A 230,686-nucleotide genomic window follows, 5' to 3' on the forward strand; every position below is an offset into this window, starting at 1 on the left:
GTGGTCTGGTACTCGCCGCCGGAACGAGTCCGGGCTCCACCTTCCCCGGAGAGGATGTCTACACGTCCGCCGCCTGGGTGGGGGTGGTCGTCACCGCTGCCGCGGCCATCGTGAGTGCCTCTGTTCTTCATGGCCGGGCAATCGCCGGGCATCCGACGTGAGGCGGGTAGAGTACGCAATCGCGAACGAGTTGGCCGGACGGCTGCGGCTCGGAGGACCGGCGGATCATGTCCGTCGCGCTTCGGGCCGAGGAAAGTCCGGACTCCACAGAGCAGGGCGGTTGTTAACGGCAACCCGAGGTGACTCGCGGGACAGTGCCACAGAAAACAGACCGCCTGCGGATCGGTTCTTCGGAATCGAGCTGCAGGTCAGGGTGAAACGGTGCGGTAAGAGCGCACCAGCATCCCAGGTGACTGGGATGGCTAGGTAAACCCCGCCCGGAGCAAGGTCGAAGGCTGCACCCCGCAAGCGGTGCAGCTGCGCAGGTGCTCGAGGGCTGCTCGCCCGAGCCTGCGGGTGGACTGCTCGAGGTACCCGGCAACGGTGTGCCCAGATGGATGGTCGTCGATTCGGACCCGCGCGAGCGGGAACGTTGAACAGGATCCGGCTTACAGGCCGACTCGTTCGCACTCACTTTTCTCGCAGTTCTCCTGCCGCGTCGCTCCATGGGGCACACTGGAAGTCATGACCGACGACGACAGCTCCTGGTACTACGACATCAGCACCAAGCAGGTTGTGCAGGGCAAGGAGACCAATGCCCTCGACCGCATGGGTCCGTATCCGGACAAGGCCACCGCAGAGCAGGCGCTGAAGATCGCAGCCGCCCGCAACAAGGCCGCCGACTCCGACGACGACTGGAACAACTGACGGTGCTGCTCACCCGGCTGAGGGCTCCGAACTTCGATTTCGAGTCCATCAGATCCGAGTTCGGTCTGTCCGATGTCTTCGACGCAGACGTGATGCGCGAAGCGATCGAAGCCCGAGACCTGCACGCCGACAGCAGAATCGACCGCACCGACATTCCTTTCGTGACCATCGACCCACCCGGCTCGAAGGACCTCGACCAAGCCGTACACATCGAGAAGACGGCCAACGGCTTGGTGGTGCACTACGCGATCGCCGACGTGGGTGCGCTGGTGATGCCGGGGGGAGCGCTCGACGTGGAAACCCGCCGACGCGGCCAGACGTACTATCTCCCCGACGGATCTGTTCCGTTGCACCCACGTGAGTTGTCGGAGGGCTCGGGAAGCCTGTTGGAGGGACAGACTCGCTGCGCTGCACTGTGGACCATCGAACTCGACGACGTCGGTGAAGCCGCGGCGTGGACCGTCACCCGGGCGCTCGTGCGATCGACCGCGCGTCTCGATTACGCGGGAGTGCAAGCGGACTTCGACGCCGGCACACCGCACCCGTCGATCGCTGCCCTTGCCGAGTTCGGACACCTACGGGCGGAGGCAGCGAGGCGTCGCGGAGCCATCGACATCACGCTCCCCGAGCAGGAAGTGGTTCCGGACGGGCACGGTTGGCGAATCGTTCTGCAACCGCGAACAGCAGTCGACGGCTGGAACGCCGAGGTGTCCTTGCTGACGGGAATGTGCGCAGCCAGAATCATGCTCGACGCCGGAATCGGCATCGTACGCACGCTTCCGCCCGCACCGCCCGAGGCCGTCGAGACCCTGAAGAAGACCGCGAACGCACTCGGAATCGAGTGGCCCGCCGGCGCATCCGCCGGCGCAGTGCTCGCCGGCCTGCCCACCGACGAACCGTCGACCCTGGCGATGATGACTCAGGCCACGGGATTGCTTCGCGGAGCGGACTATTCGGCCTTCGACAGTAGAACCCCGAACTCGACCGTCGATGCACCCGGCACCGACGATTCCGTCGAACACTCGGGCATAGGAGCGCCGTACGCCCATGTGACGGCCCCGTTGCGACGGCTGTCGGATCGGTTCGCCACCGAGGTGTGTCTGGCCGTGGTCGCCGGTGCGCCCGTCCCCGAGTGGGCGGCGCAGGCGCTACCGGAGCTACCGGCGATCATGCGTGGATCGGATTCTGCAGCATCGAAAGTGGACCGAGCCTGCATAGATCTGACCGAAGCGCACGTGCTCGGAGATCGAGTGGGTCAGACGTTCGACGCGGTGGTGCTGCGCGGTGCCGACGGTAAGCGCGACGCCGAGGTGCTCGTGTCCGAACCGATCGTGATGGGCAAGTGCGACGGCGAGCCGCCTGCGGGGGAGTCGGTGCAGGTCCGATTGACTCGGGCCGACACCGACTCGCGCACAGTCCGATTCGACTACCCGGCCGTCACGGCCTGAAGCGGTCGGTCGCCTCGACGAGGTGGTGGACGATGCCCGGCTCGGCCGCAGAATGGCCGGCATCGTCGACGATCACCAGATCCGCACCCGGCCAGGCCTTGTGCAGCGCCCACGCACTCGTGGCCGGGCACACCACGTCGTAACGGCCCTGCACGATCACGCCAGGAATACCGTCGAGCAGGTGTGCGTCACGTAGCAACTGGTTCTCTTCGAGGAAGCACCCGTTGCGGAAATAGTGGTTCTCGATTCCGGCGAAGGCGCGAGCGAAACGTGCATCCGAATTATGCTGCACAGCATCGGGTTTCGGAAGAAGGTAGCTGGTCGCTGCCTCCCAGGACGACCACGCCACCGCGGCCCGGGTCGCGGCAGCGTCGTCCTCGGACATCAGCTGTCGGTGATACGCCTCGACCAGATCCCCGTCGCGCTCGCCTTCCGGAATGGGGGCCAGAAACTCCTCCCACAGGTCCGGGAAGATGTGTCCGGCACCGCCGCGGTAGTACCAGTCGATCTCCGACGGCCGGACGAGGAAGATTCCTCGGAGCACGAGTCCTCGCACCCTGTCGCGATGCGTCTGTGCGTAGGCCAACGACAACGTGGAGCCCCAGGATCCGCCGAACACCAACCAGGTGTCGATGTTCAGGTGCTCGCGGAGTTTCTCCATGTCGGAGATCAAACGATCGGTGGTGTTGACCGACAGATCTGCCCCGTCGGCAATATGCGGGGTCGACAGCCCGCAGCCTCGCTGATCGAACAACACGATGCGGTAGACCTGCGGATCGAAGTAGCGACGCTGCAGCGGATTGGTGGCACCGCCGGGACCGCCGTGCACGAACACCACCGGTTCGCCGTCGGGGTTTCCGGAGATCTCCCAGTAGATCCGCTGCCCTTCGCCGACGTCGAGGTGACCGGTCTCCACGGGCTCGAGCTCCGGGTACAAGGTGCGCATCCTAGAAACCGACCAGACCGGAGGCCAGATCCGGGATGTCGAGGGAGCGGATGGCCTCGTCCCGCACGTCCGAGCACGTTTCGTTCGTGATGTTGTCGACGAGCGCGCGATTCTGCACCACCTGGAGGTTGATGACGCCGCTCTGCGCAGCCCAGGTCTGCACCAGAATGTTCAGACCGCCGCGACCGAGAGTGGGGCCCTGCACGCGCCAATTCGACAGCTGCGCCTCGAGATCGGTGCACAGCTGCTGCTTCTGGGCATCGGTGACAGCCGCTCCCGCAGCAGTCGTCGTCGCCACCGTCGTGCTCGGAGCGGTCGTCGTGGTCGACGACGAACCCGTATTGGTCGTGTCGGTGCTGCATGCCCCCACTACGACGAGAAGCGCAGCCGCACCGACCAGTGCGACTGCGCTTCTTCCTGCAATGGACGTCGTACCCCGTCTGATTGTCATGGCCCGAGTGTGCCATCCGAACCGGGATCAGAGGGTGCCGGTCAGTAGCTGTGTTCGGGTCCGGGGAAGACTCCCGAGCGCACCTCGGACATGTACGTGGTGGCTGCGGTGCGCAGTGAATCGCCCACGTCGGCGAACTTCTTGACGAACTTGGCGGTCTTGCCGTTGGTGTATCCGGCCATGTCCTGCCACACGAGAACCTGAGCGTCGCATTCGTTGCCTGCACCGATGCCGACCGTCGGGATCGTGAGCTTGCGGGTGACCTGGCCGGCAATGTCTGCGGGGACCATCTCCATGACGACGGCGAAGGCACCTGCCTCCTGAACGGCGATGGCGTCGGCGACGAGTTGTTCGGACGCGTCACCGCGGCCCTGGACGCGGAATCCGCCGAGGGTGTTGACGCTCTGTGGGGTGAATCCCACGTGGGCCATGACGGGGATGCCGGCAGCGGTGATGGCAGCGATCTGCGGTGCGACCCGCTCGCCGCCCTCGAGCTTCACAGCGCCCGCGAGGCCTTCCTTCATGAAACGAACAGCGGTTTCGAGTGCCTGCTGCGGTGAGGCTTCGTAGGTGCCGAAGGGCAGGTCGGCGACCACGAGGGCGTGCGGAGCGCCGCGTACCACCCCGCGTACGAGAGGAAGCAGCTCGTCCACGGTGATCGGCACGGTGGTGTCGTAGCCGTACACGACGTTGGCCGCGGAGTCACCGACGAGAAGCACAGGGACGCCGGCTTCTTCGAAGATGCGGGCACTGGAGTAGTCGTACGCAGTGAGCATTCCCCAACGCTCACCCTCTGCTTTCATCTGCAGCAGATGATGGGTACGGGTCTTGCGGGTCAGCGCGGTCGCCGGAGATTCGGTGGAGGAACCGCCGTACACAGCATTTTCGGACATCTTTGTCCCTTTCTGGTCCTCGAGGCCCGCTCGGCGGGTCCCCGGGATGGGGTGTGATGACGTGACCAGTGTGCCACCGCCCTTCCGTCGCAGGAATGCTGGTAGGCAGTGCAATTTGTCACAGTCGTGGCAACAGCCGATCGTCACATCGGGGGCTCGTACGCGCCCCTCCCGACGGTGATCGGCATCCGGCGATCGCGCCCGAACGCCCGCGAGGTGACCTTGGTGCCGATCGGATACTGCCGCCGCTTGTATTCCGCTGCGTCCACTTTGCGCGCAATGTCCGCCACGACGGACGCGTCGAAACCCGCCGCGACGATGTCCGCGACGCCCTGGTCGTGGTCGACGTACCGAAACAGGATGGCGTCGAGGGTGTCGTAGTCGGGCAGTGAATCGGTATCGAGCTGACCCGGCCGAAGCTCGGCCGAGGGCGGCTTGTCGATGCTCGACTCGGGGATCGGCGGGACGTCTCCGCGGTCGATCGCGGACTCGTTGCGCCAGCGCGCCAATTCCCAGACCAGCGATTTGGGCACGTCCTTGATGGGCGCGAAGCCGCCGACCGCGTCGCCGTAGATCGTCGAATATCCCACCGCCAGTTCGGACTTGTTCCCGGTGGCAAGAACCAGATGACCGAAGGTATTGGACAGCGCCATCAACACGATTCCCCGGCATCTCGCCTGGACGTTCTCCTCGGCCACGCCGGTCAGGTGCAGCTGGTCCACGAAGCCGGCGACCAGCTGGGAAATCGGTTCGGTTCGAAAGTGAATGCCGGTGCGCGCGGCGAGATCCTCGGCATCGATGCGCGAATGCTCCGAGGAGAACTCCGAGGGCATCGACACTGCGTACACCGCGTCAGCGCCGAGGGCATCGACGGCGATGGCGGCGACGACCGCCGAATCGATTCCACCGGACAGACCGAGGGTGACCGAACGAAAGCCGTTCTTGTGCACGTAATCTCGTAGCCCGGTCACCAACGCGCCCCACACCTGTTCCTCGGAGCCGAGGGGCTGAGCCAGGGACGGCTCGGTGCGCTGCCAGCCGCTGATCGCCACGTCGGGCAGAGCGACGCGATCGATCGTCCAGCCCGCCACCGCGGGAGAGTCCGCGACCGGATCCGCGGGGGCATCGACGTCGATGATCAACAGATGCTCGACGAATTGCGGAGCCCGGCCCCACGTCGAGCCGTCGGGACCGAGCACGAGACTTCCCCCGTCGAACACCAGCTCGTCCTGACCGCCCACCGCGTTCACGTACGCGATGGGGGTCCCGATCTCGGTGGCTCGGCGCTGGACGACAGAGTGACGAATCGTGTCCTTCCCCTGCTCGAAGGGGCTCGCGTTGAGGCACAGCAGCAGATCGACTCCGGCCGAGGCGTAGGCGGCAACGGATCCTCCGGGTTGCCAGATGTCCTCGCACACAACGAGTCCGAACCGCACACCGTTGACCGTCACAATGCTCAACCTGGAGCCGGGCGCGAAATAGCGCGCCTCGTCGAACACCCGGTAGGTGGGCAGTGAGTGCTTGTCGTACCGAGTTACGACCCGGCCGTCGACGATCACCGCCGCACTGTTTCTCGAACCCTCGACATCGCGGTCGAGGTACCCCACAACGACGATGCGGTCGCCGCACCCGGCTCGGTCCAGAGACTCCGCCAGCCCCGTCAGTGCCCGCTCCGATGCGGCCGCAAACGACGGATTCAGCGCCAGATCCTCGACCGGATACCCGGTCAGGGCCATCTCCGGAAACACGACCACGTTGGCACCGTCATGGGCGGCACGGACGGTCCATTCGACAATCGCCGCCGCATTCGCTTCGAGATCGCCGACGACGGGATTGATTTGGGCGAGGGCGAGTCTGAGGGCCTGCACCGTGTAGACGCTAGTGCTCGACGGCCGTCCCTGCCGGGCAGCGAGAATGGAGTGTGGCCGGAAAGACCTGGCACGATCGACTCATGAGAACGCGCACCACGACGTCGGTCGTGGCACTGTCCGCAGTCGCCCTCGTGCTCGCCGGCTGCTCCGCGCCCGGGCCCGGTGCCGACCCCTATCCGTCCACCGCGTCCGACTCCACGTTCTCGGCTCCCGCCGGTCCTGTTCCTGCGGGGCTCGAGGCGTTCTACGCCCAGAGTCTGCAGTGGGAATCGTGCGAGTCCTACAACACGGATGGATCCGAACTCGGCGATGCAGTCCAATGCGCCCGAGTGACCGTGCCACTCGACTACGCCGATCCGGGCGGCAAGACCATCGACATCGCGATCTCTCGCACTCAGGCGACGGGGGAGAAGATCGGGTCGATCCTGATGAACCCGGGCGGTCCGGGATCGTCGGGGCTCTACCTCGCCGAGCAAGCCGACGGCACCCCGATCGCCGACCGGTTCGACCGAATCGGATTCGACCCACGGGGGATCGGGGCCTCCGAACCCGAAGTGCGCTGCCTGACGTCCGAGGGAGTCGACGAAGAGCGTCGGGAACCGGACGTCGACGTCAGCCCAGAGGGGATCGCCGCCACCGAAGCCGATCATCGTGACTACGCGGCGCAATGTGTCGAACGCACCGGTGCCGACGTGCTCGAACACGTCGGCACCCGCGAAGTCGTCCGCGACATGGATGTCATCCGCGCAGTGCTGGGCGACGAGAAGCTCACCTACGTCGGGTATTCGTACGGGACGCGCATCGGTACCGCCTATGCCGAGGCGTTCCCGTCGAACGTCCGGGCGATGGTGCTCGACGGAGCACTAGATCCCGACCAGTCGCCCGTCGACGAGGCCGTCGCCCAGGGTGCGGCGTTCCAGACCGCGTTCGACCAGTTCGCTGCGGACTGCACGCAGACCGACACGTGTCCGCTCGGCACCGATCCGTCCCAGGCCGTGGCGCAGTTCCGGACCTTGGTCGACCCGCTGGTCGACACGCCCGCCGACACCACCGACCCGCGCGGACTGAGCTACGACGACGCGATCACCGGAGCGCAACAGGCGCTGTATTCACCGCAGCTCTGGCGATTGCTGCGAGCCGGACTGAGCGAACTGCGAGAGGGCCGGGGAGACACACTGCTGCGTCTCGCCGACACCTACTCCGGACGACTCGAGGACGGTAGCTACACCAACATCGACGACGCGTTCAACGCCGTCCGATGCGTCGACGGCCCGCCGACCACCGACCGGGGAGAGGCCGACGAGGCCGACGCCAGGTTCCGAGCGGCAGCGCCGTACCTCGACGACGGCCGCTCCACCGGGAACGCGCCGCTGGATCTGTGCGCGTTCTGGCCGGTGCCGAACACCAGCGAGCCCCACATCGTGGAGGCGGAGGGGCTGCCCACGCTGGTGGTGGTCTCGACGACGAACGATCCGGCGACGCCCTACCAAGCGGGCGTGGAACTGGCCGACCAGCTGCGCGGCGACCTGGTCACCTACAACGGCACCCAACACACGGTGGCGTTCTCGGGAGTGGAATGCATCGACGATCCGCTGACGAACTACCTGGTGGACCTCGTCCCACCAGGCGAAGGATTGGTGTGCTGATAGCTACATCACCGGCCGCGCGGTGACCGGAGAGTTCCACGAAGTGAGACTGAATTCACGATGTAACACAGATTTAACTCCGTTTGCTTACTCTCGCGTTCATGGATCGTCAAAAGGAATTCGTGCTCCGGACCCTCGAAGAGCGCGACATTCGTTTCGTCCGCCTCTGGTTCACCGACGTCCTCGGGTACCTCAAATCGGTGGCCATCGCGCCCGCTGAGCTCGAAGGTGCATTCGACGAGGGAATCGGCTTCGACGGCAGCGCCATCGAAGGATTCGCCCGCGTCTCCGAGGCCGACACCGTCGCCAAGCCGGATCCGTCGACGTTCCAGATTCTGCCGTGGTCGACCAGCAAGGGTCACCAGCACTCTGCCCGCATGTTCTGCGACATCGCCATGCCCGACGGCTCGCCGTCCTGGGCCGATTCGCGCCACGTGCTGCGTCGCCAGCTGAGCAAGGCCGCAGACCTCGGATTCAGCTGCTACGTGCACCCCGAGATCGAGTTCTTTCTCCTGAAGGATGCCCCCCAGGACGGCTCACCGCCGACCCCGGCAGACAACGGTGGCTACTTCGACCAGGCCGTGCACGATTCGGCCCCGAACTTCCGCAGGCATGCCATCGACGCACTCGAGTCGATGGGCATCTCGGTGGAATTCAGCCACCACGAGGCCGCACCCGGACAGCAGGAGATCGACCTCCGGTACGCCGACGCCCTGTCGATGGCCGACAACATCATGACCTTCCGCTACGTGGTCAAGGAAGTCGCCATCGAAGAGGGTGTGCGGGCGACGTTCATGCCCAAACCGTTCAGCGATCAGGCCGGCTCGGCGATGCACACGCACATGAGTTTGTTCGAGGGCGACGCCAACGCCTTCCACAACCCGGACGACCCGATGCAGCTGTCGGAAACCGGCAAGTCCTTCATCGCCGGCATCCTCGAGCACGCCAACGAGATCAGTGCCGTGACCAACCAGTGGGTCAACTCCTACAAGCGTCTCGTGCGTGGCGGCGAAGCCCCGACCGCTGCATCCTGGGGACCGGCCAACCGGTCGGCATTGATTCGTGTGCCCATGTACACCCCGAACAAGGCGTCGTCGCGACGCGTCGAGATTCGTAGCCCCGATTCGGCCTGCAACCCGTATCTCGCGTTCGCGGTGCTGCTCGCGGCCGGCCTGCGCGGAATCGAGAAGGGGTACACCCTTCCTCCCGAGGCGGAGGAAGACGTGTGGGCACTGACCTCGGCCGAGCGTCGCGCCATGGGCTACAAAGAACTGCCGGGCAATCTCGATCAGGCGCTGAACGCGATGGAAGGGTCCGAGTTGGTCGCAGAAGCACTGGGCGAGCACGTATTCGACTTCTTCCTGCGCAACAAGCGACGTGAGTGGGAGGAATACCGCAGCCACGTCACGCCGTACGAGCTGAGGGCGTACCTGGGTCTTTAACAATCCAGCACTGCCATGGGCTACGTTCTAGTCGATCCCGAATGTAGGTTCGATGCCGGTGTGGGCACCCTCGCGCCGCATTACTGACGACGAGGTATATCTGTGGCACCCCGAGGTGGATTCTGATGGTGCGTCCTCCCACTTCCAGGTCCGTCGTACCCGGACCTGGCCGCCTCGGCCTCGTCGAGGAAACCGCGCCGTCCGATTTGCGCACACTGGGCTGGACGGGCGAAGAGAGTCTCGAGCTGCTGTGGTCGCTCTCGCGTGCCCCCAACGCCGATCTCGCGCTGCGCACTCTGGTGCGCATGTACGAGATGCTCGGCAGTGGCTGGGCCGAGTTCGACACCGCACTGCGTAACGACAAGGGATTCCGCGGCCGGCTCCTGGGACTGGTCGGCGCGTCCAGTGCGCTCGCCGACCACCTCGTTGCCGACGACACCACCTGGCGGTTGTTACTGACCGCGGAAGGTCAGAGCACCGGAGTGTCGGCGAAGATTCAGTTGCCCAGCAAGGCAACGCTGGTCGCAGAACTGCTCGAGGCCGTCGGGGCCGAGCCGGAGACCGGGCCGAATGCCGCACCCGATCTGTACCGCGCGTCCGTCACCGGCCCGCCCGCCGTGATCGCCCTGCGCAAGACGTACCGCGACCAGATCATGGTGTTGGCCGCGTACGACCTCGCCGCGACCGTCGAGAACGAACCGGTCCTGCCGTACACGGTGGTCGGAGCCCAACTGTCCGACATGGCAGATGCGGCGCTCACGGCGGCTCTGTCGGTGGCAGTGGCGACTGTGTGTCCCGACGCACCGTGTCCGACGCGGCTTGCCGTCATCGCCATGGGCAAATGCGGTGCGCGCGAACTCAATTACGTATCGGACGTCGATGTCGTGTTCGTCGCCGAGCCTGCGGACTCACAGGCGAGTCGCATCGCGGGCGAGATGATGCGCATCGGGTCCTCGGCGTTCTTCGAGGTCGACGCTGCGCTTCGCCCCGAAGGTAAGCGCGGCGAGCTGGTTCGCACGCTCGACTCGCACGTGGCCTACTACAAGCGCTGGGCCAAGACCTGGGAGTTCCAGGCCCTGCTCAAGGCTCGGCCGATGACCGGCGATATCGCGCTCGGCCACGATTACGTCGATGCCGTCAATCCGATGGTGTGGCTGGCCAGTCAACGTGAGGACTTCGTGCCCGAGGTCCGCGCGATGCGGCGACGGGTCGAGGAGATGGTGCCGACCGAGCTGCGCGAACGGGAGATCAAACTCGGACGCGGCAGTCTGCGCGACGTCGAATTCGCCGTCCAGCTCCTGCAGTTGGTGCACGGCCGAACGGATGAGTCGTTACGCGTACTGGGCACGACCGATGCACTGACGGCTCTGACCGAGGGCGGGTACGTCGGCCGCGACGACGCCGCGAATCTGACCGCGTCCTACGAATTCCTGCGACTCATCGAGCATCGCCTGCAGATGCAGAGAATGCGGAGAACACACACCCTGCCTCCACCGGACGATGAGGAATCGCTTCGGTGGCTGGCCCGTTCGGCGCACATGCGACCCGACGGCAATCGCGATGCGCTCGGTGTACTGAACGCCGAGATCAAGAGGAATGCCCAGCGCATCCGTCGGTTGCACGCGAAGCTCTTCTACCGGCCGCTGCTCGACTCGGTGGTCAAGTTCGACTCCGAGACGGTGCGTCTGACGCCGGACGCCGCGACGCGTCAGCTCGCCGCACTCGGCTACGCGACTCCGCAGAACGCGTTGGGCCACCTGCGTGCGCTCGTCGGCTCGGGTACCCGCCGCGGACAGATTCAGGCCGTGTTGCTTCCGACGCTGCTCGAATGGCTTGCCGATACCCCCGATCCCGACGCCGGACTGCTCAACTACCGCAGGCTGTCCGAATCGGCGGGTGAGCAGACGTGGTTTCTGCGCGTGCTGCGCGACGAAGGCGCTGTGGCACAACGGCTGATGATCGTGCTCGGCTCCTCGGCCTACGTACCGGACCTGCTGATCAAAGCCCCGGAAGTCATTCGGTTGTTCGCCGACGGACCGACCGGCCCGCGTCTACTCGACGTCGAGCCGGAGGAGACCTACCGCGCCATCCTGTCGTCCTCGGCTCGGTACGAGGATCCGGTGCGAGCGATCAACGCGGCGAGGGCGCTGCGGCGTCACGAGCTGGCACGGGTGGCGTCGGCAGACATCCTCGGCATGCTCGACGTACCTCAGGTGTGTCGGGCGCTGTCGTCGGTGTGGGCCGCCGTGATCAATGCCGCTCTGGCCGCTGCCATCAGAGCCAGCGAAATCGAGCGCGGCGAACCGGCACCGGCAACCTTGGCCGTCATCGGTATGGGACGCCTGGGCGGCGGCGAACTCGGCTACGGAAGCGACGCCGACGTGCTGTTCGTCTGCGAACCGGTGGACGGCGTCGACGAGACCGTTGCGGTCAAGTGGGCCAACACCATTGCCGATCGCATCCGCAAACTGCTCGGAGCGCCGAGCACGGACCCTCCGCTCGAAGTCGACACCGGCCTGCGCCCGGAAGGTCGCAACGGCCCGGTGGTGCGCACGCTGTCGTCCTACGCCGCGTACTACGCCCAGTGGGCTCAGGCATGGGAGGTGCAAGCTCTGCTGCGTGCGCATCAGGTCGCGGGCGATCAGGACCTGGGCATCCGATTCCTGCTGATGGCCGACAAGGTGCGCTACCCCGAGGGTGGAGTGTCTGCCGACGCCGTCCGTGAAATTCGGCGTATCAAGGCGCGGATCGACTCCGAGCGTCTCCCCAAGGGAGCCGACCCGGCCACTCACACCAAGCTCGGACGTGGGGGACTGGCGGACATCGAGTGGACCGTACAGCTTATCCAGCTCCGATACGCACACAAGGTCCAGTCACTGCACAACACCTCGACGCTGCAATCCCTCGACGCGATCGGCGCAGCCGAGCTGATGAGTGAGACCGACATCGAGCTGCTGCGCGAAGCGTGGATCCTGGCGACGAAAGCGCGCAATGCGCTCGTCCTGGTTCGCGGTAAGCCGACCGACCAACTGCCGAGACCGGGTGCCGTCCTGTCCGCCGTCGCACAGGTGGCGGGGTGGGAGAACGGCGACGCCGGGGCATTCCTCGACAACTACCTGCGCGTCACGCGTCGAGCCAAGGCAGTCGTGGAGAGGACGTTCGGCGGACTCTAGTCGCTGCCTGCGGTGACGAAGCCCTGCTTCACCATCCAGTCGCGCGCGACATCCGCGGGCTCACGGCCGTCGATGTCCACCTGCCGGTTGAGCTCGGTGATCTCGTCGTTCGTCAGCGCTGCGGAGATCGGGGCGGTGACCTCGGCGATCTCCGGGTATTGCTCGGCGATCGGCGTGCGCATCACGACCGTGGCGTTGTAGCGGGGAAAGAAGCTCTTGTCATCTTCGATCACTGTCAGGTTCAGACCTTTGATGCGGCCGTCGGTGGTGAACACCTCACCGAACGTGCACTGCGAACCGTTGGCCGTTGCCTGATAGATGATGCCGCCCTGCAACACCTGCCGCGGAACGACATTGGGGTCGAAGCCGTAGGCAGCGGCCATACCCGGAAACCCGTCCTGTCGTGAATTGAACTCGGTCTCCACGCAAGTCTGTGCCGCAGCCGGATCGGTCTCGGCGAGCGCGGCGTAGTCCGAAAGAGTCTTGATGCCGGTCGCGTCTGCCGTTGCCTGATTCATAGCAAGTGCGTACGTATTGTCCATCGGTGCGGGGTTGACCCAGGTGAGTCCGTTCGCCGCGTCCTGGTCACGTAACGCTTCGAACTGCCCGGTGGCATCCGGGATGGCGGTTTCGTTTCCCAGGAAGTTGATCCACGCGGTACCCGTGTACTCGTAGGTGACGTCCACCTGCCCCGAGACCATGGCCTGGCGGGTGCTGTTGGACCCCGAAATGTTGGTGAGGTCTCGGACGTCGGCTCCGGCCGCCACCAGCCCGAATTCGAGGATGTACCCCAGGATCACCTGCTCGGTGAACTCCTTCGACCCGACGATCAGTTGTGCGCCCTCGAGAGCCGGCACAGGCTCGATACTGCCGGGTTCCACGGACAGCGGCACTGCGCTGCCCGACTGCAGACCGCAACTCGTCAGCGCCGTAATCACGACGGCGCACACGGCAATCAACCCTCGTGTCGAGTGCGGCATCGGCTTCAGTCCTCGCGGTTCGATGTAGGAGACGGCTAATCCGCGCCGGCGGTGACAAAGCCCTCTTTGACCATCCAGTCACGCGCGACATCGGCCGGTTCGCGACCGTCGACGTCGACCTGTTTGTTCAGTTCGGTGATCTCGTCGTTGGTCAGCTTCGCCGAGATCGGTGCCGTCACCTCGGCGATCTGTGGATACTGCTCGGCGATCGACGAGCGGATCACCACGGTGGCGTTGTACCGAGGGAAGAAGCTCTTGTCGTCTTCGACGACAACGAGATTCAGACCCTTGATTCGGCCGTCGGTGGTGAACACCTCACCGAACTTGCACTGCGAACCCTCGGCCGTTGCCTGATAGATGATTCCGGTCTGCAGGATCTGACGGGGGACGGCATTGGGGTCGAAACCGTACGCAGCCGCCAGGCCGGGAAATCCGTCCTGTCGAGAATTGAACTCGGTCTCCACGCACAACGCCGATGCGGCCGGATCGCGCGCTACCAGAGCCGCGTAGTCCGACAGCGTCTTCACTCCGGTCTGGTCGGCAGTTGCCTGGTTCATCGCCAGGGCGTACGTGTTGTCCATCGGCGCGGGGTTGACCCACGTCAGCCCATTGTCGACATCGGCGTCCCGGATCGCGTCGAATTGCTCGGTGGCGTCCGTGATGGGACTTTCGTTGCCGAGGTAGTTGATCCAGCCGGTCCCGGTGTACTCGTAGGTGAGATCGACCTGCCCGGAGACCATGGCCTGGCGAGTACTGTTCGACCCCGAAATATTCGTCAGGTCGCGAACATCCGCACCTGCAGCCGACAACGCGAATTCGAGGATGTAGCCCAAGACGATCTGCTCGGTGAAGTCTTTGGAGCCGACGGTCAGTTCCGCGCCCTCCAGGCCCGGCATCACTTCGATGCTGCCGGGCTCCACCGACAGCGGCACCGCGCTGCCCGATTGCAAACCGCAACCTGCCAGTGCGATCGTGCTGATCGCGCACAGGGCAACGATCTGTTGTCTCGAGCGCCGCATCAGCGGAGTCCTTTCGGGCCGAGATAAGCCTCGGCGAGTGCCCCGAGCCAGTCCACGAACAACGCGAGGGCCACAGCGAGAACGCCTCCGACGACGAGGATCAGTGGCTGGTAGAGCTTGTATCCGGTATCTATCAGAACTCCGAGACCGCCCGCTCCCACGAGGAAGCTCAGTGTGGCCGTACCGACGGCGAGCACCAACGACGTGCGCAGACCGGCCAACATGTACGGCACGGCGAGTGGAAACTCGATACGCCAAAGGATGCCACTACTCGACATGCCCTGTCCGCGTGCAGCATCGATATAACTCGGGTCGACCTGCTGGAAGCCGAGCATCGTGTTTCGGAGAACGGGAAGCAGTGAGTAGAAAGCGATGGGTAGTACGCCGATCCAGAAACCGGTCTTGCCCGTCGCGAGGAACAGCAACACCAGCAGGCCGACCGCCGGCGCGGCCTGACCGATGTTGGCGATACCGATGAAGATCGGTGCCAACTTTCGGTAGCCGTTGCGCGTCAACAGGATTCCCAGAGGGACCGCTATGGCCAGCACGAGCGCCGTGACGACGATCGTGATGACAACGTGCTCGGACATTCTTTGAAGCAGGTAGCTCGCGTTCAACGTCTCCGCTTGCGTAGCAGTCAGATCGCGGGTGAACGTGTAGGCAAGAAGCGCGACAACCACTATTGCGATGAGGACCGGTTGCACCAACAGCCGAACACGTTCCGCTCGCTTGGCAGCTTGCTTCGCCGCCTGCACGCCGCTGTCGTCTCCTGCTGCATCGACGACCGAGGAATCCGCGGTGGTCGTCACGATGGACTCCCTGCAGTCACGTCTTCCGCTGAGGTGTCCTTGTCGTGGTCGTGGTCGTGGTCGTGAGCGTGCTGCGAACGGATGGTCTTGATGGTGTCGATCAATTGCTCGATCGTGATCGTGCCGGCGTATTCGCCGCGCTGACCGGTAACCGTTGCGGTCGCGTTACCCTCGGCGAGCAGAGCTTCGAGTGCGTCCTGCAGCGTCGATTGAGTCGAGACCATTTCGCCCATCGGAACACCGACGTCGCGCAGGCTGCCTACTCCGACGAGATGGCGGCGATCGGTCCACCGAATGGGCCGCTTACGCGCATCGAGAATGATTCCCCATGCCTCCGGGTCGTTTCCGAGAGCCGCGTTCATCGACTCGACCGGCTGGTCCTCGCCCATGACCGGAACATCGGACAACTCGATGTCGCGCACTCTCATCAGTGTCAGTTGCTTGAGAGCCGCACCGGCACCGACGAATCCGGCGACCGTCTCGTCGGCTGGGTTGGCCAGAACTGCTTCGGGAGTGTCGAACTGCAGAATGCGAGACTGATTGCCCAACACCGCGATTCGGTCACCGAGCTTGACCGCTTCATCGAAGTCGTGGGTCACGAACACGATGGTCTTGCCCAATTCTGCTTGCAGGCGCATCAATTCGTCTTGCAGCAGGCCGCGGGTGATGGGGTCGACGGCTCCGAACGGCTCGTCCATCAACAGGACCGGGGGATCTGCGGCCAGAGCGCGCGCCACACCGACTCGTTGCTGCTGACCTCCGGACAGTTGGCGCGGGTAGCGGTCCCGATACAGCGCGGGATCGAGACCGACGAGATCGAGCATTTCGTCCGTGCGATCCGAGATCCTCTTCTTCTTCCAGCCGATCAGTCCTGGAACCATGCCGACGTTCTCGGCAATGGTCATGTGTGGGAACAGCCCTGCTTGCTGGATGGAGTATCCGATGGTGCGGCGGAGTTCGTTCGGGTTGATCGACAATGCGTCCTTGCCGCCGATGGTGATGCGGCCCGACGTCGGCTCGATCAATCGGTTGATCATGCGCATGGTCGTCGTTTTGCCGCAGCCGGATGGACCGACCAGGACGACTACCTCGCCGGCGGGAATCGTCATCGACACGTTGTCGACGGCGGGATCCTTTTGTCCCGAGTAACTCTTGGTTACGTTCTCCAGCACGATTTCTGCACCGGATACGGTCGTTTTCTCACTCACGGATACCCCTCGAGGTGGTCAGTTTGCCGATCACGACGTAGATCCCATCGAGGATCAGCGCCAGCAGGACGATGAGGATGGTGCCGGTCAGTGCCTGCGGAACGGCCGTCGGGCTGCCGACTCGTGCGAGCCCTGAGAACAGAAGATTGCCCAGGCCAGGGCCTTTGGCGTACGCAGCGATAGCCAGGATGCCCATGGCCAGCTGTGTGCTGACTCGCATTCCGGTCAGAATCGAGGGCCACGCCAGTGGAATCTCGATGCGCCGCAGCACAAGAATGCGGCTCATGCCGATTCCGCGGGCGGCATCGGTGACCGCCGGATTGACCGCATCCAGACCGACCACAGTGTTTCGGATGATCGGGAGCAGTGAGTACAGGACCAGAGCGGTCACTGTCGGTCGAACACCCAGCCCCAGAATGGGAATCAGCAAACCCAACAGAGCGAACGACGGGATTGTCAGGACAGTGCTTGCCAGAGCTGTAGCGACGGCGGAGCCGGCCGGACTGCGATAGACGAGTATCCCGATGGAGACGCCGATAACGGTAGCGATGATGACGCATTGCACCACGGCCGAGACGTGGAGATACGAATCGATCGCCAACTGCCTTCGCCGCCCGACGATGAAATCCCACAGTGCATCCATGCAGTCGTCGTCCTCTGTTTGCCGGTAACGGTAGTTGTCTTTACCCCGCGTACCGACTATCAAACGCCGACCGGTCTGAATTTCTTTGCGGATTGCCGCAAAAGTTGCCGATCGGAAACAATCTAGAAAGCGAAAAACGCCCGGCCGAAAAGATTCGGCCGGGCGTTTCTTCGTGAAATCTACCTACTCACACGTCGTAGTAGAGCGAGAACTCGTACGGGTGCGGACGCAGGTTGACCGGAGCGATCTCCTGCTCACGCTTGAGCGAAATCCACGTCTCGATGAGGTCGGTGGTGAAGACGCCACCCTCGGTGAGGTAGTCGTGGTCGGCCTCGAGACGGTCGATGACCGCGTTCAGCGAGGTGGGTGCCTGAGGAATGTTCTTGGCTTCCTCGGGCGGCAACTCGTAGAGGTCCTTGTCGACCGGAGCCATCGGCTCGATCTTGTTCTTGATTCCGTCGAGGCCCGCCATCATCTGAGCGGCGAAGTTCAGGTACGGGTTACCCGAGGAGTCCGGCGCGCGGAACTCGAGGCGCTTGGCCTTCGGGTTGTTGCCGGTGATCGGGATACGCACCGCGGCGGAGCGGTTGCGCTGGCTGTAGACCAAGTTGATGGGAGCTTCGTAGCCCGGCACCAAACGGTGGTACGAGTTGATCGTCGGGTTGGTGAAGGCCAACAGCGACGGAGCGTGGTGCAGAATGCCGCCGATGTAGTGACGTGCCAGATCGGACAGTCCGGCGTATCCGGCCTCGTCGTGGAAGAGGGGCTTGCCGTCTTTCCACAGCGACTGGTGCACGTGCATGCCCGAGCCGTTGTCTCCGAACAGGGGCTTCGGCATGAACGTCGCGGACTTGCCGTTCTTCCATGCGGTGTTCTTGACGATGTACTTGAAGAGCTGCAGATCGTCGGCCGCGCGGAGCAGCGTGTTGAACTTGTAGTTGATCTCCTGCTGACCGCCGGTGCCGACCTCGTGGTGGGCACGCTCGAGCTCGAAGCCTGCGTTCTGCAGGTTGGTCGAGATCTCGTCACGCAGGTCGACGTAGTGGTCGTACGGTGCGACGGGGAAGTAGCCACCCTTGTAGCGGACCTTGTAGCCGAGGTTCGGTCCACCGTCGGCCTCGGTCTCGGCTCCGGTGTTCCACCAACCCGAGGACGAGTCGAGCTCGTAGAACGCGCCGTTGGCCTGCGAGTCGAAGCGCACGGAGTCGAAGATGTAGAACTCGGCCTCGGCACCGAAGAACGCGGTGTCGGCGATGCCGGTGCTGGCCAAGTACTCCTCGGCCTTGCGCGCAACGTTGCGCGGGTCGCGGCTGTACGCCTCACGCGTGAACGGGTCGTGGACGAAGAAGTCCATGTTGAGGGTCTTCGCGTTGCGGAACGGGTCGATCTGAGCGGTGGCGTAGTCCGGCAGCAGGATCATGTCGGACTCGTGGATCGACTGGAAGCCGCGGACGGACGAGCCGTCGAACGCGAGGCCGTCTTCCAGGGTGTCGGCCGTGAACGCCTTGGCAGCGATGGAGAAGTGCTGCTGTGCACCCGGCAGATCCGTGAATCGGATGTCGACGTATTCGATTCCTTCATCTGCGATGAACTTGATGACCTCTTGGGCCGTGGAAAACGCCACGCTTTTGCTCCTTAGTTGAGAATCCGTCGAACTGACGGTATGGACTCGGTGTTGCCCGCCCGTCAAGCTCGTGTTTCGCCCGTGTTACACGTCGTGGTTCACGGTTGGCACGAACAACAGTACGTCCACCCGTTTTTCCGCGCGCCCGACCGCGCCTATCCTGGGAATCATGGCACGAATGACAGGGTCCTGGTTGTCCGGACCGGCGGCCGCGAACCCACGACCGCCGCAGAACTTCCGTGGGGAACAACTCGGTCTGCCCGCACAGGGCATCGGCGCACTCGCCGGAACCGGTCGTAGAGTCCTGGCGTTGCTGCTGGACTGGACGATGGCTACCGGTGTGGCGTCGCTGATTCTCGGCGGTTACACCACCAGCGGGCTGATCTCGACGATCGTGCTGGCCGTGTGGTTCGTCGTAGGAATCGCGAGTGTCTCGCTGTTCTCGTTCACCCCGGGGCAGTTCATCGTGGGAGTACAGGTGGGACGCATCGACGCCCATGCGCGAGTCGGTTTCGTCCGGGCATTGGTGCGCCAGCTCATCCTGCTGTTCGTCGTCCCGGCCGTGATCACCGATATGGACGGCAGGGGAATGCACGACCGCGCAACGGGAACAGCCCTGCTGCGGACCCGCTGAGGGGTCGACGCACCAGGGCTGTCGGTCGAAATACGGGTCAGCGTCGCTTCATGGTTCGCTGAACGCCCTTCATCTTGGCCCCGCCGGGAATCGGTCCCTTTGGCATTGCCGGGCCACCCTTGGTGCCCAACGCGGCCAGCCGTGACTCGATGGTGTCCATCCGCTTGCCGTCGATGTTCTTCGGCAACTTCGACAGGTACTTCTGCAAACCCGACAGTGGAATCTGGTTCTCCCCGTTGCCGACGATGATGTCGTAGATCGGGGTGTCGCCCACCAGCCGGGCGGTCTTCTTCTTCTCCTGGGCCAGCAGAGTCTTCACACGCTGCGGGGCACCCTCGGCAACGAGAATCACTCCCGGCTTTCCGATCACCCGGTGCACGGCATCGAGATGAGTGGTGCCTGCGATCGCATTGGTGACACGCCACGATCCCTGAAGATTGTCCAGGGCCCACGCCGCGGCACCGGCTTGACCGTCGGCCTTCTTGTACACGGACTTCTGGACCCGCCGGCCGAAGATGATGAACGCGACCAGCACGCCCAACAGGAGACCGATGGGGAGAAGGAACCACTGGAAGCCGAAGGCCAGACCGATCAGGAAGCCGATCAGCCCGAGACCGACCACCGCTCCGATCATCAGCGGAAGGAGAGCCTTGTCGTCCTTACGCTGCATTTGGAACGCCTGCCACAACTGGCTGCGCCGTTCCTTCGATGCCTGCTTGCGGGCTGCCTTGGCAGCCGCCTTTGCTTCCTTGCTGGGCTTTGCCGCTTTGCCAGCTTTACTGCCGTTCGCCATACCTCACAGGATACGGCCTGTGCCGACGCTCACGTGCATGGCGCCGGGTCGAGGGGAGCGATCAGCGAGGAGCCAGCCGAGCCATCAACGAGCTGGCCTCCTGAGAAGCTTCACCGCCGTCGGTGAGGTGGCTCATGCTCTCGGGCAGTTCGCGACCGTGGTGCGCCATGGCCTGCGCGTAGAGGCGTCCGGCGCGGTACGAGGAGCGGACCAACGGGCCGGCCAGAACTCCGGCGAACCCGACCTCGGTGGCGTAGTCGGAGTGCTCGACGAACTCCTCCGGCTTGACCCACCGCTCGACGGGGTGGTGCCGCGGTGACGGTCGCAGGTACTGGGTGATCGTCAGAATGTCGCAGCCCGCCTCGTGCAGGTCGCGAATCGCTTCCTGGACTTCCTCGGGAGTCTCGCCCATGCCGAGAATGAGATTCGACTTGGTGACCAGACCGTCGTCACGCGCTGCGGTGATGACGTCCATCGACCGCTGATACCGGAAAGCCGGACGGATGCGCTTGAAGATGCGCGGCACGGTCTCGACGTTGTGGGCCAACACCTCCGGGCGGGAGGAGAACACCTCGGCCAGCTGGTCGGGCTTGGCGTTGAAGTCGGGGATCAGCAGCTCGACGCCGGTGTTGGGGTTGAGCTTCTTGATGTACCGGACGGTCTCTGCGTACAGCCACGCACCACCGTCTTCGAGGTCGTCGCGGGCGACTCCGGTGATCGTGGAGTAGCGCAGGCCCATGGCCTGCACACTCTCCGCCACGCGGCGAGGCTCGTCGCGATCGAGATCCTCGGGCTTGCCGGTATCGATCTGGCAGAAATCGCATCGACGGGTGCATTGTTCGCCGCCGATGAGGAAGGTCGCCTCGCGATCTTCCCAGCATTCGTAAATATTCGGGCAGCCGGCTTCCTCGCACACCGTGTGCAGACCCTCACGCTTCACAAGACCTTTGAGCTCGGTGTATTCCGGGCCCATCTTGGCTTTGGTCTTGATCCAGCTGGGTTTGCGTTCGATGGGGGTCTCCGCGTTTCGGATCTCGAGGCGGAGCAGCTTGCGTCCTTCTGGGGCCACAGTCACGCCAACAATGCTACGCGCCGAACCGAACCGTCGTGAATTGCGGGTTGACCGTCGCGGTGGTGATCTCCGGGTGCTCGAGCTCGTGCTCTCTGACCGGCATCGATCCGTCCAACGCAGCCAGAACTGCCGTCGTGACCGAATCGAGCACCTCGGCGACCGGGACGTCTCGCCCCAGCTCGAGCGACAACGACGTCACACCGGCGTCGGCGATTCCGCACGGCACGATCGCGTCGAAACCCGTCATCGCCGAATTGCAGTTGAGGGAGAAGCCGTGCAGGGTCACGCCGCGCTGAACTCGCACGCCGATGGCCGCGATCTTGCGCTCGGGTAGAAGCACGCCGTCGCGAACCTCGGACGCGAGCCACACCCCGGACCTGCCGTCCACCCGCCCGCACGCGATGCCGTGATCGGACACCACGGAAATCAGCGCTTCCTCGATCCGGCGGACGTACTTGACGACATCGATCGGCTGCGCCAGCGCGACGATGGGGTAGCCGACCAGTTGGCCCGGCCCGTGCCAGGTGATCTTGCCGCCGCGGTCCACCTCGACCACAGGAGTACCGTCGCGCGGCATGTCTTCTTCCGAGGTGCGCCGCCCCGCGGTGTACACGGAAGGGTGCTCGAGCAACAGCAACGTATCCGGGCCCCGGTTGTCTGCGCGGGCGTCGGCCAATTCCCGCTGTAGAGCCCACGCCTGGGTGTACTCGACGGTGCCCAGTTCTCGCACCACGACCGGTTCGCGGCTTGCCCGGGCCGAGTCGGTGCCGGTGGCCTGATTCGACGGGGCGTTCACGTCACTCATGAACCGAAACGCTACGCCGGGTCATGAGCCGACAGCCACCCGCAGTGCTTCGCCCACGGTGTTGTGCTCGAAGGTGTAGCCGGCGTCCTCGAGTGCCTTCGGAATGGCTCGCGGCCCGGTGAGGATCGCCTCCTCGGCAAACTCTCCGATGACCGCCTTCAGGGCGAACCCGGGCACCATCCACGGTGCCGGACGATGCACCGCTCGGGACATCGCACTGTTGAACTGGGCGTTGGTCACCGGCGTCGGCCCGACCATGTTGACCGGTCCGCGCAGCGCATCGTTCTCGATACCGTGGACGATGGCGCCGATTTCGTCTTCCAACGAGATCCACGGGAAGTACTGACGGCCACTGCCCAATCGACCACCGAGCGCGAACAGGTACAGCGGGCGCAGCTTGCCCAGCATTCCGCCGCGCTGCGACAGCACCACACCGCTGCGCAACAGGATCGTACGAACTCCAGCCTCCGACGCCGCAGCCGTGGCGTTCTCCCAGTCTCGGCACACCTCGGCGAGAAATCCGTCTCCTACCGGAGCGGTCTCGTCGACCACTCGGTCGCCGGTGTCACCGTAGAAATTGACGCCGCTGGCATTGATCAGGGTGGGGACACCCGCGTCGGCCGCCGCCGACGCGATCACCTCGGTCGGCGCTATGCGACTGTCGCGTACCAGTTGTTTGTACGCACCGGACCATCTCTTGTCGCCGATGCCGACACCACACAGATTGACGACCGCATCGGCACCGGCCAGCACAGCGGGGTCGATACTGCCGTGCGACGGGTCCCACTGCGACTCGTCCGGTCCCGCCGGTGAGCGTCGGACCAGTCTGGTGACGTCGTGGCTGCGGCCGCGTAACGCTGCAACGAGAGCTGTGCCGATCAAGCCTGATGAACCTGCAATGACTACGCGCATGTGAACGAAAGCCTCCTTGACGCACTCCGGGGCACCATTCGCGAACGAATGATGCCCCGGATGCTCTGTCCGTGCCCCTGGTGAACGAGACCCCGATGCGAATGTTTCGCGCTCCTACGAGAATACGTGGCGCGACACTCGCCGGTTGTCTACAGACCCAGATCGGCCTCGAACGATGCCACTTCGAGACGCTGCTTGATGGTCGTCAGGAAGCGTCCTGCATCGGCTCCGTCCACCAACCGGTGGTCGTAGGTGAGCGGCAGATAGCACATCGAGCGAACACCGATCGACTCGTTGCCCGAGTCGTCCTTGACGACGACGGGACGCTTGACGATCGCACCCGTACCCAGCATGGCCGCCTGCGGCGGAACCAGGATCGGGGTGTCGAACAGCGCGCCCTGGCTGCCGATGTTGGTGATCGTGAACGTGCCACCGGACAGCTCGTCGGGCTTGAGCCCACCCGAACGGGCGCGAGTGGCGATGTCGTTGATCGCGCGTGCCAGTCCGGCCAGCGACAGGTCGCCGGCATTGTGGATGACGGGGGAGAGCAGGCCCTGCTCGGTGTCCACCGCGATGCCCAGGTGGACATCGGCGTGGTACGTGATCTCCTTCGCGTCCTCGTTGATGCTGGCGTTGACGTTCGGGTGAGCCTTGAGTGCCTCCACGACCGCCTTCGCGAAGAACGGCAGGTACGTCAGGTTGACGCCCTCGTTCTCGGCGAACTTCGCCTTGGCCTTGGTACGCAGGCCGGCGATCTTCGTCACGTCGACCTCGAAAGTCTGCGTCAGCTGAGCAGAAGTCTGCAGCGACTCACGCGTCTTCTTCGCGGTGATCTGACGAATACGGTTGATCTTCTGCGTGGTGCCGCGCAGGTGTGCGAGCTCGGGACGAACTCCCGCGGTCGCCGGTGCTGCGGGCTTCGACGCTGCGGCAGGTGCCGCGGCCGCAGCGGGAGCCGCGGGAGCCTTCTTGGCCTCGGCTGCAGCGAGAACGTCCTGCTTGCGGATGCGTCCACCCACGCCGGTGCCCTTGACGGACGACAGATCGACGTCGTTGTCCGTCGCCAACTTGCGGACCAGGGGAGTGACGTACGGGCTGGAATCGCCCGACGGTGCCGATTCCTTCGCGGGAGCGGCCTTGGGGGCTTCCTGCTTCGGCTCAGGCTTCGGCTCGGCCTTGGGAGCTTCCTTCTTGGGGGCTTCCTGCTTCGGCTCGGGCTTCGGCTCTTCCTTGGGCTCTTCGGCCTTCGGAGCCTCGGGCTCCGGACTTGCCTCGGGCTCGGGGGCCTTCTCGGCGGGTGAGCCGGAACCGATGACTGCAAGCTGGCCGCCGACGGCCACGGTGTCGTCTTCCTCGGCGGAGATCTCGAGCAGGGTGCCTGCGACCGGAGACGGGATCTCGGTGTCGACCTTGTCGGTGGACACCTCGAGCAGCGGCTCGTCCACTGCAACCTCGTCGCCGACGGCCTTGAGCCAGCGCGTCACGGTGCCCTCGGTGACGGACTCACCCAACTCGGGCATCGTCACCGGGGTGCCGGATCCGGACGAGTCGGAGGAGCTGGAAGAGGCACTCGCTGCGGGAGCTTCCTGCTCGGCCTGCGGCTCGGGCTCGGCTGCGGGAGTGGGCTCCTCGGCAGGCTCTTCCGGTGCCGACTCCTCGGCGGGAGCGGCATCCTCGGCGGGTGCGTCGGACGAGGAGGACTCGTCCGCGTCACCGATCTGAGCGAGCTCGCCACCGATCTCGACGGTGTCGTCTTCCTGAGCGACGATCTTGGTGAGAACACCGGCAGCAGGCGACGGGATCTCGGTATCGACCTTGTCCGTGGAGACTTCGAGCAATGGCTCGTCGACTTCGACGGTGTCGCCTTCTTGTTTGAGCCACCTCGTGACAGTTCCCTCGGTGACACTCTCACCGAGAGCTGGCATCTGGACGGAGAAGGCCATGTCTGTTGACTCCTCGACAGTTGTATGCGGGTGATGTAGTTCTTACGACTTGTGGTCGCAGACCATTGTGCTGGCGGAACAGGGTTCATGGACGAGAGTTGGGTGATTCGGTTCGACGGAGGCACCGGTGCGATCGACACTCACCGAGCACGTTCGGCTCGATCCAGCGCCCACGTCGACACTCCCTCTCGGCAACTCACTAACTCACTTCACGAGCCTTGGTTCACAATCAAGAGAGCTGAACCCTCTAATGTCATCCTTCCATTGATGTCGCCTCGCCGTTCCCCTAGGGCGTGCAACACGCCTGTCGAACTGGTGGGTAACAAAGATCCGGCACCGAAACTCGGACTTCGCCGGCCGTACGAAAGAGGAGTTCGCGTGGGATTGTTCGATCGATTCAAGTCGAGCGGTGGGGGCGCGAAACGGGCACCCGAAGGCTCGGTTGCCCAGTACCTGGCCGATTGGACCTCGGCACGAATCGGCGTCGAGGCCTACGTGGAACCCAAAACGACGGTCACGCCGCTCACGGTGGTTCTGGTCGCGAACGACGGTGAGTGGACGCGTCGACCGCTCGATGAAAAATATGTACGAAAGATCGGATCGGACCTGAAGATTCCGGTGTACGACGTCCGCAAGACGGGCTATCCGCAGCGGATGCGTGACCACGACGCTCGGCAGAAGCTGATTCGGCAGCGCGAACAACAGCAGCGCGACAGCTGACGCCGTCCGTGCGCGAGGGCATGGGGCCTCGCGCACGGACGGGAGACGATCAGCCGTTGTCGGCGATGTCCTCGAGAACCGCGAACATGGTTCGGACCGGAACCCCGGTGCCGCCCTTGCCGGTGTAGCCGAACGGACCACCGGTGTTGTATGCCGGGCCCGCGACATCGATGTGAGCCCATTCCACGCCCTCGGCGACGAATTCTTTCAGGAACAGAGCAGCGGCGAGCATGCCACCTGCTCGACCGTTGGTGACGTTCGCGAGATCTGCGACCTTGGAGTCGAGTTCGCGGCGAATCTCCTTCGGCAACGGCATGGCCCATCCGTTCTCGCCGATCGCCTGCGAAATCGCGGCGACGCGGTCGCGGAAGTTGTCGGTACCCATCACGCCGGGAGTCCTGTTGCCGAGTGCGACGACCTGAGCGCCGGTCAGCGTCGCGGTGTCGATCAGGTAGTCCGGATCGTCCTCGCAGGCACGCACGATCGCGTCGGCGAGTACCAAGCGGCCCTCGGCGTCGGTGTTGATCACCTCGACGGTGATGCCGCCGTACTGGGTGAGCACATCGCCGGGGCGCTGAGCGGTGCCCGACGGCATGTTCTCCGCCATCGGGACGGTGGCGATGACGTCGAGCGGCAGGCCGACCTTGGCGGCGAGCACCACCGTGGCGATGACCGCTGCCGCACCGCCCATGTCCGAGGTCATGTTCTCCATGCCGGCAGCCGGCTTGATGGAGATGCCGCCGGTGTCGAACGTGATTCCCTTACCGACGAGGGCGACCTTCTTCGCGCCGCGTTTGCCTCCCGAGTGCGTCAGGCGCACGAGCCGAGGCAGTCGGGACGATCCCTTGCCCACTCCGTGAATGCCGCCGTAGCCGCCCTTCTCGAGTGCTTTGTCGTCGAGGATCTCGACCTCGAGACCGGACGCCTTGCCCAGCGCCTTGGCCTGAGCCGCGAATTCCTCCGGGTAGAGATGGCTGGGCGGAGTGTTGACGAAATCCCTTGCGACAGCCACTGATTCGGCAATCGCGATCGACCTCTCCAGTTCGCGCTTGGCATCCTTGGAGCGATTGTCGGGCACCAACAACTCGATGCGAGTCACCGGAAGAGCAGACGGCTTCGGTGCCGAGAGAGCCGACTTGAACTCGGTGAACTGGTACGCGCCGAGAAAGAAGCCCTCGGCGGCCGCGCCCAAGTCGAGCGCCGAGAGCGTCGTGGCTGCCGTCTCGACACCGGACAGCGCGCGAGCAGCTGTGCCGGCCGAGTGACGAATGCGTTCACTGTCGATGTCGGCGGCGTTGCCGAGGCCCACGGCCAACACACTCGCCACGGCCAGGCCGGCCGGAGCCGGAATACGCACTACTTCGTCGGCCTTGCCGGTGGCACCGACGGCTTCGAACGCGTCGAGCAATTCGGTGGCGATCGCATCGTCGGAAATGTCGTCGGTGATGGAGAGTTCGAGGCCGTCGTCACTCGTGCTCAATGCGACAACGAGTACGTCGACTTTCTTACCGAGCTTGCCCGCGAGAACCAGGTCGGGTCCGAGAGTGCGGGTGAGCGTCGAGGGGGAAGGCACGTGGCTGCTCCTGTAGGGGTTGACGTGTATGTCCCTCGATCCTAATGACGGTCGGCGGCGTCGACGATCGAGGGACGCACCGGGGCGACCGACCGGAGACGCTCCGCGAGGTGAGCTAGCGTGGCCGCCATGACCGACACCGAGTTGATCGAAGGACCACTCCACGCCGTGCACACCGAACTCGGCGCGACGTTCGCACCGTTCGGTGGATGGACCATGCCGGTCTCGTACGCCGGCGTCGTCGTCGAGCACACTGCAGTGCGTGAAACGGTGGGTCTGTTCGACGTCGGCCACCTCGGCAAGGCGTCGGTGACCGGCCCCGGAGCCGCCGCATTCGTGAACTCTGTCCTCACCAACGACCTGACCAGAATCGAACCGGGCAAAGCGCAATACACGCTGTGCTGCACCGAGTCCGGTGGCGTCGTCGACGACCTGATCGCCTACTTCGTCTCCGACGAGGACGTGTTTCTGGTGCCCAATGCTGCGAACACGGCAGCCGTGGTCGAGGCGATGGCTGCCGCTGCCCCAGCCGGGGTCTCGGTGGTGAACCGGCACCGCGAGTTCGGAGTGCTGGCCGTGCAGGGGCCGAAGGCGTCCGAGGTTCTGCAGGAACTGGGTCTACCGACCGATATGGACTACATGGCATTCGAGGACGCCACCTGGAACTCTCTGCCTGTCCGGGTCTGCCGCACGGGTTACACCGGCGAACAGGGCTACGAGCTGATCCCGTCTGTCGACGACGTGAAACCGTTGTTCCTGGCGCTGCTGGCTGCGGTGCGGTCTCGGGACGGTCAGGTGTGCGGACTCGGAGCGCGCGACACGCTGCGCACCGAAATGGGGTACCCGCTGCACGGACACGAACTGGCGCAGGACATCTCGCCCCTCGAAGCACGATGCGGCTGGGCGATCGGGTGGAACAAGGACTCGTTCTGGGGCAAGGACGCATTGACCGCCCAGAAGGCAGACGGTCCGGCACGGATTCTGCGCGGGCTCAAAGCTCTCGATCGCGGCGTTCTACGCCCCGGTCTCACCGTGCGCGCGTCGGGACGCGATCTCGGAACGACGACCTCCGGCACTTTCTCGCCCACTCTCAAGGTCGGTATCGCCCTTGCACTCCTCGACGCGCAGGCCGCTCCCGCGGTGGGTTCGGAGGTCGAGGTCGACGTTCGAGGCCGCGCCCTGCGCTGCGAAGTGGTCGCACCGCCGTTCGTCGTCGCCAAGACCAGGTGACCGCGTGAGACCGCCACGAACCCCACGATAGGATTCCCGGCATGACAGGTGTTTCCGAATTCACGTACGTGCAGCATCCTTCGCCCGCAACCTCCGCGGCGCGTGACGCGGTACTTGCAGCGCCCGGATTCGGAAAGCACTTCACCGACCACATGGTCAGCATCGACTACACCCGCGACGGCGGCTGGCACGATGCGAGGATCACCCCGTACGGTCCGATCGAGCTCGACCCCGCGGCGATGGTCCTGCACTACGGCCAAGCGATCTTCGAGGGCCTGAAGGTCTACCGCCAGCCCAACGGCGATCTGTCCACGTTCCGGGTGCAGTCCAATGCCGAACGATTCCGTACCTCGGCCAAGCGTCTTGCCATGCCCGAGATGCCGGACGAATTGTTCATCGGCTCTATCGAGAAGTTGCTCGAGCTCGATCACGAGTGGGTCCCGGCGGCGGGCGGCGAGGACGCGCTCTATCTACGGCCCTACATGTTCTCCACCGAAGCCGGTCTGGGTGTGCGACCCGCCGACGCGTATCGCTACATGCTGATCGCCTCACCCGCAGGCGCGTACTTCCCACGTGGCGTCAAACCGGTGAGCGTGTGGTTGTCCACCGAATACGTCCGCGCAGCACCGGGCGGCACCGGTGCCGCGAAGTTCGCAGGCAACTACGCCGCCTCCCTCCTCGCGCAGGCGCAGGCCAGCGACGAGGGCTGCGATCAGGTGGTCTGGCTCGACGCCACCGAGCGCCGCTACGTCGAAGAGATGGGCGGCATGAACCTGTTCTTCGTCTTCGGCTCGGGTTCCGACGCCCGGTTGGTGACGCCCTCGCTGTCCGGGTCCTTGCTTCCCGGAATTACGCGCGACTCGCTGTTGGCCTTGGCGACGGACTCCGGCATCCCCGTCGAAGAACGACGGATCTCCACCGACGAGTGGCGCAAGGGTGCCGAAGCGGGCGAAATCACCGAGGTGTTCGCTTGCGGCACAGCAGCTGTCATCACCCCGGTGGGCAGCGTCAAATCCACCGACGGTTCTTTCGAGATCGCAGGCGGAGAACCCGGTGAGATCACGCTCGCACTGCGAGACACCCTCACCGGCATCCAGCGCGGCACCTTCGCCGATACCCACGGCTGGATGACCAAGCTCCGCTGATCAGCTGCCGATCAACAGGCCCACCGCGGCCGACGCCGTAGTGGTCTCGATCGCGGCACCGAGAACATCGCCCGAGAGGCCACCGAAGCGTCGGACGCAGTGTCGAACGGCAAACACCGAGAGTGTCAGGACCGCGACGACGACCAGCGGCCCTTGCCAGGGTCGATCGGGTTGCGCGAAGACCGACGCTGCCGCTGCCGCAATGACCCACAGCGTCAGGACGGCGTTGGACTGCGTTCCGGCCACGAGCGCACCGAAGCCGCCCGACGTCGATGCGTCGATTCCCTTGCGGCAGGCCAGGACTGCCGCCACCCGGGCAGTCACCGCGACCACGACGACAGCCCACCACAGTCGCTCCTGCGCGAGCTGACCCAGACTTGCCGCCTGAATCGCCGACGTCAGAGCGATGGCCGCCACCCCGAACGGTCCGGCACTACCGGACTTCATGACCTCCCGTGCGCGTTCGGGCGAGCCGTAACAGCCGAGCCCATCGGCGGTGTCGGCCAACCCGTCGATGTGCATACCGCGCGTCAGCAGCGCGGCGGCGGCAACGGCGACGAGGCCGCACAGGATTGCCGACAACCCGGCAACCGTCGTCGCCCACAGCAGTGCCGAACACACGCACCCGAGGACGAGACCGACCAGGGGAGCGTGCGCTATCGCGCGACCGGCGCGGACCCTGTCGACCTGCGACGGGCCACGCACGGGCAGCACCGTCAACCACGAGAACGCGAGCACCAGACCCTCGGCCCGCAGCCTCACGGTCAGCGGACTTCGGGGTCGCCGGTGCTGACGCCGGCGTCGGCGAACGTCGCCATCGAATTCAACGTGTCGACTCCCGCACGAACGAGCGGCAACGCCGCCAACGCGCCGGAGCCTTCACCGAGCCGCATCGACAGCTCCACCAACGGCTCGAGTCGCAAGTGCCGCAAGGCAAGTGAATGGGCGGGCTCGGCCGAACGATGCCCGGCGACCCACCAGGCACTAGCACCGGCCGCACCGTCTTCCGCCACCAGTGCTGCTGCTGTGACGACGAGACCGTCCAGGATCACCGGGGTACGCCGATGCGCCGCCTGCGCGAGGAAGCCGGCGAGGGCGGCGATGTCGGCACCACCGGCCACCCGCAGCAGGTCGGTGGGATTCTTGGCGACCGGCCGAGACCGCCGCATCGCGTCCCGGATCGCCGCGGTCTTCCTGATCCACCCGGCGTCGTCGATTCCGGTGCCGCGGCCGACGGCAGCGACCGGTTCGGTATCGGTCAGGGTGGCGATCAATACGGTTGCGGGCGTGGTGTTTCCGATGCCCATGTCGCCTGCGACGAGAAGGTCCGCACCGGCGTCGACCTCCTCGTCCGCGATGGCAACGCCGGCGGCGACAGCGGCGCGCACCTCGTCCTCGCTCAGTGCGTCCTCGCGGTCGATGGAACCACTCGAGCGCCGAATCTTGAAGGCGGACACCGACGAATCGGTGTCGGCGTCGACAGCGATGTCGACCACTCGAACAGTGGCCCCGGCGATGGTCGCGAGGACGTTGACCGCAGCACCGCCCGCGCGAATGTTCTCGACCATCTGCGCCGTGACCTCGGGCGGGTAGGCGGACACTCCATGAGCGGCGACGCCGTGGTCGCCGGCGAAGACGACGACACGGACGCGCTCGAAGGACTTCGGCGGACTGACACCCTGGCAGGCGGCGATCCACTCGCCGAGCGTCTCGAGACGTCCGAGGCTACCGGCCGGCTTGGTCAACCGGCCTTGCCGCTCGGCAGCTTCGTACCGAGCCGAATCGGACGGCGAAGGCACCGGTCGAAACGGGGAGGGTGCCGGGATGTCGTCCACAGGAGTTGTCACACTGGGCCTTTCGCGGTCAGGGAATCCGCCGGTGGTTCTTTGAGGGTCAGCGCGAGGCCCGCGACGACCAGCAGAACCCTGTCACACACGTGCGCGAGACGCGCATTGAGGACACCGAGCTCGTCACGGAACAGTCGACCCGAACGCGACTCGGGAACCACGGACATGCCGACCTCGGGGCTGACGATCACGAGTCTCGACCTGCAGTCCGAGACCGCCGCGATCAAGTCGTCCACGGCCGGAGCAATCGTCCCGCGAGGCAGGTCCCAGGCCGCTGCGTCGTCGAGCATTCCCGTCAACCAGGTGCCCAGATCGTCGACCATCGTGGTGCCGCCCCAGGGCTGAGCCACCACCGTCGCCAGCCCGGTGACGGTTTCGACCGTGGTCCACTCGGGCGGACGCGAAGCACGATGGAGTTCGATGCGCTGCTGCCAGTCTTCGTCCGACGCATCGCGCTGTCCGGTCGCGACGTAACGGACCGGGCGGGTCGTGACCAACGATTCTGCGTGCGCGGACTTACCGGATCTGGCTCCGCCGAGGACGAGCGTTCGAGACGGCACGGCCACCGACGTCAGACAGCCTCGCCGGCGCTCACTCGCGGCTTGGGGGCACGCATCTTCCGAATCTGCGACGCCCGTACGAAGGCGTACCAGCCGATCTTGAAGCCGCCGTCGGGAGTGTCGGGGAACCGGACACGAATGCGGTTGTTGATCATCTTGCCGAGGTAGATGCCCTCGCCGACCATGAACAGCATCATCACGAACATGCCGAGAGTGACGTACTGCTGTACCTGCGGCTGCAGAAACAGCGCAAAGATGAGAATGAGAGCGAGCGGCATGAACAAGCCGACAAGATTGCGCCGCGCATCGACGATGTCGCGAACGTAGGCACGCACCGGGCCCTTGTCGCGAGGCAGCAGATACTTGTCGTCGCCCGCAAGCATGCGCGCCCGACGCTCTGCAGCTGCTGCACGCCGTTCGTTCGAGGCAGCCTTACGGTCTTCCTTGCTGCCCTTGTTCGCCTTACGGCGCTCTCGTGCCTCTTTGCTCGTCAGGGGAGCCGGAGCGACCGGCCCGCGGCGGCGGGCCTCGGCGTCACGGCGCTTGGGGGTCGGTCGGCCTTTGCCGAGAGACACCGGCGAGGTCGCCTCGCCGGCGGACACAGTCGATTCGGGCTCGTTCGAGTCCTGTCCGTCCGAATTGTCAGAGTTTCCACGGCGTAGCAGCTTCACGCAACCAGAGTATGGGATGAGCGGAGGTACTCGAACACCGGCCAGGTCAGCGGCGCAGCACCGGATGCTGTTCGGGTACCGCGGTCCTACACTTCCGAGAATGCGAGTGATGATTGCGCCGGACTCCTTCGGGGACACCCTGACTGCCGCAGATGCAGCCGCCGCCATTGCCAGAGGATGGGCGGGCGTCCGGAGCGGTGACGAGCTGGAACTGGCACCCCAATCCGACGGTGGACCGGGGTTCGTCGAGGTACTGGCCTCGCGCATCGGCACAGTCCACGTCGCCGACGTGGACGGACCGCTCGGGACGCCGGTGCAGGCCCGCTGGCTGCTTGACGGCACGGTGGCGTACATCGAATCTGCTCAGGCCTGCGGGCTGCACCTCGTCGACGGTCCACTGACTCCGCAGTCGGCATTGAAGGCGAACAGCTACGGCGTCGGACAGCTGCTGAGCGAGGCGTTGAACAGTGGCGCCACGTCGATCGTCGTCGGACTCGGCGGAAGCAGTTGCACCGACGGTGGACGAGCGATGATCCGCGCACTCGGCGGGCTGGGGTCGGCAATCGAACGGTTCTCGGGAATCGACCTCGTCGTCGCGTCGGACGTGGAGAACCCACTTCTCGGCGATGGCGGTGCCGCTCGGGTGTTCGGGCCGCAGAAGGGTGCCGACGCCGAGACGGTCGAGCGACTCGAAGAACTGAATTCCGACTGGGCTGCCGTTCTGTCGGCTGCGGGCCACGATGTGGCAGACCGTCCCGGTGCGGGTGCCGCGGGCGGGATGGGGGCGGCCCTGTTCGCGCTCGGTGGCAGGCAGGTGCCGGGTGCTGCCGTCGTGGCGGAACGAACCGGTCAGCGGGAACTCCTGGACTCCGTCGACCTTGTGCTGACCGGCGAGGGAAAGTTCGATTCGCAGTCGCTGCGAGGCAAGTTGGTGACCAGAATCGCCGCTGCAGGCGGTGCCACCGGAATCGAGACCATGGTGCTCGCCGGCCAGGTGACGGTGAGCAAGGACGACTTGGCGTCGGCCGGTATCTCGGCCGCTCACTCGATCAGCGAGTTCGCCGGGTCTGTGGAGGTGGCCATGACCGATGCGGCCAATCAGCTCGAGAAGCTGGCCGCGCACGTGGCGAGCAGTGCTGTTGCCGGGCCCTCGAACAGGGGCGGCGCGCGCAAGGAATAGAGCAACCCGGAGTACGGTTGAGTTTGTTCACGGGTTTGGTACGACTGATAGGGAGAGCCCATGACCGTTTCGAATGAGACCACAACGACCGAAACCACGGCGCACAAGGTCACCATGACGGAGACCGCTTCGGCCAAGGCCAAGGCGTTGCTGGATCAAGAGGGCCGCGACGACCTCGCGCTGCGCATTGCTGTACAGCCCGGTGGGTGTGCAGGACTGCGTTATCAGCTCTTCTTCGACGACCGAAGCCTCGACGGCGACCTCGCGGTCGACTTCGGCGGCGTCACCCTCGCAGTCGACCGGATGAGCGCTCCCTACGTGGAGGGTGCATCCATCGACTTCGTGGACACGATCGAGAAGCAGGGCTTCACGATCGACAACCCGAACGCGACCGGATCGTGCGCGTGCGGCGACTCGTTCAACTGAGCTGACTCGCTCTCGACTGTGACCGATACACGTATTCGTGTATCGGTCACAGTCGTGTCTGCTCGTCGGTCATCCAGAACTTCACTCCGAAAGGCCCTTCTTCGTGACTCTCGCGGTATCCGGCTCGATTGCAACCGACCATCTGATGCGATTCCCCGGTCGGTTCGCCGAGCAGATCGTCGCCGATCAACTCTCGAACATCTCGCTGAGCTTTCTGGTGGACGACCTGGTCATCCGTAAGGGGGGAGTGGGCGGAAACATTGCCTACGCCCTCGGAGTCCTCGGCGGCGCTCCGCTGCTCGTCGGAGCTGTGGGGCCGGACTTCGCCGAATACCGCACCTGGCTCGAAGAGCACGGAGTCGACTGCAGTGGCGTCAGCGTTTCCGCCACCGCGCACACAGCGCGCTTCGTCTGCACCACCGACGAGGACATGGCGCAGATCGCGTCGTTCTATCCCGGTGCGATGAGCGAAGCCCGCGACATCTCCATCGAGACGCTGGCCGCGCAGAACCAGCTCGATCTCGTGCTGATCGGGGCCAACGATCCGGAGGCGATGACCGCCCACACGGACCAGTGCCGCGCGGCAGGTGTTCCCTTCGCCGCCGACCCGTCCCAGCAACTCGCGCGACTCGACGCCGCGCAGGCCACCGATTTGATCGACGGGGCGGCCTACCTGTTCACCAACGAATACGAATGGGCACTGCTCAAGCAGAAGACCGGAATGTCCGACGCCGATATCGCGGACAAGGTCGAACTGCGGGTCACCACGCTGGGCAAGCGGGGCGTGGACATCGTCGAGAAGGGCGGGAAGCACACCCACATCGGTGTCGTGCCCGAGACGAGCAAGGTCGATCCCACCGGAGTGGGCGACGGGTTCCGTGCCGGGTTCCTCACCGCGCACCTCGCCGGAGCGAGCATCGAACGAGCCGCTCAGCTCGGTTCTCTGGTTGCCGTGCTGGTCCTCGAGACCACCGGAACACAGGAGTGGAGCCTGAACCGCGACGACGCGATCAAGCGCCTGAGCGCGGCGTACGGTGCCGAAGCCGGCGAGGAGATCGGCGCGCTGCTGCCCGCCTGAGATCGGCTCCCCTCAGCGGGATCAATGCGGCTTTGTTGCAATCTGAGCAACTGAAATCCACATTGATCCCGGGGAGACGGGTGTACCAGTCAGATGTTGACCGGGTACTCCGGTTCGGCGATCTGCGGCACGATGCGATTCTCCACGAAGATTCCGTGCCACACCATGAAGATCAGCAGCGTCCACAGGCGACGGCTGTGATCCGATTTGCCTGCCCGATGGTCGTCGAGCATGGCGACGATGGCGGCCTTGTTCAGCAGGTGATCGGTCTGTGACTCGGCGATCTGCTGGTGAGCCCAGTCGAAGAGTTCGGTACCGCGCAGCCAGTGGCGTAGTGGCACCGGAAAACCGAGCTTGGCGCGGTGCAGCACATGACCGGGAACGATGCCTTCCAGCGCCTGGCGCAGTGCGTACTTGGTAGTGCTCTTGGTGATCTTCTGCTCCAGCGGCAACTTCTCGGCAACCTTGTAGACCTCGGAATCGAGGAACGGGACGCGCAGCTCCAGGGAGTTCGCCATGGTGATCTTGTCGGCCTTGACCAGAATGTCACCACGCAGCCAGGTGAACAGGTCCAGATGCTGCATTCGAGCAACGGGATCCCACCCCTGAGACTGCGCGTAGATGGGTGCGGTGACGTCCTGATGCGTCCACTCCGACCGAAACTCGCGCAGGACGGATCGCAACTGTGCGTCGTTGAAGCTGCGCGCGTTGCCGTAGTACCGCTCCTCGAGGGTCATCGAACCCCGGTGCAGCAAACTCTTGCCGCGCGTGCCCTCGGGAATCCGCTCGCTCAACGACCCGGCTGCGCGGCGCAGGAACGCGGGCAGCGACTCGAACGGCTTCAACGACAGCGGCTCGCGGTAGATGGTGTAGCCGCCGAACAGTTCGTCCGCACCCTCTCCGGACAGCACGACCTTGACGTGTTTGCGGGCTTCTTTTGCAACGAAGTAGAGCGGTACGAGTGCAGGATCGGCAACCGGGTCGTCGAGATACCAGACGATCTCGGGAATGGACGCCGCGAACTCTTCCGGTCCGACCACTTTCACGATGTGCCGAGCACCTATCGCGGCTGCCGACTCCGCTGCGACGTCGACCTCGGAGTAACCCTCGCGCTCGAAGCCGGTCGTGAAGGTGATCAAGTTCGGATTGTGTCGAATTGCCAGTGCCGCGATGGCCGTGGAATCGATGCCGCCCGAGAGAAAGGAACCGACGGTCACGTCGGCACGCATGTGCTTGGCGACCGAATCTTCGAGCGCCTTGGCAATCTCTTGGTAGCGAGCCTTCTCGCTGCCGGGAGCGAAAGGCTTCACCGGGAACGTCGGTGTGAAGTATCGGGTGATGTTCGGCGGCGTACCGGGGGAGAGGGTGGCGTAGCAACCCGACTCGAGCCGCCTGATCCCCGCGTGCAGCGTCTCCGGTTCGGGGACGTACTGAAGCACGGTGTAGTGCTCGATGGCCCGCGGGTCGAGGTCGAGATCGACGCCCAGCAGCTCCATCAGTTCGAGAACGCTCTTCTTCTCACTGCCGAACGCGGTTCCACCCGGGCCCGTGGCGTAGAACAACGGCTTGATGCCGAAGGGATCGCGCGCGATGAACATCTCGCGCGTCTCGGTGTCCCAGATGGCGAAGGCGAACATTCCTCGCAGACGCTGCACGGCGGCAGCGCCCCAGTAGTGAAATGCCGCGACGATCGACTCGCTGTCACCTTCGGTGGCGAATTCTGCACCGTGATCGCGCGCGAGCTCAGCACGCAACTCGAGGTAGTTGTAGATCTCGCCGTTGAACACCAGCGCGTACCGGTCGGGTGAACCCGGAGGTCCCCACCGCATCGGCTGATGCGAGTGTTCGATGTCGATGAACGAGAGTCGATTGAAGCCGTACACGACGTCGTCGTCGTGCCAGGTGCCACCGGGCTCGTCCGGGCCTCGATGGCGCATGCAGTGAGTCGCCGAGCTCACCAGCTCGACGCCGGCGGCGGTCGTTCCGTGAGATGTCAGTACTCCGAGCAGTCCACACACAGCGTCTGCTACCTCTTCTCGCAGTTGGGGACAATGCCGGGGGCCGGATCTCCGCGTGTCGTCAGCGGGACGGTCGATCAGCAACCGAGTATGCCGCAGACACGCTCGAACCTAGGTAACGACCCAAGGGTGGCTCCGCGTCAGCTTTGGTCTACGCTGCGTAGTACTCGGGCATCTCCATGTGGAAGCCCTTATTCTTCAGTGGTGGGCAATCAGGAAGGCGTGAACGTGGCGCATAGTCGGATCCTTCGGCGAGCGGGGCTGACAGCATTTCTCGGTGTAGCCGCGTTGATGCTGTCGGGCTGTTCCATCAGCAGTGACAACGTACTCAATTTCGGTTTCGCCTCGGGCGTCACTCCGCAGGGACGACGCATCGGCGACCTGTGGACCTGGTCGGTCATCGCCGCCCTGGTCATGGGCATCGTCGTGTGGGTCTTGATCTTCTGGGTGGTGCTCTTCCACCGTAAGAAGAAGAGCTCCCCGGAGTTCCCGCGTCAGACCGCGTACAACGTTCCGCTCGAGCTGTTCTACACGGCGGTTCCGTTCGTGATCATCGCCGTGCTCTTCTACTTCACCGTCGTGGTGCAGAACTACGTCGACGAGAAGCAGGCAGATCCCGACGTCCAGGTCGACGTGACCGCATACCAGTGGAACTGGAAGTTCGGATACCGGACCATCGACCTCAAGGACGGTGCTGCCAAGTACGAGGGCACCGACGAAGAGGAGCAGGCCGCCGCAGAAGCCGCCGCAACTCCCGGTGAAGGTGCCGAGGGTAGCGAGGACGGCGAGTTCGTGCCCGGCGCGATCCACGGTGCCATTCCCCAGGATCTGTCCTACCTGCACTACAACAAGATCGAAACGGTCGGTTCCAGCGCCGAGATTCCGGTGCTCGTCCTTCCCACCGGAAAGCGCATCGAATTCGTGCTGGCATCCTCGGACGTCATCCACGGCTTCTGGGTTCCGGAGTTCTTGTTCAAGCGTGACGTTCTCCCCAACCCTGAGGAGAACCATTCCGACAACGTGTTCCAGATCAGCGAAATCGAGCGCGAAGGTTCGTTCGTCGGTCGATGCACGGAGATGTGCGGCACGTTCCACTCGATGATGAACTTCGAGGTTCGCGCCGTGTCCCCGGACAAGTTCGAGCAGTACATCGAGCTGCGCAAGCCGTTGTCCGAGGGTGGCGAAGCGCTGACCAACGCGCAGGCACTCGAAGCCATCGGCGAGAGCCCGCTCGCAACCAGCACCTCGCCGTTCGAGACCGATCGCACCGTCCGTACCGCCACCGTCGCCGAAGGCAACTGACCAAGGAAGCATGCTGATATGAAAATCGAAGCGAAGATCTTCGAGATCCTCACGGTCTTCTTCCTCCTGGTCGGCATCGTGTATGCGCTGTTCACAGGATTGAGCCGAACCGGCGTCGAGTGGGCAGGCGTCACGGCGATCTTCCTGTCGGTCGGCCTGACGCTGATCGTCGGAACGTACTTCCGATTCGTCGCTCGACGGCTCGACACTCGGCCCGAAGACTTCGACGACGCCGAGGTAAGTGACGGCGCAGGCGACCTGGGCTTCTTCAGCCCCGGCAGCTTCTGGCCGTTCGTGCTGGCCGTAGCGGCGTCGATCACCGCTCTGGGCTTTGCCTTCTTCCAGCCCTGGTTGATTGCTCTGGGCGTCGTGTGCGTCATCGCCTCGGCCGCTGGATTGGTCTTCGAGTACCACATCGGTGCCGAACGCCACTGACCTGTAGATACCCGGAAAGGGCCCCGATCGTTCACGAGAGCGATCGGGGCCCTTTTCTGTGCTGGGACGTGCACACCGGGGACATCGCTCGAGTGCCGGGGCATTCCGACCGGGTCAGCCGGCGGGGGTCGAGTGCTTTTCGGCCAGAACTGTGGCGAGCTGACCGATGCGTTCGCGAGCTGCGGCCGGTGTGAGTACTTCGATCAGGAGCCCTCCATGCATGCACCGAACCTGTTCTTGATCGGCGTCCGGGAGACCCAGGCCGCCACCGCCTTCTACAGCGACCTGTTCGAGATCGAACCGACCTTCACGAGTCCCCACTATGTTGCTTTCGACGTTGCCCCCGGTGTACTGCTCGCGTTGTGGACGGGCTACGCCGAGCACTCTGTACCGAGCACACCCCGCATGAGCGAGATCGGACTCATGGTGCCCGGCCCCTCGGAGGCAGTCGACCACATATTCACCGATTGGGTCGCGAAAGGAGTTGCCGTAGTGCAGAAGCCACACGACGCCGTCTTCGGCCGCACTTTCGTGATCGCGGACCCCGACGGCGACCTCATCAGGGTCTCGCCGATCGACTGAGAAGCACCACGCCTACCTACTGCGGGTCGGTGAGAGACCGGCCGCATCCCAAGGGCCGGTCTTTCATCATGGACTGGAACGCATGAACGTGCCGGCAGACGTCGGCGCGGATCCGAACCAATCAGGACGCGTCTGCCTCCCGCAGGGTCGACGACGCATCCGCCGTGGATTCGAGCAATGCATCGAGTGAGATTTCCAATGCAGTGCACAGTGCGGCGACGGTAAAGAATGCCGGGGTTGCAATTCGCCCGGTCTCGATTTTTCTGAGTGTTTCGACGGAGATGCCGGCGGCGTCGGAAACCTCGGTCATGGTCCGGCTGCCCCGGTAGAAGCGCAAAGCTGTGCCCAAACGGGCTCCACGCGCGAGTTCACTTGGACTGAGTGGGATACGGACCATACACCGATACTAATACCGGTCGAGACCGACCGGGCCGATGCTCGTCACCGATGGGTCTGCAGGCTACCGGTAGGTGAGTGCCGGCTCCGACTCGAGCATTACCGCGCTCTGCATCGGCAGTCCTCGGGCGGGGGAGGGGAGTGGAGCCTGTGAGAGTTTCGGCCTCCGTTCACAGGACTCCCGCGGACCGATGGAGATTCAGCCGGATCGTCTCCGGACATGTGTCGAGCGGGTTGCACCGCCACCACACGAAGAAGGGCGGCACCGTTGCCGGTGCCGCCCTTCAGCGGAATGCGTTGTCAGGACTCAGTGATCGCGATCGCTGTCCTGACGACCCGAAGAAATCGAGGTGTCTTCGTGTCCATTGGCATGGCCGTTGCCGTTGGCGTGGCCATTGGAATGACCGTTGCCATTGGCGTGACCGTTGCCGTTGGTATGGCCGTTGCCGTTCGAGTGGCCATTGCCCAGAATGCCCGCCTGGTAGTTGCGAAGCATTGCCAACTGCTCGTGCTCGCCCTTGTGGAGTGCATCCTCGAGAGCCTTGCTCTGCGCAACGGGGTCCGGGGTGAACAGTGAACCCGAGCCGGGCTTGCCGGCAGAACCGAGCTTGTTCATCTTCTTGGGGACCGCTGCACCCTGGTAATCGAGCGGGATCGGGTGACCGTGATCGTCGACCGGTCCGAGCGGCTGGTGGATTTCCACGTACTGGCCGTGCGGGAGTCGCTTGATGATTCCGGTTTCGATGCCGTGCTCGAGAACTGCCCGGTCGCTGCGCTGTAGGCCGATGCAGAACCGGTACGCGACGAAGTATGCGATCGGCGGAGCGATGAGCACTCCGATTCGACCGATCCACGTCATCGCGTTGAGCGAGATGTCGAACTTGTACGCGATCAGGTCGTTGACGCACGAGAGCGTCAGAACGACGTAGAAGGCGATGGACATTGCGCCGATTGCAGTACGGACCGGCACGTCGCGGGGACGCTGCAGCAGGTTGTGGTGTGCGTTGTCTCCGGTGAGACGCTTCTCGATCCACGGGTAGGCAATCATCACGGTGAAGACGAGGCCCATGATCACGGCCACCCAGAAGACTGCAGGAATCGTGTAGCGACCAGCGATGTAGATGTCCCATGCCGGCCACAGACGCGCCAGGCCGTCGGTCCACATCATGTAGAAGTCGGGCTGCGAACCTGCGGAGACCTGAGACGGGTTGTACGGTCCGAGCGCCCAGATCGGGTTGATCTGCAACAGCCCGCCCATGGCAGCGATCACGCCGAACGTCACGGCGAAGAACGCGCCGGACTTGACGGCGAAAACCGGAAGGATACGAACGCCGACGACGTTGGTCTCCGTGCGGCCGGGTCCGGGGAACTGAGTGTGCTTCTGGTACCAGACCAAAGCCAGGTGAGCTGCGATGAGCGCCAGGATGATGGCCGGTAGGAGCAGCACGTGCGCCACGTACAGGCGAGGAATGATGATCGTGCCGGGGAAGTCTCCGTCGAAGATCAGCCAGTGCATCCAGGTGCCGACGATCGGGATGCTCATCGTGATGCCGGAGAACGCGGCGCGGAGGCCGGTGCCCGAGAGCAGATCGTCGGGGAGCGAGTATCCGAAGAAGCCCTCGAACATCGCCAGGATCAGCAGCAGGCAGCCGATGACCCAGTTGGCCTCACGGGGACGACGGAACGCACCGGTAAAGAAGATGCGCATCATGTGCACGATGATCGACGCGGCGAACATCAGTGCTGCCCAGTGGTGGATCTGGCGCATGAACAGACCGCCGCGCACCTCGAACGAGATGTCGAGTGCGGTCGCGTAGGCACGCGACATGGTCACGCCGTTCAGCGGGGTGTACGCGCCCTGGTAGACGACCTCGCTGAGCGAAGGATCGAAGAACAGGGTGAGGAAGACGCCGGAGATCAGCAGGATCACGAAGCTGTACAGCGCGATCTCACCGAGCAGGAACGACCAGTGGGTGGGGAACACCTTGTTGATCTGGCGGCGCAAACCTGGTGCCAAGTGGTAACGACTGTCTACGTCGTCCGCCTGCTTGGCGGCGAGGGTTTGCAGTGAAGGACTCATGAATCACGCTCCGGTCGACGTTCCCAGAAGGCGGGACCCAGTGCTTCGTGGAAGTCGTGCTGTGCCACTAGGTAACCCTCCTCGTTGACTGTGATGGGAAGCTGAGGCAGCGCGCGCGCAGCCGGTCCGAAGATCGGCTTGCCGTACTCGAGCGCGTTGAACTGCGACTGATGGCAAGGGCAGAGAATGCGGTTGGTCTGCTGCTCGAACAACGATGTCGGGCAACCCAGGTGCGTGCAGATCTTGGAGTAGGCGTAGTAATCGCCGTAGTTGTAGCTCTCCTGGCCCTTGCGCTTGATGACCGTGCTCGCGTCGTCGGGGCGCAAGCGGATGAGCATGACTGCGTTGCGAATGCCGCGGAGTGACATGAGCAGGTCGTGCTCGCTCTCGCGGTCCGCCTCGCGGAACGGGAAGACAGTTTCCATGGCACCAGCGTCCAAGTCCTCGGGCCGAACGAGAACGACATCTTCCGGTCGCCCGGTGTCTCGTCGGAGGTAGATCGTCTCTCCATCGTAGCGAGGCGTCCAGCCGGATACCCACAACGGAGAATCTTCGCCCTTGGCCCACGGATTCTTGATCAGGCCGCCGAGGGGGAGCAGGGCCATGACGCCGAGAGCGCCGCCGCCGAACAGAAGCGAACGCTTGATGACCTTGCGTCGTCCGATGGTCGAGGTGTCGAGCGAATCGCCCAGCTCGGCGACCAGGGTCTTGCGGTCCGTTTCCGACGAGCTTCCGTCGTGGCGGTCCTGGATCGAGACCTCTTCGGGGATGAACTTCTTGGTGAACTGCACGGCACCGACGCCGACGGCAAGGATCGCAAGACCCATCGTTCCGCCGATCAGGGGCGTGTACAGCGAGTAGAGGTGGTAGTTCTCGTCACCGATGCCTGCGTACTGCCAAGGCCAGAAGAGGTAGACGCCGATGAACGCGACGGCCGACAGGCCCGCGATGGCAAACCAGATCGCCACGCTGCGCTCTGCGCGCTTCTCCGCGCGCGTACCTTCCACAGCCCAACGATTACGACGGAATGCGACATCCACACCGTCGAGATTGGTGCCGAGTTCGACCAACTCGTCCCGACTGAGCGCTGCCAACTCCTCGTCGGTGTACTTCTTGTCGGGATTCACACCCTCGGCGTTGGTGCCGTCGGTGTTGTCGGCGTCCTTACGGCCGGAATCGCCGTCGCTCATGATCTAGCTCCGATCCACAGTGTTGCGCCGACGACAGCGGCGATGCCGACAACCCACAGGGCGATCATCTCGGTACCGGGACCGAAGCCACCGAGACCCCAGCCGCCTGCGGCCTTGGTTTCCTGGGCCGACTTGACGTAGGCGATGATGTCCGACTTCTCCTCGACCGTCAGCTGACGGTCGGAGAACTTGGGCATGTTCTGCGGACCGGTGACCATCGCGGTGTAGATCTCCTGCTCGTTGGCAGGCCCGAGATCCGGCGCGAACTTGCCCGACGACAGTGCGCCGCCCTGACCGGTGAAGTTGTGGCAGGACGCGCAATTCAAACGGAACAGCTCGCTGCCTCGGGCGATGTCGTCGCCGCGAAGCGACTCCTGCGCCACCTCACCGTTCTCGTCGAGAATCACCGTCGGGCCGCCGCCGTTGGCCTGAATGTAAGCACCGAGCGCGTCGATCTGCTTGTCATCGAACTTCGGCGGCTTGCGCAGTGCCTGCGCCTCGTTGCGAACGGCCGGCATACGGCCACTCGACACCTGGAAGTAGACGGCTGCTTCACCGACACCGATGAGGCTCGGTCCGCGATCCTGAACGCCTTGCAGATTGGCACCGTGGCACGTCACGCACGACGTGTCGTAGAGCTGCTTACCTTCGCGGATCAGCGCCGCCGAATCGGTATCGGCTGTTGCAACCTGGGGTGTAGGCGTCAGGGCCGACGCGAGGAAACCCGCGCTCAGAAGGCCCATCATCAGAACGAGTGCACCGGTGACGCGTCGGCGCGTCTTACGCTTCCGTCGCGCCTTGGAGGCCGAAGAGTCGTCGGATGCTGCTGGGGGAGATGTACTCATCTTCTATCCCTTGTCGTGTCGGGACGGGCCGAACGTCGGGGGCTGAATCCGTTCGCTCGATATCTGTGGCTTGCTGACTGTCACTAGCGGATGAAGTAGATCGTCGCGAAGAGGGCAATCCAGACGATGTCGACGAAGTGCCAGTAATACGAAACGACGATGGCGGCGGTGGCCTGCGCGGGCGTGAACTTGCTGACCAGGGTTCTGGTGATCAGGAAGACGAAGGCGATGAGTCCGCCGATCACGTGCAGACCGTGGAAGCCGGTCGTGATGTAGAAGACCGAGCCGTACACGCTGCTCGAGAGCGTCGTGCCTTCGTGGACCAGGTGGTAGTACTCGTATCCCTGACCGGCGACGAAGAACGCGCCCATTGCCAGGGTGACGATGTACCACCGACGAAGCCCGAACACGTCGCCACGCTCGGCAGCGAACACGCCCAGCTGGCAGGTGAACGAAGAAGCGATCAGCACGGCCGTCACCGGAACAGCCAACCCGAGGTTCAGCTCGGTCGGCTCCGGCGGCCAGTTTCCATTCGCCTGGGCGCGTGCGACGAAGTACATCGCAAACAGCCCGGCGAAGAACATGAGTTCACTCGACAGCCACACGATCGTGCCGACGCTGACCATATTGGGACGGTTCAGCGAGTGCACGCGTTGGGTGATTGCCGATCCTTGAGTCCCTACAGCGCTCGTCACAGAAAGAAGTATGACCCGTCGTAGTACGGAAGGCATATCCGGGTCCGGTCTTGGCGCGTCGCGGAGGAACGATTCCGAGCGCGCTCTTGTTCCCGCGCTGGTGGAGGGGCCTGTACGGGCCGGTAGGGTCCAGTCGTGCAAGGCTGGCCTCATGGCAAAGAGCAGTGCAGGTGGGTGGTTTCGGCGGTTGTTCTCGCGGTCGACCGCGGAACGTCTGGACCCCACGCGCGAAGATCTGGTGGTAGTGGCGAGCTGCTTCGACGACGCGCGGGCGTGCTCCGCCGTTCTCGACGAGGCGGCGAACACCGAACCCACGTGGATCGAGTCCTCCGAGGTGCTTTTGCGGCATCACCTCGTGCTGCCCGCGCACGAAGTCGACGATGCGGCAGCCGTCGCGGCACAGGACGCGTACGAGGTCGGTCCGCAGTTCGAACTACCGGACGACACCGGGTATCGGCCGCGAGTCGATGATGGTGTCGCTCTGGTCCTGCAGCGGGTACAGGTCCTCGACGCGTTGCACTGCTCACAAGAGAGGTCCCGCATGGCGGGTCTCGCGCAACGGCGTGGGGGAGCGGTACTGGGGTGGGATGCGCTGCAGCCCGCCTCACCCGCCGACACGTCTGACTAAGCTTCCACCGCACCGAGCGCATCGACAGCAGAAGGGCACGGCACATCCACCATGACCGCAGGGACCAGTGACGAGCAGCCGCGAACGTGGCGTCGAATCCTCGGAGCGTTGACCACGCACGCCGACCTGTCGAGCGCCGATACCGGCTGGGTGATGGACGAGATCATGTCCGACAACGCCACAGCCGCGCAGATCGCTGCCTTCGGGGTGGCGCTGAAGATGAAGGGCCCGACTCCCGCGGAATTGGAGGGCCTCGCCGACTCCATGCTCTCGCACGCATTTCTGGTCGAGACCGACCGTGACGCGGTCGACGTGGTCGGAACCGGCGGCGACGGTGCGGACACGGTGAACATCTCCACGATGGCCGCGATCGTCGTCGCTGCCAGCGGAATACGCGTCGTCAAACACGGTAACCGTGCAGCGTCGTCCAAGAGCGGTACGACCGATGTGCTCGAGGCGCTGGGCGTGCGGGTCACCCTGGGGCCCGCCGGGGTGGCGTCGAGCGTCGAGCAGGTTGGGATCGGGTTCTGCTTCGCGCCGATCCACCACCCCGCGCTTCGGTTCTCCGGTCCGGCGCGTAAGGAGATCGGCATTCCGACGATCTTCAACGTGCTGGGCCCACTGACCAACCCCGGCCGCCCACGCGCCGGACTGATCGGCTGTGCATTCGAGAATCTGGTGCCTGTCGTCGCCGGCGTGTTCGCTCGACGCGGTAGTTCGGTTCTCGTCGTCCGTGGTGACGACGGGCTCGACGAAATCACCCTGTCCACCACGACCACCGTGCACGTGGTGTCCGACGGGACCGTCACCGTCGACTCGATCGACCCGGTCGATTACGGAATCGCTCGTGCGCCCATCGAGGCCCTCCGAGGCGGGGACGCGAAATTCAATGCAGCAGTGGCGCATCGCGTATTCGCCGGCGAACACGGACCCGTCCGTGACGCCGTGCTACTCAACGCCGCCGCGGCCATGGCCGCGCATCGAGGAGTCTCGGGAAACCTGCACGAGCAAATCGAAGCCGGATTGGCAACTGCGGCAACGGTTGTCGACAACGGTTCCGCGGCCCGCCTGCTTGCCGACTGGGCACGCTGCACCACCGCGCTGGCCGACTGAATCACACCGAACTACTCGCCGATCGAGAATCCTGCATCGACGTCGGCACTCGAATACGACTGAAACGCAATGTGAGTCGTCGTACTGCGAACACCACGAACACGATTGATGTGCTTGGTGATGACCTCGGCTATCGACGCATGATCACGCACCTTGACGATGGCGATCAGATCGACGTCGCCCGCACACGAATACACCTCCGACACGCCGTCCACATCCGCAACGGCCTGCGCCGCCTCGGGAATCAGATCGGCCTCGGCGTCGATCAAGACGATGGCATTGATCATCTGTGCTCCTCACGCATCTCCGGGCCCGCACACGACGCGAGCTCGACCCAACCGAGACAACACTAGTTGCTCAGCGGACTCCACCCTCGCTTCATCGGTCGTTCCGCGGGCTCCACTCCTGCCTCACCGGTCGTTCCGCGGGCTCCACTCCTGCCGCGTTGCTTCTCGGGCCGTCCGACACCACTCCTCCCACGAACCCGCAGACCGAGCAGGGCTGCAGTAGCCGCTGCTGGTGCGAACGATGCGCACTCCGTCCGCGTGGAGCCACGACGCGATCAGGCCCACCTCTTCCGGTGGCGCACCGCGAAGTGGCGTCGCGTCGGGCAACACCGTCTCGGCCGACGCCGTGATCGCATCGACGACGGGCATCGGGTGCACCCCTCGCGGCGCGACGGCCGCCCCGGCCAAGCGGCCGAAGCGCACCACCATCAGCTCCCAACCACCGTCGGCCGTCCGCCTGGCCGCCACGAGCTCGGCGATGGCCGCAACGGCAGCCGCCCGGTGCATTCTGCGGAGCACGTTCACCGTCACGGCGATTCGATCGCGGAGACGCGCGGCTGTCTCGAACAGTTCACGGTCCGCGAGTTCGGCGACGCGGCGCCGCATCGCGAACAGCAGCTCGTCGTCGTGTCCACACACGAACGCCAGAAACTTCGCCGGGGCACCGGAGTACTCCTCGGCCGTCAGGGGCCCGGAGAAGGCCGCTGGGCAGCCACCGACGTCCGTCGCGGTGCACTCGTCACCGTGTCGAACCGAGCGGCCCAACCGGCGGGTACATGTACGAAGTCGACAGAATTCTGCCGCGAGGGCGGAGGCCTCCGCCGCGTCCGCCCGAACAGCGAACGGTCCGAGGCTGTTCGGTGCGGGAGTGCGCACGATCGACAGACGGGGAAACGCTTCGTCGGTGAGGGTGACCCACCACCCTTTGCGGGGAAACTTCGACCGGCGGTTGTAAGGCGGGACGTGAGCGGAGAGCAGCCGTAGTTCGCGGACTCCGGCCTCGAGTGCGTGTGCGCATTCGACGTGGTCCACGCGAGTGGCGAGCGAGACCATCTCCTTCATTCGTCCACGTGTCTCGGAACCGGTGAAGTAGTTGCGCACTCTACGCTTGAGGTTGTTCGAGGTGCCCACGTACAGGACCTCGTCCGACGGTCCTCGAAAGAGGTAGACCCCGGGTGTATCGGGCAGGTGGGCGGCCAGGCCGCGTTTGGCCCGTTGCCCCGCCGACACCGCAGGGAGGTAGTCGACCAGTTCCGCGTAGCTGTGCACGCCCTGGTTGCCCACTCGTTCGATCAGGCCGTGCAACACGTCCACCGTGGCACGCGCGTCGTCCAGTGCCCGGTGAGTCGGCCGAGTGCTGGATCTGAACAACGTCGACAGGGCGGACAGTTTCACCGAGGGTGCCTCGTCGCGCGTGAGCACTCGCCGGGCGAGTTTGACCGTGCAGAGCACCTGGAAGCGGGGCCAGGCGATGTCGAGTCGGCTCGCTGCGGCTTTGAGGAATCCCGTGTCGAATCCGGCGTTGTGTGCCACCAGTACCGATCCGCGAGCGAACTCGAGAAATCCGGGCAGGACGCGTTCGATGCGGGGAGCCCCGATGAGCATCGCCGTCGTGATGCCGGTCAACTCGACGATGTACGGCGGGATCGATCTGCCCGGGTCGACGAGGGTAGCGAATTCGCCGATGATCTCGCCGCCTCTGACCTTGACTGCCCCGATTTCGGTGATTGCCTCGGTGTCGGCGCTGCCGCCAGTGGTTTCGAGGTCGACAACGACGAACGTGGTGGCGTGAAGTGGGGTGTCGAGTTCGTCGAACGTCAGCTGGATCGGCAGGCTCACTGCGACGACGTTAGGGCCGACCTCCGACAAGAACGCCGACCACGGCGTCGGAGGGCATCGTGTCGGTCGGTGCCGATCGTCGAGTCGCGGAACCTGTCGGTGGCTGGCGCTATCTTTCGCTCGATCGGCCGATTACACCGTCCGACCCGACAAAGAGACAAGGATCACAATGATCATCGACTGCAGTGACTGCCTGGTTCGTGACATCGCCTGTGCCGACTGCGTTGTGACGGTGCTTCTGGGGGCTCCTGGGATGCCCGAGAGATCGGATGGGCAATGGGTCGGTTCGCCGTCTCGAATCACCCTCGAGCAGGAAGAACTGGGTGCCATGGGAGTACTCGCCGAGGTCGGTATGGTGCCCGCGCTCAAGCTCGTGATGAACGACGACGGCACCGCGGATGTTCCCCTGTTATCGACTCGTGACACACCGGGCGATCAACGCGCCGGGTAGCGAGAACACGGCCGAATTCGGTCCGTTCGGCGCGTTGGGGTCGACACAGGGGTATGCCATTTCGTAACCTTCCTGAGACCTTGCGGAGTCTTGCCAGTCCAAACCGGAGTGGCGTCGCAAGTCACCGCCTAATCGTTCACTCGCGAGAGTGTTCGTACCGGGAACCCGATATTTACTGGGGTGAATCCCGCCGAGTCACCGATGGTGGCCGGTGGGTAGGGCTGCTCTTCCCAGCCCGAACCCGTCAGCTAACTCGGTCGGCGGACGAGTGGAAGAAACGGAGCACCATCTTTCGTGGCGTCACAACTTTCCAACCGAACATTGCGGCGAGCTCTCGTAGCCGGAGCGCTCACGGCAGGCGTGGTGATTCTCCCCGCTGCACCGGCAATGGCGGCCCCTGTCACCATCCCCGGCGTCGGAACCTTCGAGATTCCTGACATCCCGGGTCTCCCTCCCCTCAACATTCCCGGCATGCCCGCTCCGGGTGCACCCCTTACCCCGCAGGTCACCCCGGCTGCCAAGGCTGTCCAGGCGGCCGAGTCCAAGATCGGTGCTCCGTACGTGTACGGCGCATCGGGTCCCGACTCGTTCGACTGCTCCGGACTGGTCCAGTGGGCCTACAAGCAGGCCGGCATCAGCCTGCCGCGGACCAGCTACGACCAGGCCGCCGCTGGCACGCCGGTCTCGCGAGACAGCCTGATGCCCGGCGACGTGGTGTCGTTCTACGGCGGCTCGCACTCCGGCATCTATGTCGGTGACGGCAACGTCGTCCACGCATCGACCTCCGGAGTGCCGGTCAAGGTCGCCCCGCTGGCATCGATGCCGTTCGACGGCGCTCGACGCTACTGAGCCGAGCACTCGGACCGGAGTTGTGTACCGACCGACAGGGTCGATCCGTTTCGACGGTTCGGCCCTGGTGTCGTTTCCGGGGACGGTTTTCGGGTGACACGCCGGTACGGTGGACAGCAGAGCGCCCAGTTCGTAATCTGATCGAGACCTCTCCGACGTTTGGTTTGTGATCTGTCACCTGCAGACTGCGTCGATTTCGGACCGTGTTCAGGTCCGCGCCCAGCTGAGCATGGGTATCGTTCGGTTCCGGTCACTTTTTCCAACCGCCACTCCAGCTGGAATGGCATATGTCAGGACGGAGAGTCGCTTTCCGTGGCGATATCGAGAACCACCCGAGTTCTACGGCTAGTAGGTAGCTCGGTGACCACAGCCGTTGCGGCCGCGTGCATCATGGTGGTGCCGATCACGACGGCGACCGCCGATCCGGGCTTCGGCTCGGCTTCCGACGCGCAGGCGAAGCTGGCGGAGCTGTCCAGGGAGTCGGAACAGGCCAACGAGTCGCTGCACAACGCGCAGATCGATCTTGACGCTCGGGCTCGCGAGCAGCTCGATGCGCAGACCGCCGTCGATGCCAGTCGGGCGGCCCTCGACGCCGCCCAGTCGCAGCTGGCGCAGCTCAAACCCGCCATGGACAAGGTGGCCAATGTCAACTACCAGGGCGCTCGCACCAACCGGTTGTTCGCGGTCATGGTCAGCGACTCCCCGCAACAGTTGCTCGACCAAATGTCGGCCCTCGATGTCATCTCCGCCGAGACAGCCGGTCAGGTAGCTCGGTTCCAGCAGGCCAGCGCGGATGCATCCGCGGCAGAGCAGGCCGCCGCGACCGCCGCAGAACAGGCCAGAGTAGCCGCCGAGCAGGCCAAAGCGGTCAGCGACGATCTGCAGGCGAAGCAGAGTGAACTTCAGGGCCAGATCGCCGAAGTCATGGCCGCGTACAGCGCGCTTTCCTCGTCCGAGCAGCTGGCCCTCGCGGGATCGGCGCTTCCTGAAGGTTTCGACCCCTCCACGATTCTGAAGAACTTGACGCCGGGATCCGGTGCCAGCGCGTTGCAAGCCGGTCTCACACAGATCGGCAAGCCGTACGTCTGGGGAGCGACCGGCCCCGACGGTTTCGACTGCTCCGGGTTGGTCGTCTGGGCCTACAAGCAGGTCGGAAAGACGTTGCCGCGGTCGAGTCAGGCTCAGGCTGCCGGCGGAACTCCCGTCGATCAGAAGGATCTGCAGCCGGGAGACGTCGTTCTGTTCTACCCGGACGCATCACACGTCGGTATCTACGCCGGTAACGGCAACGTGCTGCATGCCTCCACCTTCGGGGTACCGGTGAAGGTCCAGTCGATGGCGTCGTTCCCGTTCTACGGGGCCCGTCGATACTGACTGTGCCGCGAACGACGACTGACGCCTGAATGAGCGGTAGGGAACGGCCGTCCGTTGTCCACGCGCTCACCGCGTCGGGTTGGGCGCGATGGGCGGCAGTCCTGGTCGTTCTGGCAGTGGCGTCGACGCTGCTGTTGGTTCATCGTCACGACGGTCCTGCATCGGGAGCAGAGACATCGAGCGCATCGACTTTCTCCGATCCGTCGGCCTCGCGGAATCCGCCGACCTACGACGAGCAGCGCCGCGCCGAAGTGACCGAGATGCTCGAGCGCTGGGCGGCTGCCCTCCGTTCCGGCGACGAATCGGCGCTGCGTGGGTTGCTCGACCCCCTCGCTGATCCGACGTTCGTGGATGCGCAGGTTCGCCGGGCGACTGTCGTTCCGACGGTTCCTTTCTCGGACTTCGACTACGAGATCGGTGACGAACCCGAGACCCCCGTGCCGTCGTCCATTGCCGAGCAGCTCGACGCGACCGATGTGTGGGCTCCACCGGTGTACCTGCGGTATGCCGTGCAGGGCCCGGATGCTTCGCCGACCCGCCGGCCGGTCTCGCTGGTGGTCGCCGAACGTGACGGCCAATGGCGACTGGTCGACGACGCCGACTTGCCGACCTACCGTCGCCACACCTGGCGCGGTCCGTGGGATTTCGGGCCCGTGACGGTGCGCTCGGTCGCCACTGCATCCGGCACGTCGGTGGTGTTGGGACATCCCGACCGTGAGCAGTTCGTGGCAGAAGTGGCCGCCGAGCTGCCCGCGGCGACCGCTGCGGTCACCGACTTCTGGGGAGCCGACTGGGCCCGGGACGGACTGGTGTTCGTGAGTTCGGCGGCCGAGGAGTTCGACGAATCGACGGGGTCCTCGCCGTCGACGGACGTGGCCGCAGTGACCGTGTCCGACGCGGTGGTCGGCGGGTCGCGTCCGACGGGTCAGCGGATGGTGTTCGGTCCCGATGCCGCGTCGCGGCTGACTCCGTTCACTCTTCGTTCGGTGCTTCGGCACGAGTTGACGCATGTGGCGGCGCGGGCGAAGACGGCGGAAGGCACCGCGTTGTGGGTGGCGGAGGGTTTCGCCGACTACTCCGGGTATCGCAATTCCGGAGCCGACTTTCGGCAGCTGGCACCTACTCTGGCGTCGATCGTGGCTGACGGCGGCCCGCCGACCGTGTTGCCGAGGGACGAGGACTTCGGTGCCGGGGGCACCCGCTCGAACGTGGCGTACGAGTCCGCGTGGTCGGTGTTCGCGTTCGTGGCCGACCGATTCGGCGAGTCGGTGTTGCGCAGGTTGTACGAGGCGCTGGCGTCCGAACGCGGGTCGGACCGAGTCGTCGACGCAGCGATCGCCTCGGTCCTGAGTCTGAGCCGAACCCAATTCGTCGCGGAGTGGGGCAACTGGGTGGCCGCTCGGTCGCGCTGACGCTGACGTCGCCGTCGTCGACGCGAGCTGTCCGATCGGGAGCGCTACGGTTGTCGTCATGCGTCGTACTCTTCTGGTGACGAACGACTTTCCGCCCCGCCCGGGCGGAATCCAGTCCTATTTGCACAGTTTCGCCTCGCAGTTGCCCGCCGACGAGCTCGTGGTCTACGCGCCGAGGTGGCGCGGTGATTCGCACGTGAAGTTCGATGCGAAACAACCCTTCGAGGTCATCAGGCATCCGACCACGTTGATGCTGCCTACTCCGTTGGTGGCTCGCCGCGCAGCACGCATCGTGAAAACCCGAGGGTGCGACTCGGTGTGGTTCGGTGCAGCGGCCCCGTTGGCGGTGATGTCGTCACACCTGCGCAATGCCGGGGCGGATCGCATCGTGGCGAGCACGCACGGCCACGAGGTGGGGTGGTCGATGGTGCCCGGTGGTCGCGCGACGCTGCGCACCATCGGGGAGAACACCGATGTGGTGACCTACGTGAGCAAGTACACCCGCAGCCGATTCAGCTCGGCGTTCGGGCCGTCGGCGGCACTCGAGCATCTGCCGCCGGGGGTCGACACCGATCGCTTCGTGCCCGACGATGCCGCGAGGGCGGAGTTACGTGCGCGGTACGGTCTCGGTGATCGACCGACGGTTCTGTGTCTGTCGCGGCTGGTGCCGCGCAAGGGCCAGGACTTTCTGATCCGGGCGCTACCGCAGATCCGACGTGCGGTGGACGGGGCGGTTCTGGTGATCGTGGGCGGCGGTCCGTACGAGAACACGTTGCGCGAACTGGTTCGCTCCACCGGGATGGAGCAGCACGTGGTGTTCACGGGGACTGTGCCGTCGGCAGAACTGGCTGCTCATCACACGATTGCCGACGTGTTCGCGATGCCGAGCCGCACCCGAGGCGCCGGCCTCGACGTCGAGGGGCTCGGCATCGTCTACCTCGAGGCGTCGGCCTGTGGCGTTCCGGTGGTTGCCGGTATGTCCGGAGGCGCTCCGGAAGCTGTGCAGCACAACAAGACCGGGCTCGTCGTCGACGGGACTTCGGTGTCTTCCATCGCCGACGCGATAGTGACGATCCTGTCCGACAGAACACTGGCGACGCAGATGGGCAACGCCGGTCGGGCATGGGTCGACGAGGAATGGCGCTGGGACGTGCTGACGGAGAAACTGCGTTCGCTGATCTGACCGGGTGGTCCGCTCGCCTTGCGGCTCACGCCACGCGTGTCACCTCGCGTAGATCGCCTCGATCTCATCGGCGTACGCCTCGGTGATGACATTGCGCTTGAGCTTCATCGTCGGCGTCAGTTCGCCGCTCTCCTCCGAGAAGTCGTGGGGGAGCAGGCGGTACTTTTTGATGGATTCCGCGTGCGAGACCGACTTGTTGGCGTCGGCGACGGCGGCGTCGATCTCGGCGACGAGATCGGGGTCGGCCTGCAGATCCGCTGCGGTGGCGTCGGAGTTCTTGCCGTGTGCGGACTTCCACTTGTCGAACGCATCCGGATCGAGGGTGATGAGGGCACCGATGAAGGGCTTCTGGTCACCGACCACTACGGCCTGACTGATCAGTGCTCCGGCACGAAGGTGATCTTCGAGGCCCGCGGGGGAGACGTTCTTGCCGCCGGCGGTGACGATCAGTTCTTTCTTGCGGCCGGAGATCGTGATGTATCCCTCCTCGTCGACGGATCCGAGATCGCCGGTGCGAAACCACCCGTCGTCGAGGGATTCCGCCGTCGCCTTCTCGTTGCGCCAATACCCGTCGAACACAACGGGTCCGCGGAGTTGGATCTCTCCGTCGTCGGCGATGCGGACGGTGTTCCCCGGTAGCGGGCGTCCGACACTGCCCACACGTTGGAATCCGATGGTGTTCACCGCGAAAGCCGCAGTGGTTTCGGTCAGGCCGTAGCCCTCGTAGATGGTCACGCCGATGCCGCGGTAGAAGTGGCCGAGGCGCGCTCCCAGTGGTGCGCCGCCCGAGATGGCAAGTTCGCACTTGCCGCCGAGAGCGGTCCGCAACTTGGCATAGACCAGCTTGTCGAACACGAAATGCTTGGCGCGCAACACGATCGACGGGCCACCGGAATCCTGCGCCTGGCTCCACGCCACCGCGCACTCGGTCGCGAGATCGAAGATCTTGCCCTTGCCGTCGCTGTGTGCCTTCTGCTTCGCAGTGTTGAAGACCTTCTCGAACACGCGCGGCACGGACAGAATGAAGTCCGGTCGAAACGTTCCGAAAGTTGCGACCAGGTTGGGAATGTCGTTGGTGTGGCCGAGGGTGACTCCGGCATCGAACGACGCGATGCTCACCGCGCGAGCGAGGACGTGCGCGAGTGGTAGGAACATCAACGTACTGCGGCCCTGTGTCAGAAGAGCTTTCAGCGACGTCTGGCGAATTCCGCGAGACTCCGCCAGCAGGTTCGCATGAGTCAACTGCACACCTTTGGGGCGACCGGTGGTGCCCGAGGTGTAGATCAACGTGGCCGGATCGGACGAACGAAGTGTCGAGACACGTTCGTGCACAACGTCTTCGAGTACATCCGCGCCGTCGTCGATCAGAGCCTGCACTGCGCCCGCGCCTGCGGACGTCTCGATGACGAACGTTCGACGTACCGACGGTGCCGCAGCCACGACGGCTTCGGTCTCCCGAACGTGCGCGTCGTTCTCGAGAACCAACAGAACCGGCTCGGCGTCTTCGAGAATCCACTCGACCTGGCCCGCGGACGACGTCTCGTAGATCGGCACGGTCACCCCGCCCGCGGCCCAGATCGCGTAGTCGATGACCGACCACTCGAATCGCGTGGACGACATGAGCGCGACCCGATCGCCCTGCTCGATACCTGCTGCGACGAGGCCTCTGGCAACGTCGACGACCAGTCGTTCGAATTCTGCGGCATCGACATCGGTCCACCGGCCGGCGTCGAGCCGACGGAACACCACGGCATCCGGCGACGTCCGAGCGCGGGCGAAGACGCTGTCGACAGCCGAGTCGGTGTCCGCGATGTCGTACTCGGCGGAAACAGTGAACTCGCGCACGGGATTACCTCCGGATCGAACGGGATGGAGAAAGTCGATAGCTCGGCTTCACAGATACTCTAGACCCGGGGCGCACGGTCCCGAATGCGCCTCGGCGGTCCTGGTCTCGGACCCGATATGTGAAGCTCTGACGATGAGCAGTATTCAAGTTGCGGATCAGACATTCGTGGCAGCGCCCGGTGCGGCGGTGGCGCACGCGTTCGCCTCGTCGGAGCGATGGCGGCAGTGGTGGCCGGACCTGTCGCTGACCGTGACCGAGGATCGCGGCGAGAAGGGCATTCGGTGGGCGGTGCGCGGCGGCGTCGTCGGAACGATGGAGCTGTGGCTCGAGCCCGTGCTCGATGGCGTGATCGTCCACTACTTCCTGCACGCCGAGCCGGCCCGAGCAAACGACTCTGCCACCGAGCAGCATGCGCGTCGGGTGGCCGGACGCGCCATGACTTTCGAGCTCAAGCGGGAGCTCGAGGCCGGGAGGTCAGCGGGCGAGGCACCCCACCACGTAGCGTCGAGTTCAGCTCCCGAATGAACCGCGCGGTACGGTCGGCCGGTTCGCGTTGTGCGTCGGCGGTTCGATCGTGTGAGATAGGCCTGCCGCGGGTTACACAGCAGGCAGCGAACGAAGCGGATCGAAGTACCCGAGAGGAAGCGGACCAGTAGTCATGGCGGAGAAAACCCAGAGGTCGATCGTCGTCGAAGCCCCACCGAGTCGGGTCATGGACGTCATCGCCGATTTCGACGCGTATCCCACGTGGGTGTCCGCCGCGAAATCCGTCGAGGTCCTCGAAGTCGGTGCGGACGGACGGGGAAAGCGGGTCAAGTTCGTACTCGACGCCGGAATGGTCAAAGACACGTACGAGCTCGAGTACGACTGGGCGGCGGACGGCAATTCGGTGTCGTGGAATCTCGTCTCGGGCGAAATGCAGAAATCTCAGAACGGGTCGTACTCGCTGCGAGAGACCGGCAACGGCACCGACGTGACGTACGAGCTCACCGTCGATCTGAACATTCCGATGATCGGCCTGTTCAAGCGCAAAGCTGAAAAGGTCATCACCGATACTGCGCTCAAGGAATTGAAGAAGCGGGTCGAAGGCTGACCGACGCTCGCCCCGAACCCCGCACCACGGTATCGCTGTTCATCGGCAAAGGTGGCGCGGGGAAGACCACCTTGGCGTGTGCATCGGGTCTTGCACTCGCGGCCTCGGGCAGGGCGGTGCTGATTGCCTCCCTCGACCAGGCGCACTCGCTCCGCGATGCCCTCGGCGCAGACGGTGACACCGACGAGAACTCGGGCATCGGAGCGGTTGCTCCGAACCTGGACGTCGTCGAGATCGATACCTCGCGGCTGCTCGAAGAGCGGTACCGCGGTCTCGGTTCGATGCTGTCGGTGGCCTCGGCGGGCCATGAACACGGCGTGAGTTTCGGCGCGATCGAGCCCGAGGAACTGATGGGGTTCCCGGGTATCGAGGAGCTGTTGGGATTGCACGAGGTATTCCGGCTCGTCGACGAAGGTCGCTGGGACACAGTGATAGTCGATTTTCCGGCGTCGGGGGATGCGCTGCGAACGCTGCAGCTGCCCGACACCGTCTCGTCCTACGTCGAGCGCGTGTGGCCGCGCCACGATCGCATGGTCGCCGGCACCGGAACCGACGTGCGGCTCACCCTCGTGGTGGCGATGATCGAGCGGATCCTCGGACAGATCGAATCGGTCCAGGCGCTCATCACGGACCCTGACCGGACCGGCGCAACCGTGGTCCTCACCCCCGAGCACCTGTCTGTCGTCGACGCCGAACGCACGCTCTCCGCAGCGGCTCTGTTCGGCGTTCGCGTCGACCGATTGCTCGTGAACCGGATGCTTCCGGCCCTCAATTCCTCGTCGATCGGTCTGGTCGGAGTTCATCCTGCGGTGTTCTGGTTCGAGCGATGGCGGGCCGCGCAGCTCGACGCCGTGGCCGAACTCCGGCGACGCGTCGGCGCGGTGCCGATCGTGGAGGTGGAGCACCGTGAAGTCGAACCGGTAGGGTTGGGCCCCTTGCAGGATGTAGCCGAGCACCTGGCACCGCACTCTCTCGAACGACGTGCTTCGAGCCCGGCCGGTCGATTGTCGGTGGAACTCGAGTCGGGGAGCGGACTCGAATCCGTGTATGCGATGAGAATGCTGCTGCCGGTAGTCGATTCGACCACATTGGGTCTGGGGCGAGTGGAGGACGACTTGATAGTGAGTGCCGACGGTAGGCGGCGACGCATCACGTTGGCGTCGGTGCTGCGTCGGTGCATCGCCGATTCTGCGGAACTCGACGGACCGTTCCTGGTGGTGCGTTTCCGACCCGACCCCGACGTGTGGCCGCTGTGAGCGGCCGAGCGGTGACCGGAGAGATGCTGTGACGGCCGGGCATTCGGAGCTGGGGGCGGACCTGCTGGCGTTGGCCGACACCGTTTTGACACGTCTCGAACCGATTCTCCGTCGAGTTGCCGAGACACAGCAGGATCGCGATCAGCAGGGCTGCAGCTGGTGCCCGGTGTGCGCGCTCGCGGCGTTGGTACGCGGTGAACGGCACGATCTCGTCGAACTCGTCGCCTCCGAAGGGGCCGTCGTCGTCGCACTCCTGCGTCAGCTGTTGATCGACCACACCGCGCCGGGGACCGAACACGCCGCTGCGCGCGGCAGCGAGCCAGGCACCGAGTCGACCGCGTCCGCTGCCGACCGGGTCGACGCCGCCGCGGACGTGTCGGAGGACACCTCTGCGCCGTCCGTTCGTCGACCGGCGTTCGTACCGATTACCGTTCGGGTCAAGGAGTGACCATCGCCGTGCGGGGGACGGCCGAGGAAGGCATGAACGAATGAAGCGTCATCATCAGCGATTGACGGTCGGGATCGACGTGGGCGGCACGAGCCTGCGCGCCTCGGTTGTCGACGCGGACGGTCAGGTGCTCGACTCGACCGCAGCACCCACGCCCCACACTGCTCGTGCGCTCGAGCATGGTCTCGACCGGGCCGTGCAGGAACTGGCCGGCCGACACGACATCGCTGCTGTCGGTCTGGCGGTGGCGGGTTTCATCGATTCCGACCGTACGACGGTCCGGTTCGCCCCGCACCTACCGTGGGTCGACACCCCGGTCGCAACCGAGATGAGCGAACGCATCGGACTACCGGTCCTGCTCGAACACGACGCCAACTCCGCCGCGTGGGCGGAATACCGTTTCGGAGCGGCATCGGGTGGCCGCAACGTGGTGATGGTGGCGATCGGAACGGGAATCGGTGCGGCGCTGCTCATCGACGGTCGAATCTATCGAGGGAGCCACGGGGTGGCACCCGAACTCGGTCACATTCAGGTGGTGCCCGACGGACGAGTGTGTCCCTGCGGCAAGCGCGGGTGCTGGGAGCGGTATTGCAGCGGTACTGCATTGGTGGATACGGCGGTGGAGTTGCTGGCCGCCGACCCGTCGTCCTCGACGAGGTTGGCGCGCGAGGTCTTCCTCGACCCCGGCTCGTTGACCGGGCGTCGGATCGCGAGCGCCGCGCACGACGGCGACTCGATCGGCCGACGCACCATGGAGGATTTCGCGCACTGGCTGGGCGTCGGACTGTCGATGGTCAGCGATGTGTACGACCCCGACCTGATCGTGTTGGCCGGCGGTGTGGCCACCTCGTCGAGCCAATTTCTCGCTCGTGCCACGGACAAGTACGCCGAGCTCGTCACCGGCGCGGGCCATCGCCCGCTGGCACGGATTCGCAGCACCGAACTGGGTGAGGCCGCGGGGATGATCGGTGCCGCCGAGCTCGCGCGAGCACAGTTCGTCACCACCGCGCGATGACGGTCCGGGTCGACCCGGTGTGATGTCGCACATCGACTCCTCGTCGATGTGGCTGGTGTCATAAACCCTGGGTACAGTTCACTACGCGGCACGGTTCGAGAACGCACGGCCGCAGTCGGTTCGCCCCGCGCGAGCCGGCACACCAACGATTGCCGACCATGATCAGGGAGCACGTCAATGTGGTACTGGCTGTTCAAATACATCATCGTGGGGCCTCTGCTCATTGCCCTGGGTCGGCCCACGATCGAAGGTGCGGAGAACATTCCGACGCAGGGTCCGGTGATCCTGGCCAGTAACCACAAAGCGGTTCTCGATTCGTTCTATCTTCCGCTCAAGACCCCGCGGCGTATCACCTTCCTCGCCAAGAGCGAGTACTTCACCGGCTCGGGACTCAAGGGCGCATTCCAGAAGTGGTTCTTCACCGCGGTGGGTCAGGTACCCATCGATCGGACCGGAGCCGACGCGGCGCAGGACGCACTCAACGCCGGGGCGCGCGTGATCGAAGCCGGCAAGGTGCTCGGTATCTACCCCGAAGGCACCCGGTCGCCCGACGGTCGGCTCTACAAGGGCAAGACCGGAATGGCGCGCCTGGCATTGCAGACCGGCGTTCAGGTGGTGCCGGTCGCCATGATCGGTACCGAGAAGATGAACCCGATCGGTTCGCGCGTGTGGCGTCCGGCGAAGGTCACCATTCGCGTCGGCAAGCCCATCGACTTCTCCAGGTTCGAGGGGATGGCAGGCAACCGATTCGTCGAGCGCGCCGTCACCGACGAGGTGATGTACGACTTGATGCTGCTCTCGGATCAGGAATACGTCGACGTGTACGCGGCCTCACTGAAAAAGGTTGCGACACCCGAAGATTCGGCTCCCTCCGCGGGCCGTATCCCCGACTCGAAGGCCAGTTGACGACGGCGGTCAGTGAACCGCGGTGTTGCTTTCCTTCGGGGTGACCCGAGGCGAGAGTCCCACGGCCGCGACGGTGACGACAGCGGCCAGTGCCCACCACACGTACGCGGATGCGGCGAACTGATCGACCAGCGGCCAGTCGAGTCCGCTCCATCTACCTTCACCGAGCTTCCAGTGCGGTGCGTACACCATGATTGCCAGTCCGACTGCAACCAGAGCGAGTAGCAGTGGGCTTCGGCGGCGGTAACCGATGGTGGCCAGCACCATCGCGAACGGTATTGCCCACACCCAGTGGTGTGACCAGGAGACCGGCGAGACCAACAGGCCGAACATCGCGTTCACGGTCAGCGCCAGGGCGACCTCACCGGCTGCGAACGCTTTTCGCATCGCGATTCCCGCAACGAGCAGTACCCCTACCGACAGCGCGATCCACAGAATCGAACGGGGGAGCTCGTCCATTCCCAGGCGGGCCAGTACACCGGTGATGGACTGATTCGCCGGGTACGCCGGGCCGCCGATCCGATCGGAATCGATGATCGTCTCGGTCCAGTACTTCACCGAGTCCGACCACGTGAGCGCAAACCCGATCGCGGTGAACACCGCGAAGCTCAGTGCCGATACCACCGCAGCACGAAAGTCCTTGCGCAGCAGGAAGAACAAGACGAAAACGGCGGGAGTGAGTTTGACGGCGGCGACCAGACCGATCAGCACACCCCGAGGCCACGGGGTCTTCTTCGGCAAGCAGTCGAGAGCGACGAACATCATCAGAACGATGTTGATCTGCCCGTAGTTCAACGTGGACGTGACCGGCTCCAGTACGAGGACGGACACCGCGAACACCGCGCCTGCACTCCACCACACGAGCGTGCGAGGGCGAACTCCCAACGAGATCAGAGTGAGCACGACGGTCGCCAGCAACGCGAGCATGGACAACGACGTCACCGTCATCGACGCGGCGTAGAGCGAGACCTCGGACAGCGGGCTGAACAGAGCGGCGGCAATCGGGGGATACGTGAACGGCAACGTGGTACCGGTCGCGATGGGAGGAAGCTGGCCGTACAGATCCCCGCCTCGAGCGAACACCTCGCCGCCGAGCCGATAGACATCGAGATCGAGTCGGTAATGCTCACCCAACGTCCGCAGCCCGGGAAACCCGTTGAGATGAAAGAGCACACCGACCGCGGCAGCGACGACAACGACGACCCTGCTCGACGCCACCGCCCAGCGTGGCCACCGGCGTCGCGTCGGGCCGGCAGGCTCCGACGCTTCGGCGACCGGACGGTTGGTGTCGGACGAAGTCACAACGTTCCCTTTCAGGGCTTGTTCGGCTCGGTTCTGCGGTGTGTGGGGGACGTGCCGGGGCACGCGCTAGGGTGAGCCGCGTGCGCTACTTCTACGACACAGAGTTCATCGAGGATGGTCGCACAATCGAGTTGGTCTCGATCGGTGTGGTGTCGGAGGACGGTCGCGAGTTCTATGCGGTGTCCTCCGAGTTCGACCCCGAGCGGGCGGGCCGGTGGGTCCGGCGCAACGTCTTGCCCAAGCTGCCACCGTACTCGTCGCCGTTGTGGATGAGCCGATCCCGAATTCGCGACGAACTGCTCGAATTCCTCGTTCCGCACTACGGTGCCGAGGTCGAATTGTGGGCATGGGTGGCGGCGTACGACCATGTGGCGCTCTGCCAGCTGTGGGGATCGATGACCGAGCTGCCGCGTTCCCTGCCTCGATTCACCCGTGAGCTCCGCCAGCACTGGGAGGATCGCGGCAGTCCCGAGCTTCCCGCGGTGCCCGGCGACGCCCATGATGCTCTGACGGACGCGCGCCACAATCTGGCCAAGTTCCAGGCGATCGAGGAGTACTCGTACCGCGGTTGAACACCCGTTGTCCTGCGGCGACGGCGGTACGAATATCCTGTACCGGTGAACTGGACTGTCGACGTACCCATCGATCGCTTGCCCGACCTGCCGCCGCTGTCTCCGACGCTGCGCACTCGATTGGACGATGCGTTGGCCAAGCCGGCTGCGCAGCAGCCGCAGTGGGATCCCGAGCAGGCCGGCGAGATGCGCAAGGTGCTTGAGAGCGTTCCGCCGATCACCGTCGCAGGTGAGGTCGAGGCGCTGTCGGAGAAGCTCGCAGCCGTCGCCCGCGGCGAGGCGTTCCTGCTCCAAGGTGGCGACTGCGCCGAGACGTTCGTCGACAACACCGAACCGCACATCAAGGGCAACATCCGCACGCTGCTGCAGATGGCAGTGGTGCTTACGTACGGCGCGAGCATGCCCGTGGTCAAGGTCGCGCGCATCGCCGGCCAGTACGCCAAGCCTCGCTCGTCGAACATCGATGCGCTCGGCCTGCAGTCCTACCGCGGCGACATGATCAACTCGCTGGTGGCCGACGAGAGCGTGCGCGGCCACGATCCGTCACGGCTGGTGCGCGCTTACGCCAACGCGAGTGCGGCCATGAACCTGGTTCGGGCACTGACCGGAGCCGGGATGGCCGACCTGCACAAGGTGCACGACTGGAACCGTGAATTCGTCGCGCAGTCACCCGCCGGAGCCCGCTACGAGGCGCTGGCCGGGGAGATCGACCGCGGCCTACGGTTCATGGATGCCTGCGGCGTCTCGGACCCCAATCTGCACACGGCCCAGATCTTCGCGAGCCACGAAGCACTCGTCCTCGACTACGAGCGCGCGATGCTGCGCCTCGACAACACCGACGATCACCCCAAGCTCTACGACCTGTCGGCTCACTTCCTGTGGATCGGCGACCGCACTCGCCAACTCGACGGCGCACACATCGCGCTCGCCGAACTGATCTCCAACCCGATCGGGCTCAAGATCGGACCTACCACGACGCCCGAGATGGCCGTCGAATACGTCGAGCGCCTCGACCCGACCAACAAGCCGGGACGCCTGACGCTGATCTCGCGCATGGGTAACGGCAAGGTTCGCGACATCCTGCCCGGCATCATCGAAAAGGTGCAGGCTACCGGACATCAGGTGATCTGGCAGTGCGACCCGATGCACGGCAACACCCACGAGGCGTCCACCGGATACAAGACACGGCATTTCGATCGCATCGTCGACGAGGTGCAGGGCTTCTTCGAGGTGCACAACGGCCTCGGCACCCATCCGGGCGGAATCCACGTCGAACTGACCGGTGACGACGTCACCGAATGCCTCGGCGGAGCCCAGGACATCTCCGATCTCGACCTCGCCGGGCGCTACGAAACTGCCTGCGACCCGAGACTGAACACTCAGCAGAGCATCGAGCTGGCATTCCTCGTCGCCGAGATGCTCCGCGGCTGATCGCCGGCACCGCCCTGGCAGGTTCAGGGCAGGGAGACGACCATGACCTCGGAGTCCGGTTCCACCCGTGAACCGGCTCCGGGGCTCTGGGAGATGACCAACGAGCCGTCCGTGTCGACCACCTGACGAACATCGATCGTCAGCCCCAGAGAGTCCAGTGTCGTGCGTGCGGATCCCACCGAACGGCCTAGGAGCGACGGCACGGTGACCGCGGTCGACACGTCGAGGACGGCGGTGGTACCGGACTTGACGGTCTGGCCGGCCTTCGGATTCGTGCCGATGGCTTTACCACCGTCGGTGTCCTCGTCGAATGTCTCGCGGATCTCGTCGACGGTGATGCCGACCGATTCGAGCGTCGTCCGTGCTTGGTCGACGCTCTGTCCGCGGACGTCGGGAACCTGCACCGGCGGTGCACCCTTGCTGCGCAGCACGGTGACTGCGGCACCGGTGTTCAACACCGTTCCCGGCGGGGGATCGAGCGCGGCGACGCCGCCGATCGGTGCAGTGGTGCTGAATGCCTCGCCGCCGTCGACCGGGGTGAAGGTTCTCTCGCGCAACTGCTGCTGCATGTCCTCGACGGAGGCGTTGGAGTCGATGGAGGGGACGGTGGGGCTGCCCAGAGAGACGAGCAGGAACACGGTGTCGCCCTTGGCGATTCGGGAACCACCGACGGGGTCGGTGCCGATGAGCAGATCGGTCGAGACGGTGTCGGAGTACGTTCCCTGAACCGTTGCTTCCAAGCCCGACGCTTCGATCGCGCTCGTGGCACCGGTGGTGTCGAGACCGTCGACCATCGGAACTGCGGTGTATCGGCCCGAGCCCATCCACCAGCCGCCGAAACCGACCAACACGGCCAACAGTGCAACGACCACCAACCAGACGACGATGGCCCGCCGGGACCGTTGGCGATCGGCGGCGAAGTCGGGAAATTCGTAGTGTCGCCGGCCCAGGGGTGCCGCAGGCTGCGAGTCGTCCGGTTGCGGTTCGTACTCGATTTCGCGGGATGTCGGTGACGTGACCACTCGGGTGTGGTGCACGCCGTCGGGCGGCGGTACCGGGGGAGCGCTCTGCACCACCTGGGTGCGGGTGGGCGGCTGTCGATCACCGGCCACTGTCGTCGGCGCACCCGCCGCCGCCGAGCTCAGGTGTTGTGCCGAACGTTGGGGGGCGGGCACTCGGTACGCGGGAAGTGCCAGCGCCGACGCGGCAGTGCGCAGCGCGCGGGCCATATCGTCTGCGTTGCGGTATCGGTGTTCCGGGTCGCGGATGGTGGCGTGTTGGACCACGTCGTCGAACTGTGGTGGCACGCCTGCGATGAGGGTCGAGGGGAGCGGAACGTCGTTGTCGATGCGCTGGTAGGCGATGGACAGGGATGTGTCGCCGGTGAACGGGGTGCGTCCGGTGAGCAGCTCGAACAGTACGACTCCGACGCCGTAGACGTCGCTGCTCGCGGACGCGGAGCCGGTGGTGACCTGTTCGGGAGACAGATACGCGGCAGTGCCCAGAATCACACTGCTGGAGGTGACGGTCGATGCGGCGACGGCGCGGACCAGCCCGAAGTCGGCGATCTTGACGTCTCCGTCGTCGCTGATCAGGATGTTCTCGGGTTTGATGTCTCGGTGCACCAGACCGGCGCGGTGCGCGACGGCGAGCGCCTCGAGCACGGGGCGGACCACGGCGACTGCGGCGTGCGGCGGCATGGGCCCGCGCTCCCGCAGCAGCTCGCGCAAGGTTCCGCCCTCGACGAGCTCCATGACCAGGAATGCGTGATCGCCGTCCCGCCCGTGGTCGTACACGGCCACCAGACCGGGGTGGCTCAGCCTGGCCACCGCGCGTGCCTCGAACTCGAATCGCTGAACGAACTGCGGGTCCTCGGCGAACTTCGGATCCATGATCTTCACCGCGACAGGTCGATCGAGTCTGGTGTCGAGTCCGCGGTAGACCGTCGACATTCCGCCCCGTGCGATCGGTGCGTCTATTCGATATCGACGATCGAGCATCGAACCCGGTATCACCGAACCTCCCCTCGTCGTCCTCGATGTGTCCGCTCTGAATCCGGACGCCTGACGACGATGGTATCGGCGCCGTGGGTGCTCACCGACGATCGTGGTTCGTGTCTTCGGTCTCCGTGGCGGGCCGCGTCACTTTTGAAGTCTGGACGCCGGACCCGTTAACGTTACCCGCGTGAGTGCCATTCCCTACGCCGACGACGTGCTCGATCCGTCGGTTTCTCTGCTGCAGTTCGCCGATGTCGCCAAGATCCTCGACGTCCCCAAGACACGCGTCGAGCAGCTCGTGCGGGATCGTCAGCTGTTGGCTCTGAAGCGTTCCCGCGTCCCCGGCGTGCCCGAGCTGTTCTTCGACACGACCAAGGGCGAAATCGTCAAGGGTCTGCCCGGCCTGCTCGCGGTGCTGCACGACGGCGGCTACGAGGACGAAGAAATCCTGCGCTGGTTGTTCGCCGAGGACGACAGTCTGCCCGGCACCCCGGTAGCGGCCTTGCACGGTGACCTGATGCGCGAAGTGATCAGACGCGCTCAGGCAATGGCCTTCTGACAGCCCGAACCCACGGGGACAGCGTCGTCAGCGGACCGTGGCGCGCTTCCAGCCGGTGACGGCGAACTGCGGTAGCGCAACGCGTGCTCGCGTCCACTGCGGCACGGTCGCGCGCTGGGAGAGCACCCGGTAGCCCTGCGCCTCGACCTCGTCGAGAATGCGGCCATACAGAATGGAGGCCGTTCGCATGGACGGACGCACGCGCGGATCCAACATGTCGATCCCGGCGTCCGACGTTCGGTAGATCGAGCGGGTGACGGCGATCAAGTGGGCGAGGGCGCGGGTGACTCTGGCATCGACCGAGCCGGTGGTCCGACACCACCGCAGCAGATCCTCGTCGACGCCGAAGGCCGCCAGTTCGTCGGTCGGAAGATAGATGCGGTCGCGGTCGAGATCCTCACCCATGTCGCGAACGAAGTTGGTCAGCTGGAACGCCTCACCCAACGCAGCAGCCGACGGCTCCGCCTCGGCTCGGGGAACCACCGTTCCGAGGATCGGCAACATCTGCAGTCCGATGACTGCGGCCGATCCGTACATGTACTCGTTCAACTGCTCCATCGTTCGGTACCGCGAGACGAACATCGCGCTGCCCGGGATGTCCATCCGCATCGAATGCATGAACGCGAAAAAGTAGTCGTGGGGAATGTCGTACCGAGCGACCGTGTCGCACAGTGCGCTCAACACCTGATCGGATGTGCTGTCGGACAGAGGTTTTCCGGCCAAGGCGTCGCGCACCCGGGATTCGATGACGTCGAGTTCGACGATTCTGCGGGCGTTCAGTTCGTCCGAACCGACCGCGATGTCGGTGCCCTCGAGGTCGACGATGTCGTCGACCATGCGAGCGAAACCGTACAGAGCGTGCACGGCTGCGCGCTTGTCGACGGGCAACAGCCTGGTTGCCAGAAAATAGGTCTTGCCGTGCTGGGCGTTCAGTTCGCGGCAGATGCGATACGCCTCGTGCAGAGCAGGATCGATGTCGGTCAGTTCTCTCGATACGCGGGCACTCATGGCGCGGGACCTCACGGTGTGGCGTCGTCTTCGGTGGAGACGGGCGCGGTTTTGGGGGCGTTCGGTACGGCACGGTGTTCCCGGGAACGGGCAGAACGCAAACGCAGCGGGTCGACCCGGGTCAGCGCCAGCGCGGCAACGACTGCGGCGAAAACTGCGAGAGCCACGTGCACGAACGTGTAGAGGCCGATGGATCCGTCGGGTTGGAAAACCAGCATCAGCCAGGTCGACAGTCCGGTGAGAACCATCAGCGTTCGGCGGGACAACGCAAATCCGGCCGCGATCGCCAACGGCCACGAGTAGTACCAGGGCAGCGCGGCGGGGGAGAGAACGACAGTGGCGACGAGAGCAATCAAGATGCCCTGGACCGCGTCTCGCTCGGATCGGCGGCCCAACCACCACGCCCCGGCCAGGATGACCACCAAGGCGATCGCACACAGCAGCCGGGTTACGTCGAGAACCGGTCCGAGGCGCAGATCGAGGAACCACGAGGTGCTGACGGTCACCAGATGCGCGAGGATCGTGGGCAGTGACAGCCAGTTGATGATCTTCGCCGATCCGGACAACGCCGTGAGCCAGCCGATGCCGACTCCGGCGATCACGGACGCGACGGCGAACACCGCGACGAAGACGGCCGCTCCGATGCCCGCGGTCTTCGTGAACGCCAGGATCGGTGCCGGCGGTGTGCGGCCTTCCTCGCGCGCCTTGTCTCGTAGGTGCAGCATCCAGATCCACACCAGGAACGGCAGAGCCAAACCGGCAGTTGCCTTGATGGCCACAGCGATCGCCACCAGTGCGATGCCGGCCACGTGGCGACGCTCGAGCGCGAGCACGATGCCCGCGGTCATCAGTCCGACCATGAGCAACTCGTTGTGCACTCCGCCGATGAGGTGGATCAGCACCAGGGGATTGAGCACCGCGAGCCACACCGCCGTCGTGGCGCGCCCGCCCAGGTGGGTGGCCAGCCGCGGGACAGCCCACATCATGAGGGCGAGCCCGGGAAGCATGGTCAGCCGAAGCAACATGGTTCCGGCGATCACATTGTCACCGGTCAGGCTGGTGATGCCGCGACCGAGGAGAAGGAACAAGGGCCCGTACGGCGCAGTGGTCGTGGTCCACACGTTGCTGACGTTGTCGAGCAGGGTTCCCGGATTGGCCACGGGCCCAACGGCATACGGATCGAAACCGTCTCGCAGCAGGGCGCCTTGAGCGAGGTAGGAATAGGCGTCGCGACTGAACATCGGTACCGACAGCAGCAGCGGTGCCGTCCATGCGGGCACGATCCATCGGAGCTCACCCACCGTGGTGCGGCCGTGCAGTGTGGCGCGGCCGAGCCGAACCCAGGCGGTGATCATCAACAGCACACCGGCCCAGACAATGACGGTCGACAACACGAAGCCGTGACCGAATCGCAGCCACGACAGATGCATCTCTTCGAGCAACGGGTCTCGACGGCGCACGCTGCCCGCGCCGAATCCACCGAACATGATGCAGACCGCACCCAGAACCCCGAGGATCGCTGCTTTGCCCTCGGGGCTTCGCAGGAAGTTACCGGTGGTCGTCAGTCTCGACGGATGCCGCACAGGCACCGGTGCAGATCCGTCCGACGAGCGCCCTTCGGAGGTGGAGTGCGACGAAACCGAAGACATTGCCGCCTGCTCCTCCTCTGCTGCGAGTCGTGTGTGTCGAGATGTGGCTCCGTGCCGACGCGTTCTCGCTGTCGGCCGAAGGATCATGGTCGCAGCAAAGATCGCGACCGGCAAACGATCGCGCTCAGCTTAGTTGGTCGACGCAGTCGATCGGACGAACCTACCGCCCTCGCGGCCCTGTCACTCGCTCTCCGGCCAGCTTGCCCGACACCAGGACGGTCGGCACGCCCACGCCCGGGGTGGTTCCGGAGCCGGCGAGAACCACGTTGTCGAGGCCGGCGACCATGTTCTTTCTCCGGAACGGCCCGGTCTGCCGGAAGACGTGCGCGGACGAGAACGGCGAGCCCGACAACATGCCTTTGTCCGCCCACGTCTGCGGTGTGTCGATGTGATCGAGCACGAAGGCGTCGGCGAGTCCGGTGTACCCGCGACCCTCCAGCGTCGCCAGAATCTCACGAAGGTACGGCTGAGCCAGTTCGGCCCAGGCGAGCGGAGCGCTGTCGAGGTTGGGGCACGGGGCCAGAATCGAGACCGGCTCGCTGCGGACCCCGTCGCGCACGACCTCGAGGCCCGAATCGCTCACCGACGGCCGCGTGATCAGCAGTGACGGATCGGCCATCAGAGATCCTTTGCCCGCGCGGGCGGTGATCCGGCGAAAGGTCTCGGCCCATTCGTCGCCGAAGTCGATGGTGTGGTGCGCCCGCGCAGGCCACGACGCCGTGAGTTCGACCGGAACCGTTCCGTGGGCGACGACGGCGGACGGCGATACGACACCGTACCCGTTGCGCCTGCCCTTCTTCGATACCGAGGCGCGATCGAGGAGGCGATCGACGACGGGCAGGTCTGCGGTGAGAATCAGTGCGTCGCAGGTGATTCGGCGTCCCTCGGCAGTGAGGACGGCATCGGCACGGCCGCGGTCGACGGTGATGTCGACGATGTCGGTGCCCAGTTCCAGCGTGCCGCCCGCCGTCACGAACGCGTCGGCCATGGCCCGGCCGATAGCCGCCATGCCTCCCTCGGGAAAGAACACCCCGAGGGAGGTGTCCATGTGTGCGATCGCACCGTAGACGGCCAGCGCCTTCTGCGGTGCCATGCCGGCGTAGAGGGCCTGGAAGGTGAACACTCGGCGCAGCCGGGTGTCCTTCAGGAAACGATCGACCCGTGGCCCGAGGCGACCGAAGCCGCCCAGCTTCGTCAGCGTTGCGGTATCGGTGATCGCGGCCTTGGATCCCACGAGGTCCAGCGGGGAATCGAAGTTCGAGTCGATGAAGCGGTCGAATTCGGCGTCGAAGATGTCGGCGAGCCAGCGCCGGAGATCGCGGTAGCCCTGCGCCTCGGTCGTACCGCAGGTCCGCTCGACCTCGGCGGCCATTGTCTCCGGGTCCGAGTAGACGTCGATGGACGTGCCGTCGGCGTACCGAGTGTGGTACGACGGCGACAGGGACGTCAGCCGAATCGGCGGCGTCGTGGACTCGAAGTCTGCACCCACAGCAGCCAAGGCCTCGAGCACCAGGTTCGGCATCGTGAGCACACTCGCACCGTTGTCGATGTCGTAGAGATGCGTTCCGTCGGAGTCGGTCACCGGATACACCCCCACCCGGCCGCCCACGGATTCGTCACGCTCGACGATCGTGACCTTCTTGCCTGCACCCAGCAGGTGGAGCCCCGCGGCCAGGCCGGCCAATCCAGCTCCCACGACGACAACCGAGTCGGTGCGGCCGGGAACGGTTCGGATCGTAGACATGACGCTCTCTTTCAGTACTGCCGTTGGATGGCGGCGGTGGCCATGGCGCGAAGGTGTTCGGCGGCGATCGGGTCGATCGAACTGTCGTCCAGCGCGGCAACGGCCCGGGTGCCCAGTTCGTCGATCTGCCGTTCGACGGCGTCGACGGCGCCCAGTTCGGTGAGTATCGATCGGATGTCGGCGACCTCGCTGTCGCTGAGCTCGGTACCGAGACTGGCTCGAATCCTCGCCGCGTGATCGGGACGGCTCGCGTCCGCTTGTTGCAAGGCCACGGCGATGAGCACCGTGCGCTTGCCCTCGGTGATGTCGTCACCCGACGGTTTGCCGGTGATCTCGGGGTCGCCGAACACGCCGAGCAGGTCGTCGCGCAGCTGGAAGGCAATGCCGATGTCGGCACCGAAACTGCGGTACGCCGCAGTCAGCGGTTCGCCGGCCCCGGCAAGAACGGCCCCGAGGTGCAGCGGGCGTTCGACCGTGTAGGCGGCGGTCTTGTACCGGTTGACGCGCATCGCTGCCGCCACGCTCTCGTCGGTGCCGGCTTCGGCTTCGATGTCGAGGAGTTGACCGCCGAGCACCTCGGTGCGCATCGCGGACCACACCGGCTGCGCCCGCCGCGCCGCGTCCGTGTCGATACCCGACTCGCGCAGCATGTCGTCGGCCCAGCACAGCGCCAGGTCACCGACCAGGACGGCGGCGGAGACACCGAAGTGATCCGCCGAGCCCGACCACCCCGCATCGCGATGTCGCTGAGCGAAGCCGACATGCACGGTCGGGAAGCCCCGGCGGGTGCGGGACGAGTCGATGATGTCGTCGTGGATCAATGCGCAGGCCTGGATCAACTCGAGGGCCGAGCACGCACGCAGTACTGCGTCGGCACGGTCTCCGGTGGGCTCACCGCCCGCGCCGAGCCACGCGGTCCACGCGAATGCTGGGCGCATGCGCTTACCGCCGCGTAATACGAACGCCTCGAGGTCGGCCACTGCGGCCGGGTAGCCACCGCCGACGCTGTCGACGACCGCACGACGTGAGGCGAAGAACTCCGCGAGCTTCGCATCGACGGAATCCCGCAGCGACGTTGCATTCACAGACGCAGAGTTGGTGGGCGCGGACAGGTCTCCGGACAGGACGATCCTCCAAGGTCTTCGTGGGAAAGAGGCGTTACGGTCCCACAGTAATAGGCACCCGAACCCGGCACCGACGAGCAGCCAACTACGCCGTCGGGGGATGCCCGACGGGCCGGCGGCGCAGCGCAACCTATGATCTTCGGGTGAGCGAAGATTCCGTCAGGGGGCGGTCGAGCCGAGGATTCGTGACGAGGACGCCGTCGATCGTCGACCGATTGCGGACCGAACCCGACGCGAGGATCCCGTTCTCGGTGGAGTTCTCGCCCCCGCGCGACGAGGCCGCCGAGGCCAGGTTGTGGCGAGCAGTGCGGGAGTTCGAACAACTCCAGCCCGCGTTCGTGTCGATGACGTATGGCGCAGGTGGGTCCACCCGCGATCGAACGGTGCGAGTCACCGGTCAGATCGCGGAGGAGACCACCCTGCTTCCAGTGGCGCATCTCACTGCCGTGTCGCACAGTGTCGCCGAGTTGCGCTCGATGGTCGGGTCGTACGCCGACCGCGGCATCACCAACATCCTCGTTCTTCGCGGTGACCCGCCGGGAGATCCACTCGGCGAGTGGGAGAAGCATCCCGAGGGAGTCGAGTACGCGGAAGAACTGGTTCGTATGGTCCGCGAACTGGGCGACTTTCACGTCGGAGTGGCGTCGTTCCCGGAAGGCCATCACCGCGCCGACGATCTCGAGCAGGACACCAGGTGCCTCGTCGGGAAGCTTCGTGCGGGAGCGGAGTATTCGATCACGCAGATGTTCTTCGACGTGGACGACTACCTGCGGCTGCGTGATCGCGTCAGCGCATACGACCCCGAACAGGGTGCCAAGCCGATCATCCCCGAGATCATGCCCATCACCTCGCTGCGTTCGGTGCGCCGGATGCTCGAGCTCTCGGGCACGACATTGCCGTCGCATCTGGACGAGAAGTTCACTCGCGCAGCAGGATCCGGAGCCGAGGAAGACAAAGCCGCGGTTCGAGAGGTGGGTATCGAGCTCGCCACGAACATCGGCGAGCGGCTCATCGCGGAAGGTGCGCCCGGGCTGCACTTCATCACGTTGAATTTCGCGCGCGCGACACGTGAGGTTCTGAGCAACCTGGGGCTGGCAGCCGCGCGCGTCTGACCTGTGATCGGCGTTACGACGTCGGCATCGGACGCGACTTCCAGCTCAGCGCGCCGTGGCGTCGACGCACGTGGGATTCCGCGACGAGCCCGACGAAGGCGAGAATCGACAGCGGGTGCACCGCGGCGTCGACGACGTCGCGAGCGCCGAATCGGGGTCCCGACTCGCGCCGACGAGATGCCACGCGCGATACGGTCCCGGCGAGGTAACCGACGAGACCCAGTCGCCGCGTCGAACCGGAACCGAAGACCGCCGCGACCGGCGGCAACAGGTAGACCGTACCCAGCGCAAGGGCAGCCGTGGCCGAACCGACGGGCCCACCGAACTCGTTCCACAGCCACCGGCTGTAACCCGCCCGGACATCTGCGGCCGAGCGGTACATCCGGCACCGCACGAACCCGGCACCGGAGGCAACCGATGTCGAGAACCCGCGTCGACGCAGGACACGCGCGATGTCCAGATCCTCGGTGGCACTCGACGCGACGCAGCTGTGGCCACCGACGACGCGATACGCGGCGGCATCGAACGCCATGAACTGCCCACAGGCGACGGCCATCGACGGCAGCAGCGTCGCATTGCCCACGGGCACGGGCAGCGTCGACATCCACGACCACGCGAGCAGTGGTTGGACGAGTCGTTCGGCGAGACCACCCGCCACCTGCTCGGGCCAGGGGCACAGCAGAGCGTCTCCGCGGCGGCGGAGCCTCCTCGCAGCGGCGGCGACGGCGTCGGGTTCGAGCCGTACATCCGCGTCGACGAACATGACGATCGACGTGTCCACGCCGACCGAGTCGGCCAGTTCTGCGCACGCGGCGGCTTTACCCGTCCACCCGGGCGGCGGCGAGGCGTGGGAGGTCAGGACGCGGAACCGCGGGTCGTCGTTCGCCGCGGCGACGGCAGCAGCTGCCGTTCCGTCGGTCGAATCGTCGTCGAGGACGACGACCTGCAGGTCGGTGCAGAATCGCTGACGCGTGAGATCGCCGATCAACGCAGGCAGCGTATCGACTTCGTCGCGCGCGGGAATGCACACCGAGACCCGTTCGGTGACGTCGCGGCTCGGTCTACGCAAACCCGGCACGAACAGCGCATTGAACACCGCCACGGCAGCGGAGGTGGAGGCGAGAACGGCCGTCGCTCTGGTCGCCCGGGTCAGGACTGTCATACGGCGAGATCTGGCGTGTGGGACGAGAAGTGGGGTGATCACACCGACGTTCGGTCGTTCGCATCGCCCGTCTCGGCGGCGCGCTTACGACGGTTGCCCAACGGCGGGTTCCGCGACACCCAGGCCATGGCACCGACGATGGCGGCCACCCCGACTGTCACGCCGCCCACGATGCCCGCCCAGCCGGCGAAGCTACGAGTGTTGGGGTCCGGGTAGTTGACCTCGGCACGCACCGAGGTGACTTCGCCCGCCGGCAGCTTCCACGAGACCGAGTTGTCGCTCTCGCGGGTTCCGTTGGTGGTCCCGATACGGGCCGGGAACGCAATCGTGAACTGCACATCGGACCCCTGGACCGGTACCGACGACAGGTCGGCGTTACCGGCGAGCGTCACGGTGTCGCCCGAACGCTGCAGGGTCAGCTGAAACGATCCGGCTGCGTTCTGGAAGATCGAGCCGAGTGTCTGGACATCGCCGAACGAGAGGTCGTCGAAGATGGCCTGCGACCCGACATACCCGTCCTGGTTGTAGGGCTCGACGCGAACCTTGTCCTCGATCGAGGAGGGCACCACGAGTTCGGGACCGGTATCGGTGTCCGAGGTGGGGACCGTCGCCGCGACGATCTGACCCGCCACCCGGTCGTTGGCCGACACACCCATCGTGACCTGGACCCGCAAGCAGCCGGCCAGCATCGGCGCGACCAGCAACGTCAGGGCGAGAACCGAGAGAACTCGGCGTCGGCGGGTTCGAGTGGATGTTCGTGATGTCGACTGCACAGCGACATCGTGCCAGGGCATCGCGCCGGTGTCAGTCGGCAGGGGTTGTCATCGGCGCGTGTCGGTTACGCAGAGATCCACGTCGACGTGCGATCCACAGCAGCGGGATTCCGACACTACCCATGACGAGAAATCCGTAGACCGCCGAGAATCGTAGTTCGGGGCCGTCGAGGAACACCGCGTGCGCGAGCGCCGAACCCAGCCACGTCCACAGGAACAGCCCGATGGGAACGACGTCGTCGGACGCGCGCGGGGCCACCACGCGGTTCACCGCTTCCATCACTGCAGCCATCAATGTGGCCACCAACAGCCAACCCGCGTAGTTGGTCAACGGGATCGACGACACACCCGGCAGTCCGACGGCACCGGACGTCCAGGTCCACTGACCGTCGGTGACCATCTGAGGATCGAGATACAGGTCCCAGCCCACCATCCCGGCGGCGACCGCGGCGATTCGGAATGCAGAAGCTCGGAGCCGTGTCGCGCCGAGATGGCCGACGATGAACGTGACCGCGCACCAGATCGGATAGAACCCCGCCGTCCAGGCGAGTGGAACCACCACGGGGACCTCGAACAGGCTGGGGCCGAGTCGATTCTGCGCGTAGAAGTACTCGCCGAAGGGAAACCCGGTGGCCGTGCCGACGAGCTCGGACACGAATCCCGTTCCTGCAGTCAGGATCACGAGAGCCGCCGCCCACAGCTTTCCGCGGTACAGCACGGCGTGCGCGATCGACGCCAGCGCAAGTAGCGCAACCACCGCGATGGTCACCGCGTCCCGAGTCGAACCCGATACGAGCGGATAGCAGATCTGGGCTGCGACGGCACCGATCGCGAAGACCGTCGGGGCAATCTTCATGCTCGTCTCCTGCTGAAGAATGCGCGACGACGCCCCGCGCGTGCGTCCGCGAGTGCGATTCTCGCCGCCGAACGGCCGCTGGCCGCTGTGACGCCGCCTCCCGGGTGAGTCGACGCGCCGGTGAGATAGAGACCGTCTGCTCCGGGAACGCGGTGGCCGGCCAGTTGGGGATGAGGACGCCACATCATCATCTGGTCCAGTGACATGTCCAGGTGCATGATGTTGCCTCCGATCAGTCCGAGTTCCTGCTCGATGTCCGGCGGCGACTGTACGTACCGATCGAGGACAGACGCGGCGAATCCCGGGGCGTAGCGATCGAGCTCGGCGACGATTCGATCACCCTCGACCTCGGCCAAAGAACGCTGCCCCGGCACGTTCGAGCGCCACCGGCGGCCATCGGCGAGAGTGTGCGGATGCCACTGCGACCACAGGGAGATCTGATGCTGACCCGGCGGCGCGATCGTCGGATCGAGGGCGCTGAACGACATGCCGAGAACAGCGGGTGTCGGCGGCAGCTCCCCGGCGAGGGCGTGCCCGTGAGCCAACCGCAATTGCGCGCGGTCGCGGACGAGCAGCGCGAGACCGTGGGTACCGTCCTCGATGCAGTCGGCGCTCGGGTACTGCGGCAGCGCGTCGGTGGCCAACCGAACCGCGGTACCGATCCCCGGACCCACCCGAATGGTGGAGCGCCATCGGGCCAGCTGCGCCGCGTCGTGTCCGCCCTCCGCCAGCAGGTCGAGCGTGGTCAGGATGTGACATCCGGCCACGACGATCGTGCTGTCGATCTCCCGTCCCGACGCGGTCCTCGTCGTCCAGCCGTGCGCGCGACGCGTCAGCGATACGACGGCATCGCCGAGCGTCAGCGCTGCCCCGTCCCGGTGCAGCCGGGCGATCATCGCCTCGGTCAGTGCGCCGCTACCGCCGACGGCGCGGCCCGGTGGGAGCGTGTGCATCAGAGCCGCGAAGCCGACCATCGGGGCGGTGCCGGGCTCGGACATCGGCGGGCCGGACTGCGCTCCGAACCATGCCAGCGCAGCCTTGAGTCGCTCACTCGTGAACATTTCGTCCAGCAGGGAATCGCCGGTGGCAAGAAACTCGCGCGAGAGCGAGCTGCCGCCGTCGGGCGCACCGAGTCCCCAGAAGGATCGGAGCAGTTTGGACCCGGTGGGCGGCCCACCGAATGCGCGCATGGTGCGTTCGCTGCGCGGGCCCCACACCGAGACGAAGGAACGGTAGGCGCGCGCGTCTGCGGGCCCGCAGGCGGCAGCGATGGACTCGCACGTTCGATCGAGGCTGCGATGGAAGACGATGGCGCGTTCGGCGGTGTCGACGTCGCCCGGGGCGAATGCCCACGGATCGCAGTCGATGTAGCGCAGCCCGAACTCCTCGAGTCCGAGCTCTTCGACGATCCCGGTGTGCCTGATCATGATGTGCGCGGAGGAGCCGCGGTCGACTCGATGGCCGGGGAAGCGCTCCACCGTCGACACCGCACCGCCCGCGACGGTGTCGCGTTCGACGATCTCCACCGACATTCCGGCATCGGTCAGGTAGCAGGCAGAAGTCAGGGCATTGTGGCCGGAGCCCACCACCACAGCATCGATCACACCTTCAGGCTACGGGCCCGTCGAGCGGCAACCGGCGGCCCAGCACCGCGAAGGGGCGCCGGTCGCCGGCGAACGTGAAGTGCCGCAGTACGTCCTCGAAGCCGAGCCGTCGATACAACCGCCAGGCGCGGTTGTCCTCCAGCGCGACCTCGGGTGTGGACAACATCACAGAGTGCGCTCGAACACCGTCGAGCAACCTGCGGCAGAGACGCCCGCCGAGTCCGTGTCCTTGCGCGCTCGGTAGTACGTGCAATTCGGTCAGTTCGAAGTAGTCGCCGAGGGTGGCGTCGACGTGCTGTGTCGAGTGTCCGGCGCGGCGCAATCCGTCGCGGACCTGCTGATGCCACCACTGATGGTGCGCGCCGTGATACCCGTACGCAACGGCGACCAGCGTGTCCGGCTGCGTCTTGTCGGGATTGGGCACCATGGCTCCCACCGCTCGCCAGCCCGGCCGGTGCAGATGCTCCGTCCACATCGGTGCGCGGCTGTGCTCGGTTCCGCGGGGATATCCCATGGCCTCGACGTAGATCGCCAGAGCTTCGAACAAGCGCCGACGGAATTCCTGGGGCGTCAGATCGACCACGTAGGGGGTTGTCTGCGCATCGGTGACGACGGTTCTCACCCTTTCTTCGGCAACTTGTCGGTGGGCACAGCTATATTGAATGTGTCGAACGGGTGTTCGATGATCGGGGCCGAGCGCGCCGGTGGATCACCTCGACGAGCGAGGCGGATTCTTCCGGAGTTCGACTGTAAGGCTTCATCACGGTTCCAGGCGTGTCGGTAGCGCGCCCGGAGATTCGAACTGGAGGTGTTCGAGTATGACGATGACGAAGACATTCGATGTCGGCGTGCGGTCGCCGGTGTCGCGTCAGGCGCAGGTCCTGCTCGGTCGAGCCGATGCGTTGCTGTCCGAATCCATCGGTGAGCGCGATGCGGGGGACCGCTTCCTCGGAAGCTACATCGCCGCACTCAAGGGTGCTGCCGCAGTCCTGGCATCGCTGCCCGATTCGATCGGCTCGCGGCCACGTTCGCGCAACGCCTGGGTTCTGATGGCGAAGGCTGCGCCGGATCTGGCGATCTGGTCCGAGTACTTCTCGTCCTTCTCCGCAACCCGCGCGGCAGTCGAGGCGGGTGCCTCGTCCGCTGTCGGAGACGTCGACGCAGATGACTTCTATCGACACGTCAGTCGTTTTCTGAACGCGGTCGAGGACCGGTTGGGCGGTCAGTCGAGGTTCCAGCCCGTCGATCCGATGGCGGCACCGCTGTCCGCATAGCCCGCCGAGTCGGTTCCTCGAGTCCGGACGGACGTGAACAGCCACGTCACACGGTGTTCGACAAGTGTTTCCGAGACGTCCGTCTCGAAAACTTGGTCGTTTCTCAGGAACACATAGTGCGAGTAGGTGGTAAGCGGCCGATTCAGCTCGTATCATCGTCAGTAGGTAGCCGCCAAGGTCAGCTTCCCGTCGCTTCTGAACCGAAACGACTCTCATTATCTGTGCAGGGGGAGGTACCGTGCCACTCTCCGAGCACGAGCAGCGCATGCTCGATCAAATCGAGAGCGCTCTCTACGCCGAGGATCCCAAATTCGCGTCCCATGTGAGGGGCGGTCGCGTTCGCGCGGCGTCGAGCAAGAGGCGTTTTCAGGCTGCCGCGTTGTTCGTCGTGGGACTCGTGTTGCTCGTCGCCGGTGTAGCACTGTCGACGAACAGTCTGGGTTTTCTCGTCGTCAGCCTCATCGGCTTTCTCTTCATGTTCGGTGCCGGGGCACTGTTCTTGTTCGGCGGCTCCAAGAAGGGAGCTGCCGCGACCGGCGACGAAGGTAGCGCAAGCGACCAAGCCGGCACGCAAGGTCGTAGTGCTCAGCCGAAATCGAGTGGTGGCCGCAAGGGCGGCAGCTTCACCTCTCGAATGGAGGACCGCTTTCGTAAGCGGTTCGATCAGGAGTGATATGACTCCGCCGTCCGGATCGCCCTGGGCCTGACGGTCACCCACCACAACTTCACCGATTCGACAGCAGCACCTCACCCTCGGGTGAGGTGCTGCTGTCGTTCACGGCTCTTCGGTGCGGCGAGCCTTCCGTAGCCCCTGTCGCGCGGCGTGCTCGGTCGAGCGCGCCCCAGCGACGGCGCGGTGCGATCGTTCCTGTGCGGTGGTTCCGGTGCGGTGGTTCCGGGGTGAACTCCCCACTTCCCCCCACAGTCAGCCTTTGTCCCCACTTCACCCCACCTAGTCCCCACTTCGAGGGTCCAGCCGCGCTTGTCCGCCGGGTTGTTGCACAAAATGCCTGCTCGAGACGGCGCGCGCTTCGGGGGATTGTGCCAGCCGGATTAGGGCCGACGTCGAACGCGGTGACGTGAACAGGCAATCTTCTTGCGTCTGAGCTGCGGATATGTGGTTGTCCAGAAAGTTTTCGGGCTGCGAATGGTTCGAGGTGGGGGAGAGTGGGGTAAAGTGGTCCGCAGCGGAGAGTCGAGGCTGGAGGTGGCGAGTGTTTCTCGGTACCTACACGCCGAAGCTCGACGACAAGGGTCGACTCACGTTGCCGGCCAAATTTCGGGACGCGCTTGCGGGAGGTGTCATGGTGAGCAAGGGGCAGGATTTCAGCCTTGCTGTCTACACCGCGGCAGACTTCGCAGAGCGTTCTCGAAAGTTGACGGCGGCTTCTCGTGCCAACCCCAAAGCCCGTGCCTATGTGCGCCAGTTCTTTTCGGGAACCGACGAACAGCGGCCGGACGGACAGGGCCGTATCACCATCAGTCCCGAGCACCGTCGGTATGCGGGACTCGAACGCAATTGCGTGGTGATCGGATCGATGGACTTCATCGAGATCTGGAACGACGAAGCCTGGGCCCGCTACTCCGCCGAGAACGAGCAGGATTTCTCCGACGCGTTCGACGAATCCCTCGGAGGGATCTTGTAGACCACCGAGGCCGGCTGCGAGTGCAGCGAGGCCTCTGCCCGATCAGAACCCTGACGTTCTTCCCCAACGCCAGGTTTCGCAGATCAGGACCCTGACGTTCTTCCCCAACGCCAGGTTCCCTATCGGACAGGGACCTCGAAGCATTCGCACCGGCCGCAATGGACGACCCGCAGGGCCCGGACCCGGGCGAGAAGTACGTATACGCAACCGGGAGGGACCATGACGGAGGGAGCCGGGCCGGACGAGAACGACGCGTCCGCCGACCGCACTCACCGTCGCTCCGGCGGCCCGATCCACGTCCCCGTTCGACTCGAGCGTGCCGACGAACTTCTCGGGCCCGCAGTGGAATCGGCGGACGACACCGACACGACTCGGGTCATGATCGACGCCACGCTCGGACTCGGCGGACACGCCGAACACTTTCTGCGGAAGTACCCCGCTCTGCACCTCATCGGACTCGATCGTGATCCCGACGCACTCGACAAGGCGGGTGCCAGACTGGCTCCGTTTTCCGATCGAACGACCCTGGTGCACACCACATACGAGGGCATCGCCGCCGCACTCGACGAGGCCGGCCTTCCCGCGACGGACTCGGTTCACGCCATCCTGTTCGATCTCGGAGTCTCGTCGATGCAATTGGACGAGTCGGACCGCGGCTTCGCATATTCCGTCGATGCACCGCTGGACATGCGGATGAATCCGACGCAGGGCATCACGGCAGCCGACGTGCTCAATACGTACTCGCACGGAGATATCGCTCGCGTGCTCAGCACCTACGGAGAAGAGCGGTTCGCGGGCAAGATCGCGTCCGCCGTTCTGCGGCGACGCGAGCACACACCGTTCACCACGAGCGGCCCGTTGGTCGAATTGCTCTATGCCGCAATTCCGGCCGCGACGCGCCGCACCGGTGGGCATCCGGCAAAGCGTACTTTCCAGGCGCTGCGTATCGAGGTCAACGGGGAGCTCGATTCGCTCAAAGCTGCAGTGCCGGCAGGACTCGACGCCTTGGCTGTGGGCGGCCGCGTCGTCTTCATGTCGTATCAGTCGCTCGAAGATCGAGTTGTCAAGCAGGAGTTGGCCCCTCGGATCAAGTCTCGAAGTCCCGAGGGATTGCCGGTCGAACTTCCCGGGATGGGTCCAGAATTTCGGCTACTGACCAGAGGTGCTGAACGCGCCTCAGACGCGGAAATAGAAGTCAACCCGCGCTCGGCCCCGGTGAGGTTGCGCGCTGCCGAACGGATTGCAAGGAGAGCGGAATGACGGTTCCAGGCACAACTGTTGGAACACAACGCAATCGGGTTCCGGCTACTCGGCCCGAGCGGGCCGGCCGCGGTGGTCGGTCCGGAGCTGCATTACGTGCCTACGAGCGCAGGCAGCAGCGCGCCTCGATTCACACGCCGAATTCTGCTCGCGGTTCTGCAGCCGCACTTCGACCGACGCTCAACGGCAGTGCCATTGCGGCGCGAATCCCGTTCGTTGCCTTGGTCATCGGTCTGCTCGCCCTCGGACTCGGTTTGACGTTGTTGTTGACGACGCGATCGGCGGGGGACTCCTACGACCTCAGTGCCGCCAAGGCCGTCAACGCCGAGCTCGCGCAACAGCGCGCTTCCTTGCAGCGCGACGTCGAACTCGCGGAATCGGCTCCCGAGCTGGCGCGCAAAGCTGCGGCGATCGGGATGGTCCCCGCCAAGAACCCCGCCCGCCTCGTCGTAGCCCCCGAGGGCGGTGTGCAGGTCGTCGGCACGCCCGCTCCCGCCGACGGTGCGCCCGTTGCACCCCTCGATCCGCCTCCTGCTACCGGCTCGGGGGAGGGCTCGGTTCCGAGTGCGGCAACACAGAATCCCGCACAACAGTCGGCGCAGTCGCAGACTCCGAGGAGTGCGTCGCAGCCCAACGGGCCGACCGGCACAGGTGACACTCGTGCCGCCACGCCGAGTGCGCCCAATGGTGCCGGAACTGCTGCGCTTGCTGAACAATTGGTTCCCATGAGCACCCCCTCGGCTCCCGCCCCCGGCGAATCCTCCGGTGACGAGCAGTGACCAGGCCGTCGCCTGCGTCACGTCCCCGGCCCGCAGATCGCGCGCGGCCGGGACGAAAGCGTTTGGACTCGTCCACATTTCGTTTTCGGCACGGTACGGGCCGCATCCTGATGTACGTGGCTTTGGCGGTCGTCGCGGCACAGTTGTTGTGGATCCAGGGATTCGATGCGCCGACACTGTCGGCGGAGTCCGCCTCGCAACGCACCACCACCCTCGTCGATCCGGCGATGCGCGGCTCGATCCTCGATCGCAACGGAAACCCGATCGCTTTCACCATGGAAGCGAAAGCACTGACGTTCCAGCCGGTCCGGGTTCGTAGAGAACTCGACGAGGCACGCGCCAAGGATCCGACGAAGCCGGAAACCGACAAGTACCTCGACGACATCGCCGAGCGGATCCACAGCGATCTCGGTGATGTCGTCAGCAAGAAGGATCTGCTCGCGAAGCTGAAGAGCAACGACGAATTCACCTACCTGGCTCGGGGTGTGGACGCCACCGTGGCGTCGAACATCAGCAAGGAATTCAAGCAGGTCGGGCTCGAACGTCAGGACATCCGCGAGTACCCGGGAGGCTCGCTCGCCGCGAACATCGTCGGGGCGACCGGTTGGGACGGTCACGGCCTGCTCGGTCTCGAGGATTCGCTCGACGCCACGCTCGCCGGAACCGACGGATCGCAGACCTACGATCGCGGCTCCGACGGGGCAGTCATTCCCGGTAGCTGGCGCGACAAGCAGCCCGCGGTCAACGGCTCGAACGTGGAACTGACGATCGACGCGGACCTGCAGTACTACGTACAGCAGCAGGTACAGCTGGCGAAGGATCTGTCCGGAGCCAAGAATGCGTCTGCCTACGTCCAGGATTCGCACACCGGCGAAGTGCTGGCCATGTCGAACGACAACACCTTCAACCCCGGAATCGGCGTCGGAAACAACGAACGGACCAAGGAGATGGGCAATCTGCCTGTCACGACGCCGTTCGAGCCCGGTTCGGTCAACAAGATCATCACTGCTGCAGCTGCTATCGAATACGGGCTCACCACACCCGACGAGGTGCTGCAGGTACCGGGCAACATCTTCATGTCCGGGGTCTCGGTCCGGGACGCCTGGGAACACGGAGTTGCGCCGTACACCTCGACCGGAGTGTTCGGTAAGTCTTCCAACGTTGGGACTCTGATGCTGGCTCAACGTGTCGGCGAGGATCGCTATGCCGACATGCTGAACAAGTTCGGCCTCGGCCAGCGCAGCGACGTCGGCCTCCCCAACGAGAGCGCCGGCAGCGTGCCCAGCCGCGATCAGTGGTCGGGCGGCACCTTCGCCAACCTTCCGATCGGGCAGGGCCTGTCGATGACGCTCCTACAGATGACCGGGATGTACCAGGCGATCGCCAACGACGGTGTGCGCATCCCGCCGCGGATCGTCGCGGCAACGGTGGACGCCAACGGCGAACGAACCGAGACACCGCGGCCCGACGGGGTGTACGTGGTCAGTCCCGATACCGCGAAGACGGTCCGCAACATGTTCCGGTCGGTCACCCAGGACGACAACGGAAATCAGCGCGGTACCGGAGTCGCCGCGGGCGTCGAGGGTTACCAGATCAGCGGTAAGACCGGTACGGCCCAGCAGGTCGATCCCGAGTGCAAGTGCTACTCGAACTCGAAGTACTGGATCACGTTCGCGGGTATCGCTCCGGCCGACGATCCTCGCTACGTGATCGGAATCATGCTGGACGCTCCGTCCCGCAGTGCCGACGGCTCGGGAGGGCAATCGGCTGCACCGCTGTTCCACAACATCGCCAGCTGGCTGTTGCAGCGCGACAGTGTTCCGATGTCCGCCGACCCGGGCCCCAAGTTGGTTCTCCAGGCCGACTGAGGCTCGAATCTGCCGGTCCGGGAATCGGGGCGGCGGCATGTCGATCACGGTCGCCGGTAATCTGACACATCGGCTCGAGGCGTGTTCGTCGACCAGCCACCGCAGCGTGTTCGAGCTGACGCAGTGTGCGGTGGCAGTACAGAGGAAGGGAGCAGGAGTGACTGTGTCACCGGATTCACAACCCGCTCCGGGGTCTCGGCCGGCGAATCCGCCGCACACCGACGTGTCCGACGTGGCGTCCGCTGTCGGTGCAACGATCGAGTGGGGACACCTCGACGGAGTGCAGGTCACCGGAATCGATCTGCGAGCGCAGTCCGTTCGCCCCGGCGATCTCTTCGCCGCGCTACCCGGATCCGCTCGGCACGGAGCCGAGTTCACCGCCGACGCGATCGAGCGGGGTGCGGTGGCGGTCTTCACGGACCCGTCCGGTGCCGACATCGTCCGCCGCGTCCTCGCCACCGCCGATCGCCAGGTTCCTGTCCTCGTGCACGACCGACCACGCCAGGTGCTCGGAACGGTGTCCGCCCTCGTCTACGGCAATCCGTCGTCGAAGATGACGGTCGTCGGAATCACCGGCACGTCGGGCAAGACGACGACCGCGTACCTCGTGGAGGCCGGCCTGACAACCGCCGGCCGCCGCTGCGGACTGATCGGGACGATCGAGACCCGGGTAGTGGGCCGGCACGTGCCGAGCGCTCTGACCACACCCGAGGCTCCGCAGTTGCACGCGCTGTTCGCCGTCATGGTCGAGGCCGGAGTCGACACCGTGGTGATGGAAGTGTCTTCCCATGCGTTGTCCCTCGGACGAGTCGACGGCACCGACTTCGCGGTCGGCGCGTTCACCAATCTGTCCCAGGATCATCTCGACTTCCACGATTCGCTCGAGGACTACTTTCTGGCCAAGAGCCGGCTGTTCGGGGTCGATTCCCCGGTACGGGCAGACACAGCGGTCGTGTGCGTCGACGATGCCTGGGGCGTGCGGATGGCCGATATCGCCCTGTCGGCCGGATCCACGGTCGTCACGGTGTCCACCGGTGCCGACTCGCAGTGGACCGTCTCCGAGTGGGCCAAGCACGACGACGGTACGCAGTCGTTCACCGTCGCCGATCCGAACGGGACGTCGTTGCCGGTGTCGGTGCGTCTGCCGGGTCGCTACAACGTCGCCAACGCCGTGCTCGCGCTCGCGACCTGCGAAGCGACAGGCGTGGATGCCGCGACGGCCGCACCGGGAATCGCCACCGTCGACGTGCCCGGTCGAGTGCAACGAATCGATCGTGGCCAGGACTTCCTCGCGGTGGTCGATTACGCCCACAAGCCCGCTGCCGTCGAAGCGGTACTGGCGACTCTGCGAGAGTCGTCCCGTGGACGTATCGCCGTCGTGTTGGGTGCAGGCGGGGATCGGGACACCGCCAAGCGCCCCCTGATGGGTGCGGCCGGAGCACGCGGTGCCGATCTCCTCGTGGTGACCGACGACAACCCGCGCAGTGAGGATCCGGCAGCGATACGGCAGGCCGTCGAAGACGGTGCACTGTCGGTGCCCGACGAGGCTCGCGGCGAAGTACGAAATGTGGAAGGCCGCGCAGCGGCGATAGAACAAGCCGTGGCGTGGGCACGTGAGGGGGACGTTGTGTTGATCGCAGGTAAAGGACACGAGACGGGCCAGGAGGTGGCGGGGGTGAAGTATCCGTTCGACGACCGAGTGGTACTCGCGTCGGCCATCGACGCGCGCCTGGTCCCCACGAGCGCAGGCGCACGGTGATACCGCTCTCGATCGCTCGCATCGCCGACATCGTCGGCGGCGAAATGCACGACGTGGCGGACCCGTCGGTGTCGGTGACCGGACCGGTGGAGTTCGACTCACGCAAGGTCACACCCGGCAGTGTCTTTCTCGCCCTGCCCGGTGCCAAGGTGGACGGCCACGAGCACGCGGCCGACGCCGTGGCCGCCGGCGCTGCGGTCGTTCTCGCGGCGCGTCCGGTGGGTGTCCCGGCTGTCGTCGTTCGGCCGGTGCCGCATTCGAGCCGTGCGATGGCACTCGAACACGACCCGGAGGGCGCCGGTGCTGCGGTGCTGACCGCTCTCGGGGCGTTGGCCCGGGAATCGGTGCTCGAACTGACGGCGCGCCACGATCTGACCGTTGTGGGGGTGACGGGGTCGTCGGGCAAGACGTCGACGAAGGATCTGATCTCGGCGGTGCTGCGTCCGCTCGGGTCCGTCGTGGCCCCACCCGGATCGTTCAACAACGAACTCGGGCATCCGTGGACTGCTCTGCGGGCCGACGCCGATACCGACTTCCTCGCCCTCGAGCTGTCCGCCCGGGGGATCGGCCACATCGCCGAACTCGCCAGGCTTGCGCCGCCCCGGATCGGGGTGGTTCTCAACGTCGGAACCGCGCACCTCGGCGAGTTCGGTTCACGTGCCGCCATCGCGTTGGCCAAGGGCGAATTGGTCGAGGCACTGCCCGCTGCCGCGGACGGCGGCGTGGCGATCCTCAACATCGACGATCGGCTCGTCGCCGAGATGGCGACACGCACGAAGGCATCCGTCGTCACCGTGGGACTGAACGCGGACGCCGACGTCCGGGCAGTCGACGTCGTGGTCGATACCGATGCGCGGGCATCGTTCACGCTCGTGTGTGCGGCGGGCACGGCGCACATCACGCTGGCGGTGCACGGTGAACATCAGGTGGGCAACGCCCTGGCTGCCGCGGCCGTCGCGCTCGAGTGCGGGGCCGGCGTGGCCCAGGTCGCCGAAGCCCTCTCGACCGCGGTACCCACCTCCATCCGCCGGATGGACGTACGCACCCGCGCGGACGGCGTCACCGTCATCAACGACTCGTACAACGCGAATCCCGATTCGATGCGGGCCGCCCTCAAGGCGCTGGTGTCCATGTCGCGGCGAGACGACGGCCCCAAGCGGCGCAGTTGGGCGGTATTGGGGGAGATGGGCGAGCTCGGCGGCGAAGCGGTGGTCGAGCACGATGCGATCGGTCGGCTCGCCGTGCGCCTCGACGTCGATCGGCTGATCATCGTCGATTCGGGTCGGCCCACGCGTGCGCTGCATCAGGGTGCCGTCATGGAAGGTTCCTGGGGCGAGGAATCGATGCTCGTACCCGACCGCGAGACCGCCATCGCCGTGCTCGAGGACGAGGTTCGGGCCGGCGACATCGTGCTGGTCAAGGCCTCGCAGTCGGGCGCGATGTGGACGGTAGCCGACGCCCTGTTGGCCGGTTCTGCCGTCGACGCCGTGACGTCCGATTCCCCGGAGGGCGAGCAGTGAGACAGATCCTGTTCGCCGGAGGGATCGCACTTGCAGTCGCAATTCTGCTGACTCCGGTGCTCATCAAGACCTTCTCGAAACAGGGCTTCGGCCAGGAGATCCGGGTCGAGGGCCCGGCGAGCCATCAGTCCAAGCGCGGTACTCCCACCATGGGCGGCGTGGCGATTCTGGTCGGGATCTGGGCCGGTTACTGGGGCTCGCACCTGATCGGCATCGGATACGACGCCGAGGGGCCGTCGGCCTCGGCTCTACTCGTACTCGGCCTGACCACCGTGCTCGGCCTCGTCGGCTTTCTCGACGACTTCATCAAGATTCGTAAACAGCGCAACCTGGGTCTGAACGCCACCGGCAAGTACGTCGGCCAGATCACCGCGGCGGTGTTGTTCGCCATCCTGGTCCTGCAGTTTCGCAGCGACGACGGATTGACCCCGGGCAGCACTCAACTGTCGTATGTGCGCGACATCGCAACGTGGTCGATGTCGGCTGCTGTCTTCGTGTTCTTCGTCTGTCTGCTCGTGATCGCGTGGTCCAACTCGGTCAATCTCACCGACGGCCTCGACGGCCTGGCGGCGGGGTCGATGACGTTGGTCCTCGGGGCGTACACCGTCATCACCTTCTGGCAGTACCGGCAGGCGTGCGCAGGGCCGGCCGGTCCTGCGCCGGGCTGCTACGACGTTCGCGACCCTCTCGACCTGGCCCTGGTCTGCGCCTCGGCGGCCGGTGCCTGCATCGGTTTCCTCTGGTGGAACGCTGCGCCCGCCAAGATCTTCATGGGCGATACCGGATCCCTCGCTCTGGGCGGCCTGATCGCAGGGCTGTCCGTGGTCACCAAGACCGAACTGATCATGGTGGTCATCGGCGCGTTGTTCGTCGCCGAAGCAGCGTCGGTCGTCATCCAGGTCGCCGTGTTCCGGTCCAGTCGGCGACGCGTGTTCCGAATGGCCCCGTTCCATCACCACTTCGAGTTGGCCGGTTGGGCCGAGACGACGGTCATCATCAGGTTCTGGTTGCTCGCCGCGATCGCGTCGGCCGTCGGCTTGGCCCTGTTCTACAGCGAATACCTCGCGGCTGTGGGCGGTTAGGCGATGACCGAAGCCTCGACCGATCTGTCCTGGTTGCGCGGTAGTTCGGTGCTGGTCACCGGTGCGCGCATCTCCGGGCTGGCCGTCGTACGCCCACTGCTGGACCTCGGCGCACTTGTGACCGTCACCGACTCGAACCGAGCTGCGCTCGACGAGGCGTCGGCGCTCGGTGCGGCCGTGGTGCTCCAGGACGATCTGCTCGACGATTCGGACGCGACCGCGGCTTTTGCGCTCGTCGTCACCAGTCCCGGGTTCCGGCCGGACTCTCCGGTGCTGGCTGCGGCCGCCGACCACGACGTCCCCGTGTGGGGCGACGTGGAGTTCTCGTGGCATCTCGACCGCGCCGAGGTGTACGGCCCGCGAGCTCGCTGGCTGGTGGTCACCGGCACGAACGGTAAGACGACCACCACCTCGATGCTCGCGTCGATCCTCGACGCTGCCGGAATCGACTCCGTCGCCTGCGGAAACATCGGCCTCCCCATCGCCGACGCGTTGCGCGGTACCCCGCATCCCCGTGTTCTCGCGGTCGAGCTGTCGTCCTTCCAGTTGTTCTGGGCACCGTCGGTTCGTCCCGCGGCGGGGGTGGTGCTCAACATCGCCGAGGATCATCTGGACTGGCACGGGGGCATGGACGGTTACGTCCAGGCCAAGGCGCGCGCGTTGAGCGGCGACGTCGGGGTCCTCGGACTCGACGACGCGGTGGCTGCCGGTCTGCGAGCGGGGGCACCGGCAGCGACCGTCGTCGGTTTCCGGCTGGGTGATCCCGCCGCGGGCGAGCTGGGAGTGCGGGCGGGAATGCTCGTCGACCGTGCGTTCGGGGATGACGTCGAGCTGCTCCGCGCCGACGAGGTGGAACCGAGTGGCCCGTCCGGTGTGCTCGACGCGTTGGCCGCCGCTGCGTTGGCGCGGTCGATCGGTGTCGACGCCGAGGCCGTCCGAAACGGATTGCGGACGTACCGGGTGGGACCACATCGGGCCGCAGTGGTCCGTGAACTCGGTGGGGTGACGTTCGTCGACGATTCCAAGGCGACGAACCCGCATGCGGCGCGTTCGTCGATCCTCGCGCACGATCGGGTCGTGTGGATCGCGGGAGGGTTGCTGAAGGGTGCGGTGATCGACGATCTGGTCGTCGAGATCGCCGATCGGCTCGTGGCTGCGGTGGTGTTGGGCCGCGATGGGATGCAGATCGCAGAGGCTTTGGCGCGACACGCCCCCGATGTTCCGGTCGTCAGGCTCCCTTCGGGAGACGATGCTGGTGTGACTCATGAGGCTGAAGATGCAGATGCGGTGATGCGAGCGGCCGTCGGCCACGCTGCAGGGTTCGCCACGGCCGGCGATACCGTCCTGCTGGCCCCTGCGGCTGCGTCGTTGGACATGTTCGTCGATTACGGTCATCGCGGCCGAAGCTTCGCCGAGTCCGTCGAGCGCCTCGACGTCGTCGCCCTCGGATCGCCGCGATCGTGACCACCGCAGCTCGCCCGGCGCGTCCACCTCGTCGCACCACCGCGCCGCGTACCCGAATCGGACTGTGGTTCGGTCGGCCGCTGGCGTCGTTCCACCTCGTCGTCACGATCGCGGTGCTGCTCACCGTGCTCGGACTGGTGATGGTGCTGTCGGCGTCGTCGGCCGAATCGTTCGCAGCCGACGAGTCCGGATACGCGCTGTTCACGCAACAGCTGATCGGTGTCGCACTGGGTGTGGTCGCGTTCTACGTGGCGCTTCGGCTGCCGGTGCGATACCTGCGCAAATTGTCGTTCCCGCTCTTCCTGGTCTCGATCACGATGTTGATGCTGGTGTTGATCCCCGGTATCGGTGCCGAGCGTCAGGGCGCACGTCGATGGTTCGACTTCGGTGTCGTCTCGTTCCAGCCGTCCGAGCTGGCCAAGGTCGCGTTGGTTCTGTGGGGAGCGCATCTGCTGGCCTCCCGTCGCAGCGAGCACGGCAACATCAAGTCTCTGCTGGTGCCGTTGCTGCCTGCGGGCCTACTCATGTGTCTGCTCGTCGTGCTCCAGCCCAACCTCAGTACCGCGATCGCCTTGGGCATCATTCTCGTCGCACTGCTGTGGTTCGCCGGCCTCAATGCTCGGCTTTTCGGAGCAGTGCTGGTGACCGGTTTGGCTCTGGCGACCGTGCTCGCGTTCACCGCCGGCTACCGCTCGAACCGCGTCAAGGCCTGGCTCAACCCGGGGGAGGACACCCAGGGTCTGTCGTATCAGTCCACCCAGGCCAAGTACTCCTTGGCCGACGGCGGGCTGTTCGGTCGTGGACTGGGACAGAGTCGCGCGAAGTGGAGCTATCTCCCCAACGCGCACAACGACTTCATCTTCGCGATCATCGGCGAGGAGCTCGGCATGATCGGCTGCCTCGCCGTCATCGGTTTGTTCGGTCTCTTCGTCTACACCGGCCTACGCATCGCAATGCGGTCGGTCGATCCGTTCCTGCGTATGTTGACTGCCAGCGCAACGTGCTGGGTGTTCGGTCAGGCCATGATCAACATCGGTTACGTGGTCGGGCTGCTGCCGGTGACCGGTCTGCAGCTGCCGCTGGTGTCCTACGGCGGTACGTCCACGGCCATCACACTGTTGATGTTCGGGATCATCGCCAGTGCGGCCCGACACGAACCGGAAGCCATCGCCGCACTGCACGCCGGGCAGGAGGGTCGAATCGCCCGAGCGCTCAGACTGCCGCTGCCTGCCGTGTTCTCACCGAAGCGGGCCGCGATGGCACGCTCCAAGTCCACCCGCCCCACGTTGGCGGCGCAGGATCGCACACGTCTCGAGTCCCGCAAGAACAAGGACGGCCGCGGGTCACGGTCACCCGAGCCCGGACGTACCCGGGTGTCGAGTTCACGGGTGGACACGGCCACCCCCAACGGGTCGGCCAGGAACGCACCCCGCGGCCACGCGCGCCGTGCCGAGCCCCAACGCCGGGACACCGGCAGCGGGTACGCCGCCGGACCCCGGGCGCCGTATCGACCGCGTCCGGAACCGCAACCCGGTCGTCCGCCGGTCCGCTCGGGTGAGCGAGGATACCGACGGTGAAGCAGACATCCAGGCCGATATCCGTGGTGGTGGCCGGAGGCGGAACCGCCGGACACATCGAGCCCGCGCTCGCCGTGGCCGACGCCCTACGCGAGCTCGACCCCACCGTCACCGTCACCGCTCTCGGCAGCAGCCGGGGACTCGAAACGACACTGGTACCCGCCCGCGGCTACGCGCTCGAACTGATACCGCCCGTGCCGCTGCCGCGCAAGCCCACCCTCGACCTGGTGAAGTTACCGGTTCGGGTCGCACGGTCGGTGCGTCGAACCCGGGAGATCTTCGCCGCCGTCGAGGCCGATGTGCTGGTCGGATTCGGCGGCTACGTAGCGCTGCCTGCGTATCTCGCCGCCCGCGGTCGACTTCTCGGTCGCGGCGGCCGTATTCCGGTGATCATTCACGAGGCCAATGCCCGCGCCGGCATCGCGAACAAGGTCGGTGCACGCAGCGCCGAACGTGTCCTTGCCGCCGTCGCCGGATCGGGTATCTCTGCACCGGGGTCCCAGGATGCAGAAGTGATCGGGATTCCGGTGCGGCCCACCATCACCGGTCTCGATCGCGCGGCGATGCGGTCGCAGGCTCGCGCCCATTTCGGTCTGCCCGAACACGGATCGGTACTGCTGGTGTTCGGCGGTTCTCAGGGCGCGCGTTCGCTCAACGACGCAGTGTCCGGTGCCTCGGCGGCCCTTGCCGCCGCCGGCATCTCGGTTCTGCACGCACACGGTCCCAAGAACACACTCGACGTCGAGCAGAGCAATCCTGAAGCTCCGTACGTCGCAGTGCCCTACATCGACCGGATGGACCTGGCCTACGCGGCGGCCGACCTCGCGATCTGCCGGTCCGGTGCCATGACGGTCGCCGAAGTCTCCGCGACCGGGCTGCCTGCCGTGTACGTACCTCTACCGCACGGCAACGGTGAGCAGGAGCTCAACGCCCGTCCCGTCGTCGACGCCGGAGGTGGCATCCTGGTAGCCGACGCGTCGCTGAGCGCGCAGTACGTGACCGACACGGTCGTTGCTCTGGTGGCCGGCACCGAGCGTATCGCCGCGATGTCTCGTGCCGCGGCAGGTGCAGGTCACAAGGGTGCTGCGGCGGCCGTCGCGCAGATCGTGCTCGATACCGCGCACGCGGCGCGGCGCTGAACCGGGCGGCGAGAATGCCACAGAACGAGGGAGACGTCCGCGTGACAACTGAGGGTGCGGCGATGTCGGAGTTGCCGACGGAGCTCGAACGAGTGCACATGGTGGGAATCGGCGGTGCCGGGATGTCCGGGATCGCACGCATTCTGCTGGCGCGCGGAGGCCAGGTGTCCGGATCGGATGCCAAGGAATCGCGCGGGGTATTGGCGCTGCGAGCCCGCGGTGCGCTGGTGCGAATCGGGCACGATGCAAGTGCACTGGACATGATCGACGGCGGCCCCACCGTGGTCGTGACGACCCACGCGGCCATACCCAAGACCAACCCCGAGCTCGTCGAGGCTCGCGATCGCGGAATTCCGGTGGTGTTGCGGCCCGCCGTGCTCGCGTCGTTGATGGAGGGGTATCGCACCCTGCTGGTGTCGGGCACGCACGGAAAGACGTCGACCACGTCGATGTTGGTCGTCGCGCTGCAGCACTGCGGCTTCGATCCGTCGTTCGCGGTCGGCGGTGAGCTCAACGAGGCCGGAACCAACGCGCATCACGGCAGCGGCGACGTCTTCGTCGCCGAGGCGGACGAGAGTGACGGTTCGCTGTTGCAGTACTCGGCGAACGTGATCATCGTGACGAACATCGAGGCCGATCACCTCGATTTCTTCGGCACGACCGAGGCCTACGTGAAGGTGTTCGACGATTTCGCCGCGCTGCTGCACCCGGGCGGTGTGCTGGTGGCATGTATGGACGATCCGGGATCGGCAGCTCTGGCCCGCCGCGTGGTCGAGAAGAATCTCCCCGGAGTGACGGTGCTCGGCTACGGGTCGTCCGACGTCGACGCAGGACCGGTCGAGATGGCCGTTCGTCTGTTGGCCTGGGAGCCCGAGGACATCGGTGGCGTCGCGCAACTGCAGATCGCCGGTGAGGATTCGGCCCGCACGGTTCGGCTGGGAGTACCGGGACGACACACCGCCCTCAACGCCCTGGCGGCGTTCGTGGCTGCCCGCCAGGTGGGTGCGGGGGTAGAGGAGTTACTGGCCGGGCTGACCGGATTCGGGGGAGTGCACCGGCGGTTCCAGTTCACCGGACGCGAGCACGGAGTCCGAGTGTTCGACGACTACGCCCATCACCCCACCGAGGTGCGGGCCGTGCTGACCGCTGCGCAGGCGTTGGTCGCGGGTCAAGCACTTCCGGGCGAGCGGGGGCGGGTCGTGGTGGTGTTCCAACCGCATCTGTACTCACGTACTGCGACGTTCGCCGAGGAGTTCGGTACGGCACTGTCGCTGGCCGACGAGATCGTGGTCCTGGACGTCTACGGCGCTCGCGAGGAACCTCTGCCCGGTGTGACCGGGGCTCTGGTCGCAGCGTCGGTGACCAAACCGGTGAACTATCAACCGGATCTGTCGTCGGTCGCCAAGCAGGTGGCCAATCTCAGCCGTCCCGGCGACGTGGTGATCACGATGGGTGCGGGCGACGTGACCATGCTCGGCGGACCCATTCTCGACGCCCTTCGTTCCAAAACCGATTTCGGTGCCACGACCGGCCGCGCGGTACCGAAGGATCGGCCGGCGACGTGACTCGTCGGTCCGATCGAGACCGCACTTCCAGATCGGAACCCGTTGCTGAGCAGGGTGATTCGACGTCGTCGGTCACAGACAGACAAGCTCGCGCGCAGGCCAGGGAAGAAGAGCGTGCTCGCGTGAAACGGTCACGCCGACGCGCAGTGCTTGCCGTCGTGGCGGTTGTCGCAGTGATTGTCGGATCGGCAGCACTGGTCTACTTCACGCCGCTGCTCTCGGTTCGGACGATTTCGGTCGTGGGAGCCTCGTCGGTGTCCGAACAGGAGATCCTCGACCGACTCGAGGTGCCGACCGGCCTACCCCTGGTTCGGGTCGACGCGGCGGCCGCGGCCCAGCGTGTTGCGTCGATACCGGAGTTGGCTTCGGTTCGGGTGCAACGGAAATACCCGTCCACCGTGCAGGTCACCGTCGAGGAACGTGTGCCGGTGGCGTTCGTCGATTCTCCCGACGGCACTCACTTGCTCGATGCGACCGGCGTCGACTTCGCGGTCGCTCCGCCTCCGCCCGGTGTGGTCCGATTGGTGACAGACAACCCTGTGTTCGGTGATCCAGTGACGAAAGATGCACTGGCTGTGCTCGATTCGCTGCCGCCGCTGATTCGAGGTCAGGTCGGCGAAGTGCGAGCGAGCACGCTGTCCGACATCTCGATCCTGCTGTTGGACGGGCGTACCGTCGTGTGGGGGAACAAGGACAACTCCGAGCGCAAGGGAGCGGTGGCAATCGCGCTGCTGTCGCAACCGGGCCAGATTTTCGACGTGTCGAGCCCCGATCTTCCGACCACGAAATAGCGTCGACGCGAAAGGCTCATAATTTCGGCGCGGCATCGGCGCGCCTAATGGCGATCGTGGCCGGCGGTGAATAGCGTTCCGATCAGTCGAGTACTTGACATAACTCTAAGCCTGTGGTTTAGGTTGAGGGTTTTCCACAATTTTCGAGCAACAATCCACGGAAGGCGAGAGCCCATGACGCCCCCGCACAACTACCTCGCCGTAATCAAGGTCGTCGGCATCGGCGGCGGCGGCGTGAACGCGGTCAACCGGATGATCGAACAGGGACTCAAGGGAGTCGAGTTCATCGCGGTCAACACCGACGCTCAGGCCTTGCTGATGAGTGACGCCGACGTCAAGCTCGACGTCGGCCGCGAGCTGACTCGTGGACTCGGTGCCGGTGCCGACCCCGAGGTGGGTCGCCGCGCAGCGGACGACCACAAGGACGAGATCGAAGAGGTCCTCAAGGGTGCCGACATGGTCTTCGTCACCGCAGGTGAGGGCGGCGGAACCGGCACCGGCGGCGCTCCCGTCGTCGCCAACATCGCGCGCAAGCTCGGCGCACTGACCGTCGGCGTCGTGACGCGTCCGTTCTCCTTCGAGGGCAAGCGCCGTGGTGGCCAGGCCGACACCGGCATCCAGCAGCTGCGTGAATCCTGCGACACGCTCATCGTCATCCCCAACGACCGTCTGCTTCAGCTCGGCGACGCGGCCGTCAGCCTCATGGATGCGTTCCGCAGTGCCGACGAGGTCCTGCTCAACGGCGTTCAGGGCATCACCGATCTGATCACCACCCCCGGGCTGATCAACGTCGACTTCGCCGACGTCAAGGGCGTCATGTCCGGCGCAGGCAGTGCGTTGATGGGCATCGGTTCCTCCCGCGGCGAAGGCCGGGCGATCAAGGCCGCGGAATCCGCGATCAACTCGCCGCTGCTCGAAGCGTCCATGGAAGGTGCCCGAGGAGTGCTGCTCTCCATCGCGGGTGGCTCGGATCTCGGCCTGTTCGAGATCAACGAGGCCGCCTCGCTGGTCCAGGAAGCTGCGCACATCGACGCCAACATCATCTTCGGAACCGTGATCGACGACTCTCTCGGCGACGAGGTTCGTGTCACCGTCATCGCGGCCGGGTTCGACGGGGGAACGCCGACGCGTCGTCCGGTCGAGGCAGCGGCATCCACCCGTGGCCCGATCGGATCGGCGCGCTCGGGCGAGGTCTCCTCGCGTTCCAACGACAGCTCCGAAGGCGCTGTGTTCCGCGACCCGGTCGGCGCACCCAGCGGATCGAGCCTGCCGCCGCTCAACTCGTCCAGTTCGTCGAACCGCGAATCGTCCAGCCGCGAGTCCGCAGCCGGTCACGGCCGGGATTCCGGCGGTCAGGGCCGCGAGTCGGTCGGATCCGGACGCCGCGTACCCGTCGCCGAGGACGACGGCGAAGACGAGGTCGACGTACCGTCCTTCATGCGGCGGTGAGTGACTCCTTTCGGGTCAGGCGGGTGTCGACAACGCGAGCCGGCGGCGTCTCGGCCCCTCCGTTCGACACCTTCAATCTGGGTGATCACGTAGGCGACGACCCGGCCGCAGTCGATGCCAACCGTCGACGCCTCGGTGACCGGTTGGGTATGGGCATCGAACGCATGGTGTTCATGGAGCAGGTCCACGGCCGCACCGTCACGGTGGTGGACGGGCCGGTGTCCGAGCCCGTTCCCATGACCGATGCGTTGGTGACGACGCAGCGCGATCTCGCGCTCGTGGTGTTGACGGCCGACTGTGTTCCGGTGTTGCTGTCCGACGAAGAGGCGGGCGTGATCGCCGCGGTACACGCCGGCCGCGTCGGTGCCCGCATCGGCATCATTCCTCGAGTACTTGCGTCGATGGTCGAGCTGGGTGCGGTCCCGGAGAGGATCGGGGCCTTCCTCGGCCCGGCGGCCAGTGGGCGTCAGTACGAGGTGCCGGCGCACATGCGTGCAGACGTCGACGAGCACTTGCCCGGGAGCGCGACGACGACGGTTCGGAACACTCCCGGTCTCGACATCCCCGCAGGTGTGCGCGCGCAGCTGATCGCCGCAGGACTGCACGGCGTGGCTCAGGATCCCCGGTGCACCATCGAGGACCGGACCCTGTTCAGTCATCGCCGGGAAGGGTCGACCGGCCGTATCGCGAGCGTCGTGTGGATGGATTCCGCATCCGCAGACGAGGTTACCGACTCCGGCGAGGGGAGGATGTCGTGAGCGAGCCCAGCGACCGCGCTGCCGAAATCGCCGCCGCGTTGGCGTCGGTACGCGAACGACTGGCGCGAGCATGTGCGGACGCAGGTCGAGAAGACTCGACCGTGACTCTGCTGCCGGTGACGAAGTTCTTCCCCGCGTCCGACGTTCGGATCCTGTACGAGCTGGGCTGCCGTGAGTTCGGTGAGTCCAGAGAACAGGATGCGTCGCCCAAAGTGGCCGAGACCGTCGAGGACTTCCGCAGTGATCCGCCGCGGTGGCACATGATCGGGCATCTCCAGCGAAACAAGGCGAAGTCCATCGCTGCGTGGGCGCATTCCATTCACTCGGTGGACAGCGCTCGATTGGTCACCGCGCTGTCCAAGGCCACGAAGACAGCACTCGACGACGGTGCTCGGGCGACGCCCCTCGACGTCCTCGTGCAGGTCAGTCTCGACGGCGATGTCCACCGCGGCGGAGTCGAACGCGGGGACCTGTACGAATTGGCCGACGCGGTGTCGACCGCACCCGGCTTGCGTCTGGCGGGACTGATGGCCGTACCTCCGTTGGATGCCGATGCGGACGCTGCGTTCGGTGATCTCGAAGTGCTGCATCAGCAACTTCTGCGTGATCATCCCGATGCCCGCGAGTTGTCGGCCGGCATGACGGGGGACCTGGAAGCTGCTGTGCGACACGGATCGACGTGCGTGCGTGTCGGTACCGCAATACTCGGTGCGCGGCCGATAGCCTCCCAATAACAGTCCACGGATCACATCAGTCACAACAGACACTTGCGAACCTGGAGATGGACAGTAGACACGGCCACGGAAGGCAGAACGATGAGCACCCTGCACAAGTTCAAGGCGTACTTCGGCATGGTTCCGCTCGCGGACTACGAGGACGACTACCTCGACGATCCGGACACCCGCCGTAGTCCCCGTGGTGGCCGTGACGGTTACGACGACATCGACGATCGTGACTTCGTCAAGCCGTCGTTCGGTGGCTCGCGGCACGCGCAGGCCGACGACGACTACGACGATTACGAGGCTCCTCGCCCCGCTGCGACGCTCGCTCCGATCGGTGGACGCGCACGCGGCACAGCAGGACCGTCGACCCGAGGCGCTGCCACTCGTGGCGCGCTGGCGATGGACACCCGCATGGACGTGCGGGCCGAGACGCGACGCAGCCCGATCGTCGACGACGGGGGCCCACTGTCGAAGATCACCACTTTGCGCCCGAGGGACTACAGCGAGGCGCGCACCATCGGTGAGCGTTTCCGCGACGGCACTCCGGTCATCATGGATCTCGTCGAGATGAGCAACGCCGACGCCAAGCGACTCGTGGACTTCGCGGCCGGACTGGCCTTCGCGCTTCGTGGATCGTTCGACAAGGTGGCCACGAAGGTGTTCCTGCTCTCGCCCGCCGATGTCGATGTATCCCCGCAGGAGCGCAGGCGAATCGCGGAAACCGGCTTCTACAGCCAGCAGTGATCGTTTCTCCCTTTGGGGCGGCAAATCGGGGCTGTGACCAGCGCACTTTGCTCAGCCCGGCGAAGTCAGGCAGAGTATAGCCGTGATCGTGTTCACGGTGATCAACATCGTATTGTTTCTTTTTTGGCTCCTTCTCATCGGTCGAATCATCGTCGAGTTCATCAGGACTTTCGCGAGAGATTGGCAACCGACTGGGCTGGTCGTCATCCTTCTGGAGGCGATCTTCACGGTCACCGACCCGCCCGTGAAGTTCCTACGCAGGATAATTCCGCCGCTCAACCTCGGTGGAGTGCGACTGGACCTGTCGATCATGGTTTTGCTGTTCGTCGTGTTCATTCTGTGGAATGTGACCAGCAGCCTCGCGGCCTGAGGCCGAAGATGGAATGTTAGAACTCGGGACCCAGCGCAAGCTGCGTGTCCCGTGTGACAGAATGGACGCCAGTTACAGTTTGATTGTTCTGCACTCGCGCGGAATGGCATATAACTGAATGCTTGCTCTACCGCCCCAAGACGCGTGAAGGGATCCTTCCATGCCGCTGACTCCAGCTGATGTGCACAACGTTGCGTTCAGCAAGCCGCCCATCGGTAAGCGCGGTTACAACGAAGACGAGGTCGACGCATTTCTCGACCTCGTCGAGCAAGAGTTGTCGCGACTGATCGAAGAGAACGCCGACCTGCGCCAGCGCGTCGGTGAGCTCGACCAGGAGCTTGCGGATGCCAAGAACTCTGCGCGCCAGAGCCCGCAGTCGGCTCCGGTCGCCGCACCGAAAGCCGAGCCGCAGCGGCCGGTAGATCCCCCCGAGCCACCACCGGTGGTTCAGCAGCCCGCGCCGGTCGCTCCCGTGGCCGCAGCACCGCAGCAGAGCGGCGACTCCAACATGCAGGCCGCGAAGATTCTCGGTCTCGCACAGGAGATGGCGGACCGCCTCACCGGCGATGCGAAGACCGAATCCGAGCAGCTGCTCGGTAATGCGCGCACCAACGCCGAACGTCTGGTGTCGGACGCCCGCGCTCGTTCGGAGTCGATGATGTCCGAAGCGCGGCAGAAGTCCGAGTCGCTGCTCACCGATGCACAGACTCGCTCCGAGACCCAGCTTCGCCAGGCCAAGGAGAAGGCCGACGCATTGCAGGCCGACGCCGAGCGCAAGCACACCGAGATCATGGCGACGATCAATCAGCAGCGGTCCGTGCTCGAAGGTCGCATCGAGCAGCTCAAGACGTTCGAGCGCGAATACCGGGTGCGCCTCAAGTCCTACCTCGAATCGCAGCTCGAAGAGCTCGAGAACCGTTCCTCGGCACTGCCGGTGGACAACGGCCAGGACAACTTCAACCAGGACAATCAGACGTCCGGCTACAGCCAGTCGTACGCCAAGGGCAACAACTGACGCGATCGTTCTCCGACGCTGCCTGTCCAGGCGGCGTCGGGCTCGGTTGTAGCGTCGAGTGGTGAGCGAGGAATCCTGTGCTGATTCTGACTCTCGGCGCGGCGGCTGTCGGGTTCGGGTTCCTGGTGCTGGCCCTGATGACCGGATCGGTCGTCTGGGCCTGGGCCTGCATCGTGATCTGCATAGTCGGAGCGGTTCTGCTCCTGGTCGGGGCCCTACTCGGGCGACGACCACCGCCGGAGATCGACAGGTAGCATCTACGCGGTAGTGCATCAGTTCGATCGGTTGTCAGACAAAAGAACAACTCAGGCGTCGATCCGGCCATCACCGGGGAGCCTTCGGAAGAACGACAGTGACGCTTCGGTCTACCAACGACCGAAATGGGCTGTTCAGTAGAACCGAACGGGTGAGCCCGTCACAGCTCGTGTGGAGAGGCTCGGTCCGGCAGGTTCCATCGGTCCGAGCAAGCGGGGTGGTACCGCGGTACTCGGCGTCCCCATCGCCGAATGTCGTCCCCGTGCCAATCGATGTCGCGTCTCGTACGCGTCCGGCACGGAGGAGACAGATATGACAGATTCGAGCGCACGCACCGAGAACGCGTCGTACCCGCTGGTGGATCTGGCCGAGGGTCGCTCGGGGAGCGTTCCGTTTCCCGATCTCGAGCGCATCGTGTTGCACGAATGGGCCGAGGACGGCACGTTCCGCGCCAGCATCGACAACCGCGCCGATGCCGAGGAATTCGTTTTCTACGACGGACCTCCGTTCGCCAACGGCCTGCCGCACTACGGCCACCTCCTCACCGGGTACGTCAAGGATCTCGTGCCCCGGTTCCAGACCATGCGCGGCAAGAAGGTCGAGCGTCGTTTCGGGTGGGACTGCCACGGCCTCCCCGCCGAATTGGAAGCGGAGAAGCAACTCGGCATCAAGGACAAGTCCGAGATCGACGAGATGGGTCTGGCGAAGTTCAACGCTTACTGCAAGCAGTCGGTGTTGCAGTACACCGACGAGTGGCGGGATTACGTCACTCGGCAGGCACGGTGGGTCGATTTCGACAACGACTACAAGACCCTCGACGTCGACTTCATGGAGTCCGTCATGTGGGCGTTCAAGACGCTCCACGACAAGGGTCTGATCTACCAGGGCTACCGAGTGCTGCCGTACAGCTGGTACGAGCAGACGCCGCTGTCCAACCAGGAGACCCGGCTCGACGACGCGTACAAGATGCGTCAGGACCCCGCGGTCACCGTCACCATGCCCCTGACGGCGCCGGGCACACCCCTGGACGGCGCGAACGCACTGATCTGGACCACCACTCCGTGGACTCTGCCGTCGAACCTCGCGATCGCGGTGCATCCGGAGGTGCACTACGTTCAGGTCCGCGGTGCCGACGGTGAGCGTTACGTGCTTGCCGCTGCTCGACTCGCGCACTATGCGAAGGAACTGGGGGAGGAGCCGGAGGTGCTCTCGGAGCACACCGGCGCGCAGTTGGTCGGCCTCGCCTACGCACCGCCCTACGACTTCTTCCTCGGCCACGAGAATGCGCATCGCGTTCTTGAGGCCGATTACGTCACCACCGACTCCGGCACCGGAATCGTGCATCTCGCACCGGCATTCGGTGAGGAGGACATGGACGTCGCCACCGCGAACGGGATCGAGGTGGTGCAACCGCTCGATGCGGGCGGCAAATTCACGTCGTTGGTGCCGCCCTACGAGGGCCTGATGGTGTTCGACGCCAATCCGGTGATCATCAAGGATCTCAAGGCCTCGGGCCGCTTGCTGCGGCACGAGACCATCGAGCACTCGTACCCGCACAGTTGGCGTAGTGGTCAGCCGTTGATCTACATGGCGGTTCCGTCGTGGTTCGTCGCGGTCACCAAGTTCCGCGATCGGATGGTCGAGCTCAACCAGGAGATCACCTGGGTGCCCGAGCACATCAAGGACGGTCAGTTCGGCAAGTGGCTCGAAGGTGCGCGCGACTGGAACATCAGCCGAAACCGGTACTGGGGCAGCCCGATCCCGGCCTGGACGTCCGACGACCCCGCCTACCCTCGTCTCGACGTGTACGGCAGCCTGGACGAACTCGAGCGTGACTTCGGTGTTCGACCCACCGATCTGCATCGGCCGTACATCGACGACCTGACGCGTCCCAACCCGGACGACCCGACCGGCAAGTCCACGATGCGTCGCGTTCCCGAGGTGCTGGACTGCTGGTTCGAATCGGGCTCGATGCCGTATGCGCAGGTGCATTTCCCGTTCGAGAACGAGGAGTGGTTCCAGACACACAACCCGGGCGATTTCATCGTCGAATACAACGGTCAGACGCGCGGCTGGTTCTACACCCTGCACGTGCTCGCGACTGCACTGTTCGACCGGCCTGCCTTCAAAACCGTTGCCGCCCATGGCATCGTGCTCGGTGACGACGGTCTGAAGATGAGTAAGTCGAAGGGGAACTACCCGGACGTCAAGGAGGTCTTCGACCGCGACGGCTCGGATGCCATGCGGTGGTTCCTGATGTCGTCGCCGATCCTGCGCGGTGGCAACCTGATCGTCACCGAGCAGGGCATCCGCGAGGGAGTACGGCAGGCGCTGTTGCCGATCTGGAACGCGTGGAGCTTTCTGCAGCTCTACGCGTCGACGCCGGGGCAGTGGCGTACCGATTCTCCGCACGTGCTCGATCGGTACGTGCTGGCCAAACTGTCCGCCACGCGGGATGCGATCACCGATGCGCTCGAGGGCAACGACATCGCCGGGGCGTGCGACGAACTGCGTACGTTCTGTGACGCATTGACCAATTGGTATGTGCGACGGTCGCGTTCACGCTTCTGGGGCGAGGACGCCGACGCGATCGACACCCTGCACACCGTGCTCGAGGTGCTCACCCGCATCGCCGCTCCGTTGTTGCCGTTGATCAGCGAGGTTGTCTGGCGCGGATTGACCGGTGGCCGATCGGTGCACCTGACGGATTGGCCGACGGCCGACGAGTTGCCGTCCGACCCGGAGCTGGTCGACAGCATGGACGAGGTTCGTACCGTGTGCTCCACGGTTCTCGGTCTGCGAAAGGCACAGAACTTGCGCGTGCGGCTGCCGCTACCGGAGGTGACCGTCGCCGCCGCCGACGCCGAGCGTCTGCGTCCGTTCCTCGACATCATCGCCGACGAGGTGAACGTCAAGAAGGTGGATCTGACCGAAGACGTTGCCGTGCACGGCAAATTCGAGCTCGTCGTGAACGCACGCGCTGCCGGTCCGCGGATCGGTAAGGATGTCCAGAAGGTCATCAAGGCAGTCAAGGCCGGTGACTGGTCGGAGGATGCCGACGGTGTCGTGAGCGCCGCAGGCATCGCGTTGCTGCCGGAGGAGTACACCCGCAGACTCGTTGCCGCGGAGCCGGAATCGACGGCACCGCTGCCCGGGAACGCAGGACTCGTGGTGCTCGATTCGGCGGTCACCGAAGAGCTGGAGGCCGAGGGTTGGGCCAAGGACCGCATCCGTGAGCTGCAGGATGCGCGTCGTAGCCACGGACTCGATGTGTCCGACCGTATCGACATCGTCATCGAGGTACCCGAACATCGACGGGCGTGGCTGGACGCTCATCGGGATCTGATCGCGCGCGAGGTACTCGCGTTGTCGCTGGTCGACGGCTCGGTCGGCGATGACGGCAGCGATCTCGGTGAGGGAGTTCGGGCAGCGATCACGAAGTCGTCGTGACCGAGGGCATATGAGCGAGGGGCACCGGGTCGTCGTGACCGAGGAGGAGGTGGTCGATGCCGTCCACGAGCGTCTCTCCGAGGCTCGCGGCGGCGTCGTTCCCATCGTCGCCGCCGGTCATCCGGTGCTGCGTTCCCCGGCGCTGCGCTACACCGGCCAACTCGAGCGTGAAGTGTTGACGGAGTTGATCGAGGTGATGCGTGCGACGATGCACGATGCGCCCGGTGTCGGCCTTGCTGCACCGCAGATCGGAATTCCGTTGCAGATCGCGGTGATCGAGGATCTCTTCGATGTCGCGGTGGACGTCGCCCGGGTCCGGGAGCGCACCTCGTTGCCGTTCCGAGCGTTGATCAATCCTCGGTACACCCCGGTAGGGCGACGCACTGCCTCGTTCTACGAGGGCTGCCTCAGTGTGCCGGGGTATCAGGCCGTCGTCACCCGCGCCGCGGAAGTCCGGCTTCTGTGCACCGACGAGACCGGCCGCGAGATCGACGAGGTGGTGCGTGGCTGGCCCGCACGGATCGTGGCCCACGAGAGCGATCACCTCGCCGGCACGCTGTACATCGATCGTGCGCACACACGGTCGCTGACCACGACGGAGCAGTACGCCGCACGGTGGTCCGATCCCGGACCTGAGCGGGCCGCACGCGTCCTCGGCTTCGGTGCCGACGCCCCGTCCGAGTCGCCCGACAGCTGTCGTTGACCATGCCCGACAGTGTCGATCGGACTCTGCGGAGCCGGCGTTGGGTGTTACATCTCGACATGGACGCGTTCTTCGCATCCGCCGAGCAGCTGACGCGGCCGACGCTGCGGGGTCGGCCGGTGCTGGTCGGCGGTGCAGGCGGCAGAGGCGTGGTGGCCGGGTGCAGCTATCAGGCCCGGGCGTTCGGGGCTCGTTCGGCGATGCCGATGCATCAGGCCCGTCGACTCGTCGGTGCGAGCGCAGTGGTCCTGCCGCCGCGGTTCCCGCTGTACTCGGAGCTGAGCAGACGTGCCTTCGAGGCGCTTCGCGTGCGCATGCCCGTGCTGGAACAGCTCTCGATCGACGAGGCCTTCGGCGAGCCGCTCGAGCTGGCGGGCGCGACGGTGGCCGAGGTCGAGCGCTTCTGCGCCGATCTGCGGGCCTTGGTATTGGCGGAGACCGGGCTCGTCGCCTCCATCGGTGCCGGGTCCGGGAAACAGATCGCCAAGATCGCGTCGGGTCTGGCCAAACCCGATGGAATCACGGTGGTAGCGCCCGGCATCCAGGCCGAGTTGATGGCCGATCTGCCGGTGCGCAAGTTGTGGGGGATCGGCCCTGTTGCCGGAGAACGGTTGCATCGCTTGGGAATCGATACCATTGGCAAGTTCGTGGCCACGCCCGAGTCCGAGGTGGCGTCGATTCTCGGTGCCACCATGGGGCCGAGCCTGCATCAGCTGGCGCGCGGCATCGACAATCGGGTGGTGGCCGAGCGTGCCGAGGCCAAGCAGGTCAGCGCCGAGACGACGTTCGCGAACGACCTGACGACTCTCGCGCAACTACGCCCGGCGATCGAGTCCATCGTCGAGTCGACCCATCGCCGGTTGCTGAAGGACGGCCGGGGTGCCCGCACGGTCGTGCTCAAGTTGCGTAAGTCCGACATGAGCATCATCACCAGATCGGCGACGTTGCCCTACGCGACGGTGGACAAGCAGACGATCGTGGCCACTGCTCAGAGGTTGGCGGTCGATCCGGTCGATGTCGGACCGATCCGGCTCGTCGGCGTAGGGCTCGCCGGTCTGTCCGCAGTTCGGCAGGGATCGTTGTTCCCCGAACTCGAGTACGAGCCGGTTGCTCCGATCCCGGACGAGCCGCTACCGGCGACGGAAGAGGCCGCGAGCCTCGCCGTGGTCGAGGACGGGCCGCGATGGCAACCGGGTATGGACGTTCGGCATGTTCGGTACGGTCACGGCTGGGTCCAAGGCGCGGGACATTCGGTGGTGACGGTCCGCTTCGAGACGCGGACCACCGGTCCGGGAACGGCCCGCACCTTTGCAGAATCGGACACCGACCTGGTCGCGGCCGATGTTCTGGACAGCTTGGCCTGAGTTGTGGCGCGGCTGAGGAAACTCTGTGAGGTTTCACAGGTATGCCCTTCGCGTTGTGACTCGGGCGAGTCGAGCTGACATAGTGGACTCGGTCCGAGACGACCCCCATACAGACGACCGACGAGTCACAGAACGATCGATACGTGACTCAGAGTGAAAAGGACAAGCACTTGAAGCTTCGCAACACCCGACGGGCCATGGTTGCCGGTATCGCCATCGCCGGTGCACTGACGATGTCCGCCTGCAGCTCCGGTGGCGGCGACGAGCCGACCGCCACGACGACGACGGCTGCCACCACCACGGCCGCTGCTCCCGCAGGCGGGGACTACCCGCCGGTGCCCACCGTCGAGCAGCTCAACACCGAGCTCAACCGCGGACTCGATCCCAACGTGCCGGTCGAGGAGAAGGCTGCTCTGATCCAGGGTGCGTCCGAGGATCCGGGTCTGATCAACCAGGTCGCCGCCGCTGCAGTGGCCAACAACGCACAGATCGAGATCACCAGCATCGACGATCTCGGCACCGGTGAGCTCAACGCCGGTATCACCATCACGCTCAACGGCCAGGCCAACCCCGGCACGTTCAAGTTCGTCCCCGAGGACGGTGTATGGAAGCTCTCCAAGGAGAACGCCTGCGGCATCGTTTCTCTCGCGCAGCTGACCAGCCCGGCGTGCCCCGCACCCTGAGTCCTGCCGATCGTCTCTGACCAACCGCGAACTGCCGGTGACACCCTCTTTCGAGAGGGAGGCACCGGCAGTTCGTCTTGTGTAGGGACATCGTTCAGGCGCTGGGCACGGCCGATCGAATGCGATCCGCCGCCGACTTCGCGACGGCAGTGACGGTATCCGGTTCGAGTCCGCTCTGATCGGAGATGACGATCTGCACCACGGTGGAGTCGACCACCGCCACCACGACGTCGGAGACCAGCGTGAAGCCCTCGCTCGTGGTGGTCAGTCGAACCGATGCGGACGCGTCGCCGATCGTCGTCTGGTCACGCCCCGCCACCGAGTAGTCGACGCCGATACCGTCCGCGTCGGTCCCGGTGAACGTCGAGCACTCGGACCACGCGCGCTGGATGTTCGCGAAAGCCTCGGCTGCTCCCGGCGCGGGATAGCTCGCCGCATCCTCGTCGATCGACGAGAAATTCGGACCGGAGAAGCGGACCACAGCGCTCGACGCGGCTCCGGCCTGCTGTTGCGATACCGGTGCGAGAACGGCGGCGCACTCGGCCGGGTCGGTGCTCGAGCGGTCCGGCGAGTCGTACTCCGGTGCCGGATCCAACCCCAGATCACGAACCGGATCGGGGATCGATGAGAAGCCGTCCGGCAGGTCTGCGAGCCCCAGCATCGCTGCAGTCAGCGCCGCCGGGTCGGTGATGGGCGGACCGCGCAGCGGGTCGGGAGCCGCGACGGTGGTGACAGCAGGCGTGACCGTCTCGTCCGGCTTGTTCGTGCTGCATCCGGTGGCGACAGCGATCCCGAAAATCGACAACGTCGCCAATACCCGGGTGGCACCGCGCGTCATCGGGCAGTCCAGGTGATCGAATCGCCGACGGTTTGCCGGAGCACCGTGGTGCTGTCGGGGTCGGTGTACATCTGCTCGCCGCCTGCCGTGATCGAACCCCCGACCGGAAGTGGTTGGGAGAGATCGACGTCGAGTGTTCCCGCGCCCGTGAAGGTGTACGACGCGATGTTGAGCGTGCCCGCATTGTCGGGCAGATTCCACACCGACGATTCGGGCGTCTGGGTGATGGCCACGTCGAGGGTCGCGCGGTCGCCGTCGAGTGCACGCAAGGTGACCGTGGTGCGCTGGTTCAGTGTGATGCCACTGAGCACTTGCTGATCGACGGTCCAGACCGCGCCGACCCCCACTTCCGCGTCGGGAAAGTCGATGGATCGGTACACGGCCGCGTTCAAGGAGCGTTCGATCGCGGCTCGGGCGGTATCGAGGGCATCGTCGGCCGGCGTGATGTGCAGAGCGGTGATCGCTCCGGAATCGGTCCTGGCCAATCGTGCAGTCGATCCATCGGATGCGGAGAGTGCGTCGGTCAGTCCAGCGTCCGGTGATGTCGCCGCCCCGATGGTCAGCTCGACGGAGGTCGTGGCCCCGCTCGATGCGTCCTCGTCCGGGACGGTGTCGGACGCCGAGGCAGTCAGTGGCACGGTCAGTTCCGGACTGGAGAAATCCTGCGGCGCAGCAGCATTGATCTGTTGCTGCACGGTCGAGGTGGTGGTGAGGTCGACGCTCTGGCTCTGCGCGTCCGCTTCGGAGCTGTCGAAGGTGAGCGCGCGCCGTGGCTCGCTACCGGGATCGACGACGGTGGTGGTCGTGGGCGTCACCGCGATCGTGACCTCGTTCGAGGACGGGGTCTGCTCGGGTGCAGGATCTGGATCACCGCTCGAGCACCCGGCCAGTAGAGCCACTGCACAGGATGCGGCCACGAAGCCGGAGCGGACGGTGCGGGTGCGTTCGGTCGACTTCACGGGCACCAGGCTACTGATGACACCGTGTGCGCAGACCGCTACCACGCGGCTCGGATGCGGACCGAAGGTTGTCGATGCGCCATGATGGACGGGTGAGTGACGACCGACCCGACGATCCGACCACCGAGACCAGTGCAACCCCCGAACCCAGCGAGGCTGCAGACGGGCAGGTGTCCGACGCCGGCAGTGCTGTGCTTCGGCCCGCCGCACCTCTGCGGACCCGACTCCTGGTGGCGATCGCTGCAGTGATTCTGCTGTTCGACCTGATCACGAAGATCGTGGTGGTGCACTTCGTGAAGCCCGGAAACCCGATCGAGATCATCGGCGACGTCGTGACACTGCGGCTGGTGCGCAATCCCGGAGCGGCGTTCTCCATGGCCACCGGAATGACGTGGTTGTTGACGCTGGTCGCCGTGGCCGTGGTGATCGGGGTCGTGAAGATCGGTCGAACGCTGCGTTCGCCGTGGTGGGCGCTGGGTCTGGGTCTGGTTCTCGGCGGCGCTCTGGGGAACCTGATCGACCGGTTCTTCCGCGCACCGGGCCCGTTCCAGGGTCATGTGGTCGATTTCGTATCGGTGGGATGGTGGCCGGTGTTCAATGTCGCGGACTCGTCCATCGTGTGCGGGGCCATCCTGCTCGTCGCGCTCAGCCTGTTCGGTTTCGAGCCCAACGGCGAACGGGTGACGAAGTCCACGTCCGATGCCCCGCAGAAGGCCGACTCGTGAGGGAATCGCGTTCCATGCCGGTGCCCGACGGTTTGGACGGCATGCGCGTCGACGCCGGTCTGGCGCGACTTCTCGGACTCTCGCGCACGGTCGCTGCTGCATTGGCCGAAGAGGGTTCGGTGCTGGTCGATCACAGTGCCGTCGGGAAGTCCGATCGCCTCTCGGGTGGGTCGTGGCTCGAAGTGACTCTGCCCGAACCTGCACGTGAGCTGACGATCGAGGCCGAGCCGGTCGAAGGGATGGAGATTCTCTACGCCGACGACGACGTCGTGGCCGTGGACAAGCCCGTGGGCGTCGCCGCGCACGCCAGTGTGGGCTGGACCGGGCCGACCGTCATCGGCGGCCTCGCGGCCGCCGGTTTCCGAATCTCCACGTCCGGCGCGCACGAGCGTCAGGGCATCGTGCACCGACTCGATGTGGGAACGTCCGGGGTGATGGTGGTCGCGACGTCGGAACGGGCGTACACCGTGCTCAAGCGGGCGTTCAAGGCTCGTACGATCGACAAGCGTTATCACGCCCTGGTGCAGGGACATCCGGATCCGAGCAGTGGAACCATCGATGCTCCGATCGGACGGCACGGCAGCAACGACTGGAAGTTCGCCGTCCGCGCGGACGGCAAGCCCAGCGTCACTCATTACGACACGGTCGAGGCATTCCAGGCCGCGAGCCTGCTGGACGTTCATCTGGAAACCGGACGCACACACCAGATCCGCGTCCATTTCTCGGCGCTGCGACATCCGTGTTGCGGCGACCTGACGTACGGGGCCGATCCGCGGTTGGCCGAACGGTTGGGACTGGAACGTCAGTGGCTGCACGCGCGATCGCTCGGGTTCGCGCATCCGTCCGACGGCCGTTGGGTCGAGATCGAGAGCAAGTACCCGGCAGACCTCGAACATGCTCTCGAGGTGCTTCGGAAGGCGTGATGCGCGGAGTCTCGGGTGTGGTCGGTGTCGTCGTCGCGGTCGCTCTGGTGGTCGGTGGCCTGGCCGTCGTCGGCCATCTGAACCCACAGCGGCAGCTGCGCGTGGGCACCGACCGGCTCGGCCCGGACAGCGGCGAGCAGGTGACCGACTACCTGGCTCGCGCCGAGGCGAGTCTGCTCGGCAACGATGCCGAACCTCGCTGGGGATCGGTGTCGTTCGATCGTGAACTCACTGCCGAACAGGTCGGTGCCGTCACGACCGGGGTTCGAATCTCTCAGGTGCTCTTCCGAGTTCCGGTCGATCGCGTGCAGACCCCGATACTCACCGTCGGTATTCCGGGCAGTGAACGTTCGATCCTGAACTCGACGGCACGAGCTGCGAGCCAGGTGCAGCAATCGGTCGTGGCAGGGGACAGGGCGTCGCAGATCGCTGCGTTGTCGCGGCGCCGATTGTCGGGTGGATGCGCATGCGTGGTGACCGTGGTGGTGCGGGGTACCTCGGCCGAGCTCGGGAAGGTGGCCGGCCGCCCCGGAGTACGAGCGGTACAGGCACTTCCGCCCGACGCGGTGTCCGGGAAGTTCGCCATCGAGCCGTTGCTTCCGCAGAACATCGACGTCGTCGGGCCGCTGCCGGACGACGGTCCGGTTCCCGCCGAATGAGGTAACTTCAGTCTCGTTCGTCACACCCGTCACGTCCTCCCAGGACACACCGTCGGCCTGAAAAATCTGTCGGTTCCACCGCCTAGAGTGGGTGCATTCGCGGCTCGTATTTTCGAAAACGCACGACCTTCAGGAGAGAACCTTCGTGGCCGATTCGTTCGTTCATCTGCACAACCACACCGAATATTCGATGCTCGACGGTGCCGCCAAGATCGGGGCCATGTTCGCCGAGGCGGCGCGGTTGGAGATGACGGCGGTCGGCATGACCGACCACGGCAACATGTACGGAGCCAGCGAGTTCTACAACGAGGCCAAGAAGGCCGGCATCAAGCCGATCATCGGTATCGAGGCCTACATCGCTCCCGAATCCCGATTCAACAAGAAGCGCGTGCTGTGGGGCGATCGAAGCCAGAAGTCCGACGACGTCTCCGGTAGCGGTGCGTACACGCACATGACGATGGTGGCGGAGAACGCGACCGGCGTTCGCAACCTGTTCAAGCTGTCCTCGCTCGCGTCCATCGAGGGTCAGCTCGGCAAGTGGGCCCGCATGGACGAGGAGATCATCGCTCACCACGCCGAGGGCATCATCGCCACCACCGGATGCCCGTCCGGTGAGGTTCAGACGCGCCTACGTCTCGGCCAGGACCGTGAAGCCCTCGAGGCCGCGGCCAAGTGGCAGGAGATCTGGGGCCCGGACAACTTCTTCCTCGAGTTGATGGACCACGGTCTGTCCATCGAGCGGCGAGTCCGAGAGGGCCTGCTCGACATCGGCAAGAAGCTGTCCATTCCGCCGTTGGCCACCAACGACTGCCACTACGTCACCAAGGACGCCGCCGAGAACCACGAGGCTCTGCTGTGCATCCAGACCGGTAAGACGCTCAGCGATCCCACGCGCTTCAAGTTCGACGGCGACGGCTACTACCTCAAATCCGCTGCCGAGATGCGTGCCCTCTGGGACGACGAGGTACCCGGTGCCTGCGACAGCACGCTCCTCATCGCCGAGCGAGTCCAGCCCTACGACGAGGTGTGGGCACACCGCGACCGGATGCCGATCTTCCCGGTTCCCGAGGGCTACACGCAGGGAACGTGGCTGCGGCACGAGGTCATGACCGGACTCGAACGTCGGTTCCCCGACGGTCCGGCCGAGGATTACCTCGCGCGTGCTGAGTACGAGATCAAGGTGATTCTGGAGATGGGCTTCCCGGCCTACTTCCTCGTGGTCGGCGACCTGATCAACCACGCGAAAGCCGTCGGCATCCGAGTCGGACCGGGCCGTGGTTCCGCCGCCGGATCCCTGGTTGCCTACGCCATGGGCATCACCAACATCGATCCGCTCCCGCACGGGCTGCTCTTCGAGCGATTCCTCAACCCCGAGCGCGTCTCGATGCCCGATATCGATATCGACTTCGACGATCGTCGTCGCGGTGAGATGGTGCGCTACGCCACGGAGAAGTGGGGCAGCGACCGGGTCGCGCAGGTCATCACCTTCGGCACCATCAAGACCAAGGCCGCCATCAAGGACTCCGCACGTGTGCAGTTCGGCCAGCCCGGTTTCGGCATCGCCGATCAGATCACCAAGGCATTGCCGCCGCCCATCATGGCCAAGGACATCTCGGTGGCCGGCATCACCGATCCGTCGCACGAGCGCTACAAGGAGGCCGTCGAGGTCCGAGCGCTCATCGACTCCAACCCTGACGTGGCCACGATCTACAAGACGGCCAAGGGCCTCGAAGGCCTGATCCGCAACGCGGGCGTACACGCCTGCGCGGTCATCATGTCCTCGGAGCCGCTCACCGACGCCATCCCGGTGTGGAAGCGCGCCCAGGACGGCGCGATCATCACCGGCTGGGACTACCCGTCGTGCGAGGCCATCGGCCTGCTGAAGATGGACTTCCTCGGTCTGCGAAACCTCACGGTCATCGGCGACGCGATCGACAACATCAAGGCCAACCGCGGCATCGACATCGATCTCGACGCGTTGCCGCTCGACGATCCGGCGACCTTCGAATTGCTTTCTCGCGGAGACACTCTCGGTGTTTTCCAGCTCGACGGCAGCGCGATGCGAGACCTGCTGCGCCGCATGCAGCCCACCGGTTTCGAGGACATCGTCGCCGTGCTGGCGCTGTACCGCCCGGGTCCGATGGGCATGAACTCGCACAACGACTACGCCGACCGCAAGAACGGGCGGCAGGAGGTCAAGCCGATTCACCCCGAGCTCGAAGAGCCGCTCAAGGTGATTCTCGGCGAGACGTACGGCCTGGTGGTCTACCAGGAGCAGATCATGCAGCTCGCGCAGAAGGTCGCCGGGTACACCCTGGGCCAGGCCGACCTGCTGCGTCGTGCCATGGGAAAGAAGAAGCTCTCCGAGCTGGAAAAGGCGTACGCCGGATTCCGGCAGGGCATGTTGGACAACGGCTTCTCCGAGGCCGCCATCAAAGCGCTGTGGGACACCGTGCTCCCGTTCGCCGGCTACGCGTTCAACAAATCGCACTCGGCCGGATACGGCCTGGTCTCGTACTGGACGGCGTACCTCAAGGCCAACTACCCGGCCGAGTACATGGCCGGCCTGCTCACCAGTGTCGGTGACGACAAGGACAAGGCCGCGATCTACCTGGCCGACTGCCGCAAGCTCGGCATCACGGTGCTGCCGCCGGACGTCAACGAATCCGAGCTCAACTTCGCATCGGTGGGCAAAGACATCCGGTTCGGTCTCGGCGCGGTGCGCAACGTGGGCACGAACGTGGTCGCATCGATCATCAGAGCGCGGTCGGAGAAGTCCAAGTACACGGATTTCTCGGACTACCTCGGCAAGATCGACGCGATCGCGTGCAGCAAGAAGGTCACCGAATCTCTCATCAAGGCAGGCGCTTTCGACTCTCTCGATCATCCGCGCAAGGGTCTGATGTTGATCCATGCCGATGCGATCGATGCGGTGATGGGCACCAAGAAGGCCGAGGCGATCGGACAGTTCGATCTGTTCGGCGGTGAGGACGCCGACGAGTCCATTTCCTCGGTGTTCAACGTCCGCGTGCCGGACGAGGAGTGGGAGTCCAAGCACCGGCTGGCCCTCGAGCGCGAGATGCTCGGTCTCTACGTCTCCGGCCACCCGCTCCTGGGCGTCGAGCACATGTTGGCCGCGAAGTCCGACTGCAACATCCCGACCATTCTCGAAGGGGACATCAAGGACGGCACTCAGGTCACCGTCGGCGGAATTCTGGCCTCGGTGAACCGGCGGATCAACAAGAACGGTCTGACGTGGGCGTCGGCTCAGCTCGAGGACCTCGCCGGCGGCATCGAGGTGCTGTTCTTCCCGCAGGCCTACTCGGTGTTCGGTGCCGACGTCACCGAGGACTCGGTGGTGCTCGTCAAGGGTCGCGTGTCGGTGCGTGACGACCGGGTGTCGTTGATCGCGAACGATCTTGCGGTGCCGGATCTTTCGGCGATCGGTATCGACAAGCCGCTCGCGGTGAGTTTGCCGACGCGGCTGTGCACGGCAGACAAGGTCGGCGCGCTCAAGCGGGTGTTGATCAGCCACCCAGGGACCTCGGACGTCCATCTACGTTTGGTCAGTGGCGACAAGATCACCACGATGAAGCTCGACGACAGTCTGCGGGTGACGCCGACGTCGGCGCTGATGGGAGACCTGAAGGCGCTACTGGGACCCGGCTGCCTGACGGGGTGAGCCGGTCCGGGCGGGGTGGACCTCGGTCAATCGGAGAGTCCACCACGCGGCGATTGCGACTGCCGCGCCGCCGAGGACGGCTGCCTGCAGTGATCCGACCAGCGCGAGGGTGGCGACGAACACGACGAGCCCGATCGCCAATGACTCGAGCTTGTACAGAGGCCATTCGACTCCGGCGACATCGACCGTGCGAAGAACGGGGACAGTTCGACGGCTCACCTGGTTGCTCGTGTAGGTCATCGCGTCCTCCTCGGGTGCGCCCGTCCGGTTCGACGATTCGGGCGTCCGGCGGGTGAAGTTCAGACTATACCTACGCAAAGATTCGGTCCACCGAACTCACGGTTCCGACCTGCGACGATCGAGATTCGGTGGCGTCTCGGCGGTCGTGGGTGTTGACTGAAACCATGCCATTGACAGGAGAATACGAACCGAGTTCATCCGACTGGGCCCGCAAGCAGGCCGAGCTGTACGAGAACTCGGGCGGGACCGAAGGCACGACGATGAACGGGATGCCGGTCGTGCTGCTGACCACCAAGGGAAACAAGAGCGGGAAGCTGCGCAAGTCACCGTTGATGCGGGTGGAACACGAGGGGGAGTACGCCATCGTGGCCTCCCTCGGCGGTGCGCCGAAGCATCCCGTCTGGTACTTCAACGTCAAGGCCGAGCCGCTGGTGGAGTTGCAGGACGGACCCGAAAAGCACGATTACGTCGCTCGGGAGGTAACCGGCGACGAGAAGGCCGTGTGGTGGGAGCGTTCGGTCGCGGTCTACCCCGATTACGCGGATTACCAGAAGAAGACCGACCGGGAGATCCCGGTGTTCGTCCTCGCTCGCGCCTGAGCGCGATCGGCCTGCCCGTGGAACGGTCCCGAGTGGGTGACCGTTCCACGCTGGTGGCAGCATGTGCTGGTGTCTTCATCACCTGAGCTCGCCTCCCAGCGCCCTTCGTCGGTAGCCGTCACCGCGGCCGACATCGATGCAGCTGCGATGCGAATTTCCTCGGTGGTCGCCGCGACACCCCTGCAGTTGTGCGAGCGCCTGTCGGCAGAGACCGGAGCGACGGTCTACCTCAAACGTGAAGATCTGCAGATCGTCCGCTCGTACAAGATTCGCGGTGCCTACAACCTGATGGATCAGCTGACCGATGCCGAGCGCAGCGTCGGCGTGGTCACGGCGAGTGCCGGGAACCACGCGCAGGGGGTGGCATTCGCCTGTCGGTCCATGCAGGTGCGAGGTCGGATCTACGTGCCGGCCAACACCCCCAAGCAGAAGCGTGACCGAATCAGGGTGCACGGAGGCGACTTCGTGGAGCTCATCGTCATCGGCGACACGTTCGACGCGGCAGCTGCGGCGGCCGCCGCGGATGTGGCCCGTACCGGGGCCACCATGGTCCCGCCGTTCGACGATCCACGAACGGTGGCGGGCCAAGGGACGATCGCCAAGGAAATCGTCGATCAGCTCGGTGGCGCACCCGATGTGGTGGTGATGCCCGTCGGCGGGGGCGGCTGCATCGCGGGTATCTCGAGCTACCTGCGTGAGCGCGCTCCGCAGACATCGTTGGTCGGCGTCGAACCATCCGGTGCTGCGTCGATGACCGCTGCGTTGATCGCCGGTGAGCCGGTGACGCTGTCGGATATAGATCCGTTCGTCGACGGGGCTGCGGTCCGGCGCATCGGCGATGTTCCGTACTCGGCGCTGCGGTCGTTGGGCGCGACGGTGGTGTCCCATGCATCGTTGCCCCTGATCACCGCGCCGGTGTTCGAAAGCTCCGGCCCCGGTGCGTTCCTGATCACCCAGATAGACGAGGGCGCGGTCTGTACCGCAATGCTCGAGCTGTACCAGAACGAAGGGGTCATCGCCGAGCCCGCAGGCGCTTTGGCGGTCGCCGCGCTCGAGCACCTCGACATCGCACCGGGAAGCACCGTCGTGTGCTTGGTGTCCGGGGGAAACAACGACGTCTCACGGTACGGCGAGATTCTCGAACGATCGCTCGTCCACCTCGGCCTCAAGCACTACTTCCTCGTGGACTTTCCGCAGGAGCCCGGCGCGCTGCGTCGTTTTCTCGACGAGGTACTCGGACCCGAGGACGACATCACCTTGTTCGAGTACGTCAAGCGAAACAACCGGGAGACCGGTGCCGCGCTCGTCGGCATCCAACTCGGTGCGGCGCACGGCCTTTCGGCCCTCCTCGAACGTATGCGGTCCTCGCACCTTCAGGTGGAGCAGCTGGAGCCGGGTTCGCCGGTCTACCGCTACTTGACCTGAGTCACCGACCCAGCAGGCGGTCGACCACCCGCTTGTGCAGTTCGGGGTCGACGGCGGGCAGGTCGAGGACGGCTCCGAGGTATATCCCGTCGCCGACGAGTCGGATGATCTCGGCCTGCACCGGATCGTCGATCTCGGTGCGTAAGCCCTCGTCCCACTGCTGCATCATGTCCGTGACGGCGTCTTGCACCTCGCCGGAGTTTCCGTCGACGCTGCGCAGTGCCGCCAGCGTGGAGCGGTAGAGCGCGATTTCCTTCTCCGAAATGCAATCGGGTGGTTGCAGATACCACTCCGCCACGGAGGTGCCACCTGCGCCGGCGTCGGCTCGCTGCTGATCGGCCTGAACCGCAAGCCGCCGGACCATGGCAGCGACCAGTGCGTCCTTGGTCTTGAAGTGGTACAGCAAGCCGCCCTTCGATACCCCGGCGGCGGCAGCGACGCTGTCCAGGGTCACTTTGGTCATGCCGTGTTCGAGGAGCAGCGTCTCGAGCGAATCCAGAATTCGGTCGCGTGTGTCAGATGACATGAAATTCACTTTACCGGCTGGACGGTTCGAGGTAGTCTTCGGAGCTGTACCGGCTGGACGGTTGGTATCGAGGATGTGCCCGGTCGCGGACCGGGCGGGCGAAATGGAGTCATGGTGAGCGACGTGCGGACCGGTGCGGTGCACGAGATCGACGGCGGATCGGCCTCCAGGGCCACCGCGCGCGACTGGCTCGGGTTGGTGGTGCTCGCGTTTGCCGTACTTCTCATCGCGGTCGATGGAACCGTGCTCGATCTCGCCCTGCCGTTCATCAGCGCCGATCTGGCACCGTCGAGCAATCAGCTGCTGTGGATCATCGACGTGTACTCGTTCGTACTGGCCGGCTTGCTCATCACGATGGGCACGCTCGGTGACCGGATCGGTCGGCGTCGCTTACTGCTGATCGGAGCCGCGGGCTTCGGAATCGCCTCACTCGTTGCGGCGGTCTCGACCAGCCCGGAGATGCTCATCGCGGCGCGAGTTCTGCAGGGTATCTCCGGCGCGACCTTGATGCCCGCCACTCTCGGCCTGATTCGCACGATCTTCCTCGATCCGCGCCAACGGGTGACCGCTATCGGCGTCTGGGGCGCGATGGCGGGCGGCGGCGCGGCCGCCGGTCCGCTCGTGGGCGGGTGGTTGCTCGAGCACTTCTGGTGGGGTTCGGTGTTTCTCATCAACATTCCCGTCATGATTGCGCTGATCGCGCTGGGGCCGTTGGTCATTCCCGAGTCCAAGGATCCGAACCCGGGCCGTTTCGACCTACCCAGCTCGGCGTTGTCGATGCTCGCTATCGTTCCGATCGTGTTCGCGGTCAAGGAGATCGCAGCGCACGGCCTTCACCCGACCTACGTGGTCTCCGCCGTCGTCGGCATGATCGCCGGTGTGGTGTTCGTGCGGCGGCAGCGAATTCTGGACGCCCCGATGATCGACATCCGGCTGTTCGCCAACCGTGCCTTCTCGACGGGTGTGGCGACGAACTTCCTGTCCGTGTTCGCACTCGCCGGCGTGCTGTTCTTCGGTTCGCAGTACCTGCAGCTCGTCCTGGGCAACAGCCCGCTCGAAGCCGGACTGCTGTTGCTGCCGGGCACGGCCGCCAGCATCGTGACCTCATTGCTCGCGGCGGTTCTGGTTCGGTACTTCACCGCAGGCACGGTCCTCGGCGCAGGCATGATCGCTGCCGCTGCGGGCGCGGGCATCCTGGTCGGTCTCGGTACCGACACCAGCCCGGCGTTGTTCATCGCCGGATTCGTCCTGGTGGGTGCCGGCGTCGGCTTCGCGCTCACTCTGACGTCCGACCTGGTGGTCAGCGCCGTCGAACCCGAACGAGCCGGGGCTGCGTCCGCGGTGTCGGAAACCGCGTACGAGCTGGGCATCGCGTTGGGAGTGGCGATCCTCGGCACGGTCGTCATGGCCATCTTCCGACGCGGGATCGACACCTCGCAGCTCACACCCGAGCTCGGTGCCAGAGCAGCCGAAACGCTCGGCGGCGCAGACGCGGTGGCCCGTGAACTACCGGACTCGGTGGCGACGGTCCTCCTGGACTCCGCGCATGCCGCGTTCGTCTCGGGCATGCACGTTGCGGCCGTCGCCACCGCGGTGGTCCTTGCGGTCACCGCCGTATTCGTGCTGGTGAACCTACGGGTTCGTCAGGATTCGAGCACCGCGAAGGAGTGACCGGGAACCGTGGTGGCAGACCCGGTGTCGTTCGAGGTCGTCGGCTCCCACTCGAGCAGTGTGGAGCCGCCGACCGGCACCGTCACCGCGGACTCGGACAGATTGCACACCACGCTCACGCGGCCGCGGCGAATCGCGATCCACTGGGCGTCCTCGTCGTACTCGACCTTCACGTGGTCGAGCCACGGGTCGGTCAATTCGGTCCGCGCGCGGCGCAGGGCCAATAGGTCTCGATAGACGGCCAGCAGTCGGGCATGGTCGCCGTCGCCCAGTTCCGACCAATTCAATTTCGATCGCGTGAACGTCTCGGGATCCTGTGGGTCGGGGATGTCGCTCTTGTCCCACCCGTGTGCGGCGAACTCGGCTTTGCGTCCTTCCGCCGTGGCCTTGCCGAGCTCGGGTTCGGGGTGCGAGGTGAAGAACTGGAACGGAGTCGACGCTCCCCATTCCTCGCCCATGAACAGCATCGGAGTGTAGGGCGAAGTGAGTACCAGCGCTGCCTTGATCGCGAGCTGCCCGGGGGAGAGGTAGAAGCCGGGGCGATCTCCGATCGCACGGTTGCCGACCTGATCATGGGTGGTCGTGTAGGCCACCAGAGAGCTGGCGGGAATGCGGCGGGTGTCCAATGGTCGCCCGTGGATTCGGCCGCGGAAGCTGGAGTACGTTCCGGCATGAAAGAAGCCCTGCCGCAACGTGTTCGCCAGGCCCTGCAACGACCCGAAGTCGCCGTAGTAGCCCTGCCGTTCGCCGGAGACCGCAGCATGGATCGCGTGGTGAATGTCGTCGTCCCACTGTGCGTCGAGTCCGTAGCCGCCACCCGACCGCGCCGTGATCAGCGACGGATCGTTCAGGTCGCTCTCGGCGATCAGGGTCAGAGGACGGCCGAGATGCGCTGACAGGGTGCGCGTTTCGATCGAGAGCTGCTCGAGGAGATGCACCGCCGTGTGGTCGACGATGGCGTGCACCGCGTCGAGACGCAACGCGTCGATGTGGAACTCGGAGAACCAGCGCAACGCGTTGTCCAGGGCGTAGCGCCGCACCTCGCCCGAGTCTGCATCGGCATAGTTGATCGCCTGGCCCCAGCTGTTGGCCCCTTCGGTCATGTAGGGACCGAAGCGTTCCAGGTAGTTGCCGGACGGGCCGAGATGGTTGTAGACGACGTCGAGAACCACACCGATCCCGCGGCCGTGGCATGCATCGACCAAGCGCTGCAACCCTTCCGGGCCACCGTAGGCCTCGTGCACGGTGTACCAGAGGACGCCGTCGTAGCCCCAGTTGTGCACGCCGTTGAATCCGTTGACCGGCATGATCTCGACGAAGGACACGCCGAGGTCGACGAGGTGATCGAGCTTGTCGATCGCCGCGTCGAACGTTCCCTCGCGAGTGAAGGTGCCGATGTGGAGTTCGTAGATCGACGATCCGGGGAGTTGACGACCGGTCCATGCGGAATCGGTCCACAACGACGGATCGACCTCGAACACCTGGGACAATTCGTGCACACCATCGGGTTGCCGAGGCGAGCGTGGATCCGGCAGCGCCTTCTCGGCGTCGTCGAGGAGAAATCCGTAGCGGCTGTCCGCGGCGGCAGCCACCTCCACTCGCCACCAGCCGTCGGAGGATCGCGTCATGTCGTGGACGGAGTCGTCCAGTTGCAGCCGCACCTTCTCGGGGGACGGTGCCCACACGGAAAATTCGCGTGACGGCGCGGGAGATGTCGTGCTCGAGGATGTAGTGGTCGAGGATGTCATCGTGCTGACTCTCCTTCGTTGTCGCGCACCAGAAGTGCAACCGGCAGTGAGGCGAACAGCTCGGCGACCGCAACGGTCCCGCTGTGTTCGGCGTCGGTAATGGGATCGCGCCAACGACCGTCGGGCAGCGTCACGCTCGTCTCGCCCCACCCTGTCTCGGCCACGCCGAGGGACAGCCTCGTGGCCAGTGCAACCACATCGGAGTTGCCGGGCAACGGACCTCGGGCAAATCCGACGACATGCTCGGCCGCGGCCCCGTCCGCGACGATCGGCGTGTAACTACCGCCGACGAAGCTCTCAGGCCGTTCGCGTCGTACCGTCAGCGCGGAACGAACCACGGCCAATTTCGCAGCACCGGTGTCGACCGACGGCACTGATCCGTTCAGTCCGGCCAGAACGGACCGGCGTACCGAGTAGTCGACGGGCCTGCGGTTGTCGGGGTCGACGAGCGAGTCCTCCCACAACTCGGTGCCCTGATACACATCCGGGATTCCGGGGCCGACGAGGGTGAGCAACTTCTGCCCGAGTGCGTCGGAACGTCCATGCGGCGAGAGCTTTTCGACGAGCATCGTCATCGAACGCGCCACCGGGCCGTCCATGATCGCGTCGAGCCACGTGTGTACGGCAGTCTCGAACTCTTCGTCCGGATCGGTCCACGTGGTGCGGAGAGAGGCCTCGCGGATGGCTTTCTCGGCGTAGGCGTGTACCCGTTCGCGCAGAGTCGAGGTGACCACCCCGTCGACCGGCCAAACGCCGAACACGTTCTGCCACAGGAACATTCCCGTGGTGCCGTCGGGGCTCGGGGTCAGCTCCTCCCAATCGGCGATCGACCGGGCCCACAACTCCGGCGTCTGCGAGAGCACGCCTATACGCGCCCGGACGTCCTCACCGCGTTTGGTGTCGTGCGTGGACAGTGTCGTCATCGCGGCGGGCCAGCGCTTCGCGCGGTCGGCGTTCTTCAGATGGAAGTACGCTGGGCTGCAACCGAACCGAGCGGGATCGCCGCCGACTTCCTGCAGCGAGATCAACCGGTTGGCGCGGTAGAACAGGCAGTCCTCGACGCCCTTGGCCGTGACGGCACCGCACACCTGATCGAAACGCACGGGGGATTCGGTACCGGCGATCAAGGCGGTTGTCAGAGCGTCGAGACCGCCGGCCAATTCCGGCTGCTCTTCACCGATGGCGGCAACGACACCCGGAAGCACACCGGCCAGCGGGGCGTAGTCGGTGCGGTATACCGGAACTGCGGCAACGACGGCGACGATGGCGTCGATCACCGATTCGAGCTCGATGGAGGTACCCGATTCACGAACCACGGCGCGGGCGAGGCGTCGCACCTCGGGGGACAGGTCGCCGCGCGCGACAGCGGTCTTGAGGTCGAGTTCCGTCTCGTGCAACGTCTCGTCGTCGTAGGCGATGCCGGAGCGTACCTGGGACAGTGCGGTCAGTGCCGGTGCCCCTTCCGGGTCGACGAATATCCCGCCCACGGCCGCCAACGCGTCGTACCCTGTCGTGCCGTCGACGGGGAGCGACTCGTCCAACGGTTCGCCGTCGGCCAGGATCTTCTCGATCACCAGCCAGCGATCGGGACCGAGCAGCCCGCGTAGTTCGGTCAGATATCCGGCGGGATCGGCCAAGCCGTCGGGGTGGTCGACGCGTAACCCGTCGATCAGCCCGTCCTCGATCCAGCTCGCCACCTGGCGATGTGAGTCGGTGAAGACGTCGAGGTCTTCCTGGCGGACACCGGCCAGGCCGTTCACCGAGAAGAAGCGGCGGTAACCGATCAACCCGGCGGACCAACTGACGAGGCGGTAGGCCTGACGGTCGTGCACGGCCTGGGCGTCGTCGCCGTCGGTGCCGTCGGCGATGGGGAAGCGGTGCTCGTAGAACGCCAGCAGCGGCTCGTCCTCGGAGCGGTCGACGGTGAGCTCGGCGACGTCGCCGGCGCTGCCGAGCACAGGGATGGCGATCTTGCCGTCCACACCGTTGTCGGCTGCGAAGTCGATGTCGAAGTAGGTGGCGAACTCCGAGTCACGACCGCGCCGCAGAACGTCCCACCACCACGCGTTCTGTCGTGGATCCTCCACCCCGACGTGGTTGGGAACGATGTCGACGATGATCCCCATGCCCACCTCGGCAGCCCGAGAGTGCAAGCGGGCCAATGCGTCTCGCCCGCCGAGGGCGGCGGAGACGCTCGAGGTGTCGGTGACGTCGTACCCGTGCGTCGAACCGTCGGTCGCGGTCAGTATCGGTGAGAGATAGAGATGGCTCACTCCGAGGTCGTGCAGGTAGTCGACCACGTCGGCGGCGTCGGCCAGGGTGAAGGCATCGCCGCGCAGTTGTAACCGGTATGTGCTGGTGGGCAGCGGCATGAGTCAGGCAGTCTTTCGTAGAACGAGTAGGGATCGAGCGGTGACCTCCACCGGTGTACCCGCTTCTATCGATTTCTCACCCGCTCCCGTGCGCGCTGCCGTATCCAGGGCGACGGTCCATTCCTTGGCGTAATTTCCGTCTGGGGTGACGAATTCGATCGTCTCGTGATGTGCGTTGAAGCACAACAGGAACGAGTCGTCGACCACCCGCTCCCCGCGCTGATTCGGCTCGGGGATACCTTCGCCGTTGAGGAACACGGTGAGCGATTTGCCGAAACCGCTGTCCCAGTCCTCGGGCGTCATCTCCTCGCCGGCGGGGGTGAGCCAGGCGATGTCACGTGCCTGTTCGCCCGACCGGATGGGCCTGCCCTCGAAGAATCGGCGACGGCGAAACACCGGGTGCTCGGCGCGCAGCGCAATTGCGTTGCGGGTGAACTCGATCAGGTCGGCGTTGGTCTCGGCCAGGGACCAGTCCATCCACGCCAGTTCCGAATCCTGGCAGTAGACGTTGTTGTTGCCCTGCTGAGTTCGGCCGAGTTCGTCGCCGTGCGCAATCATCGGGGTGCCCTGACTGAGCAGCAGGGTGGCCATGATGTTGCGAATCTGGCGGGCACGCAGATCGAGGATCTCGGGATCGTCGGTGGGGCCCTCGACGCCACAGTTCCACGACCGGTTGTGGCTCTCGCCGTCGTTGTTGTCCTCGCCGTTGGCGTCGTTGTGCTTGTCGTTGTACGAGACCAGGTCGTTGAGGGTGAAGCCGTCGTGCGCGATGACGAAGTTGATGCTGGCACCGGGGCGACGGCCGGTCGCCTCGTAGAGATCCGAGGATCCGGTCAGGCGGGACGCGAACTCGCCCAGCGTTGCGGGCTCACCACGCCAGTAGTCGCGAACGGTGTCGCGGTACTTGCCGTTCCATTCGGTCCACAGACCGGGGAAGTTGCCCACCTGGTATCCGCCCTCGCCGACATCCCACGGCTCGGCGATCAGCTTCACCTGGCTGACGATCGGATCCTGTTGCACCAGATCGAAGAACGCGCTCAGCCGATCGACGTCGTGTAGTTCACGAGCCAGGGTGGATGCGAGGTCGAACCTGAATCCGTCGACGTGCATCTCGGTGACCCAGTAGCGCAGCGAGTCCATGATGAGCTGCAACGTGTGCGGGTGTCGTGCATTGAGACTGTTGCCGGTCCCGGTGTAGTCCATGTAGTGCTCGAGGTCGCCGTCGACCAGTCGGTAGTACGCGGCATTGTCGATGCCGCGAAAGCTGATGGTGGGACCCATGTGGTTTCCCTCGGCGGTGTGGTTGTAGACCACGTCGAGGATCACCTCGATGCCGGCGGCGTGGAACGAACGGACCATTGCCTTGAATTCGGTGACCGCAGCACCGGGCGACTGATGCGAGGAATACTCCGCATGAGGCGCGAGGAATCCGAAGGTGTTGTAGCCCCAGTAGTTTCGCAGTCCTTTGTCCAGGAGTACCTGGTCCTGCATGAACTGGTGTACCGGCATCAGCTCGATCGCGGTGACGCCCAGATGCTGCAGATGCTCGATGACGACCGGATGTGCCAGACCTGCGTAGGTGCCGCGCTCGGCCTCGGGGATGTCCGGGTGGGTGATCGTCATGCCCTTGACGTGGGCCTCGTAGATCACGGTCTCGTGGTACGGCCTCTTCGGTGCGCGGTCGGCCTGCCAGTCGAAGAAGGGGTTGATGACCACGGTGGTCATGGTGTGTCCCAGCGAATCGTGCTGGGGGAAATCGTTGTTCGGTTCGTCGTCGTGGGCAACCGGTGCCTCGTCGACGATCTCGCCCTCTGGATCGGCGAGGTCTGCCGCGTCCTCGAACCGGTCCTCGGCGTCGAGCGGATCCGCGGCTGCGGAGTCCGCGGACTCCACGGGTTCGGGCTCGGCGGCCGGGATGTCGATGTTGTAGGAGAAGAGCGATCGGTCCCCGTCGAACGACCCCTCGAATGCTTTGCCGTAAGGATCGACCAACAACTTGCTGGGATCACAACGATGTCCGGCAGCGGGATCCCACGGCCCGTGGACGCGGTAGCCGTAGCGCTGTCCTGGCACCACCGTGGGCAGGTACGCGTGCCACACGTAGCCGTCGGACTCCTCGAAACGAATACGAGTTTCGGTGCCGTCCTCGGCGATCAGGCACAGGTCCACGGCCTCGGCGACCTCGGAGAACAAGGCGAAGTTGGTTCCTGCTCCGTCGTAGGTCGCTCCCAGTGGATAGGGGGATCCCGGCCATACGGCGATGGCGGGCGTGTCGTCGGAGGCGTCGTGCAGCATGGATCAACCCTACTGTGACCGGTGGGGCCAGGCTTACCGAGCGCGAGCCGCTCCGCTCACGGTCCGGCCCACCAGCCGGTCGCAGATCCGAGCTGCCGGCCGAGCTCGGTGGTCAGGGTTCGCACGTAGGTGGCGGTCAGATGATGCTCGTCGCGATAGATCAGTACGTTCCCCTGCTCGACGCGACAGACGGTGTCGTCGCACACCGCGTCCGAGAGGTCGAGGGCGGAGAATCCGCTCAGCTGGAACGAGGACGCCAGAGCGGGGTTGACCGAGTCGAGCGCCTCGTCTCGCGGGATGCCGCACGAGGTGGCCGAGCCGCCGTCGGCCAGGCAGTCGATGGCTCGATACGCGAGCCACGGGGTGTCCCTGATGCCGAGGACGCCGACACCGTCTGCGATCAACTGCTGCCAGACCGAGACGTACCAGGGTGGGGTGAAGTCACCGGGGAAGTCGTCGCGGGGTCGGGTGGCCGTCGTGAACACGTATTCCGGTTGCATCGACGCGACGTCGTCGAGCACGGTTTGGGTCCAGTCCAGGCAATCCGGGTACTCGTTCTGCCCGAGCATCGGCATCGTGTCCAGGCTGAGAGGGCACCCCATCTTGACGAACGTGACCACCTTGAAGCCGTGCTGCCGGCCCAGAGTGTCGAGAGCCGTCACCCAGTGCTCCGCGTGTGAACTCCCTGCCAGCACGATCGTTCGGGCCGCGTCGACGTCGCCGTACGTGCACGACAGGGCGTCGCGAGTCTCGAAATCCGCGATGCAGCCCTCGAGGGTGGTGACGGGAAGATCCTCGGGAGCGGAGTACAGGGGAGGCGTCATCTCGGCCGGTTCGACGCGAATACCGTCGGTCAGTTCCAGCGCCCCCGGGTGCGTGGCTTCGTCGACCGATTGATCGGCCTGCACGGCCGAGATCGATCGTTCGATGTAGGCGTTCCAGCCGACCGAGCTCGCTGTCACCGCGACGGCCGCAACGAGGGCGGTGGCCGTGACTGCGATGCGCCCGGGAGTGAGGGTGGTGGCCTGCGTGGGACGCTCCACGAAGCGGACGGTGAGCCACGCGAGTGCGACCGATGCACCGACGATGCCGAGTCCGCCGGGTATGTCCGCGTGGGACCTGCCGGTGGCCGACAGGTAGAAGATCAACAGCGGCCAGTGCCACAGGTACAACGGAAACGCGATCGAGCCGACCCAGGCGAAGAACCGGTTGGACAACGTCGCGCCGACCACGGTGTTCGAGCCTGCGACGATCAGCGCCACAGTGGCCAGTACCGGAATCAGCGCCAATGGACCGGGGAACGCGGTCACGCCGTCCACCACGAATCCGCAGCCGACGATGACGAACATCGCACAGGCTGCGAGCACGCCCCGTGCGGTCGTTCCCACCCGACTCGCGCGGGCGTCGGCCCCGGTGTTTCTGCCGGCGAGTGCCGCGAACGTGGCCGCGATGGCGGCGCCCAGCATGATCTCCCAGAGCCGCGCGCCCGTGTCGTAGTAGTTCCACGCCTGATGGCGTCGAGCACCGTCCGCTGCATACACGAACGACAACACCGCGATGACGGCAAAGATCACGGCGAAGGTCTGTGGTCGCAGACTTCGCGGTCCCTCCGGTCGCACCGAGCGTCGAATCCACGCGAGACCGAACACGACGGCAATTGCCAGCAGATAGAACTGGAATTGCACCGCGACGGACCAGAGGTGCTGAACCGGGCTCACCGAGGGGTCGGCCGCCAGGTAATCGTTGGCCGTTGTCGCCAACTGCCAGTTCACGTAGAAGAAAACGCCGGAGACGAGTTGGTCGCCCACGTCGGCCAAGCGGGTCCTCGGCAGCAGGAACACCGACGCGGCCGCTACCGCCAACAGGGTGATCGCGAGTGGCGGTCCGAGTCTGCGGAGCACGCGGACCACGCGGGTGATCGGGTTCAGGCTTGCACCGGCCTCGGCCGATCGGAGCAGTGAAGCGGTGAAGAAGAAGCCGGACAGGGTGAGGAAGACGTCGACTCCGCCCGACACCCGGCCCATCCAGATGTGGAACACGACCACGAGGGCGATGGCGACACCACGCAGGCCGTTCAGATCGTGACGCTGTGCCGGTCTCGGCGCGACGGGAGTCGACACCGAACTCGGGGCCGCGGAATCGGTTGCCGATTCGTGATCGGTGTCGCTCGGATGTACCTGCATGAAAGGGGAATGGCTCCGGCTGTCGATCGACCACTGGTCGGGCGGTCACGGTCGGTGGTGTTCGTCTCGAAAGCTGCTCGGCAGACGACGAGGTTCGTCGCAGACAAGAAGACGTTCTGGGCAAACAATACGTGTACGCGCGGTGACGCACTGTTCGGAGTCCGTACTGCGGTGCCGGTCCCAGCTCGTCGCCGGTTTCTCACAGTGGGTCTCACCGGTCTCGCCGCAGGTCGGTCCTGCACATCCCACGGTCGGCCGGCACCGAGGACAGCGCGGCGACAAGTGCTGCGGGATCGTCCACGTACAAGCCGATGGACGTCGCGGTGCCGTCGACCCGCCACCGACGCAGGGGTGCGGGTACGACGAATGTGGTGCGTGTCGACAACGTGATGTCGACATTCGTGCCGTCCTGATTCGGTAACACGGCTCGGTCGTCGCGGACGGCGGGAGCCACCACGCCGAACCGGCGATGGAGTCGGGCCGAGACGATCGCCGATCTCTCGACCGTGGCGACGACCTCGCCGGAGCTGCGCAGGACGAGTGCTTCGGGCGTCAGGACATGGGGGTGCACCCGGCCGACGGCTGCGGCCGAGGCCAGCAGAACGATCGATACGACCGAGAGCGCACCGAGCACGATATCGAGCCACAGCCACGGCACCAGGAGATGCACGACGACGATTTCGACGACCGAGGCCACACCGAACATCAACGGCATCGCACCCGTTCCGCGCACCGCGGTGAACTCGGCAGAGTCGGCCGCGATCGGTGCGTGGCGGCCGCGTGCCCACAACAGCAGTGCGTGCCATCTGCCGACTCGGGCACCCCGATCCGGGGTCACTGTGATGTTCCTGCCGGATGCTCACCGTCGAGCAGGCGGGCCGTGGTGCGGAGGACGACGGCGCGTTGGGCCACGTCGGGAACGATGTCCTCGATGTCGAGGAACCCGGTCGAGTCGCTCCCGAGCGCAGCGGACTCGGGCATCTGAGCGAAAGACTCTACATCGAGTACGGACACCAACTCGTCGGCCAACGCGTCGATGTCGTCCTCGGATTCGGCGACGCTTCGGCCCTCGAGGGCACCGAAGCGTCGTAGCAACACCAGGTATCTCCGACGTAGGTCGTGATCGCCGAGCGCGGCGGACATCGTCTCGAAGAATGCTGCCGGGACGCGGCCCGAAATTGCCATCACTTCGAGTAGATCGCGTTCGCGGATCAGCGCGGGCCGGTCCCGTTCGTCCGCTGCGTCGAGCAAGGACCCGAACGTCGCGGCCACATCTCGTGGGAGCGCGGTCAGAGGACGCCGTTCGACGGCGTCGTCGAGCAACGCCGACAAGCGACTGTGCTTGTGTGCCAATGCCGTCTGCTCGGTCTCGATGCCCGCCAGCAGGGCTCGTAGGTCCGCGACCGCGTCGGGCTCGTCCGTCGCGATTCCGTCGAGCACTGCCGCTATCGCGCCCAGCGGCATTCCGCACTCGGCCAACCAGCGGATTCGCATCAGCCGAACGACGTCGTCGATCGTGTACTCGCGGTAGCCGTTGGACAGTCGCCGAGGCTCGGAGAGCAAGCCGAGTCGGTGGTAGTGGCGCACCGTCCGCGGGGTCGTTCCGGCGGCATCGGCGAGGGATCCGATTCTCATACGTCCAGTGTGAACATTGACGTAGCGTCAAGGTCAAGACCGATCGCTGGATACTGTTCGGGTCCCCACGACGGCGTATCGTCGGTGTGTCGTGTGAATCGATGTGGCTCGCACCGTTCGAGGAAGTGAACCGGACAATCATGGTCGACGCCGATCGTTGGTATCGGGAGATGTTCGAAGCGAGCACGGTGGGAATGGCACTCGCCGACGAACACGGACTGCTGTTACTCGCGAACGAGGCGTATGCCGCCATCGTGGGTTGCCCCAGGGACCGACTCCGAGGCCGATCCTCCCGTGAATTCACCCACCCCGACGACCTGGACCAGCACGCGGCGATGCAACAGATGATGGACGACGCCGAGGCTCGTGGTGAATCGGTGCACGTCGAGAAGCGATACCTGCACCCCGACGGCACGGTGCGGTGGGGTTGGGTGTCGGCCAGTGAGGTCCCCGGCCCGGACGGCCGACGATGGACCATGGCGGTGGTACACGACGTCACCGACCGGCGGCGGTTGGAGGACGACCTACGGGAGGCTGCGCTGACCGATCCCCTGACCGGGCTGCTCAATCGGCGCGGATGGCGAGATCGGTTGTCTCAGTTGACGACCCCGCGCGGAGTCGACGTGTCGCTGGCCATGGCGATGATCGATTTCGATCGCTTCAAGTCGTTCAACGACAAGTACGGACACGGCCGCGGCGATCGTCTGTTGGTCCAGTTCTCCACTGCTGCAATGCAATTGCTTGCAGGACGAGCGTATGTCGCCAGGTGGGGCGGGGAGGAATTCGCCATCGCGATGCCCGATACCGGGTCGACGACGATGGCAACCGTGCTGACCGAACTCGCAGCCGTCGTTCCGGACGAGCAAACATTCTCCGCCGGTTACACGACTCTGCGGCCGGGGGAATCGCTCTACGACTGTTTCGACCGAGCCGACCTACTGCTGTACAGAGCGAAGAGAGACGGAGGGGCGCGATCTCTCGGAGACCGTTTCATCACCCCGCCGCAGTGACGATCCTCAGGATGCCAAGCGACCGAATCCGACTACGCCCGAGTCGGATTCGTAATTCAGGGTGTGGACCCTGATCTTGCTGGCTTCGTTTCCGCCCACGGTGACGGCCTCGCTGCCGTCGACAGCCACGATGACGTTGGTGTGTTGGCCGACCCAACTGCTGTTGTCGTACAACACCACATCACCCACCGACGGCGTGTAGTTGCCGACGGTCTCGAATCGTCCCTGTTGCTGGTAGTACTCCTGCAGCGTGTAGACGCCGGGAATGCGCCACGAACCCGAGTTGGGATTCGACAACGGCAGGCCCGCTTCCTTCATGATCCAGCTGACGAAGTCGGCGCACCAGGCCTCGTCCACGCCCTCCGCATAGAAGGTTCCCGGACGCTGCTTCTCGTGCTCGACTCGCAGGAGGTCCACCACACGGGCCTGATCGACTGTCAACTCGGAGCTGTTCACCTCGGGGAACGGTTCGGTGTCCCAGGGTAGATAGCGACTCGGGGCCAGCCACAGAACACCGACGGCCACGACGACGATCACCGCGGTGACCGCTGCGGTCCACAGGGGCCAGCGTCGCCGCGTGCGGGTATCGGTGTCGATGCTCATGCCCACACGGTAGCGCGTGAGCGAACACCGGTTGGCACAATAGCTGTGTGACCCATTCGCACGAGCAGTCGGTCGACTCCGTTCCGCAACCCATCGTGGACGCCGCACGAGCGGCATCGCGCATCGTCGTTCTGACCGGCGCGGGCATGTCGGCCGAATCCGGAATTGCAACGTTTCGCGACGCCCGGACCGGTCTGTGGCAGGACTTCGATCCGAAGGATCTCGCCAGTCCCGAGGGCTGGCTCGCCGACAGCGATCTCGTGTGGGGTTGGTACCGGTGGCGCGCTGCACTCGTGCGTCGTTCCGAACCCAATGCCGGCCACCGCGCGTTGGCGCAATGGCAGCAGCACGCGCAGGTCGACATCGCGACCCAGAACGTCGACGATCTGCACGAACGAGCCGGATCCGCTGTGCTCGCACACGTGCACGGAAGTCTCTTCGAGCCGTACTGCAGCGAGTGCGGTGTACGTGCGGAACTCGACGACACCGACGTTCTGGGCAACGACAACATGGACGACGACAATCTGATCGACGCAGATCAGCGGGTTCCGCCGCCGGACTGTCCCCGGTGCGGCGGAGTCATCCGGCCCGGGGCCGTGTGGTTCGGCGAATCGCTGCCCGAACAGGCGTGGGAAGCAGCCGAGAACGCCGTGCGCGCCGCGGATCTGGTGCTCGTGGTCGGTACGTCGGGCGTGGTGTACCCGTTCGCCGGATTGCCCGCCGTCGCACGCAGTGCGGGCGCAACCGTGGTCGAGATCAATCCGGTCGAGACCGAGGTATCCGACATGGCCGACCACCGATGGCGCACAACGGCAGCACTGGGACTTCCCCTTCTGGTCGCGCAATTGTGAACGGACGGGCGGCACGCGAACTACCCTGATCGCACCATCGACTTCGAGGAGGCCGAGATGGCGGAGTACTGGTTGCTCGTGTGCGCCCTCGCGTGTTCGTCCGTCGGTGCGTGGTGGGCAACATCGGATCCGACATCCCGACGCGTTCGCCGAATCGAATTTCTCGCCTGGATCCTCGGCATCGTCGGCGCGGTCACCCTGGCCGATCAGCTGGGGGCGTCCAGGCCGTGGTCCACTGCTGCACTGGTAGTCGGAATCATGGTTCTGGTCCTCGGCCTCCCCGCCCTCGTGGCCACAGTGATCAGGAATCGGAAACCGCTCGGGATTCCAGCGCAGAGGTAGCTGCGGCAGACCTGCCCTAGGGACGCAGCCTGCGCAGCAGCAGGAGTGACACGCCCCCGAGAAGCCCGGCAACCACCAACGACAACGCCGACTCGATCGCCTGGAACCGCCAGAACGATCTGTCCTCGTGATAGCGCGTCTCGTAGGCCTCGGCACCCTGATCCCGAATGCATTGAATCTCGATGTTGCGACGTTCCACGCTCTGGCGGTCGGAGTACTCCTCGTACTCGGCGACCGTCTCGAATTCGCTCAGATCCCTGTAGTTCTGGGTCCAATTGCAGTCCATCAAGTCGACGGACACCGGACTGCCGTTGCTGTCGACGTAGTCCGCAGAGAATTCCCATCGTGGGAACAAGCTGATCGAGTCGCCCGGCCTGTAGTAGTCTGGAGTGCCGCCGTACATGTCGTCGACCTTCTGCTCCACCGATACCCGTTCTACCTGGGGAGTCGCATAGTGCTCGCGCAGCTGCGTCGGCAGCAGCGCAAGGACGGCTGTCGAGACGATGACCGTCGTGATCATCGCAGCGATCGTGTTCCGCATCGCGAGTGCGCATGCCGAACCGACCATCAATCCGACGGCCGTGTACGCGCCTGCGACGAATCCCGTGGCCCCGAACACGGGAAAGTCCAACCGCGATCCGCTCGACCCCGCGAACGACATCGCGAAGGAATCGGGTGCAGTGTTGTACTTGGCTGCGAACAACACGCAACCGAGCACCGTCATCGCCCCGACGATCGGTGTGAACACGACCAGAATGCGCACGCTGTACCAGCGGCGTCTGCTCACGGATTGACTCAGGCCGAGTACGTGGGTGCGACGTTCGAGATCGCGGGAGAAGACGGTCACTCCGATGAATGCACCGAGGACGACGGGTAAGACGATCGTCGTGAGTATCGCTATCGTCTGCACGGTCCCGACGGTGCAGTCGGACGAATCGAACGATCGGCAACTCTGCAGATACGGTGACGGAATCACACCGCCGCCGATCACCGTGACGGCAATCGTGATCGCAGCCAACAGCAGTGGCGTCAACACCCCGAACAGGATTGTCGCGCGAAATTGTCTCCAAGTCACCCAGATCATCAGGTGGTCTCCGTTCCGAGGTGGGCGAGTACGACGTCGTCGAGGGTGGCGTTCTCGACTGTCCACCCCGGTGGTGTCGTTCTCGGTTGTTTGCCCTGTACGACGAATGTTGTTGCCCCGGAACCGAACACTTCGGACACGATGGTGCCGTCCTCGACCGTCGGGTCGGCGTCGGAGCTGCCGACGAGAAGGTAGTGGTCGGCGGTGATGGCGTCGAGGTCCCCGTCGAGTCGCATTCGCCCACCGCGTAGTAACAACAGCCGGTCGGCGACGTCGACGAGCTCGGACAGCACGTGTGAGGACAGCACGATCGTCGTACCGTTCTCGGCTGCATCGCGCATCAGGGTGCGTGCCACCGCCCTGCGAGCGACCGGATCGAGATCGGCGAGCGGCTCGTCGAGCAGCAGTACTTCGGGTCGACGCCCGAGTGCCAGTGCGAGGGCAATCCGCGTGCGGTGGCCGGGGGAGAGGGACTCGACCCGAGCGGAGGTGGCGATTCCGGCGGCGTCGACGATTTCCTTTGCGTACGCATCGTCCCACTGCGAGTTGGTGTTTCGGCCGAATCGCAACAGTTCGGCGACGGTGAAGTGTGGGTAGAGGGGCTTGTGCTGCGCCAGATACGACAGGCCGGGCGAGATTCCGCGTTGGGTCACGCTTTCACCCAGAACCCGAATGGTTCCGCTGTCCGGTGTCAGCAGGCCGACGGCCAGCGACAGCAGCGTCGACTTTCCGGCGCCGTTGGAGCCGACCAACGCTGTGACGCTTCCTCTTTCGACTGCGAACGAGCATCCGTCGAGGACGGTCTTCCTGCGAAACGATTTGGCCACCTCGTCCATGGTGAGCACCGCGTCGGTCATGTGTCGTCTCTTTCGGTTCGGTCGAATTGCTTGTCGAGGGCGGCGGTGACGATGGCCTCGAGGTCGGGTCGGTCCAGTCCTGCGGCCGTGCAGTGTCGGATCCAGCGGTCGAGTTCGGTTTCGAGCGCCGATCGTTCGGCCATGCCGGGTTTTGCCAGCGAGGCGACGACGAACGTCCCGGAACCGGTCCGAGGTTGAACCAGCCCGTCGCGTTCGAGTTCTCGGTACGCCTTGAGGACGGTGTTCGGGTTGATGGCGAGGGCCGTGACCACTTCTTTTGCTGTCGGTAGTCGGTCACCGACGGTGAGTGTTCCCAGTCTCAGGGCCTGTTTGGTCTGCAGTATCAGTTGGACATAGGTGGGAATGCCGGACTGACGATCGATACGGTAGGCGATCACCAGAAGCCTTTCACTAGTTGATTAGTGCAAGACGTCAATACGTACCCCTCGGTTTGTCCATGCTCTGTTCGGATCTCGATATTCGGAGGGTGATCAGCGCGGTGACAGTGGCTGCGCGGGAACGAGTCGTAGCGTTCTACGACATGACACCCGACACCGAAACGATCGACCAATTCTTCGCTCGCTACACCGCCTGCTTGTCGGCCGGTGATCTGGACGGGCTGGCCGATATCTACAACTACCCGGCGTTGGCCGTCACGGCTGGGGGATGCGCCGCCATCTCCGACCCGCAGCAGACCCGAGACTTCTTCGCCCAGGGCCAGTCCTACTATCGCTCGCGTGGAATCGAGGGCGTTCGCGCACGTGACATCGTCACCGAGATCGAGACGCCCGGTGTGTGGGTCGGGCATCTGCTGTTGGAGAACCTCGACGCCGACGGCTCGCCCGTGGGAACCGAGCGCAACGCCTACCAGGTGGTGACGTCGGCAGACGGCACGCGAAGAATTGCAGTGACAACGCCGCTCGACGCGGGGTAGTGGGCAATCGGCACTCGGTACTGTGGGAAAGAAGATCACGTATTTTCTCGAGTAGGGATGACAGATGGCTGTGGGCTCCGACCGATTCTGGCGTGTACTCGGCCGCTCCGCGCAGAAGGCACAGAGTGCGTCGCGTCGGCGGGTCGAGCAGGCCGGAAACCATGTGAGCTGGGCATCGGCCCTGTCGGACGCCGAATTGGCCACCGAGGCCGCTGCGTTGCGGGCCCCGAGCGCGTCGAAACTCGACGTACCGCGGTACCTGGCATTGACGCGTGAGGCGAGCGACCGCACGCTCGGCATGCGACCGTTCGACGTACAACTTTTCGGAGCCGAGCGACTTCTCGCCGGTGACGTGGTGGAAATGGCGACCGGCGAAGGAAAGACGTTGTCCGGGGCCGTGGCGGCGGTGGGATACGTTCTGTCCGGTCGCAGGGTTCACGTCATCTCGGTCAACGACTTTCTCGCACAACGTGATGCGCGGTGGATGGCCCCACTGTTCGAGGCTCTGGGTATCACCGTCGGTTCCATCGCCGAGTCGTCCTCCGCGCAGGAACGTCGTGACGCCTATGCGTGCGATATCACCTACGCGTCGGTCAACGAGGTCGGATTCGATGTTCTCCGTGACCATTTGGTCGACGACCGTACCGATCTGGTGTCGCCCGTCCCTGATGTCGCGCTGATCGACGAGGCCGACTCGGTGTTGGTCGACGAAGCGTTGGTGCCGTTGGTGTTGGCGGGCTCGGTATCGGGTGATGTGTCGACCTCGACGGTGATGGACGCAGTCCGCCTGTTGGACAAGGGGATCGACTTCGATACCGATGCCGAGGGACGCAACGTGTTCCTCACCGACGAGGGCGCGCTTCGGCTCGAGAAGGAACTCGGCGGAATCGATCTCTACTCCGAACAGCACGTCGGATCGACCCTCGTTGCGGTCAACGTCGCGCTGCACGCCCAGGTGCTGGTGCAACGCGATGTCGACTACATCGTGCGTGACGGACGTGTTCAGCTGATCAACGCCTCCCGCGGCCGAGTGGCGGACCTGCAGCGTTGGCCGGACGGGTTACAGGCGGCCGTGGAGATCAAGGAGGGGCTCGAGCCCACCGAGACCGGCGAGATTCTCGACACGATCACGGTGCAGGCGCTGATCAACCGGTACGCCACCGTATGCGGAATGACCGGCACGGCAATGGCTGCGGGGGAGCAGCTGCGTACGTTCTACGGTCTCGGTGTCTCGGTCATCGAGCCGAACGTACCGACGGTGCGGGTCGACGAGGTCGACCGGGTGTACGACACGGTCGAGCACAAGAATGCCGCAATTGCGCAGCAGGTGAAGGAAATTCACGAGACCGGGCAACCGATACTCGTCGGCACCCACGATGTCGCGGAGTCGGAGACGCTGGCGACGATCCTCGCGGAATCCGGTGTGGAGGCCGTCGTACTCAACGCCAAGAACGACGCCGAGGAGGCCGCGGTCATCGCTGCCGCCGGAGTGCACGGCGCGGTCACCGTCTCGACGCAGATCGCCGGGCGCGGAACCGACATCAAGCTCGGGGGACCGGAGGGGACCGACCGCGACCGCATCGCCGAGTTGGGTGGGCTGTTCGTCGTCGGTACCGGCCGCCACACCACCGAGCGGCTCGACAATCAATTGCGAGGACGTGCGGGCAGGCAGGGCGACCCGGGCCGTTCGGTGTTCTTCGGCAGTTGGGAGGACGACGTCGTCAAGAACAACATCGGTGACAAGGACGCACCGAAAGGCGTCGACGACAGCGGCCTGTTCACCTCTGCCGCCGCGGCCGATCGAGTCGATCATGCCCAGCGCATCGCCGAAGGACAGATGCTCGAAATACACTCGCGTACCTGGCGCTACAACCAACTGACGGCGCAGCATCGGGAGATTCTGGACCGTCGTAGGGCAGCGTTGCTGGACACCGGAGAGGCGTTGGCTCTGCTCGAGGAGCAGTCGCCGACGCGATCGAAGGAACTTCGCGAGAACGTGTCGGAGGAAACCCTCGTGGTGGTCGCCCGCCGAATCGTTCTTCACCACCTCGACCGCGCGTGGTCGGACTACCTAGCGCACCTGGCCGACGTGCGCGAGAGCATCCACCTCCGTGCCCTGGGTCGCGAGAATCCACTCGACGAGTACCACCGAATTGCGGTCGAGGCCTTCAAGACTGTCTCCGCCAAAGCCGTGGATCTGTCCCACGCGACATTCGAGTCGGCCGAGATCACCTCCGACGGAATCGATCTCGACAATGCCGGTCTGCGCCGACCGACGTCGACGTGGACGTACATGGTGCACGACAACCCGTTTGCCTCCCGCGGAAATGCCGGTGCGGCCGGTCTGGGGCCGATCTTCGGTGGCTGACGCGCGCCGGGCACTGCTCGCTCTCGCCTGTGGCGTGAGCGTGTTGGCCTCGGGCTGCACCGATTCGTACGGGGAATTCCCGGCAGACAAGAATTACACCTCCGTCGATGCCGACGGTTCCTACACCCCGGTCTCGAGTACGACGATCCGGCTCGAGTTCGCCGACGACCGCATCTCGGCCGAAGCCGGATGCAACAGGTTGTTCGGCACCGTCGACACTTCGCTGGGGACGCTCACCGTCGATTCCCTGGGTGCCACGCGGATGGGGTGCCCGGCCGAGCTCATGGAGCAGGATCGGTGGCTGTCGGAGTTTCTGTCCTCGAAGCCGAAATGGTCCAGAGAAGACGACACGATGACTCTGGACAACGGACGCGACCGAATCGTGTTCACCGAATCCTGACGGAGCGTGGTTCGGACGCGGCGTGGCGCACGCCGTCCAGAAAGAGCCGGAGACCGAAGTCGAATTTGCTGGTGGGATCGGGGCGCTCGAACATCGGGGACGCGTCGGCGGTCAGCGCCCCGGCCGAGTCCATCTGGAGCCGAGCCTGTTCGTCCACGGTATGGCCGAGCACGTAGTACAGCAGCGTATCGGCGGTCAGTTCGGCGTCGACTCTGGGCAACCCGGCACGAATGCAGACCGCGGCCATGCGTTCACGGATGCGGTTGGTGGTGAGCCGCGAGGCGTAGGTGGAGGCGACCAGTTCGGCTCCGTCGCGCCGGGAGAGCAGCGCGTCGCGAAGTCGATGTGCGATCTGCGAGATCTGCGCGTCCCACAGTTCTTCTGTCGACGGTGCGTCGGCACCGGACAGTATGTGATCTGCGATCGCTCCCAGCAGCGTCTGCTTGTTGGGGAAGTGCCAGTACAGCGCTCCGGGTTGGACGTGCAGTGAGGTCGCCAGGCGGCGCATGGTCAGATCCGCGAGGCCGTACTCGTCGAGAATGGCTATTGCACCGTCCAGGACGTCCTGCCTGCGTAGCTGCACTTCCTACCCCTGCCGTTCGACGCGGTGTTTCGCTTTGACAGTAGCCGAGTGCGGTGCCTAACGTGAACGCCGTTCAACTTGAACGGTGTTCAATTCCGAGACCGTTCGACGACGAGGGGACCGGTATGGACATATTGCGTACGGCGCGCCTGCAGGTGCTCGACAACGGCATCGCGCTCGATCGATCCCAGGTGCTCGAGGTACTCGAGCTCGGAGAGGACCGTCTCGAAGAGACGATGCAACTGGCGCACGAGGTTCGGATGCGATGGTGCGGACCGGAAGTGGAGGTCGAGGGGATCGTCAGCCTCAAGACCGGAGGCTGCCCCGAGGACTGCCACTTCTGCTCGCAGTCGGGCCTGTTCGCGTCTCCGGTGCGGGCGGCCTGGCTCGATATTCCGTCGTTGGTCGAGGCGGCGAAACAGACCGCGAAGACCGGAGCCACGGAGTTCTGCATCGTGGCCGCAGTGCGGGGTCCGGACGCTCGACTGCTCGCGCAGGTCGCCGCGGGAATCGAGGCCATTCGCGGCGAGGTCGACATCGACATCGCTTGTTCGCTGGGCATGCTGGACCAGGATCAGGTCGACCAACTCGCGGCAATGGGTGTGCATCGCTACAACCACAACCTCGAGACCTCGCGGTCCTACTTTCCGAACGTGGTGACCACCCATACCTGGGAGGAACGCTGGAACACACTGCGGATGGTCCGCGAGGCCGGCATGGAGGTCTGTTGCGGAGGCATCCTCGGTATGGGCGAGACGCTGGAGCAGCGAGCCGAGTTCGCAGCCGATCTCGGCGCTCTCGAACCCGACGAGGTCCCCCTGAATTTCTTGAACCCACGTCCCGGAACGCCGTTCGGAGATCTGGACGTGCTGCCTGCATCGGATGCGTTGCGGGCCGTTGCCGCCTTCCGGCTGGCCCTGCCGCGGACGATTCTCCGATTCGCGGGCGGCCGCGAGATCACTCTCGGTGATCTCGGAGCTCAGCAGGGAATTCTGGGCGGCATCAACGCGATCATCGTCGGAAACTACTTGACGACGCTCGGTCGTCCCGCCGAGGAGGATCTCGATCTTCTCGGGGAACTGCAGATGCCGATCAAAGCGTTGAACTCGACGATCTGATGCGCGTATTAAGGTGGGTCGAATGACGAGCGAGAGCCGGTACGACCCGCACACCGGTCGGCCTGTCGAGGTCGGTACGGATGCGGGGGCACCGTCGTTCTCGGTTGCCGTCGGTCTCGGGCTGGAGCCGCCGAGGTACTGCGACCGGTGCGGTCGCAGGATGGTGGTGCAGATCGTGCCCGACGGATGGACGTCGGTGTGCTCGCGGCACGGCCTGATCGATTCCGCCGCGACGGGTAGGCGTTAGGTGACGACCTCGTCTGCCGTCGAGACTCCGGAGCGGCGTCGAACGCTTCGCTTCGTGGCTCTGGTCGGCGGTGTGACGATCGCGCTGTCCGCCGTCGGCGGCCTGCTGTGGGGATTCCTGGCACCGAGCCAGCAATTGCTCGTCGTCGCGCAGGACAGAGGAGCAACACTGACCGGGGAGAGTCTGCATAGATTCGACGCTCTCGCCCTGTTCGTCCTCGTCTCGTTCGCTCTCGGCATTCTCGTGCCGATCGGGTGGTGGCTGTGGATTTCCCAGCGGGGTCCACGGCTGTTCGTGGCCGTGTTCGTCGGGTCGTTCGTCGGCTCGATCGCAGCGGTGCTGGTGGGCAACGGCGTTGCGGCGCTGCGATTCCCGAGGGCGGACGAGCCGGCCGTCGGATCGATCGTCCGGGTTGCACCGAGTATCGACACGCCGACGGCACTGATCGTGCAGGCGCTGACGGCGTCGTTGGTGATACTGCTGCTCGCGGCGATGAATCCCAACGACGATCTGCAGCACCCCGATTCCGATCCCGAGCTCGACGAGATCGAATTCGACGTCGCTCCGCCGCCGCCGTCGTTCGACTCGCGGGTGCCCGACTGACGGCGGATCTCGTTCATCCCTGTGGTGGCCGCAATGCCGCGAACTCGTCGGTTACGCGAATGCTGTTGTCGGCGAACCGGAACAATGCTGGAGGCCGTCCACCCGCTCGACCCGACGGTGCCCGCCGTCCGGTGGGTTCGATGACGCCGCGGCGGCTCAGTACCCGTTGCAGATTGGTGGCGTCGACCTGATAGCCGAGGGCTGCGCCGTAGATTTCGCGAAGCGTCGAAATCGCGAATTCTGCGGGAGCGAGGGCAAATCCGATGTTGGTGTATGACAGCTTGGCGACCAGTCGATGCCGTGCGTGCTCGACAACCGTTCCGTGATCGAACGACATGGCGGGCAGCTCCGACACCGGGTACCAGGTCGTATCCGCGGGCAGGGTCGGCTCGGCCGCGATCGGCACGAGGCCCAGAAACGTCGACGCGATTCGGCGATCTCCCGGCACCCTGTCCGGCTCGCTGAAGATGGACAGCTGCTCGAGGTGTGCCACCGTGCGTACGTCGACCTTCTCGGCGAGCTGTCTCCGCGCGGACGTGGCCAGGTTCTCGTCGTCGCGCAGGGTGCCCCCGGGGAGTGACCAGGTGCCCGCCTCGGGGTCGAGTGCACGCTGCCACAGCAGGACCGCCAGTTCGGGAGTGTCGGGGTCGGAAAAGACCCGAACTTGGAACACCGCAATGAGTACTTCGTGGACGGTGCTACGATGAATCATGTTTTCGATCATAAGTCGAAAACTCCCTCGGAGGAAATTCGGTCACCGACGACCGGATGATCGGTGAAGGAGAACCGTCATGACCAGCAGCGCTACCCAGGTGAACTTCCTGGACTCGGCTTTCGCCGGAGTCCGCGACATCGTCGATGGAGCCGGTGGTTACGGGGGAGTCGACGCGTCGGCGGAATGGGCCGCGGAAGTGCGACGGCTCGCAGATCTGCGAGGTGCGACCCTGCTGGCGCACAACTACCAGCTGCCTGCGATTCAGGATGTTGCCGATCACGTGGGTGATTCGCTCGCTCTCTCGCGCATGGCCGCCGAGGTATCCGAGGACACCATCGTGTTCTGCGGCGTGCACTTCATGGCCGAGACCGCCAAGATCCTGAGCCCGCAGAAGACGATCCTGATCCCGGACCAGCGTGCGGGTTGCTCGCTCGCGGACTCGATCACTGCCGAGCAGTTACGCGAGTGGAAAGCAGACTTCCCGGATGCTGTCGTCGTCTCCTACGTCAACACGACTGCTGAGATCAAAGCGCTCACCGACATCTGCTGCACCTCGTCCAACGCGGTCGAGGTCGTGCAATCGATCGATCCGAGCCGCGACATCCTCTTCCTGCCCGACCAGTTCCTCGGGGCTCATGTCAAACGCGTGACCGGGCGCGAGAATCTGCACATCTGGGCCGGTGAATGCCACGTCCACGCAGGCATCAACGGCGACGAGCTTGCCGAGAAGTCTCGAACCCACCCCGATGCGGAGCTCTACGTGCATCCCGAATGCGGTTGCGCCACCTCGGCTCTCTACCTCGCCGGCGAAGGATTCGTGCCCGCCGACAAGGTCAAGATCCTCTCCACCGGCGGCATGCTCGACGCGGCCCGCGCCACCGAATCCAAGCAGGTTCTGGTCGCCACCGAGATCGGGATGCTGCATCAACTCCGCAGGGCTGCACCCGATGTCGACTTCTTGGCCGTCAACGACCGCGCGTCGTGCGGATACATGAAGATGATCACGCCCGCCGCGCTGTTGCGCTGCCTCGTCGAAGGGCGCGACGAGGTCCACGTCGACCTCGAAACGGCGAACATCGCCAGCAAGTCGGTGCAACGCATGATCGAGATCGGCACACCCGGCGGCGGCGAGTGAACCCGTCGGTCGCCTGGGAAACCGCGGCCGACCTCGTCGTCGTCGGCGGCGGAATCGCCGGACTGACCGCGGCTCGCACGGCCGCCGCACGCGGTCTGCGCGTGCTGACGGTCAGCAAGGGCAGTTCGGTCGACACCGCGACCAAGTATGCGCAGGGCGGAATCGCAGTCGTCGGCACCGATCTCGGCGACTCGATCGATGCGCACGTGTCGGATACCTGCGCAGCAGGCGCGGGCCTGTGCGACGAGGATGCGGTGCGTTCCATCGTGTCGGGCGGCCGCGCGGCGATAGCGTCGCTCGAAGTCGCCGGCGCACATTTCGATCGTGCGCCCGACGGTTCGGTTTCCCGCACCCGAGAGGGTGGCCACAGTGTTCGCCGAATCATCCATTCCGGCGGCGATGCCACCGGAGCGGAGGTACAACGCACACTGGACTCCGCAGCGCCTTCGGTGGAATTCGACACCACCGCGCTCCGTGTACTGACCACCGACGGCGAGGTGGCCGGACTCCTCGTGCGCGGGCCTCGCGGTGTCGGCGTCGTTCGCACTCCGACGGTGTTGCTCGCGACGGGCGGTCTGGGACAACTGTTCTCGTGCAGTACCAACCCGGCCGGTGCCACGGCCGACGGCATTGCACTGGCTCTGGATGCGGGCGCACGGGTTGCGGATCTGGAGTTCGTTCAGTTCCACCCGACCGTGCTGTTCGCCGCAGGGTCGACGGGCCGTCGCCCGTTGATCAGCGAAGCGGTGCGCGGAGAGGGTGCACGCTTGGTCGATGCCACCGGCCGCGCATTCATGGACGGTGTTCACCCCATGGGCGACCTCGCACCACGCGACGTGGTCTCGCGTGCCATCGCCGAGTTGCTGCACCGCAGCGGCGACGACCACGTGTTGCTGGACGCCCGTCGCATCGAGCACGTACGCGAGCGTTTCCCGACCGTGACGGCATCGTGCCTGGACGCCGGCATCGATCCCGCAACGGATCTCATCCCCGTGGCACCCGCCGCGCACTACTCGTGCGGAGGGATCGTGACCGACACGTTCGGACGGACTTCCGTCTCGGGATTGCTTGCCGCGGGCGAGGTGGCGCGCACCGGGCTGCACGGTGCCAACCGGTTGGCGTCGAACAGTCTGCTCGAGGGTCTGGTGGTCGGCGCACGCGCTGCGCTCGTCGCCGCGGAGCGGGTCGGAACCACCGTCGCCGTGTCCGATACCGCACTGCCTGTCTACCGGCGGATCGATCGCGCGGTACTGCAGCGAACCATGACCACGCATGTCGGTGTCGTCCGCGATGCGTCCGGTCTTGCGGCGGCACAGAATGTGCTGGCACACGGCGTGGTGTCGGAACCGCCGGTCGACGGCGTAGCGGTCGAGGATGCCGCCCTGACGGCAGCGGCAGACGTGATCGTGCTGGCTGCGGCGCACCGCCGAGAGAGCCGAGGGTGTCACACCCGACGGGATTTCCCGGACAGTATGTCCGAGTACCGACGGAGCCTGTATGTCGAACGCGACGACGAGGGGCGACTGACGATCGTGAACGATGACGTGATGACGGGAGCAAGCTGACATGACCGGTACTGCCGACGAAGTGAACCCGGGAGTCGATCGCGGCGAGGTTCTCGCCCTCATCCGCACCGCGCTGGACGAGGATCTCCGGTACGGGCCGGATATCACCACCGTGGCAACGGTTCCCGAGGACGCCGTGGCCACGGCGTCGGTGGTGTCTCGACAGTTCGGCACCCTCGCGGGCCTCGATGTCGGACTGCTGGTTCTCGACGAGGTGATCGGTTCGGGCGCGTACTCGATCCGCCACAGGACTGCCGACGGATCGAATGTCGAACCCGGACAGGCTGTTCTGACGGTCGATGCTCCCACCCGTGGCTTGCTCACCGCCGAGCGCACCATGCTCAATATCGTCTGTCACCTGTCGGGTATCGCAACCGCCACGGCCGGCTGGGTCGCCGAGGTCGCAGAGACCGAGTGTCGCATTCGAGACAGTCGAAAGACGTTGCCCGGACTGCGATCGCTGCAGAAATACGCGGTACGGGCGGGCGGCGGGGTCAACCATCGGATGGGTCTCGGTGACGCCGCGCTGATCAAGGACAACCACGTCGCGGCGGCCGGCTCCGTCGTCGCTGCCCTGCGAGCCGTACGTGCCGCCGCGCCGAACATCGCCTGCGAGGTAGAGGTCGACAGTCTCGAACAACTCGACGAGGTGCTCGCCGAGAACGTCGAACTCGTTCTGCTGGACAACTTCGCGCTGTGGCAGACACAGATGGCGGTGCAGCGCCGCGACAAGTTCGCGCCGGACACCAAGTTGGAATCCTCGGGTGGACTGACCGTCGACGTGGCTCGGGATTACGCGCGTACGGGGGTCGACTTCCTGGCGGTGGGCGGTCTGACACACTCGGTGACAGTGCTCGACCTCGGCCTGGACATGTAGCCGAGCCTCACGATTCGAGGAAGACGTTCGAAGATGGAATTGCAGAGTGCCCGTCTGGACAGCTGGATCTGGGCGGTGCGACTGTTCAAGACGCGGTCGGCCGCTGCCGCAGCCTGTCGCGGTGGGCATGTCCGCGTCAATGGCACCCCCGCAAAGCCCGGCCAGCGCATCGGGCCGGACGACGAGATCCGGCTGCGCGTGGAGGGCGTGGAGAAGATCGTCGTCGTCGTACGTGCCATCACCAAACGCGTCGGCGCGTCGGTGGTACCCGAGTGTCTGATCGATCGCAGTCCGCCGCCGCCACCGAAAGAGGTTCTGGCCTCGGTTCCCCGGCGTGACCGCGGAACGGGCCGTCCGACCAAGCGGGATCGACGGGACATCGATCGGCTCCGGCTGCGCCCCTCGTGAGCGTTGTGCGTACCTCTGGGGGCGCACAACGCGCACGAGGGCGATGCCCGGCTAGCGTCTCTTTCCGCTGCGGCGTGCGTTCGTTTTGGTCTTGACGACCGGTCGAGCCGGTTTGGAGGGCTGCGCCTTCTTCTTCTTGACGGGCGCGTCGTCCGAAGATCCGCGTGAACTTCGCGTGGACCGGCCACGCACGATGCCGATGAATTCTTCGATGCGGTCGTCTTCCCGCTCCGCCACCCAGGCCAGTGCGATCTGTGTCTGCTCGACGTCGGTGACCGGGCGGTACACGAGATCTTTGCGAGCGTTGAATCTCGCAACCGAGTGCGGGACGATCGCCACGCCCAGCCCGGCGGCCACGTATTCGAAAGTCTCCGCAGTGCTGTTCATCGGTGGCAGTGCGGGACGATCGCCGGTGCGCAGTTCTGTTGCAACAGCAGCCCATTCGGGCACCGTGGTCGGATCGGCGAGCAGGTGTTCGTCGGCGAGGTCGAGAGCGGTGACCGAGTCGAATGCTGCGACCGCATGGTCTTTGGGTACCACCACGACCTGGATTTCCTGGTACAGCCCGATGGCGTTCAGACCTTCACGATCGATCGGCGGCCTGACGAAGCCGACGTCGACCGTTCCATCACGCAGATGAGACACCTGCGTGTCCGGAGTCGTTGTTACGACGGACAAGGCGACATCGGGAAACCGATCGGCCCAGATTCGCGTCCACTTGGTCAGCGTCACGCCCTCGGCGTATCCGATGGTGAAACTGCTCGGCTCCCCGGCAGCAGCCTGTGCACGCTCCGAACGCCGATCGTCCTCGGCGATCTCGACCAACGCGCGTTCGAGCAGATCGCGTCCGTCGGCGGTGAGTTCGGTGGGGGAGGCACCCGGCACGAACAGGTCGACGCCGAGCAACTCTTCGAGTTCCACCACGGTCTTGCTGAGGCGGATTCGGGAGATTCCGAGCGACTGAGCAGCGCGGGCGAAATGCAGTTGTTGCGCCACTGCCGCATACCAGCGCAGTGTCTGCACATCGATGTTCACGGAGTCGAGCCTATGGGACGGTGCACGAAGCGCGGGACGGTGGCGTCGGGACCGCCGATTGCCGGATAAGCTGGTCCGGTGAGCCCGGAGAACAAACAGCAGACCCTGAAGCCATTGACCGCGGCGAACAAGCTCGGCATCTATCTACCCGCAGCGCCGGAAGAGTTCCAGAACTCGATGATCAGCAGATCGGAGCTGGACGCTCTGCGCAGCGATCCGCCGCAGTGGCTGACCGACTTGCAGACCGACGGACCGTTCCCCCGCGACGTGATCGCGAAGAAGCTCGGTGTGTCCATCGCCGGATTGGCACGCGGCGGAGTCACCGAAGCGTTGACCAGCGTGGAGATCGAGGAACTGATCGCCAGCCCACCGCAGTGGCTGGTACGCGAGCGTCGGACTCAGATCCAGGTTCGCAAGGATGCCGAGCGCATCAAGGAGAAGCAGGAAGCGCGTCGCACCGCGGGCAATCGGCCCACGAAACTGCGCAACCTCTAGGGAGCGACGACTCCGTCGAGGTATCGCCACCGGCCGTCGACCCGGACGAAACGGCTGATCTCCGACATCGTGCCGGCACCGTCGGGATGCTTGTACCGTGCCTCGAACTGCACGGTGCCTGTCTCGTCGAAAAGTCCGCCTGCGTCGGCAGCAAGGATGTCGAGTCGATACCACCGTTGGTCGGGGTCCAACTCCAGGTCGGCCGGTGCGGTGTCGGGATGCCAGGACGTCCGCAGGTAGGCAACGTCACCGACGGCGAACGCGCTGAAGCGCGAGCGCATCAGCTTCTCGGCCGTCGGCGCATCGACGGGGCCCGTCAGGTACGGCTCGCAACAGGCATCGAACGTGTCGCCGCTCGAACACGGACACCGCCTGCTCACTTGTCGACAACCTGCTGTTCACCTGGTCGTTCCGCAGGCTCCACTCCGACTGTGTAGGTGCCGAGTTCGTGCTCGTCCCGCTTTCCCACGTCCTGAATCCAGGTGTTGGCTTCGAGCAGAGTGTCGAAGAGCCCCAACGGAATCGGCTCCCCGCCGAGCGCATTCTTCATGATCACGCGGTATTTCCTCATGGGGTCACCCTTCGTACCGTGGCCAGAAATGTTGCGGCGGCGAAGAACAGGCCGGCGAACGTGCGGTTCATGGTCTTCTGCTGACGCTGCGACCGCATCATGCGCAGGACTCGTGATGCCAGCGAGGTGTAACCGGTCATCACCAGCATGTCGACGACGACCATGGTCGCCGCGATGGCGAGATACTGGGTGATCAGCGGTCGCGTCGGGTCGAGAAACTGGGGCAGCACAGCGACCATGAACACGACGGCTTTCGGGTTGCTCGCGTTGACGAGAAATCCTCGCGCGAGCATCGTCGTGCCTCGATCCGCCACCGCGGGAGCGTCCGCTACTTCGGATGGAGCCGACCGCCACTGGCGGATGCCGAGGTAGACCAGATAGGCGACACCGAACCACTTGATCGCGGTGAAGGCCAGGGCCGAATTGGCCAGGACGGCACCGAGTCCGACTGCGACGATGCCGATCTGGACCAGCAGGCCGATCTGCAGCCCGAAGATGTTCCAGTACCCGCGGCGCAGGCCGTAGCGCAGACCTGTGGACATCGACGCGATGGCTCCGGCTCCGGGAGACAGACTGATGACGATGCTCGCACCGAGGAAGGCGAGCCACACTGACCAGGACATGTGTTCATTGAACTACGCCCGTCAATTCGCATTCTGCGCGGTGGCCGGGTGTCGATACGGTCATTGTGGGGTAGACGCTGCAGATGGCAGACATCAGAACCATCGACACCGGTCCCCAGCAGGTCACGAGACAGACCGAGGTTCGAGCGCCGGCCGCCGAACTGTTCGACATCGTGGCCGATCCCACCCGGCACGGCGAACTGGACGGATCCGGCACAGTGAAGGACACCGTCCGGGGCCCCGAGAGGCTGAGCAGCGGCGCGAAATTCTCCGTCGGTATGAAGCAGTACGGCGTTCCGTACAAGATCACCAGCACCGTGACCGAATTCGTGGATGCGGATCGGCACAAGATCATCGAGTGGCAGCACCCGATGGGCCACAGCTGGCGCTGGGAATTCGAGGAGACGCAGCCCGGCCTGACCACAGTCACCGAGAGCTTCGTCTACGGCACCGCGAAGGTTCCCAAAATGCTCGAGCTGTTCAAGATGCCGCAGAAGAATGCGCAGGGGATCAAGAGCACACTGCACAATCTGGCTGCTCGTTACGCCTGACGAATCGAACGACAGCACTGTCCACAATTCACGCCTGGGAACGGCTTCGCCGTTCGGGGACGTGGATTGTGGACAGTGTCGTCAGCGGGCCCTGCTCTACAGTGACCCGCATGCCGATCGAACCCGATACCAAGAACTGGACGTGGGTCCTCACCAGTGCCTGCCCCGACTGCGGGTTCGACTCGAGCGCCGTCGACTACGACGCCGTGCCCGGGTTGATTCGCGCCGACGTGGACCGATGGATCGCTGTGCTCCATCGCGACGACGCGGCAGTGCGACCCGACGATTCGACGTGGTCGGCGCTCGAATACGGCGCACATGTTCGGGACGCACACCGGATCTTCCGCACTCGGTTGGCGCTGGTACTCACCGAGGACGATCCCGAGTTCGACAACTGGGACCAGGACGCCACGGCCGTGGCCGAGAACTACAACGCACAGAATCCGGCGACGGTGGCGTCGGAACTCGGGGAGGCGGCACATGCTTTGGCCGACGCCTTCTCGGCTGTGCCGCCGGAAGACCGTGATCGCAGAGGGCGACGCAGCGACGGTTCCCATTTCACCGTCGAGACTCTGGCGGCCTACTACATTCACGACCCCATCCACCATCTGTGGGACGTGCGGGGCTGAGCCGAATTCGGTGGAACTATCCTGGTGGTTCGGACAACACTGATTCGACCGAACCCCGGCACCGAACCGACTCCACGAAGGGGCCCACTATGCCTGCCCGCATCGAGCTCGCCCGCGTCGATCTACGCGGACGAACTCCATCCACTGCCGAACTACGCGGCGCTCTTCCCCGAGGCGGAGTGGATGTCGATTCGGTGCTGCATCAGGTTCGGCCCGTCGTCGACGCCGTCAAGGAGCGTGGGGCCGACGCGGCCCTCGAGTTCAGCGAGAAGTTCGACGGAGTCCGACCGGACCGCGTTCGAGTTCCCCAGCAGGAATTGGTTCGAGCCCTCGACGAGCTGGACCCGGCCGTCCGGGCCGCCCTCGAGGTCGCGATCGAGCGAACCCGACTGGTGCACTCGGATCAACGCCGAACCGACCACACCACCCAGGTGGTACCCGGCGGCACGGTGACCGAGCGCTGGATTCCGGTCGATCGTGTGGGTCTCTACGTGCCCGGTGGCAACGCGGTGTACCCGTCGTCGGTCGTGATGAACGTGGTGCCTGCGCAGATCGCGGGCGTCGGGTCGCTGGTGGTGGCATCGCCGCCGCAGAAGAACTTCGGTGGTCTACCACACCCGACGATCCTGGCGGCCGCGCAGCTCCTCGGAGTCGACGAGGTCTGGGCCGTCGGCGGCGGTCAGGGGATCGCTCTGCTCACGTACGGCGGTGTCGACACCGACGGCGAAGAACTGGCACCGGTCGATCTGATCACCGGCCCGGGCAACATCTACGTCACGGCGGCCAAGCGACTGTGTCGTTCGCTCATCGGAATCGACTCCGAGGCAGGCCCTACCGAGATCGCGATTCTTGCCGACGCCACCGCGGATCCGCTGCACGTGGCAGCAGACCTGATCAGTCAAGCCGAGCACGACGTGATGGCCGCCAGTGTGCTGGTGACCGACAGCCTCGAGCTCGCCGATGCCGTCGACGAGGCTGTCAATGCGCAGATCCCGTCCACCCGGCACGCGGAACGCGTCACCACGGCGCTGAGCGGTAGCCAGTCCGGAATCGTTCTGGTGGACGACGTCACCCAGGGGCTGGCCGTGGTCAATGCCTATGCGGCCGAACACCTGGAGATTCAGACGAAGGACGCGTCCGACGTCGCAGCCCGGGTGCGAAGCGCCGGTGCCGTGTTCGTCGGAGCGTGGTCTCCAGTGAGCCTCGGTGACTACTGCGCCGGGTCCAATCACGTACTGCCGACGGCCGGGTGCGCTCGGCATTCGTCAGGCCTGAGTGTGCAGACGTTCCTGCGTGGGATCCACGTGGTGGACTACAGTGAGGCCGCGCTGAAAGACGTTGCTGCGCACGTCATCGCGCTGGCCAACGCAGAAGATCTCCCGGCTCACGGTGAGGCCGTTCGGCTACGCTTCGAGGGGTTGCGTACTGGTGGTACGTCATGACCGATGCTCTGGGGCAAGCGATTTCGCTCGACGACCTGCCGCTGCGCGAGGCGCTGATCGGCAAGTCGCCGTACGGCGCGCCGCAGCTCACCGTGCCGGTCCAGTTGAACACCAACGAGAATCCACACCCGCCGACGCAGGCACTGATCGACGACGTCGCCGAATCGGTGCGCATCGCCGCGGCGCAGCTGCACCGGTATCCGGATCGCGACGCAGAGGACCTGCGAGCCGACCTGGCGCGTTATCTCACCGGGCAAACCGGCTTTGCGGTCGATACTGCCAACGTGTGGGCGGCCAACGGCTCCAACGAGATTCTGCAGCAACTCCTCCAGGCCTTCGGTGGGCCGGACCGTACCGCGCTGGGTTTCGTGCCGTCGTACTCGATGCACCCGATCATTTCGTCGGGGACTCAGACCGAGTGGATTCCGGCGCAGCGTCGGGCGGATTTCTCTCTCGACGTCGACTACGCAGTGCAGGCGATCGAGGAGCGTAAGCCGGACGTCGTGTTCGTGACCAGCCCCAACAATCCGACCGGGCACAGTATCGACGAGGCAGATCTACGTCGAATCCTCGACGCCGCACCGGGAATCGTCGTGGTCGACGAGGCGTACGCCGAATTTTCGTCGGCGGCAAGCGCAATCGGATTGATCGAGAGCTACCCCAGCAAGATCGTCGTCAGTCGAACCATGAGCAAGGCATTCGCGTTCGCCGGCGGACGGCTGGGATACCTCGTTGCGGCCCCGGCCGTGATCGACGCAATGCTGTTGGTGCGCTTGCCATATCACCTCTCGGTGGTCACACAAGCCGCCGCTCGAGCCGCGTTGCGGCATGCCGACGACACCCTCGCGAGCGTGGCCGAATTGTCGGCCGAACGCGATCGTGTTGCCGAAACGCTCGCCGACCAGGGATACGACGTGATCCCGTCCGATGCCAACTTCCTGCTCTTCGGCCGATTCGCCGATGCCGCCCGGACGTGGCAGCGATATCTCGACGACGGCGTCCTTATCCGCGACGTCGGAATCACCGGGTATCTGCGTGTCACCATCGGACTCGCTCACGAGAATGACCGATTCCTCACCGTCAGCTCGGAACTCGCATCGACCGAAAGAGCAGAGGCACTGCAGTGACCACACCCGCTCCCCGTATCGCCAAGATCGAGCGCACCACCAAGGAATCCGACATTTCCGTCGAGCTGAACCTCGACGGCACCGGCATCGTGGATATCTCCACCGGCGTGCCCTTCTACGACCACATGCTCACTGCCCTCGGCACCCATGCCCGCTTCGATCTCACTGTTCGGGCCAAGGGCGACATCGAGATCGAGGCGCATCACACGGTCGAGGACACTGCGATCGTGCTCGGGCAAGCCCTCGGCCAAGCCCTCGGCGACAAGTCCGGCATCACCCGCTTCGGCGACTCGTTCATTCCGATGGACGAGACGCTCGTGCATGCGGCAGTCGACGTGTCCGGCCGTCCCTACTGCGTGCACACCGGCGAGCCGGACTACATGGTGCACTCGGTGATCGGCGGCTACCCGGGTGTTCCGTACTCCACCGTGATCAACAAGCACGTGTTCGAGACCTTGGCGTCCAACGCTCGCATCGCGTTGCATGTCCGCGTCATCTACGGCCGCGACCAGCATCACATCACCGAGGCGGAGTTCAAGGCCGTCGCTCGGGCGCTGCGTCAGGCAACCGAATACGACCCTCGGGTCACCGGAATTCTCTCCACCAAGGGCAGTCTGTGATCGGTCGAGCGGTGCTCGTGCGTTGAGTGGTCTGAGTTCGATTCGTGGCCTCCCGGCCGCGATGGCCATGGGTGCGGCCGCGTTCGGAGGCTGGGGCCTGTTGCTCCCGGTGGTTCCGCTCGCGGTGTCGCAATCGGGTTCGTCCGATGCGGTGGCGGCAGCCAGCACCGCGATATTCATGGCCACCACGGTCATCACCCAACTGTTCGTACCCTCGATGCTGGTTCGCGTCGGCCATCGGCCCGTGCTCGCGGCCGGTTGCCTGCTTCTGGGTGTTCCCGCGTTGCTGTTCATCGTGTCGGTGCAGGCCGTACCGGCACTCGCCGTGTCGGCGCTACGGGGCACGGGTTTCGGAATGTTGACGGTCGCCGGGGCCGCCATCGTCGCCGAGTTGGCACCGACCCACTTGCTCGGCCGCGCGACGGGAGCACAGGGAATCGCGGTCGCGCTGTCGCAGATGGTGACGTTGCCGCTGGGTCTGGTGATCTTCGCGGCCTGCCCGACGGCGGTGTTCGTCCTGGGGGCTCTGGTTCCCGCTGCGGGCTTGATCGGGGTGGCTCTGTTACCGCCGACCCGCCCCGCACCGCAACCGGCTCGGGTCGACCGGGTCCGTCTCGACGCCCGGCGGTTCCTGGTGCCGTGCCTCGTCGTTGCGTCTGTGTCGGCGTCGTACGGCGGCATCACCAGTCTGCTGCCGATCGCCGAATCCGACCGAGCGGCGATGATCGGCGTGGCCCTCGCCGTGGTCAGTGCCGCGATGTTGGTCGGTCGATATGCCGCCGGTTCGGTTGCGGACCGCATCGGAATCGGCCGGTCGGTGGTGCCTGCGCTCATCTCCGCGGCCCTCGGCGTCGGTCTGTTCGCCGTTGCCGCCGCAGGTGCCATGCCGGCCGCACTGTTCTTCGTCGCTGCGGTGTTGTTCGGAATCGGTTACGGCGCATGCCAGAACGACAGTCTGGTGATGGCCTTCGATGCGGCGGGGCCGGCTCGCTACAGCAGCGCCAGCGCCGTGTGGAACATCAGCTTCGATGCCGGTACCGGCGCCGGGGCGCTCGCCCTCGGTGTGGTCGCGACGAGTGTGGACTACACCGCCGGGTTCACCGCAGGTGCAGCCACCGTTGCCGTTGTCGCGGCGGTGGCACTGATCGCGAGTCCACGTCCCCGATAGACTCGTTCCATGACTTCTGTGGTGTTGCTCGACTACGGCTCGGGCAATCTGCACTCGGCGAAAAGGGCGTTGGCCCGCGTCGGTGCCGACGTGACGGTGACCTCCGACTTCGACGAAGCCCTGAATGCAGAAGCGCTGGTGGTTCCCGGGGTCGGTGCATTCGCCGCCTGCATGGAGGGTCTGACTGCCGTTCGAGGTGAGCGCATCATCGGGCGTCGTCTCGCGGGTGGCCGCCCGGTACTGGGAATTTGCGTCGGCATGCAGATCCTCTTCGATCGCGGTGTCGAGTTCGGCGTCGAGGCGGACGGGTGCGGCGAATGGCCGGGCACTGTCGAACGCCTGCAGGCGGACGTGCTCCCGCACATGGGTTGGAACACCGTCGAGTCTCCGGAGAAGAGCGTGCTGTTCGACGGCATCGACCCCGAGACACGGTTCTATTTCGTCCATTCCTACGCCGCGCAGCAGTGGGAGCTCGAACCGAGCGAGACCATCGCCGCGCCGTTGCTCACGTGGGCCGATCACGGTGGCCGCTTCCTCGCTGCCGTGGAGAACGGCGCGCTCTCGGCCACGCAGTTCCACCCGGAGAAGTCCGGCGACGCCGGTGCCGCGTTGCTCGAGAACTGGGTTCGATCGGTGTGAGTGATCGCGAGTTCTCCATCGGCCGGTTGGCGTTTCGAGCGCTCGGGGCCGCAGTTGCGGTACTCGCACTCGCGACCGTGTCGATCGCTGTGTGGCAGCCCACCGCCGGCGTTGCTCTGCTCATCGCGTTGGCCGGAGTTGTCGGGGCGATCACGGCCATGGGCGTCGTGTCCACGCGCATGACGCGCAAGGAACTCGGTCCCGACAGCTGACGGTCCGTCCCGGCGGCCTGCGGATCCGCGCAGCGCTGACCCGTTTTGAATTCGACGCGAGTCGGCCCGTAGCATAACCGCACGTGAGCCTGGTCTTATTGCCTGCTGTCGATGTCGCAGGCGGCGAAGCTGTCCGTCTCGTTCAAGGGGAAGCCGGTAGCGAAACGAAGTACGGTTCGCCCCGTGATGCCGCCCTGGCGTGGCAGAACGACGGTGCCGAGTGGGTCCATCTGGTGGATCTCGATGCCGCGTTCGGGCGCGGGTCCAACCGTGAATTGTTGGCCTCGGTCGTCGGTGAGCTCGATGTGAAGGTCGAGCTCTCGGGCGGAATTCGCGACGACGATTCCCTGCGCGCTGCCCTCGCAACCGGATGCGCACGCGTCAACCTGGGTACCGCGGCTCTGGAAGACCCCGAGTGGTGCGCTCGGGCGATCGGCGAATTCGGCGATCGTGTCGCGGTCGGCCTCGACGTGCTGATGGTGGACGGCGCGCCACGTCTGCGTGGCCGCGGTTGGGTCAGCGACGGCGGTGGCCTGTGGGAGGTACTCGAGCGGCTCGAACGCGACGGCTGCTCGCGGTACGTCGTCACCGACGTCACCAAGGACGGCACCCTGACCGGCCCGAACCTCGAACTCCTCGCCGACGTGTGCGACAGGACCGACAAGCCGGTCATCGCGTCCGGCGGCGTGTCGACGATCGCCGACCTCGAAGCGATCGCCGGACTGGTCGACCGTGGCGTGGAGGGATCCATCGTCGGAAAAGCCTTGTACGCCGGGCGTTTCACACTGCCCGATGCCCTCGCGGCAGTGTCTCGGTAACGACGGATGACCCTTCCCGAGGAACCGAGTCGTCTGCTCGAAATCGCTGGTGGGTTGCTCGACGGCATCCATGATCGGTTCCTCGCGGGCGTCGGCGCACCGAGTGCCGTGCAGAAGGGCCCCGACGACTTCGCCACCGCGGTGGATCTCGAACTCGAGCGTCGTCTGGGCGCGGAACTGTACGACGCCACCGGAATCGCCGTCCACGGTGAAGAGTTCGGCGGTCCCGACCTGAACTCCGGTCTCGTATGGGTACTCGACCCGATCGACGGCACATTCAACTACTCCTCCGGATTGCCCTCTGCCGGAACGTTGTTGGCGTTGCTCGACGACGGCGTGCCGGTCCTCGGGCTCACATGGCTACCGCTGGTGAACCAGCGATTCTCTGCCGTGGCAGGCGGCCCGTTGCTTCTGAACGGGGCCCCACTACCCGCACTGCAACCGAAATCGTTGCGCGAGTCGATGATCGGGTTCGGTGCGTTCAACGTAGCCAGTCGTGGATCCATCCCCGGCCGCTTCCGGTTTCGCATTCTGGAAGAACTGTCGATGCACTCCTCGCGACTGCGGATGCACGGTGCCACCGGTGTCGACCTGGCGTACACCGCCAGCGGAGTACTGGGCGGCGCGGTGGTGTTCGGATACCGCGCCTGGGACAACGCGGCCGGAGCCCTGCTGGTTCGTGCTGCGGGCGGAATCGTCACCGACCTCGCAGGCCGACCATGGACCATCGATTCGAAGTCGGTGCTCGCGGCCGGCCCCGGAGTACACGGCGAACTGCTCAAAGTGATCACCGAACTCGGTGCACCCGGCGACTACCTGGAAGGACCGGTGCGATGAGCGTTGCGGTCAGAGTGATCCCGTGCCTCGACGTCGATGCCGGACGCGTCGTCAAGGGCGTGAACTTCGAAAACCTCCGCGACGCAGGAGATCCCGTCGAGCTCGCGGCAGCCTACGACGCACAGGGAGCCGACGAGCTGACGTTCCTCGACGTCACGGCGTCCACATCCGATCGAGGAACCATGCTCGACGTCGTCAGCCGCACCGCCGAGCAGGTGTTCATTCCCCTCACCGTCGGTGGGGGAGTGCGCACTGTCGCCGACGTCGACTTGCTGCTGCGGGCCGGTGCCGACAAGGTCAGCGTCAACACCGCGGCCATCGCTCGGCCGGAGTTGCTGCGCGAGCTCAGTGAGCGGTTCGGGTCCCAGTGCATCGTCCTGTCGGTCGATGCACGCACCGTCCCGCAGGGGCAACAGGACACCCCGTCGGGCTGGGAAGTCACCACCCACGGCGGCAAGCGTGGAACCGGTATCGACGCCGTCGAATGGGCAGTTCGTGGTGCCGAACTGGGAGTCGGTGAGATCCTTCTCAATTCGATGGATGCCGACGGCACGAAGGCCGGATTCGATCTGCCGATGATCGCGGCGGTCCGGTCCGCCGTGCACGTTCCCGTCATCGCCAGCGGAGGAGCAGGGCGCGTCGAACATTTCGCGCCCGCCGTCCACGCCGGAGCCGACGCCGTCCTCGCCGCAAGTGTGTTCCACTTCGGGGACCTCACCATCGGCCAGGTCAAAGAATCGATGCGCGCCGAGCGCATCGTCGTCCGCTAGCGAAGAGGTTTTCGATGACTCTCGACCCGACGCTGTCCGCCCGGCTGAAGCGAAACGAGGCCGGGCTGTTCAGTGCTGTGGTGCAGGAGCGCTCGACCGGCCAGGTACTGATGGTCGCCTGGATGGACGACGAAGCGTTGTCGCGAACGCTCGCGACGCGCAAGGGCACCTACTACTCCAGGTCCAGGCAGCAGTACTGGGTCAAGGGCGAGACCTCGGGGCACACGCAGTACGTGCACGAGGTGCGGCTCGATTGTGATGGGGACACAGTGCTGTTGGTCGTCGACCAGATCGGCGCGGCATGCCACACCGGTACCCACACCTGCTTCGACTCCGACGTGCTGTTGGGGCCCGCGACTCAGGCGTGACCGGTTCCTGCGGCAATTCCTTTGTCCAGCTGAGTGAGTAGCGTCGTGCTCAGAGTGGACAGTTGACCTACCTCTGCGTCGGACAATCCGTCGAATATCAGAGCCTGCACTGTCTCGACGTGTCCTGGTGCCGATGCCACGACCTTCTCCATGCCGGCGTCGGTCAGCACCGCATAGGAACCGCGGCTCCCCGGAATACTTTCGCGGCGAACCCATCCCGCCTTCTCGAGCTTGGTGACCACGTGCGACAGACGTGACAGTGACGCGTTGGCGTACTCCGCGAGATCGCGCAGTTGTATTCGTCGCTGTGGGTTCTCGCTGACGACCGCGAGGACGAAGTAATCGAAGTGGGTCAACTGCGAATCGCGTTGCAGCTGGGCGTCCAATGCTGCGGGCAGTCGGGTGACCAGGGCGACGAGCGCACGCCACGCCTCTTGCTGGCTTTCGGTGAGCCAGCGGGGATCCACCGCATCATTCGGTGTCGCCGACGTGTCCATCGCGGGTACCTCTCGATCGAGACAGTTGTGTTCTGCACATGATGCCTCGAGCATCCCCGGGGCCGAGGCATCGCGTCGAACAATCGACCTAGCTGCGGTGCGCGCGCAGGTATTCCAGCGCCTTGTCCGCGTGGGCCTCGAATCGCACCTCACTGGAGAAACTCTCGAGGACCTTGCGGTCGGTACCGATGACGAACGTCGCGCGCTTGACCGGGGAGAGCTTGGCGAGCAGGCCGCGCTTGACCCCGAATGCCGTCGCGACGGCACCGTCCTCGTCGGAGAGCAACGGGTAGTCGAACGATTTGGCGGCGGCGAACTCGGCCTGTTTGGCGACCGCGTCGGCGCTGATGCCGACCCGGGTGGCACCCACCTCGGCGAATTCGCCTGCGAGGTCGCGAAAATGGCAGGCTTCGGCGGTGCAACCGGGGGTGAATGCAGCCGGGTAGAAGAACAGCACTATCGGACCGTCGGTCAGCAATTCGGTCAGCGTTCGCAGCTTTCCGGTCTGGTCCGGCAGGGAAAAATCGGGAACGAGCTCGCCTGGTTTCATGGTCGGCAGGTTACCGCGCGCGAGGGTGTCGCCGCCGAACCTGGGAGGATGGGGTCATGCACGGCGAGACGACTCCCCACACGAGCCCCACCGAGACCGCACCGATGAACGCCCAACCCACCGATCCCGCGGACTCGACCACGTCCCGGGAGGTGTTCCGCCAGCTCGCCGCCGAGCATCGAGTGGTGCCGGTGACGCGAAAGGTGCTCGCCGACTCCGAAACTCCGTTGTCGGCCTACCGCAAGCTTGCCGCCGACCGACCCGGAACGTTCTTGCTCGAATCGGCGGAGAACGGGCGGTCGTGGTCGAGATGGTCGTTCATCGGTGCAGGTGCGCCCGCGGCGCTGACGGTGGTCGACGGCGAAGCCGCGTGGCGCGGCAACGTGCCCGCAGGTGTCCCGAGCGGCGGTGACCCCCTCGACGTGTTGGCACGAACCTTGGAGCTACTGCATTCCGAGCGTGTGCCGGGCCTTCCGCCGTTGACCGGCGGGATGGTCGGGTATCTCGGATACGACTCGGTGCGGCGCATCGAGAAGTTGCCCGAGCATGCGCAGGACGACCTCGGCATTCCCGAGATGGTCATGTTGCTGGCCACCGATCTGGCGGCCGTGGACCATCACGAGGGATCGATCACCCTGATCGCGAACGCGGTCAACTGGAACGGCACCGACGAGCACGTCGACCGGGCCTACGACGACGCGGTGAGTCGCTTGGACCGGATGTGTGCGGATCTGTCCGAGCCTGCCGCGTCGACGGTGTCGGTCTTCTCCAAGTCCGCGCCCCGTTTCCGCAGGCAGCGAACATCGGAGGGATTCGGTGCCGATGTCGAGCGGCTGGTCGAGGAGATCGAGGCCGGTGAAGCATTTCAGGTGGTGCTCTCGCAGCGCTTCGAGATGGACACCGAGGCTTCTCCTCTCGACGTCTATCGCATGCTGCGGGCCTCGAATCCCAGCCCGTACATGTATCTGATGCACGTACCGGGGGAGAACGACGAGACTGCGTTCTCGATCGTCGGATCCAGCCCCGAAGCTCTCGTGACGGTGAAGGACGGTCTCGCGACCACGCACCCGATCGCCGGTACGCGCTGGCGCGGTGCCTCCGAGGAGGACGACGTGCTGCTGGAGAAGGATCTGCTGGCCGACGAGAAGGAGAACGCGGAGCATCTGATGCTCGTCGATCTCGGTCGCAACGATCTCGGCCGAGTGTGTGCTCCCGGGACGGTGCGCGTCGGCGATTACCGCCATATCGAGCGCTACAGCCACGTCATGCACCTGGTGTCGACGGTGACGGGACGGCTCGCCGAGGGAAAGCGGGCTCTGGACGCAGTCAAGGCGTGCTTCCCCGCGGGCACGCTGTCGGGTGCACCGAAGGTGCGAGCGATGGAACTGATCGACGAGCTCGAGCCGACGCGGCGCGGCATCTACGGCGGCATCGTCGGTTACCTCGACTTCGCCGGGGACGCCGATACCGCCATCTCGATTCGCACCGCGCTCATCAAGGACGGCACGGCGTACGTGCAGGCCGGTGCCGGAGTCGTGGCCGACTCGGTAGCGGAGTACGAGGACGACGAAGCGCGTAACAAGGCCATGGCCGTGCTCAGTGCCGTCGCAGCAGCCGAAACGCTGCGTGAGGTCGGTGGCCGATGACCGAACGCTCCGGCGGCCGCGGATCGGCCGTTCTGCCTGTCGTGCTGCTCGTGGTTGCGGCCGCATGCCTGTGGGGTGCGTCCAGAATGACGTGGGTGAGCGTGACGTCCTCCGATGGTCTCGGCGAGAGCCGGACCGACGATCTCGTCGGCAGTACCTGGGCCGCGGCGACGACTCCTCTCGCCTTGGTGCTGGTCGCTGCCGTGGCGGCCTCGTTCGCGGTGCGCGGGTGGGCATCTCGGGTTCTCGCGTTGCTCATCGCGGTGGTTGCGATCGCTGCGGCGATTCCGGCCGTTCGGCTACTCGCCGCGGGGGCTTCGGACTCGGAGGCGGCCGCGCTCGCCGAGCTCCCGGCTCGTGCCGAGGTGACGATGACGACGGCGTCGACACTGCCCGCGCTGATCACGCTCGCAGGGGCCCTGTGTGCGTTCGCGGCGGCTGCCCTGTCGATTCGGAAATCTTTTGGCCCACAGGTACTCTCGTCCAAGTACGCAGCTCCGGCTGTGCGGCGCGACGAAGTGGCTCGCCGGGCCGCTGGAACCACGTCCGCCGTGGGTGCACAGGACGAGGGTGAAGACCTGACCGAGCGCATGATGTGGGACGCGCTCGATGCCGGTGAAGACCCTACCGACGAGTCCGGTACCCGGCGTTCGTCGGATTGATTCGGCCCTCTACGCTAGGTTCCGACCTCGATGAGATTCCTCACATCGAATGTCGACGCTCAGAAAGGACTGGGGCACCATGACTGTTCTCGACTCGATTCTCGACGGTGTACGAGCCGACGTGGCCGCGCGCGAATCGGTGATCGATTTCGCTGCGGTGAAGGCGGCAGCGAAGCTGGCCCCGGCACCTCTCGACGCGGCGGCTGCCCTCCGCGAGGACGGTATCGGCGTCATTGCCGAGGTCAAGCGCGCGAGCCCGTCCAAGGGCGCGTTGGCCGACATCGGTGATCCCGCAGTGCTCGCTCGTGCCTACGAGCAGGGTGGCGCTCGTATCATCAGCGTGTTGACCGAGGAGCGTCGATTCCGGGGATCGCTCGCCGATCTCGACGCGGTGCGAGCCGCAGTCTCGATTCCTGTGCTGCGCAAGGATTTCATCGTCGGTCCCTACCAGATCCACGAGGCCCGAGCTCACGGCGCGGACGTCATCCTGCTGATCGTCGCGGCCCTGGAGCAGGACGCACTCACGTCTCTTCTCGATCGCACGGAGTCGCTCGGCATGACGGCCCTCGTCGAGGTCCACACCGAGGCCGAGGCCGATCGCGCACTCGAGGCGGGTGCCACCGTCATCGGTATCAACGCCCGCAACCTCAAGACCCTCGAGATCGATCGCGACAGTTTCGGCCGTATCGCGCCCGGTCTGCCCAGTGAGATCATTCGCGTTGCCGAGTCGGGAGTGCGGGGCACCGCCGATCTTCTCGCGTACGCCGGAGCAGGTGCCGACGCAGTGTTGGTCGGCGAAGGTCTGGTCACCGCGGGCGATCCGCGCACTGCGGTCTCGGACCTGGTGACGGCGGGCACGCACCCGTCGTGCCCCAAACCCGCACGCTGAACCGGCACCCCACCCGAACGCGGCGACGGTCCGCCTTTGGGGCACACTGGAGCGGTGAGCACCAGCCAAACTTCTTCCGCCGCGGACGCCCCTCAGGTAGTCCGCTTCAAGGGCGCTGATCTGCCGCAGAGCAGCATCGGCCTCACCGATCGCAGCGCACACGAGCCCGACGTGGGCGGTCACTTCGGCGTGTACGGGGGCAGGTTCGTGCCCGAGGCGTTGATGGGTGTGATCGAGGAAGTCACCGCCGAGTACGAGAAAGTGCGCAGCGACAACGAGTTCCTCGGTGAGCTGGATCGGCTGCAGCGCGATTACACCGGTCGCCCATCGCCGGTGTTCGAGGCGACCCGGTTGTCCGAGCATGCCGGTGGCGCTCGGATCCTGCTCAAGCGAGAAGATCTGAATCACACCGGTTCTCACAAAATCAACAACGTGCTCGGACAAGTTCTGCTCGCCAAGCGAATGGGCAAGACTCGGGTCATCGCCGAGACCGGTGCCGGTCAACACGGCGTCGCGACTGCCACGGCCTGTGCCCTGATGGGTCTCGACTGCGTCGTCTACATGGGCGAGGTCGACACCGAGCGTCAGGCTCTGAACGTCGCCCGGATGCGTTTGCTCGGGTCGGAAGTGGTCGCAGTGAAGTCCGGTTCACGCACCCTCAAGGACGCCATCAACGAGGCGCTGCGCGACTGGGTCACCCACGCCGACAACACCTATTACTGCTTCGGAACCGTCGCGGGGCCGCACCCGTTCCCGGTGATGGTCCGCGACTTCCAGCGCATCATCGGCCTCGAAGCGCGGCAGCAGGTCCTCGCGTCCACCGGCCGCCTGCCCGACGCCATCGCGGCCTGCGTCGGCGGCGGGTCCAACGCCATCGGCATCTTCCACGCATTCATCGACGACGCCGATGTCCGTCTCGTCGGGTTCGAGGCTGCCGGCGACGGAGTCGAGACCGGTCGCCACGCTGCGACCATCAGCGGTGGTACTCCCGGAGCCCTGCACGGTGCCTACTCGTACCTGCTGCAGAACGAGGACGGTCAGACCGTCGATTCCCATTCGATCTCAGCAGGATTGGACTATCCCGGGGTCGGACCCGAGCATTCGTACCTGCACGACATCGGGCGCGCCGAGTACCGCGGCGTGACGGACACCGAGGCGATGAACGCCTTCAAGTTGCTGTGCCGCACCGAGGGCATCATCCCGGCCATCGAATCGTCGCACGCAATCGCCGGCGCACTCACCCTCGGCAAAGAACTGGGTGAAGGTGCCATCATCCTGGTCAACCTGTCCGGCCGCGGCGACAAGGACGTCGACACCGCAGCCGAGTGGTTCGGCCTGATCGACGGAGACGGCGAAGCGAACGTGGACGACGAAGCAGGTATCAAGCCATGAGCAACAACGACTCTCGCCTCTCGGGGACGTTCGCCCAGTGCCGTGCCGAAGGGCGCGCTGCACTCGTCGGATATTTGCCCGCAGGCTTTCCTACCGTGCCCCGGTCGATCGAGGTCTTCAAGACGATGGTCGACGCCGGGTGCGACATCGTCGAGGTCGGCATCCCGTACTCCGATCCGGTGATGGACGGCCCCACGATCCAAGCTGCCGCAGACGTGGCGCTGCGAGCTGGTGCCCGGGTCAAGGACGTCTTCGCCGTCACCGAGCAGGTCGCAGCCGCGGGTGGCAAAGCGGTCGTCATGACCTACTGGAACCTGGTGCTCAAATACGGCATCGAGAATTTCGCCCGGAGCCTCGCCGATGCGGGTGGACTCGGAATCATCACTCCCGACCTGATCCCCGACGAGGCTCAGGAATGGATCGAGGTCTCGGATCGGTACGGACTCGACCGAATCTTCCTCGTCGCACCGTCGACGACGGAGGAGCGCCTCGTCAGCACCGTCGAAGCCAGCAGCGGCTTCGTCTACGCCGCCTCGACGATGGGCGTGACCGGTGCCCGCGACGCGGTGTCCTCGATGGCACCGGCGCTGTCGGCGCGTATCCGCGAGCACTCCGATATTCCGATCGGTGTCGGTCTCGGCGTTCGGTCGGGCGCGCAGGCTGCCGAGATCGCGAAGTATGCCGATGCGGTCATCGTCGGCTCGGCCTTGGTGACGGCTGTCGACAACGGTCTCGACGCGGTTCGTGACCTGACGACAGAACTCGCCGAGGGTGTCCGCTCCGCTAACGTAGCGTCGTGACTTCGACCGCCTTCCTGGCCTACATTCCCAGTCCCGCGCAGGGGGTGTGGCACGTCGGACCGCTCGCGCTCCGTGCCTACGCCCTGTTCATCATCATCGGCATCGTGGTGGCCGTGGTGTGGGGAGATCGCCGGTGGGTCGCTCGCGGCGGAACCAAGGGCACGGTTCTCGATGTCGCTGTGTGGGCAGTACCTTTCGGGCTTCTCGGTGGCCGGCTCTACCACGTGGCCACCGACTGGAAGACGTACTTCGGTGCCGGCGGTCGGCCGATCGAGGCGCTGTACGTGTGGAACGGCGGCCTCGGAATCTGGGGCGCGGTGTTCCTCGGCGGAGTCGGCGCGTGGATCGCGTGTCGTCGACGCGGCATCCCACTGCCGGCATTCGGTGACGCTGTCGGCCCGCCGATCCTGCTGGCCCAGGCAATCGGCCGCATCGGCAACTACTTCAACCAGGAGCTCTACGGTCGCGAAACCACGCAACCGTGGGGTCTCGAGATCTACGAGCGACTCGACGCGAACGGCCGGCTCGATCCTCTGAACGGCGTCTCCACCGGAATGGTCGAGAAGGTCGTCCACCCCACGTTTCTCTATGAACTGCTGTGGAGCGTCCTCGTCGTCGTCCTCCTGGTACTCGTCGATCGGAAGTACACGATCGGCCACGGTCGATTGTTCGCGCTCTACGTGGCCGGATACTGCGTCGGTCGGTTCTGGGTGGAACTCATGCGAGACGACTTCGCCACGAAGATCGCCGGCATTCGCGTGAACACTTTCACCTCGGCAATCATCTTCGTGCTGGCCGTCGCCTACTTCGTTCTCGCCACCAAGGGTCGCGAAGACCCGGTGACGTTGAAGTCGAACGACGACGACAGTCGCGACAGCGAAGACTCGACGGATGGCGAGTCCGCCGACGGCGATGCGCATGCAGGTACGGGCGAGACATCGTCCGAGAAGAAAGCCGAGGAAGAAGGCAGTACCCGTGGTTGATTTCGAGAAGAGGGCACACCCCGACCCTGCTGATTCGGGCGGCGGCACCGACAAGTCCGCCGGCTCCTTCGGTACACCGTTCGACTACGACGCAACCGCCGAGGCGTCACTCTCCGAGCCGCCCGCGACGTCCGAATCTGCACCCTCGCACGGTCCCGCCGGCTCTACCGGACCGGGATGGGACACCTATTCGGGTATCGGCAACGGGCCCGGCTGGTCCAGTACGCCCAGCTATCCGGCCCCCAGCCCGGACGGCGGTATCGACAATCCGATCGGCGGCCTTCCGCCGTCCGCCGGATACCCGACACCGGGATCCGAGTACCAGGGATACGGTCAGCCGGGATACGGCCAACAGTCGCCGTACGGCCCACCGCAGGGATACGGCCAGACTCCGGGATACGGCCAGAATCCGGGGTACGGCCAGCAGGGTTATTACCAGCAGGGGTACGGCCAGCAACAGGGGTACGGCCAGCAACAGGGGTACGGCCAGCAACAGGGGTACGGCCAGCAGGGTTATGGCCAGCAGAATTACGGCCAAGCACAGGGCTTTTCGGCCGGGCCCGGTTTCGGTGTCGGTGCCGACGCGCCGTACGGCCGCGATCCGGTCACCGGTGAACCGTTGTCGGACAAATCGAAGATCGTCGGCGGATTGCTGCAGCTGTTCCTCGGCTGGCTCGGCGTGGGTCGTTTCTACATCGGTAGCACCGGAATCGGTGTGGCGCAGTTGCTGCTGTTCTTCTTCGGCGTGCTGCTGACCGTGGTGTTCGGTCTCGGCCTGATTCTGTTGTTCGGACTGTTCGTGTGGCACGTCGTGGACGCCGTACTAATTCTCGTCGGCAATGTTCCCGACAGTCGCGGGCTGAAGCTGCGAGACTGATCGACCTACCCGTATCGCGTCGTCGAGGGAGTTCGTTGTGAGTGATTCAGGTACATCGTCATCGGACGGATCGACACCGGGCGGATCGGCGGGAGACGGCTCGGGCTCGGAGCCCACCATCTCGTTCGAGAAAAACGCGGCGCCGGGGCCGGTGTACGGCGCACCCGACCCCACGTACGGTCCGCCGAATTGGGGCAGTGAACCATACGGCGCGTCCGGAGGTGACGACCGTAGCTCCGGTGCACCGGACGGTCCACCGCCCGGTACCGGTTACCCGCCGCCCCCGTTTCCGGGCGGCGGTCCCCAGTACGGGGGACCCCAGTACGGAGGTCCCCAGTACGGAGGACCCCACTACCCAGGACCCCAGTACGCCGGTGCTCCCGGGTGGGTCGATCCGAGCGCTCCCTACGGACGGCATCCCGTCACCGGGGAACCGTTCTCGGACAAGCAGAAGCTCACTGCCGGGCTGCTGAATATCCTGCTGGGTGTTTTCGGCGCAGGACGCTTCTATTTGAATCAGCCGGGAATTGCGGTGGCGCAGATCGCGGTCACGTGGCTCACGTGCGGCATCGGCGGTATCTGGCCGCTGATCGACGGGATCATGATGCTCACGGGTAGCGTGCGCGATGAACACGGCCGCCCCCTGCGCGACTGAGCCCAGGGCCGTTCGCGATTACATCGTTGCGATTGGCAACTGATACGATTCCGCCATCCGAGAGCGATCTCGGATTCTTTCGCGGGCCAGAGCTGTCCCGGTGAATTCCCGATAGGCATCGAATTCGGTCGATCCGGCACTCTGTGTCGGTTCGGGCGACCAGCCGGTGGGGTAGCCGAGGCTCACAGTGCAGCGTGTCGACACTGCGCCATCCGAAGCACCCACCGGTCTACGTGGAGGTGATCGTGGTGTTGTTTTCTCGGATGCCTGCCGAGCAAGGACTGTACGACCCGAGCGCGGAGAAGGACTCCTGCGGCGTCGCGATGATCGCGGACATCGCCGGACGCCGCTCGCACTCCATAGTGTCCGACGGTGTTCTGGCACTGGAGAATCTGGAACATCGTGGTGCTGCCGGTGCCGAGCCCAACAGCGGTGACGGCGCGGGCATTCTGATTCAGCTGCCTGTCGAACTTCTCGATTCGTTGTCGTCGTTCGCGCTTCCGTCCGCCAACGGTGACGGCGAGAACACCTTCGCAGCGGGTGTCTGCTTTCTGCCGCAGGGCATCCGCGAGCGCGGGTCGGCCGTGCAGCGTGTCGAATCCATCGCAGCCGAGGAGGGTCTCGACGTGCTCGGCTGGGTCCCGGTCGAGGTCGATCCCGATCGCGCCGACGTCGGGCTGACCGCGCTCGGATGCATGCCGTACATGAGCTATCTCTTCGTCGCGGCCCCCGAGGTCGACGGTTCACGTCCGGCCGGTCTCGAACTCGACCGATTGGTGTACGGGCTGCGCAAGCGGTCGGAGCGCGTCACCCCGGAGATCGAGGCCGAGGGCTCGGGCCTGTTCTTCCCTTCGCTGTCCGCACGCACCATCGTCTACAAGGGCATGCTCACCACCATGCAGCTGCCCCTGTTCTTCCCGGAACTGCGTAACCCGTTGTGTACGAGTGCAATTGCCATCGTTCACAGTCGCTTTTCCACCAATACCTTCCCGTCGTGGCCGTTGGCGCACCCGCACCGCTACGTCGCGCACAACGGAGAGATCAACACGGTCAAGGGCAACAGAAACCGGATGCGAGCTCGGGAAGCAATGCTGTCCAGCGATCTCATCCCCGGCGATCTGGAGCGTCTTTTCCCCATCTGCAATCCCGATGCATCCGATTCGGTGTCACTCGACGAGGTGCTCGAACTGCTGCACCTGGGCGGCCGGAGCGTTCCCCACGTCGTGATGATGATGGTGCCGGAGCCGTGGGAGAACCATCGCACGATGGATCCGCGGGTACGAGCGTTCTATCAATTCCATTCGTCGATGATGGAAGCGTGGGACGGTCCGGCCTGCGTCACGTTCACCGACGGTAGCTACGTCGGAGCCGTCCTCGATCGCAACGGTCTGCGCCCCGGTCGGTGGTGGCAGACGGCCGACGGTCGGGTGATCCTGGCCAGCGAGGCGGGTGTCCTGGACGTGCCGCAATCGCAGGTCGTCGCCAAGGGGCGCCTCGAACCGGGCAAGATGTTTCTGGTCGACACCGTCGCCGGGCGTCTCGTTCCCGACGAAGAGATCAAACTGCAACTGGCGCAGGAACACCCGTACCAGGAGTGGCTGCACGCCGGCTTGCTGGAAATCAAGAGCCTGCCCGAGCGCGCCCACATTCAGTACAACCACGAGTCCGTGATTCGCAGACAGATCGCGTTCGGCTACACCGAGGAAGATCTCCGCGTTGTGCTCACCCCGATGGCCGCCTCCGGGGGCGAGCCACTGGGGTCGATGGGGACCGATACCCCGTCCGCGGTGATGTCCCAGCGATCTCGTCAGCTGTACGACTACTTCATCGAACTGTTCGCGCAGGTCACGAACCCGCCACTCGACTCCATCCGAGAAGAGATCGTGACGTCGTTGTCGCGCGTGATGGGACCGGAGCAGAATCTGCTCGAGCCCACTGCCGCGTCGTGCAGGCAGATCGTGTTGCCGTGGCCGGTGCTCGACAACGACGAACTCAACAAGATCATCCACATCGACGACGACGGTGATCATCCCGGTCTGTCGGCGATCGTGCTGCGCGCACTGTACGAGGTGGAGCGTGGTGGGGAAGGTCTGGCCGAGGCCATCGAAGAACTGCGCATGCGGGCATCGAAAGCCATCGCCGCCGGCTACCGCACGCTGATCATCTCCGATCGCGATTCGGACCACACTCGGGCACCGATTCCGTCCCTGCTGGCCACCTCTGCCGTGCACCACCATTTGGTGCGTACCAAGGAACGCACCAAGGTCGCCCTCGTCGTCGAGTCCGGCGATGCACGAGAAGTGCACCACCTGGCCCTGCTGATCGGATTCGGTGCTGCGGCGGTCAACCCGTACCTGGCCATGGAGTCGATCGAGGACCTGGTCGGCGAAGGCGAGCTCACCGGGGTCGAAACCACTGTCGCGGTGCGCAACTACCTGTACGGGCTCGGCAAAGGCGTGCTCAAGGTCATGTCCAAGATGGGCATCTCGACCGTCGGCTCCTACACCGGCGCACAGGTTTTCGAGGCGGTCGGTCTCGATCGCGAGGTCGTGCGCGAGTACTTCAAGGGCACCGTCAGCAAGCTCGGCGGAGTCGGTCTCGACGTCCTTGCCGAAGAGGTCAAACTGCGTCACCGGAAGGCATACCCGGAGAACCCCACCGACCGTGTTCACCGCCGCCTCGAGATCGGCGGCGAGTACCAGTTCCGGCGTGAGGGCGAACTCCACCTGTTCACTCCCGAGACGGTGTTCCTGTTGCAGCACGCAACACGCACCGGTCGCTACGACGTGTTCCAGAAATACAGCGACGAAGTGAACCGGCTCGCCCGCGAAGGGGGTGCACTCCGCGGCTTGTTCGAGTTCAAAGACCATGTGCGGACGCCTGTTCCACTCGACGAGGTGGAGTCGGTGGAGTCCATCGTCACTCGGTTCAACACCGGCGCGATGAGCTACGGATCCATCTCTGCCGAGGCACACGAGACCATGGCCGTTGCGATGAACAATCTGGGTGGGCGCTCCAACTCCGGTGAGGGCGGAGAGGACGTCGATCGCCTCTACGATCCGAGCCGCCGCAGTGCCGTCAAGCAGGTCGCGAGTGGACGGTTCGGGGTGACCAGCGATTATCTGGTCAACGCCACCGACATACAGATCAAGATGGCGCAGGGGGCCAAACCCGGTGAGGGCGGGCAGCTGCCCGGCTACAAGGTGTACCCGTGGGTGGCCAAGACTCGGCACTCGACGCCCGGTGTCGGACTGATCTCCCCGCCTCCGCACCATGACATCTATTCCATCGAGGATCTCGCGCAGTTGATCCACGATCTCAAGAACGCCAACGAGAACGCTCGCGTCCACGTCAAACTCGTCAGCTCGGTGGGAGTGGGCACGGTGGCGACGGGAGTGAGCAAGGCGCACGCCGACGTCGTGCTGATCTCGGGATACGACGGTGGAACGGGCGCGGCTCCGTTGACGTCTCTCAAGCATGCCGGTGCGCCCTGGGAGATCGGGCTGGCCGATGCCCAACAAACGTTGGTGCTCAACGGTCTTCGCGATCGCATCACGGTTCAGTGCGACGGTGGCATGCGCACCGGCCGTGATGTGATCGTCGCGGCGCTGCTCGGTGCCGAGGAATTCGGGTTCTCCACGGCGCCTCTGATCGTCGCGGGGTGCATCATGATGCGGGTCTGCCATCTCGACACCTGCCCGGTGGGTGTCGCGACTCAGAACCCCGAACTGCGCAAGCGGTTCACCGGTAAGCCCGAGTTCCTCGAGGACTTCTTCAGGTTCGTCGCCGAGGATGTGCGAAAGTACCTCGCGCAACTCGGTTTCCGCAGTATCGACGAGGCCGTCGGCCACGCCGACGTGCTCGAGACCGCTGCGGGCGTCGCACATTGGAAGAGCAAGGGACTCGACCTCACGCCGATCTTCGCGATGCCGGTGGATCGACACGGCGCGCCCATGACACAGCGTCGACGCCTACGCGATCAGGACCACGGCCTCGATTTCGCGCTGGATCGCACGCTGATCCAGCTTGCCGAGGGCGCACTGGAGGACGCGCATCCGGTGACGCTGGAGCTGCCCGTGCGCAACGTCAACCGCACGGTCGGAACACTTCTGGGGTCCGAGGTCACGCGGCGCTACGGCGCGGCCGGGCTACCGGACGACACCATTCGCGTGTCGTTCACCGGCTCCGCCGGGCAATCGCTCGGTGCATTCCTACCACCCGGAATCACGATCGATCTCGTCGGTGACGCGAACGACTACGTGGGCAAGGGCCTGTCGGGAGGACGCATCGTCGTCCGACCGGCCGAGGACGCACCCTTCGTTGCCGAGGACAACGTCATTGCCGGAAACACCATTCTGTACGGAGCCACGTCGGGGGAGGTGTACCTGCGCGGTAAGGCGGGGGAGCGATTCGCCGTGCGCAACTCCGGTGCCGTTGCCGTCAACGAGGGCGTGGGAGATCACGCTTTCGAGTACATGACGGGCGGACGGGTGGTGGTGCTCGGGCCGACCGGACGCAACATGGCGGCCGGCATGTCGGGCGGTATCGCCTTCGTTCTGGGTCTCGACCCCGCGGACGTGAACACGGCGATGGTCGAGTTGCAGGTTCCCGATCCGGACGATCTGGTGTGGCTGCGCGAGACGGTCGAGAACCACGAGCGCTGGACCGGCTCCACCGTCGCGGCATCGCTGCTCGCCGACTGGCCCCGCCGGTCCGCTCTGTTCACCAAAGTCATGCCCGTCGACTACCAGCGAGTGCTGGAGGCGACCCGAATGGCGCGCGCCGAGGGGCGCGACGTCGACGCTGCGATCATGGAGGCTGCACGTGGCTGATCCACAGGGATTTCTGAAGGTCGTCAAGCGTGAGGCCGCCAAGCGTCCTATCGACGAACGGGTCAGAGACTGGAACGAGGTGTACTCGGATCAGCCCAGCAGTGAACGCGCAGCCGAGGTCTCGGAACAAGCGCGCCGCTGCATGGATTGCGGAATTCCGTTCTGCCACTCCGGAACTGCAGGATGCCCGTTGGGCAACCTGATCCCGGAATGGAACGATCTGGTGCGCCGCGATCGGTGGGACGCGGCCAGTGATCGGTTGCACGCCACCAACAACTTCCCGGAGTTCACCGGCCGAGTGTGTCCGGCCCCGTGTGAATCCGCTTGTGTGCTGTCCATTTCCGAGGCCGCCACCGGCGGAAGTGTGACGATCAAGCGGGTCGAGCAGACCATCGCAGACCTGGCCTGGGAACAGGGCAGCGTCGTCCCGCAGCCGCCGACGATCACCACCGGTAAGCGAGTTGCCGTCGTGGGTTCGGGTCCGGCGGGACTGGCTGCGGCGCAACAGCTCACCAGGGCCGGGCACGATGTCACCGTGTACGAGCGCGACGATCGGCTCGGTGGATTGCTTCGATACGGAATCCCCGAATTCAAGTTGGAGAAGTCGGTGCTGGATCAGCGGCTGATGCAGATGCGGGCCGAGGGCACGCATTTCGTCACCGAGTGCGAGGTCGGTATCGACTTCACCGTCGAGCAACTGCGCGCGAGCTTCGATGCGGTGGTGCTCGCCGTCGGTGCATTGCGGGCTCGCGACAACACCGAGGTGATCGGCCGCGAACTCGACGGCATCCACCTGGCGATGGAGCACCTGGTGCCGTCGAACAAGGAATGCGAGGGCGACGGCCCGACGTCGATATCCGCTGCGGGCAAGCACGTGGTGATCATCGGCGGCGGAGACACCGGGGCCGACTGTCTGGGCACGGCTCACCGTCAGGGTGCCGCGTCCGTCACTCAGCTCGACTACAACCCTGCTCTTCCCGGTGCCCGTGACGACGGTCTTTCGCCGTGGCCGTCGTGGCCGCTGGTGCTTCGGACGTCGCCTGCACATGCGGAGGGTGGCGTCGTGCGTCATCAGGTTGCCGTGCAGCGATTCCTCGGCGACGAGCGCGGGCATGTGCGCGCCATGGTGCTCGCCGAGGTCGAGGTGCAGCGAGACGCGGACGGTCGACGCATCGTCACGCCCATCGGCGAAGAGGTCGAACTACCCTGTGATCTGGCGTTGTTCGCCATCGGATTCGAGGGTGTCGAACACGGACCGCTGCTCGACGACTACGGCCTGACGCTGACCAAGCGCGGTGCGCTGTCGTGTGGTCCCGATTGGCAGACGACGGCACCGGGTGTGTTCGTCTGCGGGGATGCGCACCGCGGTGCGTCGTTGGTCGTATGGGCTATCGCAGAGGGTCGTTCGGCAGCCAACGGGGTCGACGCTTTCCTCACCGGACACTCGGAATTGCCGTCTCCGGTGCACCCCACGGCACTGCCTCTCGCGGTGGTGTGACGCTCGTCTCTGAACCGGTACAGGTGCTTCCAGCAGCGGCCCAGCGAGGCTACCTGTCGGTAACATCTGCGCGGGTTCCTCTGCGATAGAGAACGAGGCGTGCAGCGGCTACGCTCGCAACCGTGAGCCGACGTACGAAGATTGTCTGCACCCTTGGACCCGCAACCGCAACTACAGAGCGCATCCGCGAACTCGTCGAGAGTGGAATGGATGTTGCACGACTGAACTTCAGCCATGGCGATCACCCCGATCACCAGGCCAACTACGAGAGAGTTCGCGCCGCATCGGACGCCACCGGCAAAGCCGTGGGCATCCTGGCCGACCTGCAGGGACCGAAGATTCGACTCGGCCGATTCGCCGAGGGCTCCACCACCTGGGCCGCCGGTGAACTCATCCGCATCACCGTCGAGGAGTGCGAGGGCACCCACGATCGCGTGTCGACCACGTACAAGGAGCTGGCTCAGGACGCCAAGGAAGGCGACCGCCTGCTCGTCGACGACGGCAAGGTCGGCCTCGTCGTCACCGGCGTCGAAGGCAACGACGTGCTGTGTCGGGTCACCGAAGGTGGTCCGGTCAGCAACAACAAGGGCGTCTCCCTGCCCGGCATGGACGTATCTGTTCCTGCCATGAGCGAGAAGGACATTGCGGACCTCGAGTTCGCCCTCGCGCTCGGATGCGACTTCATCGCGCTCTCGTTCGTGCGCTCTCCCGCCGATGTCGAACTCGTCCACGCGGTCATGGACCGTGTCGGCCGTCGAGTGCCCGTCATTGCCAAGCTCGAGAAGCCCGAAGCCGTCGACAACCTCGAAGCCATCGTGCTCGCGTTCGATGCGATCATGGTCGCTCGCGGTGACCTCGGTGTCGAGCTTCCGCTCGAGCAGGTACCGCTGGTGCAGAAGCGCGCCATCCAGATCGCCCGCGCCAACGCCAAGCCCGTCATCGTTGCGACGCAGATGCTCGAATCGATGATCGAGAACTCCCGCCCGACCCGCGCCGAGGCGTCCGACGTCGCCAATGCGGTGCTCGACGGCACCGACGCGGTCATGCTGTCCGGCGAGACCTCGGTCGGCAAGTACGTCATGGAGACGGTGCGGACGATGGCTCGGATCGTCGAGACCGTGGAAACCGAAGGCGACAGCGTTCCTCCACTGACCCACGTTCCTCGTACCAAGCGCGGTGTCATTTCCTACGCCGCGCGCGACATCGGCGAGCGGCTGGACGCGAAGGCACTCGTGGCCTTCACCCAGTCTGGCGACACCGTGCGACGGTTGGCTCGCCTGCACACCAAGCTCCCGTTGCTCGCATTCACCTCGATCTCCGAGGTCCGCAGTCAGCTGTCCCTGAGCTGGGGCACCGAGACGTTCCTGGTTCCCGATGTGGGCTCGACGGACGCGATGGTCAAAGAGGTCGACAAGGCGTTGCTCGAACTCGGTCGCTACAACCGAGGCGATCAGGTCGTGATCGTCGCCGGTGCCCCTCCCGGCACAGTAGGCTCGACCAACTTGATCCATGTGCACCGAATCGGAGAAGAGGACCGGTAAGTGGTCGAAGCGGGGGGAACCGGCGTCAGCGAGAGCGCGCCGAGCAGTACAGCAGTACGCGGAACCGATCTCGAAACCCTTCTCGGTCTCCTCGCCCTCGAGGAGACCGAGGAGGATGTGTTCATCGGACAGCATCCGGAGCAGGTGGGGAGCCGGACGTTCGGTGGGCAGCTCGTCGCTCAGGCGCTCATCGCCGCCGGCCGGACCGTGTCCGGAACGTCCCGGGACGTTCATGCGATCAATGCGCACTTCATCCGCGGTGGTGACGTCAAGAAGCCCATCGAATACCGGGTGAGTCGTCAGCGCGACGGCCGGGCGTTCGCCAACCGGCAGGTCACTGCGCTGCAGGACGGTAACGAGCTGTTCGTGATGCTCGCTGCTTTCCAGGATTTCGGTAAGGGCCTCGAGCACAGCGTCGAGGTTCCCGAGGTTCCGTATCCCGACGCCCTGCCGCCTCTCGGCGACCACTTCGTGGGGTTCGAGGACCGACTGCAGATGTTCGTCGACGCACTCAAACCGATCGACATGCGGTACGCGAACGATCCGGCATGGATCATGCACGGCACCGGTGAGAAACTCAACCACAATCGAGTGTGGATGAAAGCGGACGGCGATCTGCCGGACGAGTCGATCTTTCACGCCGCGACCATGGGCTACGCGTCGGACACCACGGTGCTCGATTCGATCATCACCACCCATGGACTGTCCTGGGGACTCGACCGCATCGTGGCGGCGACGGTCAATCACTCCATCTGGTTCCACCGACCGTTCCGATTCGACGAGTGGGCTCTGTATGCGACCGAATCGCCGGTCGCGGCCGGATCGCGGGGACTCGCCACCGGCCGATTCTTCTCGATGGACGGTCAGTTGCTCGCAACCGTCGTTCAGGAGGGCCTCATTCGCCACTTTCCGAAACGCGTTCGCGCCTGAGCGCTGCCGACCACACTCGACTCTTGGCTTCGAGGGTCAGTGAGGCGTGCGCCGGACTGGTGGACGGCAGACGGATGCACTCGATGTCTCGCTGCACCGCGTTCGCGACGTATCTGCGATAGCTGTCGGCAGCTTTGGCTCCGTTGAACAGCACGGTGTCCATGCCGGGATGGCCTGCGATGAGGCTCGCGACATCGTTTGCCACGATGGATGATTCGACTATGGCCGAGTCCAGGCTCCCGGTCCGAGTACACAGCTTCAGTACGTCCCATACGGCAATCCCGCTGCGCGCCAGTCTCTCTGTTCGCGCGTTGTACGGAAGTTCGGGCCCGGCACCGAACACCGCGCCCATGATCGGCCAGAACGCATTTCGGGGATGGGCGTAATACTGCTGAGCAGCAAGCGATGCAACACCGGGCATCGAACCGAGTATCAGCGTGTGAGCATGCTCGTCGACTATCGGTTCGAAGCTGTGCACGACGTTCATGTCGCGATTACAGCAAACAGCGCGCGCAGGCACTCGGGTGGGACCACAATGGAGAGATGTTGGATCCCCGCGTACTCGACAACAACGAACTCGAAGCCGAACTCGCCGCCCTGCGCAGAGGACGCGACGCCGCGATGGACGAAGGCGCGCGAGATGTGTCCACTGCCGATACCGATCATCTGATCGCCCGCTTCGAGGAAGAGATCCGCAGGCGTCACCAGGACGGTGAGTCCGATCAGCCCAGCGCAGATCTACCCTGACCGAGGATCAGCACGGCGCACGCCGCAGTCGAAGCAAGAATCCGCACGGTGTTCCACCGCGTCCAGTTCGACGTGAACGTCCGCCACATGTCGGCTCCCGCCGGGCCTACCGGATCCACCGCTGCCAATGCATCGTTGAGTGGGACGTTGAACGCCACCGTGACCACGAAGCAGCCCACCACGTAGAGCGCTGCTCCCGCGCCGACCCAGGCCGATCGCCCACCTCCCGTGGTGATCGCGAGAACGGTTGCGAGAGAGCAGGTCGCCGCGGTGCCGACGAACAGCGTCAGAAACAGCGGATTGAGGATCGCGGCGTTCGATTTCTGCATCGCGGCGATCGCGTCGGGGACCGGTAACGACGCCAGGCCAGGAACAACACTGACCGAGAACGCGAGCATGACGCCCGCGACGAGGCCGCATCCGACTGCCGCGACCAGGGTGGCGATCGAGGAGATCTTGTCGATCATCGGTGCTTCCTTCCCGTGGATTCGTCGTACGCTTCCGACCTTTCCGCGTCGCGACTGGATGAACAATGCGCGCAGAGCTCGATTTCATGTCCGATCGTCCCGGCCGTGGGTGACAATTGATCGGTGCGTGGAGCCGACCCCTGGAAATCATCCGATCCGCTCGGTGAGGCTCTGCACTTTCTCCGAATGACCGGGTCCTTCTACGTGCGTTCCGAGATGAGTGGCTCGTGGGGGCTCGCCCTGCCCGCGATGGACGACGCCGTGTGGTTCCACACCGTGGTCGACGGGTCGTGTGTGCTGTCGGTCCCCGGGGAGTCGACGCGTGAGCTTCTTCCCGGCGACTTCGCGTTGGTTCCCCACGGGCGTGGGCACGTGTTGGCAGCCGACATCGAGTCTGTTGCCGACGCGACCAGCGTGTACGAGGTGCCACACGATTACGTCAGCGACCGGTACGCGGTGATCGCCCAGCGGGATACGAGCGGACCCGCCGCCGTGTTGGTCTGCGGGGCCGTCCGGATGGATCATCCTGCGGCGCAGCAGCTTCTTCGCCTGTTACCGGCGCTGATGGTGATCGACGCAGACAGCGAACCGCGGCGCACACGTATGCAGACCGTCCTCGCCATGGTGGCCGACGAGGCGCGATCGCTCGAGCCCGGGGGAGAGGCGGTGATCACCAGGCTGTCCGACGTTCTGGTGATTCAGGCGTTGCGGTCATGGATTGCGGACACCCCGAGCGCGCAGTCCGGTTGGCTGGGAGCGTTGCAGGACGAGCGAATCGGAGGCGCGCTGGCTCGCATTCACCGAAATCCCCACGAGCGGTGGACCGTTGCGGCACTGGCGTCGAGTGCACACATGTCACGTTCGGCGTTCTCGGCTCGGTTCACCGCATTGGTCGGCGATTCGGTGATGAACTACCTGGCGACCTGGCGGATGCAGGTCGCGTACGACACGCTGCGGTCCGAGGACGTGGTGCTGGCCGAATTGGCCCGGCGCACTGGGTATTCGTCGGAGGCAGCATTCGGCAAAGCGTTCAAACGGGCAATGGGGGTGTCTCCGGGACGTGTGCGTCGTCGTCGGGACGTACCGTTGGTGCCGGTTCAATCGAGCAAGTGACGGAGGTACACGTTCGGATCGTCGAGATATCGCCGCCAGTGCTGGACCAATTCGAGTTCGTCCCAGGTGCTTCGACGCAGACCGTGTTCACCCACTTCGACGATGTCCGCGCCGGGTGTCGAAGCAAGAATCGGTGAATGCGTGGCGCAGACGAGCTGCGCCCCCTCCTCGCCCAATTGGGACATCAGCGCGACCAGGTGCAGGCACGCGGTGAACGACAGGGCCGACTCCGGTTCGTCCAGCACATAGAAGCCCGGTTCGGTCAGCATCGCACCGAACATGGCCAGAAAGCCCTCACCATGGCTCATCTCGGCGGTGTTCTCGTCCCAGAAACCCGGCATGCCGCCGAGGTTCTCGGCCATGTCGAACGCAGTCTCGGCCCGCAGGAAGAACCCACGCTTCTGCTCCCGCGGACCCCGCAGCATGCGCGCACCTCGTGGTGTGGTCTCGAGCTCGAGAATCTCGCCGAGGACGCTCGTCACCTCGTCGAGTCGACGAGACTTCTGCGCTGCCCGACCCCCGCGGGCGTCGATGCCGAATCGCTCTGCGATCGCCTCGACGAGAGTCGACTTACCGGAACCGTTGTCGCCCACCAGAATTGTGACCGGCGCGAGGAATTCGAGACCCTCACGCGCGAGGTCGGCAACTGCGGGAACGGTGAAGGGCCACTCCGATCCCGCATCGTCGGCGTGGACAAAGGCGCGTTCTACGAACATGATTCAGGCGGTGACCAGGCGGTCGACGTAACCGGTCTCGTGAGCGGAGTCCGCGCTGCAGGTGTAGTAGACCCACTGAGCGGATTGGTCCGCAGAATCTCCGAAACGGTGGTCGACCTTCTGCGCGCACAATTTGCCCGCGCTGGTGTCATGGCAACGAAGACTGCTGGGTATGTACATCACTCCACTGTAGGCGCGATCATAGGTGACCTTTACCGACATCGCGACTCGCGCGCATTGCTGTTGTGCCCTCGGTGAGACTCGAACTCACACTGGACGGGTTTTGAATCCGTTTCCTCTGCCAATTGGGATACGAGGGCTGGCGTCTTTCAAGCAACGATTGACGAGTCTAGAAGATGCGCTTTCGGCCCCGTGCACCGGTACCCTTCAGTTGCTCGATGCCCCTGAGGGGCGACGACTGTCGAAGGAGACCGGTACAGATGAATGCTCCTGATACGCACGGTACTGGCAAGCCTGCGCTGCGGGTGGTGGTTGCGGAAGACGAATCCCTGATTCGCCTCGACCTGGTGGAGATGCTCCGCGAAGAGGGGTACGACGTGGTCGGTGAGGCCGCGGACGGTCAGCAAGCCGTGGAACTGGCTGTCGAACTTCGACCGGATCTGGTGATCATGGACGTGAAGATGCCGCGTCGTGACGGCATCGACGCGGCCTCGGAGATCGCGGAGAAGCGGATCGCGCCGGTGGTGATTCTCACCGCATTCAGTCAGCGAGAGCTCGTGGAGAAGGCGCGCGATGCGGGTGCCATGGCCTATCTGGTCAAACCGTTCACCAAGGCCGATCTGATGCCTGCAGTCGAGTTGGCCGCGAGTCGGTTCGGCGAGATCTCTGCCCTCGAATCGGAGATCGCGGATCTTCAGGATCGGCTGGAGACTCGCAAGTTGATCGAAAAGGCCAAAGGCGTGCTGATGGAATCGCAATCGCTGACGGAACCACAGGCGTTCAAGTGGATTCAGCGTGCCGCGATGGACCGACGCACGACGATGAAGGCGGTAGCCGAGGTCGTGATCGAAACGCTCGGTACTCCGGCGAACAGCCCTGTGGCAGAGAGCTGATCAGCCCGCGGAAAGCTACGGCCACGTAAAACTTCGACCTCCAAGGTCACAGTCAGGTCACGAGCGTCGTTCTAGGCCTTGCGAACCGGCTCCGCGCATTAGCGTCTGGTTCACACGTGAGCCACATGTAACTCAGGTGAGCTTCAACGACGAGCAATTTCAAGGAGAACCTAGATGGCAATTCGGACCTATGTCCGCACGGCTGCAGTGCTGAGCGTCACCTCGCTCGCACTGTTCGGCTGTTCGTCGAGCGACGACTCGGGCTCGACCGACTCCACCAGTGCCAGCGGCGGCACTTCGGCCGCGGAAACGACCGTCTCCACCGACTGCACTCCCGAGCAGGCCACCGCCGGATCCACGCCCGACACGTCGCCGCTGGTGGTCGGAACCCTCCTTCCCGAGACCGGCACCCTGGCGTTCCTCGGACCACCCGAGGTCGCCGGTGTCCAGCTGGCCGTCAACGATGTCAACGGCGCGGGCGGGGTGCTGAACCAGCCCGTCACGCTCATCCCCGGTGACTCGGGCGACACCACCACCGACACCGCCAACACCACGGTCGACCGTCTGCTCGCCGGCGGCTCGAACGTCATCGTCGGTGCGGCATCGTCCTCGGTCTCGCTCAAGGTCATCGACAAGATCGCCAGCGCGGGTGTCGTGCAGTTCTCGCCTGCCAACACCTCCGACCAGTTCGTCTGCTACCCGGACAAGGGTCAGTACTTCCGTACTGCTCCCACCGATGTGCTGCAGGCACAGGCACTCTCGCAGCTGATTGCCGAGGATGGCGCGCAGCGCGTCGCCATCCTGGCTCTCAACGACCCCTATGGCACGGGCCTGGCCAAGAACACCGCCGACAACCTCGAAGAGGCCGGCATCGCGGCAGACCAGATCCAGACCACGATCTACGACCCGAACGCGCAGTCGTTCAACGCCGAGGTCGACGGTGTGAAGAACTTCAACCCGGATGCCGTCGCCATCATCGGCTTCGAGGAGTCCGCGAAGATCATCACCCGCATGCACGAGATCGGCATCGGACCGTCCGACGGCACGTTGGTCTACGGCGTCGACGGCAACATGGGCAACGCACTCGGTGAGTCGGTCGCTGCCGGCCTGCTCGACAAGATGCGCGGTACCACCCCGCTGACCGACGTCGGCACCGCGTTCCAGGACCGACTCAAGGGCGTGGATCCGGCATTGGTCGACTTCAACTACGCCGGTGAGTCCTACGACGCGGTCGTCATCTCGGCGCTGGCAGCCGAGCAGGCGAAGTCGACGGCAGGCACCGACATCGCTGCCAACATCAACAGCGTCACCAAAGACGGTACGAAGTGCACGACCTTCGCCGAGTGCCTCCCACTCGTCAAGGCCGGCACCGATATCGACTACGACGGAGTCACCGGTGCGCTGAACTTCAGTGACGCAGGCGAGCCCGCCACCGGTTCCTACGGCAACCTGGTCTTCGGACCGGACAACAAGCTGACGACGGACGGATACATCGTCGTCGGTGAGTGATCTGTAGCTGCTGCACAGCCTCCGGGCCCGAGTCCTGACATCAGGACTCGGGCCCGGAGTCGTTCGAATACACCACGTTGGGTACCTATGGCGCAGGTACGAGAAAGCCCCGACTCGAACGATGTCGAGTCGGGGCTTCCTGCCGAGCAGGTCAGGCCTTCTTTTCTTTGCTTCCCGCGAGAGTGCCGAGGTAGAGCTCGATCACCTTGGGATCGTTCATCAACGCCGGCCCGGTATCGGTGTAGGCGTTGCGACCTTGATCGAGAACATAGCCGCGGTCGCAGATCTGCAGGCAGCGGCGGGCATTCTGCTCGACCATGATGATCGAGACACCCGCCGCGTTGATCTTCTTGCAGCGGATGAAGACCTCGTCCTGGAACATCGGCGACAGTCCCGCCGACGGTTCGTCGAGCAGCAGGACCGACGGCTCCATCATCAATGCGCGTCCCATGGCCACCATCTGGCGCTCGCCGCCGGACAGTGCACCTGCCTTGACCTTCTTGCGCTCTCCGAGCAGGGGGAACAACTCGCTGACGAACTCGAAACGCTCACCGAACTTCTTGGGACGCAAATAGATTCCCATTTCGAGGTTCTCCTCGATGGTCAGCGACGGAAACACGTTCTGTGTCTGGGGCACGTACCCGACACCTTTGGTCACCAGGACGTGCGCCTCGGCAGAGGTGATGTTGTCACCGCGCAGCTTCACGCTGCCCTCGCGGACGGCGACGAGCCCGAAGAGCGTTTTGAGCAGAGTCGACTTACCGGCACCGTTGGGCCCGATGATGCCGACGATCTCGCCGTCGTTGAGGAAGAAGTTGCATTCACTGAGGATGTTGACGCCGGGGATGTACCCGGCAACCAGACCGTCGGCGCGCAACAGCGCACCCTCGGCCAGGCGAGCGTGCTCCTCGGGTGTGGCGGCGAATTCGGCCGGTGTCAATGTCTGTTCGCTCATCAGTTGTCCTCCTTGGCCCGGTGCGAGCCGCCCTCGGCGACGTCGGGCGTCACTGGGCTCACGAACTCCGGTTCCGAAAGATCGCCTCCCGCTTCGAGTTCTTCCTTCTCGGCCTGCTTCAGTGCCTCCGCCAGTTCGGCGGTCGCCCCGACAGGATTGCCGTCGGCGTCGAACTCTAGAGCCTGATCGTGATGGCTGCCGAGGTATGCGTCGACGACAGCACCGTTGTTGGAGAGTTCCTCCGGCGTGGACTCGGCGATGATGCTGCCCTGAGCCATCACCACCACCCAATCGCTGATGTCGCGGATGACGTCCATGTCGTGCTCGACGAACACCACGGTCATACCGTCGTCGCGCAGCGATTTGATGTGACCCAGAAGCGATTGCGTCAGAGCAGGATTGACCCCGGCCATCGGCTCGTCGAGCATGACCACCGACGGATCGGTCATCAGCGCACGGGCCATCTCCAGCAGTTTGCGCTGACCACCCGACAGTGAGCCGGCCAGGTCGTCGGCCTTGGCGTCGAGCTTGAAGCGGCTCAACAGTTCGTAGGCGCGTTCGGTGATCTGACGCTCCTGGGCTTTCCAGGTCCACGGCATGAACGTGTTGATCATCCGCTCACCCCGCTGACCCGTTGCGCCCAATCGAACATTGTCCAGCACGGTCAGTTTCGACAGCGCTTTGGTCAACTGGAACGTTCGCACCACACCTTTGCGGGCCACCTGGTGCGGATGCATACGACCCAGCTCCTGGCCATCCATCGACCATGTCCCGGTGTCGGGGCGATCGAATCCGGTGAGCAGGTTGAACAGCGTGGTCTTGCCTGCACCGTTCGGACCGATGAGACCGGTGATGCAGCCCCGCTGAATCTCGAGGTGCGCCACGTCGACGGCTTTGAGGCCGCCGAACGTGCGGGAGACTCCGTCGACCACCATGGTGGCGTCGGGTTTCGGCGCGCCGGGTTCGTTGGGTACACCAGCGAACAGGGAGGCGCGTTGATCGCTCGACAACGCCTGGGCAGCGCGAGATTCGAGCGTGCTGGCTTTCTTGCTCGGTGCGGCCGTTGCAGCCGCATCCTTGCTCGGGTCAGGCATTGAGTTGAACCTCTCGCTTGTTGCCGAGAATGCCCTGAGGTCTGAACACCATCAACACGGCGATCAGGATTCCCAGGAGCACGAATCGCGTGGCACCGACCTGGGCGCCGGTGAGGTTGAGCACCGGGTCGTCGCCGGAGATCAGCTGCCGCAGAATCGCATCGGGAATGGACAGCAGGAACCAGAAGAGCATCGCGCCGAGTACCGGGCCGAACACCGTTGCCGCCCCACCGAGAATCAGCGCGCCGAACGCGAAGAACGTCTGTGCGGTCGAGTAGAAATCGGGGTTGATCGACTGGGTCTGCAGTGCATTGAACACACCGCCCATACCGCCGATGACGCCGCCGAGAACCAGTGCCTGCATCTTGTAGACGAAGACGTTCTTGCCCAGTGAGCGGGCCGCGTCCTCGTCCTCACGGACGGCCTTGAGGACGCGTCCCCATGGGCTGTGAGTCAGCAGGTAGATCACGCCGCACAGCAACAGCACCAGCGTCCAGCCGACGAGCATGGCCCACAGGTCGTTGCCCAGGAAGCGCACGCCGAGGAAGCTGTACGACTTGCCGCCCTCGAACGGACTCATGCTGGTGAACGGGCCGGCGAAGCCGGTGATGCCGTTGGTGGACTTGGTTACCGAATCCGTTGCAGTCGAACGGAACACCAATCGCAGGATTTCCGAGGCCGCGATGGTGACGATCGCGAGATAGTCGGCTCGTAGTCGCAGAGTCGGTATACCGAGAACCAGAGCAAGCAGCCCTGCCGCGGCGAGACCGACCAGAATGCCGAGCCACAGCGGCTGCTCGTAGGTGATCGTGGTGATGCCGACTCCGTAGCCGCCGAGCAGCGCGAAGCCGATCTGGCCGAAGTTGAGCAGGCCGGCGTAGCCGAAGTGCAGGTTCAGGCCGATGGCGAGCAGTGCGTAGAAGATGGCCGACGGGCCGACCAGCTGAGCAAGAGAGATCTGAAGTGCGCCGATGATATCCATGTGCAGGTCACCCGATCCTTTGTCGCGAGCCGAGGATGCCCTGAGGACGGACGACGAGGATGAGAATCAAGACGAGCAACCCTCCGATGTATTTGAGGTCGGGATTGATGACCAACGTCGACCACTGCACGAGCAGGCCCACGATGACGCACCCGAGGAATGCGCCGTAAGCCGTGCCGAGTCCTCCGAGCGTGATTCCGGCGAACATGAGCAGCAAGAGTTTGAAGCCCATCTCCCATTGCACACGACCGCCGAGTTCGGAGAGCCCGAACAGCACGCCGCCGAGGGCAGCCAGGCCGCCACCGAGGCACCACACGAACGTCACGACGCGCTCGACGTTGATACCCGACGAGGCAGCCAGATCACGGTTGTCGGCCACCGCACGCATGGCTTTACCGATCTTGGTTCGCTGCAGCATCAGGGCGACGCCGATGAGGACGACGACGCTGATGACGATGCAGGCGAGGTTGACGTTGGTGATCGACAGTGGGCCCCAGTCGTTCTCGGTCTGGGCCTGGTAGTCGTCGAAGGGCTCCGAGCGGTCGGAGAAGAAGATCAGGATGAGGTAGCGCAGCGCAATGGCGAGTCCGATCGTCACCACCAGCTGAGCGATCAGGCCGGTTCGACGTTTGCGCAACGGTCGCCAGATCAGGGCGTTGTTGAGCCAGCCGATCGCGACTCCGACGATGATCGCCAGCACGGTGGCCGGAATCAGTTGTATCCCCAGGCTCACATTGAAGAACCACGCTGCGACGGCTCCGAGCGTCACGAGTTCGCCGTGTGCGAAGTTGGTCAAGCCCGTCGTTCCGAAAATCAAGCTCAGACCGACGGCTGCGAGTGCGATGACCAGACCGAAGCGGAAGCCGTCGACCGTGGTGCGCACGAACTTCTCGTAGAACGGGGTGCTGGTCGCAGTCCTTGCCTCACCGAAGGAGAAGATCACGGTGTTCGAGCGACCGGCCTGCACATCGCGCTCGACCTCGCCCTGCACGCTGACCCCGTCGGGGAGCGTTTCCTGCACCACCTGGAATGTGTATGTGCCAGGGGACAATTCGAGAGTCCAGCGTCCGCCGGTCTCGCTGGTGGTGCGGGCCACTTCGCTGCCCGACGCGTCGAGCGCCGCGACATCGACACCTTCGAGGCGTTCTCCACCGTTGTTGAGAGATCCCGCGACGCTGACGGCGTCTGCGGGCGGTGCCTGTTCGGCACTGGTTCCCGGCGCCGCCGGGGGAGTGGGGGTAGGTTCCTGCGCCAACGCAGGCGCACTGAACAGCAGCGCCGCAATGGAACTCAGGATGGCGAGTAGGAGTGTTCGCTGGAAGACGCGAACTGCAGATCTTGCGCGCAACCTCGGTGGTTGCACCTTTCTGGTCCATCGAACATTTGGAGCCACGCACGTCCTCCGGACGGTTGTCGTTGAGTCACGGGATGGGGATTACTGCAATTGTCGGACTCTATCCGTTGAAACGACGCAAAATCGGCAACTGAGATTTCCGGAAAGTATCGGTTGTGTTTCGCGCTGCGGAAGATCGGTGCCGCCGCGATTGCGTCGCGGTGCCCGCATCCGGCTACGTGATGTCGGACCCGCTACCTAGACTGGTCAACCGTGAGCCCAGTAACCGACAAAAGTGCAGCACCCGCAGCCCGGACCGATGCGAAGTCAGCCGAAGAGCGTCCGACGCTGCTCCTCATCGACGGTCACTCGATGGCCTTCCGCGCCTTCTTCGCGTTGCCGGCGGACAACTTCAAGACCACGAGCGGTCAGTCCACCAATGCCGTCTACGGGTTCACCTCGATGCTGATCAACCTGCTGCGGGACGAGAAGCCGACGCACATCGCCGCCGCCTTCGACGTGTCACGGCAAACGTTCCGAGCCGAGCGCTTCCCCGAGTACAAGGCGAATCGGAGCAAGACGCCGGACGAGTTCGCGGGCCAGGTGGACATCACCAAGGATGTGCTCGGTGCGATGGGCATTCCCGTGATGGCCGAGGCAGGATTCGAAGCCGACGACATCATCGCCACTCTGGTCACGCAGGCCGAAGCGCTGGGCTATCGCGTCCTCGTGGTCACCGGCGATCGTGACGCACTGCAGCTGGTCACCGACAACGTCACGGTGCTCTATCCCCGCAAGGGTGTCTCGGACCTGACGCGATTCACTCCGGACGAGGTCGCCACCAAGTACGGTCTGACGCCGTCGCAGTACCCGGACTTCGCTGCCCTGCGTGGAGATCCGAGCGACAACCTTCCCGGCATTCCCGGTGTCGGGGAGAAGACGGCGACCAAGTGGATCATCGAATACGGCTCGCTCACCGCCCTCGTCGACAATGTCGACAAGGTGAAGGGCAAGGTGGGCGACGCATTGCGGGCCAACCTGTCGAGTGTGGTGCTCAACCGCGAGCTCACCGAGATGGTGCGCGACGTGCCGCTGCCCTTCACGCCCGATCAACTCGAGCTGGCCCCGTGGGATCGCGAGAAGATCCACGCCCTGTTCGACGATCTGGAGTTTCGCATCCTGCGGGATCGACTGTTCGACACTCTGGCCTCGGTCGAGCCCGAGGCAGAAGAAGGGTTCGACGTTCGGGGTGGCATCGTCGCGCCCGGGGAATTGGCGGCGTGGCTCGAAGAGCACGCGTCCGACGGTCGGCGTAGCGGGGTATCCATCCTCGGGCCGCGCAGGCCGTACGACAGCGATGCGACCTCTGTGGCCATCGCGGCAGCAGACGGCGAGGGTGCCTTCGTCACCACGACGGCTCTCGACGAATCCGACGAACGCGCTCTGGCCGCCTGGTTCGCCGATGCGGATCGACCCAAAGCGCTCCACGAGGCGAAGTGGGCACTGCATGCCGTTCGTGGTCGGGGATGGACGCTCGGTGGGCTGACGACCGATACCGCGCTCGCGGCGTATCTCGTGCGGCCCGGTCAGCGGTCTTTCAACCTCGACGACCTGTCGCTGCGCTACCTCAAGCGTGAACTCCGCGTCGAGGATGCGGGTGAGGGCCAGATGTCGTTGCTCGATGCCGAGGACACCGCTGATGCGGCATTCGCCGAGGGCGAGATCCTCAAGGCACGGGCCGTCATCGATCTGGCCGAGGCCCTGGACGCCGAACTTGCCGCTATCGAATCGACCACGTTGCTCTCCGAGATGGAGCTGCCGTTGCTGACGGTGCTGGCCGATGTCGAGGCGACCGGTATCGCCGTCGACAGTGATCACCTTCGTTCGCTGCAGTCGGGATTTGCCGCACAGGTCGACGAGGCAGCGAACTCCGCTTACGGCGTGATCGACAAGCAGATCAACCTCGGGTCACCGAAACAGCTGCAGGTGGTGCTCTTCGAGGAACTCGACATGCCCAAGACCAAGAAGACCAAGACCGGTTACACCACCGATGCCGATGCGCTGCAGGGGTTGTTCGAGAAGACCGAGCATCCCTTCCTGAAGTTCTTGCTCGATCACCGAGACGCGACACGGATGAAGGTGACGGTCGACGGGCTGCTCAAGTCCGTCGCCGACGACGGCCGCATTCACACCACGTTCAACCAGACGGTTGCGGCCACCGGACGACTGTCGTCCACCGAACCTAATCTGCAGAACATCCCGGTTCGCAACGAAGCGGGACGGCACATCCGAGACGGTTTCGTCGTCGGTGCCGGCTACGACACGCTGCTCACCGCCGACTACAGCCAGATCGAGATGCGCATCATGGCGCACGTATCCGGCGACGAGGGTCTGATCGAGGCGTTCAACACCGGCGAGGACCTCCACAGCTTCGTCGGTTCCCGCGCGTTCGGGGTGCCGATCGAGGAGGTCACCCCGGAACTACGCCGTCGGGTCAAGGCCATGTCGTACGGCCTCGCCTACGGACTCAGCGCGTTCGGCCTCGCCGCGCAACTGAAGATTTCCACCGACGAAGCCAAGCAACAGATGGAGGCGTACTTCGCGCGCTTCGGCGGCGTGCGCGACTACCTGCGCAATGCGGTCGAGGAAGCCCGAAAGGTGGGCTACACCTCGACGCTGTACGGCCGTCGTCGTTATCTGCCCGATCTCAACAGCGACAATCGTCAGCGTCGCGAGGTCGCCGAGCGTGCGGCACTCAACGCTCCGATCCAGGGCACTGCCGCAGACATCATCAAGGTCGCGATGATCGACGTGCACAAGTCTCTGGCGGAATCGACCTTGAAGTCGCGCATGCTGTTGCAGGTGCACGATGAGTTGGTACTCGAGGTCGTCGACTCCGAGCGCGAGGAAGTCGAGGCGCTGGTGCGGAACAAGATGTCGTCGGCCATCGAATTGTCGGTGCCCCTCGAGGTGTCGGTCGGTACCGGTCGCAGTTGGGATGCCGCAGCTCACTGAGTCGGGGCCGGCTCATGTACGAAACGAAGGGCCGCTCACCGGTTTCGGTGAGCGGCCCTTCGTTTCGTGTTGCTGGTGGAACTACTCCGCTGCGGGTGCCTGCTCGGCGATCTGCTGGCGGACGACGTCCATGTCGAGTGCCTTGATCTGGCCGACGAGGTCTTCGAGCGCCGGAGCGGGCAATGCGCCGGGCTGGGCGTAGACCAGGATGCCTTCGCGAAATGCCATGATCGTCGGGATCGACTGGATCTGCGCCGCAGCGGCCAAGCCTTGTTCGGCTTCGGTGTCGACCTTGGCGTGCACGATGTCCGGGTGCGCGTCGGAAGACTTCTCGAACGTCGGCGCGAACTGGCGGCACGGACCGCACCACGAGGCCCAGAAGTCGACCAACACCACATCGTTGTTGGTGACGATCTCGTCGAAATTCTGTTGAGTCAAAGTCTGAGTGGCCACGCGTACCCTTTCGATTGATTGCGCTTCTTGTTCGTCTCAACGCAGATGTTCTCTGGAATCATCCCGGCCCGACTTCCTTCGTGGCCCGTCACACGGGTTGCGGCGCGGCCCGAAATGTTCGGCGGTACGAGTTCGGCGTCGTGCAGCGAAGTCTGACGAAATGCTGGCGCAAGGCTGCGGCATTGCCGAAGCCGACGACTTCTGCGATTGAATCCATCGGCAGGTCGGAGTTCTCGAGGAGCTGCTGCGCAGCCAGTACGCGTTGGTCGTTGAGCCACCGCGCAGGCGTCGTGCCGGTCTCTGCTGCGAATTTGCGGGCGAACGTACGAGCCGACATGTTGACCCGCGCGGCCAGTCGACCGATCGTGAGTTCCGAATCGAGGTTTTCGGTCATCCAATCGAGCAACGGAGCCAAGGTTTCGGTTCGGATCGCGGGCAGGGGACTGGTGACGAACTGCGCTTGGCCGCCGTCGCGGTGCGGCGGTACGACCATTCTGCGCGCGATTCCGTTGGCCACGACACTGCCTTGGTACTTGCGCACGATGTGTAGGCACAGGTCGATACCGGCGGCCGTGCCCGCGCTGGTCAGGACGTTCCCGTCGTCCACGTAGAGAACGTTCGGATCGACCTGGGCCAACGGGTAGTTCGAGGCCAAGGAAGCCGAGTGTCGCCAGTGGGTCGTACACCGCCTGCCATCGAGTAGGCCCGCCGCGCCGAGTACGAACGCGCCGTTGCACAGGCTGGCGACCAGCGCGCCTCGATCCACCGCATCACGGAGTTTGTCGAGAAGTGGCTCGATCGAGGGGCTGTACTGGCTGCCGCACACATAGCTTCCGTCGTCGGCCGACTCGGTGCCGCCGGCCGGCACGATGATCAGATCGGCGCTGTCGAGACGGTCGAGATCGTGGGGCACATCGATGGTGTAACCAACCCTGGTGCGAATCGTGTCGGGTACCCCTGCGATCAACGAGAAGTCGTAGGTGGGCAGTCCTTCGTCGGATCGGTCGAATCCGAACACTTCGCAGGCCACGCCGAGCTCGAACTGTTCGGACAAGGGCAGCAGTACTGCGACCACCTTTTTCAGCATGACAGCAGTATGGCAGAAAATCGACGATACATGTCGTTACTGCCACTCGTGCGGCGAAGACGCAGCTAGGACGCTGGTGGCATGACAATTGTACTGGTGGTTGTGTTGGTGCTCCTGGCCCTCGATGCGTTGGTAGTTGTCGGCCGTACACCGGATACACACGCGGAGGTGACCCAATTCGGGGACTTCCGATTCTGACAGGCCCGACGGTCAGCCGATACGCCACTCGCACTTGTTGTCGCCGTCCCATCGACGCAGGGCAGCGGCAGAGCCGGTCAGGTCGTCCAGGTGCGGGCACAGCAGGCGCGTCGCGGCACCTGCTTCGTCGGGTGTCAACCGCCGGGCCAGTGTGACGTGCGGCGTCCACTGCCCGATGGCGACGTTGTCGAACGAGCCCGAGCCCACTGCGGCATGCATCCGAGCATGCAGGTCGAGCAGCTCGACGCTCGGCACGACCAGACGGGCCAGGGTGGCGGTCCGGCCACCGAACACGACGAGACCGCCGAGGCGAACATCGAACGGGTCGAAGTGCACGGCCGCACCGGAATCGACGGACGCGGGCATGGACGACGCCACCACGACGGTGATGTGCGGACGGTTCGACTCGCCCCGATGACGGTTCTGGCTCGGCAGGCCGGCATCGGAGAGTGCCGCCCACTCGCGGCGAACCGCAGTATCGAGCCCCGAGTCGAGGAGGAGTTCGGCGGACTGCACCATGTAGTCCATGATGTCGCAGATGGACGGACGAGATGCACCCACGTTGCGAATCGGGGCCATGACCGGCGACGGCATCGGTCACGAGATCGTGCCCGCCACGATCCGAGTGGTCGACGCGGCAATCGCGGCAGTCGGGGGATCGGCGGTCGAATGGGTGCACCTACCGCTCGGTCGCGGTGCCATCGACGAGTACGGCACACCGATGCCCGAGAGCACGCTGCAGAAGCTGGGCGAGCTCGAGTGTTGGATTCTGGGGCCGCACGACAGTGCCTCGTATCCGGAGCCGTTTCGTTCGCAGCTGACCCCGGGCGGGCGGATTCGGAAGGATTTCGACCTGTTCGCCAACATCAGGCCTGCGAAAGCCCTTGCCGGCGTGCGAGCGATGTCGCCGAACATGGACTTGGTAGTGGTGCGGGAGAACACCGAGGGGTTCTATGCCGATCGCAACATGTTCGTCGGCAGCGGAGAATTCATGCCGACTCCCGACGTGGCACTCGCGGTCGGGGTGTTCACCCGTCGGGCATGCGAACGCATTGCGCGCGAGGCATTTTTGCTGGCTGACAGACGCCGCCGCAAGCTCACCATCGTGCACAAGACCAACGTGCTGTCGATGACGACGGGATTGTTCCGCGATGCGTGCCGCAGCGTGGGCGAGCAGTTCCCGCACGTCGAGGTCACCGAAGAACATGTGGACGCCCTCGCAGCGCATCTGGTTCGACGCGGTGAGGACTACGACGTCATCGTGGCCGAAAACATGTTCGGTGACATCCTGTCGGATCTGACGGGAGAGTTGTCCGGCTCGCTCGGTACCGCCCCGTCGATCAATTCCTCGCAATCACAGGCCATGGCGCAGGCGTCACACGGTTCCGCCCCGGACATCGCCGGCAAGAATCGCGCCAATCCGACGGCGCTGTTCCTGTCGGCCGCGATGCTGCTCGAGTGGCTCGCCGATCGGCATGGGAACGACCGGCTCGCCGCAGCCGCCGGGCGGATCCGACACGCTGTCGACGACACCGTCGAATCCGGCGTAGCGACAGCAGACCTCGGCGGGCAGGCGTCGACCAGCGCCTTCACCGAGACCGTCGAGGCCCGGGTGCACCGGCGCTGAACCGTGTGCCGGAACCCGTGTTCAGAGCGGTTTACGGCTGCTGAAGATCGCGGTGCCGGGAAAGAGCTGGCCGCGCAGTGGGCTCCACTGACCCCACTCGCGGTCGAGCCACTCCGGCCAGTCCGGCTCGACGATGTCGCGCACCTCGAGACCTGCGGCGACCAGCTCGCGCACGCGGTCACCGATCGTGCGGTGATGCTCGACGTAGTTGGGGGTCCCGTCGGCGTCGTACTCGACGTACGGGGTTCGATCGAAGTACGGAATCGTTGCGGTCAGACCGCCCACCCCGGGATCGTCGGGGAACACCCAGCGCATCGGATGATTGACCGCGAACACCCAGATGCCGCCCGGCCGCAGTACCCGCGCCACTTCCTTCATCACATTGGCGGAGTCCGCGACGAACGGAACCGCACCGAAGGCCGAGCACACGATGTCGAACCGCTCGTCGGCGAACGGCAGGGACTCGGCACTGGCCTGAACCAGCGGAACTCTCGACCCACCCGCGGTCATGGCATCGACGCCGCGCTGCAACATGCCCATCGAGATGTCGAGTCCGATGGCGCGCGCGCCCTGGGTCCCGAGCCAGCGGGCGCACGGTGCGCTGCCGCAGCCCACCTCGAGGACGTCCTTGCCCGCGACGTCACCCAGCAGATGCACGTCGCCCTCGTGCAGTCCTTCCGGGCACCAGACGAACTCCCCGGATTCGGTCGCCACCCCGAGAAACGCGCCGTGCGTACGGTGGTAGTTGTCGGCGTCGGAATCCCACCAGAGTCTGCTGGCGCGGTCGCTCGCGGCCGAATCGACACGGCCGCGGCCGGGAGTGGACGATGGCACAGGAAGATCGTTCACACGCCGACTCTAACCGGGTTTGTGCTGGTACTGCGGCATCGCGTACCCTGATCACCGCGAGTGTGCTCGTGCTGCGCTCAGGTCGGGTTCGCCCGTCCTCTGCGTCCGCGGAGTCGGCAGGAATATAGCCGTCCTCACTCGTGCTGCACATGTTCTACAGGTCCGACCGAACATCCATCAACCGATACCCAACCCGTCCGGAGCAACTCAACACATGCCCTCAACCACAACCTCACCGCAGGTGGCCGTAAACGATATCGGCTCCGCAGAGGATTTTCTCGCAGCCATCGACGCGACGATCAAGTACTTCAACGATGGTGACATCGTCGAAGGCACCATCGTCAAGGTCGATCGCGACGAGGTTCTACTCGACATCGGTTACAAGACCGAAGGCGTCATCCCTTCTCGCGAGCTCTCCATCAAGCACGACGTCGACCCCAACGAGGTCGTCTCCGTGGGAGATGAGATCGAAGCACTCGTCCTCACCAAGGAGGACAAGGAAGGCCGCCTGATCCTGTCCAAGAAGCGAGCTCAGTACGAGCGCGCTTGGGGCACGATCGAGGAGCTCAAGGAGAAGGACGAGGCCGTCAAGGGCACCGTCATCGAGGTCGTCAAGGGTGGACTCATCCTGGACATCGGTCTCCGCGGCTTCCTGCCTGCCTCGCTCGTCGAGATGCGTCGCGTCCGCGACCTCCAGCCGTACGTCGGCAAGGAGATCGAGGCCAAGATCATCGAGCTCGACAAGAACCGCAACAACGTGGTCCTGTCGCGCCGCGCATGGCTCGAGCAGACCCAGTCCGAGGTCCGCAGCGAGTTCCTGCACCAGCTCCAGAAGGGCCAGGTCCGCAAGGGCGTCGTGTCCTCCATCGTCAACTTCGGTGCCTTCGTGGACCTGGGTGGCGTCGACGGACTCGTGCACGTCTCCGAGCTGTCCTGGAAGCACATCGATCACCCGTCCGAGGTCGTCGAGGTCGGCACCGAGGTCACCGTCGAGGTTCTCGACGTCGACCTGGACCGCGAGCGTGTTTCGCTGTCGCTCAAGGCAACTCAGGAAGATCCGTGGCGCCAGTTCGCTCGCACCCACGCGATCGGCCAGATCGTGCCCGGCAAGGTCACCAAGCTGGTTCCCTTCGGTGCATTCGTGCGCGTCGAAGAGGGCATCGAGGGCCTCGTGCACATCTCCGAGCTGGCCGAGCGCCACGTGGAGGTTCCGGACCAGGTCGTGGGTGTCGGCGACGACGCACTCGTCAAGGTCATCGACATCGATCTCGAGCGTCGCCGGATTTCGTTGAGCCTCAAGCAGGCCAACGAGGACTACGCAGAAGAGTTCGACCCGTCCAAGTACGGCATGGCCGACTCGTACGACGAGGGTGGCAACTACATCTTCCCCGAGGGCTTCGACTCCGAGACCAACGAATGGCTCGAAGGCTACGAGAAGCAGCGTGAAGAGTGGGAAGGTCGCTACGCCGAGGCCGAGCGTCGCCACAAGATGCACACCGCTCAGATGGAGAAGACGGCCAAGGACGAAGCTGCCGAAGCCGCCAACACCAACTACTCCTCCGAGTCGGGTCAGGCTCCCGCCGATGCAGAAGGCGATGCTCCCGCAGCGTCGGCTCCGGCCTCGACCGGTGGATCGCTGGCCAGCGATGCGCAGCTCGCTGCACTTCGCGAGAAGCTGTCGGGCAACGCCTGATAGATGTAGTCCACCCGTGAGGGTGTGACCTCAGCCCCGGTTCTCCCTGCGAGAGCCGGGGCTTTCTCGTTCGAAGGCGCAGATGTGCAGCAGGAACGACAACGGACCCGGTTCTGGTGAACCGGGTCCAAGGGTGAGGGGGAGTGCGAACTACGCGGCGGTGGCTGGGCTCCACTGGCCGACGCTCGCCGTGCGCTTACGCATCGTGGCGAAGCTGTGGCGGGCGGGGGTCAGCAGGTTGGTGAACCAGTTACGCCGGTGGTCGGCCAGCGCCGAGGCAACTTCTGGAATGAGAATGCAGTGAACGCCTGCATCCATGCCGAGGCGGTGCCGACCCGGTTGGATCTGATTGCTTCGCATGGGTGTCCTTTTCGCTGGCAGTGGGTCGGCACATCGAGGTTGCGCTCGTCGAAGATAACCGACAGGCTCGCAAAACCGGTGCATTTGAGGCTGGTGTGCTTCGGCGTGTTCGAGTGTCAGACTGGACGCATGCTGAGACTGGGACTGACCGGCGGAATTGGTGCCGGCAAATCGACCGTGGCGAAAGTGCTGACCGAACTCGGGGGAGTGCTCGTCGACTCGGACGTACTCGCACGTGAAGTCGTGGAGCCGGCAACGCCTGGACTGCAACAACTGACGGACACCTTCGGTACCGAGATACTGGCACCCGACGGGTCGCTCGATCGGCCAGCCTTGGCGGCCAAGGCATTCGGCGACGAGGAATCCCGCAAGAAACTCAACGCGATCGTGCATCCGTTGGTCGGTGAGCGCACCGCCGAGATCATCGACGGGGCAGCACCGGATGCCGTAGTGGTGCAGGACATTCCGCTCCTCGTCGAAGGCTCGATGGGTCCGTTCTTCCATCTGGTCGTCGTCGTCTGGGTCGACGCAGAGGAACGAGTCCGCAGGCTGACCGGCCAACGACACATGCCCGAGGCCGATGCCCGCGCGCGTATCGCCGCGCAGGCGACCGACGACGCGCGCCGAGCTGCGGCAGATGTGTGGATCGACAACACGGGTGCGCCCGGCAGCGTCGACGATCAGGTACGAAACTTGTGGAACGAGCGCGTGATTCCCTTCGAGCGCAACCTCAGAGAGGGGATCGTCGCCCGGACACATCCGGAACTGGTGACTGCAGACCCGGCCTGGGAATTACAGGCGCGGCGGATGATCGCGCGCCTGGCTCTCGCGTGTGGGGACAAGGCTGTGCGGATCGACCACGTCGGATCGACGGCGGTACCCGGACTCGATGCCAAGGACGTGCTCGATATTCAGGTCACGGTGCGTTCGCTGGCCGACGCAGATTCCGTCGGCGAACAGTTGCGCGTCGCCGGGTTCCCCGGCGTCGAGTCGAGTGACTTCGACGATCCGAAGCCCGCGTACGGAGTGGGCGGTGAGGCCGATCCGGCCGTGTGGGGCAAGCGTTTTCACGGTAACGCAGATCCCGGCCGTCCGGCCAACGTTCATGTTCGGGTCGACGGTTGGCCGAACCAGACGTTCGCGTTGTTGTTCCGCGACTGGCTCCGGGCGGACGCGGCTGTCGCGACGGAATACGCCGCTATCAAGCGGCGTGCGTCAGAAGCCGCCGCCGGGATCGCCGAATACCAACCGGCGATCGATGCCTACATAGACGCGAAGGCGCCGTGGTTCGACGTGGCGTATCGGCGGGCGTGGCAGTGGGCGGAGGAGACGAACTGGACTGCCTGAGGCAGAGCTGCGCGGTTCAGGCCGGTTTGCCGTTCCATTCCGTCGGCATTCCGATCGACGCGAGCCAGGCGTTCAGGTCGTATTCGTGCCGCGTCAGTCCTTCGATGGCCGCGATCGATCGGGACAGCGCCCGCTCGGCTGTCGGGGTGTCCAGATGCTGTGCCACGCGCGCGTCGAACAGCTCGTCGACATCCAGCAGGTCGTAATCGCGGCCGGTGCGAACACTGAGGTCGAGATAGTGATCGACCGAGGTCCATCGGCTGGCCCCGGCCGTGTACTCGCCGATGTCGACGTAGTAGTCCTGGTCCCTCGCGTGTGCGGGCAGGTAATGGAATACCGAGGCCCGGAGCCCGAGAGCAGGCAGTAGCCAGGACTCCAGATAATCGAAGTGGGCATGGTCGGAAGGCCGGGCCATGTACAGCCCCCATGGCTCCACGCGGTATTCGTCGACCACGCGAACGAACCCCTTGGGATCGACGTTGGTCTTGGCGACCAGGTCGAACGTCTCGTGTTTCGGGGCATGAACGACGGTGTGCGCACCGGCTGACGTGTGAGCGACCATGCCTGTAGAAGCTACCGGGAACAGACCTCCGAGGTCTCTCCGACGGAACTTGTCGGTGGTCGCGTCTACGCTTGTGTAATGGCGTTTGCATCCGAACATCCCGTTGTCGCGCACTCCGAACACCGTCCGGTGGGAGCGATCGAGCGCACCGGACCGGCGTTCGAGGTCGTCAGCGAACACGTTCCGGCCGGTGATCAGCCGACCGCCATCGCCGAACTCGAACGTCGGATCAAGGCGGACGAGAAGGACGTCGTGCTTCTCGGTGCCACCGGTACCGGTAAGTCGGCCACCACCGCCTGGCTGATCGAGAAACTGCAGCGCCCCACCCTGGTGATGGCACCGAACAAGACTCTCGCAGCGCAGTTGGCGAACGAGCTGCGAGACATGTTGCCCAACAACGCCGTCGAGTACTTCGTCTCGTACTACGACTACTACCAGCCCGAGGCGTACATCGCGCAGACCGATACCTACATCGAGAAGGACTCGTCCGTCAACGACGACGTCGAGCGTCTGCGGCACTCGGCGACGGCATCCCTGCTCTCCCGCCGAGACGTGGTCGTGGTGGCCTCGGTGTCGTGCATCTACGGTCTCGGCACCCCGCAGTCGTACGTCGATCGGTCGATCGAGCTCGAGGTCAACGTCGAGGTCCAGCGCGATGCGCTGCTCCGGCTTCTGGTCGACGTGCAGTACACGCGCAACGACATGGCCTTCACCCGGGGATCGTTCCGAGTCCGCGGCGATACTGTCGAGATCATTCCGTCGTACGAGGAATTGGCGATTCGCATCGAGTTCTTCGGCGACGAGATCGAAGCTCTGTACTACCTCCATCCGCTGACGGGCGACATCGTTCGCCAAGTCGATTCGGTACGCATCTTCCCGGCCACCCACTACGTCGCTGGACCGGAGCGGATGGAACGGGCGGTCAAGGACATCGAGGCCGAGCTCGAAGCTCGCCTGGCCGAGCTCGAAGGCAAGGGCAAGCTGCTCGAGGCGCAGCGGCTTCGGATGCGCACGCAATACGACTTGGAGATGATCAAGCAGGTCGGCTTCTGCTCCGGCATCGAGAACTACTCGCGGCACATCGACGGTCGCGGGGCCGGCACCGCACCCGCGACCCTGATCGACTACTTCCCCGAGGACTTCCTACTCGTCATCGACGAATCCCATGTCACCGTCCCGCAGATCGGCGCGATGTACGAGGGCGACATGTCGCGCAAACGGAACCTGGTCGATTTCGGGTTCCGGTTGCCTTCCGCAACGGACAACCGGCCGCTGACGTGGGAAGAGTTCACACAGAGGATCGGCCAGACGGTCTACCTCTCGGCCACCCCGGGAAAGTACGAGCTCGGCCAGACCGGAGGGGAGTTCGTCGAGCAGGTCATCAGGCCCACCGGACTTGTCGATCCCCAGGTGGTCATCAAGCCCACCAAGGGACAGATCGACGACCTGGTGCACCAGATCCGGGAGCGCGCGGAGAAAGACGAGCGCGTGCTGGTCACCACTCTGACCAAGAAGATGTCGGAGGATCTCACCGATTACCTACTCGAGCTGGGTATTCGCGTCCGGTACCTGCACTCCGACATCGACACATTGCGCCGAGTCGAGCTGCTGCGTCAGCTCCGGCTGGGTGAATACGACGTCCTGGTCGGCATCAACCTGCTACGTGAGGGCCTCGACCTTCCAGAAGTGTCGCTCGTGGCGATTCTCGACGCTGACAAGGAAGGCTTCCTCCGCAGCGGTACGAGCCTCATCCAGACCATCGGTCGCGCCGCTCGAAACGTCTCCGGTGAAGTGCACATGTACGCCGACAAGATGACCGATTCCATGACGTACGCGATCGAAGAGACGGAACGTCGGCGCGAGAAGCAGATTGCCTACAACAAGGAGCGGGGAGTCGATCCGCAACCGCTGCGCAAGAAGATCGCCGACATTCTCGATCAGGTGTATCAGGAAGCGGAGGACACCGACACTGCTGTCGAAGTGGGCGGCTCGGGTCGGAACGCCAGCCGCGGTCGGCGAGCGCAGGGCGAAGCGGGCAGGTCGGTCAGCTCCGGGGTGTACGAGGGGCAGGATGTCTCGTCGATGCCGCGCGCCGAGCTGGCGGACCTGATCAAGAACATGACCGATCAGATGATGAACGCGGCTCGCGAGTTGAAGTTCGAGTTGGCCGGTCGCCTGCGCGACGAGATCCAGGACCTTAAGAAGGAGCTCCGGGGCATGGACGCGGCCGGCCTCAAGTAGGTCCGGCGGGTGGTGCGGGTCGAGCCTGCGGAACGATCCGAAATGGTTCGGTTACGGTTCAGAGATGGACGCAACCACTGCCGGCCGCACCTCTCGTGCACTCGAACTCATCCATTCGATGACCTATTTCCTGCCGGAGACGCAGGACGCTCTCGTTGCTGCTGGCTTACCGCCACGGGCCTGCTATTTCGCCGGCCGTGCAGCACCCCTCGGGCCGGTCGGTGCAGGTGTCGTCGCAGCCACGTTCTACAACTTCAACCGCGACCTCATCAGCCCGCTGGTTCCGGCGGCCTGGGCCATCGCCTCGCCCGACGAGATCATGGCAATCCGTTACGCCACACTCGACGCCGCATTCCAGCGTCTGTTGGGCTCCGAGACGCTGTCGTCCCCGGACATGGCCGAAGCTGCCGACCTCGCATCGATCGCTGCGCGTGGAATCCCAGGAGACGACGGTCGGCCGCTGTATGCCGCCTACGCCGAACTCGAGTGGCCGCAAGCGCCGCACCTCGTGTTGTGGCACGCGCTCACCCTGATCCGCGAATACCGCGGAGACGGTCACATCGCCGCGCTGCAGACGGCAGGGTTGAACGGCCTGGACGCGCTGATCACCCACACCGCCACCGGGTACGGCTTCGAGAAGGAATTCGCGCGCAAGCGTCGTGGCTGGTCGAACGAGCAGTGGAACGGAGCTGTGGCGTCCTTGGCCGATCGTGAACTACTGACGGCCGAAGGCGCGTTGACTCAGGACGGCAAGGATCTCCGCACTCTGGTCGAGGACATCACGAACGACCTCGCGCTGGCCCCGTGGGCCGCCCTCGGCGAAGACGGCGCGGCTCGGCTGGTCTCGCTCGCGACGCCGTGGCGTGAGGCCATCGTGGGCCAAGGCGTCATACCCGCGGGAGTGTTCGGCCCGGCGATCACCAAGAAGTAGCTCGGGTCAACTGGTGATGTCTTTCGTGGCGAAACGTCGCCACGCGATCAACCCGAATACCGCCGCGTAGGTGATGGCCGAGAACGATCCGACCACCATGTCGTTCCAGTCGATATTCGTGCCGAAGGCGTCGATCCACGAGTTCGCGTAGTGCCCGGGCAAGTAGTTGCGTAGCGATCCCAATGCCGTGATCTGATCGAGGATCTGCATCAGAATCGACGTCATGACCGCGCCGCCGACGGCCCCGAGAGGGGCGTCGGTGAGCACCGACAGCAACATCGCCAGACCTGCCACCCACAGCAGATTGACGCCGATGTAGGCGACCGCGATCAGCAATCGCATCAGGGAAGTGCCGTACGAGAGTCCTTCACCCAGCGGCGTGACCAGTGATTCGGCACCGTACATCACCGTCCCGATCAGCAGGGACACTCCGACCAGCACCAGAATGGCGGCGCTGGACAACGTGGCCGAGACGAGTGCCTTCTGGGTCAACAGTCGGCTTCGAGGGACCGGGATGGCGAGCAGGTAGCGCAGGCTCGACCACGATGCCTCGCTCGCAACGGAGTCGCCGAAGAACAGCGCCACCACGACGATGAGCAGAAATCCGACGGACATGAACAGTGCGAAGACGGTGAAGTTCATGCCGCCCCGCGTGCCGAGCTCGATCAGCCCGCCGGCATCGGAGTCGGCGCTGGAACTGCCCACGGTGAAGGCGACGACCAGGATCACCGGTAGCAGGGCAAGGAAACCGATGGCGAGCTGAGTGCGTCGCCGGCCCAGCTGTCGGCGCAGTTCGGTACGAAACGGCAGGGTGCGCCCGCCGGTGTAGCCCGCTGCGCGGCCGTCTGCGTGCGTTGTACTCATGAGCGATCCTCGCTGGAGTCGGTCTCGTGAACGACCGGGCCTGGGGTATCTCGATGAACGAGGTCGAGGAACACGTCCTCGAGTCGGGTGGACTGGGAGAAGCCGCGGACCGACACTCCCGCGGTGACGAGTTCCCTGATGACAACAGCGGAATCGGCGTCGGTCAGGTCGACGGTCACCGTGCCGTCGTCGACGATCACCGCGCCGTCATGGCCGGCGGCGTCGAGTACCGACCGGGCGCGGCCGGCGTCGTCGACCCTGATCTCGGTCTGCCCACCGGCTGCTGTCAGCTCGCGGACGGTGCCCGAGCTGATCACGGAGCCACGGTTCATGACCACTACGTGCGTGCACGTCTGTTCGACTTCGGCGAGGAGGTGGCTCGACACCAACACGGTGCGTCCCGTCTTGGCGTAGTTGATCAGCACGTCACGCATGGTTCGGATCTGTGGCGGGTCGAGGCCGTTGGTCGGTTCGTCCAACACCATGAGATCCGGTAGACCCAGCATGGCCTGTGCAATGGCGAGGCGCTGACGCATGCCTTGGCTGTAGGACTTGACCTTGCGTTCGATGGCTGCGCCGAGGTCTGCGATCTCGAGTGCCTCGTCGAGGTGAGCGTCTTCGATCGGTCGCCCAGTCGCCTCCCAGTACAGCCGCAGATTCTGGGTGCCGGTCAGATGCGGAAGGAAGCCGGAACCCTCGACGAAGGAGCCGAGCCGCGACAACACCGGGGCACCGGGTGTGACCTTGTGACCGAAGACCCGGATGTCGCCGCCGGTGGGGGTGATCAGGCCCATCAGCATGCGCAACGTGGTGGTCTTTCCGGCACCGTTCGGTCCTAGCAGTCCGAGTACCTGCCCCTGTTTCACCTCGAAGCTGACGCCGTCCACGGCGCGGAACCCGTTCGAGTACGTCTTGGCCAGGTCGGTGATCACCAGGGGAGTGTCGATGAGAGCCTCGTCGACCTCGGCCACCGTGCGGCGTCTGGTTCGCACGATCGTCGCCACGACGATGCATCCGACGACCAGGACGACCACGCCGATTCCGATCAGTGGAGCGACGGGGACGGTGCTGTTCGCGCTCGCCACCGCGGGAACGGTCGGCAACGCGACGGACGTGGTCGCCATGGTCACGCTGAATTGTGCGGGCTCCAGCGGGACGGCGTATGCCTGGTCGGTGGTGGAGACGCTCAGTTCGAGTCGATGCCCTTGCTGGACGGTGTAGCTGATTCCAGGGAGGGCGACAGTGACGTCGACGGGGTCGATGCTCCCGGTGTCGGGCAGTCGGATGGCCGACACTGCACCGCCGGGAAGGGTGCGTGTGCCGTTCGGGGCGACGTCGTACAGTTTCGCGAACAGGACGGCCTGGCCGGGCCCGGCCAGGGACGCCACCCGGAGATCGACTCTCGGCGCGCCGGTGATGGTCAGTGACGAGTCGACGGGCTCGCTCGTGAAAATCGCGGACTGGCCCGGAAGGTCCGCAGTCAGCGCTGCACCGGCTTCGGTCGATCCGAGTGTCGACAACACCGAACCCAGACCGGGGACGGACGAGATGGCCGACGGTGACGCGCCGGGCGGACGAATGATCGTCCCGTCCTCGGAGGCGGGGGTGAAGGTCACCGTATTCGTCTGTGTGGGTTCGGAGTTCGGGGTCAGGCCTGGGTAGTCGGGAGCCGTCATCCGACGATTGCGTTCGCCTCCTCGTTCATCGGCTGCGCGCTGCGTCGAATACACGAACGGCGCGCTGTCGGAGGGCGCGGGATCGGGGGTGCCGCGCAGAGTCCGGTCGAAGAAGTCGGCGACGGCTCGATCCGACGCACCGTTCGTTCCACCGGCATCGTGCCCACCGTCGAACCACCGGACAGTCACGTCACCGCCTGCGGCTGCGATCTGCCGAGCCGTCGCGTCGGCCTGGTCGAGACCGAACAGAGTGTCTTGGGTGCCCTGTAGGAGAAGCGTCGGAGCCGTGATGTTCGACGCGACCGCGACGGGCGAGTGGGCAGTCAACAGATCGAGTAGCGGCTGGCTGGGAATGCCGGTGACTGCGGATTGTGCGTAGGCGTCGCAGAATTCCTGCGCGAATCTGCCGCACGCGGATGCGCCCCCGCCACTGTCACCGTCCCCGGAACTACTGGGCGCAGCGCTGGAGGCACCCGCTCCGAAGAAGACGCCGGCCCATCCACGTTTGAGGACGCCGGGTCCGCCGTATTCGGCACCGGCCGGGGAGTCGATGTTTCCGAGCGTTTCTCGACCTGCGGACGAGGTGACGCCGAAGTTGGGGAACAGGGCCTGGCCCAGGTCGTTCCAGGTGATTGCAGCGGCCACCGAGTCCACGCGGGGGTCTGTTCCGCCGGCACTGAGGGCCAGTGCCCCGCCGTACGATCCGCCTGCCACGCCGACGTGGGGATCACCGGGCGCATCGAGTTGTACTTCCGGCTGTTCGGCCAGCCAGTCGATCAGGCCGCGGGCATCGGCGACCTCGCGATCGGGGTCGTTGATGGAGATGGAACCCGTGCTGTCACCGAAGCCGCGCGCGGTGTAGGCGAGAACCACGTATCCGCGGGCGGCGAGATCACGAGCTTCGCCGTCGACCGAGTCCTTGCTGCCGCCGAAGCCGTGCGCGAGCAACACAGCCGGAGCGGGGGTCGATTCGGGAATGTAGAGCCGGGTGTCGAGGTCGACGGTCTCCGTCGAACCGGGGCTGTCCGGTAGCGTGATGCGCGCGTCACGCGTTGCAGTGTCGGCTTCGCGTCCCTGGGGGAGGAATGCGAATGCGAGGGCGGCCACGATCACGATCGAGATCGCGACGGCACCGAGAGCGAGGGCCCGTCTCGACAACGGCGGGCGGGGGATCGGCATGCAAACCAATGTATGTGAGTGGCGCGGATCGTGTTGTTCCCCAAGTTCACGTGCCGATCGTCGACTTCCGGCTACTGTCAGCGCATCAGTCCCCGGACCACGTCTTCAGGTCCTGTGACTTGCACCAATCCAGTTCGACCAGAAGTGTCACATCTGTGTGTGACCGACAAATGGAGGAATGAATGAGCGCCTACCGCACCGTCGTCGTCGGAACCGATGGCTCCGAATCGTCACTGCGGGCAGTGGAGAAGGCCGCGGCTCTGGCGGGAGATGCCGATGCCACCCTGGTGATCGCGTGTGCTTACTACCCGGCCGATCCGAAAGACACCTCTGCCGCCGCCGACGCACTCCGCGAGGACGCCTACCAGATCACCGGTTCGGCACCGACGCGCGAAATCCTGCGCACCGCCCGAGAGCACGCCACCAAGGCCGGCGCGAAGAACATCGAGGAGAAGCCGATCGTCGGAGCGCCCGTCGAGTCTCTCCTGGCGCTCGTGGACGAGGTCAAGGGCGATCTACTCGTCGTCGGCAACCGTGGGCTGAACTCGTTGACCGGTCGCTTGCTCGGTTCGGTTCCGTCCGACGCGGCCCGCAAGTCGACCTGTGACGTACTGATCGTGCATACCGTCCGCTGATTCTCTCGTAGTACGACAATCGGCCCGCTCCGTCGAAGATGACGGGGCGGGCCGACTGTTCTCGTCAGGCTTCGGCGTCGAAGGGCTGCAGGGCACCGAGTTCCAGGGGCAGAGGGTCCACATGGACGACTCCGAGTCGCTGGGTTGCTCGGGTCAGGGCCACGTAGAGGTCGTTCATACCCTTGACGGACTCCGCAACGATGGCGCTCGGCTCGACGATGAGCACCGAGTCGAATTCGAGCCCTTTCGCGTCCTTGACCGTCGACACGGTCACCACATCCGATGCCAGGTGCCGGAGTTGGGAGACGAGCTCGGAGGGAACCAGCACTGCGCTCAGGCCGGGGCGAGGGTGATCGGCCACTCGCTTCTCGACCGCCGTCACCAGATCTGCTGCGGCTACTCGTTGAGCCCACGGCTCGACGCCGGTGCTGCGAATGGATCGCGGTTCGGACTGCTCCGGATCGATCGCCGCGAGCACGTCGTGCGCCACCGTCATGATCTCCGACGGCGTTCGGTAGTTGACCGTCAGTTCGGTGAGCTTCCAGCGTTGAGCCACATACGGTTCGAGAACCGATCCCCAGGACGAGGTTCCGGCCGGGTCTCCGGTCTGCGCGGTGTCACCCACCAGTGTCATCCACCGATTGGGGATGCGCCGCATCACCATTCGCCACGCCATCGCCGACAGCTCTTGCGCCTCGTCCACGATCACGTGCCCGTAGGTCCAGGTACGGTCGCCGGCTGCGCGTTCCGCGGTGGTGAGTCGCTGACCCGAATTCTGGCGTCGCGCAAGCTGATCGGCGTCGATCAGGTCGTACGCCATCAGAATCTCCGGGTCCAGTTCGTCCTCGAGGTCCTGCGGTGCAGACCCGGTCAGGATGTCCAGCGCGCCCTGGGCATCGGCGATCTGGCCACGCCATTGACGCTGAGCCTGTTCACGTTCGGCAGCATCGTCGACGCCGAGTAGCTCGGCGAGCTCGTCGAGAAGCGGGGCGTCCGCGGACGAGAAGCCGTGGCCGCGGCGCAGCAGCGATACGCGCTCCGACTCGTCGAGCGCAGGTGCGGCCGATGCGATTTTCTCCGGCGACGCGAACAGGTCTCGAAGAACCTGCTGGGGCGACAGATCCGGCCACAACTCGTCTATCGCAGCCATCACGTCGTGGTCCTCGCGCATCTCGTCCCGCATGTCCGCAATGTCGTCGGCGCTGAGCAAGCTCGATCCGTCCACCACGTTCTGGCCGAGTTTCGCGGCCAGCTGATTGGCCAACTGGTCGATGACCGAGGACACGAACAGAGGCCGAGCCAAGTTGTGTGGTCGCCGGGAGGACCGGGCGCGGCCGCGGGCACGCGTGACTATCTTTCGATCGAGGGTGATGTCGTAGGTGTCGAATTTCAGCCGGCGCGGCTGTGCGGGCACCTCCTGGCGATCACGCACCGCCTGCGTCAGTACGTCGACCATCGACAGTCTTCCCTTGACCTCGGTGGCCAGAGCCGAATCCTCGCGCTGCGCACGGACTCCGGGGTACAGATCGCCGATGGTCGACAGCAATACCCCGGTTTCGCCCAGCGACGGCAGCACCTGGCCGATGTAGTCGAGGAACGTGGCATTGGGCCCGATGATCAGGACACCGCTCTTGCCGAGCTGTTGACGGTACGTGTACAGCAGATACGCAGCTCGGTGCAGTGCCACCGCCGTCTTGCCGGTGCCCGGTCCGCCCTGCACCACCAGCACACTGCGATGCTGTGAGCGGATGATTGCGTCCTGCTCGCTCTGGATCGTCTCGACGATGTCGTTCATCTGACCGGTTCGCGCTGCATCGAGAGCGGACAGCAGCGCACCCTCGCTGGCGACGCCACCCGCAACAGCGGCATCGTTGGACGACTGCGCGGAATCGAGGTCCAGGAACTCGTCGGCGATGGCGGTCACCTTGCGTCCGCGGGTACGGATGTGCCTGCGGCGCAACACGTTTTCGGGAGCTGCCGGTGTCGCCAGATAGAACGGACGGGCCATGGGAGCTCGCCAGTCCAGCAGTAGTGTCTCGTAATCGTTCTTGTCGTCGAGGATTCCGACACGGCCGATGTAACGCTCGGGGCGGTCGTCGACTTTCGGATCGAGGGTGTCCGGATCGAGGTCGATGCGTCCGAAGCAGAGTCCGTTCTCGGCTGCGTCGTACTTGGCGATGTCCTCGGTGTACATCTGGTTGAAGGATTCGCGCTCGCTTCGGGCCTGCGGTGTTCCGCCGGTCTCGAGCAGCACGGCGCGAAGTCGGTTTGCGGCATACTCGCGCAGTGCATCGAGCTGCGTGTACAACCGCGTCAGATGCGCCTGTTCGAGGTCTTCCTCGATGGGTGCACCGGGATCGTTCGATGGGTGGCCGTCGTCCGGCAAAGGTTCTCCTCGGGAGTTCGGCCGAGGCGAAAATATCGCCTCGAAATCAGCCAGAGCAGTCTACGCCGCAGAACGGCCCTGTCGCAGAACCGCGAGTTCTGGGACAGGGCCGTGCGCGAACGACGTCGAGCGTCGTGGGTAGACCTACTTCGCGTACTGCTGGAGCTTCTTGTCCAAGTTCTTCTGCGCCTTGGCAACTCGCTTCTCGAGCTTGGCCCGAGCCTGCTCGGTTGCCTTTTCGAGTTCCTTGTTCTGCTTCTCGGCCCGCTTACGAGCGCGCTTGCCGAGGGTGTCGACCCGATCCGACGCGATGTCGGCCCACGTGGCGCCGCGCTTCTGAGCCTCTTCGGCCAGAACGGATCCCTTCTCGGCAGCGAGATCGGCGAGCTTTGCTCCGCGCTTCTGTGCCACCTCGGCCAGTTCACTGCGACGGTCGGCAGCGACGTCGACCAACTTCGAGCCCCGCTTCTGAGCGAGCTCGGCCCAATCCGAGCTGCGGTGCGCGGCCTTGTCGGCGAGCTTCGATCCACGCTTCTGCGCTTCTTCGGCCAGATCGCTTCCGCGGTCGGCAGCAAGCTCGGCCAGCTTCGAGCCCCGCTTCTGGGCTTCCTCGGCCAGCTCCGAACCCTTGTCGGCGGCGATGTGAGCCCACCGGTTCAGAGCGGGCTGCGCGACCTCTGCCAGCTCCGAGCCCTTCTCGCCGGCGATGTCGGCGAACTTGGCCAGCTTCGGCTGTGCAGCGTCGGCGAGCTTGGCCAGCTTCGGCTGTGCGGCGTCGGCCAGGTCGGCACCGCGGCTCGCTGCGATCGAGGCAATTTCCTTGACGCGTTCGCCGGTGTCGTGAGTGGTGTGACCGGGCAGCGCTGAGACCACAGATTCCTGTGCGCGGCGTGCCGCCCGCTTGCTGCGCCACGCGACGGAGGGCTTGCCCTCGGTGTCGACGGCCGCGATCAGCAATCCGCCGAGCAGGCTGAGGTTCTTGAAGAAGTGGATGCGTTGCGCAGCCTTGGTCTCCGGGTCGGTTTCGTTCCAGAACGCGTGTCCGGCCAGTGTCGTCGGAACGAGGCTTCCGGCCAGAGCGAGCGATGCGATGCGCGGTGCCTTGCCGGTGGCCAACAGAATGCCGCCGGCGACCTGGATACCGCCGTTGATCCGAACCAACGTCTCGGGATCGGTCGGCACGTTCGCGGTGACCTCGTTCGGCAGAGCATCCTTGCTCTGCTCGATCAGCGGAGCGGCTGCCTTCGCCCTGCCGGCGGGATTACGAAGTGCATCGACGCCCCCGGAGATGAAAATCGTAGACATCAGCGGACGGGCGATACGGCGGACCAGCATTGACAGCCTCCTGCGTAGTTTCTCGTGTCATGGCGGTTGTACGTGCGGACTCGCACCGAAAATAGTTCGAAGTCACCGGTGCGTGCACTTTTGTCACACTCTTCATACCCCGTGTTTCACGCTCTCAAGCACGCGCGGCGTCACCAGCCGCGTTCGCGCCATTCCGCCAGGTGCGGCCGCTCGTCACCGAGGGTGGTGTCCTTGCCGTGCCCGGGGTAGACGATGGTGTCGTCGGCGTAGCGGTCGAACAATTTGGCGCTCACGTCGTCGAGGAGGTGGGTGAAATCCTCGGGGCCGTTGGTTTTGCCGACGCCGCCGGGGAACAGAGAATCGCCGGTGAAGAGGTGCGTCGTCTTGCCCTCGGCATCGGTCAGCGCGAGTGCTATCGAGCCCGGAGTGTGACCGGTCAGATGCACCACATCGAAGGTGAGCTCACCCACCGACACCGTGTCGTGGTCGGCCAGAAGACGGTCCGGAGCTACCGGCAGCGGTTCTGCGTCCAGCTCGTGGGCCGCGGTGGGCGAGTCGGTGCCACCGGCGATATCGGCCAGCGCCTGCCAGTGGTCGGCATGCTGATGGGTGGTGACGATCAGAGACAGGGTCGGTGCGTTCTCGTCGAGAAGCAGTGAGATGCGGTCCGCCTCGTTGGCGGCGTCTATCAGCAGGGAATGGCCCGTTGCGGAACAGACGACCAGGTAAGTGTTGTTGTCCATGGGGCCGACCGACATCTTGGTGATCGTGGCTCCGGGGATCGTCCGCCGCTGCGGGGGTGAACCCTGTGCAACGACGCCGGTGTAATTGTCGTCGATGACCATGAGGTGCTCGTCCATTTCGAGGACGCTACCGTCGGCAGCAACGACGGGAGCGCCGGGGTCACGCTCGTGGAAAAGTGTGTCGGTACCTGGACCTACCATTGCTACGAGGTGAGGTTCGTCGCTCACCTCGACAGGTTTTCGACGTGGAGTCCTCGGCTACACGGCGTGTGATCGGTGCATCGGCACCACGCGTCATCATCGACTCGACGTCGGACAATGCTGCGTCGAGCAGCAACACGGCTCGACGTGCTCGTGAGAAAAGAAGGGAACACAGTGGCGGATCGCCTGATAGTGCGAGGTGCACGGGAGCACAACTTGAGGGGGGTCGATATCGACCTGCCCCGGGACGCGCTGATCGTGTTCACCGGTTTGTCCGGTTCGGGCAAGTCGTCTCTCGCCTTCGACACGATCTTCGCCGAAGGCCAGCGTCGCTACGTGGAGTCGCTGTCCGCATACGCACGGCAGTTCCTCGGTCAGATGGACAAGCCCGACGTCGACTTCATCGAAGGCCTGTCGCCCGCGGTCTCGATCGACCAGAAGTCGACCAACCGCAACCCACGCTCGACCGTGGGCACCATCACCGAGGTCTACGACTACCTACGGTTGCTGTACGCCAGGGCGGGCACTGCGCACTGCCCGGTGTGCGGCGAGCAGATCGCCAAGCAGACTCCACAGCAGATCGTCGATCAGGTTCTCGACATGGAGGAGGGCCTGAAATTCCAGGTCCTAGCGCCGGTGGTCCGAACCCGTAAGGGCGAGTTCGTCGACCTGTTCGACTCGCTCAACACTCAGGGCTACTCACGTGTGCGCGTCGACGGTGTCGTCCACCAGCTCAGTAGCCCACCGGTGTTGAAGAAGCAGGAAAAGCACGACATCGAGGTCGTCGTCGACCGGCTCACCGTCAAGTCCAGTTCGAAGCAGCGGCTCACCGACTCGGTGGAAACCGCACTGCGGCTGGCAGACGGGATCGTGGTTCTCGACTTCGTCGACCGTGAGGAGAACGCCCCCGATCGGGAGCGTCGTTTCTCGGAGAAGCTCGCGTGTCCCAACGGCCACCCGCTGTCCATCGACGACCTCGAACCGCGATCGTTCTCGTTCAACTCGCCTTACGGTGCCTGCCCCGACTGTGTCGGGCTCGGCGTGCGCAAGGAGGTCGATCCCGAGCTGGTGGTGCCCGACGGTGATCTGAGTCTGGCCGACGGGGCCATCGCGCCGTGGTCCATGGGCCAGACGTCGGAGTACTTCGGCCGCTTGCTGTCCGGACTCGCCGACGCCATGGGCTTCGATCTGCACGCTCCGTGGAACAAGCTGCCGGCAAAGGTCAAGCGAGCTGTCCTGGAGGGCAGCGACCACCAGGTGCACGTGAAGTACAAGAACCGGTACGGCCGCACCCGGTCGTACTACGCCGAGTTCGAGGGCGTCATGCCCTTCCTGCACCGCCGCCTCGAGCAGACCGAATCCGAACAGATGAAGGAACGGTACGACGGCTACATGCGCGACGTTCCGTGTCCTACCTGCAACGGAGCCAGGCTGCGTCCAGAAATTCTGTCGGTCACCATCGCGGCAGGTGATTTCGGGCCGAAGTCGATCGCCGAGGTGTGTGAACTGTCCATCGCCGACACGGCCGACTTCCTCAACAGCCTCACTCTGGGGCGACGCGAGGAAGCGATTGCGGGCCAGGTCCTCAAGGAGGTTCAGGCTCGACTCGGCTTCCTGCTGGACGTGGGTCTCGAATACCTGTCGTTGGCGCGCACCGCGGGCTCGCTGTCCGGCGGCGAGGCGCAACGTATCCGGCTCGCCACGCAGATCGGCTCCGGCCTCGTCGGCGTGCTCTACGTACTGGACGAGCCGTCCATCGGACTGCATCAACGGGACAACCGCCGGCTCATCGACACGCTGACGAGACTGCGCGATCTCGGCAACACATTGATCGTCGTCGAGCACGACGAGGACACCATCCGTACCTCGGACTGGGTCGTCGATATCGGACCGTTGGCCGGTGAGCACGGCGGACGCGTCGTGCACAGCGGTTCCTACGCGGACCTCCTCACCAACGACGAATCGCTCACGGGTGCGTATCTGTCGGGTCGCATGGAGATCCCGCTGCCGGACACCCGTCGGGTGGTCGACAAGAAGCGACAGGTCACCGTCGTGGGTGCCCGTGAACACAACCTCCAGGGAATCGACGTCAGCTTCCCCCTCGGTGTTCTGACGTCGGTCACCGGTGTCTCCGGCTCGGGCAAGTCGACTCTGGTCAACGACATCCTTGCGACCGTGATGGCCAACAAGCTCAACGGTGCCCGGCAGGTTCCCGGTCGGCACACCCGGATCAACGGTCTGGACCAACTGGACAAGCTGGTTCGCGTCGACCAGTCGCCGATCGGCCGCACGCCCCGGTCCAATGCTGCGACGTACACCGGGGTCTTCGACAAGATCCGTACGTTGTTCGCGGCCACCACCGAGGCCAAGGTTCGTGGGTATCAACCCGGACGATTCTCGTTCAACGTCAAGGGTGGTCGGTGCGAGGCGTGCTCGGGAGACGGCACGTTGAAGATCGAGATGAACTTCCTGCCCGACGTCTACGTCCCGTGCGAGGTGTGCGAGGGCGCTCGCTACAACCGTGAGACGCTCGAGGTGCATTACAAGGGCAAGACCATCGCCGAGGTTCTGGACATGCCGATCGAGGAGGCTGCCGACTTCTTCGAGGCCATCACGTCGATTCACCGGTATCTCAAGACCCTCGTCGAGGTCGGCCTCGGCTACGTCCGCCTGGGGCAACCGGCAACGACCTTGTCCGGCGGCGAAGCTCAGCGTGTGAAACTCGCAGCCGAGTTGCAGAAGCGATCGACCGGCCGCACGGTCTACATCCTCGACGAGCCGACCACGGGCCTGCACTTCGAGGACATCCGGAAATTGCTCGGCGTGGTGAACGGACTGGTCGACAAGGGGAACACCGTCATCGTCATCGAGCACAATCTCGATGTCATCAAGGTCTCCGACTGGGTAATCGACATGGGGCCCGAAGGCGGTTCGGGCGGCGGAACGGTTGTGGCACAGGGTAATCCGGAAGCCGTAGCAGCGGTGCCCGAAAGCTACACCGGAAAATTCCTGCAGGAGGCGCTCTCCCGTGAGGTAGTGGCGTCCACGCCGAAGGCGGCCCCGAAGAAGCGTCGGGCTCGTAAGGTCGCTGCGGTCTGACGCGAACACGTCGACGACGAAGCCGCATCCGGATTGCCGGATGCGGCTTCGTCGTCTGTCGGTGGGGGTGGGGTGCGCTCGTTCAGTGCACCGGGCCGGTGTACTTCTCACCGGGGCCGAGTCCCGGCTCGTCCGGGTGTGCGGAGGCTTCCCGGAACGCGCGTTGCAATGCCTGCAGGCCGTCGCGAATCGGTCCGGCGTGCGGACCGAGATACTCGACCGACGCGGTGACCAAGCCGGCGAGTGCGGTGATGACGCGTCGGGCCTCGTCGAGATCGAGGTAGGGGCTCTCCGCGGGATCGGGCTCGGACAGACCCAGCTTCTCGGCCGCAGAACTCATCAGCATCACCGCTGCGCGGCTGATGACCTCGACCGCGGGAACCTCGGCGAGTTCCCGGACTTCTTGCTCGATACCGGTGGGGTCGGTGCCTGCGGGTTCGGCGGGCGTGGATGAACTGGTCATACCTACGAGAATCCCACGCCGCGGGTGTTGTCAGTGGGATCGGGTGTCGACTCGGCGCGATCGATCGACGCGATTGTCGGTTTCGGGCTTCTGCTGGTAGTCTGACTCGACGACCGTCTTCGGCGTGCGCTCCTCGATGGAGTTCACCGCATGAAGGCAGCAAGTGGAGCCCGACTCCCACCGGTATGTGATCCGAAAGGATGGCTTCCGGTCCGGTCGCACGACGGTCTCCCAGTTGGGATTCCCCAGTGCTTCCTCCTCGTGAGGAGACTGTACGACGCGCTATGTCGTACGGATCGACCGGTCGACATCGGGCCCTGCTGTCGGTACAGACCGGCTGCAGGGTTTTTTCGTTTTCGGTGTTGGTTCGCCGAGCGTGATGTCGAGGTTCGAGGGCGACGGGCTGTGTAAGTGGCAGGCGGTCGGGTTACACACCACACCGCACTACCTAGGAGGCCCCATCAGCACTGAGACCCGCATCAACGATCGCATCCGAGTTCCCGAGGTCCGTCTTGTCGGACCAGGCGGTGAACAGGTGGGGATCGTGCGTGTTGAAGATGCACTCCGCTTGGCTCTCGAAGCCGACCTCGATCTTGTCGAAGTAGCTCCCGACGCACGTCCGCCGGTCTGCAAGATCATGGACTACGGGAAGTTCAAGTACGAGGCTGCGCAGAAGGCGCGCGAATCGCGCAAGAACCAAACGCTCACCGTCATCAAGGAGCAGAAGCTCCGCCCCAAGATCGACGCGCACGACTACGAGACCAAGAAGCGCAACGTGGTTCGCTTCCTCGAAGCCGGCTCGAAGGTCAAGGTCACCATCATGTTCCGTGGTCGCGAGCAGTCGCGCCCCGAGCTCGGTTTCCGTTTGTTGCAGCGCCTGGGTGCCGACGTCGCGGAACTCGGTTTCGTGGAGACGTCGGCCAAGCAGGACGGCCGCAACATGACCATGGTCCTGGCTCCGCACAAGGGTGCCAAGACTCGCGTGAAGGCTCAGGAAAGCGCTGCCGCGCCGCCTGCGCAACGCGCACCGGCCCCCGCGCCGGAACAGCCCGCCGCTGCAGCTCCGGCTGCCGAAGCACCGGCCGCAGCAGCTCCGGCTACTCCGGCCCAGACCAACTGAGCTTCGCGCTCTACCAGTAAGACAGTCCCGCACCCGCCTCGGTGCGCAGTCCGTGCCGAGGCGCTGCGTGTCTGTGCCATGCATCACCGAAGAGCTAATACAGAACAGAGGATTTCATGCCCAAGCAGAAGACGCACAGTGGTGCCAAGAAGCGATTCAAGGTGTCCGGCAGCGGCAAGATCCTGCGCCAGAAGGCCGGCCGTCGCCACCTGCTCGAGCACAAGCCCACCAAGGTGACTCGTCGCCTCGATGGCGTCGCCGTTGTCAAGAAGGCCGACGTGCCTCGGATCAAGCGCCTGCTCGGCATCTGATCCGGCCCGCCGCCGACTGATTTCGGTCGGCTTCATCCCATTACCATTCGGGGTTTCACACGCCCCCAGATCGACAGGATTCACCAGTGGCACGCGTAAAAAGGGCCGTCAACGCCCAGAAGAAGCGCCGTTCGATTCTCGAAGCGTCCAAGGGCTACCGCGGACAGCGCTCACGTCTGTACACCAAGGCCAAGGAGCAGCAGCTCCACTCGCTCACCTACGCCTACCGGGACCGCCGCGCGCGCAAGGGTGACTTCCGCAAGCTGTGGATCACGCGAATCAACGCTGCAGCGCGGGCCAACGACATCACCTACAACCGCTTCGTCCAGGGCCTGAAGGCCGCGGGCGTCGAGGTGGACCGCAAGATCCTCGCCGAGCTCGCTGTGTCCGATGCCGAGGCATTCGCCGGCTTGGTCGCCATCGCCAAGGCTGCATTGCCTGCCGATGTCAACGCTCCTGCTGGAGAAGCAGCCTGAGCGAGTCGCCGCACGACGATTCAACTCCGAAACGACCCGTGGATTCGCTGACCGAGCGAACTCCGCGGGTCGTTTCGGCCGTCAAGCTCGCTCGCGCTGCAGAGCGCAAGAAGACGGGACTGTTCCTTGCCGAGGGCTTCAATGCTGTGTCCGAGGCTGCGCGGTTCGGTTCGGTCCGAGAGCTGTTCTTCACCGCGGACGCCTTCGACCGACACGAGAGCCTCATCGCCTCCGTCGAGGCCGCTGGAGCACGGGTGTTTCCGATCACCGATCGGGCCGCGAAGGCGTTGTCCGACACTGTCACTCCGCAGGGCCTGATCGCAGTCACCGAGTTGGTCGACGTCCCGATCGGCCGTGCGTTGGCCGGGACACCGCGGCTGGTGGCCGTTCCTGTGGAAATGGCCGAGCCTGGTAATGCCGGCACGATCATTCGTGTTGCCGACGCCGCGGGGGCCGATTCGGTGGTCCTGCTCGGCGACTCCGTCGATCCTCACAACGGCAAATGCGTGCGGGCCTCGGCCGGCAGCGTCTTCCATCTCCCCATCGCGCGGGAGCGCTCGATCGAGGGCGGCGTCGACGCACTGCGCCGTGCAGGACTGACGGTCGTGGCGACCGCCGCCGACGGCGAAGTCGACCTGGACGACGCAGACGAGCTGCTCGAGCAGCCGACTGCGTGGTTGTTCGGCAACGAGGCCCACGGTTTGTCCCTCCCCGTTGCCCAAGCTGCCGATCACCGGATCAGAATTCCCATCCACGGTCGGGCGGAGAGTCTGAACCTGGCGACCGCCGCGGCACTGTGTCTCTACGCGAGCGCCCGTGTTCGACGACGGTCGGCGAACCCGTGAATACGGTCGCCTAGGATCGTTACCACTCTGCCTCGTGCAGACCGACCATTATTCGAGGAGTGCATCTGTCGTGGCGAAGAAAGAGTCCGGGCCCGAGCCGGTAGATCCGAGCGTTCTCGAAGAGTCCGCACTCGACGCTGCGGTGGACTCGGCCGAGCAGGCGTTCGCCGACGCGTCGGACCTCGATGCGCTCACGAAGGTCAAAATCGATCACGTGGGTGGAAAGGCGCCACTGGCGTTGGCTCAGCGCGCCCTCGGAGCTCTTCCCGGTGACCAGAAGGCGGACGCGGGCAAGCGCGTCAAGGTGGCACGAGACCGGGTGCAGAAGTCCTTCGACGAGCGCCGCGCAGTGCTGTCGGCGGAGCGCGATGCGGCAATTCTCGTGGCCGAGACGATCGACGTGACGCTGCCGACCGACCGGGCACCCGTCGGAGCGCGCCATCCCATCACGATCATCTCCGAGCAGGTTGCCGACGTCTTCGTCGGAATGGGCTGGGAGGTCGAAGAGGGCCCCGAGGTGGAAACCGAGCACTTCAACTTCGACGCGTTGAACTTCCTGCCCGATCACCCGGCTCGCACGATGCAGGACACGTTCCACATCGCGCCGGAGGGCTCGCGGCAGGTACTGCGTACGCACACGTCGCCGGTGCAGGTGCGATCGATGCTCTCTCGGGAGGTGCCGATCTACGTCGTCTGTCCTGGCCGAACGTTCCGTACCGACGAGCTCGACACGACGCACACTCCGGTCTTTCATCAGGTCGAGGGGCTCGCGATCGACAAGGGCCTGACGATGGCGCATCTGCGCGGAACGCTGGACGCGTTCGCGCAGGCTCTGTTCGGCAGCGATACGCGTACTCGGATGCGGCCCAACTACTTTCCGTTCACCGAACCCTCTGCGGAGGTCGATGTGTGGTTCCCCAAGAAGAAGGGTGGAGCCGGTTGGGTCGAATGGGGTGGCTGCGGAATGGTCAACCCGAAGGTGTTGCAGGCCAGCGGCATCGACCCGGAGGTGTACACCGGTTTCGCGTTCGGCATGGGTCTCGAGCGAACTCTGCAGTTCCGCAACGACATCCCGGACATGCGGGACATCGTCGAGGGGGACATCAGGTTCACTCTGCCCTTCGGTGTTCAGGCCTGACGCCGCTACTCTCCAGCCCCACTTCATCTCGGATACAAGAAAGAGCTGAGCACACGTGCGAGTCCCACATTCCTGGTTGACCGAGGTCCTGCACGCGGGTACTCCCGACTGGTCCGTCTCGCCCGACGAGCTCGACGAGGGTTTCGTACGCGTCGGTTTCGAGGTCGAGGAGCTGGTCTCGTTGGACAACGTGACGGGGCCACTCGTGGTGGGTCGGGTCGAGTCGATCGAGGAACTGACCGAATTCAAGAAGCCCATTCGGTTCTGCCTCGTGAACGTGGGGGCCGACGAGCCTCAGGAGATCGTCTGTGGAGCACGCAATTTCGCCGAGGGGGACCTGATCGTCGCGGCTCTGCCCGGCAGCGTTCTGCCCGGTGGATTCGCCATCGCGTCGCGCAAGACGTACGGCCGCAACTCCAACGGAATGATCTGCTCGACGCTCGAGCTCGGTCTCGGCCGGGACCACTCCGGGATCCTGGTACTACCTGAAGGTACTGCGCAGCCCGGAGACAATGCCAAAGTCGTTCTGGGCCTGGATGACTCGGTGATCGAGCTGAACGTGACACCGGATCGCGGATACGCCTTCTCGGTGCGCGGCCTGGCCCGTGAGTTGGCGTGCAGCTTCGATCTTCCGTATGTGGATCCGGCGCGCACGATGCCCACCGAGGTCACCGGCGACGCCTGGCCCGTGACTGTCGAGCCAGAGTCCGGTACTTCTCGGTTCGCTCTGCGGAAGGTCGTGGGTATCGATTCTGCTGCCGTCACTCCCTGGTGGATGCAGCGGAGACTGCTGCTGGCCGGGGTGCGACCGATCTCGGTGGCCGTGGACGTGACCAACTACGTGCTCCACGAGCTCGGCCAGCCGTTGCATGCTTTCGACGCGAGCAAGCTCGACGGTGATCTCGTCGTGCGGCGCGCGAATGCGGGGGAGACGCTCACGACGCTCGACGGCGTCGAGCGCTCGCTCGATGCGGAAGACGTGGTCATCGCCGACGGAACGGGAGCCATCTCGTTGGCCGGCGTCATGGGCGGGGCGTCCACCGAGGTCGACGACTCGACCAGCGACGTCGTTCTCGAAGCAGCATCGTTCGATCCGCTCGCGGTGTTCCGAACCGGCCGTCGCCACAAGCTGTCGAGCGAGGCGAGCAAGCGATTCGAGCGGACTGTGGATTCGGCGCTCCCGGTTGCGGCGCTCGATCGGGCCGCACAGTTGCTCGTCGAGATCGCCGGTGGCCGTATCGAGCCGGTGCTGACCGACATCGGCGAGGCTGCCCGGTTCCCGTCGGTGACGATGGACTTCGACCTGCCCGATCGGATCGCGGGTGTGCAGTACCCCGACGGGACCGCTGCTCGACGGCTCGCTCAGATCGGCTGCACCGTCGAGGTGGATGTCGACGGTGGCGGCCACGGACAACTGGTCGTCGATCCTCCCTCGTGGCGACCCGACTTGGTGCAGCGCGCCGATCTGGTCGAAGAGGTGCTGCGGCTCGAAGGGCTCGAGAAGATCCCGTCGATTCTGCCGTCCGCTCCCGGTGGGCGCGGCCTCACCGTCGAGCAGAAGCGCCGGCGGGCAGTCGGCAAGGCCCTTGCGTTCGCCGGCTACGTCGAGGTTCTTCCGCCGGTGTTCCTGCCCAAGGGAATCTTCGACACGTGGGGCCTCGACGCGGACGACCCGCGCCGAGCGACGACGTCGGTGTTGAACCCGCTCGAGGCCGACCGCCCCGAGCTTGCGACGACCGTGCTTCCCGGTCTGCTCGAAATGCTGAGCAGGAATATCGCCCGCGGTCAGCGGGACGTGTCTTTGTTCGGAATCGCCCAGGTCGTTCTCCGGCACGACGCCACCGCTGCAGTGGACGCGTTGCCGGTCGATCGGCGACCGACCGACGATCAGATCGCGATGCTCCGTGGGTCCCTCCCCGCACAGCCGGTACACGTGGGCGTGGTGCTCGCCGGTCAGCGTGAGCCCTCAGGGCCCTGGGGACCGGGCCGAGCAGCCGAGGCCGCGGACGCGTTCGCCGCTGTGCGCACGGTTGCCGCGGCGTCCGGTGTGCACGTCGATCTTCGTGCCGCACAACACCTTCCCTGGCATCCGGGCCGGTGCGCCGAGGTTCTTCTCGACGGTGAGGTCGTCGGGCATGCAGGCGAACTGCATCCGGCCGTGCTCGAGCGAGCCGGTTTGCCGCCGCGTACGTGCGCGGTGGAGCTGAGTTTGAGTGCTCTGCCCGTCGTCGAATCGCTTCCGGCCCCCGAGGTATCGCCGTACCCGGCCGTGTTGCAGGACGTCGCTGTCGTGGTCGACGCGTCCGTGCCCGCTGCGTCCGTCGAGGCTGCGCTGACGATCGGCGGTGGAGAACTGCTCGAGTCCATCCGACTGTTCGACGTCTACGAGGGTGAGCAGGTCGGCGAGGGGCGCAAGTCGTTGGCGTTCGCCCTCCGGTTCCGCGGTACGGACGGCACCCTGACCGAGGATCAGGCGACGGCGGCTCGCGACGCAGCCGTGGCTGCGGCGTCCACAGCGGTCGGTGCCCAGCTGCGTAGCTGAACCGTCGACGGCGCGGCCGGTGTTGTGCGTAGCGTGGTGTCATGACGGGTACGACGACGGGAGCGGCCGATGAGTGAATCCGACACGCAGGGCACGGCCTCGGATCTGCAGGTGTTGAACGAGGTTCTCGCGGCGGTTGTCGGCCGACCTCGGTTGGCTCCGGTGGCAGCGGCGGCATCTGCTCTGGCGGCCGAGTTGGGGACGGCGGAACCCGAGCCCGCCGGGCCGGATCGCGGCGTCCCGCCGGGAACCGTTCCCGATGTGGATGTTCCGCAGGTGACGAAACCTCGTATCGACCAGCCGCTCGGCGATCCACCACCGGGAGCTCCGTTGGGCGGAACGGTGCCGGGCGTCATCGATGCGGAATTGGTCGACGACCTGCCAGTCGGCGGGGGTGGGGGTTATGTCGGCGGTGCTATTACGGGCGACTTCACCGACTCCGGGGTGCCGACCTGGGACGGGGTGCGAGAAAAGGTGGAGCACCGCTCGGGTACGGCTGTCGGGGCGGAGGAGCTGGACCGGGAATCGAGAGCCGGTCAGGACCTGGACAAACAGTGGAACGATCGGCAGGAAGCCGGCCGAAAGAAGCTCGACGAAATCCGTAGATCGATGGGTAACAGCTAGCGTTTCCGGCCCGCCGATGAATGAGCTTGCATGATGCTGCATAATAAACCGCATGACTATTTCGGAGGCAACGCCGAAGCGCATCGCGGTGGCAGGTGCCAGTGGCTACGCCGGTGGTGAGATCCTTCGCCTGCTGCTCGGCCACCCGGCCGTACGCGACGGCTCGTTGGTCATCGGAGCGCTGACTGCGGGCGGCAATGCAGGCGCGACACTGGGTGAGTTCCATCCCCACCTGTTGCCGCTTGCCGACCGTGTTCTCGGCCCCACGACGGTCGACGAACTTGCCGGGCACGACGTGATCTTCCTCGGGTTGCCGCACGGTAAATCCGCCGAACTCGCGCTTCGGTTGCCCGAATCCGTGGTGATCATCGACTGCGGTGCCGATTTTCGCCTCAACGACTCGGCAGCCTGGGAGAAGTACTACAAGTCTCCGCATGCGGGGACTTGGCCGTACGGGCTCCCAGAGCTACCGGGGCACCGCGAGCTCCTGGTCGGGGCCACGCGTATCGCCGTGCCCGGGTGCTATCCGACGGTGTCGAGTCTTGCCCTGGCCCCGGCAGTTGCCGCCGGAATCATCGAGCCACGGGTCAACATCGTTGCGGTCACCGGCACGTCCGGTGCGGGCCGGGCACCCAAGGCCGACCTGCTGGGCTCCGAGGTGATGGGCTCGGTTCGCGCATACGCGGTAGCAGGCGCGCACCGGCACACTCCGGAGATCGTGCAGAATCTGTCGGCGGTGGCCGGTACCGACGTGTCGGTGTCGTTCACTCCGGTACTCGCGCCGATGCCGCGTGGCATTCTGGCCACCTGTACGGCCGTGACCACCGCTACCGAGGCTCAGGCCGTCGAGGTGTACGAGAAGGCCTATGCCGCGGAGCCCTTCGTTCATGTTCTTCCGGCCGGGCGGCTGCCGCAGACCGGTTCGGTCATCGGATCGAACGCTGTGCAGATGAGTGTGTCCGTCGATGCAGACGCCGGTTTGCTGGTCGTCATCGCGGCCATCGACAACCTGGCCAAGGGAACAGCCGGTGCAGCAGTGCAATCGATGAATCTGGCGTTGGGAATCGACGAGACCGACGGTCTCTCTACCGTAGGAGTTGCTCCATGACCGGCCTGAAGAGCGAGACGGACGCGGTCGCCTCGATCGCGGGGAAGCTGGTGCGTTCCCAGGGCGTGACGTCTCCCGCCGGATTCCGTGCGGCCGGGATTCCCGCGGGTATCAAGGCAAGTGGCAGGTCCGATCTGGCTCTGGTGTTCAACGAGGGCCCGGACTTCACGGCAGCGGGCGTCTTCACCCGCAACAAGGTCAAGGCCGCGCCGGTGCTGTGGTCGCAGCAGGTGCTCACCACCGGTCGGCTTCGCGCGGTGGTGTTGAACTCGGGCGGTGCCAACGCTTGTACCGGTGCACCCGGTTTCCAGGACGCGCATCGGACGGCGGAGGAGGTCGCGTGCGTGTTGAGCAACTGGGGTTCGGAAACAGGGGCGATCGAGGTTGCCGTGTGCTCGACGGGTCTCATCGGCGACCGGTTGCCGATGGACAAGCTGCTGCCCGGGGTGACCGAGGTGGTGCACGAACTGGCCGGCGGTATCTCCGGAGGCACCGATGCCGCCTACGCGATCATGACCACCGATACCGTGCCGAAGCAGGCCGCGATTCATCACGCAGACAAGTGGAATGTGGGTGGGATGGCCAAGGGCGCGGGCATGCTCGCACCGTCGCTGGCCACGATGCTCAGTGTCATCACCACCGACGCCGTCGCGACCGCAGAGCAACTCGACACCGCGCTTCGTGCGGCCACCCGGATGTCCTACGACCGGCTCGACGTCGACGGTGCGTCCTCCACGAACGACACGGTACTGCTGCTCTCCTCTGGGGCGAGCGGTGTGAGCCCGTCGCAGGAGGACCTCGACGCTGCTGTCCTGGCGGTGTGTGACGACCTCGCCGACCAGATGATGGCCGATGCCGAGGGCGTCACCAAGCGAGTGAAGATCACCGTCTCCGGTGCAGTGTCCGAGGACGAGGCTCTCGTCGGTGCGAGGACGGTCGCCAGGGACAGTCTCACCAAGACAGCTCTGTTCGGTTCGGATCCCAACTGGGGTCGTGTACTGGCGGCAATCGGTATCGCTCCGATCGAACTCGATCCGGATCGGATTGCCGTGTCGTTCAACGGCAATCCGGTGTGCATCGACGGCGTCGGCGCTCCGGGTGCGCGCGAGGTCGACCTGTCCGGAGTCGATATTGCCGTGACCATCGACCTCGGACTCGGGTCCGGTACGGCCACGATCAGAACGACGGATCTCTCCCACGCCTACGTCGAAGAGAACTCGGCGTACTCGTCATGACTGCTGCTGCAACGCAATTGACGGCAGCGCAGAAGGCGTTCACGCTCGCCGAGGCACTGCCCTGGCTCCAGCGCTTCTCGGGCAAGATCGTCGTGGTGAAGTACGGCGGGAACGCCATGATCGACGACGATCTCAAACGAGCGTTCGCCGCCGACATGGTGTTTCTACGCACCGTCGGAATTCACCCCGTCGTCGTGCACGGTGGAGGCCCGCAGATTTCGGCCATGCTCACCAGGCTGGGCCTGACGGGTGAGTTCCGCGGCGGATTCCGGGTCACCACACCGGAAGTCATGGACGTCGTTCGGATGGTGCTGTTCGGGCAGGTCGGCCGTGAACTCGTCGGCTTGATCAACAGTCACGGGCCGTATGCCGTCGGAATCTCGGGGGAGGACGCGCACCTGTTCACCGCGACGCGTCGTTCGGTCCTGGTCGACGGCGTCGATACCGATATCGGTCTGGTGGGCGACGTCACCTCGGTAGATCCGAAGGCGATCTTCGATCTGATTGCCGCAGGCCGCATTCCGGTGGTCTCCACCATCGCACCCGACAGTGACGGCGTGGTGCACAACATCAACGCCGATACCGCTGCTGCTGCTCTCGCCAGTGCGATCGGGGCAGAGAAGTTGGTCGTGCTCACCGATGTCGAGGGTCTCTACACGGCGTGGCCCGATCGCAGTTCCCTGACCTCTCGAATCGACGCGTCGGAACTCGACGCATTGCTGCCCACGCTCGATGCGGGAATGGTTCCGAAGATGGAAGCGTGCCTGCGGGCCGTTCGTGCCGGTGTGCCGTCGGCGCACGTCATCGACGGTCGCGTCGAACATTCGGTTCTGGTGGAGCTGTTCACCGGAGAGGGGATCGGCACCATGGTCACCCCCGATCACTCGTCTACGTCAGGAGTCACGTCATGACCGGCACGCAGTCCACGGTCGATCTACAGCAGCGGTGGTCCACGTCGCTGATGGACAACTACGGTGTGCCGCGCGTAGCGCTCGTCCGAGGCGAAGGCGCTGTGGTGACCGACGCCGACGGCAAGCAGTACCTCGACCTGCTGGCCGGTATCGCCGTCAATATCCTGGGCCACGCTCATCCTGCGGTGATCGAGGCGGTCACTGCTCAGCTCTCCACTCTGGGTCATACGTCGAATCTGTATGCGACAGAACCGGGTATCGAACTGGCCGAGCAATTGCTCGCACATCTGGGTGCGGGTGCGACGGGACGAGTGTTCTTCTGCAACTCGGGTACCGAGGCCAACGAGGCGGCGTTCAAGATCGCGCGTCTGACCGGTCGTCCCCACATCATTGCCGCCGAGAAGGCCTTTCACGGACGGACGATGGGTGCACTGGCGCTCACCGGACAAGCCGACAAGCGAATTCCGTTCGAACCCATGCCTGCCGGTGTCCAGCACGTGCCCTACGGAGACATCGCCGCGCTCGAGGCAGCCGTCGATTCCGACACCGCCGCAGTGTTTCTCGAACCCATCATGGGGGAGGGCGGCGTGGTCGTTCCTCCCGACGGGTATCTCGTTGCCGCACGTGAGATCACGGCGAAGCACGGCGCGCTGTTGGTCCTCGACGAGGTGCAGACCGGTATCGGCCGCACGGGCTGGTTCTACGCCCACCAGTCGGTCGGCATCGTGCCCGACGTGATCACCTTGGCCAAAGGACTGGGCGGGGGTCTGCCCATCGGAGCCTGCATCGGTATCGGGGCGGCGGGGGAGTTGTTGCATCCGGGCAAGCACGGCACCACCTTCGGCGGCAACCCGGTCTGCGCCGCTGCTGCGTTGGCTGTGTTGCGGACCATTGCCGCCGACGACCTCGTTTCGCACGCCGACAGTCTCGGCAAGACCATCGCTCATTCCATCGAGGCTCTCGAACACCCTCTCGTCAGCCATGTTCGGGGCTCCGGGCTTCTGCTCGGAGTGGTGCTCACGGCCGCAGTTGCGCCTGCGGCCGAGGCGGCGGCCCGTGACGCAGGCTTCCTGATCAATGCAGCGCAACCAGACGTATTGCGGCTCGCACCGCCGCTGATCATCACCGAAGAGCAGGCCGCGTCGTTCGTCTCGGCACTACCGGCAATTCTCGACGCAGCACAGGAGGCACACCAGCCATGACCGTTCAGCACTTCCTTCGCGACGACGACATCACCCCGCAGCAGCAGGGAGAAATCCTGGCGCTCGCGGCCGAGATCAAGCGGGCTCCGTTCTCCAAGCGGCCGCTCGAGGGGCCGAAGGGCGTCGGTGTGATCTTCGAGAAGAATTCCACCAGAACTCGGTTCTCGTTCGAGTTGGGCATTGCGCAGTTGGGCGGCCACGCCGTTGTGGTCACCGGAAGCGACACTCAACTGGGACGCGAGGAGACTCTGCAGGACACCGGCCGCGTGCTGTCCCGCTACGTCGAGGCGGTCGTCTGGCGTACGTTCGGCCAGAAGCGACTGGAGCAGATGGCAACGGGTGCAACGATTCCCATCGTCAATGCGCTGTCCAACGAATTCCATCCCTGCCAGGTCCTCGCCGATCTGCAGACGCTGATCGAGCACAAGGGAAACCTGACCGGGAGGACGCTGGCGTACTTCGGCGACGGTGCCAACAACATGGCACATTCGCTTCTCATCGGCGGAGTGACCGCGGGACTCGATGTCAGGATCGCCGCTCCGAAGGAATTCGCACCACTCGGTTACGTCCTCGATGCCGCACGTGCGCGCGCCGAGGAGACCGGAGCGTCCATCACGGTGACCGAAGACCCCGACGAGGCCGCCGACGGTGCCGACGCTCTCGTCACCGATACCTGGACATCGATGGGTCAGGAGAACGACGGACTCGATCGAGTCGCTCCGTTCCGGCCCTACCGCATCGACTCCGAGCTGCTGTCGAAGGCGAAATCCGACGCCGTCGTGCTGCATTGCCTTCCTGCCCACCGCGGCGAGGAAATCACCGACGAGGTGCTCGACGGTCCGCACAGTGTCGTCTGGGACGAGGCCGAGAACCGTCTGCACGCGCAGAAAGCACTGCTGGTCTGGCTCCTCGAGCAGGCTCGGCGACCGTGAGTGACGACGTCACTGCGGTTCCGCTGACCGCGTCGACCCGCGCGGGCAGACAGGCGCGGATCATCGCGTTGCTGGCCACGCATCAGGTGCGCAGTCAACCACAGCTGGCGTCGTTGCTCGCCGCCGAGGGGATCGACACCACCCAGGCGACGCTGTCGCGTGACCTCGAAGAGTTGGGTGCGGTGAAGTTGCGCGCTCCCGACGGCGGCGTCGGGGTGTACGTGGTCCCCGAGGACGGCAGCCCGGTGCGCGGGGTGTCGGGCGGAACCGACCGTCTCCTGCGGCTGTTGGGGGAGCTGTTGGTGTCCACCGATCACAGCGGAAACCAGGCAGTTCTGCGGACACCGCCCGGAGCTGCGCATTACCTGGCCAGCGCCCTCGATCGTGCTGCATTGCCGGAAGTCGTGGGAACGATCGCCGGGGACGACACGATCCTGCTCATCGCCCGTGAACCGACCACCGGCGGCGAGATCGCCGACAAGATAGAAAAGCTCGCTCGACGCGGAAACTGAGATCCGGTCACTCCGCACTGCACCACACGAACCACGAAGGAGCGTCATCACCATGGCCGAACGCGTCATCCTCGCCTACTCCGGCGGACTCGACACCTCTGTCGCCATCAGCTGGATCGGACGGGAGACCGGCAAGGAGGTCGTCGCTGTTGCCATCGACCTCGGCCAGGGCGGTGAGGACATGAATGTCGTCCGCCAGCGCGCATTGGACTGCGGCGCAGTCGAATCGGTCGTCGTCGACGCCAGGGACGAGTTCGCCGACGAGTACTGCCTGCCGACGGTGCAATCCAACGCGCTGTACATGGATCGGTATCCGTTGGTTTCGGCCATCAGCCGCCCGCTGATCGTCAAGCATCTGGTGGAGAACGCACGTGCGCACGGCGGAACCGTCGTCGCGCACGGATGCACGGGGAAGGGCAACGATCAGGTCCGGTTCGAGGTCGGTTTCAACACGCTCGCTCCGGAGCTCGAAGTGCTGGCACCGGTACGCGATTACGCGTGGACCCGGGAGAAGGCGATCGCGTTCGCCGAGGAGAACGACATTCCGATCAACGTCACCACCAAGTCACCGTTCTCCATCGACCAGAACGTGTGGGGACGAGCAGTGGAGACCGGCTTCCTGGAAGATCTGTGGAACGCGCCGACGAAGGATGTGTACGACTACACCGAGGATCCGACGGTCAACTTCCAGGCACCCGACGAACTGATACTCACGTTCGACAAGGGTCGCCCGGTCGCCATCGACGGCCGTCCGGTGTCGGTGCTCGGTGCGATCCAAGAACTCAACACCCGTGCGGGCGCTCAGGGTGTCGGCCGATTGGACGTCGTCGAGGATCGGCTCGTCGGCATCAAGAGCCGTGAAATCTACGAGGCCCCCGGTGCGATGGTCCTGATCCGTGCGCACGAAGAACTCGAGCACGTGACCCTCGAGCGCGAACTCGGCCGCTACAAGCGTCATACCGACCAGAAGTGGGCCGAGCTGGTCTACGACGGCCTGTGGTACTCGCCGCTCAAGGGTGCGCTCGACACGTTCGTTCAGCACACGCAGGAACACGTCTCGGGCGACATCCGCTTGGTGCTGCACGCGGGCGGAATCATCGTCAACGGCCGTCGCAGCGGGGAGTCGTTGTACGACTTCAATCTCGCCACCTACGACGAGGGCGACACGTTCGACCAGTCCGCGGCCAAGGGATTCGTGCAGCTGCACGGGCTCTCCTCCAAGATCGCAGCGAAGCGGGACCTGGGCCTGTGACCACGTCGAGCAACGCACACGGAACCAACGAAGGCTCGCTGTGGGGCGGGCGCTTCGCCTCCGGACCGGCGGCTGCCATGGCAGCCCTGAGCAAATCGACACACTTCGACTGGGTTCTCGCGCCCTACGACATTCGCGCGTCCATGGCCCACGCCCGGGTTCTGAACGGTGCCGGACTGTTGACCCCGCAGGATCTCGAGACCATGCTCGACGGTTTGCAGCGGCTGGCCGACGACGTGGCGTCCGGTGAGTTCGTCGCGGCCGAGTCGGACGAGGATGTGCACGGCGCTCTCGAACGCGGATTGATCGATCGGGTCGGACCCGAGGTGGGTGGCCGCCTGCGTGCCGGCCGCTCACGCAACGACCAGGTCGCGACTCTGTTTCGAATGTGGTTGCGCGACGCCGTCCGTCGGGTGGCGGTCGGTGTTCTCAACGTCGTGGACGCACTGGCGACCCAGGCCGCGGCTCACCCCACCGCGGTCATGCCAGGCAAGACTCATTCGCAGGCGGCGCAGCCGGTGTTGTTGGCGCATCATCTGCTCGCACATACTCATCCGCTGCTGCGTGATGTCCAGCGGTTCGCGGACTTCGACAGGCGAGCGGCGGTGTCGCCCTACGGTTCCGGCGCTCTGGCCGGCTCCTCGCTCGGTCTGAGCCCCGAGAAGATCGCCGCCGAACTCGGCTTCGATTCGTCCGCCGAGAACTCGATCGACGCCACGTCCTCGCGTGATTTCGCGGCGGAAGCCGCGTTCGTGTTGGCGATGACGGCGGTGGACCTGTCTCGGTTCGCCGAGGAGGTCATCTCGTGGAGCACACCCGAATACGGTTACGTGACTCTTGCAGATGCATGGTCGACGGGCAGCTCGATCATGCCGCAGAAGAAGAATCCCGACGTCGCCGAATTGACTCGTGGCAAGACGGGCCGCCTGATCGGAAATCTGACCGGCCTGTTGGCCACCCTCAAGGCACAACCGTTGGCGTACAACCGAGATCTTCAGGAAGATAAGGAGCCGGTCTTCGATTCGGTTGCACAGCTCGAGTTGCTGCTCCCGGCTCTCACCGGTTTGACGGCGACATTGGAGTTCCACACCGATCGCATGGCCGAGCTCGCGCCGGCCGGGTTCACACTCGCGACCGATATCGCCGAATGGATGGTGCGGCAAGGGATTGCGTTCCGGGTCGCCCACGAGGCAGCGGGAGCCTGCGTGCGCGCGGCAGAAGCGCGGGGCGTGGGGCTGGTGGATCTGACCGACGACGAGCTCGCGTCGATTGATCCGGCGCTCACTCCGGCAGTACGCGAGGTGCTCACCGTGGAGGGTTCCATTTCGTCGCGTGATGCTCGCGGCGGCACCGCGGCAGTTCAGGTGGCGCATCAACTCGGTGGTGTGCGGGCGACTGCGTCGACGTTGCGCGCGTGGGCCGAGGTGCCGGTGTTGCGGCACTAGTCGACATCCTCGCCGTATTCCACGAGTGTGATGTGAGAAGCTTTCGTCACGCGAAGACCGATGTCGGTCGTTCCGTCGGGGCCGAACGCAGGAGTGTATTTGTGGGACTGAATGCAGACGCGGTACGTGGTCCACTGCGGCGTGCTATCGCAACGGCCCAGAACGGGCTCGAGGTCATCCGACTGGGTGGTCTCGAGACCGAGGTGGATCCGTCACCTTTTCGGGTGATGGACCGTGAACCGATGTATCGGTTGCGGCGTTACTTCCCCGACGACGTTCCCGTGGACAGTCCTCCGGTGGTGCTGATTCCGCCGATGATGGTCTCCGCGGACGTGTACGACGTCACCACCGATCAAGGTGCGGCCGGCATCCTGCACGGCATGGGCATGGACCCGTGGGTGGTCGATTTCGGTTCGCCCGATACCGAAGAGGGCGGGTGGAGCCGTACTCTGGCCGATCACGTCGTCGCCATCAGCGAGGTCGTGGACAAGGTGCACGAGCACACCGGCCGCGACGTTCACCTCGGCGGATACTCGCAGGGAGGCATGTTCTGCTACCAAGCTGCCGCCTATCGAGGTGGACGAAACCTGGCCAGCCTCATCACGTTCGGGGCTCCGGTCGACACCTTGGCCGGCTTGCCGTTGGGTATCCCGGCGGGTGTCGCCACTCGGGGCGCGGAGTTTCTCGCCGATCATGTATTCACGCGCTTGGCCGTGTCGGGGTGGATGGCGCGGACGGGATTCCAGCTACTCGACCCGGCGAAGACCGTGCGGTCTCGTTTGGATTTCCTGCGACAGTTGCACGATCGGGAAGCACTGTTGCCTCGGGAGCCGCAGCGCCGCTTCCTGGCGATGGACGGCTGGGTGGCGTGGTCCGGGCCCGCCGTGGCCGAGTTGCTCAAGCAATTCGTCGTGCACAACCGCATGATGACCGGCGGCTTCGTCATCAAGGACAGGCTGTTGACGCTTGCCGAGTTGACGGTGCCGGTGCTGGCGTTCGTCGGCGAGGTGGACGACATCGGACAGCCGTTGGCGGTCCGCGGAATCCGGCGTGCCGCACCTCGTGCTCAGGTATTCGAAACCACTTTGCGTGCAGGTCATTTCGGTCTCGTGGTGGGTAGTACGGCAGCTGCGCAGACATGGCCGACCACCGGAAACTGGATTCGGTGGCGCGAGAACCTCGGACCGAAGCCCGAGGCAGTTCGCGTCATGGAACACGAGGAGCACTCGGACAGCGACAGCGGAGTGTCGATCACCAACAGGCTCATCCATACCGCTGCCTCCATCGCCGAAGTGGGAGTCGGTGTGGGACGCGGATTGGCCTCGGCTGCGACCGGTGCTGTGCGCGGCACTCGTGAGATCTCGACCGAGGCCGTGCGCACCCTTCCGCGACTGGCGCGGCTGGGGCAGATGCAGCCGCACAGTCGGGTCTCGTTGGGCCGCTTGATCGCTGAGCAGGGAAGAAAGTCCCCGCTCGGCGAGTGCTTCCTCTTCGACGACCGTGTGCACACCTACGACGCCGTCAACGTGCGTATCGACAACGTGGTTCGAGGTCTGATCAGTGTCGGTGTACGGCCGGCATCGCGCATCGGTGTGCTGATGGAGACCAGGCCGAGTGCCCTCGCCGCCATCGCGGCTCTGTCGCGCATCGGCGCTGTTCCGGTGTTGCTGCAGCCGGGTAGCGACCTCACTGCCGCGTTACGCACCGTGGACGTCGACACTGTGATCGCCGATCCGGAGAATGCCGCAGCGGCCGTTCCGGTTGCGCCCAACGTGCTAGTGCTCGGCGGTGGTGAGACGCGGCGACTCGAGGTTCCGGACGGCTACGAGGTGATCGACCTCGAAGCCATCGACCCCGACGCCGTCCGACTCCCCGCCTGGTTCGAGCCGGATCCCGGTCGCGCTCGCGAACTGGCGATGATTCTGTTCACTACGACCGATCGTGGTCTCGAACCGCGATACATCACCAACCACCGCTGGGCGCTGTCCGCCTTCGGTACCGCGACAACGGCCGCTCTCGGTCCCGGCGATACCGTGTATTGCCTTGCACCGCTGCATCATTCGGCGGGCATACTCGTGACCATCGGCGGCGCGCTTGCCGGCGGATCGAGGATCGCTCTTTCCCGTGGTCTCGATCCCGAGCGCTTCAGGGAAGAGGTGTACCGCTACGGCGTTACCGTCGTCAGCTACACGTGGACGATGATGCAGCAGATCGTCGACGAGGGGCGCTTCCCGGTCGACACCGGTCACCCGGTTCGGCTGTTCATCGGCTCCGGTATGCCGGTGGGATTGTGGCGTCGCACGCTGGCGAAGTTCACCCCGGCGCGAGTCCTCGAGTTCTATGCCTCCACCGAGAACGATGTCATTCTGGCCAATGTCGCCGGGACGAAGATCGGATCGAAGGGACGTCCTCTGCCCGGCAGTGCGCGAGTGGCTCTGGCGGCGTACGACCCGATCACCGGTCGACTCGAAGAGGACGACGACGGATTCGTGCGGCAGTGCCGCGACAACGAGATCGGACTGCTCCTGGGCCGCCCGAGCGGTGACGGAGAGGCGACCAGCCATGTCATGCGTGGGGTCTTCGAGCCCACCGACGCGTGGATACCCACCGAGAACCTGTTCCGGCGTGATTCCGACGGCGATTACTGGCTCATCGATCGTAAGGACACTGTGGTGCGCTCGGCGCGGGGGCCGGTGTACACCCAGCCGATCGTCGACGCCGTCGGCGATCTCGACCAGGTCGGTTCGGCCGTGGTCTACGGGGTTCGTGTTGCCGTCGACGGGCCACGGTCGATCCGCATGGAAGCGTCGGCTACCGAGGTCGCAGTGTGCGCTGTGTCCCTGCAGCCGGAAGCGGTGATCACCGCTCGCGCTCTCACCGATGCTCTGGGAGTTCTTCTGCCGGACGAGCGTCCGGCAATCGTCCATGTGGTGTCGGACATCCCGGTCGGTCGTGCCTATCGACCCAACGCGACCGCATTGAAACAAGCCGGAATCCCTACGCCGAGCGCACGCTCGTGGTACTACGATCCGGAATCGAACAGCTACCGTCGATTGACGAAAGCTGTTGTGGCAGAACGCTTCGTGGGACGTCAAGGCACCGCCGAGAAGTCGTCCTGACAGGAGAGGGCAGCCAGCGGCCCCGACGACGGAGACAACCGGCGTTCGGTAGCGTGAACGAAGACCATCACTCCGACTCGATCGGAGCAGACAGAAGGACACCTGTGGCAATCGACTCGACACTGCTCTCCATCCTCGCGTGCCCCGTGGACAAGGGCCCGCTCCTGCTCGTCGAGGACGAACTGCTCTACA

The 230,686-nt window shown here is 65.0% G+C and carries 213 protein-coding genes, 1 tRNA gene, 1 other RNA gene, 1 pseudogene and 1 riboswitch (2 of these 217 only partly in view); of the genes and pseudogenes, 133 read left to right on the plus strand and 83 right to left on the minus strand.

The genetic code is table 11. The features are described 5' to 3' along the window. From QM588_RS06110 to QM588_RS06125, 4 genes are all read left to right on the plus strand, one after another. A protein-coding gene (locus QM588_RS06110) for an MFS transporter (RefSeq protein WP_283312181.1) crosses the window boundary here: on the plus strand, positions 1 to 161 show its end. Its footprint begins 1,204 nt before the window's first position; only the last 161 of its 1,365 coding nucleotides appear in the window; the start codon falls outside the window, past its left edge; it ends in the stop codon at positions 159 to 161. A gap of 25 nt (positions 162 to 186) precedes the next feature. Continuing rightward, positions 187 to 627: RNase P RNA component class A (rnpB, locus tag QM588_RS06115), an RNA gene on the plus strand. 57 nt (positions 628 to 684) lie between these two features. Next, positions 685 to 867: a hypothetical protein gene (locus QM588_RS06120; RefSeq protein WP_027497419.1), complete on the plus strand. Its 183-nt coding sequence runs from the start codon at positions 685 to 687 to the stop codon at positions 865 to 867. Positions 868 to 869: 2 nt separating this feature from the next. Continuing rightward, positions 870 to 2,315, plus strand: coding sequence for an RNB domain-containing ribonuclease (locus QM588_RS06125; RefSeq protein WP_283312183.1), 1,446 nt, complete (start codon positions 870 to 872; stop codon positions 2,313 to 2,315). Here QM588_RS06125 and pip read toward each other — a convergent pair. The 4 genes from pip to QM588_RS06145 form a co-directional block, all read right to left on the minus strand. Then, entirely contained in the window at positions 2,305 to 3,261 is a 957-nt protein-coding gene (gene pip, locus QM588_RS06130) for a prolyl aminopeptidase (RefSeq protein ID WP_283312184.1), read from the minus strand. The two genes, QM588_RS06125 and pip, sit on opposite strands and share 11 nt — an antisense overlap. 1 nt (position 3,262) lies before the next feature. Continuing rightward, a complete protein-coding gene (locus QM588_RS06135) occupies positions 3,263 to 3,712 on the minus strand; it encodes a hypothetical protein (RefSeq protein ID WP_283312185.1) in 450 nt (149 codons plus the stop codon). 41 nt (positions 3,713 to 3,753) lie between these two features. After that, positions 3,754 to 4,605: a 3-methyl-2-oxobutanoate hydroxymethyltransferase gene (panB, locus tag QM588_RS06140; protein ID WP_032368131.1), complete on the minus strand. Its 852-nt coding sequence runs from the start codon at positions 4,603 to 4,605 to the stop codon at positions 3,754 to 3,756. Between the two features lie 143 nt (positions 4,606 to 4,748). Beyond that, on the minus strand, positions 4,749 to 6,473 hold the full coding sequence (locus QM588_RS06145; RefSeq protein WP_283312186.1) for an NAD+ synthase: 1,725 nt from the start codon (positions 6,471 to 6,473) through the stop codon (positions 4,749 to 4,751). A gap of 83 nt (positions 6,474 to 6,556) precedes the next feature. Here QM588_RS06145 and QM588_RS06150 point away from each other — a divergent pair, with 83 nt between their 5' ends. The 3 genes from QM588_RS06150 (at position 6,557) to QM588_RS06160 (ending at position 12,737) form a co-directional block, all read left to right on the plus strand. Further along, the gene (locus tag QM588_RS06150; protein ID WP_283312187.1) at positions 6,557 to 8,122 is read left to right on the plus strand and encodes an alpha/beta hydrolase; all 1,566 of its coding nucleotides are present in this window, start codon (positions 6,557 to 6,559) and stop codon (positions 8,120 to 8,122) included. 101 nt (positions 8,123 to 8,223) lie between these two features. Then, positions 8,224 to 9,564 (plus strand): type I glutamate--ammonia ligase, encoded by a 1,341-nt coding sequence (gene glnA, locus QM588_RS06155; protein WP_027497412.1) that lies wholly within the window; start codon positions 8,224 to 8,226, stop codon positions 9,562 to 9,564. 125 nt (positions 9,565 to 9,689) lie between these two features. Continuing rightward, entirely contained in the window at positions 9,690 to 12,737 is a 3,048-nt protein-coding gene (locus QM588_RS06160; protein WP_283312189.1) for a bifunctional [glutamine synthetase] adenylyltransferase/[glutamine synthetase]-adenylyl-L-tyrosine phosphorylase, read from the plus strand. On the opposite strand, the gene QM588_RS06165 is transcribed toward QM588_RS06160, so the two are convergent. The 6 genes from QM588_RS06165 to glnA (QM588_RS06190) form a co-directional block, all read right to left on the minus strand. Next, positions 12,734 to 13,717: a glycine betaine ABC transporter substrate-binding protein gene (locus QM588_RS06165; RefSeq protein ID WP_283312191.1), complete on the minus strand. Its 984-nt coding sequence runs from the start codon at positions 13,715 to 13,717 to the stop codon at positions 12,734 to 12,736. The genes QM588_RS06160 and QM588_RS06165 overlap by 4 nt on opposite strands. A 35-nt stretch (positions 13,718 to 13,752) precedes the next feature. Beyond that, entirely contained in the window at positions 13,753 to 14,736 is a 984-nt protein-coding gene (locus tag QM588_RS06170) for a glycine betaine ABC transporter substrate-binding protein (RefSeq protein WP_283312192.1), read from the minus strand. Beyond that, on the minus strand, positions 14,736 to 15,491 hold the full coding sequence (locus tag QM588_RS06175; RefSeq protein ID WP_283312362.1) for an ABC transporter permease: 756 nt from the start codon (positions 15,489 to 15,491) through the stop codon (positions 14,736 to 14,738). The genes QM588_RS06170 and QM588_RS06175 overlap by 1 nt, the downstream gene beginning before the upstream one ends. Before the next feature lie 50 nt (positions 15,492 to 15,541). Beyond that, positions 15,542 to 16,753: an ABC transporter ATP-binding protein gene (locus tag QM588_RS06180; RefSeq protein WP_283312193.1), complete on the minus strand. Its 1,212-nt coding sequence runs from the start codon at positions 16,751 to 16,753 to the stop codon at positions 15,542 to 15,544. Further along, the gene (locus tag QM588_RS06185; RefSeq protein WP_283312194.1) at positions 16,746 to 17,396 is read right to left on the minus strand and encodes an ABC transporter permease; all 651 of its coding nucleotides are present in this window, start codon (positions 17,394 to 17,396) and stop codon (positions 16,746 to 16,748) included. Before QM588_RS06185 ends, QM588_RS06180 begins: the two co-directional genes overlap by 8 nt. A 187-nt stretch (positions 17,397 to 17,583) precedes the next feature. Then, complete coding sequence (glnA, locus tag QM588_RS06190; RefSeq protein WP_027497406.1) at positions 17,584 to 19,020, minus strand: type I glutamate--ammonia ligase; 1,437 nt, start codon at positions 19,018 to 19,020, stop codon at positions 17,584 to 17,586. Positions 19,021 to 19,189: 169 nt separating this feature from the next. Between glnA (QM588_RS06190) and QM588_RS06195 the strand changes: the two genes are divergently transcribed. Then, on the plus strand, positions 19,190 to 19,654 hold the full coding sequence (locus QM588_RS06195) for an RDD family protein (RefSeq protein ID WP_032406716.1): 465 nt from the start codon (positions 19,190 to 19,192) through the stop codon (positions 19,652 to 19,654). Positions 19,655 to 19,691: 37 nt separating this feature from the next. Here QM588_RS06195 and QM588_RS06200 read toward each other — a convergent pair whose 3' ends face one another. The 5 genes from QM588_RS06200 to sucB form a co-directional block, all read right to left on the minus strand. Further along, the gene (locus tag QM588_RS06200; protein ID WP_027497404.1) at positions 19,692 to 20,447 is read right to left on the minus strand and encodes a DUF4191 domain-containing protein; all 756 of its coding nucleotides are present in this window, start codon (positions 20,445 to 20,447) and stop codon (positions 19,692 to 19,694) included. A gap of 61 nt (positions 20,448 to 20,508) precedes the next feature. Continuing rightward, positions 20,509 to 21,522, minus strand: a complete 1,014-nt coding sequence (gene lipA, locus QM588_RS06205; RefSeq protein ID WP_176457962.1) for a lipoyl synthase — start codon at positions 21,520 to 21,522, stop codon at positions 20,509 to 20,511. A 10-nt stretch (positions 21,523 to 21,532) separates the two neighbouring features. Then, entirely contained in the window at positions 21,533 to 22,324 is a 792-nt protein-coding gene (gene lipB, locus QM588_RS06210) for a lipoyl(octanoyl) transferase LipB (RefSeq protein WP_283312196.1), read from the minus strand. Between the two features lie 21 nt (positions 22,325 to 22,345). After that, positions 22,346 to 23,236, minus strand: a complete 891-nt coding sequence (locus QM588_RS06215) for a TIGR01777 family oxidoreductase (RefSeq protein WP_283312197.1) — start codon at positions 23,234 to 23,236, stop codon at positions 22,346 to 22,348. Between the two features lie 149 nt (positions 23,237 to 23,385). Beyond that, entirely contained in the window at positions 23,386 to 25,179 is a 1,794-nt protein-coding gene (sucB, locus tag QM588_RS06220; RefSeq protein ID WP_283312199.1) for a 2-oxoglutarate dehydrogenase, E2 component, dihydrolipoamide succinyltransferase, read from the minus strand. 378 nt (positions 25,180 to 25,557) lie between these two features. On the opposite strand from sucB, the gene QM588_RS06225 reads away from it, so the two are divergent. Continuing rightward, entirely contained in the window at positions 25,558 to 25,899 is a 342-nt protein-coding gene (locus tag QM588_RS06225) for an oxidoreductase (protein WP_135042424.1), read from the plus strand. A gap of 49 nt (positions 25,900 to 25,948) precedes the next feature. On the opposite strand, the gene QM588_RS06230 is transcribed toward QM588_RS06225, so the two are convergent. Then, positions 25,949 to 27,472 (minus strand): leucyl aminopeptidase, encoded by a 1,524-nt coding sequence (locus QM588_RS06230; RefSeq protein WP_283312201.1) that lies wholly within the window; start codon positions 27,470 to 27,472, stop codon positions 25,949 to 25,951. A gap of 129 nt (positions 27,473 to 27,601) precedes the next feature. On the opposite strand from QM588_RS06230, the gene gcvT reads away from it, so the two are divergent. Beyond that, positions 27,602 to 28,702: a glycine cleavage system aminomethyltransferase GcvT gene (gene gcvT / locus QM588_RS06235; protein ID WP_283312202.1), complete on the plus strand. Its 1,101-nt coding sequence runs from the start codon at positions 27,602 to 27,604 to the stop codon at positions 28,700 to 28,702. 41 nt (positions 28,703 to 28,743) lie between these two features. Further along, positions 28,744 to 29,847, plus strand: coding sequence for a branched-chain amino acid aminotransferase (locus QM588_RS06240; RefSeq protein WP_027497396.1), 1,104 nt, complete (start codon positions 28,744 to 28,746; stop codon positions 29,845 to 29,847). Here the strand turns inward: QM588_RS06240 and QM588_RS06245 are convergent, their stop codons facing one another. Genes QM588_RS06245 through QM588_RS06260 form a run of 4 tightly spaced genes read right to left on the minus strand, consistent with a single transcriptional unit; the run spans position 29,848 to position 32,925 of the window. Beyond that, entirely contained in the window at positions 29,848 to 30,609 is a 762-nt protein-coding gene (locus QM588_RS06245; protein WP_283312204.1) for an adenosylcobinamide-GDP ribazoletransferase, read from the minus strand. It lies immediately after the preceding gene. A 2-nt stretch (positions 30,610 to 30,611) separates the two neighbouring features. Further along, a complete protein-coding gene (gene cobT / locus QM588_RS06250; RefSeq protein ID WP_442972871.1) occupies positions 30,612 to 31,694 on the minus strand; it encodes a nicotinate-nucleotide--dimethylbenzimidazole phosphoribosyltransferase in 1,083 nt (360 codons plus the stop codon). Beyond that, complete coding sequence (gene cobU, locus QM588_RS06255; protein ID WP_283312205.1) at positions 31,691 to 32,260, minus strand: bifunctional adenosylcobinamide kinase/adenosylcobinamide-phosphate guanylyltransferase; 570 nt, start codon at positions 32,258 to 32,260, stop codon at positions 31,691 to 31,693. The genes cobT and cobU overlap by 4 nt, the downstream gene beginning before the upstream one ends. A gap of 5 nt (positions 32,261 to 32,265) precedes the next feature. Further along, a complete protein-coding gene (locus QM588_RS06260) occupies positions 32,266 to 32,925 on the minus strand; it encodes a DUF3043 domain-containing protein (RefSeq protein ID WP_027497392.1) in 660 nt (219 codons plus the stop codon). 100 nt (positions 32,926 to 33,025) lie between these two features. Here QM588_RS06260 and QM588_RS06265 point away from each other — a divergent pair, with 100 nt between their 5' ends. From QM588_RS06265 to QM588_RS06275, 3 genes are all read left to right on the plus strand, one after another. Then, on the plus strand, positions 33,026 to 34,105 hold the full coding sequence (locus tag QM588_RS06265; RefSeq protein ID WP_283312206.1) for a glycerate kinase family protein: 1,080 nt from the start codon (positions 33,026 to 33,028) through the stop codon (positions 34,103 to 34,105). Between the two features lie 60 nt (positions 34,106 to 34,165). Further along, positions 34,166 to 34,531 (plus strand): HesB/IscA family protein, encoded by a 366-nt coding sequence (locus QM588_RS06270; RefSeq protein ID WP_027497390.1) that lies wholly within the window; start codon positions 34,166 to 34,168, stop codon positions 34,529 to 34,531. 103 nt (positions 34,532 to 34,634) lie between these two features. Next, positions 34,635 to 35,609, plus strand: a complete 975-nt coding sequence (locus QM588_RS06275; protein WP_283312207.1) for a carbohydrate kinase family protein — start codon at positions 34,635 to 34,637, stop codon at positions 35,607 to 35,609. Between the two features lie 89 nt (positions 35,610 to 35,698). On the opposite strand, the gene asnB is transcribed toward QM588_RS06275, so the two are convergent. Next, positions 35,699 to 37,627, minus strand: a complete 1,929-nt coding sequence (gene asnB / locus QM588_RS06280; RefSeq protein WP_283312208.1) for an asparagine synthase (glutamine-hydrolyzing) — start codon at positions 37,625 to 37,627, stop codon at positions 35,699 to 35,701. A 222-nt stretch (positions 37,628 to 37,849) separates the two neighbouring features. On the opposite strand from asnB, the gene ctaC reads away from it, so the two are divergent. The 3 genes from ctaC to QM588_RS06295 all read left to right on the plus strand — a co-directional run bounded on the left by ctaC (position 37,850) and on the right by QM588_RS06295 (position 39,946). Next, positions 37,850 to 38,929, plus strand: a complete 1,080-nt coding sequence (gene ctaC, locus QM588_RS06285; protein ID WP_027497387.1) for an aa3-type cytochrome oxidase subunit II — start codon at positions 37,850 to 37,852, stop codon at positions 38,927 to 38,929. Between the two features lie 18 nt (positions 38,930 to 38,947). Then, positions 38,948 to 39,364 (plus strand): cytochrome c oxidase subunit 4, encoded by a 417-nt coding sequence (locus tag QM588_RS06290; protein WP_027497386.1) that lies wholly within the window; start codon positions 38,948 to 38,950, stop codon positions 39,362 to 39,364. Positions 39,365 to 39,580: 216 nt separating this feature from the next. Continuing rightward, a complete protein-coding gene (locus QM588_RS06295) occupies positions 39,581 to 39,946 on the plus strand; it encodes a VOC family protein (protein WP_283312210.1) in 366 nt (121 codons plus the stop codon). Positions 39,947 to 40,067: 121 nt separating this feature from the next. Here the strand turns inward: QM588_RS06295 and QM588_RS06300 are convergent, their stop codons facing one another. The 5 genes from QM588_RS06300 to ctaE form a co-directional block, all read right to left on the minus strand. Next, complete coding sequence (locus QM588_RS06300) at positions 40,068 to 40,343, minus strand: helix-turn-helix domain-containing protein (RefSeq protein ID WP_283312211.1); 276 nt, start codon at positions 40,341 to 40,343, stop codon at positions 40,068 to 40,070. Positions 40,344 to 40,649: 306 nt separating this feature from the next. Beyond that, positions 40,650 to 42,422 (minus strand): cytochrome bc1 complex cytochrome b subunit, encoded by a 1,773-nt coding sequence (gene qcrB, locus QM588_RS06305; RefSeq protein ID WP_222084350.1) that lies wholly within the window; start codon positions 42,420 to 42,422, stop codon positions 40,650 to 40,652. After that, positions 42,419 to 43,612, minus strand: coding sequence for a cytochrome bc1 complex Rieske iron-sulfur subunit (qcrA, locus tag QM588_RS06310; RefSeq protein ID WP_283312212.1), 1,194 nt, complete (start codon positions 43,610 to 43,612; stop codon positions 42,419 to 42,421). The genes qcrB and qcrA overlap by 4 nt, the downstream gene beginning before the upstream one ends. Further along, the gene (qcrC, locus tag QM588_RS06315) at positions 43,609 to 44,457 is read right to left on the minus strand and encodes a cytochrome bc1 complex diheme cytochrome c subunit (protein ID WP_283312213.1); all 849 of its coding nucleotides are present in this window, start codon (positions 44,455 to 44,457) and stop codon (positions 43,609 to 43,611) included. The genes qcrA and qcrC overlap by 4 nt, the downstream gene beginning before the upstream one ends. Positions 44,458 to 44,540: 83 nt before the next feature. Next, on the minus strand, positions 44,541 to 45,152 hold the full coding sequence (gene ctaE / locus QM588_RS06320; protein WP_027497380.1) for an aa3-type cytochrome oxidase subunit III: 612 nt from the start codon (positions 45,150 to 45,152) through the stop codon (positions 44,541 to 44,543). A gap of 151 nt (positions 45,153 to 45,303) precedes the next feature. Between ctaE and QM588_RS06325 the strand changes: the two genes are divergently transcribed. Then, the gene (locus tag QM588_RS06325; protein ID WP_283312214.1) at positions 45,304 to 45,780 is read left to right on the plus strand and encodes a hypothetical protein; all 477 of its coding nucleotides are present in this window, start codon (positions 45,304 to 45,306) and stop codon (positions 45,778 to 45,780) included. A 51-nt stretch (positions 45,781 to 45,831) separates the two neighbouring features. Further along, complete coding sequence (gene trpD, locus QM588_RS06330) at positions 45,832 to 46,893, plus strand: anthranilate phosphoribosyltransferase (protein ID WP_283312215.1); 1,062 nt, start codon at positions 45,832 to 45,834, stop codon at positions 46,891 to 46,893. 11 nt (positions 46,894 to 46,904) lie between these two features. On the opposite strand, the gene QM588_RS06335 is transcribed toward trpD, so the two are convergent. Both QM588_RS06335 and QM588_RS06340 read right to left on the minus strand, forming a co-directional pair. Beyond that, positions 46,905 to 47,180, minus strand: a complete 276-nt coding sequence (locus QM588_RS06335; protein ID WP_027497377.1) for an Lrp/AsnC family transcriptional regulator — start codon at positions 47,178 to 47,180, stop codon at positions 46,905 to 46,907. 123 nt (positions 47,181 to 47,303) lie between these two features. After that, positions 47,304 to 49,019, minus strand: coding sequence for a DEDD exonuclease domain-containing protein (locus tag QM588_RS06340; protein ID WP_283312217.1), 1,716 nt, complete (start codon positions 49,017 to 49,019; stop codon positions 47,304 to 47,306). Between the two features lie 253 nt (positions 49,020 to 49,272). On the opposite strand from QM588_RS06340, the gene QM588_RS06345 reads away from it, so the two are divergent. The 5 genes from QM588_RS06345 to QM588_RS06365 all read left to right on the plus strand — a co-directional run bounded on the left by QM588_RS06345 (position 49,273) and on the right by QM588_RS06365 (position 54,288). Further along, positions 49,273 to 49,470 (plus strand): hypothetical protein, encoded by a 198-nt coding sequence (locus QM588_RS06345; protein WP_283312218.1) that lies wholly within the window; start codon positions 49,273 to 49,275, stop codon positions 49,468 to 49,470. A 115-nt stretch (positions 49,471 to 49,585) separates the two neighbouring features. After that, positions 49,586 to 49,748: riboswitch (cyclic di-AMP (ydaO/yuaA leader) on the plus strand. Positions 49,749 to 49,764: 16 nt separating this feature from the next. Continuing rightward, positions 49,765 to 50,319, plus strand: coding sequence for a C40 family peptidase (locus tag QM588_RS06350; protein ID WP_283312219.1), 555 nt, complete (start codon positions 49,765 to 49,767; stop codon positions 50,317 to 50,319). A gap of 390 nt (positions 50,320 to 50,709) precedes the next feature. Further along, positions 50,710 to 51,693, plus strand: a complete 984-nt coding sequence (locus tag QM588_RS06355) for a C40 family peptidase (protein WP_283312365.1) — start codon at positions 50,710 to 50,712, stop codon at positions 51,691 to 51,693. A 29-nt stretch (positions 51,694 to 51,722) separates the two neighbouring features. Then, positions 51,723 to 53,105 (plus strand): hypothetical protein, encoded by a 1,383-nt coding sequence (locus tag QM588_RS06360; RefSeq protein ID WP_283312220.1) that lies wholly within the window; start codon positions 51,723 to 51,725, stop codon positions 53,103 to 53,105. A gap of 58 nt (positions 53,106 to 53,163) precedes the next feature. Continuing rightward, on the plus strand, positions 53,164 to 54,288 hold the full coding sequence (locus tag QM588_RS06365) for a glycosyltransferase family 4 protein (protein WP_283312221.1): 1,125 nt from the start codon (positions 53,164 to 53,166) through the stop codon (positions 54,286 to 54,288). A gap of 39 nt (positions 54,289 to 54,327) precedes the next feature. Here QM588_RS06365 and QM588_RS06370 read toward each other — a convergent pair whose 3' ends face one another. Next, entirely contained in the window at positions 54,328 to 56,133 is a 1,806-nt protein-coding gene (locus QM588_RS06370; protein ID WP_283312222.1) for an AMP-dependent synthetase/ligase, read from the minus strand. Positions 56,134 to 56,266: 133 nt separating this feature from the next. On the opposite strand from QM588_RS06370, the gene QM588_RS06375 reads away from it, so the two are divergent. The 6 genes from QM588_RS06375 (at position 56,267) to QM588_RS06400 (ending at position 60,852) form a co-directional block, all read left to right on the plus strand. Continuing rightward, positions 56,267 to 56,659, plus strand: a complete 393-nt coding sequence (locus QM588_RS06375) for a polyketide cyclase / dehydrase and lipid transport (RefSeq protein ID WP_283312223.1) — start codon at positions 56,267 to 56,269, stop codon at positions 56,657 to 56,659. Between the two features lie 133 nt (positions 56,660 to 56,792). Beyond that, complete coding sequence (locus QM588_RS06380) at positions 56,793 to 57,227, plus strand: SRPBCC family protein (RefSeq protein ID WP_027497370.1); 435 nt, start codon at positions 56,793 to 56,795, stop codon at positions 57,225 to 57,227. A 41-nt stretch (positions 57,228 to 57,268) separates the two neighbouring features. Then, positions 57,269 to 58,483 carry an ArsA family ATPase gene (locus tag QM588_RS06385; RefSeq protein WP_283312366.1) on the plus strand — a complete coding sequence of 405 codons (1,215 nt, stop codon included), beginning with the start codon at positions 57,269 to 57,271 and terminating at the stop codon, positions 58,481 to 58,483. A 28-nt stretch (positions 58,484 to 58,511) separates the two neighbouring features. Next, on the plus strand, positions 58,512 to 58,931 hold the full coding sequence (locus QM588_RS06390) for a hypothetical protein (protein WP_283312225.1): 420 nt from the start codon (positions 58,512 to 58,514) through the stop codon (positions 58,929 to 58,931). Between the two features lie 40 nt (positions 58,932 to 58,971). After that, positions 58,972 to 59,946: an ROK family protein gene (locus QM588_RS06395; protein ID WP_283312226.1), complete on the plus strand. Its 975-nt coding sequence runs from the start codon at positions 58,972 to 58,974 to the stop codon at positions 59,944 to 59,946. A 177-nt stretch (positions 59,947 to 60,123) separates the two neighbouring features. Continuing rightward, complete coding sequence (locus tag QM588_RS06400; protein WP_283312227.1) at positions 60,124 to 60,852, plus strand: lysophospholipid acyltransferase family protein; 729 nt, start codon at positions 60,124 to 60,126, stop codon at positions 60,850 to 60,852. A gap of 9 nt (positions 60,853 to 60,861) precedes the next feature. Here QM588_RS06400 and QM588_RS06405 read toward each other — a convergent pair whose 3' ends face one another. After that, complete coding sequence (locus QM588_RS06405) at positions 60,862 to 62,070, minus strand: glycosyltransferase 87 family protein (RefSeq protein ID WP_283312367.1); 1,209 nt, start codon at positions 62,068 to 62,070, stop codon at positions 60,862 to 60,864. A gap of 164 nt (positions 62,071 to 62,234) precedes the next feature. On the opposite strand from QM588_RS06405, the gene QM588_RS06410 reads away from it, so the two are divergent. Together QM588_RS06410 and QM588_RS06415 are read left to right on the plus strand one after the other, a co-directional pair. Beyond that, complete coding sequence (locus tag QM588_RS06410; RefSeq protein ID WP_283312228.1) at positions 62,235 to 62,726, plus strand: polyadenylate-specific 3'-exoribonuclease AS; 492 nt, start codon at positions 62,235 to 62,237, stop codon at positions 62,724 to 62,726. 45 nt (positions 62,727 to 62,771) lie between these two features. Then, positions 62,772 to 64,157 (plus strand): class II 3-deoxy-7-phosphoheptulonate synthase, encoded by a 1,386-nt coding sequence (locus QM588_RS06415; RefSeq protein ID WP_283312229.1) that lies wholly within the window; start codon positions 62,772 to 62,774, stop codon positions 64,155 to 64,157. Between the two features lie 23 nt (positions 64,158 to 64,180). Here QM588_RS06415 and pknB read toward each other — a convergent pair whose 3' ends face one another. Then, on the minus strand, positions 64,181 to 66,157 hold the full coding sequence (gene pknB / locus QM588_RS06420; RefSeq protein WP_283312369.1) for a Stk1 family PASTA domain-containing Ser/Thr kinase: 1,977 nt from the start codon (positions 66,155 to 66,157) through the stop codon (positions 64,181 to 64,183). A gap of 184 nt (positions 66,158 to 66,341) precedes the next feature. Between pknB and QM588_RS06425 the strand changes: the two genes are divergently transcribed. Continuing rightward, entirely contained in the window at positions 66,342 to 66,713 is a 372-nt protein-coding gene (locus QM588_RS06425) for an Rv2175c family DNA-binding protein (protein WP_135042472.1), read from the plus strand. A 27-nt stretch (positions 66,714 to 66,740) separates the two neighbouring features. On the opposite strand, the gene QM588_RS06430 is transcribed toward QM588_RS06425, so the two are convergent. From QM588_RS06430 to QM588_RS06445, 4 genes are all read right to left on the minus strand, one after another. Then, entirely contained in the window at positions 66,741 to 67,721 is a 981-nt protein-coding gene (locus QM588_RS06430; protein WP_283312230.1) for a phytoene/squalene synthase family protein, read from the minus strand. 11 nt (positions 67,722 to 67,732) lie between these two features. Beyond that, positions 67,733 to 69,370: an alpha-(1->6)-mannopyranosyltransferase A gene (locus tag QM588_RS06435; protein WP_283312231.1), complete on the minus strand. Its 1,638-nt coding sequence runs from the start codon at positions 69,368 to 69,370 to the stop codon at positions 67,733 to 67,735. Positions 69,371 to 69,530: 160 nt separating this feature from the next. Next, a complete protein-coding gene (gene crtI, locus QM588_RS06440) occupies positions 69,531 to 71,114 on the minus strand; it encodes a phytoene desaturase family protein (protein WP_283312232.1) in 1,584 nt (527 codons plus the stop codon). Positions 71,115 to 71,125: 11 nt separating this feature from the next. After that, positions 71,126 to 72,226 carry a polyprenyl synthetase family protein gene (locus tag QM588_RS06445; RefSeq protein ID WP_442972880.1) on the minus strand — a complete coding sequence of 367 codons (1,101 nt, stop codon included), beginning with the start codon at positions 72,224 to 72,226 and terminating at the stop codon, positions 71,126 to 71,128. A 197-nt stretch (positions 72,227 to 72,423) separates the two neighbouring features. Here QM588_RS06445 and metF point away from each other — a divergent pair, with 197 nt between their 5' ends. Then, positions 72,424 to 73,350 carry a methylenetetrahydrofolate reductase [NAD(P)H] gene (gene metF / locus QM588_RS06450; RefSeq protein WP_283312234.1) on the plus strand — a complete coding sequence of 309 codons (927 nt, stop codon included), beginning with the start codon at positions 72,424 to 72,426 and terminating at the stop codon, positions 73,348 to 73,350. Positions 73,351 to 73,363: 13 nt separating this feature from the next. On the opposite strand, the gene QM588_RS06455 is transcribed toward metF, so the two are convergent. Genes QM588_RS06455 through QM588_RS06475 form a run of 5 tightly spaced genes read right to left on the minus strand, consistent with a single transcriptional unit; the run spans position 73,364 to position 78,367 of the window. After that, positions 73,364 to 74,512 carry a glycosyltransferase gene (locus QM588_RS06455; protein ID WP_283312235.1) on the minus strand — a complete coding sequence of 383 codons (1,149 nt, stop codon included), beginning with the start codon at positions 74,510 to 74,512 and terminating at the stop codon, positions 73,364 to 73,366. A gap of 38 nt (positions 74,513 to 74,550) precedes the next feature. Continuing rightward, entirely contained in the window at positions 74,551 to 75,306 is a 756-nt protein-coding gene (locus tag QM588_RS06460; RefSeq protein ID WP_283312236.1) for an LppM family (lipo)protein, read from the minus strand. Between the two features lie 10 nt (positions 75,307 to 75,316). Continuing rightward, positions 75,317 to 76,141 carry a carotenoid biosynthesis protein gene (locus tag QM588_RS06465; protein ID WP_283312238.1) on the minus strand — a complete coding sequence of 275 codons (825 nt, stop codon included), beginning with the start codon at positions 76,139 to 76,141 and terminating at the stop codon, positions 75,317 to 75,319. Further along, on the minus strand, positions 76,138 to 77,745 hold the full coding sequence (locus tag QM588_RS06470; RefSeq protein ID WP_283312239.1) for a phytoene desaturase family protein: 1,608 nt from the start codon (positions 77,743 to 77,745) through the stop codon (positions 76,138 to 76,140). The genes QM588_RS06465 and QM588_RS06470 overlap by 4 nt, the downstream gene beginning before the upstream one ends. Positions 77,746 to 77,749: 4 nt before the next feature. Further along, positions 77,750 to 78,367 (minus strand): GNAT family N-acetyltransferase, encoded by a 618-nt coding sequence (locus tag QM588_RS06475; protein WP_283312240.1) that lies wholly within the window; start codon positions 78,365 to 78,367, stop codon positions 77,750 to 77,752. A gap of 196 nt (positions 78,368 to 78,563) precedes the next feature. Here QM588_RS06475 and QM588_RS06480 point away from each other — a divergent pair, with 196 nt between their 5' ends. From QM588_RS06480 to QM588_RS06600, 25 genes are all read left to right on the plus strand, one after another. After that, complete coding sequence (locus QM588_RS06480) at positions 78,564 to 79,019, plus strand: SAV_6107 family HEPN domain-containing protein (RefSeq protein ID WP_057473410.1); 456 nt, start codon at positions 78,564 to 78,566, stop codon at positions 79,017 to 79,019. A 238-nt stretch (positions 79,020 to 79,257) separates the two neighbouring features. Continuing rightward, positions 79,258 to 79,692 (plus strand): DUF3040 domain-containing protein, encoded by a 435-nt coding sequence (locus QM588_RS06485; protein ID WP_283312242.1) that lies wholly within the window; start codon positions 79,258 to 79,260, stop codon positions 79,690 to 79,692. 541 nt (positions 79,693 to 80,233) lie between these two features. Further along, positions 80,234 to 80,665 carry a division/cell wall cluster transcriptional repressor MraZ gene (gene mraZ / locus QM588_RS06490; RefSeq protein ID WP_027497352.1) on the plus strand — a complete coding sequence of 144 codons (432 nt, stop codon included), beginning with the start codon at positions 80,234 to 80,236 and terminating at the stop codon, positions 80,663 to 80,665. Between the two features lie 219 nt (positions 80,666 to 80,884). After that, entirely contained in the window at positions 80,885 to 81,925 is a 1,041-nt protein-coding gene (gene rsmH, locus QM588_RS06495; RefSeq protein ID WP_283312244.1) for a 16S rRNA (cytosine(1402)-N(4))-methyltransferase RsmH, read from the plus strand. Continuing rightward, positions 81,922 to 82,704, plus strand: a complete 783-nt coding sequence (locus QM588_RS06500) for a hypothetical protein (RefSeq protein WP_283312245.1) — start codon at positions 81,922 to 81,924, stop codon at positions 82,702 to 82,704. Before rsmH ends, QM588_RS06500 begins: the two co-directional genes overlap by 4 nt. Further along, on the plus strand, positions 82,701 to 84,572 hold the full coding sequence (locus QM588_RS06505) for a peptidoglycan D,D-transpeptidase FtsI family protein (RefSeq protein WP_027497349.1): 1,872 nt from the start codon (positions 82,701 to 82,703) through the stop codon (positions 84,570 to 84,572). Before QM588_RS06500 ends, QM588_RS06505 begins: the two co-directional genes overlap by 4 nt. Before the next feature lie 157 nt (positions 84,573 to 84,729). Then, entirely contained in the window at positions 84,730 to 86,331 is a 1,602-nt protein-coding gene (locus tag QM588_RS06510; RefSeq protein ID WP_283312246.1) for a UDP-N-acetylmuramoyl-L-alanyl-D-glutamate--2,6-diaminopimelate ligase, read from the plus strand. Continuing rightward, positions 86,328 to 87,851: a UDP-N-acetylmuramoyl-tripeptide--D-alanyl-D-alanine ligase gene (locus tag QM588_RS06515; protein WP_283312247.1), complete on the plus strand. Its 1,524-nt coding sequence runs from the start codon at positions 86,328 to 86,330 to the stop codon at positions 87,849 to 87,851. Before QM588_RS06510 ends, QM588_RS06515 begins: the two co-directional genes overlap by 4 nt. Continuing rightward, positions 87,848 to 88,933: a phospho-N-acetylmuramoyl-pentapeptide-transferase gene (gene mraY, locus QM588_RS06520; RefSeq protein ID WP_032374350.1), complete on the plus strand. Its 1,086-nt coding sequence runs from the start codon at positions 87,848 to 87,850 to the stop codon at positions 88,931 to 88,933. The genes QM588_RS06515 and mraY overlap by 4 nt, the downstream gene beginning before the upstream one ends. Positions 88,934 to 88,936: 3 nt before the next feature. Further along, positions 88,937 to 90,397, plus strand: a complete 1,461-nt coding sequence (gene murD / locus QM588_RS06525) for a UDP-N-acetylmuramoyl-L-alanine--D-glutamate ligase (RefSeq protein WP_283312248.1) — start codon at positions 88,937 to 88,939, stop codon at positions 90,395 to 90,397. After that, a complete protein-coding gene (gene ftsW / locus QM588_RS06530) occupies positions 90,394 to 91,974 on the plus strand; it encodes a putative lipid II flippase FtsW (protein ID WP_283312249.1) in 1,581 nt (526 codons plus the stop codon). Before murD ends, ftsW begins: the two co-directional genes overlap by 4 nt. Beyond that, positions 91,971 to 93,113: an undecaprenyldiphospho-muramoylpentapeptide beta-N-acetylglucosaminyltransferase gene (gene murG, locus QM588_RS06535; protein WP_283312250.1), complete on the plus strand. Its 1,143-nt coding sequence runs from the start codon at positions 91,971 to 91,973 to the stop codon at positions 93,111 to 93,113. The genes ftsW and murG overlap by 4 nt, the downstream gene beginning before the upstream one ends. Before the next feature lie 62 nt (positions 93,114 to 93,175). Next, complete coding sequence (murC, locus tag QM588_RS06540) at positions 93,176 to 94,678, plus strand: UDP-N-acetylmuramate--L-alanine ligase (protein ID WP_283312370.1); 1,503 nt, start codon at positions 93,176 to 93,178, stop codon at positions 94,676 to 94,678. A 122-nt stretch (positions 94,679 to 94,800) separates the two neighbouring features. After that, entirely contained in the window at positions 94,801 to 95,469 is a 669-nt protein-coding gene (locus tag QM588_RS06545) for a cell division protein FtsQ/DivIB (protein WP_283312251.1), read from the plus strand. Positions 95,470 to 95,643: 174 nt separating this feature from the next. Continuing rightward, positions 95,644 to 96,918, plus strand: a complete 1,275-nt coding sequence (ftsZ, locus tag QM588_RS06550; protein WP_027497341.1) for a cell division protein FtsZ — start codon at positions 95,644 to 95,646, stop codon at positions 96,916 to 96,918. Further along, on the plus strand, positions 96,915 to 97,676 hold the full coding sequence (gene pgeF / locus QM588_RS06555) for a peptidoglycan editing factor PgeF (RefSeq protein ID WP_283312252.1): 762 nt from the start codon (positions 96,915 to 96,917) through the stop codon (positions 97,674 to 97,676). Before ftsZ ends, pgeF begins: the two co-directional genes overlap by 4 nt. Beyond that, entirely contained in the window at positions 97,673 to 98,410 is a 738-nt protein-coding gene (locus QM588_RS06560; protein WP_283312253.1) for a YggS family pyridoxal phosphate-dependent enzyme, read from the plus strand. Before pgeF ends, QM588_RS06560 begins: the two co-directional genes overlap by 4 nt. A gap of 81 nt (positions 98,411 to 98,491) precedes the next feature. Further along, complete coding sequence (locus tag QM588_RS06565; protein ID WP_027497339.1) at positions 98,492 to 99,142, plus strand: cell division protein SepF; 651 nt, start codon at positions 98,492 to 98,494, stop codon at positions 99,140 to 99,142. Positions 99,143 to 99,224: 82 nt separating this feature from the next. After that, the gene (locus QM588_RS06570; RefSeq protein WP_027497338.1) at positions 99,225 to 99,512 is read left to right on the plus strand and encodes a YggT family protein; all 288 of its coding nucleotides are present in this window, start codon (positions 99,225 to 99,227) and stop codon (positions 99,510 to 99,512) included. 160 nt (positions 99,513 to 99,672) lie between these two features. Further along, entirely contained in the window at positions 99,673 to 100,527 is an 855-nt protein-coding gene (gene wag31, locus QM588_RS06575; RefSeq protein WP_283312254.1) for a DivIVA-like cell division protein Wag31, read from the plus strand. Between the two features lie 77 nt (positions 100,528 to 100,604). Then, positions 100,605 to 100,781 (plus strand): hypothetical protein, encoded by a 177-nt coding sequence (locus tag QM588_RS06580; RefSeq protein ID WP_027497336.1) that lies wholly within the window; start codon positions 100,605 to 100,607, stop codon positions 100,779 to 100,781. 313 nt (positions 100,782 to 101,094) lie between these two features. Next, positions 101,095 to 104,232, plus strand: a complete 3,138-nt coding sequence (gene ileS / locus QM588_RS06585; RefSeq protein ID WP_283312255.1) for an isoleucine--tRNA ligase — start codon at positions 101,095 to 101,097, stop codon at positions 104,230 to 104,232. Between the two features lie 10 nt (positions 104,233 to 104,242). Beyond that, complete coding sequence (locus QM588_RS06590; RefSeq protein ID WP_283312256.1) at positions 104,243 to 104,935, plus strand: peptide deformylase; 693 nt, start codon at positions 104,243 to 104,245, stop codon at positions 104,933 to 104,935. Between the two features lie 2 nt (positions 104,936 to 104,937). Then, on the plus strand, positions 104,938 to 106,299 hold the full coding sequence (locus QM588_RS06595) for a DNA polymerase IV (protein ID WP_283312257.1): 1,362 nt from the start codon (positions 104,938 to 104,940) through the stop codon (positions 106,297 to 106,299). Positions 106,300 to 106,496: 197 nt separating this feature from the next. Then, the gene (locus QM588_RS06600) at positions 106,497 to 106,982 is read left to right on the plus strand and encodes a hypothetical protein (RefSeq protein WP_202595107.1); all 486 of its coding nucleotides are present in this window, start codon (positions 106,497 to 106,499) and stop codon (positions 106,980 to 106,982) included. Between the two features lie 94 nt (positions 106,983 to 107,076). Here the strand turns inward: QM588_RS06600 and QM588_RS06605 are convergent, their stop codons facing one another. Together QM588_RS06605 and QM588_RS06610 are read right to left on the minus strand one after the other, a co-directional pair. After that, positions 107,077 to 107,820, minus strand: coding sequence for a hypothetical protein (locus QM588_RS06605; protein WP_283312258.1), 744 nt, complete (start codon positions 107,818 to 107,820; stop codon positions 107,077 to 107,079). Next, positions 107,817 to 108,779: a hypothetical protein gene (locus tag QM588_RS06610; RefSeq protein WP_283312259.1), complete on the minus strand. Its 963-nt coding sequence runs from the start codon at positions 108,777 to 108,779 to the stop codon at positions 107,817 to 107,819. Before QM588_RS06610 ends, QM588_RS06605 begins: the two co-directional genes overlap by 4 nt. A gap of 92 nt (positions 108,780 to 108,871) precedes the next feature. Here QM588_RS06610 and lspA point away from each other — a divergent pair, with 92 nt between their 5' ends. The 4 genes from lspA (at position 108,872) to dnaE (ending at position 114,768) form a co-directional block, all read left to right on the plus strand. After that, on the plus strand, positions 108,872 to 109,504 hold the full coding sequence (lspA, locus tag QM588_RS06615) for a signal peptidase II (RefSeq protein WP_032368097.1): 633 nt from the start codon (positions 108,872 to 108,874) through the stop codon (positions 109,502 to 109,504). Then, positions 109,501 to 110,427, plus strand: a complete 927-nt coding sequence (locus QM588_RS06620; RefSeq protein WP_027497328.1) for an RluA family pseudouridine synthase — start codon at positions 109,501 to 109,503, stop codon at positions 110,425 to 110,427. Before lspA ends, QM588_RS06620 begins: the two co-directional genes overlap by 4 nt. Next, positions 110,427 to 111,086, plus strand: coding sequence for a hypothetical protein (locus QM588_RS06625; protein ID WP_283312260.1), 660 nt, complete (start codon positions 110,427 to 110,429; stop codon positions 111,084 to 111,086). The genes QM588_RS06620 and QM588_RS06625 overlap by 1 nt, the downstream gene beginning before the upstream one ends. A gap of 145 nt (positions 111,087 to 111,231) precedes the next feature. Next, positions 111,232 to 114,768, plus strand: a complete 3,537-nt coding sequence (dnaE, locus tag QM588_RS06630; RefSeq protein ID WP_283312261.1) for a DNA polymerase III subunit alpha — start codon at positions 111,232 to 111,234, stop codon at positions 114,766 to 114,768. Here the strand turns inward: dnaE and QM588_RS06635 are convergent. Continuing rightward, positions 114,739 to 115,008 (minus strand): hypothetical protein, encoded by a 270-nt coding sequence (locus tag QM588_RS06635; RefSeq protein WP_283312262.1) that lies wholly within the window; start codon positions 115,006 to 115,008, stop codon positions 114,739 to 114,741. The genes dnaE and QM588_RS06635 overlap by 30 nt on opposite strands. A 164-nt stretch (positions 115,009 to 115,172) precedes the next feature. Between QM588_RS06635 and QM588_RS06640 the strand changes: the two genes are divergently transcribed. Together QM588_RS06640 and ilvA are read left to right on the plus strand one after the other, a co-directional pair. Continuing rightward, positions 115,173 to 115,607, plus strand: a complete 435-nt coding sequence (locus tag QM588_RS06640; RefSeq protein ID WP_283312264.1) for a nitroreductase family deazaflavin-dependent oxidoreductase — start codon at positions 115,173 to 115,175, stop codon at positions 115,605 to 115,607. Positions 115,608 to 115,676: 69 nt separating this feature from the next. Then, entirely contained in the window at positions 115,677 to 117,032 is a 1,356-nt protein-coding gene (gene ilvA, locus QM588_RS06645) for a threonine ammonia-lyase IlvA (RefSeq protein ID WP_283312265.1), read from the plus strand. Position 117,033: 1 nt separating this feature from the next. Here ilvA and QM588_RS06650 read toward each other — a convergent pair whose 3' ends face one another. After that, entirely contained in the window at positions 117,034 to 117,558 is a 525-nt protein-coding gene (locus QM588_RS06650; RefSeq protein ID WP_027497323.1) for a TetR/AcrR family transcriptional regulator, read from the minus strand. A 114-nt stretch (positions 117,559 to 117,672) separates the two neighbouring features. Here QM588_RS06650 and QM588_RS06655 point away from each other — a divergent pair, with 114 nt between their 5' ends. Next, positions 117,673 to 119,229, plus strand: a complete 1,557-nt coding sequence (locus QM588_RS06655; protein WP_283312266.1) for an MFS transporter — start codon at positions 117,673 to 117,675, stop codon at positions 119,227 to 119,229. Here the strand turns inward: QM588_RS06655 and treZ are convergent. The 6 genes from treZ to QM588_RS06685 all read right to left on the minus strand — a co-directional run bounded on the left by treZ (position 119,202) and on the right by QM588_RS06685 (position 129,462). Further along, the gene (gene treZ / locus QM588_RS06660; protein ID WP_283312267.1) at positions 119,202 to 120,977 is read right to left on the minus strand and encodes a malto-oligosyltrehalose trehalohydrolase; all 1,776 of its coding nucleotides are present in this window, start codon (positions 120,975 to 120,977) and stop codon (positions 119,202 to 119,204) included. The two genes, QM588_RS06655 and treZ, sit on opposite strands and share 28 nt — an antisense overlap. Continuing rightward, positions 120,974 to 123,349, minus strand: coding sequence for a malto-oligosyltrehalose synthase (treY, locus tag QM588_RS06665; RefSeq protein ID WP_283312269.1), 2,376 nt, complete (start codon positions 123,347 to 123,349; stop codon positions 120,974 to 120,976). The genes treZ and treY overlap by 4 nt, the downstream gene beginning before the upstream one ends. Before the next feature lie 3 nt (positions 123,350 to 123,352). Continuing rightward, positions 123,353 to 125,644 (minus strand): glycogen debranching protein GlgX, encoded by a 2,292-nt coding sequence (gene glgX / locus QM588_RS06670; RefSeq protein WP_283312270.1) that lies wholly within the window; start codon positions 125,642 to 125,644, stop codon positions 123,353 to 123,355. A gap of 56 nt (positions 125,645 to 125,700) precedes the next feature. Beyond that, positions 125,701 to 127,827 (minus strand): acyltransferase family protein, encoded by a 2,127-nt coding sequence (locus QM588_RS06675; RefSeq protein WP_283312271.1) that lies wholly within the window; start codon positions 127,825 to 127,827, stop codon positions 125,701 to 125,703. Positions 127,828 to 128,038: 211 nt separating this feature from the next. Continuing rightward, a complete protein-coding gene (locus QM588_RS06680) occupies positions 128,039 to 128,665 on the minus strand; it encodes a hypothetical protein (RefSeq protein WP_283312272.1) in 627 nt (208 codons plus the stop codon). Then, positions 128,662 to 129,462 (minus strand): MerR family transcriptional regulator, encoded by an 801-nt coding sequence (locus tag QM588_RS06685; RefSeq protein ID WP_283312273.1) that lies wholly within the window; start codon positions 129,460 to 129,462, stop codon positions 128,662 to 128,664. Before QM588_RS06685 ends, QM588_RS06680 begins: the two co-directional genes overlap by 4 nt. Before the next feature lie 125 nt (positions 129,463 to 129,587). Here QM588_RS06685 and QM588_RS06690 point away from each other — a divergent pair, with 125 nt between their 5' ends. Then, the gene (locus QM588_RS06690; RefSeq protein ID WP_283312274.1) at positions 129,588 to 130,472 is read left to right on the plus strand and encodes a sensor domain-containing diguanylate cyclase; all 885 of its coding nucleotides are present in this window, start codon (positions 129,588 to 129,590) and stop codon (positions 130,470 to 130,472) included. A 6-nt stretch (positions 130,473 to 130,478) separates the two neighbouring features. On the opposite strand, the gene QM588_RS06695 is transcribed toward QM588_RS06690, so the two are convergent. Next, positions 130,479 to 131,075, minus strand: coding sequence for a CHAP domain-containing protein (locus QM588_RS06695; RefSeq protein ID WP_283312275.1), 597 nt, complete (start codon positions 131,073 to 131,075; stop codon positions 130,479 to 130,481). A gap of 146 nt (positions 131,076 to 131,221) precedes the next feature. Here QM588_RS06695 and QM588_RS06700 point away from each other — a divergent pair, with 146 nt between their 5' ends. Together QM588_RS06700 and QM588_RS06705 are read left to right on the plus strand one after the other, a co-directional pair. Then, a complete protein-coding gene (locus tag QM588_RS06700; protein WP_442972881.1) occupies positions 131,222 to 131,926 on the plus strand; it encodes an SIR2 family NAD-dependent protein deacylase in 705 nt (234 codons plus the stop codon). Between the two features lie 57 nt (positions 131,927 to 131,983). Beyond that, complete coding sequence (locus tag QM588_RS06705; RefSeq protein WP_283312277.1) at positions 131,984 to 132,268, plus strand: hypothetical protein; 285 nt, start codon at positions 131,984 to 131,986, stop codon at positions 132,266 to 132,268. 16 nt (positions 132,269 to 132,284) lie between these two features. Here QM588_RS06705 and QM588_RS06710 read toward each other — a convergent pair whose 3' ends face one another. Genes QM588_RS06710 through QM588_RS06720 form a run of 3 tightly spaced genes read right to left on the minus strand, consistent with a single transcriptional unit; the run spans position 132,285 to position 134,607 of the window. Then, a complete protein-coding gene (locus QM588_RS06710) occupies positions 132,285 to 133,352 on the minus strand; it encodes an ABC transporter permease (RefSeq protein WP_283312278.1) in 1,068 nt (355 codons plus the stop codon). After that, entirely contained in the window at positions 133,352 to 134,209 is an 858-nt protein-coding gene (locus QM588_RS06715; protein WP_283312280.1) for an ABC transporter ATP-binding protein, read from the minus strand. Before QM588_RS06715 ends, QM588_RS06710 begins: the two co-directional genes overlap by 1 nt. Continuing rightward, positions 134,206 to 134,607 carry a GntR family transcriptional regulator gene (locus tag QM588_RS06720; RefSeq protein WP_283312281.1) on the minus strand — a complete coding sequence of 134 codons (402 nt, stop codon included), beginning with the start codon at positions 134,605 to 134,607 and terminating at the stop codon, positions 134,206 to 134,208. The genes QM588_RS06715 and QM588_RS06720 overlap by 4 nt, the downstream gene beginning before the upstream one ends. Before the next feature lie 143 nt (positions 134,608 to 134,750). Between QM588_RS06720 and QM588_RS06725 the strand changes: the two genes are divergently transcribed. The 3 genes from QM588_RS06725 to QM588_RS06735 all read left to right on the plus strand — a co-directional run bounded on the left by QM588_RS06725 (position 134,751) and on the right by QM588_RS06735 (position 137,911). Further along, positions 134,751 to 135,143 carry a hypothetical protein gene (locus tag QM588_RS06725; RefSeq protein WP_283312282.1) on the plus strand — a complete coding sequence of 131 codons (393 nt, stop codon included), beginning with the start codon at positions 134,751 to 134,753 and terminating at the stop codon, positions 135,141 to 135,143. Between the two features lie 64 nt (positions 135,144 to 135,207). Further along, positions 135,208 to 137,511: an accessory Sec system translocase SecA2 gene (gene secA2, locus QM588_RS06730; RefSeq protein WP_283312283.1), complete on the plus strand. Its 2,304-nt coding sequence runs from the start codon at positions 135,208 to 135,210 to the stop codon at positions 137,509 to 137,511. After that, complete coding sequence (locus QM588_RS06735; RefSeq protein ID WP_283312284.1) at positions 137,504 to 137,911, plus strand: META domain-containing protein; 408 nt, start codon at positions 137,504 to 137,506, stop codon at positions 137,909 to 137,911. The genes secA2 and QM588_RS06735 overlap by 8 nt, the downstream gene beginning before the upstream one ends. Here QM588_RS06735 and QM588_RS06740 read toward each other — a convergent pair. Further along, complete coding sequence (locus tag QM588_RS06740) at positions 137,898 to 138,494, minus strand: TetR/AcrR family transcriptional regulator C-terminal domain-containing protein (protein WP_283312285.1); 597 nt, start codon at positions 138,492 to 138,494, stop codon at positions 137,898 to 137,900. The genes QM588_RS06735 and QM588_RS06740 overlap by 14 nt on opposite strands. Positions 138,495 to 138,619: 125 nt before the next feature. Here QM588_RS06740 and bioB point away from each other — a divergent pair, with 125 nt between their 5' ends. From bioB to QM588_RS06755, 3 genes are read left to right on the plus strand one after another with little or no spacing between them, the layout of a single operon-like run. Continuing rightward, a complete protein-coding gene (gene bioB, locus QM588_RS06745) occupies positions 138,620 to 139,612 on the plus strand; it encodes a biotin synthase BioB (protein WP_032370319.1) in 993 nt (330 codons plus the stop codon). Between the two features lie 22 nt (positions 139,613 to 139,634). Beyond that, positions 139,635 to 139,859 carry a biotin synthase auxiliary protein BsaP gene (gene bsaP, locus QM588_RS06750; RefSeq protein WP_032382834.1) on the plus strand — a complete coding sequence of 75 codons (225 nt, stop codon included), beginning with the start codon at positions 139,635 to 139,637 and terminating at the stop codon, positions 139,857 to 139,859. After that, positions 139,860 to 140,462 carry a DUF2567 domain-containing protein gene (locus QM588_RS06755; protein ID WP_027497306.1) on the plus strand — a complete coding sequence of 201 codons (603 nt, stop codon included), beginning with the start codon at positions 139,860 to 139,862 and terminating at the stop codon, positions 140,460 to 140,462. 13 nt (positions 140,463 to 140,475) lie between these two features. Here QM588_RS06755 and QM588_RS06760 read toward each other — a convergent pair whose 3' ends face one another. After that, positions 140,476 to 141,174 (minus strand): NUDIX hydrolase, encoded by a 699-nt coding sequence (locus QM588_RS06760; RefSeq protein WP_283312288.1) that lies wholly within the window; start codon positions 141,172 to 141,174, stop codon positions 140,476 to 140,478. 79 nt (positions 141,175 to 141,253) lie between these two features. Here QM588_RS06760 and nadA point away from each other — a divergent pair, with 79 nt between their 5' ends. From nadA to QM588_RS06780, 4 genes are read left to right on the plus strand one after another with little or no spacing between them, the layout of a single operon-like run. Beyond that, positions 141,254 to 142,312 carry a quinolinate synthase NadA gene (gene nadA, locus QM588_RS06765; protein ID WP_048318691.1) on the plus strand — a complete coding sequence of 353 codons (1,059 nt, stop codon included), beginning with the start codon at positions 141,254 to 141,256 and terminating at the stop codon, positions 142,310 to 142,312. Then, on the plus strand, positions 142,309 to 143,877 hold the full coding sequence (locus QM588_RS06770) for an L-aspartate oxidase (RefSeq protein ID WP_283312290.1): 1,569 nt from the start codon (positions 142,309 to 142,311) through the stop codon (positions 143,875 to 143,877). Before nadA ends, QM588_RS06770 begins: the two co-directional genes overlap by 4 nt. 1 nt (position 143,878) lies before the next feature. After that, a complete protein-coding gene (nadC, locus tag QM588_RS06775; protein WP_283312291.1) occupies positions 143,879 to 144,754 on the plus strand; it encodes a carboxylating nicotinate-nucleotide diphosphorylase in 876 nt (291 codons plus the stop codon). Positions 144,755 to 144,787: 33 nt separating this feature from the next. After that, the gene (locus QM588_RS06780) at positions 144,788 to 145,162 is read left to right on the plus strand and encodes an RNA-binding S4 domain-containing protein (RefSeq protein ID WP_283312293.1); all 375 of its coding nucleotides are present in this window, start codon (positions 144,788 to 144,790) and stop codon (positions 145,160 to 145,162) included. Positions 145,163 to 145,213: 51 nt separating this feature from the next. Here the strand turns inward: QM588_RS06780 and QM588_RS06785 are convergent, their stop codons facing one another. Continuing rightward, on the minus strand, positions 145,214 to 146,197 hold the full coding sequence (locus tag QM588_RS06785) for a LysR family transcriptional regulator (protein WP_283312294.1): 984 nt from the start codon (positions 146,195 to 146,197) through the stop codon (positions 145,214 to 145,216). A gap of 78 nt (positions 146,198 to 146,275) precedes the next feature. On the opposite strand from QM588_RS06785, the gene QM588_RS06790 reads away from it, so the two are divergent. Next, on the plus strand, positions 146,276 to 146,692 hold the full coding sequence (locus QM588_RS06790; RefSeq protein ID WP_283312295.1) for a DUF5997 family protein: 417 nt from the start codon (positions 146,276 to 146,278) through the stop codon (positions 146,690 to 146,692). On the opposite strand, the gene QM588_RS06795 is transcribed toward QM588_RS06790, so the two are convergent. Genes QM588_RS06795 through rhtB form a run of 3 tightly spaced genes read right to left on the minus strand, consistent with a single transcriptional unit; the run spans position 146,689 to position 147,886 of the window. After that, positions 146,689 to 147,072, minus strand: a complete 384-nt coding sequence (locus QM588_RS06795; protein WP_283312297.1) for a YchJ family protein — start codon at positions 147,070 to 147,072, stop codon at positions 146,689 to 146,691. The genes QM588_RS06790 and QM588_RS06795 overlap by 4 nt on opposite strands. After that, on the minus strand, positions 147,069 to 147,263 hold the full coding sequence (locus QM588_RS06800; RefSeq protein ID WP_283312298.1) for a hypothetical protein: 195 nt from the start codon (positions 147,261 to 147,263) through the stop codon (positions 147,069 to 147,071). Before QM588_RS06800 ends, QM588_RS06795 begins: the two co-directional genes overlap by 4 nt. Next, on the minus strand, positions 147,260 to 147,886 hold the full coding sequence (gene rhtB / locus QM588_RS06805) for a homoserine/homoserine lactone efflux protein (protein WP_094652609.1): 627 nt from the start codon (positions 147,884 to 147,886) through the stop codon (positions 147,260 to 147,262). Before rhtB ends, QM588_RS06800 begins: the two co-directional genes overlap by 4 nt. 83 nt (positions 147,887 to 147,969) lie before the next feature. Here rhtB and QM588_RS06810 point away from each other — a divergent pair, with 83 nt between their 5' ends. The 12 genes from QM588_RS06810 to hisI all read left to right on the plus strand — a co-directional run bounded on the left by QM588_RS06810 (position 147,970) and on the right by hisI (position 157,067). After that, complete coding sequence (locus QM588_RS06810; RefSeq protein WP_283312299.1) at positions 147,970 to 148,437, plus strand: SRPBCC family protein; 468 nt, start codon at positions 147,970 to 147,972, stop codon at positions 148,435 to 148,437. 110 nt (positions 148,438 to 148,547) lie between these two features. After that, complete coding sequence (locus QM588_RS06815; RefSeq protein ID WP_283312300.1) at positions 148,548 to 149,066, plus strand: DinB family protein; 519 nt, start codon at positions 148,548 to 148,550, stop codon at positions 149,064 to 149,066. A gap of 89 nt (positions 149,067 to 149,155) precedes the next feature. Then, positions 149,156 to 150,508 (plus strand): histidinol dehydrogenase, encoded by a 1,353-nt coding sequence (hisD, locus tag QM588_RS06820; protein WP_283312301.1) that lies wholly within the window; start codon positions 149,156 to 149,158, stop codon positions 150,506 to 150,508. Next, entirely contained in the window at positions 150,505 to 151,635 is a 1,131-nt protein-coding gene (locus QM588_RS06825; RefSeq protein ID WP_283312303.1) for a histidinol-phosphate transaminase, read from the plus strand. Before hisD ends, QM588_RS06825 begins: the two co-directional genes overlap by 4 nt. Continuing rightward, positions 151,632 to 152,255 carry an imidazoleglycerol-phosphate dehydratase HisB gene (gene hisB, locus QM588_RS06830; RefSeq protein WP_027497292.1) on the plus strand — a complete coding sequence of 208 codons (624 nt, stop codon included), beginning with the start codon at positions 151,632 to 151,634 and terminating at the stop codon, positions 152,253 to 152,255. The genes QM588_RS06825 and hisB overlap by 4 nt, the downstream gene beginning before the upstream one ends. A 61-nt stretch (positions 152,256 to 152,316) precedes the next feature. Next, on the plus strand, positions 152,317 to 153,423 hold the full coding sequence (locus QM588_RS06835; protein WP_283312372.1) for an MFS transporter: 1,107 nt from the start codon (positions 152,317 to 152,319) through the stop codon (positions 153,421 to 153,423). Between the two features lie 9 nt (positions 153,424 to 153,432). Continuing rightward, complete coding sequence (gene hisH / locus QM588_RS06840) at positions 153,433 to 154,062, plus strand: imidazole glycerol phosphate synthase subunit HisH (RefSeq protein ID WP_283312304.1); 630 nt, start codon at positions 153,433 to 153,435, stop codon at positions 154,060 to 154,062. Further along, a complete protein-coding gene (locus tag QM588_RS06845) occupies positions 154,059 to 154,274 on the plus strand; it encodes a hypothetical protein (protein ID WP_283312305.1) in 216 nt (71 codons plus the stop codon). Before hisH ends, QM588_RS06845 begins: the two co-directional genes overlap by 4 nt. A gap of 83 nt (positions 154,275 to 154,357) precedes the next feature. Beyond that, positions 154,358 to 155,092, plus strand: a complete 735-nt coding sequence (priA, locus tag QM588_RS06850; protein WP_027497288.1) for a bifunctional 1-(5-phosphoribosyl)-5-((5-phosphoribosylamino)methylideneamino)imidazole-4-carboxamide isomerase/phosphoribosylanthranilate isomerase PriA — start codon at positions 154,358 to 154,360, stop codon at positions 155,090 to 155,092. Positions 155,093 to 155,098: 6 nt separating this feature from the next. Beyond that, positions 155,099 to 155,929, plus strand: coding sequence for an inositol monophosphatase family protein (locus QM588_RS06855; protein ID WP_094652613.1), 831 nt, complete (start codon positions 155,099 to 155,101; stop codon positions 155,927 to 155,929). Continuing rightward, a complete protein-coding gene (hisF, locus tag QM588_RS06860) occupies positions 155,926 to 156,699 on the plus strand; it encodes an imidazole glycerol phosphate synthase subunit HisF (protein WP_027497286.1) in 774 nt (257 codons plus the stop codon). The genes QM588_RS06855 and hisF overlap by 4 nt, the downstream gene beginning before the upstream one ends. Positions 156,700 to 156,713: 14 nt before the next feature. Further along, positions 156,714 to 157,067, plus strand: a complete 354-nt coding sequence (gene hisI, locus QM588_RS06865) for a phosphoribosyl-AMP cyclohydrolase (protein ID WP_283312307.1) — start codon at positions 156,714 to 156,716, stop codon at positions 157,065 to 157,067. Here the strand turns inward: hisI and QM588_RS06870 are convergent. After that, a complete protein-coding gene (locus tag QM588_RS06870) occupies positions 157,058 to 157,564 on the minus strand; it encodes a MarR family winged helix-turn-helix transcriptional regulator (RefSeq protein ID WP_283312308.1) in 507 nt (168 codons plus the stop codon). The genes hisI and QM588_RS06870 overlap by 10 nt on opposite strands. An 88-nt stretch (positions 157,565 to 157,652) precedes the next feature. Then, entirely contained in the window at positions 157,653 to 158,114 is a 462-nt protein-coding gene (locus tag QM588_RS06875; protein WP_032400005.1) for a peroxiredoxin, read from the minus strand. A 56-nt stretch (positions 158,115 to 158,170) separates the two neighbouring features. On the opposite strand from QM588_RS06875, the gene QM588_RS06880 reads away from it, so the two are divergent. The 12 genes and pseudogenes from QM588_RS06880 to QM588_RS06935 all read left to right on the plus strand — a co-directional run bounded on the left by QM588_RS06880 (position 158,171) and on the right by QM588_RS06935 (position 174,819). Then, positions 158,171 to 159,760, plus strand: coding sequence for an anthranilate synthase component I (locus QM588_RS06880; protein ID WP_442972872.1), 1,590 nt, complete (start codon positions 158,171 to 158,173; stop codon positions 159,758 to 159,760). Next, the gene (locus tag QM588_RS06885) at positions 159,757 to 160,422 is read left to right on the plus strand and encodes a TIGR02234 family membrane protein (RefSeq protein WP_027497281.1); all 666 of its coding nucleotides are present in this window, start codon (positions 159,757 to 159,759) and stop codon (positions 160,420 to 160,422) included. Before QM588_RS06880 ends, QM588_RS06885 begins: the two co-directional genes overlap by 4 nt. Before the next feature lie 79 nt (positions 160,423 to 160,501). Further along, positions 160,502 to 161,311 (plus strand): indole-3-glycerol phosphate synthase TrpC, encoded by an 810-nt coding sequence (gene trpC, locus QM588_RS06890; RefSeq protein ID WP_283312310.1) that lies wholly within the window; start codon positions 160,502 to 160,504, stop codon positions 161,309 to 161,311. A 120-nt stretch (positions 161,312 to 161,431) separates the two neighbouring features. Continuing rightward, the gene (gene trpB / locus QM588_RS06895) at positions 161,432 to 162,703 is read left to right on the plus strand and encodes a tryptophan synthase subunit beta (RefSeq protein WP_048318776.1); all 1,272 of its coding nucleotides are present in this window, start codon (positions 161,432 to 161,434) and stop codon (positions 162,701 to 162,703) included. Then, positions 162,700 to 163,503 (plus strand): tryptophan synthase subunit alpha, encoded by an 804-nt coding sequence (trpA, locus tag QM588_RS06900; protein WP_283312311.1) that lies wholly within the window; start codon positions 162,700 to 162,702, stop codon positions 163,501 to 163,503. Before trpB ends, trpA begins: the two co-directional genes overlap by 4 nt. Continuing rightward, positions 163,500 to 164,486: a prolipoprotein diacylglyceryl transferase gene (gene lgt, locus QM588_RS06905; RefSeq protein ID WP_283312312.1), complete on the plus strand. Its 987-nt coding sequence runs from the start codon at positions 163,500 to 163,502 to the stop codon at positions 164,484 to 164,486. Before trpA ends, lgt begins: the two co-directional genes overlap by 4 nt. After that, positions 164,479 to 165,363 carry a TM2 domain-containing protein gene (locus tag QM588_RS06910; protein WP_283312313.1) on the plus strand — a complete coding sequence of 295 codons (885 nt, stop codon included), beginning with the start codon at positions 164,479 to 164,481 and terminating at the stop codon, positions 165,361 to 165,363. The genes lgt and QM588_RS06910 overlap by 8 nt, the downstream gene beginning before the upstream one ends. Positions 165,364 to 165,508: 145 nt before the next feature. After that, positions 165,509 to 166,018 (plus strand): annotated as a pseudogene (locus QM588_RS06915) (TM2 domain-containing protein); the annotation flags it as partial. A gap of 263 nt (positions 166,019 to 166,281) precedes the next feature. Then, positions 166,282 to 170,850, plus strand: coding sequence for a glutamate synthase large subunit (gltB, locus tag QM588_RS06920; RefSeq protein ID WP_442972882.1), 4,569 nt, complete (start codon positions 166,282 to 166,284; stop codon positions 170,848 to 170,850). Then, entirely contained in the window at positions 170,843 to 172,348 is a 1,506-nt protein-coding gene (locus QM588_RS06925; protein ID WP_283312314.1) for a glutamate synthase subunit beta, read from the plus strand. The genes gltB and QM588_RS06925 overlap by 8 nt, the downstream gene beginning before the upstream one ends. A 122-nt stretch (positions 172,349 to 172,470) precedes the next feature. Beyond that, entirely contained in the window at positions 172,471 to 173,889 is a 1,419-nt protein-coding gene (gene pyk, locus QM588_RS06930; protein WP_027497274.1) for a pyruvate kinase, read from the plus strand. Next, positions 173,890 to 174,819, plus strand: a complete 930-nt coding sequence (locus tag QM588_RS06935; protein ID WP_032370334.1) for an acyl-CoA thioesterase — start codon at positions 173,890 to 173,892, stop codon at positions 174,817 to 174,819. Here the strand turns inward: QM588_RS06935 and QM588_RS06940 are convergent. Then, entirely contained in the window at positions 174,785 to 175,306 is a 522-nt protein-coding gene (locus tag QM588_RS06940; protein WP_283312315.1) for a DNA-deoxyinosine glycosylase, read from the minus strand. The two genes, QM588_RS06935 and QM588_RS06940, sit on opposite strands and share 35 nt — an antisense overlap. Positions 175,307 to 175,362: 56 nt before the next feature. Between QM588_RS06940 and QM588_RS06945 the strand changes: the two genes are divergently transcribed. After that, complete coding sequence (locus QM588_RS06945; protein WP_283312316.1) at positions 175,363 to 175,566, plus strand: hypothetical protein; 204 nt, start codon at positions 175,363 to 175,365, stop codon at positions 175,564 to 175,566. Here QM588_RS06945 and QM588_RS06950 read toward each other — a convergent pair. Beyond that, positions 175,542 to 176,033, minus strand: coding sequence for an anthrone oxygenase family protein (locus QM588_RS06950; RefSeq protein WP_283312317.1), 492 nt, complete (start codon positions 176,031 to 176,033; stop codon positions 175,542 to 175,544). The genes QM588_RS06945 and QM588_RS06950 overlap by 25 nt on opposite strands. A 123-nt stretch (positions 176,034 to 176,156) precedes the next feature. Between QM588_RS06950 and QM588_RS06955 the strand changes: the two genes are divergently transcribed. Further along, entirely contained in the window at positions 176,157 to 177,146 is a 990-nt protein-coding gene (locus QM588_RS06955) for an AraC family transcriptional regulator (RefSeq protein ID WP_283312318.1), read from the plus strand. Here QM588_RS06955 and QM588_RS06960 read toward each other — a convergent pair. The 3 genes from QM588_RS06960 to QM588_RS06970 all read right to left on the minus strand — a co-directional run bounded on the left by QM588_RS06960 (position 177,131) and on the right by QM588_RS06970 (position 178,182). Beyond that, positions 177,131 to 177,862, minus strand: a complete 732-nt coding sequence (locus tag QM588_RS06960) for an AAA family ATPase (protein ID WP_283312319.1) — start codon at positions 177,860 to 177,862, stop codon at positions 177,131 to 177,133. The two genes, QM588_RS06955 and QM588_RS06960, sit on opposite strands and share 16 nt — an antisense overlap. Positions 177,863 to 177,865: 3 nt before the next feature. Next, complete coding sequence (locus QM588_RS06965) at positions 177,866 to 178,042, minus strand: hypothetical protein (RefSeq protein ID WP_165430221.1); 177 nt, start codon at positions 178,040 to 178,042, stop codon at positions 177,866 to 177,868. A gap of 66 nt (positions 178,043 to 178,108) precedes the next feature. Beyond that, positions 178,109 to 178,182 (minus strand) — tRNA-Leu (locus QM588_RS06970). A 120-nt stretch (positions 178,183 to 178,302) separates the two neighbouring features. Here QM588_RS06970 and QM588_RS06975 point away from each other — a divergent pair. Together QM588_RS06975 and QM588_RS06980 are read left to right on the plus strand one after the other, a co-directional pair. Further along, on the plus strand, positions 178,303 to 178,935 hold the full coding sequence (locus QM588_RS06975) for an ANTAR domain-containing response regulator (RefSeq protein WP_283312320.1): 633 nt from the start codon (positions 178,303 to 178,305) through the stop codon (positions 178,933 to 178,935). 174 nt (positions 178,936 to 179,109) lie between these two features. Further along, complete coding sequence (locus QM588_RS06980) at positions 179,110 to 180,444, plus strand: ABC transporter substrate-binding protein (protein WP_283312322.1); 1,335 nt, start codon at positions 179,110 to 179,112, stop codon at positions 180,442 to 180,444. A 151-nt stretch (positions 180,445 to 180,595) separates the two neighbouring features. Here the strand turns inward: QM588_RS06980 and QM588_RS06985 are convergent, their stop codons facing one another. From QM588_RS06985 to QM588_RS07000, 4 genes are read right to left on the minus strand one after another with little or no spacing between them, the layout of a single operon-like run. Further along, a complete protein-coding gene (locus QM588_RS06985; protein WP_283312323.1) occupies positions 180,596 to 181,399 on the minus strand; it encodes an ABC transporter ATP-binding protein in 804 nt (267 codons plus the stop codon). Then, positions 181,399 to 182,493 carry an ABC transporter ATP-binding protein gene (locus QM588_RS06990; RefSeq protein WP_283312325.1) on the minus strand — a complete coding sequence of 365 codons (1,095 nt, stop codon included), beginning with the start codon at positions 182,491 to 182,493 and terminating at the stop codon, positions 181,399 to 181,401. The genes QM588_RS06985 and QM588_RS06990 overlap by 1 nt, the downstream gene beginning before the upstream one ends. Then, complete coding sequence (locus QM588_RS06995; RefSeq protein ID WP_032404006.1) at positions 182,486 to 183,475, minus strand: branched-chain amino acid ABC transporter permease; 990 nt, start codon at positions 183,473 to 183,475, stop codon at positions 182,486 to 182,488. Before QM588_RS06995 ends, QM588_RS06990 begins: the two co-directional genes overlap by 8 nt. 7 nt (positions 183,476 to 183,482) lie before the next feature. Then, on the minus strand, positions 183,483 to 184,823 hold the full coding sequence (locus QM588_RS07000) for a branched-chain amino acid ABC transporter permease (protein WP_051365155.1): 1,341 nt from the start codon (positions 184,821 to 184,823) through the stop codon (positions 183,483 to 183,485). Between the two features lie 258 nt (positions 184,824 to 185,081). On the opposite strand from QM588_RS07000, the gene polA reads away from it, so the two are divergent. After that, positions 185,082 to 187,823 carry a DNA polymerase I gene (gene polA / locus QM588_RS07005; protein WP_283312327.1) on the plus strand — a complete coding sequence of 914 codons (2,742 nt, stop codon included), beginning with the start codon at positions 185,082 to 185,084 and terminating at the stop codon, positions 187,821 to 187,823. A gap of 81 nt (positions 187,824 to 187,904) precedes the next feature. On the opposite strand, the gene trxA is transcribed toward polA, so the two are convergent. The 3 genes from trxA to QM588_RS07020 all read right to left on the minus strand — a co-directional run bounded on the left by trxA (position 187,905) and on the right by QM588_RS07020 (position 190,080). Continuing rightward, the gene (trxA, locus tag QM588_RS07010) at positions 187,905 to 188,276 is read right to left on the minus strand and encodes a thioredoxin (protein WP_283312328.1); all 372 of its coding nucleotides are present in this window, start codon (positions 188,274 to 188,276) and stop codon (positions 187,905 to 187,907) included. An 88-nt stretch (positions 188,277 to 188,364) separates the two neighbouring features. Further along, complete coding sequence (locus tag QM588_RS07015) at positions 188,365 to 189,363, minus strand: helix-turn-helix domain-containing protein (RefSeq protein WP_283312329.1); 999 nt, start codon at positions 189,361 to 189,363, stop codon at positions 188,365 to 188,367. A gap of 210 nt (positions 189,364 to 189,573) precedes the next feature. After that, positions 189,574 to 190,080 (minus strand): 2'-5' RNA ligase family protein, encoded by a 507-nt coding sequence (locus QM588_RS07020; RefSeq protein ID WP_283312330.1) that lies wholly within the window; start codon positions 190,078 to 190,080, stop codon positions 189,574 to 189,576. A 10-nt stretch (positions 190,081 to 190,090) separates the two neighbouring features. Here QM588_RS07020 and QM588_RS07025 point away from each other — a divergent pair, with 10 nt between their 5' ends. Continuing rightward, the gene (locus tag QM588_RS07025; protein WP_283312375.1) at positions 190,091 to 191,188 is read left to right on the plus strand and encodes an isocitrate/isopropylmalate dehydrogenase family protein; all 1,098 of its coding nucleotides are present in this window, start codon (positions 190,091 to 190,093) and stop codon (positions 191,186 to 191,188) included. 21 nt (positions 191,189 to 191,209) lie between these two features. Here QM588_RS07025 and QM588_RS07030 read toward each other — a convergent pair whose 3' ends face one another. Further along, a complete protein-coding gene (locus QM588_RS07030) occupies positions 191,210 to 192,037 on the minus strand; it encodes a class I SAM-dependent methyltransferase (RefSeq protein ID WP_283312331.1) in 828 nt (275 codons plus the stop codon). A 214-nt stretch (positions 192,038 to 192,251) separates the two neighbouring features. Between QM588_RS07030 and rpsA the strand changes: the two genes are divergently transcribed. Beyond that, positions 192,252 to 193,730: a 30S ribosomal protein S1 gene (gene rpsA, locus QM588_RS07035; protein ID WP_027497255.1), complete on the plus strand. Its 1,479-nt coding sequence runs from the start codon at positions 192,252 to 192,254 to the stop codon at positions 193,728 to 193,730. Between the two features lie 150 nt (positions 193,731 to 193,880). Here the strand turns inward: rpsA and QM588_RS07040 are convergent, their stop codons facing one another. Then, entirely contained in the window at positions 193,881 to 194,090 is a 210-nt protein-coding gene (locus tag QM588_RS07040; RefSeq protein ID WP_121869710.1) for a hypothetical protein, read from the minus strand. 129 nt (positions 194,091 to 194,219) lie between these two features. Between QM588_RS07040 and coaE the strand changes: the two genes are divergently transcribed. Then, positions 194,220 to 195,437 carry a dephospho-CoA kinase gene (coaE, locus tag QM588_RS07045; RefSeq protein ID WP_283312332.1) on the plus strand — a complete coding sequence of 406 codons (1,218 nt, stop codon included), beginning with the start codon at positions 194,220 to 194,222 and terminating at the stop codon, positions 195,435 to 195,437. A 16-nt stretch (positions 195,438 to 195,453) separates the two neighbouring features. Here coaE and QM588_RS07050 read toward each other — a convergent pair whose 3' ends face one another. After that, positions 195,454 to 195,999, minus strand: coding sequence for a DUF402 domain-containing protein (locus QM588_RS07050; RefSeq protein WP_283312333.1), 546 nt, complete (start codon positions 195,997 to 195,999; stop codon positions 195,454 to 195,456). Between the two features lie 78 nt (positions 196,000 to 196,077). Between QM588_RS07050 and uvrB the strand changes: the two genes are divergently transcribed. After that, complete coding sequence (uvrB, locus tag QM588_RS07055) at positions 196,078 to 198,240, plus strand: excinuclease ABC subunit UvrB (RefSeq protein ID WP_283312334.1); 2,163 nt, start codon at positions 196,078 to 196,080, stop codon at positions 198,238 to 198,240. A 64-nt stretch (positions 198,241 to 198,304) separates the two neighbouring features. Then, positions 198,305 to 199,171, plus strand: coding sequence for an SCO6745 family protein (locus QM588_RS07060; RefSeq protein ID WP_283312335.1), 867 nt, complete (start codon positions 198,305 to 198,307; stop codon positions 199,169 to 199,171). Between the two features lie 6 nt (positions 199,172 to 199,177). Here QM588_RS07060 and QM588_RS07065 read toward each other — a convergent pair whose 3' ends face one another. Both QM588_RS07065 and QM588_RS07070 read right to left on the minus strand, forming a co-directional pair. Beyond that, positions 199,178 to 200,035 carry an ABC transporter permease gene (locus tag QM588_RS07065; RefSeq protein WP_283312337.1) on the minus strand — a complete coding sequence of 286 codons (858 nt, stop codon included), beginning with the start codon at positions 200,033 to 200,035 and terminating at the stop codon, positions 199,178 to 199,180. Further along, positions 200,032 to 202,890: an alpha/beta fold hydrolase gene (locus QM588_RS07070; RefSeq protein ID WP_283312338.1), complete on the minus strand. Its 2,859-nt coding sequence runs from the start codon at positions 202,888 to 202,890 to the stop codon at positions 200,032 to 200,034. The genes QM588_RS07065 and QM588_RS07070 overlap by 4 nt, the downstream gene beginning before the upstream one ends. Positions 202,891 to 203,072: 182 nt before the next feature. On the opposite strand from QM588_RS07070, the gene QM588_RS07075 reads away from it, so the two are divergent. Beyond that, positions 203,073 to 203,525: a universal stress protein gene (locus QM588_RS07075; RefSeq protein WP_008715916.1), complete on the plus strand. Its 453-nt coding sequence runs from the start codon at positions 203,073 to 203,075 to the stop codon at positions 203,523 to 203,525. 64 nt (positions 203,526 to 203,589) lie between these two features. On the opposite strand, the gene QM588_RS07080 is transcribed toward QM588_RS07075, so the two are convergent. From QM588_RS07080 to QM588_RS07090, 3 genes are all read right to left on the minus strand, one after another. Beyond that, positions 203,590 to 205,911 carry a HelD family protein gene (locus QM588_RS07080; RefSeq protein ID WP_283312339.1) on the minus strand — a complete coding sequence of 774 codons (2,322 nt, stop codon included), beginning with the start codon at positions 205,909 to 205,911 and terminating at the stop codon, positions 203,590 to 203,592. Positions 205,912 to 206,055: 144 nt separating this feature from the next. Beyond that, on the minus strand, positions 206,056 to 207,246 hold the full coding sequence (locus QM588_RS07085) for a DoxX family protein (protein WP_027497246.1): 1,191 nt from the start codon (positions 207,244 to 207,246) through the stop codon (positions 206,056 to 206,058). A gap of 140 nt (positions 207,247 to 207,386) precedes the next feature. Beyond that, positions 207,387 to 208,076, minus strand: a complete 690-nt coding sequence (locus QM588_RS07090; protein WP_206498124.1) for an MBL fold metallo-hydrolase — start codon at positions 208,074 to 208,076, stop codon at positions 207,387 to 207,389. A gap of 258 nt (positions 208,077 to 208,334) precedes the next feature. Between QM588_RS07090 and uvrA the strand changes: the two genes are divergently transcribed. Beyond that, positions 208,335 to 211,259: an excinuclease ABC subunit UvrA gene (uvrA, locus tag QM588_RS07095; RefSeq protein WP_032374518.1), complete on the plus strand. Its 2,925-nt coding sequence runs from the start codon at positions 208,335 to 208,337 to the stop codon at positions 211,257 to 211,259. Positions 211,260 to 211,341: 82 nt separating this feature from the next. Here the strand turns inward: uvrA and QM588_RS07100 are convergent, their stop codons facing one another. After that, a complete protein-coding gene (locus QM588_RS07100; protein WP_206498123.1) occupies positions 211,342 to 211,722 on the minus strand; it encodes a DUF1844 domain-containing protein in 381 nt (126 codons plus the stop codon). Between the two features lie 379 nt (positions 211,723 to 212,101). Here QM588_RS07100 and infC point away from each other — a divergent pair, with 379 nt between their 5' ends. From infC to QM588_RS07185, 17 genes are all read left to right on the plus strand, one after another. Further along, the gene (gene infC / locus QM588_RS07105) at positions 212,102 to 212,842 is read left to right on the plus strand and encodes a translation initiation factor IF-3 (RefSeq protein WP_045841242.1); all 741 of its coding nucleotides are present in this window, start codon (positions 212,102 to 212,104) and stop codon (positions 212,840 to 212,842) included. 116 nt (positions 212,843 to 212,958) lie between these two features. Then, on the plus strand, positions 212,959 to 213,153 hold the full coding sequence (gene rpmI, locus QM588_RS07110; RefSeq protein ID WP_008715923.1) for a 50S ribosomal protein L35: 195 nt from the start codon (positions 212,959 to 212,961) through the stop codon (positions 213,151 to 213,153). Between the two features lie 86 nt (positions 213,154 to 213,239). Then, positions 213,240 to 213,629, plus strand: coding sequence for a 50S ribosomal protein L20 (gene rplT / locus QM588_RS07115; protein WP_008715924.1), 390 nt, complete (start codon positions 213,240 to 213,242; stop codon positions 213,627 to 213,629). Positions 213,630 to 213,667: 38 nt separating this feature from the next. Beyond that, on the plus strand, positions 213,668 to 214,474 hold the full coding sequence (locus QM588_RS07120) for a TrmH family RNA methyltransferase (protein ID WP_283312340.1): 807 nt from the start codon (positions 213,668 to 213,670) through the stop codon (positions 214,472 to 214,474). A 70-nt stretch (positions 214,475 to 214,544) separates the two neighbouring features. Further along, complete coding sequence (gene pheS, locus QM588_RS07125; RefSeq protein WP_032386899.1) at positions 214,545 to 215,612, plus strand: phenylalanine--tRNA ligase subunit alpha; 1,068 nt, start codon at positions 214,545 to 214,547, stop codon at positions 215,610 to 215,612. 55 nt (positions 215,613 to 215,667) lie between these two features. Beyond that, positions 215,668 to 218,154, plus strand: a complete 2,487-nt coding sequence (pheT, locus tag QM588_RS07130; RefSeq protein WP_283312342.1) for a phenylalanine--tRNA ligase subunit beta — start codon at positions 215,668 to 215,670, stop codon at positions 218,152 to 218,154. 69 nt (positions 218,155 to 218,223) lie between these two features. After that, the gene (locus QM588_RS07135; RefSeq protein ID WP_206498119.1) at positions 218,224 to 218,778 is read left to right on the plus strand and encodes a hypothetical protein; all 555 of its coding nucleotides are present in this window, start codon (positions 218,224 to 218,226) and stop codon (positions 218,776 to 218,778) included. Positions 218,779 to 218,830: 52 nt separating this feature from the next. Next, complete coding sequence (gene argC / locus QM588_RS07140; protein ID WP_094716024.1) at positions 218,831 to 219,886, plus strand: N-acetyl-gamma-glutamyl-phosphate reductase; 1,056 nt, start codon at positions 218,831 to 218,833, stop codon at positions 219,884 to 219,886. Then, a complete protein-coding gene (argJ, locus tag QM588_RS07145; RefSeq protein WP_283312343.1) occupies positions 219,883 to 221,121 on the plus strand; it encodes a bifunctional glutamate N-acetyltransferase/amino-acid acetyltransferase ArgJ in 1,239 nt (412 codons plus the stop codon). Before argC ends, argJ begins: the two co-directional genes overlap by 4 nt. Beyond that, complete coding sequence (argB, locus tag QM588_RS07150) at positions 221,118 to 222,032, plus strand: acetylglutamate kinase (RefSeq protein ID WP_201010785.1); 915 nt, start codon at positions 221,118 to 221,120, stop codon at positions 222,030 to 222,032. The genes argJ and argB overlap by 4 nt, the downstream gene beginning before the upstream one ends. Beyond that, entirely contained in the window at positions 222,029 to 223,234 is a 1,206-nt protein-coding gene (locus QM588_RS07155; protein ID WP_027497234.1) for an acetylornithine transaminase, read from the plus strand. The genes argB and QM588_RS07155 overlap by 4 nt, the downstream gene beginning before the upstream one ends. After that, on the plus strand, positions 223,231 to 224,166 hold the full coding sequence (argF, locus tag QM588_RS07160) for an ornithine carbamoyltransferase (protein ID WP_032365513.1): 936 nt from the start codon (positions 223,231 to 223,233) through the stop codon (positions 224,164 to 224,166). The genes QM588_RS07155 and argF overlap by 4 nt, the downstream gene beginning before the upstream one ends. Next, the gene (locus QM588_RS07165; protein ID WP_032365512.1) at positions 224,163 to 224,678 is read left to right on the plus strand and encodes an arginine repressor; all 516 of its coding nucleotides are present in this window, start codon (positions 224,163 to 224,165) and stop codon (positions 224,676 to 224,678) included. The genes argF and QM588_RS07165 overlap by 4 nt, the downstream gene beginning before the upstream one ends. Before the next feature lie 52 nt (positions 224,679 to 224,730). Further along, complete coding sequence (locus tag QM588_RS07170) at positions 224,731 to 225,930, plus strand: argininosuccinate synthase (protein WP_032370344.1); 1,200 nt, start codon at positions 224,731 to 224,733, stop codon at positions 225,928 to 225,930. Further along, on the plus strand, positions 225,927 to 227,375 hold the full coding sequence (gene argH, locus QM588_RS07175) for an argininosuccinate lyase (RefSeq protein ID WP_283312345.1): 1,449 nt from the start codon (positions 225,927 to 225,929) through the stop codon (positions 227,373 to 227,375). The genes QM588_RS07170 and argH overlap by 4 nt, the downstream gene beginning before the upstream one ends. A gap of 101 nt (positions 227,376 to 227,476) precedes the next feature. Continuing rightward, entirely contained in the window at positions 227,477 to 230,494 is a 3,018-nt protein-coding gene (locus QM588_RS07180; protein ID WP_283312346.1) for an AMP-binding protein, read from the plus strand. A gap of 104 nt (positions 230,495 to 230,598) precedes the next feature. Further along, positions 230,599 to 230,686 carry the start of a Trm112 family protein gene (locus tag QM588_RS07185; protein WP_027497228.1) on the plus strand. The gene runs 119 nt beyond the window's last position, so 88 of the gene's 207 nt are visible here — the first part of the coding sequence; the start codon lies at positions 230,599 to 230,601; its stop codon lies off the right edge, out of view.

This window comes from Rhodococcus sp. IEGM 1354 (genome assembly GCF_030056855.1).
In the GTDB taxonomy this organism is placed as follows: Bacteria; Actinomycetota; Actinomycetes; order Mycobacteriales; family Mycobacteriaceae; genus Rhodococcoides.

What these genes read in the sequence shown, in the direction of transcription:
- QM588_RS06120 (WP_027497419.1), top strand. Translation starts at nt 685, where the DNA reads ATGACCGACGACGACAGCTCCTGGTACTACGACATCAGCACCAAGCAG.
- pip (WP_283312184.1), bottom strand. Translation starts at nt 3,261, where the DNA reads ATGCGCACCTTGTACCCGGAGCTCGAGCCCGTGGAGACCGGTCACCTC.
- QM588_RS06135 (WP_283312185.1), bottom strand. Translation starts at nt 3,712, where the DNA reads ATGACAATCAGACGGGGTACGACGTCCATTGCAGGAAGAAGCGCAGTC.
- panB (WP_032368131.1), bottom strand. Translation starts at nt 4,605, where the DNA reads ATGTCCGAAAATGCTGTGTACGGCGGTTCCTCCACCGAATCTCCGGCG.
- QM588_RS06150 (WP_283312187.1), top strand. Translation starts at nt 6,557, where the DNA reads ATGAGAACGCGCACCACGACGTCGGTCGTGGCACTGTCCGCAGTCGCC.
- glnA (WP_027497412.1), top strand. Translation starts at nt 8,224, where the DNA reads ATGGATCGTCAAAAGGAATTCGTGCTCCGGACCCTCGAAGAGCGCGAC.
- QM588_RS06160 (WP_283312189.1), top strand. Translation starts at nt 9,690, where the DNA reads ATGGTGCGTCCTCCCACTTCCAGGTCCGTCGTACCCGGACCTGGCCGC.
- QM588_RS06165 (WP_283312191.1), bottom strand. Translation starts at nt 13,717, where the DNA reads ATGCCGCACTCGACACGAGGGTTGATTGCCGTGTGCGCCGTCGTGATT.
- QM588_RS06170 (WP_283312192.1), bottom strand. Translation starts at nt 14,736, where the DNA reads ATGCGGCGCTCGAGACAACAGATCGTTGCCCTGTGCGCGATCAGCACG.
- QM588_RS06185 (WP_283312194.1), bottom strand. Translation starts at nt 17,396, where the DNA reads ATGGATGCACTGTGGGATTTCATCGTCGGGCGGCGAAGGCAGTTGGCG.
- QM588_RS06195 (WP_032406716.1), top strand. Translation starts at nt 19,190, where the DNA reads ATGGCACGAATGACAGGGTCCTGGTTGTCCGGACCGGCGGCCGCGAAC.
- QM588_RS06200 (WP_027497404.1), bottom strand. Translation starts at nt 20,447, where the DNA reads ATGGCGAACGGCAGTAAAGCTGGCAAAGCGGCAAAGCCCAGCAAGGAA.
- lipB (WP_283312196.1), bottom strand. Translation starts at nt 22,324, where the DNA reads ATGAGTGACGTGAACGCCCCGTCGAATCAGGCCACCGGCACCGACTCG.
- QM588_RS06215 (WP_283312197.1), bottom strand. Translation starts at nt 23,236, where the DNA reads ATGCGCGTAGTCATTGCAGGTTCATCAGGCTTGATCGGCACAGCTCTC.
- sucB (WP_283312199.1), bottom strand. Translation starts at nt 25,179, where the DNA reads ATGGCCTTCTCCGTCCAGATGCCAGCTCTCGGTGAGAGTGTCACCGAG.
- gcvT (WP_283312202.1), top strand. Translation starts at nt 27,602, where the DNA reads ATGACCGACACCGAGTTGATCGAAGGACCACTCCACGCCGTGCACACC.
- QM588_RS06240 (WP_027497396.1), top strand. Translation starts at nt 28,744, where the DNA reads ATGACAGGTGTTTCCGAATTCACGTACGTGCAGCATCCTTCGCCCGCA.
- QM588_RS06265 (WP_283312206.1), top strand. Translation starts at nt 33,026, where the DNA reads ATGCGAGTGATGATTGCGCCGGACTCCTTCGGGGACACCCTGACTGCC.
- QM588_RS06270 (WP_027497390.1), top strand. Translation starts at nt 34,166, where the DNA reads ATGACCGTTTCGAATGAGACCACAACGACCGAAACCACGGCGCACAAG.
- QM588_RS06290 (WP_027497386.1), top strand. Translation starts at nt 38,948, where the DNA reads ATGAAAATCGAAGCGAAGATCTTCGAGATCCTCACGGTCTTCTTCCTC.
- QM588_RS06295 (WP_283312210.1), top strand. Translation starts at nt 39,581, where the DNA reads ATGCATGCACCGAACCTGTTCTTGATCGGCGTCCGGGAGACCCAGGCC.
- QM588_RS06300 (WP_283312211.1), bottom strand. Translation starts at nt 40,343, where the DNA reads ATGGTCCGTATCCCACTCAGTCCAAGTGAACTCGCGCGTGGAGCCCGT.
- qcrB (WP_222084350.1), bottom strand. Translation starts at nt 42,422, where the DNA reads ATGAGTCCTTCACTGCAAACCCTCGCCGCCAAGCAGGCGGACGACGTA.
- qcrA (WP_283312212.1), bottom strand. Translation starts at nt 43,612, where the DNA reads ATGAGCGACGGCGATTCCGGCCGTAAGGACGCCGACAACACCGACGGC.
- qcrC (WP_283312213.1), bottom strand. Translation starts at nt 44,457, where the DNA reads ATGAGTACATCTCCCCCAGCAGCATCCGACGACTCTTCGGCCTCCAAG.
- QM588_RS06325 (WP_283312214.1), top strand. Translation starts at nt 45,304, where the DNA reads ATGGCAAAGAGCAGTGCAGGTGGGTGGTTTCGGCGGTTGTTCTCGCGG.
- trpD (WP_283312215.1), top strand. Translation starts at nt 45,832, where the DNA reads ATGACCGCAGGGACCAGTGACGAGCAGCCGCGAACGTGGCGTCGAATC.
- QM588_RS06335 (WP_027497377.1), bottom strand. Translation starts at nt 47,180, where the DNA reads ATGATCAATGCCATCGTCTTGATCGACGCCGAGGCCGATCTGATTCCC.
- QM588_RS06345 (WP_283312218.1), top strand. Translation starts at nt 49,273, where the DNA reads ATGCCCGAGAGATCGGATGGGCAATGGGTCGGTTCGCCGTCTCGAATC.
- QM588_RS06355 (WP_283312365.1), top strand. Translation starts at nt 50,710, where the DNA reads ATGGTGGTGCCGATCACGACGGCGACCGCCGATCCGGGCTTCGGCTCG.
- QM588_RS06360 (WP_283312220.1), top strand. Translation starts at nt 51,723, where the DNA reads ATGAGCGGTAGGGAACGGCCGTCCGTTGTCCACGCGCTCACCGCGTCG.
- QM588_RS06365 (WP_283312221.1), top strand. Translation starts at nt 53,164, where the DNA reads ATGCGTCGTACTCTTCTGGTGACGAACGACTTTCCGCCCCGCCCGGGC.
- QM588_RS06375 (WP_283312223.1), top strand. Translation starts at nt 56,267, where the DNA reads ATGAGCAGTATTCAAGTTGCGGATCAGACATTCGTGGCAGCGCCCGGT.
- QM588_RS06380 (WP_027497370.1), top strand. Translation starts at nt 56,793, where the DNA reads ATGGCGGAGAAAACCCAGAGGTCGATCGTCGTCGAAGCCCCACCGAGT.
- QM588_RS06395 (WP_283312226.1), top strand. Translation starts at nt 58,972, where the DNA reads ATGAAGCGTCATCATCAGCGATTGACGGTCGGGATCGACGTGGGCGGC.
- QM588_RS06400 (WP_283312227.1), top strand. Translation starts at nt 60,124, where the DNA reads ATGTGGTACTGGCTGTTCAAATACATCATCGTGGGGCCTCTGCTCATT.
- pknB (WP_283312369.1), bottom strand. Translation starts at nt 66,157, where the DNA reads ATGCTCGATCGTCGATATCGAATAGACGCACCGATCGCACGGGGCGGA.
- QM588_RS06430 (WP_283312230.1), bottom strand. Translation starts at nt 67,721, where the DNA reads ATGAGTGCCCGCGTATCGAGAGAACTGACCGACATCGATCCTGCTCTG.
- QM588_RS06435 (WP_283312231.1), bottom strand. Translation starts at nt 69,370, where the DNA reads ATGTCTTCGGTTTCGTCGCACTCCACCTCCGAAGGGCGCTCGTCGGAC.
- crtI (WP_283312232.1), bottom strand. Translation starts at nt 71,114, where the DNA reads ATGTCTACGATCCGAACCGTTCCCGGCCGCACCGACTCGGTTGTCGTC.
- QM588_RS06455 (WP_283312235.1), bottom strand. Translation starts at nt 74,512, where the DNA reads ATGACAGTCCTGACCCGGGCGACCAGAGCGACGGCCGTTCTCGCCTCC.
- QM588_RS06460 (WP_283312236.1), bottom strand. Translation starts at nt 75,306, where the DNA reads ATGCCCTGGCACGATGTCGCTGTGCAGTCGACATCACGAACATCCACT.
- QM588_RS06465 (WP_283312238.1), bottom strand. Translation starts at nt 76,141, where the DNA reads ATGAAGATTGCCCCGACGGTCTTCGCGATCGGTGCCGTCGCAGCCCAG.
- QM588_RS06480 (WP_057473410.1), top strand. Translation starts at nt 78,564, where the DNA reads ATGACGATGACGAAGACATTCGATGTCGGCGTGCGGTCGCCGGTGTCG.
- rsmH (WP_283312244.1), top strand. Translation starts at nt 80,885, where the DNA reads ATGACGGAGGGAGCCGGGCCGGACGAGAACGACGCGTCCGCCGACCGC.
- QM588_RS06500 (WP_283312245.1), top strand. Translation starts at nt 81,922, where the DNA reads ATGACGGTTCCAGGCACAACTGTTGGAACACAACGCAATCGGGTTCCG.
- murD (WP_283312248.1), top strand. Translation starts at nt 88,937, where the DNA reads ATGACCGAAGCCTCGACCGATCTGTCCTGGTTGCGCGGTAGTTCGGTG.
- murC (WP_283312370.1), top strand. Translation starts at nt 93,176, where the DNA reads ATGTCGGAGTTGCCGACGGAGCTCGAACGAGTGCACATGGTGGGAATC.
- ftsZ (WP_027497341.1), top strand. Translation starts at nt 95,644, where the DNA reads ATGACGCCCCCGCACAACTACCTCGCCGTAATCAAGGTCGTCGGCATC.
- QM588_RS06565 (WP_027497339.1), top strand. Translation starts at nt 98,492, where the DNA reads ATGAGCACCCTGCACAAGTTCAAGGCGTACTTCGGCATGGTTCCGCTC.
- wag31 (WP_283312254.1), top strand. Translation starts at nt 99,673, where the DNA reads ATGCCGCTGACTCCAGCTGATGTGCACAACGTTGCGTTCAGCAAGCCG.
- ileS (WP_283312255.1), top strand. Translation starts at nt 101,095, where the DNA reads ATGACAGATTCGAGCGCACGCACCGAGAACGCGTCGTACCCGCTGGTG.
- QM588_RS06590 (WP_283312256.1), top strand. Translation starts at nt 104,243, where the DNA reads ATGAGCGAGGGGCACCGGGTCGTCGTGACCGAGGAGGAGGTGGTCGAT.
- QM588_RS06595 (WP_283312257.1), top strand. Translation starts at nt 104,938, where the DNA reads ATGCCCGACAGTGTCGATCGGACTCTGCGGAGCCGGCGTTGGGTGTTA.
- QM588_RS06600 (WP_202595107.1), top strand. Translation starts at nt 106,497, where the DNA reads ATGGTTGCCGGTATCGCCATCGCCGGTGCACTGACGATGTCCGCCTGC.
- QM588_RS06605 (WP_283312258.1), bottom strand. Translation starts at nt 107,820, where the DNA reads ATGACGCGCGGTGCCACCCGGGTATTGGCGACGTTGTCGATTTTCGGG.
- QM588_RS06625 (WP_283312260.1), top strand. Translation starts at nt 110,427, where the DNA reads ATGCGCGGAGTCTCGGGTGTGGTCGGTGTCGTCGTCGCGGTCGCTCTG.
- QM588_RS06635 (WP_283312262.1), bottom strand. Translation starts at nt 115,008, where the DNA reads ATGACCTACACGAGCAACCAGGTGAGCCGTCGAACTGTCCCCGTTCTT.
- QM588_RS06640 (WP_283312264.1), top strand. Translation starts at nt 115,173, where the DNA reads ATGCCATTGACAGGAGAATACGAACCGAGTTCATCCGACTGGGCCCGC.
- QM588_RS06650 (WP_027497323.1), bottom strand. Translation starts at nt 117,558, where the DNA reads ATGTCATCTGACACACGCGACCGAATTCTGGATTCGCTCGAGACGCTG.
- treZ (WP_283312267.1), bottom strand. Translation starts at nt 120,977, where the DNA reads ATGACATCCTCGACCACTACATCCTCGAGCACGACATCTCCCGCGCCG.
- treY (WP_283312269.1), bottom strand. Translation starts at nt 123,349, where the DNA reads ATGCCGCTGCCCACCAGCACATACCGGTTACAACTGCGCGGCGATGCC.
- glgX (WP_283312270.1), bottom strand. Translation starts at nt 125,644, where the DNA reads ATGCTGCACGACGCCTCCGACGACACGCCCGCCATCGCCGTATGGCCG.
- QM588_RS06675 (WP_283312271.1), bottom strand. Translation starts at nt 127,827, where the DNA reads ATGCAGGTACATCCGAGCGACACCGATCACGAATCGGCAACCGATTCC.
- QM588_RS06685 (WP_283312273.1), bottom strand. Translation starts at nt 129,462, where the DNA reads ATGAGAATCGGATCCCTCGCCGATGCCGCCGGAACGACCCCGCGGACG.
- QM588_RS06695 (WP_283312275.1), bottom strand. Translation starts at nt 131,075, where the DNA reads ATGAGCATCGACACCGATACCCGCACGCGGCGACGCTGGCCCCTGTGG.
- QM588_RS06700 (WP_442972881.1), top strand. Translation starts at nt 131,222, where the DNA reads ATGTCGGCCGAATCCGGAATTGCAACGTTTCGCGACGCCCGGACCGGT.
- QM588_RS06705 (WP_283312277.1), top strand. Translation starts at nt 131,984, where the DNA reads ATGGCGGAGTACTGGTTGCTCGTGTGCGCCCTCGCGTGTTCGTCCGTC.
- QM588_RS06710 (WP_283312278.1), bottom strand. Translation starts at nt 133,352, where the DNA reads ATGATCTGGGTGACTTGGAGACAATTTCGCGCGACAATCCTGTTCGGG.
- QM588_RS06715 (WP_283312280.1), bottom strand. Translation starts at nt 134,209, where the DNA reads ATGACCGACGCGGTGCTCACCATGGACGAGGTGGCCAAATCGTTTCGC.
- QM588_RS06725 (WP_283312282.1), top strand. Translation starts at nt 134,751, where the DNA reads ATGACACCCGACACCGAAACGATCGACCAATTCTTCGCTCGCTACACC.
- secA2 (WP_283312283.1), top strand. Translation starts at nt 135,208, where the DNA reads ATGGCTGTGGGCTCCGACCGATTCTGGCGTGTACTCGGCCGCTCCGCG.
- bioB (WP_032370319.1), top strand. Translation starts at nt 138,620, where the DNA reads ATGGACATATTGCGTACGGCGCGCCTGCAGGTGCTCGACAACGGCATC.
- bsaP (WP_032382834.1), top strand. Translation starts at nt 139,635, where the DNA reads ATGACGAGCGAGAGCCGGTACGACCCGCACACCGGTCGGCCTGTCGAG.
- QM588_RS06760 (WP_283312288.1), bottom strand. Translation starts at nt 141,174, where the DNA reads ATGATTCATCGTAGCACCGTCCACGAAGTACTCATTGCGGTGTTCCAA.
- nadA (WP_048318691.1), top strand. Translation starts at nt 141,254, where the DNA reads ATGACCAGCAGCGCTACCCAGGTGAACTTCCTGGACTCGGCTTTCGCC.
- nadC (WP_283312291.1), top strand. Translation starts at nt 143,879, where the DNA reads ATGACCGGTACTGCCGACGAAGTGAACCCGGGAGTCGATCGCGGCGAG.
- QM588_RS06780 (WP_283312293.1), top strand. Translation starts at nt 144,788, where the DNA reads ATGGAATTGCAGAGTGCCCGTCTGGACAGCTGGATCTGGGCGGTGCGA.
- QM588_RS06800 (WP_283312298.1), bottom strand. Translation starts at nt 147,263, where the DNA reads ATGAGGAAATACCGCGTGATCATGAAGAATGCGCTCGGCGGGGAGCCG.
- rhtB (WP_094652609.1), bottom strand. Translation starts at nt 147,886, where the DNA reads ATGTCCTGGTCAGTGTGGCTCGCCTTCCTCGGTGCGAGCATCGTCATC.
- QM588_RS06810 (WP_283312299.1), top strand. Translation starts at nt 147,970, where the DNA reads ATGGCAGACATCAGAACCATCGACACCGGTCCCCAGCAGGTCACGAGA.
- QM588_RS06815 (WP_283312300.1), top strand. Translation starts at nt 148,548, where the DNA reads ATGCCGATCGAACCCGATACCAAGAACTGGACGTGGGTCCTCACCAGT.
- hisD (WP_283312301.1), top strand. Translation starts at nt 149,156, where the DNA reads ATGCCTGCCCGCATCGAGCTCGCCCGCGTCGATCTACGCGGACGAACT.
- QM588_RS06825 (WP_283312303.1), top strand. Translation starts at nt 150,505, where the DNA reads ATGACCGATGCTCTGGGGCAAGCGATTTCGCTCGACGACCTGCCGCTG.
- QM588_RS06835 (WP_283312372.1), top strand. Translation starts at nt 152,317, where the DNA reads ATGGCCATGGGTGCGGCCGCGTTCGGAGGCTGGGGCCTGTTGCTCCCG.
- hisH (WP_283312304.1), top strand. Translation starts at nt 153,433, where the DNA reads ATGACTTCTGTGGTGTTGCTCGACTACGGCTCGGGCAATCTGCACTCG.
- QM588_RS06855 (WP_094652613.1), top strand. Translation starts at nt 155,099, where the DNA reads ATGACCCTTCCCGAGGAACCGAGTCGTCTGCTCGAAATCGCTGGTGGG.
- hisF (WP_027497286.1), top strand. Translation starts at nt 155,926, where the DNA reads ATGAGCGTTGCGGTCAGAGTGATCCCGTGCCTCGACGTCGATGCCGGA.
- hisI (WP_283312307.1), top strand. Translation starts at nt 156,714, where the DNA reads ATGACTCTCGACCCGACGCTGTCCGCCCGGCTGAAGCGAAACGAGGCC.
- QM588_RS06870 (WP_283312308.1), bottom strand. Translation starts at nt 157,564, where the DNA reads ATGGACACGTCGGCGACACCGAATGATGCGGTGGATCCCCGCTGGCTC.
- QM588_RS06875 (WP_032400005.1), bottom strand. Translation starts at nt 158,114, where the DNA reads ATGAAACCAGGCGAGCTCGTTCCCGATTTTTCCCTGCCGGACCAGACC.
- QM588_RS06880 (WP_442972872.1), top strand. Translation starts at nt 158,171, where the DNA reads ATGCACGGCGAGACGACTCCCCACACGAGCCCCACCGAGACCGCACCG.
- QM588_RS06885 (WP_027497281.1), top strand. Translation starts at nt 159,757, where the DNA reads ATGACCGAACGCTCCGGCGGCCGCGGATCGGCCGTTCTGCCTGTCGTG.
- trpC (WP_283312310.1), top strand. Translation starts at nt 160,502, where the DNA reads ATGACTGTTCTCGACTCGATTCTCGACGGTGTACGAGCCGACGTGGCC.
- trpA (WP_283312311.1), top strand. Translation starts at nt 162,700, where the DNA reads ATGAGCAACAACGACTCTCGCCTCTCGGGGACGTTCGCCCAGTGCCGT.
- gltB (WP_442972882.1), top strand. Translation starts at nt 166,282, where the DNA reads ATGCCTGCCGAGCAAGGACTGTACGACCCGAGCGCGGAGAAGGACTCC.
- QM588_RS06940 (WP_283312315.1), bottom strand. Translation starts at nt 175,306, where the DNA reads ATGAACGTCGTGCACAGCTTCGAACCGATAGTCGACGAGCATGCTCAC.
- QM588_RS06945 (WP_283312316.1), top strand. Translation starts at nt 175,363, where the DNA reads ATGTTGGATCCCCGCGTACTCGACAACAACGAACTCGAAGCCGAACTC.
- QM588_RS06950 (WP_283312317.1), bottom strand. Translation starts at nt 176,033, where the DNA reads ATGATCGACAAGATCTCCTCGATCGCCACCCTGGTCGCGGCAGTCGGA.
- QM588_RS06960 (WP_283312319.1), bottom strand. Translation starts at nt 177,862, where the DNA reads ATGTTCGTAGAACGCGCCTTTGTCCACGCCGACGATGCGGGATCGGAG.
- QM588_RS06965 (WP_165430221.1), bottom strand. Translation starts at nt 178,042, where the DNA reads ATGTACATACCCAGCAGTCTTCGTTGCCATGACACCAGCGCGGGCAAA.
- QM588_RS06975 (WP_283312320.1), top strand. Translation starts at nt 178,303, where the DNA reads ATGAATGCTCCTGATACGCACGGTACTGGCAAGCCTGCGCTGCGGGTG.
- QM588_RS06980 (WP_283312322.1), top strand. Translation starts at nt 179,110, where the DNA reads ATGGCAATTCGGACCTATGTCCGCACGGCTGCAGTGCTGAGCGTCACC.
- QM588_RS06985 (WP_283312323.1), bottom strand. Translation starts at nt 181,399, where the DNA reads ATGAGCGAACAGACATTGACACCGGCCGAATTCGCCGCCACACCCGAG.
- QM588_RS06990 (WP_283312325.1), bottom strand. Translation starts at nt 182,493, where the DNA reads ATGCCTGACCCGAGCAAGGATGCGGCTGCAACGGCCGCACCGAGCAAG.
- QM588_RS06995 (WP_032404006.1), bottom strand. Translation starts at nt 183,475, where the DNA reads ATGGATATCATCGGCGCACTTCAGATCTCTCTTGCTCAGCTGGTCGGC.
- QM588_RS07015 (WP_283312329.1), bottom strand. Translation starts at nt 189,363, where the DNA reads ATGCTGAAAAAGGTGGTCGCAGTACTGCTGCCCTTGTCCGAACAGTTC.
- QM588_RS07020 (WP_283312330.1), bottom strand. Translation starts at nt 190,080, where the DNA reads ATGGTGCAGTCCGCCGAACTCCTCCTCGACTCGGGGCTCGATACTGCG.
- QM588_RS07025 (WP_283312375.1), top strand. Translation starts at nt 190,091, where the DNA reads ATGTCGCAGATGGACGGACGAGATGCACCCACGTTGCGAATCGGGGCC.
- rpsA (WP_027497255.1), top strand. Translation starts at nt 192,252, where the DNA reads ATGCCCTCAACCACAACCTCACCGCAGGTGGCCGTAAACGATATCGGC.
- QM588_RS07040 (WP_121869710.1), bottom strand. Translation starts at nt 194,090, where the DNA reads ATGCGAAGCAATCAGATCCAACCGGGTCGGCACCGCCTCGGCATGGAT.
- coaE (WP_283312332.1), top strand. Translation starts at nt 194,220, where the DNA reads ATGCTGAGACTGGGACTGACCGGCGGAATTGGTGCCGGCAAATCGACC.
- QM588_RS07050 (WP_283312333.1), bottom strand. Translation starts at nt 195,999, where the DNA reads ATGGTCGCTCACACGTCAGCCGGTGCGCACACCGTCGTTCATGCCCCG.
- uvrB (WP_283312334.1), top strand. Translation starts at nt 196,078, where the DNA reads ATGGCGTTTGCATCCGAACATCCCGTTGTCGCGCACTCCGAACACCGT.
- QM588_RS07060 (WP_283312335.1), top strand. Translation starts at nt 198,305, where the DNA reads ATGGACGCAACCACTGCCGGCCGCACCTCTCGTGCACTCGAACTCATC.
- QM588_RS07065 (WP_283312337.1), bottom strand. Translation starts at nt 200,035, where the DNA reads ATGAGTACAACGCACGCAGACGGCCGCGCAGCGGGCTACACCGGCGGG.
- QM588_RS07070 (WP_283312338.1), bottom strand. Translation starts at nt 202,890, where the DNA reads ATGCCGATCCCCCGCCCGCCGTTGTCGAGACGGGCCCTCGCTCTCGGT.
- QM588_RS07075 (WP_008715916.1), top strand. Translation starts at nt 203,073, where the DNA reads ATGAGCGCCTACCGCACCGTCGTCGTCGGAACCGATGGCTCCGAATCG.
- QM588_RS07085 (WP_027497246.1), bottom strand. Translation starts at nt 207,246, where the DNA reads ATGCTGGTCCGCCGTATCGCCCGTCCGCTGATGTCTACGATTTTCATC.
- QM588_RS07090 (WP_206498124.1), bottom strand. Translation starts at nt 208,076, where the DNA reads ATGGACGAGCACCTCATGGTCATCGACGACAATTACACCGGCGTCGTT.
- QM588_RS07100 (WP_206498123.1), bottom strand. Translation starts at nt 211,722, where the DNA reads ATGACCAGTTCATCCACGCCCGCCGAACCCGCAGGCACCGACCCCACC.
- infC (WP_045841242.1), top strand. Translation starts at nt 212,102, where the DNA reads ATGTCGAGGTTCGAGGGCGACGGGCTGTGTAAGTGGCAGGCGGTCGGG.
- rpmI (WP_008715923.1), top strand. Translation starts at nt 212,959, where the DNA reads ATGCCCAAGCAGAAGACGCACAGTGGTGCCAAGAAGCGATTCAAGGTG.
- QM588_RS07135 (WP_206498119.1), top strand. Translation starts at nt 218,224, where the DNA reads ATGAGTGAATCCGACACGCAGGGCACGGCCTCGGATCTGCAGGTGTTG.
- argC (WP_094716024.1), top strand. Translation starts at nt 218,831, where the DNA reads ATGACTATTTCGGAGGCAACGCCGAAGCGCATCGCGGTGGCAGGTGCC.
- argJ (WP_283312343.1), top strand. Translation starts at nt 219,883, where the DNA reads ATGACCGGCCTGAAGAGCGAGACGGACGCGGTCGCCTCGATCGCGGGG.
- argB (WP_201010785.1), top strand. Translation starts at nt 221,118, where the DNA reads ATGACTGCTGCTGCAACGCAATTGACGGCAGCGCAGAAGGCGTTCACG.
- QM588_RS07155 (WP_027497234.1), top strand. Translation starts at nt 222,029, where the DNA reads ATGACCGGCACGCAGTCCACGGTCGATCTACAGCAGCGGTGGTCCACG.
- argF (WP_032365513.1), top strand. Translation starts at nt 223,231, where the DNA reads ATGACCGTTCAGCACTTCCTTCGCGACGACGACATCACCCCGCAGCAG.
- QM588_RS07170 (WP_032370344.1), top strand. Translation starts at nt 224,731, where the DNA reads ATGGCCGAACGCGTCATCCTCGCCTACTCCGGCGGACTCGACACCTCT.